179 protein-coding genes, 1 tRNA gene and 3 pseudogenes (1 of these 183 only partly in view) are annotated in these 202,402 nt (G+C 68.1%); 103 read left to right on the forward strand and 80 right to left on the reverse strand.

Annotated features, from left to right (window positions below):
• The 3 genes from AB4Z48_RS03860 to AB4Z48_RS03870 all read right to left on the reverse strand — a co-directional run.
• Positions 1-46 (reverse strand) — tRNA-Ser (locus AB4Z48_RS03860) (it extends 44 nt beyond the left edge of the window).
• An 80-nt stretch (positions 47-126) separates the two neighbouring features.
• Positions 127-1,440: a serine--tRNA ligase gene (gene serS / locus AB4Z48_RS03865; RefSeq protein ID WP_441612546.1), complete on the reverse strand. Its 1,314-nt coding sequence runs from the start codon at positions 1,438-1,440 to the stop codon at positions 127-129.
• A gap of 156 nt (positions 1,441-1,596) precedes the next feature.
• The gene (locus AB4Z48_RS03870) at positions 1,597-2,952 is read right to left on the reverse strand and encodes a replication-associated recombination protein A (protein WP_441612547.1); all 1,356 of its coding nucleotides are present in this window, start codon (positions 2,950-2,952) and stop codon (positions 1,597-1,599) included.
• Between the two features lie 473 nt (positions 2,953-3,425).
• On the opposite strand from AB4Z48_RS03870, the gene AB4Z48_RS03875 reads away from it, so the two are divergent.
• Positions 3,426-4,097: a hypothetical protein gene (locus AB4Z48_RS03875; protein WP_441612548.1), complete on the forward strand. Its 672-nt coding sequence runs from the start codon at positions 3,426-3,428 to the stop codon at positions 4,095-4,097.
• 53 nt (positions 4,098-4,150) lie between these two features.
• Here AB4Z48_RS03875 and AB4Z48_RS03880 read toward each other — a convergent pair whose 3' ends face one another.
• From AB4Z48_RS03880 to AB4Z48_RS03890, 3 genes are all read right to left on the reverse strand, one after another.
• Positions 4,151-4,573: a hypothetical protein gene (locus tag AB4Z48_RS03880; protein ID WP_441612549.1), complete on the reverse strand. Its 423-nt coding sequence runs from the start codon at positions 4,571-4,573 to the stop codon at positions 4,151-4,153.
• An 8-nt stretch (positions 4,574-4,581) separates the two neighbouring features.
• Positions 4,582-5,217, reverse strand: a complete 636-nt coding sequence (lolA, locus tag AB4Z48_RS03885) for an outer membrane lipoprotein chaperone LolA (RefSeq protein WP_441612551.1) — start codon at positions 5,215-5,217, stop codon at positions 4,582-4,584.
• 147 nt (positions 5,218-5,364) lie between these two features.
• The gene (locus AB4Z48_RS03890) at positions 5,365-7,692 is read right to left on the reverse strand and encodes a DNA translocase FtsK (protein WP_441612552.1); all 2,328 of its coding nucleotides are present in this window, start codon (positions 7,690-7,692) and stop codon (positions 5,365-5,367) included.
• Positions 7,693-7,861: 169 nt separating this feature from the next.
• Here AB4Z48_RS03890 and trxB point away from each other — a divergent pair, with 169 nt between their 5' ends.
• From trxB to AB4Z48_RS03905, 3 genes are all read left to right on the forward strand, one after another.
• Positions 7,862-8,809, forward strand: a complete 948-nt coding sequence (trxB, locus tag AB4Z48_RS03895; RefSeq protein WP_441612553.1) for a thioredoxin-disulfide reductase — start codon at positions 7,862-7,864, stop codon at positions 8,807-8,809.
• Between the two features lie 122 nt (positions 8,810-8,931).
• Entirely contained in the window at positions 8,932-9,606 is a 675-nt protein-coding gene (locus AB4Z48_RS03900) for a Smr/MutS family protein (RefSeq protein ID WP_441612554.1), read from the forward strand.
• A 13-nt stretch (positions 9,607-9,619) separates the two neighbouring features.
• The gene (locus AB4Z48_RS03905; protein ID WP_441612555.1) at positions 9,620-10,261 is read left to right on the forward strand and encodes a trimeric intracellular cation channel family protein; all 642 of its coding nucleotides are present in this window, start codon (positions 9,620-9,622) and stop codon (positions 10,259-10,261) included.
• Positions 10,262-10,698: 437 nt separating this feature from the next.
• Here AB4Z48_RS03905 and glnK read toward each other — a convergent pair whose 3' ends face one another.
• On the reverse strand, positions 10,699-11,037 hold the full coding sequence (glnK, locus tag AB4Z48_RS03910; RefSeq protein WP_006162803.1) for a P-II family nitrogen regulator: 339 nt from the start codon (positions 11,035-11,037) through the stop codon (positions 10,699-10,701).
• 192 nt (positions 11,038-11,229) lie between these two features.
• Between glnK and AB4Z48_RS03915 the strand changes: the two genes are divergently transcribed.
• Positions 11,230-12,501 (forward strand): GNAT family N-acetyltransferase, encoded by a 1,272-nt coding sequence (locus AB4Z48_RS03915; RefSeq protein WP_441612556.1) that lies wholly within the window; start codon positions 11,230-11,232, stop codon positions 12,499-12,501.
• Between the two features lie 12 nt (positions 12,502-12,513).
• Here the strand turns inward: AB4Z48_RS03915 and AB4Z48_RS03920 are convergent, their stop codons facing one another.
• The gene (locus AB4Z48_RS03920) at positions 12,514-13,095 is read right to left on the reverse strand and encodes a cytochrome b (RefSeq protein WP_441612557.1); all 582 of its coding nucleotides are present in this window, start codon (positions 13,093-13,095) and stop codon (positions 12,514-12,516) included.
• 168 nt (positions 13,096-13,263) lie between these two features.
• Complete coding sequence (gene ppa / locus AB4Z48_RS03925; protein WP_017228479.1) at positions 13,264-13,791, reverse strand: inorganic diphosphatase; 528 nt, start codon at positions 13,789-13,791, stop codon at positions 13,264-13,266.
• Positions 13,792-14,001: 210 nt separating this feature from the next.
• On the opposite strand from ppa, the gene AB4Z48_RS03930 reads away from it, so the two are divergent.
• The 3 genes from AB4Z48_RS03930 to AB4Z48_RS03940 all read left to right on the forward strand — a co-directional run bounded on the left by AB4Z48_RS03930 (position 14,002) and on the right by AB4Z48_RS03940 (position 17,192).
• Complete coding sequence (locus AB4Z48_RS03930) at positions 14,002-15,438, forward strand: aldehyde dehydrogenase family protein (protein WP_441612558.1); 1,437 nt, start codon at positions 14,002-14,004, stop codon at positions 15,436-15,438.
• Positions 15,431-15,673 carry a hypothetical protein gene (locus tag AB4Z48_RS03935; protein ID WP_441612559.1) on the forward strand — a complete coding sequence of 81 codons (243 nt, stop codon included), beginning with the start codon at positions 15,431-15,433 and terminating at the stop codon, positions 15,671-15,673. The genes AB4Z48_RS03930 and AB4Z48_RS03935 overlap by 8 nt, the downstream gene beginning before the upstream one ends.
• A gap of 214 nt (positions 15,674-15,887) precedes the next feature.
• Positions 15,888-17,192, forward strand: coding sequence for an MFS transporter (locus tag AB4Z48_RS03940; protein WP_441612560.1), 1,305 nt, complete (start codon positions 15,888-15,890; stop codon positions 17,190-17,192).
• A 141-nt stretch (positions 17,193-17,333) separates the two neighbouring features.
• Here the strand turns inward: AB4Z48_RS03940 and AB4Z48_RS03945 are convergent, their stop codons facing one another.
• The 6 genes from AB4Z48_RS03945 to AB4Z48_RS03970 form a co-directional block, all read right to left on the reverse strand.
• The gene (locus tag AB4Z48_RS03945; protein WP_441612561.1) at positions 17,334-23,399 is read right to left on the reverse strand and encodes an Hpt domain-containing protein; all 6,066 of its coding nucleotides are present in this window, start codon (positions 23,397-23,399) and stop codon (positions 17,334-17,336) included.
• Between the two features lie 71 nt (positions 23,400-23,470).
• Positions 23,471-25,636, reverse strand: a complete 2,166-nt coding sequence (locus AB4Z48_RS03950) for a methyl-accepting chemotaxis protein (RefSeq protein ID WP_441612563.1) — start codon at positions 25,634-25,636, stop codon at positions 23,471-23,473.
• A 114-nt stretch (positions 25,637-25,750) separates the two neighbouring features.
• Positions 25,751-26,323, reverse strand: coding sequence for a chemotaxis protein CheW (locus AB4Z48_RS03955; RefSeq protein ID WP_441612565.1), 573 nt, complete (start codon positions 26,321-26,323; stop codon positions 25,751-25,753).
• A gap of 55 nt (positions 26,324-26,378) precedes the next feature.
• Positions 26,379-26,759: a response regulator gene (locus AB4Z48_RS03960; protein WP_441612566.1), complete on the reverse strand. Its 381-nt coding sequence runs from the start codon at positions 26,757-26,759 to the stop codon at positions 26,379-26,381.
• Positions 26,760-26,779: 20 nt separating this feature from the next.
• On the reverse strand, positions 26,780-27,283 hold the full coding sequence (locus AB4Z48_RS03965) for a response regulator (protein WP_441612567.1): 504 nt from the start codon (positions 27,281-27,283) through the stop codon (positions 26,780-26,782).
• 626 nt (positions 27,284-27,909) lie between these two features.
• The gene (locus tag AB4Z48_RS03970; RefSeq protein WP_017225880.1) at positions 27,910-28,080 is read right to left on the reverse strand and encodes a rubredoxin; all 171 of its coding nucleotides are present in this window, start codon (positions 28,078-28,080) and stop codon (positions 27,910-27,912) included.
• Between the two features lie 223 nt (positions 28,081-28,303).
• Between AB4Z48_RS03970 and hemL the strand changes: the two genes are divergently transcribed.
• Positions 28,304-29,596: a glutamate-1-semialdehyde 2,1-aminomutase gene (gene hemL / locus AB4Z48_RS03975; protein ID WP_441612568.1), complete on the forward strand. Its 1,293-nt coding sequence runs from the start codon at positions 28,304-28,306 to the stop codon at positions 29,594-29,596.
• 20 nt (positions 29,597-29,616) lie between these two features.
• On the opposite strand, the pseudogene dapA reads toward hemL, so the two are convergent.
• Positions 29,617-30,562: pseudogene (gene dapA, locus AB4Z48_RS03980) on the reverse strand (4-hydroxy-tetrahydrodipicolinate synthase).
• Positions 30,563-31,005: 443 nt separating this feature from the next.
• Between dapA and AB4Z48_RS03985 the strand changes: the two are divergent.
• The 3 genes from AB4Z48_RS03985 to AB4Z48_RS03995 all read left to right on the forward strand — a co-directional run bounded on the left by AB4Z48_RS03985 (position 31,006) and on the right by AB4Z48_RS03995 (position 33,069).
• Positions 31,006-31,620: a LemA family protein gene (locus AB4Z48_RS03985; RefSeq protein ID WP_441612569.1), complete on the forward strand. Its 615-nt coding sequence runs from the start codon at positions 31,006-31,008 to the stop codon at positions 31,618-31,620.
• Positions 31,621-31,731: 111 nt separating this feature from the next.
• Positions 31,732-32,556: a TPM domain-containing protein gene (locus AB4Z48_RS03990; RefSeq protein WP_441612729.1), complete on the forward strand. Its 825-nt coding sequence runs from the start codon at positions 31,732-31,734 to the stop codon at positions 32,554-32,556.
• A gap of 6 nt (positions 32,557-32,562) precedes the next feature.
• Positions 32,563-33,069, forward strand: a complete 507-nt coding sequence (locus tag AB4Z48_RS03995; RefSeq protein WP_441612570.1) for a TPM domain-containing protein — start codon at positions 32,563-32,565, stop codon at positions 33,067-33,069.
• 55 nt (positions 33,070-33,124) lie between these two features.
• On the opposite strand, the gene AB4Z48_RS04000 is transcribed toward AB4Z48_RS03995, so the two are convergent.
• The 3 genes from AB4Z48_RS04000 to AB4Z48_RS04010 all read right to left on the reverse strand — a co-directional run bounded on the left by AB4Z48_RS04000 (position 33,125) and on the right by AB4Z48_RS04010 (position 37,937).
• Positions 33,125-34,120 (reverse strand): phosphatase PAP2 family protein, encoded by a 996-nt coding sequence (locus AB4Z48_RS04000; protein WP_441612571.1) that lies wholly within the window; start codon positions 34,118-34,120, stop codon positions 33,125-33,127.
• Between the two features lie 67 nt (positions 34,121-34,187).
• Positions 34,188-36,488, reverse strand: a complete 2,301-nt coding sequence (locus AB4Z48_RS04005) for a spermidine synthase (RefSeq protein ID WP_441612572.1) — start codon at positions 36,486-36,488, stop codon at positions 34,188-34,190.
• 117 nt (positions 36,489-36,605) lie between these two features.
• Positions 36,606-37,937, reverse strand: coding sequence for an MFS transporter (locus tag AB4Z48_RS04010; RefSeq protein ID WP_441612573.1), 1,332 nt, complete (start codon positions 37,935-37,937; stop codon positions 36,606-36,608).
• Positions 37,938-38,014: 77 nt separating this feature from the next.
• Between AB4Z48_RS04010 and AB4Z48_RS04015 the strand changes: the two genes are divergently transcribed.
• Entirely contained in the window at positions 38,015-39,046 is a 1,032-nt protein-coding gene (locus tag AB4Z48_RS04015) for a LysR substrate-binding domain-containing protein (RefSeq protein ID WP_441612574.1), read from the forward strand.
• Between the two features lie 50 nt (positions 39,047-39,096).
• On the opposite strand, the gene AB4Z48_RS04020 is transcribed toward AB4Z48_RS04015, so the two are convergent.
• Positions 39,097-40,263, reverse strand: coding sequence for a M48 family metallopeptidase (locus AB4Z48_RS04020; protein ID WP_441612575.1), 1,167 nt, complete (start codon positions 40,261-40,263; stop codon positions 39,097-39,099).
• Positions 40,264-40,306: 43 nt separating this feature from the next.
• Positions 40,307-41,401, reverse strand: a complete 1,095-nt coding sequence (locus AB4Z48_RS04025; RefSeq protein ID WP_441612576.1) for a YjgN family protein — start codon at positions 41,399-41,401, stop codon at positions 40,307-40,309.
• 1,244 nt (positions 41,402-42,645) lie between these two features.
• On the opposite strand from AB4Z48_RS04025, the gene AB4Z48_RS04030 reads away from it, so the two are divergent.
• The 14 genes from AB4Z48_RS04030 (at position 42,646) to AB4Z48_RS04095 (ending at position 55,440) form a co-directional block, all read left to right on the forward strand.
• Complete coding sequence (locus tag AB4Z48_RS04030; RefSeq protein ID WP_441612577.1) at positions 42,646-42,831, forward strand: Flp family type IVb pilin; 186 nt, start codon at positions 42,646-42,648, stop codon at positions 42,829-42,831.
• A 113-nt stretch (positions 42,832-42,944) separates the two neighbouring features.
• A complete protein-coding gene (locus tag AB4Z48_RS04035) occupies positions 42,945-43,472 on the forward strand; it encodes an A24 family peptidase (RefSeq protein WP_441612578.1) in 528 nt (175 codons plus the stop codon).
• 161 nt (positions 43,473-43,633) lie between these two features.
• Positions 43,634-43,876 carry a hypothetical protein gene (locus AB4Z48_RS04040; RefSeq protein ID WP_441612579.1) on the forward strand — a complete coding sequence of 81 codons (243 nt, stop codon included), beginning with the start codon at positions 43,634-43,636 and terminating at the stop codon, positions 43,874-43,876.
• Positions 43,877-43,986: 110 nt separating this feature from the next.
• A complete protein-coding gene (gene cpaB / locus AB4Z48_RS04045; RefSeq protein WP_441612580.1) occupies positions 43,987-44,838 on the forward strand; it encodes a Flp pilus assembly protein CpaB in 852 nt (283 codons plus the stop codon).
• 66 nt (positions 44,839-44,904) lie between these two features.
• The gene (locus AB4Z48_RS04050; RefSeq protein ID WP_441612581.1) at positions 44,905-46,800 is read left to right on the forward strand and encodes a type II and III secretion system protein family protein; all 1,896 of its coding nucleotides are present in this window, start codon (positions 44,905-44,907) and stop codon (positions 46,798-46,800) included.
• A gap of 14 nt (positions 46,801-46,814) precedes the next feature.
• A complete protein-coding gene (locus AB4Z48_RS04055; RefSeq protein WP_441612582.1) occupies positions 46,815-47,144 on the forward strand; it encodes a hypothetical protein in 330 nt (109 codons plus the stop codon).
• A 76-nt stretch (positions 47,145-47,220) separates the two neighbouring features.
• Complete coding sequence (locus AB4Z48_RS04060; RefSeq protein WP_441612583.1) at positions 47,221-48,432, forward strand: AAA family ATPase; 1,212 nt, start codon at positions 47,221-47,223, stop codon at positions 48,430-48,432.
• A 64-nt stretch (positions 48,433-48,496) separates the two neighbouring features.
• The gene (locus AB4Z48_RS04065; RefSeq protein ID WP_441612584.1) at positions 48,497-49,852 is read left to right on the forward strand and encodes a CpaF family protein; all 1,356 of its coding nucleotides are present in this window, start codon (positions 48,497-48,499) and stop codon (positions 49,850-49,852) included.
• A 30-nt stretch (positions 49,853-49,882) separates the two neighbouring features.
• Entirely contained in the window at positions 49,883-50,857 is a 975-nt protein-coding gene (locus AB4Z48_RS04070; protein ID WP_441612585.1) for a type II secretion system F family protein, read from the forward strand.
• A 32-nt stretch (positions 50,858-50,889) separates the two neighbouring features.
• Positions 50,890-51,846, forward strand: a complete 957-nt coding sequence (locus tag AB4Z48_RS04075; protein WP_441612586.1) for a type II secretion system F family protein — start codon at positions 50,890-50,892, stop codon at positions 51,844-51,846.
• 91 nt (positions 51,847-51,937) lie between these two features.
• Positions 51,938-52,417: a TadE/TadG family type IV pilus assembly protein gene (locus tag AB4Z48_RS04080; RefSeq protein ID WP_441612587.1), complete on the forward strand. Its 480-nt coding sequence runs from the start codon at positions 51,938-51,940 to the stop codon at positions 52,415-52,417.
• Positions 52,417-53,055: a TadE family protein gene (locus AB4Z48_RS04085; RefSeq protein ID WP_441612588.1), complete on the forward strand. Its 639-nt coding sequence runs from the start codon at positions 52,417-52,419 to the stop codon at positions 53,053-53,055. Before AB4Z48_RS04080 ends, AB4Z48_RS04085 begins: the two co-directional genes overlap by 1 nt.
• Before the next feature lie 33 nt (positions 53,056-53,088).
• Positions 53,089-54,552 carry a VWA domain-containing protein gene (locus AB4Z48_RS04090; protein ID WP_441612589.1) on the forward strand — a complete coding sequence of 488 codons (1,464 nt, stop codon included), beginning with the start codon at positions 53,089-53,091 and terminating at the stop codon, positions 54,550-54,552.
• A 99-nt stretch (positions 54,553-54,651) separates the two neighbouring features.
• Positions 54,652-55,440, forward strand: coding sequence for a metallophosphoesterase (locus tag AB4Z48_RS04095; protein ID WP_441612590.1), 789 nt, complete (start codon positions 54,652-54,654; stop codon positions 55,438-55,440).
• 126 nt (positions 55,441-55,566) lie between these two features.
• Here AB4Z48_RS04095 and groL read toward each other — a convergent pair whose 3' ends face one another.
• Together groL and groES are read right to left on the reverse strand one after the other, a co-directional pair.
• Positions 55,567-57,210 (reverse strand): chaperonin GroEL, encoded by a 1,644-nt coding sequence (gene groL / locus AB4Z48_RS04100; protein WP_441612591.1) that lies wholly within the window; start codon positions 57,208-57,210, stop codon positions 55,567-55,569.
• 39 nt (positions 57,211-57,249) lie between these two features.
• Positions 57,250-57,540, reverse strand: coding sequence for a co-chaperone GroES (groES, locus tag AB4Z48_RS04105; RefSeq protein WP_017225479.1), 291 nt, complete (start codon positions 57,538-57,540; stop codon positions 57,250-57,252).
• 765 nt (positions 57,541-58,305) lie between these two features.
• On the opposite strand from groES, the pseudogene AB4Z48_RS04110 reads away from it, so the two are divergent.
• The 3 genes and pseudogenes from AB4Z48_RS04110 to AB4Z48_RS04120 form a co-directional block, all read left to right on the forward strand.
• Positions 58,306-58,597: pseudogene (locus tag AB4Z48_RS04110) on the forward strand (GntR family transcriptional regulator); the annotation flags it as partial.
• 87 nt (positions 58,598-58,684) lie between these two features.
• Positions 58,685-58,867 (forward strand): annotated as a pseudogene (locus tag AB4Z48_RS04115) (hypothetical protein); the annotation flags it as partial.
• Entirely contained in the window at positions 58,864-59,784 is a 921-nt protein-coding gene (locus AB4Z48_RS04120) for a bestrophin family protein (protein ID WP_441612592.1), read from the forward strand. The pseudogene AB4Z48_RS04115 and the gene AB4Z48_RS04120, both read left to right, overlap by 4 nt.
• A gap of 28 nt (positions 59,785-59,812) precedes the next feature.
• Here AB4Z48_RS04120 and AB4Z48_RS04125 read toward each other — a convergent pair whose 3' ends face one another.
• Together AB4Z48_RS04125 and AB4Z48_RS04130 are read right to left on the reverse strand one after the other, a co-directional pair.
• The gene (locus AB4Z48_RS04125; RefSeq protein WP_441612593.1) at positions 59,813-60,871 is read right to left on the reverse strand and encodes a Dyp-type peroxidase; all 1,059 of its coding nucleotides are present in this window, start codon (positions 60,869-60,871) and stop codon (positions 59,813-59,815) included.
• A gap of 197 nt (positions 60,872-61,068) precedes the next feature.
• Entirely contained in the window at positions 61,069-61,875 is an 807-nt protein-coding gene (locus AB4Z48_RS04130; RefSeq protein WP_441612594.1) for a family 1 encapsulin nanocompartment shell protein, read from the reverse strand.
• A 715-nt stretch (positions 61,876-62,590) separates the two neighbouring features.
• On the opposite strand from AB4Z48_RS04130, the gene AB4Z48_RS04135 reads away from it, so the two are divergent.
• Positions 62,591-65,383, forward strand: a complete 2,793-nt coding sequence (locus AB4Z48_RS04135; protein WP_441612595.1) for an AAA family ATPase — start codon at positions 62,591-62,593, stop codon at positions 65,381-65,383.
• 69 nt (positions 65,384-65,452) lie between these two features.
• The gene (locus AB4Z48_RS04140; RefSeq protein ID WP_441612596.1) at positions 65,453-67,729 is read left to right on the forward strand and encodes an FdhF/YdeP family oxidoreductase; all 2,277 of its coding nucleotides are present in this window, start codon (positions 65,453-65,455) and stop codon (positions 67,727-67,729) included.
• A 137-nt stretch (positions 67,730-67,866) separates the two neighbouring features.
• On the opposite strand, the gene AB4Z48_RS04145 is transcribed toward AB4Z48_RS04140, so the two are convergent.
• Positions 67,867-68,448: a TIGR00730 family Rossman fold protein gene (locus AB4Z48_RS04145; protein ID WP_441612597.1), complete on the reverse strand. Its 582-nt coding sequence runs from the start codon at positions 68,446-68,448 to the stop codon at positions 67,867-67,869.
• A 412-nt stretch (positions 68,449-68,860) separates the two neighbouring features.
• Between AB4Z48_RS04145 and pdxR the strand changes: the two genes are divergently transcribed.
• The 5 genes from pdxR to AB4Z48_RS04170 all read left to right on the forward strand — a co-directional run bounded on the left by pdxR (position 68,861) and on the right by AB4Z48_RS04170 (position 74,737).
• Entirely contained in the window at positions 68,861-70,306 is a 1,446-nt protein-coding gene (gene pdxR / locus AB4Z48_RS04150; protein ID WP_441612598.1) for a MocR-like pyridoxine biosynthesis transcription factor PdxR, read from the forward strand.
• Positions 70,307-70,428: 122 nt separating this feature from the next.
• Positions 70,429-70,884 (forward strand): carboxymuconolactone decarboxylase family protein, encoded by a 456-nt coding sequence (locus tag AB4Z48_RS04155; RefSeq protein WP_441612599.1) that lies wholly within the window; start codon positions 70,429-70,431, stop codon positions 70,882-70,884.
• Between the two features lie 427 nt (positions 70,885-71,311).
• A complete protein-coding gene (locus AB4Z48_RS04160) occupies positions 71,312-72,316 on the forward strand; it encodes a zinc-dependent alcohol dehydrogenase family protein (RefSeq protein WP_441612600.1) in 1,005 nt (334 codons plus the stop codon).
• A 1,059-nt stretch (positions 72,317-73,375) separates the two neighbouring features.
• Complete coding sequence (locus tag AB4Z48_RS04165) at positions 73,376-73,699, forward strand: hypothetical protein (protein ID WP_441612734.1); 324 nt, start codon at positions 73,376-73,378, stop codon at positions 73,697-73,699.
• An 87-nt stretch (positions 73,700-73,786) separates the two neighbouring features.
• Positions 73,787-74,737, forward strand: coding sequence for a GGDEF domain-containing protein (locus AB4Z48_RS04170; RefSeq protein WP_441612601.1), 951 nt, complete (start codon positions 73,787-73,789; stop codon positions 74,735-74,737).
• 47 nt (positions 74,738-74,784) lie between these two features.
• Here AB4Z48_RS04170 and AB4Z48_RS04175 read toward each other — a convergent pair whose 3' ends face one another.
• The 3 genes from AB4Z48_RS04175 to AB4Z48_RS04185 all read right to left on the reverse strand — a co-directional run bounded on the left by AB4Z48_RS04175 (position 74,785) and on the right by AB4Z48_RS04185 (position 76,690).
• A complete protein-coding gene (locus AB4Z48_RS04175; protein WP_441612602.1) occupies positions 74,785-75,639 on the reverse strand; it encodes a LysR family transcriptional regulator in 855 nt (284 codons plus the stop codon).
• 35 nt (positions 75,640-75,674) lie between these two features.
• Positions 75,675-76,283, reverse strand: coding sequence for a 2OG-Fe(II) oxygenase (locus AB4Z48_RS04180; protein ID WP_441612603.1), 609 nt, complete (start codon positions 76,281-76,283; stop codon positions 75,675-75,677).
• Positions 76,284-76,405: 122 nt separating this feature from the next.
• Positions 76,406-76,690, reverse strand: a complete 285-nt coding sequence (locus tag AB4Z48_RS04185; RefSeq protein WP_441612605.1) for an ArsR/SmtB family transcription factor — start codon at positions 76,688-76,690, stop codon at positions 76,406-76,408.
• A 615-nt stretch (positions 76,691-77,305) separates the two neighbouring features.
• Here AB4Z48_RS04185 and AB4Z48_RS04190 point away from each other — a divergent pair.
• Genes AB4Z48_RS04190 through AB4Z48_RS04200 form a run of 3 tightly spaced genes read left to right on the forward strand, consistent with a single transcriptional unit; the run spans position 77,306 to position 83,328 of the window.
• Complete coding sequence (locus AB4Z48_RS04190; protein WP_441612606.1) at positions 77,306-78,853, forward strand: efflux transporter outer membrane subunit; 1,548 nt, start codon at positions 77,306-77,308, stop codon at positions 78,851-78,853.
• A 33-nt stretch (positions 78,854-78,886) separates the two neighbouring features.
• Entirely contained in the window at positions 78,887-80,134 is a 1,248-nt protein-coding gene (locus tag AB4Z48_RS04195; RefSeq protein ID WP_441612607.1) for an efflux RND transporter periplasmic adaptor subunit, read from the forward strand.
• Positions 80,131-83,328 carry an efflux RND transporter permease subunit gene (locus AB4Z48_RS04200; protein WP_441612608.1) on the forward strand — a complete coding sequence of 1,066 codons (3,198 nt, stop codon included), beginning with the start codon at positions 80,131-80,133 and terminating at the stop codon, positions 83,326-83,328. Before AB4Z48_RS04195 ends, AB4Z48_RS04200 begins: the two co-directional genes overlap by 4 nt.
• A gap of 90 nt (positions 83,329-83,418) precedes the next feature.
• Here the strand turns inward: AB4Z48_RS04200 and AB4Z48_RS04205 are convergent, their stop codons facing one another.
• Together AB4Z48_RS04205 and AB4Z48_RS04210 are read right to left on the reverse strand one after the other, a co-directional pair.
• Positions 83,419-83,835 carry a cupredoxin domain-containing protein gene (locus AB4Z48_RS04205; protein WP_441612609.1) on the reverse strand — a complete coding sequence of 139 codons (417 nt, stop codon included), beginning with the start codon at positions 83,833-83,835 and terminating at the stop codon, positions 83,419-83,421.
• Between the two features lie 45 nt (positions 83,836-83,880).
• Positions 83,881-84,765, reverse strand: coding sequence for a metallophosphoesterase family protein (locus tag AB4Z48_RS04210; protein ID WP_441612610.1), 885 nt, complete (start codon positions 84,763-84,765; stop codon positions 83,881-83,883).
• Positions 84,766-84,969: 204 nt separating this feature from the next.
• On the opposite strand from AB4Z48_RS04210, the gene AB4Z48_RS04215 reads away from it, so the two are divergent.
• Both AB4Z48_RS04215 and AB4Z48_RS04220 read left to right on the forward strand, forming a co-directional pair.
• Complete coding sequence (locus tag AB4Z48_RS04215) at positions 84,970-85,611, forward strand: RNA polymerase sigma factor (protein ID WP_441612611.1); 642 nt, start codon at positions 84,970-84,972, stop codon at positions 85,609-85,611.
• Positions 85,598-86,452: an anti-sigma factor family protein gene (locus tag AB4Z48_RS04220; protein ID WP_441612612.1), complete on the forward strand. Its 855-nt coding sequence runs from the start codon at positions 85,598-85,600 to the stop codon at positions 86,450-86,452. Before AB4Z48_RS04215 ends, AB4Z48_RS04220 begins: the two co-directional genes overlap by 14 nt.
• Before the next feature lie 24 nt (positions 86,453-86,476).
• Here the strand turns inward: AB4Z48_RS04220 and AB4Z48_RS04225 are convergent, their stop codons facing one another.
• Together AB4Z48_RS04225 and AB4Z48_RS04230 are read right to left on the reverse strand one after the other, a co-directional pair.
• Positions 86,477-88,735 carry a molybdopterin cofactor-binding domain-containing protein gene (locus tag AB4Z48_RS04225; protein ID WP_441612613.1) on the reverse strand — a complete coding sequence of 753 codons (2,259 nt, stop codon included), beginning with the start codon at positions 88,733-88,735 and terminating at the stop codon, positions 86,477-86,479.
• 13 nt (positions 88,736-88,748) lie between these two features.
• A complete protein-coding gene (locus AB4Z48_RS04230) occupies positions 88,749-89,207 on the reverse strand; it encodes a (2Fe-2S)-binding protein (protein ID WP_441612614.1) in 459 nt (152 codons plus the stop codon).
• A 334-nt stretch (positions 89,208-89,541) separates the two neighbouring features.
• On the opposite strand from AB4Z48_RS04230, the gene AB4Z48_RS04235 reads away from it, so the two are divergent.
• Complete coding sequence (locus AB4Z48_RS04235) at positions 89,542-90,615, forward strand: acyltransferase family protein (protein WP_441612730.1); 1,074 nt, start codon at positions 89,542-89,544, stop codon at positions 90,613-90,615.
• 94 nt (positions 90,616-90,709) lie between these two features.
• Here AB4Z48_RS04235 and AB4Z48_RS04240 read toward each other — a convergent pair whose 3' ends face one another.
• Together AB4Z48_RS04240 and AB4Z48_RS04245 are read right to left on the reverse strand one after the other, a co-directional pair.
• Positions 90,710-90,904: a hypothetical protein gene (locus tag AB4Z48_RS04240; protein WP_441612615.1), complete on the reverse strand. Its 195-nt coding sequence runs from the start codon at positions 90,902-90,904 to the stop codon at positions 90,710-90,712.
• Between the two features lie 241 nt (positions 90,905-91,145).
• Positions 91,146-91,463: a hypothetical protein gene (locus tag AB4Z48_RS04245; protein WP_441612616.1), complete on the reverse strand. Its 318-nt coding sequence runs from the start codon at positions 91,461-91,463 to the stop codon at positions 91,146-91,148.
• A gap of 561 nt (positions 91,464-92,024) precedes the next feature.
• On the opposite strand from AB4Z48_RS04245, the gene AB4Z48_RS04250 reads away from it, so the two are divergent.
• The 7 genes from AB4Z48_RS04250 (at position 92,025) to AB4Z48_RS04280 (ending at position 103,883) form a co-directional block, all read left to right on the forward strand.
• Complete coding sequence (locus AB4Z48_RS04250) at positions 92,025-95,417, forward strand: diguanylate cyclase (protein ID WP_441612617.1); 3,393 nt, start codon at positions 92,025-92,027, stop codon at positions 95,415-95,417.
• Positions 95,418-95,966: 549 nt separating this feature from the next.
• On the forward strand, positions 95,967-97,277 hold the full coding sequence (locus tag AB4Z48_RS04255; protein ID WP_441612618.1) for a dicarboxylate/amino acid:cation symporter: 1,311 nt from the start codon (positions 95,967-95,969) through the stop codon (positions 97,275-97,277).
• 190 nt (positions 97,278-97,467) lie between these two features.
• Entirely contained in the window at positions 97,468-99,408 is a 1,941-nt protein-coding gene (locus AB4Z48_RS04260) for a sensor histidine kinase (RefSeq protein WP_441612619.1), read from the forward strand.
• A complete protein-coding gene (locus tag AB4Z48_RS04265) occupies positions 99,398-100,720 on the forward strand; it encodes a sigma-54-dependent transcriptional regulator (protein ID WP_441612620.1) in 1,323 nt (440 codons plus the stop codon). Before AB4Z48_RS04260 ends, AB4Z48_RS04265 begins: the two co-directional genes overlap by 11 nt.
• Positions 100,721-101,072: 352 nt before the next feature.
• A complete protein-coding gene (locus tag AB4Z48_RS04270; protein WP_441612621.1) occupies positions 101,073-101,633 on the forward strand; it encodes a putative colanic acid biosynthesis acetyltransferase in 561 nt (186 codons plus the stop codon).
• Complete coding sequence (locus AB4Z48_RS04275; protein WP_441612622.1) at positions 101,620-102,735, forward strand: glycosyltransferase family 2 protein; 1,116 nt, start codon at positions 101,620-101,622, stop codon at positions 102,733-102,735. Before AB4Z48_RS04270 ends, AB4Z48_RS04275 begins: the two co-directional genes overlap by 14 nt.
• 545 nt (positions 102,736-103,280) lie before the next feature.
• Complete coding sequence (locus AB4Z48_RS04280; RefSeq protein WP_441612623.1) at positions 103,281-103,883, forward strand: helix-turn-helix domain-containing protein; 603 nt, start codon at positions 103,281-103,283, stop codon at positions 103,881-103,883.
• Between the two features lie 52 nt (positions 103,884-103,935).
• Here AB4Z48_RS04280 and AB4Z48_RS04285 read toward each other — a convergent pair whose 3' ends face one another.
• Positions 103,936-105,012, reverse strand: a complete 1,077-nt coding sequence (locus tag AB4Z48_RS04285; protein WP_441612624.1) for an ornithine cyclodeaminase — start codon at positions 105,010-105,012, stop codon at positions 103,936-103,938.
• Positions 105,013-105,073: 61 nt separating this feature from the next.
• Positions 105,074-105,979, reverse strand: coding sequence for a dimethylarginine dimethylaminohydrolase family protein (locus AB4Z48_RS04290; RefSeq protein ID WP_441612625.1), 906 nt, complete (start codon positions 105,977-105,979; stop codon positions 105,074-105,076).
• Between the two features lie 192 nt (positions 105,980-106,171).
• On the opposite strand from AB4Z48_RS04290, the gene AB4Z48_RS04295 reads away from it, so the two are divergent.
• Positions 106,172-106,594: an Lrp/AsnC family transcriptional regulator gene (locus AB4Z48_RS04295; protein WP_441612626.1), complete on the forward strand. Its 423-nt coding sequence runs from the start codon at positions 106,172-106,174 to the stop codon at positions 106,592-106,594.
• Between the two features lie 15 nt (positions 106,595-106,609).
• Here AB4Z48_RS04295 and AB4Z48_RS04300 read toward each other — a convergent pair whose 3' ends face one another.
• Positions 106,610-108,349 (reverse strand): chloride channel protein, encoded by a 1,740-nt coding sequence (locus tag AB4Z48_RS04300; protein WP_441612627.1) that lies wholly within the window; start codon positions 108,347-108,349, stop codon positions 106,610-106,612.
• Positions 108,350-108,579: 230 nt separating this feature from the next.
• On the opposite strand from AB4Z48_RS04300, the gene AB4Z48_RS04305 reads away from it, so the two are divergent.
• The 6 genes from AB4Z48_RS04305 to AB4Z48_RS04330 all read left to right on the forward strand — a co-directional run bounded on the left by AB4Z48_RS04305 (position 108,580) and on the right by AB4Z48_RS04330 (position 114,802).
• Positions 108,580-109,740 (forward strand): HPP family protein, encoded by a 1,161-nt coding sequence (locus tag AB4Z48_RS04305; RefSeq protein WP_441612628.1) that lies wholly within the window; start codon positions 108,580-108,582, stop codon positions 109,738-109,740.
• Positions 109,741-110,016: 276 nt separating this feature from the next.
• Complete coding sequence (locus AB4Z48_RS04310) at positions 110,017-111,141, forward strand: AI-2E family transporter (RefSeq protein ID WP_441612629.1); 1,125 nt, start codon at positions 110,017-110,019, stop codon at positions 111,139-111,141.
• Positions 111,138-111,809: a paraquat-inducible protein A gene (locus AB4Z48_RS04315; RefSeq protein ID WP_441612630.1), complete on the forward strand. Its 672-nt coding sequence runs from the start codon at positions 111,138-111,140 to the stop codon at positions 111,807-111,809. The genes AB4Z48_RS04310 and AB4Z48_RS04315 overlap by 4 nt, the downstream gene beginning before the upstream one ends.
• A complete protein-coding gene (locus tag AB4Z48_RS04320) occupies positions 111,806-112,573 on the forward strand; it encodes a paraquat-inducible protein A (RefSeq protein ID WP_441612631.1) in 768 nt (255 codons plus the stop codon). Before AB4Z48_RS04315 ends, AB4Z48_RS04320 begins: the two co-directional genes overlap by 4 nt.
• Positions 112,560-114,200, forward strand: coding sequence for a PqiB family protein (locus AB4Z48_RS04325; protein WP_441612632.1), 1,641 nt, complete (start codon positions 112,560-112,562; stop codon positions 114,198-114,200). Before AB4Z48_RS04320 ends, AB4Z48_RS04325 begins: the two co-directional genes overlap by 14 nt.
• Positions 114,197-114,802, forward strand: a complete 606-nt coding sequence (locus tag AB4Z48_RS04330) for a PqiC family protein (RefSeq protein ID WP_441612633.1) — start codon at positions 114,197-114,199, stop codon at positions 114,800-114,802. The genes AB4Z48_RS04325 and AB4Z48_RS04330 overlap by 4 nt, the downstream gene beginning before the upstream one ends.
• A 25-nt stretch (positions 114,803-114,827) precedes the next feature.
• On the opposite strand, the gene AB4Z48_RS04335 is transcribed toward AB4Z48_RS04330, so the two are convergent.
• The gene (locus AB4Z48_RS04335; protein ID WP_441612634.1) at positions 114,828-115,367 is read right to left on the reverse strand and encodes a nucleoside 2-deoxyribosyltransferase; all 540 of its coding nucleotides are present in this window, start codon (positions 115,365-115,367) and stop codon (positions 114,828-114,830) included.
• A 208-nt stretch (positions 115,368-115,575) separates the two neighbouring features.
• On the opposite strand from AB4Z48_RS04335, the gene AB4Z48_RS04340 reads away from it, so the two are divergent.
• From AB4Z48_RS04340 to AB4Z48_RS04355, 4 genes are all read left to right on the forward strand, one after another.
• Positions 115,576-115,770, forward strand: a complete 195-nt coding sequence (locus AB4Z48_RS04340) for a DUF1059 domain-containing protein (protein WP_441612635.1) — start codon at positions 115,576-115,578, stop codon at positions 115,768-115,770.
• A gap of 319 nt (positions 115,771-116,089) precedes the next feature.
• A complete protein-coding gene (modA, locus tag AB4Z48_RS04345) occupies positions 116,090-116,902 on the forward strand; it encodes a molybdate ABC transporter substrate-binding protein (protein WP_441612636.1) in 813 nt (270 codons plus the stop codon).
• 88 nt (positions 116,903-116,990) lie between these two features.
• Positions 116,991-117,662 carry a molybdate ABC transporter permease subunit gene (gene modB / locus AB4Z48_RS04350; RefSeq protein ID WP_441612731.1) on the forward strand — a complete coding sequence of 224 codons (672 nt, stop codon included), beginning with the start codon at positions 116,991-116,993 and terminating at the stop codon, positions 117,660-117,662.
• A 7-nt stretch (positions 117,663-117,669) separates the two neighbouring features.
• Positions 117,670-118,389: an ATP-binding cassette domain-containing protein gene (locus AB4Z48_RS04355; protein ID WP_441612637.1), complete on the forward strand. Its 720-nt coding sequence runs from the start codon at positions 117,670-117,672 to the stop codon at positions 118,387-118,389.
• 22 nt (positions 118,390-118,411) lie between these two features.
• Here the strand turns inward: AB4Z48_RS04355 and AB4Z48_RS04360 are convergent, their stop codons facing one another.
• From AB4Z48_RS04360 to AB4Z48_RS04385, 6 genes are all read right to left on the reverse strand, one after another.
• On the reverse strand, positions 118,412-118,924 hold the full coding sequence (locus AB4Z48_RS04360; RefSeq protein WP_441612638.1) for a class IV adenylate cyclase: 513 nt from the start codon (positions 118,922-118,924) through the stop codon (positions 118,412-118,414).
• Between the two features lie 62 nt (positions 118,925-118,986).
• Positions 118,987-119,586 (reverse strand): LysE/ArgO family amino acid transporter, encoded by a 600-nt coding sequence (locus AB4Z48_RS04365; protein ID WP_441612639.1) that lies wholly within the window; start codon positions 119,584-119,586, stop codon positions 118,987-118,989.
• Positions 119,587-119,791: 205 nt separating this feature from the next.
• The gene (locus AB4Z48_RS04370; protein WP_441612640.1) at positions 119,792-120,592 is read right to left on the reverse strand and encodes a TOBE domain-containing protein; all 801 of its coding nucleotides are present in this window, start codon (positions 120,590-120,592) and stop codon (positions 119,792-119,794) included.
• An 83-nt stretch (positions 120,593-120,675) separates the two neighbouring features.
• Positions 120,676-120,918, reverse strand: a complete 243-nt coding sequence (locus AB4Z48_RS04375) for an RNA recognition motif domain-containing protein (RefSeq protein WP_441612642.1) — start codon at positions 120,916-120,918, stop codon at positions 120,676-120,678.
• Positions 120,919-121,010: 92 nt separating this feature from the next.
• Entirely contained in the window at positions 121,011-121,790 is a 780-nt protein-coding gene (gene fabI / locus AB4Z48_RS04380) for an enoyl-ACP reductase FabI (RefSeq protein ID WP_441612643.1), read from the reverse strand.
• Positions 121,791-121,806: 16 nt separating this feature from the next.
• Positions 121,807-124,068 carry a DUF3141 domain-containing protein gene (locus AB4Z48_RS04385; protein WP_441612644.1) on the reverse strand — a complete coding sequence of 754 codons (2,262 nt, stop codon included), beginning with the start codon at positions 124,066-124,068 and terminating at the stop codon, positions 121,807-121,809.
• 303 nt (positions 124,069-124,371) lie between these two features.
• On the opposite strand from AB4Z48_RS04385, the gene AB4Z48_RS04390 reads away from it, so the two are divergent.
• Both AB4Z48_RS04390 and AB4Z48_RS04395 read left to right on the forward strand, forming a co-directional pair.
• The gene (locus AB4Z48_RS04390; RefSeq protein WP_441612645.1) at positions 124,372-125,313 is read left to right on the forward strand and encodes a phosphate acetyltransferase; all 942 of its coding nucleotides are present in this window, start codon (positions 124,372-124,374) and stop codon (positions 125,311-125,313) included.
• A 52-nt stretch (positions 125,314-125,365) separates the two neighbouring features.
• Positions 125,366-126,589 carry an acetate/propionate family kinase gene (locus AB4Z48_RS04395; RefSeq protein ID WP_441612646.1) on the forward strand — a complete coding sequence of 408 codons (1,224 nt, stop codon included), beginning with the start codon at positions 125,366-125,368 and terminating at the stop codon, positions 126,587-126,589.
• Here the strand turns inward: AB4Z48_RS04395 and AB4Z48_RS04400 are convergent.
• A complete protein-coding gene (locus tag AB4Z48_RS04400) occupies positions 126,586-127,350 on the reverse strand; it encodes a tyrosine-protein phosphatase (protein WP_441612647.1) in 765 nt (254 codons plus the stop codon). The two genes, AB4Z48_RS04395 and AB4Z48_RS04400, sit on opposite strands and share 4 nt — an antisense overlap.
• A 40-nt stretch (positions 127,351-127,390) precedes the next feature.
• Entirely contained in the window at positions 127,391-127,645 is a 255-nt protein-coding gene (locus AB4Z48_RS04405; protein WP_441612732.1) for an RNA-binding protein, read from the reverse strand.
• Positions 127,646-127,988: 343 nt separating this feature from the next.
• Here AB4Z48_RS04405 and AB4Z48_RS04410 point away from each other — a divergent pair, with 343 nt between their 5' ends.
• From AB4Z48_RS04410 to AB4Z48_RS04435, 6 genes are all read left to right on the forward strand, one after another.
• Positions 127,989-128,684 carry a transglycosylase domain-containing protein gene (locus tag AB4Z48_RS04410; RefSeq protein ID WP_441612648.1) on the forward strand — a complete coding sequence of 232 codons (696 nt, stop codon included), beginning with the start codon at positions 127,989-127,991 and terminating at the stop codon, positions 128,682-128,684.
• 333 nt (positions 128,685-129,017) lie between these two features.
• Positions 129,018-129,962 (forward strand): DUF4123 domain-containing protein, encoded by a 945-nt coding sequence (locus tag AB4Z48_RS04415; RefSeq protein WP_441612649.1) that lies wholly within the window; start codon positions 129,018-129,020, stop codon positions 129,960-129,962.
• Positions 129,959-132,823: a toxin VasX gene (locus AB4Z48_RS04420; protein ID WP_441612650.1), complete on the forward strand. Its 2,865-nt coding sequence runs from the start codon at positions 129,959-129,961 to the stop codon at positions 132,821-132,823. The genes AB4Z48_RS04415 and AB4Z48_RS04420 overlap by 4 nt, the downstream gene beginning before the upstream one ends.
• A complete protein-coding gene (locus AB4Z48_RS04425) occupies positions 132,820-133,872 on the forward strand; it encodes a hypothetical protein (protein WP_441612651.1) in 1,053 nt (350 codons plus the stop codon). Before AB4Z48_RS04420 ends, AB4Z48_RS04425 begins: the two co-directional genes overlap by 4 nt.
• Before the next feature lie 17 nt (positions 133,873-133,889).
• Entirely contained in the window at positions 133,890-134,939 is a 1,050-nt protein-coding gene (locus AB4Z48_RS04430) for a hypothetical protein (RefSeq protein ID WP_441612652.1), read from the forward strand.
• Between the two features lie 164 nt (positions 134,940-135,103).
• Positions 135,104-135,577, forward strand: coding sequence for an MgtC/SapB family protein (locus AB4Z48_RS04435; protein WP_441612653.1), 474 nt, complete (start codon positions 135,104-135,106; stop codon positions 135,575-135,577).
• Here the strand turns inward: AB4Z48_RS04435 and AB4Z48_RS04440 are convergent, their stop codons facing one another.
• Genes AB4Z48_RS04440 through AB4Z48_RS04460 form a run of 5 tightly spaced genes read right to left on the reverse strand, consistent with a single transcriptional unit; the run spans position 135,578 to position 141,675 of the window.
• On the reverse strand, positions 135,578-135,841 hold the full coding sequence (locus tag AB4Z48_RS04440) for a formate dehydrogenase subunit delta (protein WP_441612654.1): 264 nt from the start codon (positions 135,839-135,841) through the stop codon (positions 135,578-135,580).
• Positions 135,838-136,695 (reverse strand): formate dehydrogenase accessory sulfurtransferase FdhD, encoded by an 858-nt coding sequence (gene fdhD / locus AB4Z48_RS04445; RefSeq protein WP_441612655.1) that lies wholly within the window; start codon positions 136,693-136,695, stop codon positions 135,838-135,840. Before fdhD ends, AB4Z48_RS04440 begins: the two co-directional genes overlap by 4 nt.
• The gene (gene fdhF / locus AB4Z48_RS04450; RefSeq protein ID WP_441612656.1) at positions 136,692-139,547 is read right to left on the reverse strand and encodes a formate dehydrogenase subunit alpha; all 2,856 of its coding nucleotides are present in this window, start codon (positions 139,545-139,547) and stop codon (positions 136,692-136,694) included. Before fdhF ends, fdhD begins: the two co-directional genes overlap by 4 nt.
• 47 nt (positions 139,548-139,594) lie before the next feature.
• Positions 139,595-141,172 (reverse strand): formate dehydrogenase beta subunit, encoded by a 1,578-nt coding sequence (locus AB4Z48_RS04455; RefSeq protein WP_441612657.1) that lies wholly within the window; start codon positions 141,170-141,172, stop codon positions 139,595-139,597.
• Positions 141,169-141,675 carry a formate dehydrogenase subunit gamma gene (locus tag AB4Z48_RS04460; RefSeq protein ID WP_441612658.1) on the reverse strand — a complete coding sequence of 169 codons (507 nt, stop codon included), beginning with the start codon at positions 141,673-141,675 and terminating at the stop codon, positions 141,169-141,171. The genes AB4Z48_RS04455 and AB4Z48_RS04460 overlap by 4 nt, the downstream gene beginning before the upstream one ends.
• Before the next feature lie 276 nt (positions 141,676-141,951).
• Here AB4Z48_RS04460 and AB4Z48_RS04465 point away from each other — a divergent pair, with 276 nt between their 5' ends.
• Complete coding sequence (locus AB4Z48_RS04465) at positions 141,952-143,028, forward strand: substrate-binding domain-containing protein (RefSeq protein ID WP_441612659.1); 1,077 nt, start codon at positions 141,952-141,954, stop codon at positions 143,026-143,028.
• Positions 143,029-143,124: 96 nt separating this feature from the next.
• Here the strand turns inward: AB4Z48_RS04465 and AB4Z48_RS04470 are convergent, their stop codons facing one another.
• The 3 genes from AB4Z48_RS04470 to AB4Z48_RS04480 form a co-directional block, all read right to left on the reverse strand.
• Positions 143,125-143,442, reverse strand: coding sequence for a DUF5818 domain-containing protein (locus AB4Z48_RS04470; protein WP_441612660.1), 318 nt, complete (start codon positions 143,440-143,442; stop codon positions 143,125-143,127).
• A 21-nt stretch (positions 143,443-143,463) separates the two neighbouring features.
• Positions 143,464-145,143, reverse strand: coding sequence for a M30 family zinc metallopeptidase (locus AB4Z48_RS04475; RefSeq protein ID WP_441612661.1), 1,680 nt, complete (start codon positions 145,141-145,143; stop codon positions 143,464-143,466).
• Between the two features lie 128 nt (positions 145,144-145,271).
• Positions 145,272-146,585: a cation:proton antiporter gene (locus AB4Z48_RS04480; RefSeq protein WP_441612662.1), complete on the reverse strand. Its 1,314-nt coding sequence runs from the start codon at positions 146,583-146,585 to the stop codon at positions 145,272-145,274.
• 259 nt (positions 146,586-146,844) lie between these two features.
• Between AB4Z48_RS04480 and AB4Z48_RS04485 the strand changes: the two genes are divergently transcribed.
• Together AB4Z48_RS04485 and AB4Z48_RS04490 are read left to right on the forward strand one after the other, a co-directional pair.
• On the forward strand, positions 146,845-147,729 hold the full coding sequence (locus tag AB4Z48_RS04485) for an alpha/beta hydrolase (RefSeq protein WP_441612663.1): 885 nt from the start codon (positions 146,845-146,847) through the stop codon (positions 147,727-147,729).
• Entirely contained in the window at positions 147,726-147,914 is a 189-nt protein-coding gene (locus tag AB4Z48_RS04490) for a DUF1289 domain-containing protein (protein WP_441612664.1), read from the forward strand. The genes AB4Z48_RS04485 and AB4Z48_RS04490 overlap by 4 nt, the downstream gene beginning before the upstream one ends.
• 66 nt (positions 147,915-147,980) lie before the next feature.
• Here the strand turns inward: AB4Z48_RS04490 and ppk2 are convergent, their stop codons facing one another.
• The 4 genes from ppk2 to hisN all read right to left on the reverse strand — a co-directional run bounded on the left by ppk2 (position 147,981) and on the right by hisN (position 152,246).
• Positions 147,981-148,898 carry a polyphosphate kinase 2 gene (gene ppk2 / locus AB4Z48_RS04495; RefSeq protein WP_441612665.1) on the reverse strand — a complete coding sequence of 306 codons (918 nt, stop codon included), beginning with the start codon at positions 148,896-148,898 and terminating at the stop codon, positions 147,981-147,983.
• A gap of 86 nt (positions 148,899-148,984) precedes the next feature.
• Entirely contained in the window at positions 148,985-150,004 is a 1,020-nt protein-coding gene (locus AB4Z48_RS04500; protein ID WP_441612666.1) for a transporter, read from the reverse strand.
• Between the two features lie 107 nt (positions 150,005-150,111).
• A complete protein-coding gene (locus tag AB4Z48_RS04505) occupies positions 150,112-151,365 on the reverse strand; it encodes an Hsp70 family protein (RefSeq protein ID WP_441612667.1) in 1,254 nt (417 codons plus the stop codon).
• Positions 151,366-151,454: 89 nt separating this feature from the next.
• On the reverse strand, positions 151,455-152,246 hold the full coding sequence (gene hisN / locus AB4Z48_RS04510; RefSeq protein WP_441612668.1) for a histidinol-phosphatase: 792 nt from the start codon (positions 152,244-152,246) through the stop codon (positions 151,455-151,457).
• Positions 152,247-152,682: 436 nt separating this feature from the next.
• On the opposite strand from hisN, the gene AB4Z48_RS04515 reads away from it, so the two are divergent.
• The 4 genes from AB4Z48_RS04515 (at position 152,683) to AB4Z48_RS04530 (ending at position 156,245) form a co-directional block, all read left to right on the forward strand.
• Complete coding sequence (locus tag AB4Z48_RS04515) at positions 152,683-153,318, forward strand: cytochrome b/b6 domain-containing protein (protein ID WP_441612669.1); 636 nt, start codon at positions 152,683-152,685, stop codon at positions 153,316-153,318.
• Between the two features lie 32 nt (positions 153,319-153,350).
• Positions 153,351-154,124 (forward strand): molybdopterin-dependent oxidoreductase, encoded by a 774-nt coding sequence (locus AB4Z48_RS04520; protein WP_441612670.1) that lies wholly within the window; start codon positions 153,351-153,353, stop codon positions 154,122-154,124.
• 73 nt (positions 154,125-154,197) lie between these two features.
• Positions 154,198-154,476, forward strand: coding sequence for a pentapeptide MXKDX repeat protein (locus tag AB4Z48_RS04525; RefSeq protein ID WP_441612671.1), 279 nt, complete (start codon positions 154,198-154,200; stop codon positions 154,474-154,476).
• 266 nt (positions 154,477-154,742) lie between these two features.
• Positions 154,743-156,245, forward strand: a complete 1,503-nt coding sequence (locus AB4Z48_RS04530) for a tripartite tricarboxylate transporter permease (RefSeq protein ID WP_441612672.1) — start codon at positions 154,743-154,745, stop codon at positions 156,243-156,245.
• A gap of 35 nt (positions 156,246-156,280) precedes the next feature.
• On the opposite strand, the gene AB4Z48_RS04535 is transcribed toward AB4Z48_RS04530, so the two are convergent.
• Positions 156,281-156,502: a hypothetical protein gene (locus AB4Z48_RS04535; protein WP_441612673.1), complete on the reverse strand. Its 222-nt coding sequence runs from the start codon at positions 156,500-156,502 to the stop codon at positions 156,281-156,283.
• A gap of 207 nt (positions 156,503-156,709) precedes the next feature.
• On the opposite strand from AB4Z48_RS04535, the gene AB4Z48_RS04540 reads away from it, so the two are divergent.
• Positions 156,710-156,952, forward strand: coding sequence for a hypothetical protein (locus AB4Z48_RS04540; protein ID WP_441612674.1), 243 nt, complete (start codon positions 156,710-156,712; stop codon positions 156,950-156,952).
• A gap of 48 nt (positions 156,953-157,000) precedes the next feature.
• Here the strand turns inward: AB4Z48_RS04540 and AB4Z48_RS04545 are convergent, their stop codons facing one another.
• From AB4Z48_RS04545 to AB4Z48_RS04565, 5 genes are all read right to left on the reverse strand, one after another.
• On the reverse strand, positions 157,001-157,378 hold the full coding sequence (locus AB4Z48_RS04545) for a hypothetical protein (protein WP_441612675.1): 378 nt from the start codon (positions 157,376-157,378) through the stop codon (positions 157,001-157,003).
• A 137-nt stretch (positions 157,379-157,515) separates the two neighbouring features.
• A complete protein-coding gene (locus tag AB4Z48_RS04550; protein ID WP_441612676.1) occupies positions 157,516-157,800 on the reverse strand; it encodes a hypothetical protein in 285 nt (94 codons plus the stop codon).
• Between the two features lie 139 nt (positions 157,801-157,939).
• The gene (locus tag AB4Z48_RS04555) at positions 157,940-158,143 is read right to left on the reverse strand and encodes a cold-shock protein (RefSeq protein WP_020202065.1); all 204 of its coding nucleotides are present in this window, start codon (positions 158,141-158,143) and stop codon (positions 157,940-157,942) included.
• A gap of 244 nt (positions 158,144-158,387) precedes the next feature.
• A complete protein-coding gene (locus tag AB4Z48_RS04560) occupies positions 158,388-158,582 on the reverse strand; it encodes a hypothetical protein (RefSeq protein WP_441612677.1) in 195 nt (64 codons plus the stop codon).
• Positions 158,583-158,753: 171 nt separating this feature from the next.
• Positions 158,754-159,128 carry a hypothetical protein gene (locus AB4Z48_RS04565; RefSeq protein WP_441612678.1) on the reverse strand — a complete coding sequence of 125 codons (375 nt, stop codon included), beginning with the start codon at positions 159,126-159,128 and terminating at the stop codon, positions 158,754-158,756.
• A 325-nt stretch (positions 159,129-159,453) separates the two neighbouring features.
• Here AB4Z48_RS04565 and ligD point away from each other — a divergent pair, with 325 nt between their 5' ends.
• Entirely contained in the window at positions 159,454-162,153 is a 2,700-nt protein-coding gene (gene ligD / locus AB4Z48_RS04570; protein WP_441612679.1) for a DNA ligase D, read from the forward strand.
• 73 nt (positions 162,154-162,226) lie between these two features.
• Here ligD and AB4Z48_RS04575 read toward each other — a convergent pair whose 3' ends face one another.
• The 4 genes from AB4Z48_RS04575 to AB4Z48_RS04590 all read right to left on the reverse strand — a co-directional run bounded on the left by AB4Z48_RS04575 (position 162,227) and on the right by AB4Z48_RS04590 (position 165,626).
• Positions 162,227-163,258 carry an alpha/beta fold hydrolase gene (locus AB4Z48_RS04575; RefSeq protein ID WP_441612680.1) on the reverse strand — a complete coding sequence of 344 codons (1,032 nt, stop codon included), beginning with the start codon at positions 163,256-163,258 and terminating at the stop codon, positions 162,227-162,229.
• Positions 163,259-163,373: 115 nt separating this feature from the next.
• Positions 163,374-163,505 (reverse strand): hypothetical protein, encoded by a 132-nt coding sequence (locus AB4Z48_RS04580; protein ID WP_441612681.1) that lies wholly within the window; start codon positions 163,503-163,505, stop codon positions 163,374-163,376.
• 97 nt (positions 163,506-163,602) lie between these two features.
• A complete protein-coding gene (locus tag AB4Z48_RS04585; RefSeq protein ID WP_441612682.1) occupies positions 163,603-164,574 on the reverse strand; it encodes a glutathione S-transferase family protein in 972 nt (323 codons plus the stop codon).
• 59 nt (positions 164,575-164,633) lie between these two features.
• Complete coding sequence (locus AB4Z48_RS04590; RefSeq protein ID WP_441612684.1) at positions 164,634-165,626, reverse strand: alpha/beta fold hydrolase; 993 nt, start codon at positions 165,624-165,626, stop codon at positions 164,634-164,636.
• Between the two features lie 169 nt (positions 165,627-165,795).
• Here AB4Z48_RS04590 and AB4Z48_RS04595 point away from each other — a divergent pair, with 169 nt between their 5' ends.
• Positions 165,796-166,713: a LysR family transcriptional regulator gene (locus AB4Z48_RS04595; RefSeq protein ID WP_441612685.1), complete on the forward strand. Its 918-nt coding sequence runs from the start codon at positions 165,796-165,798 to the stop codon at positions 166,711-166,713.
• 107 nt (positions 166,714-166,820) lie between these two features.
• A complete protein-coding gene (locus AB4Z48_RS04600; protein WP_441612686.1) occupies positions 166,821-167,351 on the forward strand; it encodes an isochorismatase family protein in 531 nt (176 codons plus the stop codon).
• A gap of 140 nt (positions 167,352-167,491) precedes the next feature.
• On the opposite strand, the gene AB4Z48_RS04605 is transcribed toward AB4Z48_RS04600, so the two are convergent.
• The gene (locus AB4Z48_RS04605) at positions 167,492-168,415 is read right to left on the reverse strand and encodes a LysR family transcriptional regulator (protein ID WP_441612687.1); all 924 of its coding nucleotides are present in this window, start codon (positions 168,413-168,415) and stop codon (positions 167,492-167,494) included.
• A 142-nt stretch (positions 168,416-168,557) separates the two neighbouring features.
• Between AB4Z48_RS04605 and AB4Z48_RS04610 the strand changes: the two genes are divergently transcribed.
• From AB4Z48_RS04610 to eno, 6 genes are all read left to right on the forward strand, one after another.
• Entirely contained in the window at positions 168,558-169,634 is a 1,077-nt protein-coding gene (locus tag AB4Z48_RS04610; protein ID WP_441612688.1) for a tartrate dehydrogenase, read from the forward strand.
• A gap of 134 nt (positions 169,635-169,768) precedes the next feature.
• A complete protein-coding gene (locus tag AB4Z48_RS04615; RefSeq protein ID WP_441612689.1) occupies positions 169,769-170,737 on the forward strand; it encodes a tripartite tricarboxylate transporter substrate binding protein in 969 nt (322 codons plus the stop codon).
• Positions 170,738-170,831: 94 nt separating this feature from the next.
• Positions 170,832-172,190 (forward strand): dicarboxylate/amino acid:cation symporter, encoded by a 1,359-nt coding sequence (locus AB4Z48_RS04620; RefSeq protein ID WP_441612690.1) that lies wholly within the window; start codon positions 170,832-170,834, stop codon positions 172,188-172,190.
• 87 nt (positions 172,191-172,277) lie between these two features.
• Complete coding sequence (locus AB4Z48_RS04625) at positions 172,278-173,573, forward strand: glycerate kinase type-2 family protein (protein ID WP_441612691.1); 1,296 nt, start codon at positions 172,278-172,280, stop codon at positions 173,571-173,573.
• A 3-nt stretch (positions 173,574-173,576) separates the two neighbouring features.
• Complete coding sequence (pyk, locus tag AB4Z48_RS04630; RefSeq protein ID WP_441612692.1) at positions 173,577-175,007, forward strand: pyruvate kinase; 1,431 nt, start codon at positions 173,577-173,579, stop codon at positions 175,005-175,007.
• 40 nt (positions 175,008-175,047) lie between these two features.
• Positions 175,048-176,388 carry a phosphopyruvate hydratase gene (eno, locus tag AB4Z48_RS04635; RefSeq protein WP_441612693.1) on the forward strand — a complete coding sequence of 447 codons (1,341 nt, stop codon included), beginning with the start codon at positions 175,048-175,050 and terminating at the stop codon, positions 176,386-176,388.
• A 174-nt stretch (positions 176,389-176,562) separates the two neighbouring features.
• On the opposite strand, the gene sodB is transcribed toward eno, so the two are convergent.
• Positions 176,563-177,144: a superoxide dismutase [Fe] gene (sodB, locus tag AB4Z48_RS04640; RefSeq protein WP_441612694.1), complete on the reverse strand. Its 582-nt coding sequence runs from the start codon at positions 177,142-177,144 to the stop codon at positions 176,563-176,565.
• Between the two features lie 161 nt (positions 177,145-177,305).
• Entirely contained in the window at positions 177,306-178,691 is a 1,386-nt protein-coding gene (gene xseA, locus AB4Z48_RS04645; RefSeq protein ID WP_441612695.1) for an exodeoxyribonuclease VII large subunit, read from the reverse strand.
• 1,046 nt (positions 178,692-179,737) lie between these two features.
• Here xseA and AB4Z48_RS04650 point away from each other — a divergent pair.
• The 7 genes from AB4Z48_RS04650 to AB4Z48_RS04680 all read left to right on the forward strand — a co-directional run bounded on the left by AB4Z48_RS04650 (position 179,738) and on the right by AB4Z48_RS04680 (position 185,138).
• Positions 179,738-180,358: a MotA/TolQ/ExbB proton channel family protein gene (locus tag AB4Z48_RS04650; protein ID WP_441612696.1), complete on the forward strand. Its 621-nt coding sequence runs from the start codon at positions 179,738-179,740 to the stop codon at positions 180,356-180,358.
• A gap of 16 nt (positions 180,359-180,374) precedes the next feature.
• Entirely contained in the window at positions 180,375-180,803 is a 429-nt protein-coding gene (locus tag AB4Z48_RS04655) for an ExbD/TolR family protein (protein ID WP_441612697.1), read from the forward strand.
• A gap of 195 nt (positions 180,804-180,998) precedes the next feature.
• Positions 180,999-182,108 (forward strand): tetraacyldisaccharide 4'-kinase, encoded by a 1,110-nt coding sequence (gene lpxK / locus AB4Z48_RS04660; protein WP_441612698.1) that lies wholly within the window; start codon positions 180,999-181,001, stop codon positions 182,106-182,108.
• The gene (locus AB4Z48_RS04665) at positions 182,089-182,277 is read left to right on the forward strand and encodes a Trm112 family protein (protein ID WP_441612699.1); all 189 of its coding nucleotides are present in this window, start codon (positions 182,089-182,091) and stop codon (positions 182,275-182,277) included. The genes lpxK and AB4Z48_RS04665 overlap by 20 nt, the downstream gene beginning before the upstream one ends.
• Positions 182,278-182,324: 47 nt before the next feature.
• A complete protein-coding gene (gene kdsB / locus AB4Z48_RS04670; protein WP_441612700.1) occupies positions 182,325-183,134 on the forward strand; it encodes a 3-deoxy-manno-octulosonate cytidylyltransferase in 810 nt (269 codons plus the stop codon).
• A gap of 366 nt (positions 183,135-183,500) precedes the next feature.
• Positions 183,501-184,166: an adenylate kinase gene (gene adk / locus AB4Z48_RS04675; protein WP_441612701.1), complete on the forward strand. Its 666-nt coding sequence runs from the start codon at positions 183,501-183,503 to the stop codon at positions 184,164-184,166.
• Between the two features lie 213 nt (positions 184,167-184,379).
• Positions 184,380-185,138, forward strand: coding sequence for a 3-hydroxyacyl-CoA dehydrogenase (locus AB4Z48_RS04680; protein WP_441612702.1), 759 nt, complete (start codon positions 184,380-184,382; stop codon positions 185,136-185,138).
• 2 nt (positions 185,139-185,140) lie between these two features.
• Here AB4Z48_RS04680 and AB4Z48_RS04685 read toward each other — a convergent pair whose 3' ends face one another.
• Complete coding sequence (locus AB4Z48_RS04685; RefSeq protein ID WP_441612703.1) at positions 185,141-185,983, reverse strand: helix-turn-helix transcriptional regulator; 843 nt, start codon at positions 185,981-185,983, stop codon at positions 185,141-185,143.
• A 203-nt stretch (positions 185,984-186,186) separates the two neighbouring features.
• On the opposite strand from AB4Z48_RS04685, the gene AB4Z48_RS04690 reads away from it, so the two are divergent.
• On the forward strand, positions 186,187-186,945 hold the full coding sequence (locus AB4Z48_RS04690) for a class I SAM-dependent methyltransferase (RefSeq protein ID WP_441612704.1): 759 nt from the start codon (positions 186,187-186,189) through the stop codon (positions 186,943-186,945).
• 22 nt (positions 186,946-186,967) lie between these two features.
• Here the strand turns inward: AB4Z48_RS04690 and AB4Z48_RS04695 are convergent, their stop codons facing one another.
• On the reverse strand, positions 186,968-187,873 hold the full coding sequence (locus AB4Z48_RS04695; protein ID WP_441612705.1) for a LysR family transcriptional regulator: 906 nt from the start codon (positions 187,871-187,873) through the stop codon (positions 186,968-186,970).
• 95 nt (positions 187,874-187,968) lie between these two features.
• Here AB4Z48_RS04695 and AB4Z48_RS04700 point away from each other — a divergent pair, with 95 nt between their 5' ends.
• Positions 187,969-188,991: a bile acid:sodium symporter family protein gene (locus AB4Z48_RS04700; protein WP_441612706.1), complete on the forward strand. Its 1,023-nt coding sequence runs from the start codon at positions 187,969-187,971 to the stop codon at positions 188,989-188,991.
• 157 nt (positions 188,992-189,148) lie between these two features.
• Here AB4Z48_RS04700 and AB4Z48_RS04705 read toward each other — a convergent pair whose 3' ends face one another.
• Together AB4Z48_RS04705 and tsaE are read right to left on the reverse strand one after the other, a co-directional pair.
• Positions 189,149-190,663, reverse strand: a complete 1,515-nt coding sequence (locus AB4Z48_RS04705; RefSeq protein WP_441612707.1) for an N-acetylmuramoyl-L-alanine amidase — start codon at positions 190,661-190,663, stop codon at positions 189,149-189,151.
• Positions 190,657-191,169, reverse strand: a complete 513-nt coding sequence (gene tsaE, locus AB4Z48_RS04710; protein WP_441612733.1) for a tRNA (adenosine(37)-N6)-threonylcarbamoyltransferase complex ATPase subunit type 1 TsaE — start codon at positions 191,167-191,169, stop codon at positions 190,657-190,659. Before tsaE ends, AB4Z48_RS04705 begins: the two co-directional genes overlap by 7 nt.
• A gap of 16 nt (positions 191,170-191,185) precedes the next feature.
• On the opposite strand from tsaE, the gene queG reads away from it, so the two are divergent.
• Positions 191,186-192,379, forward strand: a complete 1,194-nt coding sequence (gene queG / locus AB4Z48_RS04715) for a tRNA epoxyqueuosine(34) reductase QueG (RefSeq protein ID WP_441612708.1) — start codon at positions 191,186-191,188, stop codon at positions 192,377-192,379.
• Positions 192,380-192,384: 5 nt separating this feature from the next.
• Here the strand turns inward: queG and AB4Z48_RS04720 are convergent, their stop codons facing one another.
• On the reverse strand, positions 192,385-193,278 hold the full coding sequence (locus AB4Z48_RS04720) for an AEC family transporter (protein ID WP_441612709.1): 894 nt from the start codon (positions 193,276-193,278) through the stop codon (positions 192,385-192,387).
• A 168-nt stretch (positions 193,279-193,446) separates the two neighbouring features.
• Between AB4Z48_RS04720 and AB4Z48_RS04725 the strand changes: the two genes are divergently transcribed.
• The 6 genes from AB4Z48_RS04725 to plsY all read left to right on the forward strand — a co-directional run bounded on the left by AB4Z48_RS04725 (position 193,447) and on the right by plsY (position 198,127).
• Positions 193,447-194,073, forward strand: a complete 627-nt coding sequence (locus tag AB4Z48_RS04725) for a chalcone isomerase family protein (RefSeq protein ID WP_441612710.1) — start codon at positions 193,447-193,449, stop codon at positions 194,071-194,073.
• A gap of 144 nt (positions 194,074-194,217) precedes the next feature.
• Positions 194,218-195,186, forward strand: coding sequence for a tripartite tricarboxylate transporter substrate binding protein BugE (locus tag AB4Z48_RS04730; RefSeq protein WP_441612711.1), 969 nt, complete (start codon positions 194,218-194,220; stop codon positions 195,184-195,186).
• 214 nt (positions 195,187-195,400) lie between these two features.
• Entirely contained in the window at positions 195,401-195,880 is a 480-nt protein-coding gene (locus tag AB4Z48_RS04735) for a methylated-DNA--[protein]-cysteine S-methyltransferase (protein ID WP_441612712.1), read from the forward strand.
• The gene (gene xerD, locus AB4Z48_RS04740; RefSeq protein WP_441612713.1) at positions 195,877-196,881 is read left to right on the forward strand and encodes a site-specific tyrosine recombinase XerD; all 1,005 of its coding nucleotides are present in this window, start codon (positions 195,877-195,879) and stop codon (positions 196,879-196,881) included. Before AB4Z48_RS04735 ends, xerD begins: the two co-directional genes overlap by 4 nt.
• Before the next feature lie 27 nt (positions 196,882-196,908).
• Positions 196,909-197,400, forward strand: a complete 492-nt coding sequence (locus AB4Z48_RS04745; RefSeq protein WP_441612714.1) for an aminoacyl-tRNA deacylase — start codon at positions 196,909-196,911, stop codon at positions 197,398-197,400.
• A 115-nt stretch (positions 197,401-197,515) separates the two neighbouring features.
• Complete coding sequence (gene plsY / locus AB4Z48_RS04750) at positions 197,516-198,127, forward strand: glycerol-3-phosphate 1-O-acyltransferase PlsY (RefSeq protein ID WP_441612715.1); 612 nt, start codon at positions 197,516-197,518, stop codon at positions 198,125-198,127.
• Positions 198,128-198,207: 80 nt separating this feature from the next.
• Here plsY and AB4Z48_RS04755 read toward each other — a convergent pair whose 3' ends face one another.
• The 3 genes from AB4Z48_RS04755 to AB4Z48_RS04765 all read right to left on the reverse strand — a co-directional run bounded on the left by AB4Z48_RS04755 (position 198,208) and on the right by AB4Z48_RS04765 (position 200,711).
• Complete coding sequence (locus AB4Z48_RS04755) at positions 198,208-198,501, reverse strand: GYD domain-containing protein (protein WP_441612716.1); 294 nt, start codon at positions 198,499-198,501, stop codon at positions 198,208-198,210.
• A gap of 204 nt (positions 198,502-198,705) precedes the next feature.
• The gene (locus tag AB4Z48_RS04760; protein ID WP_441612717.1) at positions 198,706-199,983 is read right to left on the reverse strand and encodes an ATP-binding protein; all 1,278 of its coding nucleotides are present in this window, start codon (positions 199,981-199,983) and stop codon (positions 198,706-198,708) included.
• Entirely contained in the window at positions 199,980-200,711 is a 732-nt protein-coding gene (locus AB4Z48_RS04765) for a response regulator (RefSeq protein WP_441612719.1), read from the reverse strand. The genes AB4Z48_RS04760 and AB4Z48_RS04765 overlap by 4 nt, the downstream gene beginning before the upstream one ends.
• 315 nt (positions 200,712-201,026) lie before the next feature.
• Here AB4Z48_RS04765 and AB4Z48_RS04770 point away from each other — a divergent pair.
• A partial coding sequence (locus AB4Z48_RS04770; RefSeq protein WP_441612720.1) for an MdtA/MuxA family multidrug efflux RND transporter periplasmic adaptor subunit occupies positions 201,027-202,402 on the forward strand: 1,376 nt, incomplete at its 3' end.

A 202,402-nucleotide genomic window follows, 5' to 3' on the forward strand; every position in this document is an offset into this window, starting at 1 on the left:
CGCCTGATTTCGAGTCAGGTACATTCGACCACTCTGCCACCTCTCCGGTAACTTGGTCGCGTGTCGCGAAGAACAAGATTATAGGGTGAAGTCCATCACGACCGCAAGCCCTTTGCGCGAGAAAATTTACGCTTCGGGTTCGAGGCGCGTCAGGCCGCCCAGATACGGCTGCAGCGCGGCCGGCACCGTCAGCGAGCCATCGGCGTTCTGGTAGTTCTCCAGGATCGCCACCAGCGTGCGGCCCACGGCCAGGCCGGAGCCGTTGAGCGTGTGCAGCAGTTCCGGCTTGCCCTGCCCCGCGCGGAAGCGGGCCTGCATGCGGCGCGCCTGGAAGTCGCCCATGTTCGAGCAGGAGCTGATCTCGCGATAGGTGTTCTGCGCGGGGATCCACACCTCCAGGTCGTAGGTCTTGGTGCTGCCGAAGCCCATGTCGCCGGTGCACAGCACGATGGTGCGGTACGGCAGGTCGAGCTTCTTGAGGATGGCCTCGGCGTGGCCGGTGAGCTGCTCGAGCGCATCGAACGATTGCTCGGGCGTCACCACCTGCACAAGTTCCACCTTGTCGAACTGGTGCTGGCGGATCATGCCGCGCGTGTCGCGGCCGTAGGAGCCGGCTTCCGAGCGGAAGCAAGGCGTGTGGGCGACGAAGCGCAGCGGCAGATCGTCGCCGGCCACGATGGCGTCGCGCACGATATTGGTCAGCGGCACCTCGGCGGTGGGGATCAGGTAGAAGTTCTCGGTGCGCTCGCCACCTTCGCTGCTCTCGCCGCCAACCTTGCGCGGCACCTTGAACAGGTCTTCCTCGAACTTGGGCAACTGGCCGGTGCCGCGCATGGAGGCGGCATTGACGATGTACGGCACGTACATCTCGGTATAGCCGTGCTCGAGCGTGTGCGTGTCCAGCATCAGCTGCACCAGCGCACGGTGCATGCGCGCGACGCCGCCGCGCAGCATGGCGAAGCGCGAGCCGGTGACCTTGGTCGCGGTCTCGAAATCGAGCCCGAGGCGTTCGCCCACGTCGACATGGTCCTTCACCGCGAAATCGAAGCTGCGCGGCGTGCCGACACGGCGCACTTCCACGTTCTCGCTTTCGTCGCGGCCCACCGGCACGCTTTCGTGCGGCAGGTTGGGAATGGCCAGCATGAGCTCGGACAACTGGGCCTGGATCTCCTCCAGGCGCGCGGCCGAGGCCTTGAGCGCGTCGCCGATGCCGCCGACTTCCGCCATCACGGCCGAGGCGTCCTCGCCCTTGCCCTTGAGCATGCCGATCTGCTTGGACAGGCTGTTGCGGCGCGCCTGCAGTTCCTCGGTCTGGGTCTGCAGTTGCTTGCGCTCGGCTTCGAGTGCCTGGAAGGCCGCTACGTCGAGTTGGAAACCGCGTGCGGCAAGGCGTTGCGCCACGGCGTCGATGTCTTTGCGGAACAGCTGGATGTCTAGCATGTTGCTTGTGTGGAGGGTGCTGGGCCAGCGACATGCCGGCGGACCCGCCATTTTACTGCACCGGCCGGGCGGCACGCCGATCCGGCCGGCGCGGAACAGGCCGGCCGCACGGCCGCTGTTCCGCGGGACAGCCGGCCCGGTGCCGGCGCCGACGCCTTACTGCGCCCCGCCGTCGCCGTCCTTGCCCTTGCCTTTGCCCTGCTGGCGCAGCCACTGCGCGTCCAGATCGCGCAGATGCCGCAGCTTGTCGGCGATCTTGCCCTCCAGCCCGCGCGGGGTGGGCTGGTACCAGCCCTGGCGCTTGAGGTCGTCCGGGAAATAATGTTCGCCGGCGGCGTAGGCCTCCGGCTCGTCATGCGCATAGCGGTAGGCGTGGCCGTGGCCGAGTTCCTTCATCAGCTTGGTCGGCGCGTTGCGCAGGTGCACCGGCACGCCGCGCGACTTGTCCTTGGCGACGAAGGCGCGCGCCGCGTTGTAGGCGTTGTAGCCCGCATTGGACTTCGGCGCCACCGCCAGGTACACCAGGGCCTGGGCCAGCGCGAGCTCCCCTTCGGGCGAACCCAGGCGCTCGTAGGTCTCGGCCGCGTCGAGCGTGATGCGGGCGGCACGCGGATCGGCCAGGCCGATGTCTTCCCATGCCATGCGCACGATGCGGCGGGCGAGATAACGCGGGTCCGCGCCGCCGTCGAGCATGCGGCAGAACCAGTAGAGCGTGGCATCCGGATCGGAGCCGCGCACCGACTTGTGCAGCGCGCTGATCTGGTCGTAGAAGGCATCGCCGCCCTTGTCGAAGCGGCGCAGGTTTTCCGACAGGGCGCTGCCGAGCAGCGCAGTGTCGACGATGACGGCGCCGGCATTGCGCGCGGCGCGCGCCACGATCTCGATATTGTTGAGCAGCTTGCGGCCGTCGCCGTCGGCAGAAGCCACGGTCAGCGCCAGTGCCTCGTCCTCCCATTGCAGGCCACCCAGTTCCTCGCTGGCGCGCCGGGCCAGTTGCGTCAGCTCCGCATCGTCGAGGCTCTTGAGCACGTAGACGGCGGCGCGCGACAGCAAGGCGCCATTGACCTCGAACGAGGGGTTCTCGGTGGTGGCGCCGATAAAGGTGAACAGCCCGCTTTCCACGTGCGGCAGGAAGGCATCCTGCTGGCTCTTGTTGAAGCGGTGCACTTCGTCGACGAACACCAGCGTGCGGCGGCCGTGGGCACGGTATTGCTCGGCCCGCTCCACCGCCTCGCGGATATCCTTGACGCCGGACAGCACCGCCGACAGCGCGATGAACTCGGCGTCGAAGGCGGTGGCCATGAGCCGCGCCAGCGTGGTCTTGCCCACGCCGGGCGGACCCCACAGGATCATGGAATGCGGCTCGCCGGAGGCAAAGGCCACGCGCAGCGGCTTGCCGGCGCCCAGCAGGTGCTGCTGGCCGATGACCTCGTCGATATTGCGCGGGCGCAGGCGCTCGGCCAGCGGTTGCTGGGAACGGTCGGGAGCTTCGGAGAACAGCGTGTCCGCCACGGTAATCAGGCCTCATGGTCAGGGCGGGCGCGCACGGCGGGCCGCGGCGCCCCGGAACCCGACAGTGTAGACCATCGCGGCAGGCGGCCCGGGCGACCCCCCCTGGCGCAGCTCTCCGGGACGCCCTGGAACGCCCCACCTTGGCGCGCGCTCGTTGCGCACGAAGGCCTCCAGCACGCCGGCGCGCTCGCTGCCGACGCGCGTGCGCCAGGCGCTCACGGCGCCCGCCCGACAAGGGCATGGCATAGCCGATCGCCGTGAAGTTCGGCAGGTAGTCCCATGGCCGGGCGCTAAAGTCGGGGACCGCCGTGCCGATATTCCTTTAGCCCGAGGCCTCCCCTCTCGCACGCGCCGTTTTGCGCGTCAACCGGTCCCCGCCGCCACCGGCCCGCTTCGCGCCGCACCATGACCGTGCCGGGCGCAATCCTGCCCGGCGCGCGTTCCGCAGCGTTTTCTGGTCTCCAGGGAGTGTTATGCAGCTTCGTTACCGCATGCTCGTGTTCAAGCTGAGCCGGATGTCCGCGCATGAGCGGATCAGCGCAGTGGACGAGATCGCCCTCGCCGGCCAGATCGCCGAGCAGATCGAAAAGCCCGGCATGGTGGAACGCCTGGTGGCGGACCTGTTCGAGCACGGCAACGGCCACGTCAGGCGCATCGCGCTGAACGCGGTACGGCGTGCCCACGGCTACCGCCAGGCAGACCTGCGCCAGGCGCTGCTGCGCAAGTTGCGCGACCCCGAGCCGTGGCTGCGCCACGACGCGGCCTGGATACTGCACGAAGCGAAACTCGACAGCCCCGAGATCCGCGCCATGCTGCGCCAGCTGGCCGGCCCGGTGCAGCTGCCGTACGACCTGACGCGCGCGCGCGCCAATCCGGCCGACGCGCTGCTCCAGGCGCAGGTGCGCGCACGGCAGGCGCTCGACGAACTGCTGGCCAAGCACACGGCAGGCGGCGTGATTGCCAAACTGCCCTATGCCGACGGCACCGTTGGCCATATGCATGTGCGGCGGCGCGAGCAACTGAAGCTGATGTTCGAGCGCCACAAGGAACGCGGCGCCAAGCTGCGCTTCCGACCCGTGGAAGATGGCAAGGCAGCCGCGCCCGGCAGCACGAAGCCCAGGCCGAAGCCCGCGCCCAAGCCATGAAAAATGGCGGCTCGCGCCGCCATCTTCTGCCGCCGTGAGCCGCCCGCCCTGCCTCAGCCGCCGGCGCGCGCCGCCAGGGCTTTCATCGCATCGGCCGGCAACGGGCCATGGCAGGTCCGCTCGCCGCTGGCCTTGCTCACCACCAGCCACACCTTGTCCGGCGCGCCGGCCGGATGCAGCAGCCAGGCCGGACCGCGCCCGCTGCCGGTCGCCGGCAAGCCTTCCAGCACGCCGCTGCTGACCGATTGCAGCAGCACGGCGCAATCGTTGGCCGGCGCCTGCGTGGCGGAGAGGAAATCGGGGTTGGAGAGCACTTCGGGCAAGGCCGTGTCGGAGGCCCGCAGGAACGCATCGACATCGAAATGCTTGCTGGCGCCGCCAGGACCGGCGCAGGCCGCGAGCAGCATGGCCGCTGCCGCGCCGACGCTGGCGCCCGCGCGGCGCAGGGCCGGCCGGAAAGAAAGAACGGTATGCATGCGTCGCCTCATTGCTTCATCACATCGGCACCCTTGGGCACCGTGAACCGGAACGTATCGGCGGGCAGCGAGGGATTCTTCTGCATCGCGCTGAAGGTCAGCAGCGTGGTGTTGCCGAACGCGTCGCGCAGCTCCATCGCTTCCAGGTTGCCGCTCTTGAAGCCGATGCCGATGCGCTCGAACTGCGTGTCCTTGGCCTTCGGCGTCAGTTCGATCCACTCCACGCCGTCGCGCGCCGGACCGTTCTTCACCACGAAGTTCTTCTCCAGGTCATTGCTGCCGAACAGGATCGCCGCCGGGCTCGAGCCCAGCGCCCCGTCGAGCTTGCGCTCGGTGACCTGGTTCAGGTCCTTGTCGTAGATGTAGAGCGTCTGGCCATCGGCCTGCAGTAGCTGGTCGTAGGGCTTGATATAGCGCCACGTGAACTTGCCCGGGCGCGCGAAGGCGAAGGTGCCGCTGGAGGTGCCGGTGACCTTGAGGCTGTCGCCCTGCCCCTTGACCTGGCGCTGGGTGAATTCGCCGCGCGCGCTCTTGACGCTGGCGACGAAGCTCTGGAGCTGGTCGACGCCGGCCGCCATGGCCGCCGGCACTGCCAGCGACATGACCAAGGCGGCGCATGCCGACACGAGAAAGCGGTTTCGCATGTATTTGTCCTTGCTTGGTGGAGGTGCCGCCGCGCCGGGGCGACGGCGCCGCATGAACGGTTAGAGCGGCAGGCGCGGCGCGGATTCCGCAACCGGGTGCATCTTGCGTAACTGCATGTTACCCAAGTGCATATTACCCGCGCCGCCTCAGTCGTCTTCGCGCGCGGCCCCCGGCTGGGCCAGGATGTCCCGGTTGCCGTTGCCCGACATGGCCGAGACCAGCCCGGACTTCTCCATGTCCTCGAGCAGGCGGGCGGCGCGGTTGTAGCCGATGCGCAGGTGGCGCTGGACCAGCGAGATCGAGGCCCGGCGGTTCTTCAGCACCACTTCGACGGCCTGGTCGTAGAGCGGATCGGCTTCGCCGCCGCCACCGCCGATACCGGCGCCGCCACCCATGCTGTCGCCGCCGGCATCACCCTCGGCCAGCCCGCCTTCGAGGATGCCCTCGATATAGTTGGCTTCGCCGCCCTCCTTGAGCTTATCCACCACGCGGTGCACTTCTTCGTCGGAGACAAAGGCGCCGTGCACGCGGATCGGCAGCCCGGTGCCGGGCGCGAGGTACAGCATGTCACCCATGCCGAGCAGCGCCTCCGCGCCCTGCTGGTCGAGGATGGTGCGCGAATCGATCTTGCTGCTGACCTGGAAGGCGATGCGGGTCGGCACGTTGGCCTTGATCAGCCCGGTGATGACGTCCACGGACGGGCGCTGCGTGGCCAGCACCAGGTGGATGCCGGCGGCGCGCGCCTTCTGCGCGATGCGCGCGATCAGCTCTTCCACCTTCTTGCCCACCACCATCATCAGGTCGGCCAGCTCGTCGATGACGATGACGATGACCGGCAGCTTGTCGAGCGGCTCGGGCGCGTCCGGGGTCAGGCTGAACGGGTTGGGGATCTTCTCCTCGCGCGCGGCGGCTTCGTCGATCTTCTTGTTGTAGCCGGCCAGGTTGCGCACGCCGAGCTTGCTCATCAGCTTGTAGCGCCGCTCCATCTCGCCGACCGACCAGTTCAGCGCGTTGCCGGCCTGGCGCATGTCGGTGACCACCGGGCACAGCAAGTGCGGGATGCCCTCGTAGACGCTCATTTCAAGCATCTTGGGGTCGATCAGGATCAGCCGCACCGACTCGGCCTTGGCCTTGTACAGCAGCGACAGGATCATGGCGTTGATGCCGACCGACTTGCCCGAGCCCGTGGTGCCGGCCACCATGCAGTGCGGCATCTTGGCCAGGTCGGCCACCATCGGCTTGCCGGCGATGTCCTTGCCGAGCGCCATGGTCAGCATCGACGCGCTTTCGTTGTAGACCTGCGAGCCGAGGATCTCGGACAGCCGCACGGTCTGGCGCTTGGGATTGGGCAGCTCCAGCCCCATGTAGTTCTTGCCGGGAATGGTCTCGACCACGCGGATCGACACCAGCGACAGCGAACGCGCCAGGTCGCGCGCCAGGTTGACCACCTGGCTGCCCTTGACGCCGGTGGCCGGCTCGATCTCGTAGCGGGTGATGACCGGGCCCGGATAGGCCGCCACCACCTTGACCTCGACGCCGAAGTCCTTGAGCTTCTTCTCGATCAGGCGCGAGGTGAATTCGAGCGTTTCGGCGCTCACGGTTTCCTGGTGCGCCGGGATCGGGTCGAGCAGCGCCAGCGGCGGCAGGTCGGAGTCCTGGATATCGGCGAACAGCGGCTGCTGCTTTTCGCGCTCCACGCGCTCGTGCTTGGGCACGGCCTGCGGGCGCACGATCTGCACCGGCACCGCCTCCTCGATCTTGACCCGCTGCACTTCCACGGTCTCGGTGCGCTCGACCTTGGCGGCCTCGCCGATGATGCGGTCCTGCTTGCTTTCGCGGCGCGCCTTGAAACCGAGGAAGAGGTTCTCGACGAAGCCGCCGATATGCTCGGCCACCGACAGCCACGAGAAATGGAAGAACAGCGACAGGCCGATGGCCAGCGTCATCAGCAGCAGCAGCGTGGCGCCGGTGAAGCCCAGCGCCATCTGCATCCAGCCGCCCAGCAGGTCGCCCAGCACGCCGCCCGGGGCGCGCGGCAGCGCCGAGCGCAGCGGATACATGCGGATGGCCTCCAGCCCCATGCTGGCGGTCAGCGCCAGGCCGAAGCCGATCCAGCTCACCACCAGGCCCTGGCGCGCCTCGCTGGTGCGCTCGGGCAGCTCGGCGGTCAGGGCGCGCCAGCCGCGCCAGCAGCGCCGCACCAGCAGCACCGCCCACCAGTAGGCGGAAAAGCCGAAGACGAAGAACAGCACGTCGGCCAGCCAGGCGCCCACGCGGCCGCCCAGGTTGTGGATATCGGCTACCTGGTTGGCGTGCGACCAGCCGGGATCGGCCTTGCTGTAGCTGGCCAGGATGCAGACGAAGGCCAGTGTGACAGCCAGCAGCAGGAACCAGCGCACCTCGCCCAGCAGCTTGCCGATGCGCGAAGGCAGCGCGGATGGGTCGGTACGGGTGGTGGTGGTAGCTCGGGCCATGCCTGGTCTGGGTTGCCGTCTAAGGGTTGTCGTGGCGGCCATTTTAACCTTGGCCGGGGCTATCGCTCTCATTGGAATTTGCAACAGTGAGCAAACGCCGGTCCACTTATAATGCTGGTTTCGATTCATGCTGGTGCGCAGCAAGGTGCACCGGCCACAGGAAAGCATCATGGCCAAACACGCAAAAGTGCTGATTCTCGGTTCCGGCCCCGCCGGCTATACCGCCGCCGTCTACGCGGCCCGCGCCAACCTGCAGCCCGTGCTGATCACCGGCCTGGCCCAGGGCGGCCAGCTGATGACCACTACCGACGTGGAAAACTGGCCCGCCGACGCCAACGGCGTGCAAGGCCCGGAACTGATGCAGCGCTTCCTGGAGCATGCCGAGCGCTTCAACACCGAAATCATCTTCGATCACATCCACACGGCCAAGCTGACGGAGCGCCCGATCCGCCTGGTCGGCGATGCCGGCGAATACACTTGCGACTCGCTGATCATCGCCACCGGCGCCTCGGCCCAGTACCTTGGCCTGCCCTCCGAAGAGAGCTTCATGGGCCGCGGCGTGTCGGCCTGCGCCACCTGCGATGGTTTCTTCTACAAGAACCAGGAAGTCGCCGTGGTCGGCGGCGGCAACACCGCCGTGGAAGAAGCCCTCTACCTGTCGCATATCGCCAGCAAGGTCACCCTTCTGCACCGCCGCGACAAGTTCCGTGCCGAGCCGATCCTGGTCGACCGCCTGCGCCAGCGCGAGAAGGAAGGCCGTATCGAAATCCGCTACAACACCGTGCTGGACGAGGTGGTGGGCGATGATTCCGGCGTGACCGGCCTCAAGGTGCGCAGCACGCAGACCGACAAGGTGGAAGAGCTCAAGCTGGCGGGCGTGTTCATTGCCATCGGCCACAAGCCCAATACGGACCTGTTCGAAGGGCAGCTCGACATGCACAACGGCTACATCGTGACCAAGACCGGCCTGGCCGGCGATGCCACCGCCACCAGCATCCCGGGCGTGTTCGCCGCGGGCGACGTGCAGGATCACGTCTACCGCCAGGCCATCACCAGCGCCGGCACCGGCTGCATGGCGGCGCTCGACGCGCAGCGCTACGTGGAAGCGCTGCAGTAAGCTGCGCGCCGGCAGGCGCACCAGCAAGGGGGCGCCGGCGGCTTGCCGGCGCCCTTTTTCCGTTTACCCCGCCTCCCCTATAATCACCCCGAGACCAGCCCGAGCCTTCCGGAGAAGCCCCCATGCCGCATGGCGCCAAGAAACCCGCCAGCCAGCCCAAGCGTTTCGACCTGACCAACCTGTCCGGCCTGCGCGATTCCCTCAAGGCCGACACCGAGCGACGCGAAGCCGAGCGCCGCGAAGCCGAGGCAGCGGCGCAGCGCGCCCGCGAGGAGGCCGATGTGTTCCGCAGCAGCGTGGGCAACGTCAACACGCTGCGCGACCGCAACCGCGTCACGCCCGCGCCGAAGCATCCCGCGCCCGTGCCGGTGCAGACCCAGCTCGACGACAAGGCCGTGCTGGCCGCGTCGCTTTCCGACGAATTCGACGTCGAAAACCTGCTCGATACCGACGAGACGCTGTCGTTCCGCCGCCCCGGCATCGGCATCGACGTGGTAAAGAAGCTGCGCCGCGGAGAATGGGTGCCGCAGGACAAGATCGACCTGCACGGCCTGCGCAGCGACGAGGCGCGCGAGGCGCTGGCCGAGTTCGTGCGGCGCTCGGTCAAGCGTGGCGTGCGCTGCGTGCGCGTGATCCACGGCAAGGGCAACGGCTCGCCGGACAAGACCCCCGTGCTCAAGGGCAAGGTGCGCAGCTGGCTGGTGCAGAAGGAAGAAGTGCTGGCATTCGTGCAGGCGCGCGGCGCCGAAGGCGGTGCCGGCGCGCTGATGGTGCTGCTGCGCCAGCCGCACGCCTGATCGCGCGCGCACGATGCACCTGCCGCTCGATCTCCTGATGGGGCGGTTGCCCCTCATCCTGCATGTGATGGAAGTCACGGGCGTGCTGGCCTTCGCCATCTCCGGCGTGGTCGATGCGCGCAAGCAGCGCTTCGATGCCGTGGGCACCTTCGTGGTGGCGTTCGCCACGGCCTTCGGCGGCGGCACGGTGCGCGACGTGCTGCTCGACCGGCGGCCCTTCTACTGGGTCGACCACGAAGGCTACGTGATCCTGATCTTCCTGCTCTCGCTGAGCGCCTCGCTGGTGCTGCGGGTGGTCAGCCGCGTGGCCTCCGAGCGCACCATGATCACGGCCGACGCGATCGGCCTGGGGCTGTTCTCGGTCACCGGCACCTCGCTGGCGCTGGTGGCGCAGATGACCCCGACCGTCGCGGTCATGATGGGCATCATCTCTTCGGTGTTCGGCGGCGTGGTGCGCGACGTGCTGTGCAACGAGGTGCCGATGATCCTGCGCGACCGCTCGCCCTACGCCACCTGCGCCTTCGTGGGCTGCTGGGTCTATATCGGCCTGACCTGGCTGCGGGCCGACCAGGAAGTGGCGCTGCTGGCGGGCGCGATCACCATCACGGCGACGCGCCTGCTGTCGGTGCGCTTCGGCTGGAAGCTGCCGAGCTAAGGGGCGTCAACTTCGAACCGTGCCGGCCCGATGCGCCTGCGCCCCGCGGCCGGACTTAAACTGCTGACACCAGTGCACCGTCCACCACGCCCACCACGAAACCATGAGGGCGCTATGTCGTAGCGGCCAGCGCCGGTAACGGCAGATGCCCGAACAGGCAGTGCGCCCGCCATCATAGGCCTGACCCCGAAACCAACGACATCCGCAGATCAGTGGCCGCCCGCACCGGTACCGGCGGAACAAAGCAGAACCAAAGGCCCCACCCCGAAACCAGAAACACCAGAAACCCCAACGTTTCTGCCCCTGCCGGCAAGGCAGTCCGCTTTCTTGGCCTACTTTCTTTTCGGACAAAAGAAAGTAGGTCGCGCCGGGGGCGCGAAAGCCTTTGACTTTGAAGCACACACGCCAAAGACACCCTCGAGCTCAACCCCGTGAACTCAGACCGCGGCTTCGTCCTGCTCGCCGGTGCGGATGCGGATGACACGCTCGATCTCGGTCACGAAGATCTTGCCGTCGCCGATCTTGCCGGTGTGGGCGGCCTTGACGATGGCGTCCAGCACGGTGTCGAGCTGGTTCTCGGCCACCACCACCTCGATCTTGATCTTGGGCAGGAAGTCGACCACGTACTCGGCGCCACGGTACAGCTCCGTATGCCCCTTCTGGCGGCCAAAGCCTTTCACCTCGGTAACCGTCAGCCCGGTGACGCCCACGTCTGCCAGCGCCTCGCGCACTTCGTCCAGCTTGAACGGTTTGATGATGGCGGTAATCTGCTTCATGTTGGCCCCTTGTCTTGTCGTTGGTTAGTGAGAGATTCTAGCCCGGCGGCCGGGACGGGGGTGTTGGCTGGCGCACCACGGCGCTCCGGCCAACTCGCCCGGCCTTGCCGGCCACCCGCATGCCGCGCTGCACCACCCGCCCGTTTCCGGTAGACTCGGCCGGCAGGCAAAATGGTGAGTGAATCTAGCGCAATGCAGTCGGAATCTTGCAAGCCCGGCCCGGACCATCCCGCCGGCGGCGCCACGGGGGCGGCTTCGGCACAAGACGGACAGGAACCCAGGCGGACGGGGGATTATCGCACGCAGATCGTTTCCGATCTGGCGGAGATCCCGGCGGCCGAATGGGACCGCCTGGTATCCGCCCAGCCCGGCGCCACGCCGTTCCTGCGCCACGCCTTCCTGCATGCCCTGCACGCCAGCGGCAGCGCCTGCGACGAAACCGGCTGGAGCCCGCGCTACCTGACCCTGTGGGCGGCGCATGACGATGGTGGCAGCCAGGACGGCGAACGCCTCGCCGCCGCCATGCCGCTATACGCCAAGTCGCACTCTTATGGGGAATATGTGTTCGACTGGGCCTGGGCCGACGCCTACGCCCAGCACCGCCTGCCCTACTATCCCAAGCTGCTGTGCGCGATCCCGTTCACCCCGGTGCAGGGCGCGCGCCTGCTGGCGCGCGACGAAGGCGAGCGCCGCCTGCTGCTCCGGACGGCGCTGGCGCTGGCCGAGCAGAGCCAGCTGTCTTCGCTGCATGTGCTGTTCCCGGACGAGGACGAGGCCGCGCTGATGGACGGCGCCGGCATGCTGATGCGCCATGGCGTGCAGTTCCACTGGACCAACCCCGGCTACGAGAGCTTCGAGGCCTTCCTGGCCACGCTGTCGCAGAAGAAGCGCAAGAACATCCGCGCCGAGCGGCGCCGCGTGGCAGAGGCCGGCATCAGCCTGCACCAGCTGCGCGGCCACGAAATCGACGAACAGGCCTGGCGCTTCTTCCATCGCTGCTATCGCCAGACCTACCGCGAACACCATTCCACGCCCTACCTGAACCTGGACTTCTTCCTGCGCATCGGCGCGGCAATGCCGGAGAACCTGCTTCTGGTGATAGCCGAGCGCGAAGACAAGCCGATCGCCGCCTCGCTGGTGGTCTACGATGCCGACCCGGCCCGCAGCGCGCTGTTCGGGCGCTACTGGGGCGCGCTCGAACACCATCCCTGCCTGCATTTCGAAACCGCCTACTACCAGCCGCTGGAATTCTGCATCGCCGAAGGCATCCGCACCTTCGAGGGCGGCGCCCAGGGGGAGCACAAGATGGCGCGGGGCTTCCTGCCGGTGGCGACGCGCTCGGCCCACTGGCTGGCGCATCCGTCCTTTGCCGATGCGGTCGAGCGCTTCCTGGAGCGCGAGCGCCAGGGCATCGACGCCTATCTCGACGAACTCAACGACCGTACGCCGTTCGCCCGCGGCTGAGGCCGACGGGCGCTAGCGGGCCAGGCCTGCGCGCCTGCGCCACATACGCCGCAGCGTGTCGTCGCCGAGCATGTAATGGTGGAACAGCGCCGCCAGCGCATGCAGCCCGATCACGGTGTAGAAGGCGGTGCCGAGGGTCTCGTGGATCTCCTTGAACGTGCCCTTGAGGGCCGGATCCGGCGCGATCAGCGCAGGCACTTCCAGGCCCAGCGCCGGCAGCGCCAGCACGTGGCCGGCGGCATTGACCGTCAGCAGGCCTAGCAGCGGCTGCGCGAAGATAAACAGGTAGAGCACCAGGTGCATGGCGGCGCCCGCCAGCCGCATCCAGCGCGGGCCGGGTTCGGGTGCCGGCGCGCCGCGCAGCAGGCGCCACAGCAGGCGGGGAACAGCCAGCGCCAGCACCAGCACGCCGGCCCATTCGTGCGCTGCCATGGCCGCGAAGCGGGCGGCGCTGCCGCGTGCCGTGAAGCCCTTCAGCTCGATCGCAGCATAGGCGACGGCAATCAGCAGGAAGACAGCCCAGTGGAAGAACAGGGCAGGAGCGGCATAGCGCCGTGCCGCGGGCAACGCCGAGGTGGGGGAGATCGCGTTCATGGGACAAGGCTCCGTCTGGTATATGCCTGAAGCTTAACTTGGCGGCACCGAGCCGTACTTGGCCCTGATCAAGGCCACGGCGACAAAAAAACCCGCCGCAGCGGGTTGGGTCCGGTACCGGAAACGGCCATGCACGCATGGCCGCCGGTGCCGCGCCGGTGGCAGGGCTTACTTCTTGTAGTTCGCCACGCCGTCGGTGATTTCCTTGTGGGCTTCCTCGATGCCGGCCCAGCCTTCGACCTTGACCCACTTGCCGGCTTCGAGCGCCTTGTAGTTCTCAAAGAAGTGCTTGATCTGGTCCAGCAGGTTCTGCGGCACGTCCGACAGGCCCTTCATGAAGGCGGTGGCCGGCGACAGCTTGTCCAGGGGCACGGCGACCAGCTTGGCATCCACGCCGGACTCGTCGGTCATCTTCAGCATGCCCAGCGCGCGGCAGCGCACTACCGCGCCGGCCAGGATCGGGAACGGCGACAGCACCAGCACGTCGACGGGGTCGCCGTCGCCCGACAGGGTCTGGGGGATGAAGCCGTAGTTGGCCGGATAGCGCATGCCGGTGCCGATGAAACGGTCGACGAACAGCAGGCCGGTTTCCTTGTCGGCCTCGTACTTCACCGGATCGCTCTGGGCGGAGATCTCGATGATGACGTTGAAATCGTTGGGGATGTCCTTGCCCGGGGAGACGAGGTTGAAGCTCATGCGAGTTCTCCAGATGCCTGTGTTTGTGGATGGCGGGCATTATAACGGGTCAAAGCTGACCCGGAGCTGACCCGGCCCCGACGTCTTGCGCGCCGCGCGTGCCTTGCGCGTCTCGCGCGGTGAGTGATAATGGCGAATTGTCCGAACCACGCATCGACAGGCGCACCGCCAGCCACCCGGCGGCAGTCGCATCCAGCCGGAGCCCCACCAATGCATGCCCAGCATTTCGTTGCCAACCGCCTGATCGCGCCGGATTCCGGCATGCGCATCAAGGTCTTCGACCCCTCCAGCGGCGAACCCTTCGCCGAGATCGCGCGCGGCAACGCCGTCGACATCAATGTGGCCGTCCGTGCCGCCCGCCAGGCCGCCGAGGGCACCTGGGGCGCCATGGCGCCGGCCGAGCGCGTGCGCCTGCTCAACCGCGTGGCGCTGATCCTGATCGAGCACGAGGCCGAACTGGCAGCGCTGGAAGCGCGCGACACCGGCAAGCCCCTGCGCCAGGCCGCCGCCGATGCGCGCGCCGTGGCGCGCTACTTCGAGTTCTATGCCGGCGCGGTCGACAAGCTGCACGGCCAGACCATTCCCTACCAGCCCGGCTACACCGTGCTGACGGTGCGCGAGCCGCATGGCGTGACCGGCCACATCATCCCGTGGAACTACCCGCTGCAGATCTTCGGGCGCAGTGTCGGCGCGGCGCTCGCCACCGGCAATGCCTGCGTGGTAAAGCCCGCCGAGGATGCCTGCCTGTCGCTGCTGCGCGTGGCGGAACTGGCCGCCGAGGCCGGCCTGCCCGAGGGCGCACTGAACATCGTCACCGGCTACGGCCATGAAGCCGGCGCCGCGCTGGCGCGCCATCCCGGCATCAACCACATCTCCTTCACCGGTTCGCCGCAGACCGGCAAGCTGATCGCGCAGATGGCAGCCGAGAACCACGTCCCGGTGACGCTGGAACTCGGCGGCAAGTCGCCCCAGATCGTATTCGCCGATGCCGACCTCGACGCACTGGTGCCGGTCATCGTCAACGGCATCGTGCAGAACGCCGGCCAGACCTGCTCGGCGGGCAGCCGCGTGCTGGTGGAGCGCCCGCTCTACAACGCCGTGCTCGACCGCCTTGCCACGGTGTTCGAGTCCTTGCGCGTGGGGCCGTCGGCGCTGGACCTGGAATGCGGCCCGCTGATCAGCCGCAAGCAGCAGCAACGCGTATGGGATTTCGTCTCCGACGCGCAGCATGCCGGCATCGCCGCCATGGCGCAGGGCCAGATCGTGGCCGAAGCGCCGGAATCCGGCTACTACCAGGTGCCGATGTTGTTCCGCGACGTGCCCCCCTCGCACCGGCTGGCGCAGGAAGAAGTCTTCGGCCCGCTGCTGGCGGCGACGCCCTTCGACACCGAGGCCGAAGCCATTGCCCTGGCCAACGGCACGCCCTACGGCCTGGTCGCCGGCGTCTGGACGCGCGACGGCGCGCGCCAGCTGAGGCTGGCGCACAAGCTGCGCGCGGGCCAGGTCTTTATCAACAACTACGGTGCCGGCGGCGGGGTGGAACTGCCCTTCGGCGGCAGCGGGCAGTCAGGCTACGGCCGTGAAAAGGGCTTCGAGGCCCTGTACGGATTCACCACACTGAAAACCATCGCAATTCAACATGGGTAATATCAACTTCCTGTCGGTCGCCTTCGCCATTTTCTTCTTCTGGATGGCGTGGCACGTCAGAAACAAGCGCGCCACCAACCCGTCGGCCATGCCGCGCCTGCAGGTCTTCAAGCGCAAGTGGGGCGACACCCTGGGCGACCGCGTGCACTGGTGCCTCTACGTGGCGCTGCCTTTCCTGCTGGCATTGATGATGACGGCCAACGCCCTGCGCGGCCGCGGCCCCTTCGCCCACTAGCAGCGCGTCCGGAAGGGATTCTCGCGTCGTTGCGCCGCCTTGTGACGGTGCACGGCCCGCTGGCCGCACGCCTGGCCAGAGCAGCGTCGCGTCCCTTCCCGACCAGCCTGCAAGGCAAGCCTTCAGGCCAGTTTCCCGGCGCCGCGCGCATCAGGCGGCGCCCCATCCCGCGGTATTCGTGCAATCACAGAGAGTAAATCCAAGAGGAGACAGCATGACAACGACCGCAGTACATCCCGGTGCCGCAGGCACCGCCTTCGAGGACGCCACCTACCGCAAGGTCAGCTGGCGCCTGGTGCCCTTCCTGCTGCTTTGCTACGTCGTGGCCTACCTGGACCGCGTCAACGTGGGCTTCGCCAAGCTGCAGATGCTCAACGACCTCAAGTTCAGCGAGACCATCTACGGGCTGGGCGCCGGCATCTTCTTCATCGGCTACTTCCTGTTCGAGGTGCCGAGCAACGTCATCCTGCACAAGGTGGGCGCGCGCATCTGGATCGCACGCATCATGATCACCTGGGGACTGATCTCGGGGGCGATGATGTTTGTCACCACCCCGACCATGTTCTACGTGCTGCGCTTCCTGCTGGGCATCGCGGAAGCGGGCTTCTTTCCCGGCATCATCCTCTACCTGACCTACTGGTACCCGGCCCACCGGCGCGGGCGCACCACCACCTTCTTCATGACCGCCATCGCCCTGTCCGGCGTGATCGGCGGCCCGCTGTCGGGCTGGGTGATGCAGGCCTTCGACGGCCACAACGGCTGGTCCGGCTGGCAGTGGATGTTCCTGATCGAAGGCGTGCCCTCGGTGCTGGTGGGGCTGCTGGTGCTGGCCTACCTGGATGACCGCATCGCCCACGCCAAGTGGCTCAGCGACGACGAGAAAGCGCTGCTCCAGCGCAATATCGCCAACGAGGACATGCACAAGGAAGACGCGCCGGTCGGCCAGGTGCTGACCAGCCCGCGCGTGTGGCTGATGAGCGCGATCTATTTCTGCTTCGTGATGGGGCTGTACGGCGTCAGCTTCTGGCTGCCCACCATCATCAAGCAGACCGGCGTGAAAAACCCGTTCGACATCGGCCTGCTCACCGCCATTCCCTACGGCTGCGCGGTGATCGGCATGGTGCTGGTGGCCTACAGCGCCGACCGCAGCCGCGAGCGCCGCTGGCATATCGCCATCCCCGCCCTGCTGGGCGCGCTCGGCTTGCTGTTGTCGGTGTACTGGCACGCCAATACCACGCTGGCCCTGCTCGGGCTCACGCTGGCCACCATCGGCATCCTGACCACGCTGCCGCTGTTCTGGAGCCTGCCGACAGCCTTCCTGGCAGGTACCGGAGCGGCTGCGGGAATCGCGCTGATCAATTCGCTGGGCAACCTGGCTGGCTTCATCAGCCCGTATGCGGTGGGCTGGCTCAAGGATCTGACGCAGAGCACGGATTCGGGCATGTACCTGCTGGCCGCCTGCCTGGTGGCTGGCGCCGCGCTGACTTTGTCGGTGCCGGCGAAGATGGTGAACAAGTAGGACGACGCGCCTGGCGGCGGATGCAATGTCCGCGGCCTGCGCCCCTCTCCCCATGCGCGGAGAGGGCGTGACCATCGTCGGGCACTGCGAGCGGCCCGGGCGCAAGCTGCCGGGTCGGGCAGGCGCCTCTGCGCCGCCCCGTCAGCTCCCCGTGTTTTCCCCCAGCATTGCCGCCACCGAACCCGCCGTCCCGGCCGCCCTCTCGCCCAGCAGGTGGTGCAAGGTGGTCAGCAGTTCATCCTCGTTGTACGGCTTGCCCAGGTAGACGTTCACGCCGATCTCGGCGGCATAGCGGCGGTGCTTCTCCGCCGTGCGCGAGGTGATCATCACCAGCGGCATATGCGCGGTCCGGCCGTCCGCGCGCACATTGCGGGTCAGGTCGAAGCCATCCATATGCGGCATCTCGATATCCACCAGCATGGCGTCCGGCATCACTTCCTGCAACTGCCGCAGCGCRTCCACGCCGTCGCGCGCCAGCACGACCTGRTAGCCGGCGCGGGTGAGCAGGCGATGCGAGACCTTGCGCACCGTGAGCGAATCGTCCACCACCATGATGGTGGGCTGCGAGCCCAGGCCAGCCACCGGCGCGCTGCCGTCCTGGCCGAACTCGGCCACGGCGCCGAGCGCGGGCTGCCGCGCCTGCGTCTCCAGCGCGGGCGCCGTCAGGCGCGGCTGTTCGCCGCGCTCGCGCACGAAGCGCTGCGCCAGCACGACCGGGTTGTAGATCAGCACGATCTCGCCGTCGCCCAGCGTGGTGGCGCCGGCGATGCCTTCGAGGCGTGCCAGGTGCGGACCGATGTGCTTGACCACCACTTCGCGGTTGCCGATCACTTCGTCGATATGCACGGCGATGCGTTCGGCACCGCTGCGCACCACCACGACGGGCGAGTATTTGCGCCCCGCGGCGATCGCCGGGGCTTCTTCCAGGAGCGTGCCGAAATAGTGGAACGGTACCTCGCCGCCGGGCGCGTCGAGGCGGCCCCGGTTATAGGCATCCAGCAGGCCCTGCGAGCGCAGTTGCTGCACCTGGTCGATCATGCCGCTGGGGATAGCGAACGGGCGCCCGCCCAGCGTGACCAGCAGCACCTGCGTGATCGCCGTGGTCAGGGGCAGGTGCACGGTAAAGCGGGTGCCCTGCCCGGCTTGCGTGGACAGCGCGATGCGCCCGCCCAGCGCCACGGTCTCGGCCCGCACCACGTCCATGCCGACGCCGCGGCCGGCGAGTTCGGAGACCGACTCGGCGGTGCTGAAGCCGGGCGAGAAGATCAGCTCGGTCAGGCGAGCCTCGCCAGCGTCGTCGTCCGGCGCCAGCAGCTCGCGCTCGATGGCGCGCGCACGGATGCGTGCCAGGTCCAGGCCGCCACCGTCGTCGACGAAATGCAGCACGACCTCGTTGCCTTCTTGCTGCACTTCGAGGGTAAGCGCCCCGGTGGCCGGCTTGCCCGCCGCACGGCGGGCCTGCGCGGATTCGATGCCGTGCACCACCGCGTTGCGGATCAGGTGTTCGATCGGGCCGGCCATGCGGTCCAGCACCGAGCGGTCGACCTCCACGGTGCCACCCTTGATCAGCAGCCGCACTTCCTTGCCGGTCTCGCTGGCGGCCTGGCGCGCCACGCGGTATAGCCGCTCGGCCAGCGCGTCGAACTGCACCATGCGCGCCTGCATCAGGCTGCGCTGCAGGCCGCGCGTGAGACGCGCCTGCGCATCGAGGTCGCCCGCGGCACGGTCGAAACCCCGTTGCAGGTTCTGCTCGACCGTGGCCACGTCGTTGACCGACTCGGCCATCATCCGGGTCAGTTCCTGGAAGCGTGTGAAGCGGTCGAACTCGAGCGGGTCGAAATCCTGCTTGTGCTGGGCGTCGGCGATGCGCGAAGCCATCTGAGACTCTGCCTGGATTTCAATCTCGCGCAACTGGCCACGCAAGCGCCCCACGTTGTCGTTGAGTTCACCGAGATAGCTGCGCAGCGCTTCGAGCTCGCTCTCCAGCCGCGCGCGCGTGGCGCCGACTTCGCCGGCATCGGTGATCAGCGTGTCGAGCGTGCGCGCCTGCACGCGCACCAGCGCGCGCTGGCGTTCGACGGCGTCGGCCACGGCCGGCACGCCACCGGCAGGCTGGGGCGGCAGCGTGCCCACGCCCACCACGCTCAATGGCAGCGGCAGCGCCTGGGCGCGCGGCGCGGCGTCCGCGGCCTGCGCGTCGGCGGGCGCGGACGCCACGGTGTCGCTACCGGCATCCGTCGCATTGACCAGCTCCGGATCGTCCACGGGCAGCAGACGGCCGGCCTGCAGCGCCTCGCCATGCGCGAGGATGCGGTCGTACCAGGCATACAGGCGCACGAACAGCGTCGGCCCGACGCGGTCACCGCGCACGGCGGCGTCGAGCAGCGTCTCCATCTCGTGCGCGGCCTGGCCCAGCGCCATCGCACCGGCCATGCGCGCACTGCCCTTGAGCGTATGAAGTGCACGCAGGATCAGGCCGGCGTGGCTGGCGTGCTGCCCATCACCGGAGGCGGCTTCCCATCCGCGCACCAGCTTGCCGAGTTCGGGCAGGCTGCCATGCGCCTCTTCGAGGAAGATCTCGACGAGCGCGGCATCGAGCGGTTGCTCGGCGCGTTCGGCCACCGGGGCGGGCGCAGGTTCCGGCGCCGCCAGGGGGGGAGCCAGCACCGGAGCTGAAAAGGGAATGCTCGCAAGCGCCTGCGACGTCCCGCCAGCTTGCTCGGGCTCGGCAGCGGCCGCCGACGGCAGCTTGCCGAACAGCAGCGCGACCGGCGCGTCTTCCGCCTCCGGCGCCAGGCCGACGGGCTCGGGCATCGCCAGGCGCGGGCGCACCATGGCGCGCTCGCCGAGCTCGGCCAGGCTGCGGCAAAGCGCCTCGTCGGCATCAGGCCAGATCCCCGCGGCGAACTGGTGCAGCATGCCGCGTACACGCTCGACCGCCTGCTCCAGCAAGCGGAAGTCCCCGGGATGCATGGCCACCGGATGCGCGCCAAGCTGCAGCATCAGGCGTTCGAGCGCTTCGGCAATGGCACGCACCGGCTCGAGCCCTACCGTGGAGGCGCTGCCTTGCAGGGTGTGCGCAACACGCAGCGCCAGTTCGCTCGGGCACGGGCGGCCCTCGTGGTGCCATTCCGAGACATCGGTGGCGAACTGGCGGACCAGGTCGTCGGCTTCCTGCAGGTAGACGTTGTAGAGCGGCAAGCTGATGCGGACCGGGCCGATCAGCTTGAAATGATCGCTCTGCTCGGCCGGCGTGCTGGCGAAGCGGAACGGAATGACCTTGGCATCCGCGACGGTGGCCTCGGCGGGCAGGCCGTCCGACGCAGCGACCGACGCATTAAGCGACGCATCGACCGGTGCCTGGTTCTCTGCTTCGTTCGCAATCTCGCTCGCCACCTCGCCTGCGGTGCCTTGCACGGCCTCGCGCACCGGTTCGCGCGCCGCGGACTGTGCCTGTCCCGCCTGTCCATCCTGTCCCTGCTGTCCGTCGTCCGCGTCCGCACCGGCACGCACCGCTTGCGCCGCGGCCAGCAGGCCTGCGGTCGCGTGCGCGGCCAGCGGGTTGTCGTGCAGCGCCGTCACCCATGCCGCCAGCTCGTCGTGCGCGCGCAGCAGCAGGTCGACCACTGCCTTCGACGGCCCGCGCGCCTCGGCGATCCACAGGTTCATCACCTGCTCGATGGCCCAGGCCGCTTCGCCGTAGCGGTGCAGGCCCACCATGCGGCTCGATCCCTTGAGCGTATGGAAAGCGCGCCGCAGGCGGCTGACGGTATCGGTATCGGCCAGCGCCGCCGAGCCGCCGCGCAGGTCGCTGGCAACCTCGCCCAGCACTTCGTCGGCTTCGGTAAGGAAGATGTCCAGCAGCTCGGCGTCGATGGCGGCACTGTCCGTCGCCGCCGGCGGCGCCGGCGTGGCGGGCTGGCTCGCCTCGGCGGACGGCAGCGTATCGGCCAGGGCCACCACCAGGCGCTCTCCCGCGCCGTGGGAGCCGGCCAGCCAGGCATTGAGCTGGGTAGTGGCCTCGTTGGCATGGCGGCGCAGGCTGGCCGCGTCGTCAATGGCGGCTTGTTCGCCGAGCGCCTGCAGCGCCGTGCGCAGCGCCTTGACCTCAGGCGCGTCGGCGGCGGGCGCGTGGCGCACCACCTCGCTGGCGGCAGCGCGCGCATTGGCCAGCAGCGCCGCGTGGGACAACGCGCCGCCCTCCCCGGCCAGGCTGGCGGCGCCGGCGGCGCTGGCATCCGGCGCGCTGGCGGCGGCGCTGCTGCGGCCGAATGCGAGTGCGTCGATAAAGGCATGCACCGCACCGAGCTCGCCGGCAATCGCGGCCAGCCAGCCGGCGCGCTCGCCGGCGGCGTCGGCTTCGGCGGCGTCCGTTACCTGCACGGCGCGCGCGCCGGCCAGCAGGCCGAGCGACAGCGTCACGCGCTGCAGCGCCACGCCAACGGCGAGCGCCTCGTCACGCAGCGTCTGCGGCAGGGCGTTGGCCTGCTGCAACTGTTCGAGCGTGGCGCCGAGCGCGGCGAACGCGCGATCGGCATCGCGCAGGTGCGCGCCGGCCTCGCCACGGGTGGCGTCGCGGTCGTATGCATCGAGCCAGGATTCGGCGCTGTCGAGATGACCGCGCAACTGCGCCACGGCGGCCTCGCGCAGCCGCTGCGCGCGGGCCTGCTCGACCATCTGCATGAGCCAGCGCGGGGCTTGCACGGCGGCCTCGCCGCGCCGGCGCGCGCCAAGATAGGCGGCCAGCTCGTCGCAGCGATGCGCGAACTCGGCAGCGCACGCATGGCCGGTGCTGCCATGCACGCGCCACGGCAAGGCCAGGGCGCGGCCAAGGAACAGGGCGATGGCGCCGATGCCGATGGCGTCGTCGCCGCCGCCGGCACCATCGGTGGTATCGGTGCCATCGGCCAGCAGGGCGGGATGCGCGGCGGCGTCCAGGCAGCGCAGCAGTGCCGGCTGGGCCAGCGGTTGCGCCGCCTCGGCCAGCGCGGCGAGGGCGTCGTGCCAGCCCCCGTGCTGCGGATCGGCGGCTGCGCGCTCCATCGCGGCGGCGGCCTGCTGCAGGTTGCGCGTGTCGATGGGATCGAGCCAGCCGTAGTAGCGCACGCGGAAGTCGGCGTGTACCGCCGCGTGCGCCGCGTCGATGCGGAACGCTTGCAGGCACGCGCGGATGGCCGAGCGCAGCACCAGCACGGCTGGAGCTTCCGTCTCGCCGGCTGGCACTGCCGCGCCGGCGCCGGTGGTGGTGACAAGCAGGTAGACCGCGTCGTTGAGCAGCGCCTGCGGCACGCGCACCTGGCCTTGCAGGTACTGCCGCAGCAGCAGGTGGGAACGCCCCGCCAGGCGCTTGGCGAGCAGGTCGGAGGCAAGCAGGCCGTGGGCCAGCGCCCCGAACACCAGTGCCAGCACGTGCCATACGCCGCGATCCGGATGGTCGGTGGCGCGGCGCAATTCCTGCTCGCTGGCGCGTACGTCTTCGAGCGCGGACTCCAGCGGCAGGTAGGCTTCGAGCAGCAGGCTCGCGTCATGGCAAGGCACCGGCAGGCGCAGCGCCTTGAGCAGTGCCGCTTCGAAACGCTGGCGCGCGCGCGTGACGGTGGCAGCCATGCGCATCGGCAGCACGATGCCCGGCAGCATCTGCAGCTCGTCCACCCACAGGTCGGCCGGATGCACGCGGTCTTCGCCGATCCGGTCCAGCACGTCGGCGTAGGAACGGAACAGGCGCACCGGGTCTTCGTCGTCGCCGGCCATCAGATCGTCGACGTACTCGGCCAGCGCCTGCACGCCGAGGCGGAACACGTCCAGGGTCCTTGCATCGGCCGGCACGGCGCCGGCGTCGATGCCGTCGAGCAGGCGGCGCAACGCCTGGCAGTAAGGGTCCACACCACGCAGGCCGACGATATGCACGGCGCCCGCGGCCTGGTGCAGGTGCTGGCCGGCCAGCCGCAGCGAAGTGGTGTCGCGCGCGCCCAGCGCCTCGGGCGCCTGCTGCACTTCGTCGACATAGTGGCCCAGTTCGGCCGCGGCATCGTCCAGCGCGGCGCGCAGGCTCGGCGCCAGCCAACCCAGCACGGAAAGGTCGCGCGCCACGGGGCTGGCGGCGGGTTCGGCACCGGCGTCGGCGCCCGGGGCTGCCGGAACCGGTGCTTCCTGCCGGGCCGGGTCAGCGCCGGCGGCGTCGCGCGAGACAGGGAAATTCAATGACATGACTGCATCCAATGCGTCCAATGCGGTGGCGCCGGTCCGTGGCCCGCGATGGCGCGGGCTCGCGTAACTCGTCAGGCGATCTTGAATCGCAGCACGGAATTGCGCAGTTCCTCGGTCAGCAGGGTCAGCTGGCGCACCGACAACGCAGTCTGGCGCGTGCCGGACGACGTTTGCTCGGTCACCTGCAGGATCCCTTCGATATTGCGTGCCACCGCGGTGGCGAGGCCCGCCTCGTGCGAAGTGGTCTGGGAAATCTGCTCGATCAGCTCGGCAAGCTGGCGCGACACGCGGCCGATCTCCACCAGCGCGGCGCCGGCATTGTCGGACAGCTTGGCCCCTTCGACCACGCCCTGCGTGCTGCGCTCCATGGCGTGCACCGCGTCCTGCGTGTCGGTCTGGATGGTGCGGATCAGCGCGCCGATCTGCTTGGTTGCCTCGCCGGAGCGTTCCGCCAGGCGCTGCACTTCCTCGGCCACCACCGAGAAGCCACGCCCGGCTTCGCCGGCCGATGCGGCCTGGATGGCGGCGTTGAGTGCCAGCACGTTGGTCTGCTCGGTAATGTCGGAAATCAGTTCGACGATTTCACCGATCTCCTGCGACGATTCGCCCAGGCGCTTGATCCGCTTGGAGGTGTCCTGGATCTGCTCGCGGATGTCGTTCATGCCGAGGATGGCGTTCTGCACCGCGTGCTGGCCTTGCTCGGCGGCGGCCAGCGAGGCGCGCGCCACGTTGGCCGACTCGGCGGCGCCGCGCGACACCTGCGTGATGCGGTCCGCCATTTCCACCACCGACTCGCCGGTCTGGCGGATCTGGCGCGACTGTTCCTCGGATGCGGCCACCAGTTCGATCGACGTGTCCTGCACCTGGCCGGAAGCCTGCGTGACCTCGCCGGCGGTCTGCTGCACACGGCCCACCAGCTCGCGCAATTCTTCCACCGTGTAGTTCACCGAGTCGGCAATGGCGCCGGTGATGTCCTCGGTCACGGTGGCCTGCTTGGTCAGGTCGCCGTCGGCGATGTCCTGCAGTTCGTTCATCAGCTGCAGAATCGCCTTCTGGGTCGCGTCGTTGTTGCGCTTTTCATCCAGGCGGCGCGCGTCGGCTTCGTGCTCGCGGGCTTCGGCTTCCAGCGCCTTGGCGCGCGAGTCGCGCAGGTAGAGCGCGGCCAGGCCGGCCAGGAACAGCAGCGTCAGCGCGGCCGAGACGATGGTGGCGCCAAGCGTCAGCGGACGCACGCGCGCGCCTTCCGCGTAGGCGGCCTGCAACTGCGACAGCTCGCCGCGCAGGGCTTCGTTGTCGTTGAAGATCTGCTGCTGGGCACGCTTGGCGGCGATCAGGCCGGGCAGGTTCTGCAGGATGGTCTGCGTGGTCTTCTGCACGGCGTCGAAACGCTGCGAGAGTTGCTGCAGGTAGGTGCGGGTCTCGGCATCGCCGGCGGCCGACAGGCGCAGCGCCTCGCTGCCGTTGAGCAGCCCGTCCAGGGTTTCGCGGAAGGTATTGGTGTCCTTGCCCAGCAGGAACGCGGTTTCCGGGTTGACGCCTTCGCCTGCCAGGAATTCGTTGAGGTTCTTGCCCAGGCGCTGCGTCAGCATCACCAGCTGCGCGGAGGCGGCCACCTCGCGTGCGTTGGCGCCGCTCTGCAGCTTGATTGCCGCCACCTGCTCCGCGCTTTCCAGCAGTTCGGGGTTGGAGGCGTTGAAGATCTGCAGCGTCTGGCCGATGGTGATCAGGGTGGGCAACTGCGCCAGCACGTCGCCCGCGCTCTTCTCGGTGCGGCGCCAGGATTCCGTGGCCTTTTCCAGCAGCGGCACGGCGGCGCCGCTGCTGGCGCGCACGTGCTTGGTGTCGCTGCCGTTCTGCAGGGCCTGCAAGTCGCCCGCCAGTTCCTCCCTGGACTGGCGCAGCTGGGTAAAGGCCTGCGCATTGCCCAGCAGCGCCACCGGCACCGCCTTGGCCAGGCGCTGCGAGTGCATCAGCATGTCGCCGGCGATCTCGATCTGTGCCGCGCCGTTGTTGGCTTCGCGATTATCGGCATAGACCGAGACCAGCAGCGCCACCAGGGACAGCATCACGCCGCCGGTGAGCGCGCGCTGCTGGCTGGCGAACGGGATGCGGCCAAGCCTGTCCGCGATACGCTCGGCCGGGGTGCTCCTTGCCGCCGGCGCGCCGGCATTCACCGCCATCTCGGCGGCGGCGGCCACCGGCCCGCGGCGACCCAGGCTGAAGTTCTTGAAACCCATAGCACCCACCCTCTGTTCGTTATTTTTCGATTCTTGGTTTCTCTGCGGCGCGCCCGCGACCATGCGCGGACCCGCCCCCTCCCCATCCGTACCGCTGCCCTGCCCGCTGCGCGCTCAGGCGGCCTGCCGGCCCACCTGGAGGAAGGCGGGCGACGCCAGCAGGCGGCGCACGTCCAGCACCTGCCAGTCCCGCCCGTCGCGGTCGGCGAAGCGCGCGCCCTCCCATTCGGGCGCGCCCTCGGACGGGCTCTCCGGCCGGCTGCCTTGCGTCCCGGCCGGCAGGCTCAGCTCGCCCGCATGGCGCAGGCCGATCACGCGCGTGGCCAGGATGCCGCACGCGCGCTCGACCTGGCGCGACAACACCACGATCTTGCTGCCCGGCTGCAGCGGGGTGGCTCCCTCGCCGCAGAACAGGCTGAAATCGATCACGCCCAGGAGGCTGCCGCGCGCATTGACCAGCCCCGTGTACCAGCCCTGCGTCAGCGGCACGCGGCTGGGCTGGCGCATCTCCATCACCTCGCCGGTCTCCAGCAGCGGCAGCAGCCAGTGGCGCTGGCCCACCTGCAGGCCGAGGTAGCTCTCCACCGCGGGCAGGCTGCGCGCCTCGCGCAAGCGGCGGGCCAGCATGGCTTGGTAGTCCTGCAGCCGGGTCTGGCGGGCACGGAGGTCCTGGCGCGGCGCGTTCATGAGCGGATTTCCGGTGAGAGGAAGGAGGGGTAACGGGTGGCCGCGCGGGCTCGCCTCAGTGGGCCAGCGCCGCAATCTTGCCGAGCAGCTCTTCGCCGTCGACCGGCTTGACGATGTAGTCGGACGCGCCCTGGCGCATGCCCCAGATGCGGTCGGTATCCAGGCCCTTGCTGGTGCACATGATGACCGGGATATCCTTGAAGCGGTCGTCGCGCTTGATGGCGCGGGTGGCCTGGTAGCCGTTCTGGCCTGGCATCACCACGTCCATCAGGATCAGGTCGAAGCGTTCGTTCTCGAGCCTGGCGAAGGCCTGGTCGCTGTTGCCGGCCACCGAGACCTTGAAACCCTTCTTGCCGAGCAGGTCGGACATGAACAGGGCTTCGGTCGGGGAGTCGTCGACGATGAGGATCTTGCTGATGGTCTTGCTGGTAGTCATGAGTATTCCTGGGTATGCGCTCAGGCCGGCTCGGCGCTGGCCACGGCGGCGGCACATGGCAGGCAGGCGTCTACCGCCTGCAGCAGCGATTCGCGGGTGAACGGCTTGGCGAGATGGTCGCGCGCGCCGACGAGGCGGCCGCGCGAGCGGTCGAACACGCCGTCGCGGGACGACAGCATGATCACCGGAATGGCATGGAAGCGCGGGCTTTTCTTGATCAGGGCGCAGGTCTGGTAACCGTCCAGCCGCGGCATCAGGATGTCGCAGAAGATCAGGTCCGGATGCATGTCGCCCACCTTGGCGAGGGCTTCGAAGCCGTCTTCGGCCAGCAGCACCTGGCAGCCCGCCTGCGACAGGAAGATCTCGGCGGTGCGGCGGATGGTGCTGGAGTCGTCGATGACGAGCACCTTGCGCCGCGCGGGCGCAGCACCGCCGCCGGCTTTACCGGCTTCGACCACGCCGCTGACTCCGGGGTTGACCCCCAGGCTGACCCGAATACTTTCTTGTAGTTGATCGACCCGCATACCGTTCCCGCAACCAGCGCGCCCCCTGCGGGACACGCCGGCATTGACTTGAGAACTTCCGCGCGGCGCAGCCTGGCTGCTCCGGCGGCCCCCGAAACAATACGTCCTGATTCCCGAAAAACACGCCGCCGCGGTGGCCCGCGGCTGGCAAATGGCGGCGCGTGGTACCCGCGCCTGCCTGGTCCACCCCCCAAAGGGCGGATTTTCAAATTTGAAACAGAGTGTGACAAGTCGCCGTGGGGCCGTCAATCCGGAATCCCGGCCAGCCCCTGGCGATCTGTCGCATCGACGCGACGCGGCAACGCGGACTGGCCTGCCGGGGGCGGATCCGTCATGGGCGCGTCACGCCGATCTGCCCGGCACGGCGGCGGCCGTCTGCCGCCCCACGGTCCATGGCAACTTCACGTGGCCGAAGACGTGGCCCAAGAAGCGCTATCACGCTATCGACATAAAGCGAGGCCGTCCTGGCCAGGGCGGAGCGGGGAATTCGGATCGCATGGCGATCCGCCTGCTTGGCGGTGCGCGCCAGCCAGCGCGCATGCGCCCTGCAAGGGCGCGGCCGCAGGCAGTACAAGTGGCACTTGCCGTGCCGCGCAACGACGCCAGGCTCTTTTCGATCGTGCCTCTTACAGGGCCACCATCTCGAAATCTTCCTTGCGCGCGCCGCATTCCGGGCAAGTCCAGTTGATGGGTACGTCTTCCCACTTGGTGCCGGGCGCAATGCCGTCTTCGGGCGCGCCGGCGGCTTCGTCGTAAATCCACCCGCAGATCAGGCACATCCAGGTCTTGTATTCCATAACGGTTCAGTCACTCTCCATTAAAATTCAGGGCCAGATGGTACCGAATCGGCGCCGCCGGCGCCAGCCAGGCAAGCAGGATTCGGGCCAAATACGCCGTGTTCGCGCACGTTACCGCGTAAATGCCACGCATTGCAGCCTTTTTGCAGGCATTTCCGCGTGACTTGGCGCCTGATGGAACGCGTTTCTTCGTTTTCTCCCGCTTTTGACCTCACGCAAAGCCATGTCTCGTAACCAGCAGCTCTTCGACCGCGCCCAGCAAACCATCCCCGGCGGCGTCAATTCGCCCGTGCGCGCCTTCCGCTCGGTGGGTGGCACGCCCCGCTTCATCACGCGCGCCGAAGGCGCCTATATGTGGGACGCCGACGGCCAGCGCTACATCGACTACATCGGCTCGTGGGGCCCGATGATCGTCGGCCACGCCCACCCGGAGGTGGTGCGCGCGGTGCAGGAAACCGCCGGCCTGAGCTTTTCGTTCGGCGCACCGACCGAGGCCGAGATCGAGATGGCCGAGGAAATCTGCAAGCTGGTGCCGTCGATCGAGCAGGTCCGGCTGGTATCGTCCGGCACCGAGGCCACCATGAGCGCGCTGCGCCTGGCGCGCGGCTTCACCAAGCGCGACCTGATCGTGAAGTTCGAGGGTTGCTACCACGGCCATGCCGACAGCCTGCTGGTCAAGGCCGGCTCCGGCCTGCTGACCTTCGCCGACACCACGAAGAATGCGCCTTCCTCGGCCGGCGTGCCAGCCGACGTGACCAAGCACACCATGGTGCTGGAGTACAACAACGTCGAGCAGCTCGAGCAGGCCTTCGTCAAGCACCAGGGCGAGATCGCCGCGGTGATCGTCGAGCCGGTGGCCGGCAACATGAACCTGGTGCGCGCCAGCGATGCCTTCCTGCAGGCCATGCGCGCGCTGTGCACCAGGCATGGCGCCGTGCTGATCTTCGACGAGGTCATGACGGGCTTCCGCGTGGCGCTGGGCGGCGCGCAGGCGCACTACGGCATCACCCCGGACATGACCTGCCTGGGCAAGGTGATCGGCGGCGGCATGCCGGCCGCGGCCTTCGGTGGCCGGCGCGACATCATGGCCTGCCTGGCGCCGCTGGGCGGCGTCTACCAGGCCGGCACGCTGTCGGGCAACCCGCTGGCGGTGGCGGCCGGGCTGACCACGCTCAAGCTGATCCAGGCGCCCGGCTTCCATGAGCGCCTCGCCGTGCAGACCCGCAAGCTGGCCGACGGCCTCGCCGCGGCGGCGCGCGAAGCCGGGGTGCCGTTCGCGGCCGACGCCATCGGCGGCATGTTCGGCATGTACTTCCGCGACGGCGTGCCGGGCAGCTTCGCCGAAGTCACGCAATGCGACACCGCGCGCTTCAACCGCTTCTTCCACGCCATGCTGGATGCCGGCGTGTACCTGGCGCCGTCCGCCTTCGAGGCCGGCTTCGTCTCGGCGCAGCACGACGACGCCATCCTCGCCACCACCATCGAAGCGGCGCGCAAGGCGTTCGCCGCCGGCTGAGCGCTGCGCCCCTGCCGGCGCTAGCCGCGCAGGGCGGCGGCGGCCTCGCCGAGGTCCGCGCAGGCGCGCGCCAGCGCCGTCTCGAGTGCCTCGCTGGCCGGCGTCATCGGCGCGCGCAGCGCATTGCGCAGCCAGCCCTCGCGCGCCAGCATGGCCTTGACGGGACCGGGATTGGGCTGCGCGAACAGCAGCCGGATCATCGGCATCAGGGCATGGAACAGGCGCCTTGCCTGTTCCAGGCGCTGCTCCGCCACCGCGCGCGCGAGCGCCACGAACAGCTCCGGATAGAGATGCGCCGAGGCGATGATCGCGCCCCGGCCACCCAGGCACAGCGTGCCCAGCAGCTGGTGGTCCTCGCCGGCCAGCACCGCCAGGCGTCCGTCGGCGATCACGGCCTGGGTGCCGTGGTAGTCCCCGCCGCAATCCTTGATGGCGAGGATATTCGGATGCGCGGCCAGCGCCAGGATGGTGTCGGTGTCCAGCTTCACGCCGGTGCGGTAAGGAATGTCGTACAACACCAGCGGGGCGGCGGCGCTGTCGGCCAGCATGCCGAAGTAATCGCGCAACCCGGCTTGCGACGGCCGCACATAGGCGGGCGCAGGCGTCAGCAAGCCCGCCAGCGGACGCCCGGCCAGGCGCCGCACGCGCGCCTGAGCCTGCCGCGCATTGCTGCCGGACACCCCCAATCGTCACCGGCAGGCCGCCGGCGGCATCCAGCACGGTGTCCAGCACGGCCAGTTGCTCGTCTTCGTCGAGCGCTGCCGCCTCGCCCGTGCTGCCGCACACCACGAGGCCCGCGATACCGCTGTCCGCATAGCGACGCACCAGCCGCGCCAGCGCTGCATGATCGACGTCGCTCCCGGCGAACGGCGTCACCAGCGGCAGCCAGATTCCCGAGAAGACCTGTCCTGCTTGCCGTGCTTGATCTGCTTGAACTGCCTGAACTGCTTGTTCTGTCTGCTGCATGAAACACTCCTGTGCGACCGGTCAGGAAGAAACCGTGCAGAAGTGCGCCGGGTGGCAGCTGGGCCCGCTAGGGGCAGTGAAGGGGCATGAACCTGGCCTCGCCCCTGATCGCAGGTGCCGTTCCGTCGCTCATCTGACGGAACAGCACGCCCCGGTCAGACGAGCGGCTGTTTTTTGGCTTTGGCGCGCGCGAGCACCTGCCGCTGCGAGGCAGCGGAAGCAGGAGCGGAAACCGGCGAAAAGGCGCGCATGGCAGGCTGGTGATCGATGGCTGTGCGGTGATGCAGGGTGGTGCAGGCGTGGTGCAAGTCTGGAGAGCCGACCGCGCCAAAACCGACAATCTACCGGTGCCGGCATCCCCCCGTCAACTGCGCCGGGACGAATCGCTTGCCCGCGCCGGCCCCTGCGCTACACTGGTGTTTCCACGAATTCCGGAGTCTCCGATGCGCGCAGCCCTTTCCCTGTCTTCGCCGCGGTCTGTCTTGCGCTGGCTCTTGCTGGCCCTGTGCGCCAGCTTGCTGTCCGCCTGCGGGTACAACGACTTCCAGACCAAGGACGAGGCCGTCAAGGCGGCCTGGGGCGAGGTGATCAACCAGTACCAGCGCCGCGCCGACCTGATCCCCAACCTGGTCAATACCGTCAAGGGCTATGCGACGCACGAGCGCGAGACGCTCGAGGCGGTCACCAAGGCCCGCGCGGCGGCCACCAGCATCCAGGTCTCACCCGAGACACTCAACGACCCGGAAGCATTCAAGCGCTTCCAGCAAGCCCAGGGCGAGCTGAGCGGCGCGCTGTCGCGCCTGCTGGCGGTGTCGGAAAACTATCCCCAGCTCAAGGCGGACGCGTCCTTCCGCGACCTGCAGTCGCAGCTCGAAGGCACCGAGAACCGCATCACCGTGGCGCGCCAGCGCTATATCGTCGCGGTGCGCGACTACAACGTCCTGGCACGCAGCTTCCCCACCAACCTGACCGCAATGGTGTTCAAGTACCCGGTCAAGCCGTCGTTCACGGTGGAGAACGAGAAGGCGATCTCGGCGCCCCCGACAGTGAAGTTCTGAGCCCGGCGGCAAAAGGCAAAGCGCATGCGGCAAGACCTGGCCCGACTCTCCCCGACGCACGCTGAGCGCATCCTGCGCGGCGGGCGCGCCACCGTGCTGGCGCCGCTGCTGATGCTGGCGGCGATGCTCGGCGCGCTGCTGGCATGGCCAGCGCTGGCCGCCGCGGCGGCCGGCGCCGATGGCTTCGTGCCGGTGCCGGCGCTGACCCAGCGCGTGACCGATCTCACCGGCACGCTCAGCGCCGGCCAGCGCAGCGCGCTGGAAAACGTGCTGGCCGAGTACGAGCAGCAGCGCGGCAGCCAGATCTTCGTGCTGATGGTGCCGACCACCGAGCCCGAGCCGATCGACGCCTACAGCATCCGCGTGGCCGACGCCTGGCGCGCCGGACGCAAGGGCATCGACGACGGCGTGATCCTGCTGATCGCCAAGGACAACCCGCCCGGGCTGCGCAAGATGCGGCTGGAGGTAGGCCGCGGCGTGCAAGGCTCGCTCACCGATGCGATGTCCAAGCGCATCCTGCAGGACGTGATGGCGCCGCATTTCCGCCAGAACGACTTCTACGGCGGCCTCGCGGCCGGCGTCTCGGCCATCCAGGCCACCATCGACAAGGAAGGCCTGGCCGGGCCGCAGGCCGGCGGCAAGCCGGCCCAGCGCGGCTCGTGGACCGACTGGCTGCCGGTGCTGTTCCCGCTCGCCATCATCCTGTTCTTCTTCACCTCCGCGGCACGGCGCCCGCGCGGCCCGCAGATCGTGACCGGACGGCGCGGCTGGGATGCCGCCGCCGGCGGCCTCGGCGGCACCCTCGGCGGGCTCGGCGGTGGCTGGGGACGTGGTGGTGGCGGTGGCGGCTTCGGCGGGGGTGGCGGAGGTGGTGGTGGCTTCGGCGGCGGTGGCGGCGGCGGATTCGACGGGGGCGGTGCCTCCGGCAACTGGTAGCCACGCATGCCACATTTCAAACGCGCCCTGCGTCATCTCGGCACCCGGCCCGGCGTCGCCGCCAGGCACTTCCCCGCCGATGCCAGGCAGCAGCTGCAACAGGCGGTCGCCGCCGGCGAGCAGCGGCACCTGGGCGAAGTGCGGGTGGTGATCGAATCCAGCCTGCCCGTATCACTGGCCTTCGCCGGCACCACGCCGCGCGCACGCGCGCGCGCGCTGTTCGGCGCGCTCGAAGTGTGGAACACCGAAGGCCATACCGGCGTGCTGCTGTACATCAACCTGGCCGATCACGCAGTGGAACTGCTGGCCGACCGCGGCATCGACGCGCGCGTCGGCCCGGACACCTGGCACGCGATCTGCGACGACCTGGCCGCCGGACTCGCGCGCGAGCTATCGGTCAGGCCGGTGCTGGCGGCGGTGGAGAAGATCCACCACCTGCTTGCCCTGCACTTCCCTGCCGAAGGCGGCAAACCCAACCGCAACGAGCTGGACGACCGGCCAATCGTGCTGTAGTCCGCGCTGCCGCTGTCGTGGGCGGGTATCTGCCGCCCACGACAGCGGCAGCGCACTAGTTTTCCATCGCCCCGCGCGGGCGCGCCAAAGACACGGCGGGCAGCGCCGCGCGCCATGGCCGCGGCTCGCGCGCCTGGTGCAAGGCGCGCACCAGCAGGAAAGTCGCCGCCCACACTGCCACGCCGGCCAGCACGTCCACCAGGTAGTGCCCGCCCTGGCTGGGCGTGGACAGGATCATCACCACGTTGAACGGCAGCACCGCGAACCGTGCCAGCCGCGACCACCACATCGCCCGGATAAAGACCAGGCCCATGACGGTGTGAAACGACGGCATCGACACCAGCCCCTGCGCGGTGTTGAGATCGAACACGCGCAGGCTGCCGTCGCGCAGCGGCGCGAAGTGGGAATACTGCGCCAGCTCCGCCGGCGACACCCCGCCCAGGTGGCCGAAGAAGTAGTACGCGCCGCTGGCCGGCAGCGGCGTGGAGATCAGCAGCACCAGCGCGAGCGAAATCATCATGCAGGAAAGGAACTCGCGCAGGCGCTCGGCCGGGCCAAACAGGCCGATCGCCAGCGGCACCAGCAGCAACTGCATGCGCCCGCCCTCGTAGCACCACTGCAGCACGCCGCTCAGGTCCGGATGCGCGCGCACCCAGGCATGCACCGCGGGCCACCTGAAACCAAGGGCGGCATCGATGGCGGCCAGCCGCGCATCGATCAGCGGCGGCGCCATCGTGACCAGCAGGTAGGACAGTACGCACATGCCATTGAGGAACAGCACCAGCCAGGCAAGCGCCTGCATCATCGCCGCCAGCGCCGCCAACCGTTGCCGGCCAGACGCGCCGCGTGCCGCCGAAGCCCTGGCCGCCAGCATCAGCAAGCCGCACAGCGTGCCCAGCACGGCAAACGCCAGCAGGCGGCTCTCGAGCGCCTCGGCGGCGAGCGAGCGGCCGCTCAGGCGCAGCCACAGCGCGTCGACGGCCAGCACCGCCAGGATCGAACCCCAGCGGACGGTGTCGCCGCGCGTCCAGAGCGCCGTGCCGGATACCATGTCAATTCCCCCGGTCTGGTGCCTGCCGGCCCCCTTCGCCGACAGGCGCACCGCCTGCGTCATGCATTCAGTCGAGCCCGATCAGATGACGCCACTCGCTGCCCATATTGTCATCGGTGACCGATGCCAGTCCTGTCGTGCGGGCCAGGATACTGGCGCACTCCTCGATCGTATTGCCGGGGCCGGACCGGCTGCCGGCGTGCGCGGCATGCCAGTCCGCCTGCATGGCGTCGACGATGCGCGCGCCCTGGCCGCTGCCCGCGTCCAGCACCGGGCGGCCGTCGATGCGATAGGCTGCGAGCGTCCGGCTCCAGTGCTTGAAATCCCACGGCAGCGCCTCGCGCGATACGACCACATGGTTCTTGAAACGCGCCCCGTGAGGGAATGACAGGCAGGCCGTGCGCTGCGCCCGCGGCGAATCGGTGGTGTTGTAGTAGAGCACGCCGCCCGGCGCCAGATGATCGCCGGCAAGCCGCAAGAACTCCGAGGACAGCAGGTTGGTGGTGTTGGCCCGGAAGTGCCACGTGGTGTTCGACACGATGGCATCGAAGCGCCGGTCGGGATGCATGCGCAGCCAGCGACGACCGTCGTCGGCAACGATCGTCACCTTGGGGTTGCGCAACACCGAGGCTTCGGCCGGCATGCGCGCCACCAGGTCCACATAGCCGGGATTGATCTCCACGATGGTCAGCGAACGCACCTCCGGGTTGTTGGCGATCACCTGCGCCCACGACCCGGACGACAGGCCGACCATCAGGACATCGCGCGGATGGCGGTGGAACAGGTTCAATGCATAGGGACGGATGATGCCGTTGGTGTCGTGGCGCAGGTCGACGTTGAAGCGGCCGTCATACATGCCGCCGCCATACACGGTGCCCTCGCGGTCCACCGTGATGATGCCGCTGCGGTTTTCGATCACGTGTGCGAAGGGCCCCTTGGGATCGGGAGCGTCTTTCCAGAGCAGGCTCTCCAGCGCGCCACCGCCGAAGGCGGGCAAGGCCACTACCGCCAGCGCCCACAGCGCGCCGGCACCGGCGGTCTGCCACCGCCGCGAGCCGGCCGGCAATGGCAGCCACGCGCCGAGCAGGAAGGAACATGCCACGCCGGCGCAGACCAGCACCACCGCGATGCCGAGCAGGCCGAGATACTCCATCAGTACGAAGCCGGTAAGCAGGCTGCCGGCCGCCGAGCCAGCGATATTGGCAAGGTAGAGCAGTGCCGTGCGCATGCCGGCGTGGTGATCGGCGGCCACGCCCCAGTGCGCCAGGCACGGCAACAGTGCCCCCCACGCCCGCGCCACCCAGAACACGACCAGGCACATCGCGCAGAGCAGCACCACGCCGGACGCGACAAGGTGCGCCAGCATGGGCAGGAACAGCAAGCCGGCGAGATTCGCCACGAGCAGGCTGATTGCCAGCCGCTGCATCCCCTGCTCCGCGGCGCCGTGGCACCAGCGCCCCGCATGGTGCGCGCCCGACGCAATGCCGAGCAGGAAGACGCCCAGCGTGAGCGCAAAGGCCGAGGCGCTGCCGCCGGTGGCATAGGACACCGCGCGGAAGAAGAAGATTTCGTACGACAGCGAGATTGCCCCGCCGGCGCAGGCCAGGATCGAAACCGCACAGAAGCGCAGGACCGGCGTGGCCGCGGGAACCGCGGCGGACACGCCCTGCCGCGCCTGCGCCGCCGCGGCATCGGGCGCGTCGCCGACCAGCCAGTGCACCGCGAGCGCGCCGGCCGCCACGGTCGCATTGATCGCCACGGCCACATGGACGGCGGCCTGCATGCCGAGGAAGGGAAACAGCGCAGCGGCGCTGATCAGGCACGCAACGCCGGCACCCAGCGTATTGACGTAGTAAAGGAGTCCGACGGTGCCGCCCACATTGCCGGAACGGCGCGCCAGGTGCCCGACCAGCACCGGCAATGTCGCGCCCATGAGCAGCGTGGGGACCAGCACCAGCGCCAGCGCGACCAGTGCCGTCACGCCCAGCGGCATGCCGAGCGCCAGCGAACCGGCCCAGTCGAAGATATCGAGCGAGACCAGCCCGAACGCGCCGGTGAGCAGCTCGATCGCCGCCAGCAGCGGCAGCAGTGGCAGCCCGCGCCGCCTCGACAGCAGGCCGCCGGCCAGGCTGCCCAGCCCCAGTCCCAGCATGAAAGCCGTGACGACGATCGTCACCGATTCGATATTGACGCCGAAGATGCGAAACAGCGCGCGCTGCCAGATCAACTGGTAGATCAGCGCCGGGAATCCCGAAAAGAAGAAGAGAACGCAGAGCGCATGCCGCCAGCGCAAGGCTTCGTGCGCGGCGATACCAGGATTGGCACCCGCCGCTGGCATGGCACCGGCAACCGGATTGCTCGGCTTCATAGACCCTCCCCCTTGGAGCCGTCCAGTCGGGCCTGCGCCCGCCGGAAAGCCTTTTGGGCCACTCTATGCCATGGCGCGCTGCCACGGCATCGCTCTTTAGGGGGTCATTCCAAAGTATTAGCGCCCCGCTGCTGCCGGCGCGGCGCCCCGCTTGCTACCCAGCGCATACCAGACCGCGGCGGCCACCTGCAGCGCCACCAGGCCGCCCCAGACGGTCAGGTGCGCCTGTGCCGGATAGCGGCCATCCGTGGCCGGCCAGAGATCGAGCACCAGGCCGACACCGACCTGGCAGGCGAACGTCGCCAGAAAAACCGTCAGGGTCAGCGCCGTGGTGGCGCGGCCGATCAGTGCGTCGGGGAAGCTGCGCGCCAGCACGGCGTAGGCCAGGATGCCGCTCGAGCCGAACACGCCGTAGGCGGCCCACATCAATGCCGGCGGCAGCGGCACGCCGGCGATGATCAGGCACTGGACCACGATAAAGCCACTCATGCCGAGGCCGGCAAAGGCGTACAGGCTCAGCCCGGCGCGCTCGAGGTGCCGCGCGGCCCAGCCGGCGAACACGCAGCCGCCCATCATGGCGAAGCCGATCACCGACACCAGCCGCGCGCCTTGCTCCGGTGAATAGCCCGCCACATCGCGCAGGAAGGCGCCCACCCACAAGGTCTGCACCGACAGGAAGATGCCCTGATTGAGCAGCGCCAGCGGCACTACGCGCAGGAATCGCTCGTTGCGGAATACCTGCCAGGTGCCGCGCAACTGCTCGGCCAGGCGCTGCTTGCCCGCGCCGCCGGCCTCGGGGGCCGCGAACCACAGCAGCGCGGCCATGGCCAGCGTCAGGCCGGCCAGGCCGTAGCTGACCGTGCGCCAGTCCGTCCAGGACAGCAGCCATCCCAGTGGCGCACCCACCACGACGGCACCGAGGCCGCCGATGGCCATGACCACTCCGTTGAGCAGCGGCATGCGCGACAGCGGGAACCAGATCGACAGTGCCTGGATGGCGGCGCCCAGGCAGACCGACACGCCGATGCCGATCAGCAGGCGGCCGGCCGCCAGCGTGGCCATATTGGGTGCGCTGGCAAACACCAGCGCACCCGCCACCGCGGCCAGCAGCAGCACCGCCTCGGTGCGGCGCGGGCCGAAGCGGTCGAGCAGCAGCCCCGCCGGAATCTGGGCACAGGCGAAGCCCAGGAAATAGAAACTGGTCAGCAGGCCGAGATCGGCGGCGCTCAGGCCCATCTCGCGGATCAGGTGCGGCGCGAAGCCCAGGTTGACGCCCCGGAAGATATAGGAAACCAGGAAACCCAGCGAGAAAATGCAGAGTACGCGCCAGCGCATGCCGGCATCGCGCGGCAGGGCGGGCCCGGGCCGGCTCGCGGCACGGGGCGCCGGGGAAGCGGAGGAAGCGGAGGAAGCAGAAGAAGCGGAAGAAGCGGGATTGGCAGAATTCATCTCCGCATTGTCCTCAGTCTCGAGGTGCAAGGCCAACGAAAGATACCTGCCGCAATTGTGAGTAGAATTTGACGGCAATGACTTCCCGAGCCCCCAAACCCGCCCGTCCGGCAACGCCCCCGGCTGCCCCCGCCGCTTCCACGGCCGCGGCCGGCGAGCCCGAATGCACGCTGGCACCCGGCGCCACGCGCCCGCGCACGACACCGCACCTGCCCGCGCTGCAGGCACTGCGCGCCATGGAAGCCGCCGCCCGCCACCGCAGTTTTTCGCGCGCGGCGGAAGAACTGTCCCTGACCCACAGTGCCATCAGCCACCATATCCGAGCGCTGGAGGACAACCTGGCTACCAAGCTGTTCCAGCGCACCGCGCACCTGATGGTGCCCACCAATGTGGGCACGCGCCTGGCCGCGCGCATCCGCGACGGCCTGGCCGAGCTGGAAGACGGCCTGCGCGAAGCCAGCAACGGCTGCGCGCCGCAGGTGGTGCAACTCGAAGTCAGCGTCATGGCGGACCTGGCCAATGCCTGGCTGATCCGCCGCCTGCCCAGCCTGCACGCCATCATGCCGGGGCTGGACCTGCACCTGCGACTGCACGCCGAGATCAGCCCGCCGGATCCTTACTCGGTGGACGTGGGCATCTGGCACCAGCGCGTGGACCTGCCCGGCTTTGCCTGCCACAACCTGACCGAAGACCACGTGGTCGCGGTGGCCAGCCCGGCGCTGCTGGCGCGCTACCCCGGCTTCACGCTGGCCGACCTGCCGCGCCTGCCGATGCTGCGCTTTGCCTTGCGGCCGTGGCGCGACTGGCTGGAGGCCGCCGGCCTGCCCGCCAGCGAGCCCGAGCGCGGGCCGATCTTCCAGGACGCGGGGATGATGCTGCAGTCGGCGGTGGCCGGACTGGGCGCAGCGACCGCGCGCCTGCAACTGGCGCGCGACTATATCGCCAGCGGCGAGCTGGGCACCACGCGCATCCCCTCCAGCCTTCACTACTGGGTCACATGGCGCGAGGCCAATCCGCGCGAGAAGACCATCCAGCAATTCCATGCCTGGCTGCAGGAACAGGTGGCGGCCCCGTCGCCGCCGGAAGCTGCCCGGCCCGCTGCCGTCTAGCCCGGGGGCTGCTCCGGCGCGGCCCTAGTGCTGGGCACCAATATTAGCCACTAATGCTGGGCCCGCTGCGCCGCGCGCAGCGCCTCGATGCGTTCGCGCGTGAGCGGGTGGGTGGCGAAGAAGCCATTGTCGTCGTCCTCGCCGCTGTCTTCGGCGGCACGGCGGCTGCGCCGCTCGCGCTTGGTCTCGCGTTCGCCGCTGCCCGCCGAAGCACCGCCCTGCGCGCCGGCCCCCGTCCCGGCCACCTGCGCATCCACCTCCCGCTTGTGCGCGCTTTCCAGCGCCTGCAGGACATCGGCGAAATCCGCCACCGGCAGCCCGTTGCGCTGCATGACTTCGACGGCGTAGGCATCGGCCGCGCGCTCGTGGTCGCGCGAATAGCGCAGCGTCAGCATGGCCGCCGGCACGCCCGCCAGCACGCTGGAATAGTCGCCGAAGAAGTAAGCCGCCAGCGCCCCCACCGCGGAGGCCTGCAAGATCTGCTGCAGGCCGTGGCGCTGCGCCACATGCCCGGCTTCGTGGGCCAGCACCCCCATCAGCCCGGGGCCTGTGCCAGCCAGTTTCACCAGCTCGTCGGTCACCACGATGGTGCCGCCCGGCAAGGCCAGCGCATTGGCACCGAGCCGGCCGCCGCGGCGAAACAGGATGCGGTACTGGTGCCCGGGATCGGGCGGACGCCGCAGCGCCGCGAAGTCCGCGCGGATGCGGTCCTGCTGCGCCGCGGGCAAGGCGGACGGCATGAGCAGGCCGTTGTCGATGCCGGCCAGCGTGGCCTCGCCGAGCCGCGCTTCCAGCGCCGCGGGCACGCTGCGCGCGACCATGCGGGCGCCCCACGGCAACACCAGGAAATAGCCCAGCACCAGCGCCACCGCCAGCCCGAGCACGGACAACAAGGCCAGCCGCCAGCTATTCTGCGCGCGCACCACCCAGCCCTCGCGATGGCCGCTGACGGCAAGCAGCGCGGCCAGGCCGGCGTGGTCGGTGATCTCGCAGAACGCGCCGTCGGCAAATGTCACCAGGCGCGGTGCGCGCTTGACCCGCTCGGAAACACGCAGCGTCGACAACGGCGCGCTGCGCAGCACCGTGCCGCCGGCTTCGCGCAGTACCGCCTCGCGCCCTTCGATCGACAAGCGGACCGCATGGGCGCGCGACGAGCGGCCATCGAAATAGGTGGCGGCTACCGGAGCAGCCGCCTGGGCTTGGGAGGAATCCGGCATCGGGGCCCTGGCGTCCTTAGGTGACAAAGAAGAGCAAGGTGGTTCAGAGCGCGATGTCGATGTCGTACCAGTCCACCGCCGCATCGCCCAGCGCGCCGACCTGCTCGGTCTCGCCGGCCACGAAGGCATCCAGCGGCGCCGCCGCCAGCATGGTCATGGCTTCGATGCGGTAGCGCATCGAGCGCACCTTGGCGAATGGCATGAACAGGCCCAGCGTCAGCACATTGGCGATCATGTTGGTGACGAAGATAAAGAACAGCCGGCTCGCCTTCACCTCGCTGCGGAACGCGTGCGGCGCCAGCGTGGTGTGGTTCCACACCAGGTTCTGCAGGCGTGCCATGAAGTATGGCCCGACCGCCAGCAGCGCGAGGTAGAAACCGCCGGCGGCCATGGCAAAAGCCATCACCACGGCACCCCTGCTTGCGCCCAGGCCACCGCCGAGCGCGGTGCCGGCGAGGCTCGCGAGCACCACCACCGCCACCATCACGCCAAAAGCTCGCAGGTAGACACCATAGAAGCTGCCCGCCGTGGCATCGATGGCGAAAGGCGCCGTGCCGAAACGCGTGTGGTTGTGCTGATACTGCTTGAAGCGCTGGTGCGCCAGCGGCGCCAGCGCGTACAGCGTCAACACCGTCAGCACCGGCCACAGCAGGAATACCTTGTATGCCTCGGCGTCGCCGCCGGTAAAGGCAAAGCGCAGGCCGCGATAGCTCGAGTTGGCCATGCGAAAGCGCAGCGACCTCACCAGCAGCAGCGGAAACACCACGGCCAGCGCGAGACCCAGCGCCAGCGAGAGCAGCAGCGAAATATGGCTGGTGAACTGGAACACCATGGCCAGGCCGAACACAATGGCGCGCCCCTTGAGGATGGCGGTGGCACGACCGTGATAGTCGAAGCTGGCGCCGTCGAGCCGCGTGTTGCGATAGAAATACTGCATGGTCCTTACCTTCGCCCACGCCGAGTAGATGCCGAGCGTGACGATGGTCAGCAGCGCATTGACGATCCAGATGCGGAAGTACTCCGAGCCCGAACCGATGAACTCGAAGCGCAGCGGCCGCGGCTGGCTGAAGCCCGCGGTCGCGGCAGGCGCGGCCGCGGGCGGCGCCGGGAAATCGTTGTTGTTCTGATTGTCCTGCATGCTGGCTTCTCCCTTGAAAACCGCAAGTTGTGTCCGTCCGGGCGGACTGCGCGCCTCACTGGCCGCGCGACGATATTCCTAAGCCGTCACTACGGCGAGCAATGTATCAGGATTGCAACCAAAACGAGCGTAACCAGGATGCGATGCAAGAAGTTCCCGCCTCATCCAACAGAGCGAGAAAACTTAATGGCCAATGTGGGGCGGCCCACATTCGCGCCCCTCCCGGCTACATCTTTTGCCGCCCAGGTCATCCTTGCCGCCCCTCTCCGGCGCGCCCGCGGGCATGCGGAAGGCATCGCGTGCCTTCGCGGCCATACCTGAACCCCGCAAAGCCGTATCGCGCGTGCAACCAATCGCGCGGCCGTGCGGCGACTGCTCCACCACCCGGATACCGCTGCGCGATTACCCTCGCCTGCCCGGTGGCGCTTCACCGAAAGCCAGGCCCCGCAATGCGCATTGCGCACTTTTCAGTGCCGCCACACGCCCATTGCGTCACTCCCTGGGCAGCACAATTGACTTTTCCGGGCCCGCAACGGCTCCGGAGCAGTAACAACAAGGAAACATCCTGTTACAAGAAAATCGGTCTGTAACAAGTGGCCCAAAAACATCACCAATCAAATCAGGCACTTAGCTGCGCTGGCATGTTCGTCGCTCTATTCCCCGTTACAAAGACCAGAGCGACCGAAAGCAGGGATAGACGGTACGCCGAGGATGCCAGGACCAAGGCGGTGCAATCCACCAGCCCCGGCATCACGACAAACGAGTTGAAACGGGGGGGAAGCGGTTGCCGTGACAGGGCAGCCGCTTCGCGGGGAGGTTTGGCGCAGGGCCAGCGCAACTTTATATCCATGGCCCACACCGCAGCGGCGAATTGCGACACACCGCGGCGGCGATCAATAGCAGTCTTGCAGCATTTTCAGGCGCGGACCGGTTCCTGAGGGAGGACAGAACCGGTCCGCGGCACCTACCAGCGCAACAAGCCGCAGCAAGCGGCGATGCGCCGGGTGAGGACCCGCCGGCTGGTCACGGTCATGAGGTCCCCTGGAGACTGGTGGAGCCGGGAGGCCCGCCTTGTCGCGCAGCGCTACGGGGAGGCAGCGATCCATGCATCGCTGTTGCGCCGGCACGCTCGCGACATCGGCGAACCCTCTGGCTTGGCCACGGCTGGCACCACCGGCCGAATCTTGTGCCCGATTCTCAGCGGGCGCTTTTTCCCCTTGAACCATGACGTAAAGGAGAAGGACATGAACTCCATGTTCGAAGGCATCAAGCGTTTTGCGCAAGACGAAGACGGCGCAGCGGGGGTCGAATATGCACTGCTGCTGGCATTCGTGGCGCTGGTCATGATCGTATCGGGCCCGACGCTCGCGACCGCGGTCGGGAGGATCTGGACGCGGATCCAGGTCGCGCTGACGGCGGCCGCCGCCTGAGACCGTGGCAAGCGCGCCCCGGCCGGCACAGCCGAGCCGGCCGGGCCGCGCGTCAGGACGCTCAAGCCGGATACCCGCATCGCGCCGCCACCCCTTGCCGCCACGAGAATGCCATGAGCACCTTTGACCCACTCACCAGCGGATGCCTGCTCACCCTGGTCGGCATCGCCGCCGCCAGCGACCTGCGCAGCCACCGCATCCCGAACTGGCTGGTTGGGGCGGGCCTGATGGTGGCATTGGTGCTGCAGGTCGCGCTGCATGGATTCCTCCACGGGACGCAGGCCTGGCTGACCGGCGCGCTCGCCGGCCTCGGCCCGTTCCTCGTGCTGTACATGCTCGGCGCCGTCGGCGCCGGCGACGCCAAGCTGATGGCGAGCATCGGCGCCTTCGTCGGCGCGGCGGCGGCGCTGCAGATCGCCGTGGCCAGCTTCGCCATGGGCGGACTGCTGGCCCTCATCATCGTGCTGGCGCGCAAGCAGGCGCGCCAGACCTTCGCCGGGCTGTGCGCCCGGCTGTTGTGGCTGCCCTTCGGCCTGCGCGCCGACGTGGCGGGCAAGGACAACCTGACGACCGCAGCGCGCCTGCCCTACGCCGTGGCCATGGCGGGCGGCGTGCTGATGGTGATGACGGGCGCGGTCTGAAACGCGCGCCCCGGGGGCAGGAAGAACAAAAGAAAAGAAAGAAAAAAAGAAAAACACAGCGCTGGATACACAGCAGGCACGACGCGGCAACGAGAACGGCAAGAGCCACCAGAACGACCGGCACCGCCGCTGACGACGGGCCGGAACGGGAGAGAACCATCATGCGCGAGCACCCACYCACCGCATCGCCGCGGGCCCCCGCCCCGCCGGCCCACCGCCGCCAGGCGGCCATCCGGCGCGCCGCGCCGCATGGCGCCTGGCAGCCCGGCCGCGCGAGCGCAGGCGCGCGCAGGCGCTCGCGCCAGTGCAACCCGCTCGCCGCGGGCCACGCCCAGGGCTACCGGCGCAGCCACGCGGACGCACACCGCCTGGGGCATCGCCGCGGCATCACCGCATTCGACTGAACGCCGCCGCGCGCGGCGCCGATGAACCGAGTCTGGCGTGACAGCCAGGGGGGGCGTTCGTGCCTCGCCGGCGCCGCCGTTGCCTGGATCCACACTGGGGGGACCGTCAAATGAGAAACGTACGTGCAATCGTGATGCTGCTGGTGGCGGCACTGGCCGGGCTGGCGGCGGTCGTGCTGGCCTCGCGCTGGATGATCGAGCAGAGCTCGGGCAGCGTCACCAAGGTGTTAGTGGCCGGTACCGACATCAACCTCGGGCAGCGGCTCGCGCCCGAGTTCGTCAAGGTCGTCGACTGGCCGCGCGAGAGCCTGCCGCCCGGCGCGCTGACCGACCAGAAGCTGATCGACGGGCGCGTGACCAAGGCCAGCGTGATGCGCGGCGAGCCCATCCTCGAATCCAAGCTCACGCCGGTCGGCACGCGCGGCGGCCTCTCCGCCGTGATCGCCGAAGGCAAGCGCGCCATCACCGTGCGCGTCAACGACGTGGTGGGCGTGGCCGGCTTCGCGCTGCCGGGCAGCTTCGTCGACATCATCGTCAACACACAGAAAGACCAGGCCAAGAACGAAGGCGCCTCGCAGACCGAGCAGTCGATCTCCAAGATCGTGCTCGAGAAGATCCTCGTGCTCGCCATCGCGCAGGAGGTCAACCGCGACGAGACCAAACCCAAGGTGGTCAACGCCGTGACGCTGGAAGTCTCTCCCGACGAAGCCGAGAAGCTCGACCTCGCACGCAGCGTGGGCACGCTCTCGCTGGTGCTGCGCAACCAGATCGATCCGCGCCCGGTGGAAACCGCCGGCGCCACCAAGCGCAGCCTGCTCAACGAACCGGTGCTCAAGGCCGCGGTGACGGCCGCGCCGGTGGCCAAGGTGGTGCAGGTCGTGCAGCGCATCGCCGAGAAGAAGGTCTCGCGCAACTGCGTGGGCGTGATCAGCGGGATGCAGCAAAACCAAGAATGCTTCTAATGCGCGCACGCTGAGCAAGCCAGATGCCGGCCCCAGCCAATGGGGTCAACAAACCGGGGAAATCAAATGGATCGACACCATACCCAGGAGGGCAGCCCGCGCAGCCGTGCGCCGCGCAACGGCCCCTCACGCCTGAACCTAACCGCGCTCGCCGTGCTGTCCATGACCTGCGTCTGGCTGGCCAGTGAACAGGCACAGGCCGCCGATGCCGCAGGCACCGCCGGCAACACTGGCAATGCTGGCAACGCAGCGAATGCGGCCAATGCGGCGAACGCAGCCGCCCAGGCCGCGCCACAGGCAATGAAGCTGGCCGCCAACGGCCCGATCCAGCTCACGATCGGCGCGGCCAGCGTGCCACCGCCGCCCGCCGACGCCAGCATCAGCCGCGGCCCGAACTGCTCTGGCGCCACGCGCGATCCGCAACAGGTGACGGTGCCGGTCGGCAAGTCGCGCATGCTGCAGTTGCCCGAGGCCGTGCGCACGCGCACGCTGGGCAACCCAGGCGTGGTCCAGGCCATGCTGGTGTCGCCGCAGACGCTCTACCTGCTCGGCCTGGATATCGGCACGACCAACATGATCGTGCAGGGCAAGAGTGGCAACTGCACCGTGATCGACGTCACGGTGGGCGCCGACCCCGGCGGCCTGCAGACCAGCCTGCACGAGCTCGTGCCCGAGGCCCGCAAGGTGCGCGTATCGTCGGCGGCCGACAGCCTGGTGCTGACCGGCAACGTGCCGGACTCCACCGTGGCGCAGATGGTGATCGACATCGCCAACGCGTTCGTGATCCGCCAGACGCGCAGCCCGATGTCGGCGCCCCCGCAAGGCTTCGGCGCGCCCGGCCAGCCCATGCTCGCCATGAACGGCATGCCCATGGGCGGCATGGGGATGGGCATGGTCGGCGCTGGCGGCGCCGGCGGGCAGCCGCTGCGCAGCCAGCGCATCATCAACATGATGAGCGTCGACGCGCCCCAGCAGGTGATGCTGGAAGTGAAGGTCGCCGAAGTCTCCAAGACGCTGATCGACCAGCTCGGCGCCGCGGCCAACCTCAACGGCGCCTTCGGCAGCTGGACCTTCGGCCTGCTGGCCAACTTCCTCTCGGGCGGCGCGGGCGTGCTCTCCGGTGTCAAGAACAATAACCTGCCCTTCAACTTCCAGGTCGATGCACAAAAAGGCGACAGCCTGGTCAAGGTGCTGGCCGAGCCCAACCTGATGGCCATCAGCGGGCAGGAAGCCAGCTTCCTCGCCGGCGGCAAGGTGTTTATCCCGGTACCGCAGGCTTCGAGCGCGGGCGGCACCACCATCACGCTGCAGGAAGAAACCTTCGGCGTGGGACTGCGCTTCACGCCGACGGTACTCGCCAACGGCCGCATCAACCTGAAGGTGGCGCCCGAGGTGTCCGAGCTGTCGCCGACCGGCGTCGCGCTGACCGCGCCCAACCTGAGCGGCACCACCATCCTGCCTTTGATCACGACCCGGCGCGCATCCACCACGCTGCAGGTCATGGACGGGCAGAGCTTCGCCATCGGCGGCCTGATCAAGAGCAACGTGACGGGTAGCCTGAAAGCACTGCCGGGCGCGGGCGAGCTGCCCATCCTTGGCAACCTGTTCCGCAGCACCAACTTCCAGCAGGACAAGAGCGAGCTGCTGTTCGTGGTGACGCCGCGCCTGGTCAAGCCGTTGCCGGCCAACTACCCGATGCCGACCGACTCCTTCGGCAAGCCGACGCCGGGCGAGGTCTTCATCAACGGCAACATGGAAGGTCATCCCGACGTGAACCTGCTGCCGGCCGCGCCAGCCAACCCGCAGCCCGCGCCGGTCGGCGCTCCGGCCGCACCGATGGCCCCGGCCCCGGCCGCGCCCACCACGAGACAGGAGCCGATGGCCGGTCCGCGCGACAGCGCCGCCGCCCTGCCCGCACCCACCATCGCCGGTACGGCGACTAGCGCGGACTCCGCGCAATGAACAGGGGACACATCATGGACTTCCGCCATAGCCTTGCCCGCGTCGCGCGGTTCGCCCTCGCCAGCGCCGCCGCGTGCGCGGCAGCTGGCCTGGCCGGCTGCATGACCACCACGCCGGTGTACGACGCCCACTTCGGCGAAGCGGTGCGCATCGTGCGCGCCATGCAGACGCTCAACCCGGATGCATCGCTGAACACCGACCCGGTCACCGGCGTCGACGCCCGCAGCGCCACCTACGCGATGGACCGCTACAACCAGTCGTACCGCAACCCGCCCACCGACGCGAACGCGTACGCGATCGGGGTCGGCTCGGGCTCGTCGTCGGCGATGTCCTCGGCGCCATGACCGGAAGGCGGTGCGCGGCGGCTCCGGAAGCGCCGCCGCGCACCGGCAGCTTCAACTGAAACTGGGAGAAATGGAGATGGCAAAGCTTATTCTGGTCTCGGGCGACGAGACGCGTGCGCGGCAGATGTCCTCGATGGCCGGACAGGCCGCCACGCAACGCCAGCTGCAACTGGTCTGCGCCGACCCGGAGAAGGCGCTCGGCATGGCCGGGCTGATCCATCCCTCCGACTTCCTGGTGCTGCAGGCCGACGACTTCAGCCCCGACATCCTCGAGCGGCTGCGCCAGCGCTTCCCCGAGCCGGGCGACGTGCCCTGCATCCTGGTCGCGCCGTCGCCGTCGGCCGAGCTGCTGATGCGGGCCATGCGCATGGGCATCCGCAGCGTGCTGCACTGGCCGCTGGACCCGCGCGAGTTCAACGACGAGCTCGAGCGGCTCGCGGTCAAGCCGCTCACCGGCAGCAGCCTTGAGGCGCGCACCTTCACCTTCGCCGCCTGCAAGGGCGGCAGCGGCACCACGTTCGTCGCCGCCAACTTTGGCTACGCGCTGGCCGCGCGGCGCCACAAGCGCGTGCTGCTGGTGGACCTGGTCCAGCAGTTCGGCGACGCTGCCTTCCTGGTCACCGACAAGGCGCCGCCGGCCACGCTGGCCGATATCTGCCAGCAGGTGGACCGGCTGGACCTGGCCTTGCTCGACGCCTGCATCACGCACGCGCATCCGAACTTCGATGTGATCGCCGGGGCCGGCGACCCGGTCAAGGCGGGCGACATCAAGTCCGCCCATCTCGAGAACATCCTGGACCTGGTGCGTCCGGCCTACGACGTGATCATCTTCGACATCGGGCAGGACATCAACCCTTCGTCGATCATGGTGCTGGATCACAGCGACACGATCTACCCCGTGATGCAGCTCAGCCTGCCCTACCTGCGCGCCGGGCGCAGCCTGATGGACATCTTCCGCTCGCTGGGCTATCCGGCCGAGCGCATGCACCTGGTGGTCAACGCCTTCGACAAGCATTCGCCGGTGAGCGTACGCACGCTCGAGGAAACCCTGGGCGCCAAGGTAGCGCATGTGCTGCCGGCGGATGCCCGAGCCGCGCGCGACGCGAGCAACCAGGGCCTGCCCGTGCTGCAACTGGGCGAGCACAGCGCGATCTCGCGCGCGCTGGTGCAGATGGTCGAGACCGTCTACCCGAATGCGCCGAGGCAGCACGAGGGCCTGCTGCGCAAGCTGCTCGGCCATGGCAAGGACCGCGGCGCGCAGGGCGTGCCGGTGGAACGGCACGCCTGAGCGCCGGCAAAGGGACTAGTCCGCGAATCGGATACCGGCGCGCGACGCGCCACGGAGAATCGACATGTCACTGCGTGAACAACTCTATGAAAAGGCCGGCGAGACCGTGGCCGAGCGCGTCGGCCCGGCCACCACCACCGCCAACGCCGCCTACCAGCAGCTCAAGATGGAGATCCACGAAGCCATCATCGAACGCGTGGAACTGGAAAAGCTGCAACGGCTCTCGCCCGAGCAGGTCCGCCGCGAACTGGCGTTGCTGGTGGAGCGCATCATCGACGAGCGCAACATACCGATCAACGAGACCGAGCGCAAGCGGCTGGTGTCGGACGTGCGCGACGAGATGCTGGGCTTCGGCCCGCTCGAGCCGCTGCTCACCGACCCCACCGTCTCCGACATCCTGGTCAACACGTTCAAGCAGGTCTATGTGGAGCGCCGCGGCAAGCTGGAGCTGACCGACGTGACCTTCCGCGACGATGCCCACCTGATGAAGGTCATCGACAAGATGGTGTCGCGCGTGGGCCGGCGCATCGACGAATCGAGCCCGATGGTGGATGCGCGCCTGCCCGACGGCTCGCGCGTCAACGCCATCATCCCGCCGTCCGCGGTGGACGGCCCCCTGCTCTCCATCCGGCGCTTCTCCGTGAACCCGCTGATGGTCAAGGACCTGGTGGAGCTACAGACGCTCACACCGCCGATGGCGCAGCTGATCGAAGCCATGGTCAAGGCCAAGCTCAATATCCTGATCTCGGGCGGCACCGGCAGCGGCAAGACCACCATGCTCAACATCCTGTCGGGCTTTATCCCGGCGAGCGAGCGCATCGTCACGATCGAGGACGCGGCCGAACTCCAGATGCGGCAGAACCATGTGCTGCGCCTCGAAACGCGCCCGCCCAACATCGAAGGCCGGGGCGAGATCACGCAGCGCGCGCTGGTAAAGAACGCGCTGCGGATGCGCCCGGACCGCATCATCCTGGGCGAAGTCCGCGGCGCCGAGGCGCTCGACATGCTGCACGCGATGAACACCGGCCACGAAGGCTCGCTCGCCACCATCCACGCCAACAGCCCGCGCGACGCGCTGACCCGGCTCGAGAACATGATCAGCATGGCCGGCCTGTCGCTGCCGCCGCGCACCATGCGCCAGCAGATCGTGTCGGCACTGACCGTGATCCTGCAGGTCTCGCGCCTGACCGACGGCCGCCGCAAGCTGATGAGCGTGCAGGAGATCACCGGCATGGAGAGCGATGTCGTCAACATGCAGGAGATCTTCACCTTCAAGCGTTCCGGCGTCGACGCCGAGGGCCGCGTGAAGGGCCACTTCTGCGCCACCGGCGTGCGCCCGCACTTCTGCGAGCGGCTGCAGGCGTTCGGCGTGACCGTGCCGGAACGGCTGTTCGAGCCATCCATGCGCTTCGAGGTATGAACCGCGCACGCCCTGCGCAGGAGACCAGCCATGAACCCGACTCTCGCGGCCTTCGCCCTCTCGCTGTTCATCGCCATCGTGCTGTTGCTGGTGCTGGGCTACCAGTGGTGGCAGCACAAGCACAGCGCCGGCGCGCGGCGCCTGGGGCGCCGCCTGCAGGCGGTGGCCCACGCGACCTGGGACGAGCACACCGCGTCCATCATGAAGGAGCGTGCCCTCTCCGGCTCGGCCAGGTTCGCCAGCCTGCTGCGCAAGCTGCCGCGCATCCACGCGCTGGACAAACTGCTGATGCAGTCGGGCCTGTACTGGAACGTGTCGACGTTCCTGGGCTTCACGTTCCTTCCGGCGGCCGCGATCTTCGCCTTCGGCATGCTGCTGGGGCTGCCCCCCATCGCGGTGGCGGCCGCCGCGCTGTGCGCGCTCGCGACGCCGCTCTGGTTTGTGCTCCGGCGCCGCAGCCGCCGCCTCCAGCTGATCGAAGCGCAGCTTCCGGAAGGCGCCGACCTGATCAGCCGCGCGCTGCGCGCCGGGCACTCTTTCTCGAGCGCGCTGGACATGGCTGGCAACGAACTGCCGGAGCCGCTCGGCGCCGAGTTCCGCATGACGTTCGACGAACTCAACTTCGGCGCGTCGATGCATGACGCGCTCACCAACATGGCCGACCGCGCGCCACTGCCCGACCTGCGCTACCTCGTCATCGCGGTGCTGATCCAGCGCGAGTCCGGCGGCAACCTGGCGGAGATCCTCGGCAACGTCAGCCGCATCATCCGCGAGCGCATGAAGCTGCTCGGGCACGTGCGGGTGCTGTCTGCCGAAGGACGCTTCTCCGGGATCATCCTCTCGGTGCTGCCGTTCGCCGTGGCCGGCGCCATGTACGTGCTCAATCCCACCTTCCTCGACCCGCTCGCGAGCGATCCGGTCGGGCCCTGGATCGTGGGATACGCGGTGCTGCTGATGCTGCTGGGCCTGCTGTGGATGCGCAAGATCGTCCGCATCCACATGTAGGACGCCGCCACGGCCAAGATGAAGGGGGAATCATGAGAATCGAGCAAATACTGATCCTGGTCTTCGCGTTCCTGGTGGCCTTCGGCGTGACGCTGGGCGCCATGATGACATTCCAGGCCGATGCGCTGCGCCGGCGCATCACCCAGGTCACCAAGTCGGCCGTGCCCGAGGACGAGGTGCCGTCGGTGCTGCAGGACGACTGGATGCGCAAGCTGGAGCGCCTGTCCCAGCCGCTGGCCAGGCTCGCGCTGCCCAAGGAGGGCTGGGAAGGCTCGGCCATCCGCACGCGCTTCATGAACGCCGGCTGGCGCAGCCCTTCCGCCGTGGCGGTCTACTTCGCCGCCAAGACCGCGCTGGCCATGCTGTTTCCGCTGGCGGTGCTGCTGGCCACGCAGGGGGTGATCAGCGAGGACAACCCGCGCCTGCTGCCGGCCGCGCTGCTGGCCGCCGCCATTGCCGGCTTCTACCTGCCCGACCTGGTGCTGCGCCGGCGCATCCGCGTGCGCAAGGAGGCGATCTTCGAAGCCTTCCCCGACGCGCTCGACCTGATCACCGTCTGCGTCGAAGCGGGCCTCGCGCTCGACGCCGCCCTGCTCAAGGTGGTGGACGAGCTGCGCAAGGACAAGAGCGCGCTCGGCGAGGAGCTGGAACTGCTGGTGCTGGAGCTGCGTGCCGGGCTCTCGCGCGAGAAGGCGCTGCGCAACCTGGCGCTGCGCACCGGCGTGGAAGACATCGACATGCTGGTCAGCATGCTGATCCAGGCCGACCGCTTCGGCACCAGCGTGGCCGACTCGCTGCGCGTGCACGCCGACACCCTGCGCACCAAGCGCCGCCAGCGCGCCGAGGAATGCGCGGCCAAGATCGCCGTGAAGCTGCTGTTCCCGCTGACGCTGTTCATCCTGCCGTCGCTGTTCGTGGTGCTGCTCGGCTCGCCGGCAATCCAGTTCTACCGCACGCTGATCCCGTACATGATGGGCAACGGGCAATAGGCCGGCCACCCCGCGCCCGTCGCCGGCCGCGCCAGCGGCGCGGCGGCGATGGCAGGCAAGGCGGGCACAACCAAACGCAGGAGGTCCTACCATGCAACCCTCGGCAATCCTCGGGCGGCTGCGCCAGCGCGGTGCCAGCGCCGTCGAGTTCGCGCTGGTGGCGCCCGTGTTCTTCCTGCTCTTCTTCTCCATCGTCGACTTCAGCATGATGATGTTCGCCAACCTCACCATGCAGAATGCCGTGCGCGAAGGCGCGCGCTTCGCCGTCACCGGGCAGAGTACCCTCGACCCGGCCAACACCACCCAGCAGCGCTACCAGGCCGTGCTGGCCAAGATCCACGACACCTCGCTGGGCATCTACGACATGTCCGGCGCCACCGTGACCACCTGGGTCAACGGCAGCACGCAGGCCAACGGCGGCACGATGTTCGGCGGCGCCGGCGACCTCGTGGTGATCCAGGTCAATTGCTCCTGGCCGCTGCTCACGCCGATGGTGGCCGCGTTCTTCTCTTCCACGGGCGGCAAGTACACGTTCAGCGTGGCCGCCACCATGCGCAACGAGGCCTTCTGATGAAACGCATCCGCCCCCTGCCGCGCAGGCGTGCCGCACGCGGCATCGCCAGCCTCGAGTTCGCCATCCTGCTGCCGATCTTCATCTTCCTCACCCTGCCGGTGATCGACTTCGCGCGGGCCATCCAGGCCAACCTGATCCTGGTCAACCTGACGCGCGAAGGCGCCAGCCTCGCCTCGCGCAGCTCTGCCTACACGCCGCAGGACATCATGACCGCGCTGGCGCAGACCACGCCGCCGCTGAAAATGAGCCAGCGCGGCATGATCTACATCACCAAGGTCATGGGCGACAACGAGTGCAACAAGAACGGCAAGAACTGCGCCGTGCGCAACATCGTGCTCGAGCAATACCGCTGGGCCGGGGGCTGGTCGCTCGGCGGCTCGGTCCCGGGCAGCAAGGTCTGGAACTGCGGCAGCGGCAGCGGCCAGTGGCAGAGCGACGGCAGCTGCGGCAGCATGCCCGCCGGCGGCAGCACGTCGCCCACCGCCAATGCCATGACGGGCCTGCTCAGCGACGGCCAGATCGTCTACGTGGTCGAGTCTTACTACAACTTCGACATGTTGTTCAAAGGGCTGACCATGGGGCTGCTCAAGATGCCGGACATCGGCCCCAACCTGTATTCGGTCACATCGTTCTGACTGCCGCCACAAGAACAAGACAAAGGAGCCGCCATGAAAACCCCGCGAACGACACTGCGAAGCACGCGCGCGCCGGGTGCCGGCAGGCAGCGCGGCCAGATCACCCTGGTCGCCGCCGTGACGATGATCGGCCTGCTCGGCGCGGCCGGGCTCGCGATCGACGCGGGCATGGCCTACGTGACCAAGGCCAAGCTCAATGCCGCGGTGGACTCGGCCGCGGTCGCCGCGGCGCGCGCCGTCACCAACGGCACCACGCAACCCGACCAGGCGGCCGCCGCACGGCAGGCGGCGCAGGACTTCTTCAACACCAATTTCCCGAGCGGCTACCTGCAGGCCGTGCCGACGCTGGCCACGCCGGCCGTGCTGTTCGACACCCCGACCGCGGGCGCGGTCACCATCAATGTCTCGGCATCGGCCACCATGCCGCTCACACTGATGAAGGTGCTCGGCATGAACAACGTCGCGGTCGCCGCGACGGCCCAGTCGATCCGCAAGGACCTCGACCTGATCTTCGTGATCGATGCGTCCGGTTCGATGTCGCCCGTCTGGAGCACGGTCAAGTCCAACGCCAACACCTTTCTCGACCAGTTCAGCCCCTCGTCGGACCGCGTCGGGCTCGTGCATTTCGCCTCGGGCGCTGTCTCCGACATCCCGATCAGCAAGACCACGCGCGGCTTCGACCGCAAGACGATGCAGAGCACCATCAGCGGCCTGAGCAATGGCGGCAACACGAACTATGCCGAGGCCCTGTACCAGGCCCGCTCCCAGCTTGACAGCATCACCACCAACCGCTCCAGCCTGCGCGTGGTGGTGTTCTTCTCGGACGGGCAGCCCAACACGCTGGCGGCCACCTACCAGATGGGCAGCACCACGAGTACGCGGGTCACCACGTGCGGGCGCCGCAGTTGCTCTAGCACCACCACCACCGGCGCCACCACGCCGACCGGCAACAGCTGCGCGGGCGGCATCACGGCATCGTCGCCCGGCTCCACGCCCAATGGCTTCTATATCACCACGGTACAGAACACCAAGATGAGCGGCGCATGCGCCAACGTGAGCAACAGCAACAGCACCGGCGACGACAACAACGGCAACAGCGACGGCACCGTCGTCACGACGACGGTGCAGCCGATGGGCATGCCGCAGTACTACAACGCGCACAATGCCTCCGACCAGGAGTTCCCGATCTACCCGACCACCGTGCCGTACACCGTCACGTCGGCATACTCGTCCCAGAACGTCTACAACGCCGCCACCAACGTCGCTGTGGAGATGGCCAGCTACCTGCGCAACAACAATGTGTACGTGTTCACGCTGGGACTCGACGGCAACGGCGGCTTCGACGCGAACCTGCTCAAGAACATGGCGAATACCATCGACGCGCCGCTGTACAACAAGAACCAGACCTCCGGCGTCTACTGCTACGCCAAGACCATCGACAACCTGAAGCCTTGCTTCTCCAAGCTCGCCTCCGAGATCCTGCGCATCTCCAAATAGGTGCATGGCCCGGCCGCGCTTGACCGCGGCCGGGGTTTTCTGAAGAATCCATGCGAACGGGCACGCCGCGCCCGGGCGTGCGCGCGGCATGGAGAGAGCATGAAGATCCGCATCCTCAGCGACCTGCACATCGAACACGACATCCCCGCATCCGTGCCCGACTGCGCCGCCGACCTGGTGGTACTGGCGGGCGACATTGCCAACGGCCGCACCGGCGTGGACTGGGCCGCCAGCACGTTTGCCCAGCCGGTGGTCTACGTGCCCGGCAACCACGAGTACTACGAGAGTGCGTTCGACACGGCCGAGGCCGCCATGGCCGACGCGGCGCGCGACGCGGCCCATGTCCATCTGCTCAACGGGGCCGTTGCCTACTTCGACGGCCCCGCCGGCGAGCGCGCGCGCGTGATCGGCACCACCTGGTGGACCGACTACACACTGTTCGGCACCGGCCGGCGCGACGAGGCCATGCGGGCGTGCGCCAGCCGGATGGTGGATCACCGCCTGATCGAGATCGACGGCGGCGACGGCCAGCGCCGCCGCTTCACCACCGACGATGCGCTCGCGCTGCACGAGACCGCCAGCGCCTGGCTGGCGGCGCAGCTCGCCGCGCCGTTCGATGGCAAGACCGTGGTGGTGACGCACCACGCCCCCGATCTCGGCAGCCTGGATCCACGCTACTCGCACGACGTGGTCTCCGCGGGTTTCATCTCGCGCCGGCCCGACCTGGTTGCGCAGGCCGACCTGTGGATCCATGGCCATACGCATACGGGCTTCGACTACCGTCTCGACGGCGCGCGCGTGGTGTGCAATCCGCGCGGCTACGTGCGACGCCATACCGGCGAGCTGGAGAACCCGGCATTCGACTGGTGCTTCACCGTGGAGATCTGAAGCCGCCCAGTCCGCGCGAAGCGGCGGCCCCAAGACAAAAACCCCCGCCGGCTCGCGCCAGCGGGGGTTTTTGCTACTACGGATGCTACGGGTAAAGCAGGCTGCCCTGGAGGCAGGCCGGCAGATTTACATCATGCCGTCCATGCCGCCCATGCCACCCATGCCGCCCGGCATTGCCGGAGCCGAATCGTCCTTCGGCAGTTCTGCAACTGCGCAGTCGGTGGTCAGCATCAGCGACGCGACCGAAGCTGCGTTCTGCAGCGCGGTGCGGGTCACCTTGGTCGGGTCCAGCACGCCCATTTCCACCAGGTCACCGTACTCGCCGGTGGCGGCGTTGTAGCCGTAGTTGCCCTTGCCGTCGATGACCTTGGCCACCACGACCGAGGCTTCTTCGCCAGCGTTCAGGACGATCTGGCGCAGCGGCTCTTCCATGGCGCGCAGCACGATCTTGATGCCGGCGTTCTGGTCGGCGTTGTCGCCGGTCAGGTTCGCGATGGCAGCGCGAGCGCGCAGCAGGGCCACACCGCCGCCGGGGACAATACCTTCTTCCACGGCTGCGCGGGTTGCGTGGAGTGCATCTTCCACACGTGCCTTCTTTTCCTTCATTTCGACTTCGGTGGCTGCGCCAACCTTGATCACTGCAACGCCGCCGGCCAGCTTGGCCACGCGCTCTTGCAGCTTTTCACGGTCGTAGTCCGAGGTCGCTTCTTCGATCTGGGCACGGATCTGCTTCACGCGGGCTTCGATCGAAGCTGCATCGCCGGCGCCATCGATGATGATGGTGTTTTCCTTGCCGATTTCGATGCGCTTGGCTTGACCCAGTTCTTGCAGGGTTGCCTTTTCCAACGTCAGGCCGATTTCCTCGGCGATCACTGCACCGCCGGTCAGGATGGCGATGTCTTCCAGCATGGCCTTGCGGCGGTCGCCGAAGCCCGGAGCCTTGACGGCGGCGGTCTTCAGGATGCCACGGATGTTGTTCACCACCAGGGTCGCCAGGGCTTCGCCTTCGACGTCTTCAGCGATGATCAGCAGCGGGCGGCCCGACTTGGCCACTTGCTCCAGCACCGGCAGCAGGTCGCGGATGTTCGAGATCTTCTTGTCGAACAGCAGCACGAACGGGTTGTCGAGGGCGACAACTTGCTTTTCCGGGTTGTTGATGAAGTACGGCGACAGGTAGCCGCGGTCGAACTGCATGCCTTCCACGACTTCCAGCTCGTCGGCCAGCGACTTGCCGTCTTCCACGGTGATCACGCCTTCCTTGCCGACCTTGTCCATCGCTTCAGCGATCAGGTTGCCGATCACTTCGTCGCTGTTGGCGGAGATCGAGCCGACCTGGGCGATTTCCTTGCTGGTGGTGGTGGTCTTGGTCAGCTTCTTCAGCTCTTCGACCGCGTTCACCACAGCCTTGTCGATGCCGCGCTTCAGGTCCATCGGGTTCATGCCGGCGGCAACGTACTTCATGCCTTCGCGCACGATCGACTGGGCCAGCACGGTTGCGGTGGTGGTACCGTCACCGGCGTTGTCGCTGGTCTTGGAAGCCACTTCCTTGACCATCTGCGCGCCCATGTTCTGCAGCTTGTCCTTCAGTTCGATTTCCTTGGCCACGGACACGCCGTCCTTGGTCACGGTCGGGCCGCCGAAGCTACGCTCCAGCACCACGTTGCGGCCCTTCGGGCCCAGGGTCACCTTCACTGCGTTGGCGAGAATGTTCACGCCTTCGACCATCTTGGCACGGGCGGCGTCGCCGAACACTACGTCTTTAGCTGCCATGTTCTGAATCTCCTAAATCTGTACGGGGGGTGGCGTGGATTACTTGTTCACCACGGCCATGATGTCTTCTTCGCGCATGACCAGCAGTTCCTGGCCATCCACCTTCACGGCCTGGCCGGCATACTTGCCGAACAGCACGCGGTCACCCACCTTGACGTCGAGAGCGATCGAAGCGCCCTTGTCATCCTTCTTGCCGGGGCCCACGGCGAGCACTTCACCTTGATCAGGCTTTTCGGCAGCATTGTCGGGAATCACGATGCCGGAAGCGGTCTTGGTTTCATTGTCCAGACGCTTGACGATCACGCGGTCGTGCAAAGGACGCAGATTCATACGGACTCCTTGGTACAAAAAGTGATTTTACGTTCACAAGAACTGGCCGCTTTAGCTGGCTGCCAGCAGAATCGGAAGGCTGAGAGAGGGCTGTTAGCACTCTAACCCAACGAGTGCTAATTATAGGGACGGGGGTTTACGTTTTCAAGTCAGCGACTTGATACGTGTTTACCCTTGATGCTGTCGATGCGCGAGCGAATCAGGCAGCGACCAGTGCTCCGGGCGGGCCGCCTCGGCAGGTCACGGCCGACGGACTTACGCGAGTCCGCTCACCTTTTCCCCGGTTCCCGGGCAATCGCAGCCGCACCCTCACCGCGCGGGCGCGGCCGGCGCGCCCTCCCAGCGCAACCCCGCGATGCGCCGGTTTCGGCACATGCCAGCGACTTCAAGTACAGCTTTCCAGATATTGGCACAGGATTGAATCTGTACTCTTTTTCGGCACGCTCATGTGTGCCTCCTGGCAATACAGCTTCGCCCCTACTCTTCCTTTCAACAAAATGACGCGCAGCCAGTTCCAGTCCCCAAGGCCCGGCGACGCGCATTGATCGGAGCTACCGTCGTGAAAGACGAACCAGGGAAGATACGCGAAGTCTGCCTCCACCTTGTCGCCGGCTTGCGCCGCGGACGACCCGACATAGTTGCGCTGCCCGGCAACAGCGCCACCAGACCCGATTCATGCAGTCCGGCCGTGCCGCCGCAAGCGCACGATCGAGGCTTCCGCTACCGCGATGCACCTGGCGCCGATCCGGCCGGGAGGAGCGTCCGATGAAGCTCTACGAGAGGTTCGCCGACGATATCGAGCGGCTGATCCGGCAAGGTGTCTACCGGCACGGCGGACGATTGCCTTCCGTGCGGCAGGCTAGCCGGCAACACCGGATCAGCATTACCACGGTGCTTCACGCCTACCTGCTGCTGGAAAGCCGCGGCCTGCTGGTGAGCCGGCCGCAGTCCGGCTATTTCGTCGACCTGCAACGCGCAAGCGACGGGTGACGAATGCAGGCGTTGCGAGCATTCGAAGCCGATCGCCATGTCCTCCCCGGTGGACGTCAGCCGGCTTTGATGCTCCGGAACGTGACAAACGCGGGCGCGACCGAGGCGATCAATATCTGCCTTCAAAGGTTGGCGGCGGCCCGGATCGGCCTCGTCGCTGACGATCCGGGAAGCCTGTTCCAGCCCGTCCAGCCAGCGCTTCGCGCCGGTTGGCACCATCGTTGTGTTACCGATCATCCTGGTCTATAACGCACTTCAGTACCGGGTCTTCCGGGGCAAGGTGCGGGAAGGCGACGCCAGCCCCGGCCACGCCAATGTCGGGGAAACGACGCCATGATCGTGAGGCCGAGGCAAAACTGGTTCCTGATGCTGTTCGCCTGGAACGGTTCGGTATTGCAGACCATCCTTCCCCAACTGGTTTTCATCGGGGCTGTCAGCAGCCTGGCGGTGTTCACGCATGGCCGGATATTCGGCGAGAAGATTCCGCTCAATACGGCACCGTTCACGCTGTTCGGCCTGGCACTGGCCATCTTCCTCGCGTTTCGCAACAACGCCAGCTACGCCCGCTTCAACGAGGCTCGCCATCTATGGGGCAGTCTGCTGATTGCATCGCGGGCGCTCACATCGCAGATGCTCTGCTACCTCCCGGAGAACCTGCCTGCCGCGGATCGTACCCGGATCACCAATATGCTGATTGCATTCGCCTATGCGCTCAAGCATCGCTTGCGCATGACTGACCCGACAGAGGACCTGCGCCGCTACCTCGGCCCCGACCAGATGGCGGCGTTGCAGGGGAAATGCTACAAGCCGATGGCTTTGCTGAACGACATTCGCCGCGGCCTCGCCGGCTGCCAGGGACAAGTCGCCGCAACCGACAGCACACGCTGGATACTCGACCAGCAGATCAACGAGCTGGGCGGCGTGCTCGGGGGCTGCGAGCGGATCATCTCCACGCAGATCCCGTTTGCCTATAACGTGCTGCTGCATCGAACCGTCTATGCCTATTGCGTGATGCTTCCCTTCGGCCTGGTCGACTCGACCGAGCTTTTCACGCCATTGCTATGCGTCTTTATCTCCTACACGCTGATCGCACTGGAAGCGATCGCAAGCGAAGTCGCCGAACCATTCGGACTTGCACCGAACGCGCTGGCGCTCGATGCGATGACGCGCAATATCGAGCGATCTGTTCTCGAGCTTTGCGATCGCGAGCTGCCGCCGGAAACGCTGCCGGTGCGGCCGTATCAGTTCACGTAGGCGATCTTCCCGGGCATGTCGAACCAGGTCAATCGGCTTCCGAGGCTGCCTTTAGCGAACCGATCTTCAGCGAGCCGTCATGGCCTTGCGCCTCGGACGACAAAATCGAATCGTGACCTCCACCGTCGGCTTGAATGGAATCCGGGTGACGCTCGGCAAGGTCCTCCAGCAGCGTTGCCGATGGAATGAAGAACAAGCCGCCGGTGACTGCCCTGCTGAAGTCAAGCAACCTGTCATAGTTGCCCGGCGGCCGCCCCACGAACATGTTCTCGAGCATCTGTTCCAGCGGCCTGGGCGAACGGGCGTATCCGATGAAGAACGTACCGAATTCGCCTTTGCCCGGCTGCCCGAAAGGCATGTTGTCGCGCAAGATCTTCACCTCCTCTCCGTTCTCCTCGAGGGTGGTGAGCGAACTATGCGACGACGACGGCTTGACCGCCTCATCGAGTTCGATGTCGGACAGCTTCGTGCGGCCGATGATTCGCTCTTGCGTCTCGACGGGCAGCTTGTTCCAGCCAGCCATGTCGTGCAGATACTTCTGCACCATCACATAGCTGCCCCCGGCGAACGAAGGGTCCTCGTCACCGATGATCGTGAAACGAATGGATTCGGCTCCGGTCGGGTTCTCGGTGCCGTCGACAAAACCGACCATGCTTCGCATGTCGAAGTAGCGAAAGCCATGCACCTCGTCAACCACCGACACGGCCGCGCCAAGCCGGCTCATCAGCTGCGTTGCGAGTTCGAAGCACAGATCCATGTGCTCGGCGCGAATATGCAGGAGCAGGTCACCCGGCGTCGCCATGGCGCGGCGATCGCCGGCGCCGAATTCCCGGAAGGCGTGCAAGCCGGCCGGGCGGGGGGCGCCGAACAGCTTGTCCCAGGCATCCGAACCAAATCCGCAGACACACGAGAGGTTTCCGCCGGGGACCCGCTTTCCCACGGCACGAACGAGCGCGCCGATATCCGCGCACAACGCGCGCACGGCATCTGCGCTGTCATCGCCTGCTGACAGGACCGCGACGATAAAGATCGCGCTACGGGTGATCGGACTACACACGGCTTGCTGTTCGGGGATGATGTCAGGCATTTTTTCGAGTGTTTTCCATGTCGAATTCCAGCGATAACGGAACGATAGGCGCCGCTCAATTATCGCTCATCGTTACCTATACTTTGGGTTCAGGTGGCATCGTGAATTTCAGAAAGGCGGTCCGAACATTGCCTTGGAACGGCAGCCGCCCTTTGCATAAGTTGGCTGGCGGACGATCCGGGCGCATGGCCGGCCATCTACCGCCCGGCACGTTCAAGCATCACGGCCGCCTCTGCAGTCAACATGAGAAACGTGAGGGTTTCCTGCAGATACAATCGAATGGTAGCCTCGGAATGGTCAAGGTAGCCGATGGAAACGTCCTGGCCAATGTGCAGTTCGAAATCGCCGCCCCGCCCGGTGAGCACCATGCCGCCTTCCATTGCCGGCGCCCAGATGATCTCGCCGTCTACAAGCTGGCGAAGGTCCCGCAGGACGGGATAGCCATTGTCGGTGGCCCCGCCGACGTCCGTGAATGGCTTGTCACCCAGAAGCAATCTGTAGGGGCCATCGACACCGGCACGGCGCAACTGGTCCAGCGCTTGCGCCACCGCGGCCGGATACCCGCCGACATCGGGCGGAAGGGCCTGTGCGACATTGCTGGCACCCTGGGAAATCCCCTGGATCCCGGCCGCCGCATAGCCTTCGAAGACAATGCGATCCTCCGCATGCGCGAGTTTGCGAGCCGCATCCTTCAGTGGCTGCAGGTCGGGATTGCTCGACCCTCGTTCGACACTATCCATCTCCAGGCGGGACAGATCAAACGGGACCCGTAGCTCCACCAGGGCCCGCACATCGCGTTGGACGGCTTCGATACCATCGCCTGGCGACTCGATTTGCCGTACCTGGCCGGTACCGACCGCGGAAAACCCGAGACCCTTCGGTCCGACCAGATCCACAACGCGCCGAGCCGCGAAGTAGCGCTTGAGGGTGCGAGATGCTTCCTGCTCGATCTGCTCCCACGCTCCCTCAGAGATTGGCGCGAGCTCCCGACGAAGATTATTCATTTGAAGGCTTCCTTTGGCTGGCCGCTACGCGTCGAATCGTCATGCCGTCTTCGTCGCGTGTCTTGTGTTCCCTTCTTTCCGCCGCTGCCTCGGGTGTGCCGCCCGAGCGTGGCGTCGCCTTGTTGCCCGATCATTCTCGATGAACGTCCCGGGCTCGGCAAGAGCACAGCAAGGCTTCTCCCGCATCGGCTTGCGCGAACCGCTCCCGCTGTGCTCTAAACGATGCTCGCCGCGCGCACGGGATTCGGGGCAACTGCCGCCGCACCAGAGTCCGCCGCTGGCAGCCCGCGGGCAGGCAAAGGCCGATGACGCTCGCCTTCGCAAGGTCGGGCGCTTCCCCGCAGATCGTGTTTCACCCGCTTTCCGTTCAGCGGAAAAGCCGGGAAAGAGGGACCGCGCAGCCGACTTGCGCAGATCGTTTTCAACTGTATCTTTTCGCCAGCCTGGCCATCAACTATGTTAGCCAAAGGCTGAACTCTGTCGTGCCGGCTTTCCGGAGAGCGCCTGGTTCTCGACGCACGAGACTGCCGCGACGAAGTCGGAAACGCGCCGCGGCATCAGAGGCAGAAACATCAGTCGACGGCCGGACGCTTCCGGTGTCCCCGGCGTCCCCGGCCTCGCATGTCCGGCAACGCCCGGCTGCCATGCCGCATCCGAATCGAACAGTCTGAACGCTTCGACCAACAGGGATCTTCACAACAGGGATCTTCACGCCATGCCAGTCCTCTGCGACATCTGTAATGCACGCCCCGCGGTTGCCCGTGTCACCGTGACGGAGAACGGCGAGCGCCGCACGCTCTCGATCTGCGACTATCACTACCGCCAGATGCTGCGGCATCAGGACATGATGAATCCGTTCGACTCCCTCCTGAACGGTGGAGGCGGGATGTCACACCTGTTCGGTGGCCTGGGCGGCGAGACCGACGATGCAGGCTCCTTCTCCACCGAGGTGCCGCGCGAGTCCGTCGATGCCACGGACGCCTTCAGCGAGCAGACGATCGAGCTGTTGCAGCGCGCGGCGGAGAAGGCGCACGAGTTACGCCGCGCCGAGCTCGACACGGAGCATCTCCTCTATGTGCTTGCCGAGAACGACATTGCCGGCGCACTGCTCAAGGAGCTCAAGATCTCGTCCGAAGACATCAAGACCTATATTGACGAGCACGCGCGCACGGGGGAAGCGGACCCCGATGCGCCACTCGACCGGATGACGATCTCGCCGCGCCTGAAGAAGGCCTTTCAGTTTGCCTTCCAGGCGTCGCGCGAACTGGGTCACTCGTACGTCGGGCCCGAGCATCTGCTGATTGGCCTTGCCGCCGTGCCCGAGAGCATCGCGGGAGCCCTCCTCAAGAAATATGGCGTGACACCGGAAGCCTTGCGCCAGAAGGTCGTCAAGGTGGTGGGAAAAGGCGCGGAGGACGGTCGCATCGAAGGCGGCACGGGCACGCCCAACCTCGACAAGTTCGGGCGCGACCTCACCGCGATGGCGCGCCAGGGCAAGCTCGATCCGGTGCTGGGCCGCGCACAGGAGATCGAGAGCACGATCGAGGTGCTTGCCCGGCGCAAGAAGAACAATCCCGTGCTGATCGGCGAGCCGGGCGTTGGCAAGACAGCGATCGTCGAAGGACTCGCGCAGCGGATCGTCAACGGCGACGTGCCGGAAGTCCTGCGTGACAAGCGGCTCGTCGAACTGAACATCAATGCGATGGTTGCGGGCGCGAAGTACCGCGGCGAATTCGAGGAGCGCGCAAAGAACCTGATCGACGAGGTCACGGCCAGCCGGGACTCGCTGATCCTGTTCGTGGACGAGTTGCACACGATCGTCGGGGCTGGCCAGGGCGGGGGCGAGGGAGGCCTCGACATCGCCAATGTGCTCAAGCCTGCGCTGGCGCGCGGCGAGCTCAGCCTGATCGGTGCAACGACACTGAGCGAGTACCAGAAGTACATCGAAAAGGATGCGGCACTCGAGCGCCGCTTTCAACCCGTGCTCGTGCCGGAGCCGAGCGTCGAGCAGACCATCGTGATCCTGCGTGGCCTGCGTGACAAGCTGGAGGCACATCACCAGGTGACCTTCTCCGACGATGCCTTTGTCGCGGCGGCCGAGTTCGCGGATCGCTACATCACGTCACGCTTCCTGCCCGACAAGGCGATCGACCTGATCGACCAGGCCGCGGCACGCGTGCGGATCGGCGCGACCTCCCGTCCGGCCGCGATCCTGGAACTGGAAGCGGAAGCCGCGCAGCTCAAGCGCGAGCAGGACTATGCCGCCTCGCGCAAGCGTTTCGACGAGGCGAAGCGCTTCGAGGAACGCATCGGCGAGAAGCAGAAGCAGCTCGACGAGGCGATGGAGGCGTGGCAGCGAAAGACGGGCTCGGAGACGCTCGAGGTAACGGTGGCGACGGTGGCTGAGGTCGTATCTCGCCTTACCGGCATTCCGGTCGCGGAACTCACGCAGGAAGAGCGGCAGAAGCTGCTTGGCATGGAGGCAAAGCTGCGTGAGCGCGTGGTTGGCCAGGAGGATGCCGTGGTCGCGGTGAGCGACGCGGTACGCCTGTCGCGCGCGGGCCTCGGCCAGACGCACAGACCGATCGCGACCCTGCTGTTCCTGGGGCCCACCGGCGTCGGCAAGACGGAGCTCGCCAAGGCCCTGGCCGAAACCGTGTTTGGCGATGAGCAGGCGATCATCCGCATCGACATGTCCGAATACATGGAGCGTCACGCGGTGGCGCGCCTGATCGGGGCGCCGCCGGGCTACGTGGGCTACGAGGAGGGCGGCCAGCTGACCGAACGCGTGCGGCGACGTCCCTACAGCGTGATCCTGCTCGACGAGATCGAGAAGGCGCACCCCGACGTCTACAACGTCCTGTTGCAGGTGTTCGACGATGGTCGCCTCACCGATGGCAAAGGCCGCGTGGTCGACTTCAGCAACACGATCCTGATCGCCACCAGCAACCTCGGCTCCGCCATCATCATGGATAACCTGGCGCAGCCCGAGGCCAAGCGAAAATCCGACAAGGAAGTCCGCGCGGCACTGATGGGCGTGCTGAAGGGGCACTTCCGTCCGGAGTTCCTGAACCGCATCGACGAGATCATCGTCTTCCATGCGCTTGGCAAGGAGAACATCCGCGCGATCGTGCAGATCCAGCTCGATCGCATCGTGCGCACGGCGGCGGCACAGGACATCACGCTCAGCTTCGGCGACGCGCTCGTCGAGCACCTGGTCGAAGTCGGCTACCAGCCCGAGTTCGGCGCGCGCGAACTGAAACGCCAGATTCGCCAGGTCATCGAAACGCGTCTCGCCAAGGAGATCCTCGGTGACGCGCTGAAGCCGGGCGACAAGGCGAGGATCGACTACGACACGGACAGCGCGGCGGTACGGTTCGACAAGCTCCCGGCCAAGCCTAAGGCAAAGGACAGCGCAAAGGATGCCCCGCCCCCCGATGGCACGCCGTCCCTGGAGCAGGCGCCAGAGCGCCGTGCCGGCTCAAAGCCGAGGAAGTCCGCCGCATAGGAGCCAGCGAGAAGCGTCAGCTTGACCCGAGTGCATGGTGCCGCCGTTTTCATCCATGGAGTTCATCAAATGACCAATCGACGCGAAGTGCCCGGTATCAGGGAATACGAAGGCCCTGCCGGCGGCTGGGGAGCGCTGCGGGCGACGGCCCAGGCCATCCGGCTGCAGATGGAAACCATCAAGGCCCCGATCACGCTGCTCCGGACCAATCAGCCGGACGGCTTCGATTGCCCGGGCTGCGCCTGGCCCGACAAGGAACACCGTTCCAATTTCCAGTTCTGCGAGAACGGCGCGAAGGCCGTCACCTGGGAGGCGACGACCAAGCGCGTGCGCCCGGAGTTCTTCGAGAACAACACCGTGGCATCGCTGCTGCAGCGCTCGGATTTCGAGCTGGAGGACATGGGCCGCCTGACGCATCCGCTTGTCTACGACCGCGCCACGGACAAATTCCGGGCAGTCGAGTGGGATGAGGCGTTCGGCCGGATCGGGCAGATCCTGCGCGGGTTGTCGCCAGACCAGGTGGAGTTCTATACGTCCGGCAGGGCCTCGAACGAGGCCGCCTTCCTGTACCAGCTCTTTGTGCGGGAATATGGCACGAACAATTTCCCTGACTGCTCGAACATGTGCCACGAGCCGACCAGCATCGGGCTGCCGCAATCGATCGGCATCGGCAAAGGCACGGTGTCGCTCGAAGACTTCGACACGTGCGACCTCATCATCTCGATCGGGCACAATCCCGGCACGAATCATCCGCGGATGATGGGCACGCTGCACGAAGCGTCACGTCGCAACGTACCGATCATCGTCTTCAATCCGCTACGCGAACGCGCCCTCGAGCGCTTCGCCGATCCGCAGAACTGGCTTGAGATGGCCACCTACGGCTCGACCCGGATCGCCTCGACCTATTTCCAGGTCAACGCCGGCGGCGACGCGGCCGCACTCAAGGGCATCATGAAGTCGCTGCTGGCGCTGGATGCGGAACAGGGTAACGTCCTTGACCGCGAATTCATCGCCACGCACACGGTCGGCTTCGACGCCTTCGCGGCCGATCTGCAAGCCACGACATGGGAGGACATCGAAAAAGCGAGCGGACTATTGCAAGCCGATCTCGAACAGGTGGCCATCGCCTATGCGAAGTCGAATGCCGCGATTGTCACGTACGGCATGGGCGTCACCCAGCATAACAAGGGCACGGCCAATGTTCGCCTGATCGCCGACCTGCTGCTGCTGCGCGGCAACTTCGGCAAGCCCGGCGCCGGCATATGCCCGCTGCGCGGCCACTCCAACGTCCAGGGAAACCGCACGGTCGGCATCACGGAGAAGCCGTCGGCGGACTTTCTCGAGCGGCTCGAAGGCATCTTCGGCTTCCAGCTTCCCCGCGAACACGGGCACGATGCCGTCAACGCCATCGAGGCGATGATCAGGGGTTCCTCGAAGGCCCTGATCTGCCTGGGCGGGAACTTCGCCGTCGCGCTGCCGGATCCCGAGCAATCCCTGCCCGCGATGGCCAAGCTCGACCTGAGCGTGCACGTCGGCACCAAGCTCAATCGCACGCACCTCCTGGTGGCGAAGGAAACCTATATCTTCCCTTGCCTCGGGCGTACCGAACTCGATGTGCAGCAGAGCGGCCCGCAATCGGTCACGGTCGAAGACTCGATGTCGATGGTCCATGCGTCGGCCGGCAAGCTCACCCCGGCTTCCGAGCACTTGCGCTCCGAGCCGGCAATCGTTGCCAGCATCGCGCACGCAACCCTGCCGGACAGCAAGGTCCCCTGGCTGGAGCTGATCGCCGACTATGACAAGATCCGTGACCTGATCGACAGGAGCATCCCCGGGTTCGAAGCCTTCAATGAGCGCATCCGGATGCCGGGCGGATTCCGCCTGCCATTGCCGCCGACCGAGCGCAAGTGGCATACGCCTTCAGGAAAGGCCGAGTTCTCCGTGTACGCCGGCGTGCACGAGGACGCCGAGGTCCTGGGAGGTGAAAACGTCCTGCGCCTGATCACGATCCGCAGCCACGACCAGTACAACACAACCATCTACGCCCTGGATGATCGTTATCGTGGTGTGTTCGGCCGCCGCGACGTCCTGTTCATGAACGAGGCCGACCTGGCCTCGCATGGGATCGAACACGGGGACCTGGTAGACATCGAGACCATCGTCTCGGACCGACGGCTCCGGCTCGAGAACATCACGGCGATTGCCTACGGCATCGCGCGCGGATCCGTGGCCGCTTACTATCCGGAGGCGAACGTCCTGGTACCGCTCGACTACATCGACAAGGAAAGCGGCACGCCCTCGTACAAATCCATTCCCGTCCGAGTGACGCGTTCAGCCGCCAATTGATCGTGGATGCGCCGGGTGCACCGTACCAGGATTCGATGCGCCCGGCAGCCCTGGTGGATCGGGGCATCCACAGGACGGGAAGGAAGGAGCATCGCCATGGAAACGCGAGACGTCGTCATTGCAGACACCGTCCGGCGCTATAGCCATTTAGGTCCATCGACACGTGCATAGCCGCGCAGCTTGCCGATCAAGGCGCTCGCGTCCGCATCCACCGATATCGAATGCCGATGCGCCGCCGGCAGGAATTTGGTGTCGACCATATGGTCGATAAACCCCAGAAACGGCGCGAAAAAGCCGGCGGAGTCCAACAGGCCGACAGGTTTGTCGATCTCCGCGAGCTGGTTCATGCTCCACACCTCCATCAGTTCCTCGATCGTCCCGATGCCTCCCGGCAGGGCGATGAATGCATCGGCAAGCACGACCATGCGTTCCTTTCGGCTACGCAGGGTCGGCGTGATTTCATGCCTGGTCAGGCCGGGATGCGAATGGCCGCGCTGGTGCAGGCTTTCGGTTATCACGCCATGGACCTTGCCACCGGAAGCCAGGGCGGCATCCGCGACGATACCCATCAGGCCCCTTGCCGAGCCGCCATAGACGACTGTTATGCCCGCCGTTCCCAGTGCCCGTCCGAGCGCTCGCGCTCCGTCGGCGAACTCGTCCGATGCGCCGTAGTTCGATCCGCAAAAGACGGCGATGGTCTTGATTGAACGTATCGTCATATCACCTGGATTTCCTTGGGGGCGGATAAAGGGCCGCGTATGGATTAAAGCTAAAACGGAGGGAAATATGCTGGTTGTACCTGCCGATCCGATGCCTGGGAGGAGCCTTCAATTTACCAAGCTCATGACCCGCACCCAAGGGCCATGAACGGAAATTGCGACTGATCCATGATTGTTGTTGGCAGGCTGGCGGTGGCACAGGCAGATGACGTGCCTCCTTCCGGCAGAAGCCGGGTAAGGCATGAACCGCTGAATGGGGGCGCGCGTGAGGACGGGAGGTCAAATGGGTTCGCCTTCTTGGGATCGCCTTTCTGGGATCGCCGCACGCATGTCGCGCGCATTTGCCTCGAGCTTTCCTCGCCGCTCATCATGGTATAGTCATTTTCAAACAGCCGCAAAAATGGACTGGTCCATGACCGTCGCGAAAACCAGTAGTATTCCGCCGTTGGATCCAACTGCGGCCGCACCCTTCTACCGACAGATCTACGACCGGTTTCGCGGCGCGATCAATAGTGGCGTGTTGAAGCCGGGTGACCGGGTACCCTCGGCACGCGCGCTGACCAAGGAGCTGGGTTTAGCGAGAGGCACCATCGAGGCGGCCTATTCATTGCTGGCAGCCGAGGGGTACATTCAGGCGCGCGGCCAGGCGGGGACCATCGTGACGCCGGGCCTCGAGCCGCGAACGCCAGTTGCGAGCACCCTGCCCCGGCCCGGCAGCGCCATTGCTGCGGCCAGCTTTCGTCCGGATTCGATCTTGCCGTTCCAAATGGGCTTGCCTGCCCTGGATGCGTTTCCCCGCAAGATCTGGGCGCGCCTGGGCGCGCGGTGTGTACGTGCCATGCAACCATCCGACATGGCCCATCCCTCCGTATATGGCTTGCAGGAGCTGCGCGCCGGGATTGCCGCATACCTGCAGGTTTCGCGCGGAATTGACTGCTCCCCGTCTCAGATATTCGTGACATCGGGATATCGCAACACCATCGAGCTGATTGCCCATGCATTACTGAAGGCGGGAGATCACGTATGGCTCGAAAATCCCGGATACCCGCCGACGCGGGAGCTATTGGGGCATATGCATATTGCGGCGGTCCCGGTGCCGGTAGACCGGGAGGGCGTGGTCATTGCCGATGGCATCGCGTTGGCGCCCCGGGCGCGCGCGGCTGTGGTCACACCTGCTCATCAGAGTCCGCTGTGCGTGTCTCTGTCGCTACCCCGGCGCCTGGCGCTGCTGGACTGGGCGACGCAAAACAATGCATGGATCATTGAAGACGATTACGACGGCGAGTACCGGTATGTCAGCCGTCCGCTGTCTGCGCTGAAGAGCCTGGACCGTGACGGGCGAGTGCTCTATGCCGGCACCTTCAGCAAGGTGCTTTTCCCGAGCATCCGGCTTGCCTATCTCGTCGTGCCGGAAGCGCAGGTCGAGCGGTTCGAGCAAATCACCCAGGCCTTTGCAGGGGGCAGTCCCGGGCTGACGCAAGCGATTGTCACGGCCTTCATGGCGGAGGGGCACTTCGCGCGCCATATCCAGCGGATGCGCAAGCTCTATGCCGAGCGTCGGGAAGCGACGGCAGCAGGCCTGGAAAGCGTGCTGGGGAAAACCATGCGAATCGATTCACAGCCTGGAGGAATGCACCTGATCTTGCGGCTGCAAGGCCAGCAGTCGGATCGCCGGCTTGCAGCGCGCATGCGGGCAGCGGGCCTGTACGGGGAAGCATTGACGAACTGGACGAGGGACGGTGCGCGGGACGGTGCGAGGGACAGTGACGGAGCCTCGGCCTTGCTTCTCAATTTCACGAACATCGACTCCCAGGGCACCGCCGAGAATCTCGGAAGGCGTATCTTGCAGCTGCTATGACGCTGGCAGTCGCCGTCCCCGGCGGCAATCATGGTCCAGTGCGCAAGCCGGATCATGGATCTTCTGGCGTAGGCCAGGATGCAACACGATAGAGTCCTTCAACAGCCAAACAAGGATTCGTCATGATTCATCGTATCGACTACACCAAGGCCTCGCCCGAAGCTTACAAGGCGTTCGGAGGGGTGTACCTCACGCTTCAGAAAAGCAGCCTGCCGAAGGAACTGGTCGATCTTGTGTATCTGCGGGTTTCGCAAATGAATGGCTGTGCATTCTGCATCGACATGCATTCCCGCGATCTGCTCAAGTCTGGCCTGGCGGCAGACAAGCTCGTACTGGTACCGGTGTGGCGCGACGCGGGCGAGGTATTCAGTGCCCGCGAACGCACCGCGCTCGCCTGGGCCGAGACCGTGACGCGTGTGGCCGAAACCGGCGTTCCCGATGCCGACTACGAAGCCGCTGCTGCCGGGTTCAGCGAGAAGGAACTGGCCGACCTCACCTATGCGATCGGTTTGATGAACGCGTTCAATCGATTCGGAATCGCGTTCCGCTCGCCCCCGGCCGCTGCTGCCAAAGTCTGACAAGCCCGACAAGTCCCATCAGCCCCATCAACCCCATCAGCCCCATCAGCCCCATCAGCGAGCGCTGAGCGCATGGCAATGCCTGGCGCTCGGCGCTCGCCTCCCGAATCGACGCATGGCGGCCTGCCCCTTGCGCGACTGCAGTGCCCGCGCGCATCCATGATGCGCTTACGCTTGCCGGCGATCCGGGTGCCGGATCCGCCGCCGCGGGCGCCGGGCAACAGCGCACCCGCAGCGCCCCTCTGATACGTGCACGGAAGCGCGGTCCTGAAGGCACATCAGCGCGGCCCGGTCATGTCGTCATGCACAAATGAATGAATATCATGCGAACAAGTWGATTTATCTTCGTTTTCGCATGAACAACAATGGTGATACCAACCCAGCCCGACTCAATCCGACTCAACCCAATTCCTACCGGGAGTTCACCATGCCGCAAGCCTCCATGCAGGCCCTGATCGTCGAAACCGCAGGCGCGCCCTTCAAGTCCGTCCAGCTTCCCGTGCCGCAGGCTGGTCCCGGCCAGGTTCTGGTGCGCATCCTGGCCAGCGGGGTCAACCCGCTCGACACCAAGATCCGCGCCGGCAATGCGGCGCATGCGCGTCAGCCGCTGCCCGCCGTGCTCGGCATCGACCTGGCCGGCGTGGTGGAGGCCGTGGGCCCGGGCGTGTCCTGCTTCGCGCCCGGCGACGAGGTCTACGGCATGACCGGCGGCGTGGGCGGCGTGCAAGGTTCGCTGGCCGAGTATGCCGCGGTCGACGCCGACCTGCTCGCACCCAAGCCCGCCGGTTTCTCGATGCGCGAAGCCGCCGCGCTGCCGCTGATCTTCATCACCGCGTGGGAGGGCCTGGTCGACCGGGCCAACGTGCAGCCCGGACAGAAGGTGCTGGTGCACGGCGGCGCCGGCGGCGTCGGCCATGTCGCGGTGCAGATCGCCCGCGCGCTCGGTGCGCAGGTCTACGCCACCGGCTCGGCCGGGCACAAGGCAACGATCGAGGGCTATGGCGCCACCGCAATCGACTTCGCCACGACCACGGTCGAGCAGTACGTCGAGCAGCACACCGGCGGCGCAGGCTTCGACGTGGTGTACGACACGGTTGGCGGCGAGGTGCTGGACAACGCCTTCCTCGCCGCACGCACCTATGGCGGCCATGTGGTGAGCTGCCTGGGCTGGGGGACGCACAAGCTGGCGCCGCTGTCGTTCCGCGCCGCGACTTACTCGGGTGTGTTCACCCTGATCCCGCTCCTGACCGGCAAGGGCCGCGCACACCATGGCGAGATCCTGCGGGAGGCCACCCTTCTCGCCGATGCCGGCAAGCTCACCGTGCAACTGGATCCGCGCCGCTTCCACCTGGACAATGCCATCGAGGCACACCACGCCATCGAGACGCGTGCGGCCAAGGGAAAGCTCGTGGTGGAAATCGCGCGGGGCTAAACCATTCCGGCCCGGCCGCGCAACACGTCGCGGCCGGGCCGTGGCCTGGAGGGAACGGCAATTGGCAGAACAGGGGCGAATATGCCATCCATTTCCTGGATAAAGGTATTTCGCCTTCGGATTATCCGCCGCCAACATGCCACTTCGCGCCTTGAATTCCGATAAGAATTATTAAGAATAATCACATCCTCACCGTCAAGCAGCCGACCATCTTCCAGGCGCCCCCGAACGCCGTCCCGCCGTCGATTTCCGCCACTACGCGCGGAAATCTGGTGAAATCCCGCCGAATCATCCGCCCCCGCTCCATCCGGCGCCCGCCGGGAATCCTTGCCGAAGCACGTCGAAGTGAATAGGAATTAAATAAGAGTTATCCGATTCATTGGGACCGCAAGAGGATGAATGCATTGCATCCCTCGCATCAAGGCATCGATAAGAATCCGAATCGGAAGGCCGCTTTACTCTTTGCGTCCATCGCCGTTTAATTGAGGACAGCTTCCAGATACCCGGATGTCACCGCCATTCGCTAACCCGAATGCCATCCGGCCGGCTTTCTCACCATGCATTCCCGATGTGACTCCCGCCGGCAGGACAGCATGACGAATAGCTGCGCGCAGCCGCCCCCGGGCTGCCAGCGAGACGGATCCTCGTCSGGCGGACACCACACTGATCGGAGGAAATTCATGGCACGCCCTGACCTCGTCTGCGACGACGCCACCCTTGCGCGCAAGCTGCTCATCAGGGCGCAGCCGGCTCCTGGCCCGCGCGCCACCCTTGGCGAAGACCGCTGCGACGCTCTGCAGGAGATCGCGAATATCGGCATGGGCACGGCGGGGGCGATGCTTGCGCGCCTGCTGGGCTGCGTCGTGACGCTGTCGATCCCGCGCATCTGCCTGGTCGATCCGCAGCAGCTCAGGGACGAAATCGCGCGGTTGCTGGGCGAGATGCCCGACGTGGCCGCCTTCCGCCAGAGCTTCCGCTCGGATATCGCCGGCGAGACCATGGTGTTCTTCGACCACGACGGCGCGCGCGCTGTGCGAAGCCGTCTACGCAGGCAAGGACATGGCTGCCGAAGGCGGCGCGGAAATGGCGTCGCGAGGCCTGCTGCTCGAAATCGCGAATGTGTTCGCTGGCGCCTGCGTATCCGGCCTGCTCGCGCAGCTCGGCCGCAGGCCGACCTTCTCCGTGCCGCGCGAGATCGATGCGGAGCAGATCTTCGGCGCCGCGCACAAGCCCGGCAATCCGGCCTTGGGCCAGGCGCTGCTGCTCGAGCTCAGCATCCGCATCGGGGACGGCGGCTTCAAGGCGACCCTGGTCGCCATGCTGGCGCAGGGCGCGATCGAGCGGCTGTGCACGGCCCTCGACGAGGTGCTGGCCCGTCTCTAGCTCTCTAGCAGTCCCCGCGGGACCCGGAACCCGGCTCCGCGGTCTTCGCCTTGCAGTTTTTGCCTTGCAGTGTCTGGAGCCCCTGACATGTCCCTCGACTCCGCCGCGCATGCGCGGCTTCACGAACTGGCGCTGGCGCGCATGGGCTGCGGCGTCTTCGTGCTGGACCGGGAATACCGCATCGTGCTCTGGAACCTCTTCATGGCGGACCGCAGCGGCGTCAGCGCCGCGGCCGCCTTGCACCGGCCGCTGCTCGAACTGTTTCCCGAATTGCCCGCAGGCTGGCTCACGCATACGCTCGATTCGGTGTTCCTGCTGAAGATCAGCGCCTTCACCTCGTGGGAGCACCGCCCTTACCTGTTCCGCTTCCCGCATGACCTGCCGGTCACCTGCGATCTCGACTGGATGCGGCAGGATTGCGAGTTCCTGCCGCTCATGGAAGACGACGAGGTCATTGCCGTGTGCGTGACGATCGTCGACGTGACGGAGCTGGCCATTGCGCAACGCGCGCGCGACGAGGCGGTCGGCGCGTTGCATGAGGCCGCGATACGCGACGCGCTGACCGGACTCTACAACCGCCGCCATCTGGAAGACCGCCTGCGGGAAGCGTTCCGGCGCTGGCGCAGGTCCGGCTCGCCGCTCTGCATCCTGATCTTCGACCTGGACCACTTCAAGCAAGTCAACGACAAGCACGGCCACCCGGCCGGCGACGCCGTCCTCAAGGCGGTCGCCGCGAGGGTCGGCGCCTGCCTGCGCGAGCATGACGTGCTCGGCCGCTATGGCGGAGAGGAGTTCGCGGTGCTGCTGCCGGACACGGCATTCGCCGACGCGATCGGGGTGGCCGAGCGGATCCGCCGCGCCATCCGCTCGGAAGCCGTCCGCCATGGCGGCCGGGCCATCCCCATCAGCGCGAGCATCGGGGTCGCGCAGGCTGTCGATGCCGGCATGGCATCAGACGGCGCGGACCAGCTCGTGCGCCTGGCCGACGAAGCGCTGTACCGCGCCAAGGCGGCCGGCCGCGACCGGGTTGCGTTCTAGCATCCGTGCAGCGTCCATCCGGCATTCGTCCGGCATTCGTCTGGCGTCTAGCCGGCGCCGAGGCGTGCGAAGACCACATCGAGGAAAGCGCGCAGCCGGCCCAGCCGGCGCAGGTCGCGGTGGTAGCCCACCCATACGTCGCGGCCGGGCGGCGGCTCGCCGAGGTCGATGGCCTGCAGCCCGCCCACGCGCTCGGCCAGCAGGCACGGCAGCACCGCCAGCCCGGCGCCGGCCGCGCACAGGCGCGCCTGTGCCTCGCGGCTGTTGCTGCCGAAGGCCACCTGCGCGCCGGGCAGCAAGCGGCGCATCCAGGCCACGTCCGGCAGGTCGGAGAAGCCGGTGTCGAGCGTCAGCAGCGCATGGCCCTCCCCGCCGCCCGCGCGCGGCGGCGCCACGCCGGGCGCGCCATAGAGCGCATAGTCCATGTGCATCAGCTTGCGCTGCACCACATCGGCTTCGTCGAAGGCGCGGATGCGAAACACCAGGTCGGCTTCGCGCCGTGCCAGGCTGAACAGGCGCGCGTCGGTCACCAGCTCCACCGCCACGCGCGGATGCGAGCGGATAAAGTCCGCGATCACCGGCGTGAGCATATGCACGCCGAACCAGTCCGACGACGAGATGCGCAACATGCCGTCCAGCTCCCGGCCGTGGCCGGACAGCTGGCGCTCGAAGGCAAGCGCCTCTTCTTCCATGCGCTCCGCGTGCGCAAACACGGCGCTGCCTTCGGCGGTCAGCACGAAGCCGTCGCTGGTGCGCTGGAACAGCGATTGCCCCAGGGCTTCCTCCAGCGCCTTGAGCCGGCGTCCCATGGTCGGCTGGGTCTGCCCGATCGCGCGCGCGGCGCCGCCGAGGCTGCCCGCGCGGGCGATCGCGAGGAAGATCTTGATATCGCTCCACTCCATGTGCCGGGCCGCCTGGTCAGCTTGCCTGCGCGCGCTCACGCCGCATCGGTGCGAAACCAGCCGGTGAGCGCCCAGCGCGTCTTGTTGCAGGGCAACACCTCATGCGGGACCAGGTCGCTGCGAAATACCACCAGCCGCGCGAAGCGCGGCAGCACGCGGTGCAGCTCGATCTTGTCGTCCTCCGGCGAATAGAGCGCCAGCTCGCCGCCATCGTATTCACTCCATTCGGCATTGAGATAGAGCACCAGCGAGATCTGGCGGTCGCGCATCGCGCGATGCTGGTCGAGGTGCTTCTTGTAGGCCGTGCCGACGGGATAGTGCGAGAAGTGGAATTCCTCGCGCTTGAGACCGAGGAAGTAACGCCCGTTCAGGGTCTGGCGGAAATCGGCGGCCCAGGCCTGGAACGCCTGCCTGGCGGGGCAGGCGGGGGCGTCGTCGAGCCACAGGATCGAATCACCGCGGATATCCGCTTCGCGCGCGATGCCCTCGGCGCGGCCTACGCGGGCCGGATGGAAGCGCCCGGCCTCCCACGCCGCGCTGCTCTCGCGGTGCAGGCGCAATGCCAGGTCGGCGCCGATCAGATCGTCGGAGACCGCCCAGCCATGTTCTTCGAGGGCGGCAAACAGGTTTTCCAGGACGGACATGGATAGGGAAGCTCAGGATCGGTGGGGCCGGACGGCACACCGTGCCATCGCCGCGCGCACGGATTTCTCTCCGCGCGGGCTCGCAAGCGCGGAATTATACGGGGCAGCGCCGCCCGCCCGGGCTACAGTCCGCTGGCGTCCAGATACTCCAGCGCCATGCGCACGGCACGGCGCGCCTTGAGCGCGTAGATGACCTGCCGGTCGCGGATGATCAGGGCCAGCACGTCGGCCTGCGTCAGTTCGCGGAAATGATGGCTGGCCCGCGCCAGGTTGAGCCCGGCTATGCCGGCGAGGTCGAAGGCGGGCATGCCCTCCTCGCCCGCTTCCAGCAGCGCACGGCAGATCGCGGCGCGCGCCGGCTCCGCCAGCAGTGCATAGGTCAGTGTGCTTTCTTGATCTGTCTCCATGGCCACGCCTTCCCGCTCGTCGTCCAGATGGTCTTGTGTGCGCCGGCCGGCCGCCCGGTTTGCCGCAGCCCTCCCGCTGCGCCGCCCGACACCTACTTTCTACGCGGCACTCCAGGCAAATGCAACCTGCGGGCGCGCGCCGCCGCACGATTACACCAGATTACAACAGCGTGCCGCATCCGCCCTGCGCGCCGGCGGCGCCGCTGCGCGCACGAGAAACGTCCGCCGGGCTTCCTCCGCCGGCACGGCGGCGGCGCGGCCTTGCGCACCGCACAATGCCGAGGCCGGCTTGCCGGCAAGATCCGGTAACAGCTTGGCCGCCGCCCCCCGCGCGGCCCGACGCGATGTATTCCAGGCCGCACCTGGCAGCGCGCGCCAGGCGGACCAGCGTAAGCCAGTGAAATATTCGGTAATGCGCCGCGCATTACACCGCTTTCAGGCCCGCACTATCCTTGCCATAGGACAGCCTCGCGGCAATGCGCGGCGGCGCGCCTCCATGCATGCCTGGAACGCTTCCCCGCCCCCGCCGGCACATCGCCAGGCAAGGCTAGACAGTGCAGGAAACCGGCATCACCACGAAGGCCCGTCCATGACGCCCGAACGTCGCTCCCCCGCATGATCACCGCGCGCCCGCTTCCAACGCGCGTGCTCGGCATCGCCATGGCCTGCGCCTGGCTGGCCGGCTGCGCCGTCGGCCCGGACTACCAGCGTCCGCCGCCCGATACGCCCGCGGCCTTTCGCGAGGCCACGCCGCCCGACCACCAATGGAAGATCGCCGAGCCGCGCCCGGTGGACCTGAGCCAGGACTGGTGGAGCGGCTTCGACGACGCCCGCCTGAATGAACTGGTCGTGCAGGCCAACGCAGCCAACCAGAGCCTGCGCCAGGCCGAGGCGCAATACCGGCAGGCGCGCGCGCTGGCGCAGGGCGCGCGCGCCGGCTTGTTTCCCACCCTGGGCGCCGCCGTGTCGGCAGGCCGCGCGCGCACCAACACGCTGGGCATCCAGACCGTGTCCAACACGCACTCGGCCAGCCTCGATGCCAGCTGGGAGGTCGACCTGTGGGGCCAGGTGCGGCGCACCATCGAAGCCGCCCGCGACAACGCGCAGGCCAGCGCCGCCGACCTTGCCGCGGCCCGCCTGACCATCCAGGGCGAACTGGTGCAGGACTATATCCAGTTGCGCGTGACCGACGTGCTCGAGGCGCTCTACGCCCGCACGCTGGCCGCGTACGAGGCATCGCTCAAGCTCACCCAGAGCCAGTTCCGCGCCGGCGTGGCGACCTCGGGCGACGTGGCGCTGGCCCAGGTCACGCTGGAATCGGCGCGCGCGCAGGCGATCGACCTGGAGGTGCAGCGCAACCAGCTCGAGCATGCCATCGCGGTGCTGCTCGGCCTCGCCCCGGCGCAGTTCGCGTTGCCGCCCGCGGCATTCGCCATGCGCCCGCTCGTGGTGCCGCCGGGCCTGCCCTCGGCGCTGCTGGAGCGCCGCCCCGACATCGCCGCCGCCGAACGCCGCATGGCCGCGGCCAACGCCAACATCGGCGTGGCGCGCGCGGCGTATTTCCCTTCGCTGGTGCTGTCCGCCGTGGGCGGCGCCAGCAGCGGCAGCCTGGCCAACTGGTTCGGCCCGCCGGGGCGCGTGTGGTCGCTCGGCGCGGCGCTGGCGGGCACCATCTTCGACGGTGGCCTGCGCAACGCGCAGAATGACCAGGCGGTGGCGGCCTACGACGGCGCGGCGGCAGCGTACCGGCAGACCGTGCTCAACGGCTTGCAGGAAGTGGAGGACAACCTCTCGGCCTTGCGCGTGCTCGACCAGGAAGTGGTGGTGCAGGACCGCGCGGTGGACGCCGCCCGCGTGGCCGAGCGCGTGAGCCTGGCGCAATACCGCGCCGGCACGGCATCTTATCTGGCGGTGGTAACGGCACAGGCCCTTTCGCTGTCCAATGAACGTACCGCCATCCAGTTGCGTGGCCGCGAGTTCGCCGCCAGCGTGGGCCTGATCAAGGCAATCGGCGGCGGCTGGAGCAGCGCGGCGCTGGCCATGGCCGATCCGTCCGCCATGCCCCCCGCCACCCCGTCCGGCCCGGCCAGTCCCGGCGCGGCCGGCAACGCGCCGGCCACCCTCGCCCCCGCCGGCAGCGCAGGCGCCCCGGCCCAACCCTGAACCGCACAGGCACACCACTTCCCAAGGCATTCCATGGCGACCCAGCCCTCCCGCCGCAACCCCTTCCTGATCGGCCTCGCCATACTCGTGCTGGCCGCGCTGGCCTGGTTCGCCATCGGGCCGCTCAAGCGCATGATGGCGCCGCGGCAGGCGGCCGCGCCCGCGCCCGCGGTGTCGGTCTCCAGCGCGCTGGTCAGGCGCGAGGACGTGCCGATCGGCCTGGGCGGGGTCGGCACCGTGCAGGCCATGGCCACGGTCACGGTCAAGCCGCGCGTGGACGGCCAGCTCGACCGCGTGGGCTTTGTCGAAGGCCAGGACGTCAAGGCCGGCCAGCTGCTGGCGCAGATCGACCCGCGCACCTTCCAGGCCCAGCTGCAGCAGGCCCAGGCGCAGAAGATGCGCGACGAGGCGCAGCTCGCCAACGCCAGGCTCGACCTCAAGCGCTACGAGGGACTGATCCAGGAGAACGCCACCACCGAGCAGACGCTGGACACCCAGCGCGCGCAGGTGGCGCAGCTGGCCGCCGCGATAAAGAACGACGAAGCGCTGGTCAACGCCGCGCGCGTGCAGCTGGACTACACCACCATCAACGCGCCACTGTCCGGGCGCGTGGGCGCGCGCCTGGTCGACCCGGGCAATATCGTCCACGCGGCTGACGCCAGCGGCATCGTGGTGATCCGCCAGATCGACCCCATCGACGTGGTCTTCACGCTACCCGAGAGTGAATTCCAGCGCATCAACCAGGCTATCCAGGGCAGCCGCACGCCACTCGCAGTGGAGGCCAGCGAGCGCGGCAGCGGCCAGCTGCTGGGCCGCGGCAGCCTGATCCTGCTCAACAACACCATCGACACCACCTCGGGCACGATCCAGCTCAAGGCCCGCTTTCCCAATCCCGCGCACACGCTGTGGCCAGGCCAGTACGTCAACGCACGGCTGGTGCTCGGCGAGCGCGAACAGGCACTGACCATTCCCGCCTCCGCCGTGCAGCGCGGCCAGTCGAGCACCTACGTCTACGTGGTGCGGGCGGACCATACCGTGGCTTCCAGGCCGATCGAGGTGGCCGAGATCCAGGACGCCCGCGCCATCGTGACCAAGGGCCTGGCCGCCGACGAGCGCGTGGTGGTGGACGGACAGTACAAGCTCAAGCCGGGCGCGCGGGTGAATGAAACCGCCTCGCCCGCTACCCCTGCGACCCCCGCGGCCACCGTGGCCAGCGCCGGCGCCGGCGCCGCGCCGCCTGCGCCCGCCACCCCGGGCGGCGCCGGGAACGCACGGCCATGAGCATTTCCGCCACCTTCATCAAACGCCCCAYCGGCACCTCGCTGCTGGCGCTGGCGCTGCTGCTGGTGGGCGTGGCGGCCTGGCCGCTGCTGCCGATCGCGCCGCTGCCGCAGGTGGACTTCCCCACCATCCAGGTATCGGCCACGTTGCCCGGGGCCAGCCCGGAAACCATGGCATCGAACGTGGCGCAGCCGCTCGAGCGCCAGTTCTCGCTGATCGCCGGGCTCACGCAGATGACCTCGACCAGCGCGCAGGGCAACGCACAGATCACGCTGCAGTTCGACCTCAACCGCAGCATCGACGCCGCCGCGGTGGACGTGCAGGCCGCCATCAACGCCGCCAGCGGCCAGCTGCCGGGCAACCTGCCCACGCCCCCGACCTTCCGCAAGATCAACCCGGCCGACTCGCCGATCCTGGTGCTGGCGGTGCAGTCCGACACGCTGCCGCTGACCGAGGTCAACGACTTCGCCGACAACGTGCTGGCGCAGCAGATATCGCAGATCTCCGGCGTGGGCCTGGTCAATATCGGCGGCCAGCAGAAACCTTCGGTGCGTATCCAGGTGGACCCGCAGAAGCTGTCCTCGATGGGCATGAGCCTGGAAGACGTGCGCGGCGTGATCGCCGCCACCACCGTCAACCAGCCCACCGGCAGCACCGACGGACGCACCAAGGCCTTCAACGTCTACACCAACGACCAGCTCACCAAGGCCGCCGCGTGGAACGACATGGTGCTGGCCTACCGCAACGGCGCGCCCGTGCGCGTGCGCGACGTGGGCGTGGCAGTGGACGGCCCGGAAAACGCCAAGCTGGCGGGCTGGGGCTTTGCCGGCGCCGCCGCGCCGGCCGGCAACACCTTCCACAACGGGCGCGCCATCATCCTCGCCATCACCAAGCAGCCCGGCGCCAACGTGATCGAGACCGTGGACCGCATCCGCGCCGCGCTGCCGCGCCTGCAGGCCGCCATCCCGCCCACGGTCAACGTCAACACGCTGGCCGACCGCACCCAGACCATCCGCGCCTCGGTGAAGGACGTGGAATTCACGCTGGTGCTGACCATCGCGCTGGTGGTGATGATCATCTTCGTCTTCCTGCGCAACGTGGCGGCCACGGTGATCCCCAGCGTCACCGTGCCGCTGGCCCTGATGGGCACCGCCGGCGGCATGTACCTGCTCGGCTACAGCCGCGACAACCTCTCGCTGATGGCGCTCACCATCGCCGTGGGCTTCGTGGTGGACGACGCCATCGTGATGCTGGAGAACATCTACCGGCACGTGGAAGAAGGCATGGCGCCGATGGAGGCCGCGCTCAAGGGCGCCAGCGAAATCAGCTTCACCATCGTGTCGATCTCGGTCTCGCTGGTAGCGGTGTTCATTCCGCTGCTGCTGATGGGTGGCATCGTGGGCCGGCTGTTCCGCGAGTTCGCGGTCACCGTGACGCTCACCATCGTGGTGTCGGTGATCGTTTCGCTCACGCTCACGCCGATGCTGTGCTCGCGCTACCTGACACCGCCACGCGGGCACGAGCACGGCCGCCTGTACCAGCTGTTCGAGCGCGGCTTCGACCGCATGCTCGGGGCCTACAAGCGCGGGCTGGACGTGGTGATGCGCCACCAGTTCGTCACCCTGTGCGTATTCATCCTCACGGTGGCCACCACGGTAGCGCTGTTCATCTACATCCCCAAGGGCTTCTTCCCGCAGCAGGACACCGGCTTCATGTTCGGCATCGCGGAGTCCGCGCAGGATGCGTCGTTCAAGTCGATGAACGCGCGCATGGTGCAGCTCGCCGATATCGTGCGCGCCGATCCGGACGTGGCCGCGGTGGGCATGACCGGCGGCCAGAACACCATCAACACCGGCAACTTCTTCATCAGCCTGCGCCCCAAGGATGAAGGCCGCACCGTCTCGGCCGACGAGGTCATCGCACGCCTGCGGCCCAAGCTGGCCCAGGTGCAGGGCGCCAACCTGTTCCTGCAGGCCGGCCAGGACATCAACGTGGGCGGGCGGCTGTCGCGCACGCAGTACCAGTACACGCTGGTGGACGCCAACCTGGACGAGCTCAACCAGTGGGCGCCGCGCATCCTGGAGCGCCTGCGCGGCCTGCCCGAGCTGACCGACGTGGCCTCCGACCAGCAGAACGCCGCCGCCGCCGCGCGCCTGACCATCGACCGGGCACGGGCATCGAGCTTCGGCATCACGCCGGCCCTGATCGACGCCACGCTGTACGACGCCATCGGCCAGCGCCAGGTGGCCCAGTACTTCACGCAGATCAACAGCTACCACGTGATCCTGGAAGCCACGCCGGCGCTGCAGGAAGACCCCAGCCTGTTCTCCAGGCTCTACGTCACCTCGCCGCTGACCGGCGAGCAGGTGCCGCTGTCCACCTTCGTCAAGATCGACACCAACAGCACCGCCTACCTCTCGATCAGCCACCAGGGGCAGTTCCCCGCCGTCACCATTTCCTTCAACCTGGCCAGGGACGTGGCGCTGGGCGACGCGGTCAAGGCCATCAACACCGCCCTGGCCGGCATGGGCCGCCCGCAGACGCTGGGCGGCTCGTTCCAGGGCACAGCGCAGGCCTTCGGCGCATCGCTGGCGTCGCAGCCCTACCTCATCGCCGCCGCGCTGATCGCGGTGTATATCGTGCTGGGACTGCTGTACGAGAGCTATATCCACCCGCTCACCATCCTGTCCACGCTGCCGTCGGCCGGCGTGGGCGCGCTGCTGATCCTGCTGGCGGGCGGCTACGATCTCAGCGTGATCGCGCTGATCGGCATCATCCTGCTGATCGGCATCGTCAAGAAGAACGGCATCATGATGGTGGACTTCGCGCTCACCGCCGAGCGCGACCACGGCATGCCGCCCGAGCAAGCCATCTACCAGGCCTGCCTGCTGCGCTTCCGCCCGATCATGATGACGACCATGTGCGCATTGCTGTCAGGCTTGCCGCTGATGCTGGGGCATGGCGCGGGCTCGGAGCTGCGGCGGCCGCTGGGCTATGCGATGGTGGGCGGGCTGGTGCTGTCCCAGGCCCTGACGCTGTTCACCACGCCGGTGGTGTACCTGTACCTGGACCGGGCGCACTACTGGTACATGGAACGCAAGGCGCGCAAGGCCAGGCGCAAGGCCGGCCCCGTGCCGCCTGCCGAGCCCGGGAGTGGCAACGAGCGAGTGCTGGCAGGCGGCGAGGGCGACTGAGCGCAGGACGGGGCGGGCCTTCGCCTTGCCGGGAAGTCCGGCGCGGCGGCCTCGCGCGCGATTGCCGCACCTGCCCGTGGAGAACCGGGCTCAGGTGACCTCGATCACGCCGTTCATGGTCTCGTGCCCCGAGCCGCAGAAGATGTCGCACAGGAAGCCGAACGTGCCCGCCTTGGCCGGCGTGGCAGAGACCCGCACCACCTTGCCCGGCGGCAGGTCGGCGCGCACGCCCAGGTCCGGCACGCTGAAGCCCATCACCACATCCTGCGCGGTCAGTTCGAACACCACCGGCTCGCCCGCGCGCAGCGCGATGCGGTCCGGCGTGAAGATAAACTTGCGCGCGTGCACCTTGATCACGCGCGGCGCGGCGGCCGTGCTGCGCAGCAGCGGGGCGCTGCCCGCCAGCACAAGCAGACAGCACAGCGCGCGCCGGCGGCTCAGCCCCTCCCCGGCCTGCTCCCTCGCTCGCTCCCCTGCGCGTTCCCGTTCCTTCGCCGATACCTGCATGACCAGTCTCCTTGCATGAATGCGCCGTACGCACGTCGGGACGGCTCAGGCCGCCACGGGTTTCTCCTCGATGCCGAACTCGCCGCCGGCACGCGCGGCCTGGACCTCGCGCCAGCCCAGGCCCTTGTATGGCTGGGCCGGGTCCCAGGGCACCGGCAGGCGCTGCGCCTGCGAGCCCGCCGGGGGCAGCGGGAACATCAGCGAGCGCGCCGCGTGATGGGCGATATGGCCCGTCATGTGGTGATGCTCCTGGTGAATATGGCCGTAGAACACCGTCACGTTGGGATAGGGCATCAGGCGCTCGATCACCTGCGCCCCGTCGCGCGTGGCCCAGTCCCACTGGGGATAGAGATCGAACAGCGGGCGGTGGGTGAACACCACGATGCGCGCGTCGCGCGGCTGGCGCCCGAGATCGGCGGCCAGCCAGTCGAGCTGCGCGGCGCCGACGCGGCCGGCCGGGTCGGAGACGTTGTCGAGCACGATGAAATGCATGCCCTTGTGGTCGAACACATAGTGCGTGGGGCCGAACAGTTCCTGGTAGGCGGCGCCTTCGTCCAGGCTGGCATCGTGCTCGCCCGGCATCAGATGCACCACCGGCACCTTGAGCCCGGCGACGATGGCCTTGAACTCGCGCATGCGCCGGCGCCGCTCGGCGGGATCGTCGGTGGTGTGGGTCAGGTCGCCGGTGAACATCAGGAAATCCGGTGGCTGCGGCAGCGCGTTGACCGCCGCCACCGCCTTGGGCAGCGTGCCGCGCGCGTCGGGGTTGGGCGGGCCCTGGAAGCCCCAGTGCGCGTCCGACAACTGCACGAAGTAAAACGTCTCGTCGCGGCCGGCGGCCCAGCCGGGCAAGGCCTGCGCGAATACCGCGCCGCCGGCGCAGGCGGCAAGGCCAAGAAAATCGCGCCGCTTCCATGATCGTTGCTGCATTTCGGCACCCTCCATGATTGATTGCGGGGCTTGTGGGGATGCCTGTCATACCGTCGCCTCCGCGCCTTTATTCCCGCCGCGGGCCGATTTTATTTTTTGCCCCGGGCGCGAAAAGCGGGAATAAACTCGACGCATCTTCGGTATACGGATTTGGCGCGACGGGACAGGACGATGCCCCGCCGCGCGCCCGGCCAAAGGAGTGACGTGAACGCTGCCGACCGACGCCGCCGATTCGACGAACTCGTGCTGCCGCATCTCGACGCCGCCTACAACCTGGCGCGCTGGCTGTCGGGCAGCAGCACCGAGGCAGACGACGTGGTGCAGGAAGCCTGCCTGCGCGCGTTCTGCTTTTTCGACAGTTTCCGCGGCGACCAGCCGCGCGCCTGGCTGCTGGCGATCGTGCGCAACACCTGGTTCACGGCGTGGCGCAAGCGGCTGCAGCCCGGCCAGGGCGACAGCGCCGGCTACGACGATGCGCACTTCGACGGCGATGCCCTGCCCGGCTGGCAGGACGGCCACGGCGACAGCCCCGAGCAATGGCTGCTGCGCGCCGAGGATGTGCGCCTGCTGCACCTCGCGCTGGAACAGCTGCCGCTGGCCTTCCGCGAGGTACTGGTGCTGCGCGAACTGGAGGACCTGCCCTACCGCGATATCGCCGCCATTGCCGAGATCCCGCTGGGCACGGTGATGTCGCGCCTGGCGCGCGCGCGCAAGCTGCTGGCGGCCGCGGTGCTGGCGCTGCGCGCCCGGCAGGCGCACGGCGCGCAGGCGGAGCGCGCCACCGCAACGGGCACGAACGTGGCGCCGCCGCTGGGTGCCGGGGAGACAGGCCATGGACTGCAATGACACGAGGATGCTGCTGCAAGCCTGCGCCGACGCAGAGCTCGGCGTCAGCGATACGCTCGCCGTGGAACGCCACCTGGCGCAATGCGACGCCTGCAGCGCGCAGCTGGCGCACTTGCGCGAACTGCGCACCGCGCTGCGCGCGCAAGCGCCCTATCACCGCGCCAGCCCCGCGCTGCGCCACCGGCTGCAGGCGGCACTGGACGAAGCCGCGGAAAACGACAGTGCCGCGGCGCTGCCACGGGACCGGCACGCCCCCGCCGGCTGGTGGCAGGCGCTGCGCCGCTACTTTGCATGGGGCCCGGCCGCCAATGCCGCCATGGCGGCGGTGACCGTGGCAGCGCTCGGCATCGGCATGGCGCAGTTCGCGCTGCGTGACGCCGGCGAGCCGACCGTGGAGCGCGAGATGGTCACCAGTCATGTGCGCGCGCTGATCTCCGGCCACGCCATCGACGTGGCTTCTTCGGACCGCCACACGGTCAAGCCCTGGTTCAACGGCAAGCTGGACTACGCGCCGCCGGTCCGGGACCTGGCCGCGCAGGGTTTCCCGCTGACGGGCGGCCGCCTGGACTATGTGCACGGACGCGCGGTGGCGGTGCTGGTGTACCGCCGCAACCAGCATCCGATCGATGTCTTCGTCGTGCCGCTGGCAGACGGGGAAAAAGAGGGCAAGGCGGGCAGCGCGAGCGTCGCCGCGCCCGCGATCGAGGCGCACCAGGGCTACCAGCTTGCGCGCTGGGACAGCGATGGCATGCGCTATGCCGCCATCACCGATGCCTCCGCCGAAGACCTGCTGCGTTTCACGCAGGCATGGCGCGCGGGCGGCGGCGACGGCGCGCACTGAGCGCGCCGCGCGCCTGCCCGCTGCTCAGGCCAGCACGAAGGGCAGTTGCCGCTGGCGCTTGCCGGTGAGCGTGAACAGCGCGTTGGCCACCGCCGGGGCGATCGGCGGCACACCCGGTTCGCCCAGGCCGGTGGGGTTGTCCTCCGACGGCACGAAGAACACGTCCACCACCGGCGCATCGGTGATGCGCGGCGGCGGATAGTCGGGGAAGTTGCTGTTCTTTACCGCGCCATTCTCGATCTCGATGGCGAAGCCCGGCCGCATCATCGCCAGCCCGAACACGCAGGCGCCCTGGATCTGCGCCTCGGCGGACATCGGGTTGACCACGCGGTTGGCATGCACGCCAGCCGTCACGCGGTGCACGCGCGGCTGGTTCTTCACCAGCGACACTTCCACCACGTAGGCCACCACGGTGTTGAACGACTCGTGCAAGGCCACGCCCCAGGCCTGTCCCTTGGGCAACTTGCGCTTGCCGTAACCGGACTTCTGCACCGCCAGCTGCAGCGCCGCGCGATGGCGCGCGTGCTTGCCCGCGTCCAGCCGCGACAGCCGGTACGCCACCGGATCCTGGCGCGCGTTGACTGCGATCTCGTCGACCAGCGTCTCCTTGACGAAGGCCGTATGCGTATTGCCGACCGAGCGCCACCACAGTACCGGCACGTCCACCTGCGGATGGTGCACCGAGAGCTGCAGCGGGAAACCGTAGTCGTTCTCGACGATGCCTTCGGTCATGGTCGCGTCCACGCCACCCTTGATCATGAAGGCCTCGAACGGCGTGCCCTTGAGGATGGACTGGCCCACCACGGTGTGCTGCCAGCCCAGCACCTGCCCCTTCGCATCGATGCCGATACGGGCCCGGTGCACGTGCAGCGGCCGGTAGTAGCCGCCGCGGATATCGTCCTCGCGGCTCCACATCACCTTGAGCGGCTCGTCATGGCCGTTCTTGACCCAGGTCTGCAGCACGTTGGCGGCTTCGACCAGGTAATCGGAAGTGGGCACCGCGCGCCGGCCGAAGCCGCCGCCGGCCATCATGGTATTGAGCGTGACCTTGTCCAGCTTCAGGCCCAGCACGCGCGCGATGGCGGCCTGGTCCACGGTCTGGAACTGCGAGCCGACCCAGACCTTGACCGACTGCACCGTCTTGCCCGTCACCTCGGCCTGCATGGTGCAGTTCAGCGGCTCCATCGGCGCGTGCGCCAGGTAGGGGAACTCATAGTCCGCCTCGATGGTGCGCGCCGCGCCCGACATGGCACCCAGGTCGGCCTGCACCGCCACCGTGCCCGGCTGCGCGGCCAGCGCCTTGTACTGCGCGAACAGGGCCTTGGTGGAGACGGTGGAGCCCGCGTCTTCCCACACAATCTCGAGCGCGTCGCGAGCCTGCTTGGCCGGCCAGTAGCCATCCGCGACCACCGCCACGCCGGTGCCGCCGCGGTCCACCGGCACCAGCATGATGTCGGCCACGCCCTTGATTGCGCGCGCCTTGTCGGCATTGAAGGACTTCACCTTGCCGCCGAAGCGCGGCGGGCGCGCCACCACGGCGACCACCATGTCCTTGAGGCGGGTGTCGATGCCGAAGGCGGTGGTTGCCTCCAGCTTGCCGCGCGCGTCCAGGCGCGGCGTGGGCTTGCCGATGATCTTGAACTGCGAGGGGTCCTTGAGCTTCACCTGCTGCGGCACCGGCAGCGCCATGGCGGCCTGCGCCAGCTCCCCATAGGTGGCGCGGTGGCTGCCGGAAGTCACCACGCCCTGCGCCACCTGGCAGCTGGCGGGATCGACCTGCCACTGCTTCGCCGCGGCCGCCACCAGCATGGCGCGGGCACGCGCGCCGAGTTCGCGGTATTGCTGGAAGGAATGATTGAGCGCCGTGGAGCCGCCGGTCATCTGCATGCCGAAGCCGGGGTCCTTGTAGGCATCGCCGGCGGGCGCGAGCGTGGCGCGTACATTGCGCCAGTCCACGTCGAGCTCCTCGGCGAGTGCCATGGGCAGCGCGGTGTGCACGCCCTGGCCGAACTCGAGCCGGTTCACCGCCACCGTGACCGTGTTGTCCGGCGCGATCAGCACGAAGGCCTGCGGCGGCGAGGGCGGCGCCTTGGGCGCGCCGCCTTCCTGCGCCTGCGCATTCGGCACGGGCAGCAAGCCGAGCGCCAGGCCGCCACCGGCAAAGCCGGCGAGCTTGAGGAAATCGCGGCGGTCGAATGTGGCTGCGGCATCCGCGCGCGCGGGTGCCGACGGGTCCTGCCGGCGGCTGCCGCCGGCAAGTGCTTCCAGGTTCTGTATTCGCATGATGTGGCTCTCCTTATGCCAGCGCGCGCGCCGCATCCTTGATGGCGGCGCGGATTCGCTGGTAGGTGCCGCAGCGGCACAGGTTGCCCGCCATGGCCTGGTCGATGTCGGCGTCGGTCGGGTGCTTCTTGTTGCGCAGCAGCCCCGTCGCGCTCATGACCTGCCCGTTCTGGCAGTAGCCGCACTGCGCCACGTCATGCTTGATCCAGGCATCCAGCACCGCACGGCCGACCTTGTCGCCCGTGACGCCTTCGATGGTAGTGATGCGTACGCCCTGCGCGGCGGACACCGGGGTCACGCAACTGCGCGTGGGCTGGCCGTTCACATGCACGGTGCACGCACCGCAGGCGGCCATGCCGCAGCCGAACTTGGTGCCGGTCATGCCGAGGTTGTCGCGCAGTGCCCACAGCAGCGGCGTGGACGGATCGACGTCGACTTGCAACGGCTTGCCGTTGATATCTAGGGTGGTCATGAGGGGAAGCTCCTTGGGTCTGTTTGCCCTGGCCTGGTGCGCGCCGGGCGCGGCCGGTCCGCGGCGCCTGCCGCCGGGGCAGGCGCGTAAAGCCTTCTGAGCATAGTGCAAAACGGGGGCGCACGTGCAGTACGGCGCACCGGGCCGGCAGCCGCCGGCCTGGCGATGCGCGCGCGGCGAACTTCGCGCGGTGCCCGGCGTCTCTTTCTTATCCCCCGCCAGATCCGCCCGATCCCGATCCGTGCCCGAGCCGCCCGCCCTTCCGTCGCTTCCTGCCGCTTCCGCCGGACGGCGCGCGCGGGCGCCGCGCGCCGTCGCCGCTGCCCCCGCCAGGCTGGACAGCATCCAGGCCCTGCGCGGACTGGCCGCGGCCTATGTGCTGGTGTATCACTCGGGCCTGCGCCTGGGCGGCGAGCATGCGCCGCTGCTAGGCTGGCTGACCGAGAATGTGATCAAGCGCGGCCACGTCGGGGTGGATGTGTTCTTCGTCATCAGCGGCTTCATCATCGCCTGGGTGGCGGTGCTGGCGCGCACGCAGCCGGAACCGACGCTGTCGTTCGCGATCCGCCGCGTGTGCCGCCTGGCACCGCCGTACTGGTTCATGTCGGTATTGCACGCGCTGACGCTCAACCCGGTCAGCCCGGGCCTGTTCGCCGCCTCGCTGGCCTTCATCCCGAGCGCGCCGCAGGACGCGCCCTACTTCGGCTACCCCGCGCTCTACGTGGGCTGGTCGCTCAATTACGAGATGGCGTTCTATGCGGTGTGCGCGCTGGGCCTGATGCTGGCCGGGCGGCGCGCCTTGCTGGTGATGGCAGCCGTGTTCGCCGTCACCACGCTGGCGCTGCCGTGGTGGCGCTTCGGCGCGGTCGATCTCGATCCGGCCCATGCCTATCCGTTCGCCTCGGCATGGCTGTCGATGATCGCCAACCCGCTGGTGCTGGAGTTCGCGCTGGGCTGCGCGCTCGCGTGGCTCTACGCGCGCACGCGCCATCGCCTCACGCGCGGCGTGGCCACGGTGTTGCTGGCGCTCGGGGTGGCCGGATTCTCGGCCTCGCTGGTGCTGGTGGAGCCGGAATTCAGCCTGGGCGGGCGCGCCCTGCCGGCCGGCGCCCTCCTGTTCGGCGCGGTGGCGGCCGAGCATGCCGGCGTGCTGCGCGTGCCGCGCATGCTGGTATGGCTGGGCGAGCTGTCGTACGCGCTCTACCTGACGCACCCGACCGTGATCGAGGCCGTCAAGCGGCTGATGCCAGAGCTGGCACCCGGGCAGATGGGCTGGCAGCTTGCGCGCTTCGCCATCGACGCGGCGCTCGCGCTCGGCCTTGCCATGCTGCTGCACCGCTGGGTGGAGCAGCCAGCGATGGCGGCGGGCCGCCGCCTGGCGCGGCGCTTCGCTGGGGCGGTCGGCTAACCGCTGCAAATAGAGACGCATCGCCTGCGCTTGTTGCTTGTTGCTTGTTCATCGATGCTTGTTCCATGGTGGCCAGCGCACTGCGCGGCAGCCCTCAGAAATCTTCCACCGGTGGTTCGCTGGCGTCGGGATTGCCGGGGCGCCTGGCCGATGGCGGTTCGCCGTTCTCGTCGCGCAGGTCGCGCCCTGGCTTGTCATCCTGGTCGCGCTGCTCGTGCTCGCGGCCCGGATGCGGGTCTGGGCGGTGCGGCTTGCGGGGGTCCGGCTGGTGTTCTCTGGCCTGGGTCATGGCGTGTCTCGGTTGGCGCCCGGATGGCGAGCGCAATGGTGAGCGGGGAATGTGAGCGGGGAATGGAGAGAGCGATGGCGAGCGCAAGTCCCGGCTCCGGGCCATGCAGGATCTTGTCGGGCATCGGCGGGGAGCCACGCTTGCGCGCGCCGCGGGCGTTGCGGATGGCCGGCGGCGGCGGTCAGCACGCAGAGGGAGTCGCGGTACTTGACCGGCTGCCGGCCCGGGCCCGGCGCAAGCCCTATTGCTTCGGTGCCGGACTGGGCGAGTCGCCCTTCGGACCCGAAGGCGCATCGGCGCTTGGCGCGCGATTGGCATCCTGCTGGCGCGGCTTGTCGGCGCGGTGGGTGCTCTTGCCCTTGGACTTGGCGTCGGACTTCGACATGCCGCTGCTGTTGTCCATCTGAGCGCCGGCCATGTTGCGGTCAGACTGGTTCTGCCCTTCGGTGGGCGGCGCGCTCGGGTTGGGCTGGTTGATCGGGGCTTGCTGGGCCATTGCCGGCAGGCCAAAGGCGGCGGCGCTCAGCACGATGGCGCCTTGAATCAGGACTCGTTTCATGGTGGTCTCCTTGCGGTGGTAGCGATGGTCATGGCGATGGTCATGGCGATGGTCATGGCGATGCATCGTTCATGGACGGACTGACACCCGGCATGGCAGCCACGCAGGCCGCGCTTGCCCGCGCCAGAGCAGTCCAGCCTGGCCGGGGGAATGCCCGGCATTGCAGGCCAACGCCTTTACGATATGTGCTGGCATCCCCCACCTCAGCGGGGAATTGCCTGAAACGCCTGTAGGATTCGGACGACACGAGCCGAAGCCGGCAGCCACGCGCTGGGGCATGCCCCGCTGGCGCGCAAGCCGCCACGGAGGCCGGTTGCGGGGCGGCGAAGGGGGCCGGCGCGCCGATGGAACCCCCATGGGCGCATCGGTCGCCTACATGAAATCAGCCGGGCGCGCTAGCCCGAACAACGGCGACACAGGCATTTTTCTCGGCTCGTGCCGCCGTCGGATGACCGCTATATTGACCGATTAGGCTGGGCCGCGCGTGCAACTTGCGCGAATAGCCGCCATTGCCCCGCCATAGCCCCGCCATAGCCCCTAGATCAGACCGCAGCCGCAGACATGACGCCAGAATCGGAAGTCCGCCCATTGCCCACCTCCTGGCCGCGCTGGCAGCGCGTGGCGCTGGCCGCCCTCGGCTTCTTCCTGCTTGCCCTGGCCGGCATCGCCGTGTCGCGCTATCCCGGCAACGTATCCATGCTCTGGCTGGCGAACGCGTTCGGGCTTGGCGTGGTGCTGCACCACCACCGCCGCGACGCGCCATGGTTGCTTGCCGGCATGCTGGTGGCGGGCGTGGCGGCAAATGCGACCATGGGCGACCAGCCGGCGATCGCGCTGGCGCTCGCGCTGGGCAATGTGGCCGAGATCGTTTTCTCCGCCTGGCTGGTGCGCACCATGACCGCGGGCGCGGCGCAGAGCCGGCCGGGTCCGCTGGCGCGCTTCGCGCTGACGCTGGGCGCGGCCAGCACCCTGGGGCCGGCGGTGGGCGCTACCATCGGCGCGGCCACCATCGCCACCGCGTACAACAGCGGTTTCGCCGCCGTCTGGTGGACCTGGTGGACCGCCGACTCGATGGGCGTGGTGATGCTGCTGCCGCTGATGGTCTCGGTCACGCGCGAGCGCGTGGCGGACACCTTCGGCCGCGCCGGCCTGCGACGCTTTGCCGCATTGCTGGTGCTCAGCCTGACGGTAGGCATGCTGGCGCTGTACAAGAGCAACGAGCCGTTCGTGGTGATGGCGCTGCCGCTGGTGCTGGCCGCGCTGCTGACCAACCCGTTCGCCACCGCGCTGCTCACGCTGCTGGCGATCACCGCCACCGTCGTGCTGGGCCTGGTCGCGGCCTCGCTTGGCCGGGTCGCGGGCGAGCCATTCCTGCTGCAATCGGTGCAACTGTCGACCGCGCTGATCATGCTGTTCCCGATCAGCATCGCCTTCCTGCTGGAGCAGAACCGGCGGGACCGCAGCGAACTGCGCGGCAGCGAGCGGCGCTTTCGCCAGGCCATGGAGCATTCGGCCATCGGCATGGCGCTGGTGGGCCTGGACGGTCGCTGGCTGCAGGTCAACCGCGCCATCTGCGACCTGTTCGGCTATGAGAGCAATGAGCTGTTCGACCTGCCCTTCCCGCTGATCACGCACCCCGACGACCTCGCCCCGGACCTGCACCAGGTAGAGCGCCTGCTGGCCGGCCAGATCGAGTCATACCGCATCGAAAAGCGGTTCCGCCACAAGGACGGCAGCTACCGCTGGACGCTGCTGGCGGTATCGCTGGTACGCGACGAGCATACCGGCGCGCCGCAGCACTTCATCTCGCAGGTCGAAGACATCGACGATCGCAAGACCGCGCAGGAAAAACTCGAAGCGCTGACGCGCCGCACGCAACTGGCGGTGGAAGCCGGCCGCGTGGGCATCTGGGAGTGGAACATCGCCAGCGGCGCGATCGCCTGGGATGCGCGCATGCACGCATTGCACGGCAGCGATCCCGCCGGCGGCGCGCCCGATCTCCAGCACTGGATCGGCATGGTGCATGCCGAAGACGTCGACAAGGCGCGCAGCGAGATGCGCGAGGCGGTGCGCGGCACGCGCGCCTTCGATACCGAATACCGCATCCAGCGCACCGACGGCGAAGTGCGCCATATCCGCGCCATGGCAATGGTGCTGCGCCAGGACGACGGCACCGCGCTGTCCATGATCGGCACCAACTGGGATATCACCGAGCAGCGCCACCTGACCGAGGCGCTGTTCGAGGAAAAGGAACGCCTGCACATCACGCTGCGCTCGATCGGCGACGCGGTGATCTGCACCGATGCCGCCATGGCCGTGACGTTCATGAACCCGATCGCCGAGCAGCTCACCGGCTGGACCATGCAGGCCGCCGCCGGGCAGCCGCTCGAGTTCATTTTCCGTATCGTCGACGAGCACAGCAACCTGCCCATCCCGAGCCCGGTGGAGCAGTGCCTGCAGACCCTGCGCCCGGTCTACCTGCAGGACGGCGCCGTGCTGCAGAGCCTGACCGGCGACCGCCACGACGTGCAGGATTCCGCCGCGCCGGTGCGTACCGCCACGGGCGAGGTAATCGGCGCGGTGCTGGTGTTCCAGGACATCACCAGCGCGCGCGCGCTGCAGCGCGAGCTGGCGCACTCGGCTTCGCACGATGCGCTGACCGGCCTGCCCAATCGCATCTGGTTCGAGAAATGCCTGCGCGAGGCGTGCGAGGCCGCGCGCATGCAGCACCAGCACCACGCGCTGTGCTTCATCGACCTGGACCGCTTCAAGATCGTCAACGACACCGCGGGGCATGCCGCCGGCGACGTGCTGCTGCGCGAGCTGGGGCACGTGATCCGCCACCATGTGCGCCCCGACGACGTGCTGGCGCGCCTGGGCGGCGACGAGTTCGCGCTGCTGCTCAAGGACTGCTCGGTCGACCAGGCCGAGCGTGTCTGCCAGAAGATCATCGATGCCATCCGCGGCCAGCGCTTCCCGTGGGAAGGGCGCGTCTACGATGTCGGCGCCAGCATCGGCATCACCGCCATCGACAACGAGACCCCGCCGGTGGGCGAGCTGATGAGCCGCGCCGACGTGGCCTGCTATGCCGCCAAGGCGGCCGGGCGCAGCCGCGTCTCGGTGTACCGCCGCGACGAAAGCGATGCGCAGCGCCACCACCAGGAGCTGCAGGTGGCCGCGGGCATCCACTCGGCGCTGGATGCCAACCGCTTCCGCCTGTTCGCGCAGGAAATCCGCGCGCTGCAGCAGGACGACGAGGCCGCGGATGCCGACCGCCATATCGAGATCCTGGTGCGCATGGTGGACGAGCAAGGCAAGCTGGTGATGCCGGGCGCCTTCATCCCCGCCGCCGAGCGCTATGACCTGATGGGTCACGTGGACCGCTGGGTGATCCACCACGTGCTGCGCGAGTTCGGCGCGCGCCTGGCCGCCGTGCCGGCGCTCACGGTGGCCATCAACCTGTCGGCCAACTCGCTCGGCGAGCCCTTCCTGCTGCCCTTCCTGCATGCCGAGCTGCACGAATCGGTGCTGCCGGCCAGCCGCATCCAGCTGGAAATCACCGAGACCGCGCTGATCAACAACATGGCCGCGGCCAACCGGCTGGTGGCGGAGATGCGCAGCGCCGGCTGCACCGTGGCGCTGGACGACTTCGGCGCGGGCCTGTCGTCGTTCTCGTACCTGAAGCAGTTCCCGGTGGACTATCTCAAGATCGACGGCAGCTTTATCCGCCACCTCGCCGGCAGCGCGGTCGACCGCGAGATCGTCAGCTCGATCAACGACATCGGGCACCGGCTGGGCATGCTCACGGTAGCCGAATCCGTGGAGGACGAGCAGACCCTGCAGACCTTGCGCGCGATCGGCGTGGACTACGCCCAGGGCTACGTGATCGGGCGGCCGATGCCGCTGGAAGACTTCCTGGAGCGCTGCCGCACGCTGCCGGTCGATAACGCCTGACTGGCGGCTGACTGGCGGCTAATTCATGGCTGACCATGCTGACCATGCTGACCAGGCAGACGAAGGGCTGACCAAGGGCTGACGGCCCTCCCCTCGCCGGGCAGCATGCTGCCCGCGTCACACCCGGCCCCGCCGCCCCTGGCGGGTGCCTTCCGCACCGCCCGGCGCGTTCGGAGATCCGAACGCGCGCGCCGCCCGAACGCACGGAAACCCGAACCGTGCGCCGGGATCACTTTGATTTCCCCTTGTTTTTCAGCAACTTAGCCGCAGCCCCCAGGCCCGCCGGCCTGGCACGGCTCGTGCGATGTATGCGCCCGCCCAAGCGGCAGATACAGGTTGACGGGCGGCTGCCCCGCCGCCGGCCCGCACCGACAAAACAATGGAGGAAACAATGACAGAGCCCGCCTTGCAGACCCCGCATCGCTGACGTCCCCGGCGCAAGGCCGCGAGACGCTCCCCGCGGGACGGCGCTCCACGCCTGAAGCTGCCAGCCCCGCCCCCGCAAAAACAGCCGCCCGGCCACCCGCCGGGCGCATGGCCCGACTTCTGATGAAACTGAACCGACTGCCCACCCTGATTTTCCTTGCGATGCTGCTCGGCGTGCTGGCCGGCACGGCAGCCCACCACATGGCGCCGGACCCCGCCGCCGCCAAGTCCATCGCGGACTACCTGTCCATCCTCACCGACGTGTTCCTGCGCATGATCAAGATGATCATCGGGCCGCTGGTGTTCGCCACGCTGGTCAGCGGCATCGCTGGCATGGGCGACGGCCGCGCCGTGGGCCGCATCGGCCTGAAGGCCATGGCATGGTTCATCGCCGCGTCGATCACCTCGCTGCTGCTGGGACTGCTGATGGCCAACCTGCTGACGCCGGGCCAGGGCATGAACCTGGCGCTGCCGCCGGCCGACGCCGCCTCCAACCTGAAGACCGGGGCGCTGAACCTGCGCGACTTCATCGCGCACATGTTCCCCAAGAGCTTCGTCGAGGCCATGGCCACCAACGAGATCCTGCAGATCGTGGTGTTCTCGCTGTTCTTCGGCTTTGCCCTGGGCACCGTCAAGGACGGCGTGGGCAAACCCGTGCTGGCGGCCATCGACGGCCTCGGCCACGTCATGCTGAAGGTCACCAACTACGTGATGGCGTTCGCGCCGGTGGGCGTGTTCGGCGCCATCGCCGCGGTGATCACGGCCGAGGGCCTGGGCGTGCTGGTGGTGTACGCCAAGCTGCTGGGCAGCGTCTACCTGTCGCTGGCGCTGCTGTGGATGGCGCTGATCGCCGGGGGCTACTTCTTCCTGGGCCGCGACGTGTTCCGCCTGCTCAAGATGGTGCGCGCGCCGCTGATGATCGGCTTCGCCACCGCCAGCAGCGAATCGGCCTACCCCAAGGTGATCGAGCAGCTCGGCCGCTTCGGCGTGAAGGAGCGCATCACCGGCTTCGTGCTGCCGCTGGGCTACTCGTTCAACCTGGATGGCTCCATCATGTACACCTCGTTCGCCGCGTTGTTCGTGGCGCAGGTGTATGGCATCCACCTCTCGCTCACGCAGCAGATCACCATGCTGCTGGTGCTGCTGGTCACCAGCAAGGGCATCGCCGGCGTGCCGCGCGCCTCGCTGGTGGTGGTGGCCGCGGTACTGCCGATGTTCGGCCTGCCCGAGGCGGGCATCCTGCTGGTGCTGGGCATCGACCATGTGCTCGACATGGGCCGCACCGTCACCAATGTACTTGGCAACGCCATTGCCACCACCGTCGTCGCCAAAAGCGAAGGCGCCATCGGCGCGCCGGTGCCCGAAGAAGCGGATGACCCCGCTGCCGACGGCAACCTTGGCCTGACACCCGTTCAGGTCCTGGCCGGCAAGTAACACTGCCAGCGCGCCAAGGCCCGGCTGCCGATCAGGTAGCCGGGCCTTTTTCTTTTGCGGTGCACAATACGCGATGTGGTAAAAGACGGGGTTATTCGCGCTGCCGCCGCCGTGCCATGCCCGTGTATTTCCTTGCCACGGCGAAGCGCGCTGCAGCCATCCGCAGCCCAAAAGCCTTTCTCGCAAGCCCATGACTGGCCCGTTCCGTTCACACGCCACCCCGCCAGGCGCCCTGCCCGACGCCCCCTCTCGCCACGGCCGTACCGGCCGCCTGCGCCAGTGGGTACCCCTGTTCGCCATGCTGGCGCTGGCGGTGCTGGTCGGGCTGGCTGGCGCGCTGGGCTACCGCTACAGCTACGACGCCGCCCTGGCACGCCAGGGCGAGCGCGGCCAGGTGCAGCTGCGGCTGTACGACCAGGCGCTGTCGAGCGAGCTGGGGCGCTACGACTACGTGCCCAGCCTGCTGTCGCTGGACGACAAGATCGCCGCGCTGCTGGCCAGGCCGGACGACCCGGCGCGGGTCGAGGCGGCCAACCAGTACCTGGCGGCGCTCAACGCCCGCGCCGGCACGCGCGCGGTATACGTGCTCGATGCGCACGGCCGCGTGCGCGCCACCAGCAACTACCAGCGGCCCGACAGCTACATGGGCGAGGATCTCAGCTTCCGCACCTATTTCAACGATGCCGCCGATGGCCAGCTGGGCCGTTTCTACGGCGTCGGCACCACGCGCAGCGAGCCCGGCTACTATCTCTCCGCCCCGCTCGGCGACCGCCACAAGCCCAGCGGCGTGGCGGTGGTCAAGGTGGGCCTGGAGCCGCTGGAGAACCGCTGGCAGGGCGCCGACACGCAGATGCTGCTGACCGACGAGAACGGCGTGGTGATCCTGGCCTCGGACCCGTCGCTGAAGCTGGCCGCGCTCAGGCCGCTGGCGCCGGGGCAGCGCGAGCGGCTGCAGCACAGCCTGCAGTACAACCGCGCCCCCCTGCCGCAGCTAGAGCTGGCGCCGGTGCGCAAGCTGTCCGACAGCGACGCCCTGGTGCGCCTGCGGCGCGGTCCGCCCATGCTGGCGCAGACCGCCGAGCTGGTCGGCACCGACTGGCAGCTCACGCTGCTCACCAATACTTCGCAGGCGCGCCTGGCCGCGCTCAACAGCGCCGCGCTGGCGGGCGTGCTGACGGCCTTCGTGCTGCTGCTGGCGGCGGCCTGGAACGTGCGCCGGCGCATCGTCGGCGAGCGCCTGGCCGCGCGCGTGGCGCTGGAAGCCGCGAACGGCGAACTCGAACGCAAGGTGGCCGAGCGCACCGCCGACCTGTGGACCGCCAACCAGCAGCTGCAGGCCGAGGTCGCCGAGCGCATCCGCGCCGAAGCGACCTTGCGCCAGGCCCAGGACGGCCTGCTCCAGGCCGGCAAGCTGGCCGCCGTCGGCCAGATGTCCACCGGTATCGCGCATGAGCTGAACCAGCCGCTGGCGGCACTGCGCACGCTCTCGGGCAACACGCAGAAATTTCTCGAACGCGGCGACAACGCCACGGCGCAGGCCAACCTCGGCACCATCATCGGCCTGGTCGAGCGCATGGGCCGCATCACCGGCGCGCTCAAGTCGTTCGCGCGCAAGCCCGGCAACGGCAGCTGCACCGCGCGGCTGGACGAAGCGCTGGACAACGCGCTGTTCCTGCTCGACACGCGCCTGCAGGCGGTGCGCCCGGAACTGAGCCGCCAGCTCGAGCCCGGCCTGGTGCTGGCGTGCGACCCCAACCGCCTGGAGCAGGTGCTGGTCAACCTGCTCGGCAATGCGCTCGACGCCGTGGCCGGCATGCCCGCGCCGCGGCTGGAAGTGCGCGGCCACCTGGCGGGCGACAAGCTCCGCCTGACCATCCGCGACAACGGCGCGGGCTTGTCCGAGGAGGCGTTCGCCCGCCTGTTCGAGCCCTTCTTCACCACCAAGCCCGCCGGCCAGGGCCTGGGGCTCGGCCTGGCGCTGTCGGCCGGCATCCTGGATGAATCGGGCGGCAGCCTCGAGGCCAGCAATCACCCGGACGGCGGCGCCTGCTTCACGCTGGTGCTGCCGCTGGCGCGGCCCGGCGCGCGCCAGGAAAACCAGGCAAGCAGGGAAACCGGCCATGACAAGTAATCCGCTCACCGTACTGATCGTCGAAGACGATCCCGACGTACGCCTGGGCTGCGAGCAGGCCCTGCGGCTCGAAGGCATTGCCACGCGCGCGGTCGGCAGCGCCGAGGCAGCGCTGCGCGAAGCCGGCGAGAACTTCGCCGGCGTGGTGGTCAGCGATATCCGCCTGCCCGGCATGGACGGCATGGCGCTGCTGCGCGAACTCAAGGCACGCGACGGCGCGCTGCCGGTGATCATGGTGACCGGCCACGGCGATGTCAGCCTGGCGGTGCAGGCCATGAAGTCCGGTGCCTACGACTTCCTGGAGAAGCCCTTCTCGCCCGAGCAGCTGGTGGAGGTGGCGCGGCGCGCGCTGGAGCAGCGCCGCCTGGTGCTGGAAGTGGCCGAACTGCGCCGCAAGCTGGCCGGGCGCGACACGCTGCAGGCGCGCCTGATCGGGCAGTCGCCGGCCATCGAACGGCTGCGCAAGCTGATTGCGGACCTGGCCGACACCGCCGCCAACGTGCTCATCCACGGCGAGACCGGCACCGGCAAGGAACTGGTGGCACGCTGCCTGCACGAAGCCAGCGCGCGCCATGCACGGCATTTCGTGCCGATCAACTGCGGCGGCCTGCCCGAGCAGCTGTTCGAGAGCGAGATCTTCGGCCACGAAGCCGGCTCCTTCACCGGCGCGGCGCGGCGGCGCATCGGCAAGGTCGAGCACGCCGAGGGCGGCACGCTGTTCCTCGACGAGATCGAAAGCATGCCGATGCAGATGCAGATCAAGCTGCTGCGGGTGTTGCAGGAACGCGTGGTGGAGCGGCTCGGCTCCAATACGCCGGTACCGGTCAACACCCGCGTGGTGGCGGCCACCAAGGCGGACCTCAAGGCGCTGTCGGAGGCCGGCCAGTTCCGCGCCGACCTCTATTACCGTCTCAACGTGGTGACGCTGGAGCTGCCGCCGCTGCGCGAGCGGCGCGAAGACGTGCCGCCGCTGTTCGAGCATTTCGTGGCCCAGGCCGCCCTGCGCTTCGAGCGCGAGGCGGTAGCCGCCAGCCGGGCCGAGATGGCCGCGCTGATGGCCTACCCGTGGCCCGGCAATGTGCGCGAGCTGCGCAACCTGGCCGAGCGCCACGTGCTGGGGCTGGGCTGCAACCCGGGCCAGGGCACCGCCGAGCCGGCCGCGCTGCCACTGGCGCAGGCCGTGGAGCAGTTCGAACGGGCCATGGTGGCCGAGGCCATGCGCCGCCATGAAGGCAACCTGAGCCGCGCCGCCGAGGCACTGGGCATCGCCAAGACCACCTTGTTCGACAAGGTGAAGAAGTACAGGCTCTGAGCCACGGCGCGCCGCCCCGCGCGCCTTGCGGTCCTGGCCTCGGCCCGGCCCATCCCGTCCGGCCCCGCCCGCTCCCCGCGGGCTCCTGCGCACGCTCTGCACGGTCACGCCGCGCTATGTGAGGTGCCGCACCGAAGCGCGCCGTACGCCGCGCCACCATGGCTTCACCCCTTCCCGCGCGCCTTGCGTCCAACCGGCGCCAGGCGCGGCCGGTGCGGGACAAAGCCCGGGCCGTCGGCCGGGGCCGGCGACCGCGGTACTGGCCCGTACCGCGGTCGCCAACCATTGACAGCGTAGCAGCGCCGACACCGGACAAGCTGAGCGGGCCTCGATCACACCGAGCGGACCGACGATGATCCTACAAGGCAACGACCCGACCACGGGCGCCTCGTTCTCGCTGGGCAACCGCCTGCAGCGGCAGCTCTGGCGGTGGGTCTGGCTGTGCCTGTTCCGGCCCAGCCCGCGCCCGCTGCACGTGTGGCGCGCGGCGCTGCTGCGGCTGTTCGGCGCGCGCCTCGGGCCGCATGTCCACATCTACCCCTCGGTCAGGATCTGGGCGCCGTGGGACCTGAGCGTGGGCGGCCACGTGGGCGTGGCCGACGGGGTCACGCTGTACAACATGGCGCCGATCGAAATCGGCGACTACTGCGTGGTTTCCCAGGGCGCGCACCTGTGCACCGGCAGCCACGACTACAACAGCGCCAATTTCCAGCTGGTCGCGCATCCCATCGTGCTGGCGCCGCATGTGTGGATCTGTGCCGAAGCGTTCGTCTCGCCGGGCGTGTCCGTGGCCGAAGGCGCGGTGGTCGCGCCGCGCTCCGTGGTCACCAGGAGCCTGCGCACGCCGTGGACGGTCTATGCCGGCACGCCGGCCCGGGCCATCGGCACGAGGACGAGACATGGCAAGGCCTAGCAACTTCAGGCAGATGAGCCATCCCGTGCGCATGGGCCGGCCGGGCTCGCCGGCCGCGCCTGGCATCTCGGTGCTGATCCTCACCCGCAACGAAGAGCAGGACCTGCCGGGCTGCCTGCAGAGCGTGGCCTGGTCGGACGACATCCATGTCTACGACTCCATGAGCACCGATGCCACCGTGGAAATCGCCACGCGCTTTGGCGCCCGCGTCACGCAGCGCCCCTTCGACAACTGGGCCAGCCACCAGAACTGGGGCCTGCGCAACATCGCCTTCCGCCATCCCTGGGTGTTCTATATCGACGCCGACGAGCGCATGACACCGGCGCTGGCCGAGCACGCACTGGCCGCCGTGCGCGCCGCGCGCGACGAGGTGGCGTTCCGCGTGCAGCGGCGCGATTTCTTCCTCGGCACCTGGCTGCGCCACGTGCAGACCTCGCCCTTCTACCTGCGCCTGTTCCGGCCGGAGCGCATGCGCTACGAACGGCTGGTCAATCCCGTCTCGATCCCCGACGGCCCGGCCGGCGAGCTGTCCGGCTATCTCGACCACTTTCCCTTCAGCAAGGGCCTGAGCCACTGGATCACGCGCCACAACAGCTACAGCAGCCTGGAAGCGCAGCAGACCATCGACAACCGGCGCGGCAAGGCGGATTTCAGCCTGCGCGAGGCGCTGTTCGCGCCGGACTTCCACCAGCGGCGCGCGCATCAGAAGGAGCTGTTCTACCGCCTGCCGCTACGCCCACTGGCCAAGTTCGTGCTGCTCTACGTCGGCAAGCGCGGCTTCCTCGACGGCCGTGCCGGCCTCACCTACGCCATCCTGCAGTCGATCTACGAATACTTCATCGTGATCAAGACGCACGAACTCAAGACCCGGGGCGCCTCGGCGCCGGCCACGGCGCACGCCGGCATCGCGCGCGTGGATGGCAGCGCGGCAGCGCAGGGCGCCGTTCCATGCAGCGAGCCCGGCGGCCTGCCTGCGGAGGCCGCCAAGGCACCGGCGCCGGGCCTCGCGCAGCCGCCGGCCGCGCTTCCCGGCACGCTTCCCGGTACGATTGGCGGCACGCTTCCCGCCGTCGCGGCAGCCGGCCCCGGCGGGCACGGATAGTTGCCGGCGCCTGCGGATCTGGCCTCGCCGGCGCGGCGATCCGGTGCCAGGAACCCCGCGCGCCGCCGGCGGTCTTCAGTAGCATGCGGCATCGAAACCGCGCGAGTCGGGCATCACCCGGGCATCATCCGGGAGCCGCCTGGATGTCTGCATTGTTTGCAAGAAATCGCGGGCTTCGCGTGTCTGCCAAAACGCGGCAATATGCGTTTAAACACAGAAGTGGGAGCGTTCGAGGCGTTTTCGAAATATTTGCCGGCCCTGGCTGGTGATATATGTTCGATAGCGCATATGATTGGGAACCGGCATTCTTCCGTTGGAAGAAGAAGGCACTTGTGACATAGATCACGCCCTTGCATGGCTGCGGAGCACCTCCGCTTCCGGCGCCCAGGGTAACGGGCAAGTCATGCAAGAGGCTCAGCGGTGCCAGCAAGCCATTGAGTTGTTGCGCTTTTTTTATGCGTGGCCGGGGCCCAAACCAGCGCGGGAGGTACGCGCTGTCACTGCCAGTCTGACCGCAGTGTGATGTTTTCTTAACGGGTGAACGGATGAAACTGGATTCAGAACTGGCTGAGAAGCCTTATTACAGCACGCGTACCGCCGCCAAGTTGCTCAATGTCTCGTTGGGCACCGTACAGAAGATGGTGGAGCGCGGCGAACTCGGGGCCTGGAAGACCAACGGCGGCCACCGCCGTATTCACAAGGAGACCGTGCACCGCCTGCTGGCCACGCGAGTCGGCCAGGAACTGCCGTCGGTGCACGAGCTTGACCTGGTGGTATTCCACCCCAATCACCAGGAAGCCCAGCGCATCCACGCGCAACTGGGCAAATGGGGCCTGCCCCTCAAGAGCGTGGTGGTGGAGGACGTGGTGGATACCATCATTACGTCGGTCAGCTCGCACCCGCGGGTGGTGCTGTACTACGTGGAAGAACTCAGCGACGCCGAATCGGCGACCATCGAGAAGCTGCAGAACTTCTTCACCCGCCAGAATGTCATCTTCGCCGTGATCACCAACCGCCAGGCCTATGACGGCGTGGCCGACGCCCTGCAGCACTGGGGCATCATGGTCTTCCTGAAGACGCCGTCGCTGGAAGAGGTCAAGGGCTTCCTGCGCGCGCAGCTGATGATGACGCGCGGCGCGGCCGGCTGAACCAGCCACCTGGCCGGCCGGCGCGCGCCGGCTTACCGCACGGCGGCCGGCTTCAGGCCAGTTCCGCCACCGCGGCCGGTTCAGGCCGCGGGACCGCCGCCTCCATCATCCAGCCGTAGAGATTGCGCGGGTCCGGTGGCGTGGCCACCAGCTCCACGTGGCTGCCGCGGTGCCGCGCATGGGCCGCGGCATGGATCCAGCGCAGCGCGGCGTAGTCCTCCAGCGCGAAGCCGACCGAATCGAACACCGTCACTTCGTCCGCGCCGCCGCGTCCCGGCGCGCGGCCGCCCAGCACCTCCCACAATTCCGTGACCGGCGCATCCGCCGGCAACTGCTGGATCTCGCCCTCGATGCGGGTCTGCGGTGCGTACTCGACCACGATGCGCGCCGCGCGCAGGATATCCGCGTGCAGTTCGGTCTTGCCCGGGCAATCGCCGCCCACCGCGTTGAGATGCATGCCCGGCGCCACCATGTCGGGCGTGAGGATGGTGGCGCGCGTCTTGTCCGCGGTGACGGTGCTGACGATATCGGCGCCGCGCACCGCGTCGCGTACCGACGCCACCGGCACCACCTTCAATCCCGGCACGGCGGCCAGGTTGCGCGCCAGCCGCGCGCTCGCCGCCGGGTCGATGTCGTAGGCGCGGATCTCGCGGATGCCCAGCATGGCGTGGAAGGCCAGCGCCTGGAACTCCGCCTGCGCGCCGTTGCCGATCAGCGCCATCGTGGCGGAGCCGGGCCGCGCCATGGCCTGCGCGGCCAGCGCCGAGGTGGCGGCGGTGCGCAGCGCGGTGGCCAGCGTCAGATCGCACAGCAGCAGCGGGAAGCCGCTCGCCACCTCGGCCAGCACGCCGAAAGCCATCACCGTGGGCATGCCGACCAGCGCGTTGCGCGGATGGCCATTGACGTACTTGAACGCGTATTGCACGCCGTCGCTCACCGGCATCAACTCGATCACGCCACCGGCCGAATGCGCGGCCAGCCGCGCCGATTTGTCGAACGCATCCCAGCGCATGAAATCCTGGCGGACATGATGCGCGATCTGCGCGATGGCGCTGGCGACGCCCGTCTCGCGCACCAGCGCCGCCACGTCGGCGGCGTCGAGGAAGCGGGTCATGGCGATCTCCTTCATGGTGCTCTCCCTGTCGTGTCTTGTCTTGTTGTCTTGTTGTCGTGTCGTCCTGCCGCCCGGCTCAGGCGGCAACCGCTGCCGCGGCGGTGCGACCGGCACCCGCGGCCTGCCCCGCCGCGCTGGTGCGGTCAAGCCGCAGCGTCATGCAGTAGGCGCCGCCACCGGACAGCATGAACGGCGACAGGTCCACCTCGCGCAGCTGGTAGCCGCGCTGGCCCAGCTCGGCGCGCAGGTGCGGCGTGGTACGTGTCATCACGATCTGGTCGTGCAGGTTGACCGCGTTGACGCTGAAGTGGCGCAGGTCGTCCTCGCTCGCCTCGATGCGCAGGCTGGCCGGCACGCGCTCGCGCAGCGTGCGCAGCGCCTCCTGCGTGAACGCGGGCGGGTAGTAGAGGATCTCGCCGCCGGACAGCGGGCAGAAGCACACGTCGAGGTGATAGCTCTGCTCGGTCGCCAGTTCCAGCGCCACCACCTCGCGGCCGAAACGGCTGCCCATGACATCGGCCGCCGCGCGCGTCGAACGCGGGCCGAAGCCGGCCCAGAAATGACCGCGCACCGCATCCCAGATGCAGTCGCCGGCGCCCTCCTGGTAGCAGCCCTCGGGCAGCACGCTGACCGAATCGATCAGGCCGCGCTCGCGCAGGCCCTCGAAGATCCTGGCGAACGGGACTTCCTCGCCGGCGCGCTCCGGATAGCGAAAGCGCGCCAGCACCGCATGGCCGTCCAGCACCACGGCTGCGTTGGCGGGGAACACCATGTCGGGCAGGCCAGGCGCGCCCGGGGCGGTCTCCACCACGAAGCCGGACGCCTGCAAGGCCGCATGCAGCGCTGCGAAGGAACCCACCGCGTGCTGGTGCATGCCGCGCGGATCACGCGCCCAGAGGCCCGGATCCATCCACGGATTGATGCTGTAGGACACGTCGTAGTGGGTCGGGTCGACAAGCAGGATGGTGGGCTGGTTGGTCACGCTGGCTCCTTGGTGGTTGACGCGCGGTGGACGCGCGGTGACTGGGGATGCCTGCATTCTGGTGCAGTGCGGCGCTAACCAAAAGCCAGCAAACTGCGCAATTCCGCTGCTATGATTTGCAATATGCAAGGTCATATTGGCGAATCGCCAATCGGGGCCGCAAGTGCGCCCCAAGACCCACCAGGAACCGCCATGGACGACACCGACCGCCAGTTGCTAGCCCTGCTGCGCGACAACGCCCGCATGCCCGCCACTGCCCTGGCCAAGGCCCTGCGCGTGTCGCGCGCCACCGTCCAGAACCGCATCGACAAGCTGGAGAGGGAGGGGCTGATCGTCGGCTACACGGTCCGCCTCAAGCCGGAAGCCGAGACCCACCGCATCCGCGCCTGGACGACCATCGCCGTGGAGGGCAACAAGGCTCGCCAGGTGCTCCAGGCCCTGCGCGGCGAGCCCAATGTGCAGACGCTGCACACCACCAACGGGCGCTGGGACATCATTGCCGAACTACGCGCCGACACGCTCGAGGCGTTCGATCGTACGCTCGACCGGATCCGCCTGATCGACGGGATCGGGGCCACCGAGACCAGCATCCTGCTGTCGAGCTACAAGCTCTGAACACCGTTGCGGCGTTCAGCCCGCCGCCACGCCTCGCAGCCGTTCGCGCTGCGTCTCTTCATGCAGGACCTGCCCGCTGGGCCGCAGCAGGTCGCGCAGCGATACCACGCCGACCAGGCGCATCGATTCCAGATCCGCCACCACCGGCAGGCGCCCCACGCTCAGTTCCGCCATGCGCCCGGCCGCGACGCGCGCGGTCTGGGCAGGCAGCAGCACCTGATCCGGGCGCAGCGGCGTCATCAGCTCGCGTCCGCTCATCGATGCGCCTTCGCGCCCGCGCAAGGCATTGCGCTCCAGCATGCCGGCCACGCGCCCGCCGCACAGCACCGGATAAGCGCGATGCGGCGCGTGCTCGCCGAAATACCGCGGCCACAGGGCGCTGACGGGCTGGTCGCCATCCACGCTCACCACCGCGGTGGTCATCAGGTCCGCCACATGCTGGCGCTCAAGCGGGTCGACCCCGTATTCGCGATAGATATGCAGCCCGCGGCGGGCGATCTTCTCGGTCATGATCGACCGCTTCATGGTCAGCACGGTGAAGCCGTGCGCGACGGCGGTGGTCAGCAGCAGCGGCAGCAGCGCGTTGCTGTCATGCGTCAGCCCGAAAGCGAAGACGATGGCGGTCAGCGGCGCGCCGAGCACGCTGCCCAGCACGCCCGCCATGCACACCAGCGCCCAGAGCTCGGGCGAGCCACCGGGCAGGACTGCGCCAAGCGCCACGCCGAGCCCGGCACCGAGCATCAGCAGCGGGGCCAGCACCCCGCCCGAGGTACCGGAGCCGAGCGCGACGACCCAGATCACCGCCTTGACCGCCAGCAGGGCCAGCGCGACCTCCAGCGCCAGGCGGTTATGCAGCAGGTCGGCGATCACGTCATAGCCCACGCCGAGCGCGCGCGGTTCGAAGTAGCCACCGATGCCGACCACCAGGCCGCCGATGGCGGGCCACCACATCCAGTGCAGCTTGAGCCGCGAGAACTGGTCTTCGGTGCGGTACAGGGCCAGCGTCAGCGCCGCGCCGAGCACGCCGCACAGCAGGCCCGCGACCACGCAGGAGCCAAGGGCGGCGGTGGATACCGGCGCCGTCTGCATGGCAAACAGCGGGCCGGACTCGAATACCAGCGGGCGCAGGAAGCCAGCCATCGCGCAGGCCAGCGCCACCGGCAGCAGGCTGCGCGGGCGCAGCTCGAACAGCAGCAGCTCCACCGCCAGCAGCACCGCCGCCACCGGCGTGCCGAAGATCGCCGTCATGCCGGCGCAGGCCCCGGCCACCAGCAGCGTCTTGCGCTCGGCGGCGGTCAGGTGCAGGTATTGCGCGAGCAGCGAGGCGATCGAGCCGCCGGTCATGATGATCGGGCCTTCGGCCCCGAATGGCCCGCCGCTGCCGATCACGATGCCGGAAGACAAGGGCTTGAGCACCGCCACGCGCGGCGACATCTTGCTCTTGCCGAACAGCACCGCCTCGATGGCCTCGGGGATGCCATGGCCGCGGATCTTGTCGCTGCCGTAGCGCGCCATCAGCCCCACCAGCAGGCCTCCGGCCACCGGCACCAGGATCACCCACGCGCCCAGCGCGTGCTGCGCCGGCGAGCGCTCCGCCAGCGACAGCGTCTGGTAGAAGAAAAGGTTGGTGAAGAAGCGAATCAGGTTCAGCAGCAGCACGGCAGCCGCCGTGCTGATGGCGCCGATCACCGGCGCCAGCGCGGCAAGCAGCAGCAGGCGCCGGCTGACGGCGTAGTCGCGTTTTTCAAAGTGCATGATGAGGCTCGCGCGGGGCGTGTAAGAGGCTTATGTGGGGCACGCGGGGCTTGCAGCATCGCAAGCGCCGAGACAGCGCAATGTATCACGTCATGATATATTTGCGGACCGGTTTGCTGCAGCGCAGCCAAGGTGACGACGCGCTACGCATGATGCGTAGCCGCCAGCCGCCTGCCCGCGCCGCCCGCTTTCGTCCCGCCGCTTCCAGAACCGCAGAACCAGGCCCGTCCATGCCACCATCCCAGGCCCCCTCCCTAGCCGAACTCACGCCAGCGCGGGCGCGCGCATGGCTGCGAGCCTTCGTTCCCACGCCCATTGCCGGCAGCAAGCGCGAGCGCTTCAAGAGCTGCCTGGGCGCGCTGCTCGGCCTGCTGGTCACCGAATGGATCAGCCGCCGCTTGCTGGGCGGGGTCAACCCGTGGTTCGTGGCGCCGATGGGGGCCTCGGCGGTGCTGCTGTTCGCGGTGCCGGCCAGCCCGCTGGCGCAGCCGTGGTCCATCATCGGCGGCAACCTGGTGGCGGCCCTGATCGGCGTGGCCTGCGCGCGCTGGATTCCGGACCCTGGCCTGGCCGCCGCCGTGGCGGTGGCGCTGGCCATCGTCATGATGTTCCAGCTGCACTGCGTGCATCCGCCCAGCGGCGCGGTGGCGATCACCGCAGTGTTCGGCGGCCCGGCCGTCGCCAAGCTCGGTTTCGGCTTCGTGGCGTTCCCGGTGCTGCTCAACTCGATGCTGCTCCTGCTGATCGCGCTGCTGTTCAACAACGCGCTGCGCCGGCGCTATCCGCACCGCCCGGCCGACCACGCCAACCCGCACCGCACCGCCGATCCGCTGCCCAGCGAGCGCGTGGGCTTCAATCGCGCCGACCTCGACGAGGTGCTCAAGACGCGCGGCGAATTCCTCGACATCGAAGAAGACGACCTGGAAGAAATCCTGGTGGCGGCGCAGATGCGCGCCTATCGCCGCCGCTTCGGCGACGTGCGCTGCGAGCACATCATGTCGCGCGACGTCGTCACGGTGCAGCCTGGCCACAGCGGCGTGCAGGCCCGCGCCCTGCTCAACCGGCACGGCCTGCGCACGCTGCCGGTGGTGGACGAAGCACACCGCCTGGTCGGCATGCTCAACCTGGTCGACCTGCTCGCCGTGCGCGCCGGCGCCAGCCAGCCACGCGCGGGCAACGCGGGTGACCTGATGCACACCGGCGTGGCCACCGCCCGGCCCGAGCAGCCCATGGTGGAACTGGCGCGCGCCTTCTCCGACGGCGGCCTGCACGAGATGCCGGTGGTGGATGCGCAGCGGCGCCTGCTGGGCATCGTCACCCAGTCGGACCTGATCGCCGCGCTGCTCGAACAGGGACCGCCGGCGCAGGCCGAGGCACCGGCCCCGCGCTGAAGCGTGTAAAGCGGCCCGGCGGGCGGCGCGGAGCGCCGCGGGCGTTACCCGGCGGCCTCCCGCCCTGCCCGGGGGTGCCACGCAGCGGCGGCATCCCCGCACCGATCGGCGCAGGCCCGCGCGCGCCACGCGGAACGCGCGGGCCGCAGTGCGGCATCCGCACTGCAGCATTTTTTCCCGCGCGCGCCGGCGCACGCGTTATCGGCCGGAAGGGTCTATGTTTTCCTATATATTGTCGGCGTTCCCGTCACGCCGGCATGTCCGGACATACGCCCGATGAGCTCCAGCCAACTGATTGAAAAACTCGCCGCCGTGCTTGCGCTGGTCGTCCTGATCGGCGGCTCGCTGCTGGTGCTGGCGCCCTTCACCACCGCCCTGCTGTGGGCCGCCATCCTCGCCTTCAGCTCCTGGTACCCGTATTCGGTGCTGTCGCGCTGGCTGGGCAACCGGCGCAGCCTGGCCGCGGTGATCTGCGTGCTGCTGGCCGCCGTGATCGTGCTGGGCCCCTTCGTCTACGCGGGCGCCAGCTTCTCCGCCCATATCGACGAGTTGTCCGGCCTGGTCGACCGTTTCGTGGACAACGGCCTGCCGGCGCTGCCGGACTGGCTGACCGGCCTGCCCTACGTGGGCAACTACCTGCAGAACAGCTGGGACAAGGTGATCCACGCCGACTCCGACATGGTGGCCAACCTGCGCAAGCTGATCGCGCCGGTGGGCCACGCGGTGCTGGGCGCGGGGCTTTCGATCGGCGCCGGGCTCGGGCAGCTGGCATTGTCCATCGTGCTGGCGTTCTTTTTCTATACCGGCGGCGAATTCGCGGTGGCGTGGCTGCGCGCGGGCATGCGCCGCATCGCCGGCGAGCGCGCCGACCACCTGCTGGCGCTGGCCGGCAATACCGTCAAGGGCGTGGTCTACGGCGTGCTCGGCACCGCCTTCGTGCAGGCGGTGCTGGCCGGCATCGGCTTCTGGATCGCCGGCGTGCCCGGCGCGGCCATCCTTGGCTTCGTCACCTTCTTCCTCTCGGTGATCCCGGTGGGCCCGCCGCTGGTGTGGATCCCGGCCGCGCTGTGGCTGTACCACACCGGCTCGCTGGGCTGGGCCATCTTCATGGTGGTGTGGGGCGTGGGCGTGGTCAGCATGGCCGACAACATCATCAAGCCGCTGCTGATCAGCAAGGGCACCGACATGCCGCTGATCTGGGTCATGCTGGGCGTGTTCGGCGGCGCGCTGGCCTTCGGCTTCCTCGGCGTGTTCATCGGGCCCACGCTGCTGGCGGTGGCCTACGCGCTGCTGCGCGACTGGACCATCGGCTCGCAGCACCCGGCCGATCCGCCGCGCGTGCTCGCACAAGGCAAACCCGTCACCACGGCCGAGGACGTGGCGGGCTCCGGCAAGGCATGAGCGAAGCCGGCCGCGGCGAGACCAGTCCGGGCGCGCCCGGCACGCCAGTCGCGCCGGCGGCGCTGGCGCATCTGGTGGCCTGCGAATACTGCGACGCGGTCTACCAGCGCGAGCGCCTTGGCACCGGCGAGCGGGCGCTGTGCCTGCGCTGCGGTGGCCAGCTCTACCGCGAAAGCTCGCGCGCCTATGCGCGGCTGCTGCCGCTGGTGCTGGCCGCGCTGATCCTGTTCGCGGTGTCCAACGCCTACCCGATCGTCGAGATGGATCTCAAGGGCGTGCGCACCGAGACCACGCTGTGGGGCGCGGTGCTGGCGCTCCATGCCGACAATATGTCGCTGGTGGCGATCCTGGTGTTCGCCACCACCATCCTGTTTCCGCTGACCGAGATGCTGATGATGCTGTACCTGCTGGTGCCGATGGCGCGCCACCGCATGCCGGCCGGCTTCGAGCGCATCGTGCGCGGCATCCGCCAGACCCGTCCCTGGGGCATGATCGAGGTCTTCATGATCGGGGTGCTGGTCACGCTGGTGAAGCTTTCCACCATGGCCCAGGTGCTGCCCGGCGTGGCGCTGTGGTCGTTCGGCGCGCTGGTGGTGGTGCTGGCGGCGATGCTGTCGTTCGACCCGCGCGACTTGTGGCAGTACCTGGACGAGGAGCCGCCGCGATGAGCGCCGCGCCCGACCACACCCCGCCCGGCAGCGACCAGCACGGGGGCAAGCGCGGCAACGGCGCCCTGGCCCGCTCGCGGCGCATAGCCGCCGGCGTGGTGGCGGAACTGACCGACGACGACGAGGCAAAGCCGCTGCCGCAGGTGCCCACCGCCACCTCGATGGGGCTGGTGTCCTGCCACGCCTGCGACGCGCTCAGCCCGCGCGCGCTGGCGGGCGAGCCCTGCCCGCGCTGCGGCGCCACCCTGCACCACCGCAAGCCGCAGAGCCTCACGCGCACCTGGGCCTTCCTGCTGTCGGCCTTCATCCTCTATATCCCCGCCAACCTGCTGCCGGTGATGGTGACCCAGTCCATCCTCGGCACGCAGCGCGACACCATCTTCTCCGGCGTGGTCTACCTGTGGCTGTCGGGATCGAACCTGCTGGCCATCGTGGTGCTGATCGCCAGCATCGTGGTGCCGCTGCTGAAGATGATGATCCTCACGCTGCTGCTGCTGTCCGTGCACTTTCGCTCGCGCTGGCGCATCCGCCAGCAGACCAGGCTGTACGGCCTGGTGGAAGTCATCGGCCGCTGGTCGATGCTCGATATCTTCGTGGTAGCGCTGCTGGCCTCGCTGGTGCGCGCGGGCGCGCTCGCCACCATCATCCCCGGCGCCGGTGCCATGGCCTTCGGCTCCGTGGTGGTGCTGACCATGCTGGCCTCACTCAGTTTCGATCCCCGCCTGCTGTGGGATTCGCTGGATACAAACGATGCCCGACCTTGACAACCCCTCTGCTCCGCCGCCACCTCCGCCGCTGCCGCCCGCGCCCGAGCGCCGCAGGCGCGCACGCTGGCTGCCCTCGCTGGTATGGCTGATTCCGATCGTGGCCGCCGTGGTCGGGCTCTCGCTGCTGATCCACACGCTGGCCGAGCGCGGCCCCGGGATCACGGTCACCTTCCGCACCGCCGAAGGCCTCACGCCTGGCAAGACGCCGGTGCGCTACAAGGACGTGGACATCGGCCTGGTCAAGTCGGTGCGCCTGGCGCCTGACCGCTCGCACGTGATCGCCAAGATCGACCTGACCCAGGACGCGGCCAGCTTTTCCGCCAAGGACACACGCTTCTGGGTGGTGCGCCCGCGCTTCGCCACCAGCGGCATCTCGGGGCTGGAGACGCTGCTGTCGGGTGCCTATATCGGCGTGGACGCCGGCAAGTCCGAGGAGCGCGTGCGCGACTTCACCGGGCTCGAAGTGCCGCCCGCGGTCACCACCGATGCCTCGGGCAAGCAGTTCCTGCTGCGCGCCGCCGATCTCGGCTCGCTCGACATAGGCTCGCCGGTCTACTACCGCCGCGTGCAGGTGGGGCAGGTGGTGGCCTACCAGCTCGAGCCCAACGGGCGCGATCTCTCGCTGCGCGTGTTCATCAACAAGCCCTACGATAACCTGGTCACGGCCGATACCCGCTTCTGGCACGCCAGCGGCGTGGACATCAAGCTCGACGCCGGCGGCTTCAAGCTCAATACGCAGTCGCTGGTGACGGTATTGCTGGGCGGCGTGGCCTTCCAGGCGCCGGACGACAGCAGAGTGACCGCGGCCGCCAACGAGAACACCCAGTTCCTGCTCTCCAGCGACCAGACCGAAGCGATGAAGGAGCCCGAGGAACTGATACCATCGCTCGCCGTGCTGAACTTCGACCAGTCGGTGCGCGGGCTCTCGCCCGGCGCGCCGGTCGACTTCCGCGGCGTGGTGGTGGGCCAGGTGCGCTCGATCGGCATCGAGTACCTGAGCGACAAGAAGGCCTTCCGGCTACCGGTGGTGGTGGAACTCTATCCCTCGCGCATGGGCTTCCGCGCGCGCGACATGGAAGACGTCAATCGTGCCCGCAACATCGTCCAGACCCTGATCAAGCGCGGCATGCGCGCGCAATTGCGCACCGGCAACCTGCTGACCGGGCAGCTCTACGTGGCGCTGGACTTCTTCCCCAAGGCGCCACCGGTCAACGTGGACCTCAACGCCGCGATGCCCGAACTGGCCACCACGCCGGGCACCTTCGACGAACTCCAGGCCAAGCTGGGCGACATCGTCAACAAGATCGACAAGGTGCCGTTCGAGCAGATCGGCCAGGACGTGCGTACCTCCATGGCCTCGCTCAACACCATGCTCGCCGGCGCCGACAAGCTGGTCAGCCAGCTCAACGGCGACGTGGCCCCGCAGGTGGTGGCCGCGCTGCAGGACGCCCGCAAGACGCTCAGCGCCGCCAGCGGCACGCTGGCCTCCGACGCGCCGCTGCAGCAAGACACGCGCCGCATGATGCAGGAGCTCACGCGCACCGCGGCGTCGCTGCGCGCGCTGACCGACTACCTGGAACGCCACCCCGAAGCGCTGGTGCGCGGCAAGCCGGAGAAACAATGATGACCCGCAAGATGATGTCTGCCGTGCTGCTCGCCCTGCCGCTCGCGGCCGCGCTGCTGCCCGGCTGCGCCTCGCCCGATCCGCGCTATTACACGCTGGCGCAGGGCGCCGGCGGCGCCGACGCAGCCGCTCCCGCCGCCGCCGCACAGCCGATGTGGATCGAGGTGGCGCCGGTGCGCGTGCCGGAGCGGTTGAACCGCCCCCAACTGGTGGTACGCGACGGCCAGGACGGCGAGCTCAGGCTGCTCGACCTGTCGCGCTGGTCCGCGCCGCTGCCCGACGAACTTCGCGATGCGCTTTCGCAGCAGCTGCAGGCCCGGCTCGGCGCGGTCGACACCTACCAGCAGGGCCTGTCGGACGTGGCGCCGGTGTACCGCATCACGACCGAAGTGGTGCGCCTGGAGGCCAGCGTCGGCCAGCGCGCCAGCGCCACCATCAACTGGACCGTGCGCCGCCTGCCCGATGGCAAGATCAGCGCCGGCCGCACCCAGGCCGAACTGCCGGCGCCGGGCGCGGTGGACGGCGTGGTGGCCGCCTACCGCCAGATCGTGGCCAACACGGCCGACGACATCGCCGCCGGCATGGACGCATTGCGGCGCTGACCGCAGGGGTAGCCCCCGCCGCTGTTCAGTCTTCGGCCTGCGTACCGTTGCCGCGGCAACTGCGCCGCCGCTCGGCTTCCGCCATCGCCGCCAGGCACTGCGCCGGCCCGCCGTCCACCAGCTTCACGGAGCAGGCCAGCATCAGGTTCTTGCCCAGGCCGAAATCCTCCACCACGAAGCCGCGCGCATCGAGCATCTCGCCCGATGCGGCCTTCGCCACGCCCACCCGCTCGAGCAAGGTGCCGGCGTCGCTGCTGTAGCCCCACACCGGCTTCTGCAATGCCACCGCGAAGCCGACCTCGAACACCGTCCCCGAATCCGGCTCGCCGGGCCCGCGGAAGTCGTCGAGATTGGCCATCACCATATCGGCGCGGCGCAGCAGGTTGATATTGGCCTCGTAGATCCAGCGTGCGGTATCGGGCCCCGGCAGGCCCGCCGGGGCGGCCTTGTCGAGCGGATACAGGCCCGCAAAGCCGTGCTGGGCGCACAGCGCTTTCAGGCGTTCGCCGTAGGCGACGGCGTTGGCACGGAAGACGTCGAAACCGGCTAGGTAGATCGATTTCATCTTGGCTTTGGTGTCGGGGGTTGGGTGTCGGCTGGTGCCATGGACTAAGTGACGCTCGAGGATAGCCGATCTGACGGCGAGGGCGGGTTTTTGCGGCGGCCGCCCTATACTGAACACGCGGCCCGGCGGCACGCAGCGGGACGCTGCCACCGGGACACGGCAGCTGCCCCGGCCGATACACAACCCTCACCCGCGTCAGGAGTCACCCATGGGACGCAAATACATCGATTGCCGCGATTTCCCCAGCGAGTCCAAGTGCACGGTCGCCCTCAGCGCCGACACCGAGGACGAACTGCTCCAGGTCGCCGTGCAGCATGCGGTGCAGGTCCACCAGCACGAGGATGGACCGGAGCTGCGCCAGATGCTCAAGAGCGCCTTCAAGGACATCAACCCGCCGGCATGAGCGCGGGCCCCTCATTCGCAAGGCGTGATGCCGGCCACCCGCCGGCATTTTTTTTGCGTGGCGCCCGGCGCCGGACATTGTCGCGGGCGTCAATGGCAGCAGGGTGACGCACCGGTTACACGGCCGTGACGGCGCAGATGGCATGCATGCGCGCCCCGGTCATCGCGCGCAAGGCATGCCGAAGCTGGCGAATGTGCCATTGACGCCGCGTTATATACCGTCATATATTGCGCATTTGGCAGGCTTGCGGGCCCGTCCTGCCTGCTAAGTCCGCTACTCCAGCTACCCCAGCTACGCCAACCTGCGCACCGCCATGCCCATGCAACCGATCCCCGCTTCGCCCGCCCTGCCCCGTCGATCGCGCGGCACCCGCCGGACCGCTTCGTTCGCGGCCGGCCTGCTGCTGTCCGCCACGCTGGCGCTGTCCGCGCCGGCCGCCTTCGGCGCCGACCTGGTGGTATCGGCCGCAGCCAGCCTGACCAACGCCTTCAAGTCGCTGGCGGAGTCCTATGAGCGCGCGCATCCGCAGACCAAGGTGATCCTGAACTTCGGCGCCTCGGACGTGCTGATGCAGCAGATCGTCAACGGCGCGCCGGCCGACGTGTTCGCCTCCGCCGACCAGGATGCGATGACCAAGGCCGAGGCCGCGCGCGTGGTGAACGCCTCGACGCGCCGCGACTTCGCCGCCAACCAGCTCGCGCTGATCCTGCCGGCCGACAGCAAGCAGGAAGTGGGCAAGCTGCAGGATCTGGCCAAGCCCGAGTTCAAGCGCATTGCCTTCGGCAACCCGGCCTCGGTGCCGGTGGGCCGCTATACCAAGGGCGCGCTGGAAGCCGCGGGCGTGTGGGACGCCGTGTCGGCCAAGGGCGTGATGGCGCAGAACGTGCGCCAGAGCCTGGATTACGTGGCGCGCGGCGAAGTCGAGGCCGGCTTCGTCTTCGCCACCGACGCGGCCATCATGCCGGACAAGGTCAAGGTGGCGCTGCGCGTGCCGACCCGCCAGCCGGTCACCTACCCGATCGCCGTCACCGCCATCGCCAGGCAGCCGGCCGAGGCCTCCGCCTTCGTCAGCTATGTGCTGTCGGCCGAAGGCCAGGCCGTACTGGCCAAGTATGGCTTCCTGAAGCCCTGACCCTCACGCGCGAGCCGGGTGCGGGAACCGGGCCCGGCTCCTCCCGCCGCCGGCCCGCCTGGTCCGGCCGGCCATCCTTATGAATTCCCTGCAATCCGTCTGGGTCCCGCTGGCGCTGTCGCTCAAGGTAGCGGGCTGGGCCACCGTGCTCAACACTGTGCTCGGCGTGGCCGCGGCTTATGCCTTGTCGCGCTGGCGCTCCGGCGCGCGCGACGTGGTCGACGCCATCCTCACGCTGCCGCTGGTGCTGCCGCCCACCGTGATGGGCTATTACCTGCTGGTCATGGTGGGGCGCCGCGGCGTGCTGGGCGAATGGCTGGGCCGCGCCGGCATCGAGCTGGTCTTCACCTGGCAGGGCGCGGTGCTGGCGTCCACCATCGTCGCCTTCCCGCTGGTGCTCAAGTCCGCGCGCGCCGCCTTCGAGGGTGTGAACACCCAGTACGAGGACGCCGCGCGCGTGCTCGGCACGCCGGAGGCCGGCATCTTCTTCCGCGTCACGCTGCCGCTGGCCGCGCGCGGCATCATCGCCGGCGTGCTGCTGGCCTTCGCGCGGGCCCTGGGCGAGTTCGGCGCCACCCTGATGGTGGCCGGCAACCTGCCGGGCCGCACGCAAACCTTGTCGGTCGCCATCTACGAGGCCGTGCAGGCCGGCGACGACAATACCGCCAACCTGCTGGTGCTGGTGACCTCGGTCACCTGCGTGGTGCTGCTGGTGGCGGCAGGCCGGCTGGTGCCATCCAGCCGCAAGGCCTTAGGGTAGATCCGCCATGAGCATGCATGTGACAGTCCGCAAGGATCTCGGCTCCGACGACCGCCGCTTCTCGCTGGACATCGCCTTCGACTCCACGAGCCGCCGCATCGCGCTGTTCGGCCCCTCGGGCGCGGGCAAGAGCCTCACGCTGCGGGCCATCGCCGGCCTGCTGCGGCCCGACAGCGGCCGCATCGTGCTGAACGACCGCACCCTGTTCGACAGCCAGGCCCATGTCAACGTACGCCCGCAGGAGCGCCGCGTGGCCTACCTGTTCCAGGACTACGCGCTGTTTCCCCACCTGACGGTGGCGCAGAACATCGCCTTCGGGCTCGAGCGCGGCTGGCGCAACCCGCGCCGCAAGGCCAGCCACCCCGAAGCACGGCGCTGGATCGATGCCTTTGGCCTGGGCGCGATCACCGGCAACTATCCCGGCGAGATCTCCGGCGGCCAGAAGCAGCGCACGGCGCTGGCGCGCGCGCTGGTTGCACAGCCGGACATCGTGCTGCTCGACGAGCCGTTCTCCGCGCTGGACCCCGCGCTGCGCGTACGCATGCGCACCGAGCTGAAGGCCTTGCAGGCCGATCTCGAGGTGCCGATGCTGGTGATTTCGCATGACCCCGATGATGTGGAAGCGCTCGGGGATCATGTGCTGGAGGTGCGCGACGGGCGCATCCACGGGGGCGGGCCGGTGAAAGGCCATCCGCAGGTCTATGCGCCGGCATCGGCGCGGGTGTAGCCACCCGCGCCCCGCTCCTGCCTTACCCCGCGCGCAGCAGGTCCACGTAGGCGGTTTCCACCAGCTGCTCCTGCGCCACCCCGAGCCTGGCCAGCAAGGCGTGCGCTTCGGCCACGCCCGCCGCGGCCGGCTCGCCTTCGGCCAGCACCACTTCCAGCTCGAGGAAATCTCCCAGCCCTTCCACCCGGTCCAGGTGCACGCGCGTGCGGCCCGCCAGGTAGAGCACGCGCGTCTTGCGCACACGTCCGTCCTCGCCCCAGGCCGCCGCCAGCGCGGCACGCAATGAATCGGGTGCCGCCGTCGGCGAGATGATGTAGTGGCTCTCCCTGGGCCCGGCCTGGTCGGCGCGCGCGTAGAAGATCAGTTGCCCCTCGCCCGAGGCAAACGCGCGCAGCTTCAGCCGGCCGCTGGCGCAGCGGAAGAAGGTATCGTCCTGCTCGATCCGTTCCGGCCCGTGATCGGCCAGCGGGGCCACCAGCGGGACCAGCGCATCGATGCTGGCGATGCGGGCCTTGATTTCCACGTTTCTAGGCATGTCGTGTTTCCGTGTTTCCGTGTTTCCGTGTTTCCGTGCTGGTTGCGCGGTGTCGCGGCATCTCAGTCCAGCAGCAGCCGCGCGGCGATGACCCACATGGTGATGCCGATCACGATCTCCAGCACGCGCCACGCCGTGGGCCTGGCGAACACCGGCCGCAGCAGCGCGGCGCCGTAGCCCAGCGCGAAAAAGAATACGAACGAGGCCACCATCGCCCCGGCCGCGAAAGCGCTCGCGCGTCCGGCGAACTGGGTGGAAACCGAGCCGATCAGCATCACCGTATCGAGGTACACATGCGGGTTGAGCCAGGTCAGCGCCAGGCACACCGCCAGCGTGGCCGCCAGCGGACGCGGCTGCGCATCGCTCGGCGCGAGTACGCCCGAGGTGCGCCACGCGGCCCAGAAACTGCGCGCGCCGTACCACAGCAGGAAGGCCGCGCCGCCGTAGCGCATGGCGTCGCCAAGCCACGGGAGCTTGCGCATCAGCACGGCGAAGCCCGACACGCCCATCAGGATCAGCGCGGCGTCGGACAGCGCGCACACCAGGCAGACCCAGAACACGTGCTCGCGCCGCAGGCCCTGGCGCAGCACGAAGGCATTCTGCGAGCCGATGGCGAGGATCAGCGACAGCCCCAGGCTGAAGCCGGCAATGGCGGCGTCCATGCTCAGCGCCCTCCCGCCGGCAGGCCGGCGCGCGCCGTGCAATGGCCGTGCGGCCAGCAAAAAATGGTCAGGCGGGAGCGATGCCCGGGCGTTTTCTTCATTCGGTTCTTGTTGTTCTGCTCATTGCCGCCGCTGCAGCCGCCACCGCCGCTTCTGCCGCCGCGGCGCGGAGGCCGGATTCTAGCGCGGCCGGGCGCCGCGCCGCTCACAGGGTGCCGAGGATCACGCTCGAAGCCTTGAACACGGCCAGCGCACGGCTGCCTTGCACGAGCCCCAGCGCCGCCACGCTGTCGCTGGTGACGACGGACACCACGGTGCCGCCGCCATCGAGTTCGAGCGCCACTTCGGTGCTGACCGCGCCGGGCAGCACGCGCGCCACGCTGCCGGGCAACTGGTTGCGTGCCGACAGCCGCAGGCCCGAGTCCGGCAGGCCAAGCAGTACCGAGGACGCCTTGACCAGGGCAAAGGCCTCCACGCCCGGCGCCAGGCCCAGCGTCTGCACGCTTTCATGGGTGATCGTGGCGATGACCTGCTGGCCGCCCGCCAGCGCCAGCGCGACCTCGTCGTTGACGGCGCCGGCGCGGATCGCCGCCACCGTGCCGAACAGCTTGTTGCGCGCGCTGGTCCGGACCATGAAGCGGCGGATCAGGTCGAGGTCATCCTGCGCGGGCTCGGCAAGGTTGCCCAGGCTGGCAAGGTGGGCGATGAAGCGCTGGTGTTCCAGCTCGAGCGCGCGATAGGTACGGATCAGGCTCTGGCCGCGCGCGGTCAGCACCGTGCCGCCGCCGCCCTTGCCGCCGGTGGCGCGCACCACCAGGGGCTCGCCAGCGCTGTTGTTCATCGCGTCGATGGCGTCCCAGGCGGCCTTGTAGCTCAGGCCCACGGCCTTGGCCGCGGCGGTGATCGAGCCGTGCTCGCCGATCGCCGCCAGCAGGGCGATGCGCTCGCGGCCGCCCCAGTCCCGGCTGCCGGAGCGAAACCAGATCGCACCGTCGAGTTCTAGCATGCGTGGAGGGGCGCTGCGCCAGGGCAGCGCCGCAAAGTGGCACAGCCAGCTATGGTAATGCCAATCCGGACATGCCGGCGCGCCTAGCCCTGGTGGGCGGGGATATACCAGCGCATCATGCTGCCGGCGAAATACTGGCGGTCGAACTGGCGCAGCAGGCGCCACGCCGTAAACGGGTCGACGGCCAGGTCGACCCAGGCCCACGGGTGCTCCGGGTCACCCTCGCGCACCATTTCCACCGAGATGACAGGCGCGTAGGGCGCCAGCTTTTCGCGCAGCATCGGTTCGGTCACATCGCGGTGCAGGCCCCGGATGAGTACCTTCATGTCGTGCTCCCGATAGGAGGGGCGCGCGTACGCGTGGACGGCACCGGCCCTTGTTGTTTCAACCATTGTAGGCGGCGCGGGCCGGCAAGGCGCTACCCCATGATGTGCACGCCGCCATCCACGTAGACGGTGTTGCCGGAAATGCGGCGCGCGTACGGCGTGGCCAGGTAGGCGGTGGCGAAGCCCACGTCCATGATGTCCACCAGCTCGCCGAGCGGCGCGCGCCCGGCAGCGTCGGCCAGCAGCCGCTCGAAATCCTTCAGGCCGGAGGCGGCACGGGTCTTGAGCGGGCCGGGCGAGATCGCGTGCACGCGGATGCCGCGCGGGCCCAGCTCGTGCGCCAGGTAGCGGCAGGTGGCCTCGAGCGCAGCCTTGACCGGACCCATCAGGTCATAGTTCGGCACCACCCGGACGGCGCCCTCGTAGCTCATCGCGAACAGGCTGCCGCCGTCGCTCATCAGCGGCACCGCGCGCCGCGCCAGGCGCACGAAGGAATGGCAGGACACATCCATGGCGCGCGCGAAGCCGGACGCCGACGAATTGAGCAGGCCACCGTGCAGGTCCTCCCTCGGCGCGAACGCCACCGAGTGGACCAGCGCGTCGAGCTTGCCCCATTGCTGCGCGATGCGCTCGAACAGCGCCTGCTCCTGCGCGGGATCTTCCACGTCGAGCGGCATCAGGATGGTCGCGCCTACCGCCTCGGCCAGCGGCGCCACATGCGGGTAGGCCTTGTCGTTGAGATAGGTCAGCGCGATCTCGGCGCCAAGCTCGCGGAAGGCGCGCGCGCAGCCCCATGCGATGGATTCCGCATTGGCCACGCCGACCACCAGCACGCGAGCGCCCAGCAAGGGGGGATTCGGAACTTGCGTCATGAGAAGCCTCGTTCGTTCAGGAGTTGGATTCGGCCGCATCGGTGGCGCCGGCTGCCGGCACGGGCGCGCCGACCGGCGCCGGCCGTGCCGTGTGATCGGTACCCAGCACGCGCGCAACCTCGCGGTAGCGCGCCAGCCTCGCGCCTTCGAGCGGCGCGCGCACGGTAAGGATGCGGTGGATCGCCACCATCACGCGGTGGCGCTGCGCGCCGTCCGGCAACAGCTGTGGCAACGCGGCCACCGCGCGCGCGGGATCGAGCCCGACGATAAAACTCTGGCGCTTGACCGTGGCCTTGACGGTCGCAATGTCCGGTTGCTGCGCCAGGTGCTCCTTCGCCATCTTGCGCATCAGGTTGAAGGGACGCTCCTCGATCCCCGCGCTCTCGTCGGCGACATAGGCAAGGATTCGCATGAAGGCATCCAGCGGCGTGCCCTGGTCGATCTGCTGCCGCGCATCGTGGATGCGACGGGCGGTCAGCTCCTCGCGCAGCGCCACGCTTTGCGGCGGCGGCCCGCGCCGCTGCGCGCCGGGCGCGAAGCCCACCAGCGCAGACAGCCAGGGCGACTGGTACAGCGCCTCGAACAGCTGCTCGCAGCCAGCGTCGCGCTGGTCGCGCCAGGCATCCAGCATGCGCACGATGCCGTCCGACGCAGCGCGCTCCAGCGCCAGGAAAGGATTGTCCTGCGCCACGGGCTGGCGCGCCTCGCGCACCGCGGGCGCCAGCGCTGCAATCCACGCCATCCACGGATTCGCGTCGGACGCCAGCGAGCGCTCCAGCCGCGCGGGATGCATCTGCCGCATTGCGTAGGCGCCCGCTTCGGAGGTCACGGCCTGCAGCGCCGGCGAGACAAAGGTGTCATACAGGCGCTGATTGACCTGCGCCACGCGCCGCACCACCTCGAAGGCCTGCTCGTCTTCGCGGCCGTCGTCGAGCGCGAGGATATCGGCGATGGTCCGGCGCTCGAAGCGCACCAGGTAGCGGCCGTCGATCAGCTCCAGGTGCGAAGTATCAGGTGCGATGTCCTCGATGCGCGCCTCGTACAGGCCGGGCGGCAGCACGTCGATCAGGTCCAGCGCGGAGATCAGCTCGGTGTGCTCTCGGTTGGCCACGCTGGCCGAGACAAAGATGCCGAGGTGCCCTACTTTCTCGTGCAGGCAGTAGACGATGACCTGTTCGTTGGCGACGATCTCGTCGACGCTGGCGTAGAGATCGGGGATCCAGTCCAGCGCCTGCTGCGGCGGCGTGATGTTGTCGCCCCAGGAAGCAAAGACCACGATCGGCGAGCGCACGTTGCGCAGGTCCACCGTGACGTTGCCGTCGGCGCTGCGCACCTCGCCGGCCGTGAGATGGTTGCCGACGAACAGGTTCTGCACGATCCAGTCGATCTCGGCGCGGTTGAGCAGGAAGTGGCCGCCCCACCAGCGCTCGAACGCGAGGAAACGCTCGCGCTCGGTGTCGGCGTTCGCGTACACGTCGTAGAGCTTCTTCCACAAGGTGTTGGCGGGATTGAGCTGCTCGAAGTTCTGCACCAGCCAGGCGCCGTCGAAGCGGCCGTTGCCGAGATCGGCCGCGAGCGACGCCAGCCAAGAGCCGCCCAGCAGGCCACCGCTGTAGCGCATCGGATTGCGCCCGCGCACGCCGGCCCAGTACGACAGCGGCGAGCCAGCGAGCAGGAGCGGCCCGGGCAGATCGGGCGCGGCCGCGGCCAGCATCATCAGCGCCCAGCCACCCTGGCAATTGCCGATCACGAAGGGCTTGCCCTGCGCATGCGGGTGCCGCTCGACCACGGCCTGGAGGAACACGGCTTCGGCGCGCGCCACGCTCTCGATGGTCTGCCCCGGGCACGGCACGGGGAAGAAGGTGACGAAGTAGCAGGGATGGCCGCGCCGCAGCGCGATGCCGATCTCGCTGTCGATCTTGAAGCCGCCGATGCCGGGGCCGTGCCCGGCGCGCGGATCGATGACCACGAAGGGCCGACTGGTGTCGTCGCTGTCTTCGCAGCCCGGCGGCGGCAGCACGCGCAGCAGCGCATAGTTGGCGGGCTGCGCGAGCGTGCGGCCGTCGACCACGATCTCGTGGCTGAACGCCAGCACCGGCGGCATGCCTTCGCGCTCGTGCTCCAAGGTCTGGTTGCCGCGCTCGCGCAGGATGTCCAGCAACAGGATGCCGCGCTGCCAGGCATCGATGGCGTAGGACCACGCGGGGGGCATCGGCAGCCCGGATCCCCGGCCCCCGTATTCGCTGCCAGACTGGATGACGGGTACACGTGCGTTCACTCGGCTTCCTCCTGCATGTGGCGTTGGAGGCAGGGGCAGGCACCGGGTCGTTGCCGGATTGTTGCCCTGCAGCACAGCAAATCTACCAGCGGTCCCGACGCTTGACAAGCGCCCTCCGGCGCCGCGCGGGCGCCACTCGGCCACGGACGCGCCAAGCCATGCCGCGCTTGCGCGGTGTCATCTTGGCGCCCGCAACATGACCTATACTTGGCTTTGCTTTTTTTGCGCGACGCAGCACGCCCCCGCGCGCCGACGCTGGATCGACTCACCCGGATCGACTCACCCGGACGCACTGGAAAGCCGATGACCCAGAATCTCGACAAGTATTCCGTCCTGCTCGCGCGCTGCGCCGACCTGCCCGCCATTCCGACCGCCGTGGCGCACCCCTGCGATGCATCCTCGCTCGGCGGCGCGCTGCAGGCGGCCAGCCTCGGCCTGATCGTGCCGCTGCTGATCGGGCCCGCCGCGCGCATCCGCCAGGTCGCCGAGGCCAATGCGCTGGCGCTGGGCGACGCCGTACTGATCGACGTGCCACACAGCCACGCCGCCGCCGCGCGCGCGGTGGCGGCGATACGCGCCGGCGAGGCCGAGTTGCTGATGAAGGGCAGCCTGCACACCGACGAGCTGATGCACGAGGTCACCGCCTCCGCGACCGGCCTGCGCACCGCGCGCCGCCTCTCGCACGTGTTCGCCATGGACGTGCCCAGCTATCACAAGCCGCTGTTCATCACCGATGCCGCGGTCAACATCTTCCCCACCCTCAACGACAAGGCCGATATCTGCCGCAACGCGATCGACCTGCTGCGCGTGCTCGGCATCGCAAGCCCCAAGGTGGCCATCCTCTCGGCGGTGGAGACGGTCACCGACAAGATCCCCTCCACCATCGACGCCGCGGCGCTGTGCATGATGAGCCGGCGCGGGCAGATCGAAGGCGGCATCCTCGACGGCCCGCTGGCATTCGACAACGCCATCAGCCGCGAGGCCGCCGTCACCAAGGGCATCGTCTCCGAGGTGGCGGGCGACCCCGACATCCTGCTGGTGCCGGACCTCGAATCCGGCAATATGCTGGCCAAGCAACTCACCTTCCTGGCCGGCGCCGAAGCCGCCGGCATCGTGCTGGGCGCACGCGTGCCCATCATCCTCACCAGCCGCGCCGACAGCGTGCGCGCGCGCATCGGCAGCTGCGCCATCACCGTGCTGCTGGCGCATGCGCGGCGCACCGCCCAGGCGAGCGCCGCGGTCTGAATCGCCGCATCCGGTCGTTCCCATCGATGTTGTTGCAAGGAGGCATGCCAGCGTGAGCGCCACCCATCCCACCATTCTCGTCGTCAATGCCGGCTCGTCCAGCGTCAAGGTCTCGGTCTACACCGTACCCGAGGCCGCGCACGCCAGCCCCGACATCAACCCGGTGCTCAGCGCGCACGGCCAGATCGAGGGCATCGGCGTGGCGCCGCGCCTGACCGCGAGCATGGCCGACGGCCGCGTGGTCGCCGACGAACGCTTCCCGGTGGCACAGGTGGCCGATCACGACGCCGCCTTCCGACTGATCCGCCTGGTGCTCAGCATCGGCCTGCGCGATGCGCCGCCGGTGGCGATCGGCCATCGCGTGGTGCATGGCGGCGCCGATTTTTCCGCGGCGGTGAAGATCGACGACGAGGTGATCGCCAGGCTCGAGGCACTGGTGCCGCTGGCGCCGCTGCACCAGCCGCACAACCTCACCGCGATCCGCGCGGTGCGCACGGCGGCGCCGGCGCTGCTGCAGGTGGCCTGTTTCGATACCGCCTTCCACGCCGGGCACGACGAGATGGCGCAGCTGCTGGCGCTGCCCTACGAATACTTCGAGCGCGGCATCCGCCGCTACGGCTTCCACGGCCTGTCCTACGAGTACATCGCGCGCCGGCTGCAGCAGGTGGCGCCCGATCTCTCCGCCGGCCGCGTCATCGTGGCGCACCTCGGCAACGGCGCCAGCCTGTGCGCCATGCGCGAGGGCCGCAGCATCGAATCCACCATGGGCCTCACCGCGCTCGACGGCCTGCCGATGGGCACGCGCTGCGGCGCCATCGACGCCGGCGCCGTCCTGTGGCTGTCGCAGCAAGGCATGAGCACCAAAGACATCGAGACCATGCTGTACCAGGAATCGGGGCTCAAGGGCTTGTCCGGCGTGAGCAGCGACATGCGCGCCCTGCTGGCCAGCGACGCGCCGCGCGCGCGCCTGGCGATCGATTTCTACGCCTACCGCGCCGCGCAGGAAATCGGCAAGCTGGCCACCACGCTGGGCGGGCTCGACGCGCTGGTGTTCACGGCCGGCATCGGCGCCAATTCGCCGCCCGTGCGCGAGCGGATCTGCGCGCGCCTGGCCGACCTGTTCGGCATCAGCCTGGACGCCGCCGCCAACGGCGAGAACCGCCAGCGCATCAGCCGCAACGGCAGCCGCGTGCCAGTGCTGGTGCTGCCCACGGACGAGGAGGGCATGATCGCGCTGAATACCGCGCGCATCATGCTGGCGGAGAAAGCGGCCTAGGACGCCAGATAGGCCTGCCGCAGGCGCCGCACATCCACCGCGAGCACCTCGCCGAGGTAAGCCGCCATGCCGCCGTAGTCCCGCTCGATGGCCTGCATCGACGCCTCCAGGTAGGACGCCCGCACTTCCAGCAGCGGCCGCATCACTTCGGGATCGACGCCGCCCTGCGCGGCCCGCGCGCTCATCTGCGCGTTGAAGCCCTGGTTCCAGTGATTGGACTCCAGGTAGTTGGCCATGATGGCTTCCCGGCCGACACCCAGGCCGGCGAGCAGCAACAACGACGCGAATCCGGTGCGGTCCTTGCCTGCGGTGCAGTGGTACAGCAGGTTGCCGCCCGCTTCCGCGGTCTTGAGGAAGCCGCCGAAGGCAGCCTGGTACTTGCGCGGAAAATCGCCGTAGACCTCCAGCATGAAGGCCTCCATCTGCGCGGGGCTGCCGTCACGCATGCGCGGCATCAGCTCCGCCATCGACATGCTGCCTTCGAGCACCGGCGTGGCGACCCAGCGGAAGGCCTGGCCGAACGCACCCTCTTCGGGCGATTTCTCGCCGGAAGAGCGGAAGTCGATCACCATGTCGAGTTGCAGCGCGCGCAGGCGCGCCATGTCGGCCACGCTGGCGAAGGCCGGATTGCCGCTGCGGAACAGCTTGCCGCTGCGCACGCGGCGACCGTCCTGCGTGCCGAGGCCGCCGAGGTCGCGCAGATTGACCACGTTGTCCAGCATCAGCGCCGTGGCTTGCGCTTCGTTCTCTCCAGCATGCATTGCTTGCCTCGGTCCTTATCCTGAATATGATCCGCGCGCATCAGCGCGCGCGGTGCGCGGGCACATGCCAGCGCGTATGGCAGCCAGCAATATAACGGTGATCGAGCCTTGCCACCAGTTTCCACACACTCATGGGATCGACATCGTCGAGATCCAGGTCGACCCAGGCCCACGGATGGGCGCGATCGCCGTCGCAGATCAGCTCCACATCCCTGACGCGCACATGGGCAGCCAGGGCTTCGCGCAGCCGGCCCGCGTCAACGCCAGCACGCAGGCCCATCACTAAAATCTTCATCATGCGCTCCAATATCTTCAGATCGCCGCGTGCGGTGTGCCGCGGCATGCATTGCGGCGCGCGACGCACTGGCCCGCGGCATGTGACGCCCGCCAGCCCATTGCCGCGCAATGGTCACAAGTTGTGACACCGAAATGCACGCGGGAAATCCACGCGCGAACCGACTCTTTGACCAGCGTCATGGACGCATCGGACCGGCCTCGACAGGCGGCGCCGGGCAGCGGGATAATTCCCAAGGCCATCCTCGCGCTGCCGCTGCCGGACGACCTGGCTCACGCGGCCGACACGGCCGATGGACCGCGCGCACGGCTGCAATGCGCCGCGTGCTGGCACAATACGGCCCATGAATCGTCTCTGGTCAAACTTCATCAAGCTGGTGCTGCTGCTGGTGCTCGGCGCAGCCCTGCTGGGCACGCTGGCGGTACTGGTGGCCCAGCGCCAGCTTCCCACGCTGGATGCGCTTGCCGCGTTCCGGCAGTCGCCCGGCTACGTCCCCATCGGCCAGTTGCCGCCCGCGCTGACGCAGGCGGTGGTCGCCATCGAGGACGAGCGCTTCTACCTGCACGACGGCATCGACTATGTCGGCGTGATCCGCGCCGGCGTGGCTAACCTGTCCGACGAGCTCTCGCAAGGCGCCTCCACCATCACCATGCAGGTGGCGCGCAACTTTTTCCTGTCGCGCCAGAAGACCTATACCCGCAAGCTATACGAGGTGCTGCTGTCCTACCGCATCGAACATGCGATGCGCAAGGACGAGATCCTCGAGCTGTACATGAACAAGATCTACCTCGGCCAGGGCGCCTATGGCTTCGCCGAGGCGGCCGAGGTGTATTTCGGCAAGCCTGTGGGGCAACTGACGCTGGCCGAGTGCGCGATGCTGGCGGGGCTGCCGAAGGCGCCCTCGGCCAACAACCCGGTGGTCAACCCGCGGCGCGCGCGGCAGCGGCAGGCTTATATCCTGCTGCGGATGTTCGAACTCGGCCGCATCGATCGCGGGCAGTACGACGCGGCGCTGCTGGAGCCGTTGAGGTTGAAGTAGGACCGCCGGCGCCGCGGCCTTGGGGCATGCCGCGGCCTGCGCACCGAGGCAAGAGCCGCCTTGCGGCATGTCACATCGGCACCGGGAAACATCCCCATCGATAAGCGGATTCGTCTGACACCCAGGCAAAGAGATCTCCACCAACATGCAATGTCGCCGCATTGCACGGAGGTCTCCCATGCCACGCCAATCCGATCCGCGCTTCGCTGTCGCCGCTGGCGACGAAGCTGACTTCGCATTCACCGCGCCCGCGCCTCGCAGCCTGCCCTGCCGCATGCTGCACCGCCGGGGACACGGCCACGGCGACATCCGGCCACGGAACGAGGAGCGGGCGTGACCGCCGGCGGCCAAACGCTGGCGGGCTGGCCGCGCCAGCGAGTACGGGGCGTGCAGGAACCCGCCTGGCACGACATGCCGGACATGCCGCGCCGCTGGCTATGGCTCGACGGCGCGGAGAATGCGGACCTGGAAGCCGAAGTCCGCGCCATCACCGGACGCTTCGATCATCAATGGATATGGCGCGAGACGGAACGCGAATACCAGCCACCCGGCTATCGTCACGGGCCCCTGCTGGTACCGCTGGACAAAGCGCTACTGGAACACTTTCTGGCGCACTGGGCACCCCGCCAGGCAGGCTTGCTGCTATTCAGCCGGGACGATGACGCCGGCTTGCTCGGCCACCTGCAGCAACTGCATCAGCTGATCGCTGCCGATGGCCTGCCTCTCTTCTACAGCCTCGGCGCCCCGCGCGCGCTGGAAGAACTCTGCGAGGGCCTGCCGGCCCCGCGCCTGGCCGAGACACTGGGCCCGATCCAGACCCTCGTGTGGCGCACGCCAGAGGAACAAGGCGGCCAATGGCTGTGCGCCGACAACCCCGACGCGCACGCCCCCGCACTGTCGCCCCGCCACCACGTCGCGCTGACATCCGAAGACGAGGCCGCGCTCGGCCACGCCAGCCACGCCTGGTTCATGCGCGACAACGTGCGCCATTTCACCCGGCTCCACGCCGCCTTCGCCGATCCCGCAAACCAACAGGAATTGTGTCGCCAGCTCACGGCGTTCGCCACGGAAGCGGAAAAACTCGCGCTGACCCTGGAGCGCGACGTGCGCCACTACATGGCGCTGCGCCTGGCCTATCCGCAAGCGCCCTTCGCGACCGACGCCGAACTGCGCGCCGGCCTGACACAGCGACACATGGCAGGCCTGCAGCGCCTGCATGCCCTGGAAGACCGCCTGCGCCGGATCTCACCCATCCCGGAAAAGGGACCATCGACATGACCGCCGCCACCGCGCGATGCCCCAGGGCATTGCAGCCTCCCCACGCCAGCGCCAAGCGCGTAGGCAAGGCTATCTCGCCGCCATCGTGCGAGCACGGTATCCCGCTCTACCCGCTGCGTTACGGCGTAGCCGGCAAGGTCCTCGACCCCGCCGGGAAGGAAACCCCGTTCATCGGAGAAGGCCTCGCCACGCTCAGCCTGGCCGGCTATCCCGCGCTGGTGGGCGGCAAAGGCTACGGCCTGCGCGTCCTGCGTCCGCGCAGCTACGTCTACCTGTGCTTCTTCCGGGACGGGCGCATGTGGACCCGGCACTACCAGGTCACCGACGACATCCGTTTCGCGCACATCTGGTGGACCCAGGCCGACTACGACGGCGATGCCCCCGGCCGCGCCGCACGGCCCGACGAATCGGGCGCCGTGCGCTACCTGCTGGCGCCGCACGACGCCAGGGACGGCACGGCCTTTGTGCTGGTCAGCGACACCATCCTCACCCATGCCGCCCTGTGGCGGATCGAGAAGGACGAGGGCGGGCTGCGCTCGATGCTGGCCACCGGCATCAAGGCCGCGCAGGGCGCAGGCCAGCGGCATGCCTTCGATGCCGCCTGGCTGACCCAGGTGCACGAATTGCAACCCCGCCTGCAAGGCAAGCCCAGCGTCTTCGCCTGGAGCGAGACCCGGCCCGATGCCGGCGAATGCCAGTCCATCCTCAATGCCATGTACGTGGCACGCATGCCGCGCACGGACATCGTGCCGCTGGCGGTGGTCGTGCACGACCTCGCCGGCATGCTCAGCGAACTGAACTTCCTCGTCAACGCGCGGCTGGACGAACTCAACGCCTACTCGGCCGAAGCCGGGCGCAAGCTGCGCGTGTCCAGCCTGGTCGACCAACTGGGCGCGCAGGCCGCCCGACAGGCCGAACTGAAGGCACTGCGGGACGACCCCGTCGGCAGCGCCATGCCGCCCGGCAGCGGCGGCGGCGCGGCCAATGCCGCGCGCGATCGCGCCTACCAGGCCGGCCTGGCCGCCAGGGCCGGGCGGCTCGCGTTTGCCAGGGAAGACGAACGCCTGCGTTTCGCTAAGGACCATCCCGGGCAGCGCGACCAGTTCGTCAGGCAGGTCACGGTTGCCGCAACGGACCTGTGGTCGGTGTACCAGGCGCAGAAGGCCCGCTTCGACCTGATCGTGGCAACGCACGATGCCGGCGACGACACCGCCGCGCTGGACCTGCGCTGCCTGGTCGGGCAAATCCTGCCCGGCCTGATCCAGTGCAAGCCCGGCAATGACCATCTCGCCGCGCAAGTCACCCCGGACGGTCCCGCCGGCCTGCTCAAGTACGCCATCATGGGCCACCCCGACATGGCCAAGTACGTGGGCAAGGCGGCGGGACAGGTGCGCCGCCTCGCCATCGACCCGATGCTCAAACCGTTGCAGGAACTGCTGGGCAGGCTGCCGCCCGATGGCGCCTCCCAGCAACTCAGCCTGATGATCGGCGCGCTCGTCTCCGCCGGCAGGCTGAAATCCCCGCATGCCTACTGGACCAGTGTCTACCGCCCCATCATGGAAGTACTCGATGGCGAAGTGGCCCGGCTCCACGAGATACCGCTGGACGGCATCGGCGAATGGTTGCGCAAGCAGACCGGACAGCACGGCATCAACGGCTTCCGGCCCCAGACAGCGGCGCAGGCCGCGCATGCGCTCATCGACGTCTATGACACACAGGGCGTGGCGGCGCAACAGCACGCCATCGGAAAACTTGGCGGGCGCCTGCGCTTCTGGCACAACGCCAGGATCGGGCTGAGCGGCGTGGCGCTGTTTGCTTCCGCCTATAGCGCAGGCGCTGCATTCAAGGCCTTGGGCAAGGAAGACGGCCTCACTTTTGCCCATGCGCTCGATGCCGGCGGCAAGCTGCTGGGCATCGGCGCCGGGCAAGCCGGCCTGAGCCGCGCGTATTACGAAAAGCTGCGCGATCAGGCACGGTTGCGTGGGGATACCAGGGCGGCCGAAGCGTTGGATGCTATTGCCAGGGGATTCGAGCGGTGGGCGATCGGGATTGCGGCGGGGGCGGCGGCAGTGATGGCGATCAAGGATGGGGTCGTTGGTGCAGCTGCCACCGAGCAAGGGGATGCCGCAGCAATTAGCGCTGCCACAGGTATTTTGCAGGCGGTTATCGCCGGTGTTGGTGGCCTGCAACTACTGGGCAAGTTAGATCTGATGGTAGATACGCTTGTGTACATGCAGGCCTCTCGCTTTGCTACCGTGCGAGGCCCGGTCGCTGTTGCTCGCGCCGGAAGCGGCCCCATCGGCTGGTTCCTGCTCGCAGCGGAAGCCATCTATATGGTCGGCCGCTCCTGGCACGATCACGTGGCCGACGAAGCCAAGATCACCGCGTGGATCGCCCGCAGTACCTGGGGCAACCGCAAGAACAACGCGTATTTCAGCACCACGCCCGCTCCGCCCTTCGCCGACGACGTGGAAGAACTGCGCGAGTACTACCGCCTGTTCCTGCAACCGCATATCGAAACCGACATCGCCGTGCTCAAGGTACTTGGCGCCGCCACGCCGATAGGGCAGATCATCCACGGCCCCGGGCTGCCCGCCGATGCGCGCACCATCACCGTCGCCCTGCCGGGCTGGCGCCCGCAGATCAGCCACTACAAGGTCACGCAGCAGCACGCTGCCGACTTGCAGCACCCCGCCGGCCGCATGGTCACGCACGAAGACCCGGGACAGATCAAGCTGGTCGACGGCGTGGGCTACCTGACCATCACCTCGGACACCGTGCTAGGCAAGACGGCCGTGGAATACCGGCCGAACGGCTTTACCGATCCCGACTTCATCCTGGCGGAGAGCAACTGGCTGTGAACAACCACGAAACGCCGGAAATCACGTTTCCCCCTGCCGACCCCAAGGCGGATTTCGAGCGGCAATGCGCCCTGCTCGACGAGCGCAGCGATTTCAGCCGGCTGCCGGATATCCGCTACGCAATGTATCCCGGCGATCTCTGGTTCAGCGATGACCTGTCCGACGGCGCCCTCTTCAACGAGCGCTATCTGGAGCCCGACATGCGGGGAGAAGTCAATTTCTACATGTACCTGGCGACGGGAATATTCAACTTTGCTCTGTTCACAGTGCTGGTAATGCTTCCGCTTTCGGGGGAAATAGAGAGTGGCCTGGAGTTATTGTTCGCACTCCTGAACTGCATCCCGTTCGGCCTGTTCACGTGGGGATTTCTGTGGATGGGGAGTGGCCCTGGTACGAGAGTGAGATTCAATCGCCAAGCCCAATTGGTTCATGTTACGACTTACGACAAAGGCGTCGTGTCTCTACGATGGCGTGATGTCAGACCTTATGTTCTGTTTGGCAATGACTATCGACTTCGCCTATGTTTCCCCGTCCCCTATGGCCAACTGTCACATTGGACACCCATTACCTTCAGACGCCTATTTCTGAAATGGCCTCAGATGATCGGCGGCCATTTCGATGATTCCGATGCAGCCAGCTTCGGCAGTTGCATCGAACGCCTCGAATTCATCCGCCGCTACATGGAGCATGGCTTCGACGCGGTGCAACCGCATCCCGAGGCCGTCGCGTCGGGGCTGGCGCGCAAGCCAAGCGGCTTCCCGCCCGAGCGCAATAGGCTCCTGCCCAAATGGCTCTCCCCGAGCCGATGGGCTTACTGGTTCGCCGCCGGCCCGCTGGTGGACCGCTGGCTAGCCCGCGAGGCCCGCCAGTTCCAGTGGCCCGAGGAGGTAGAACAGCTCTGCGCACCCGGTGCAGACCTGTCCGACTACGACACCACGCCGGTCAAGTCACGCACCACGGTCTACTACCGTTATGCCGGCATGGGCAAAGGCATCGTCTTCGTCGACCGCAATGGCAAGGAGATCCGTCTCGCCGGGCGGTCATCATGATGGAGGAGTCATTGCCCGTGAGCCAGACTCAGAACACGTCTTTTCCGCCGGGCGATCCCAAAGCCGATTTCGAGCGGCGATGCGGAGTGCTTGACGAGCGCAACGATTTCAGCCGGCTGCCGGATATCCGCTACGCCATGTACCCCGGCGATCTCTGGTTCAGCGATGATCTGTCGGACAGCGAGTTGTTCAATGCGCGCTATCTGGAACCGGATATGGAAGGCGAAATCAACTTCGTCGTGTACTTGCCAATGGGCGGGTTCACCTTCGCGCTGTTTTCCGTCCTCGTGCTTGCCCCTTTGTTCGGCGAAGTCAAGAGCGCGACGGACTTGCTGCTGGGACTTCTGGCCTGCATCCCTTTCGGGCTGATCGCATGGTTCTTCCTTTGGGCTGGCGGCGTCAGCGCTAACAGCAGGCAGCGATTCAATCACCAAGCACAATTGGTCCACGTCGTAACACATGACCATCGCGTCGTGCATTTGCCTTGGCGCGAGGTAGCTCCCTTCGTCGAACTCGGCACCGACTACCGACTTCGCCTCTGCTTCCCTGTGCCCTACGACCAACTGACGCACTGGGACCCCATCACCTTCCAGCGCGCGCTACGGGATCGGCCTTACACGGTCGGTGGCGCTTTCGATGTCGTGGACTCCGCCACCTTCGGCCGTTGCCTGGAACGCCTCGAATTCATACGCCGCTACATGGAGCTTGGCTTTGACGCCGTCCAGCCGCACCCCGAAGCCATCGCCGCAGGGCAAGTGCGCAAGCCGAGTGGCTTCATGCCCGACCGTAAAGGGCCGTTGGCCAAATGGTTCTCCCCCAGCCGATGGGCTTACTGGTTCGCGGCCGGCCCGCTGGTCGACCGCTGGATCGCCCACAAGGCCCGCCAGTTCCAGTGGCCCGAGGAGGTCGAACGGCTCTGCGCACCTGGTGCAGACCTGTCCGGCTACGACACCACGCCGGTCAAGTCACGCACCACGGTCTACTACCGTTATGCCGGCATGGGCAAGGGCATCGTCTTCGTCGACTGCAAGGGCAAGGAGATCCCCATGGGCAGGCAGTCGTCGTGATGGCATGCGCCGCGCGGGCCATGCAGCTCGACCGCGCGAGTCCGTGCTTACGCTGCAGCACCCCGCCCGCCCCCTCCGAGCCGCGATGTCAGCCAAACTCCGATCCCGCCCGCCCGCGGCGCCTGCTACGCTGGAATGACTCCCGGCCCGCCAGGCAGCAGAAAATGGAATCCCTCTGGACCGACATCTACGGCACCTTCCGCGCGGAATTCGCCGACGTGCCCGACATCAAGGAAGCCACGCGGATCCTGATCCGGCTCTCGGTGGCGGTGATCCTCGGCGGCCTGATCGGCTACGAGCGGGAGACGTCCGGCAAGGCCGCAGGCCTGCGCACGCATATGCTGGTGTCGCTCGGTTCGGCGCTGTTCGTGCTGGTGCCGCTGCAGGCGGGCGTGCCACTGGCCGACATGAGCCGGGTGCTCCAGGGCCTGGCCTCGGGCATCGGCTTCCTGGGCGCGGGCGCCATCATCAAGCTCAATGACGAGGGCAGCATCAAGGGCCTGACTACGGCGGCCAGCATCTGGATGGTGGCCGCCATCGGCGTGGCGGCGGGGCTGGGGCGCGACGCCACGGCCGTATTCGCCACCTTGTTCACGCTGGCGATCCTGGAAATCCTGCAGCGCTGGAAGCGCGGCTGATCACTGGTGCTCGGCCTGCTGCTCCGACTTCCGCAGCGTCACCGCAAGCAAGGCGCGGTGGCGCGTCACGGCCTGCACGACAATGTCGTCCAGGCCGGTGGCGCCGCCGCCATCCAGCAGCTCCAGCAGCGCACGCCGCATGCGCGGCTCCCAGAAACGCTTGATATGCGAGGCGATGTCCGCGAGCGCTTCTTCCCGGTCCGGCATGGCTTCGAAGAAGCTGCCGATCTGGTTCGCCATCTTGACGAGGTTGTCCGTGTTCATGCCTGTTCCGTCCTGTCCTGCAGGCGTTGGGGATGGGTATAGACCACGTGGCGGCCGTCGCGCACGAAGCCTGCCAGGGTGACGCCGGCTTCCTGCGCCAGGCGCACCGCGAGCGCGGTGGGGCCGGACACCGCGGCGAGCAGGCCGACGCCGGCGCTGGCGGTCTTGAGCACCATTTCATAGCTGGCGCGGCTGGTCACGAGCACGGCGCCGCGCGCGATGTCCTCGCCGCCGCGCGCCAGCGCGCCGATCAGCTTGTCCAGCGCGTTGTGGCGGCCCACGTCTTCGCGCACCAGGCCGACCTGCCCGTCGGGGCGCAGCCAGGCGGCGGCGTGGGTGGAGCCGGTGTGGCGCAGCAGTTCCTGGCGCGTCTGCAGCTGCGCGAAGGCGGCATACAACGCGGCGCCGCTGAAGCTGGCGCTGCTGCTGACCGGCGCCGGCGCGCGCATGACTTCCTGCAGCGATTCGGTGCCGCACAGGCCGCAGCCGGTACGGCCGGTCATGGCGCGGCGCCGCTCCCTGAAGGCCGCGAACGCTTCGGCGGCGATGCGCAGGCGCACGGTGATGCCGTCGCAGCCCACCTCGGTGTCGATCTCGTAGATGTCGCGCGGGCTGGCCACCAGGCCTTCGCTCAGGCTGAAGCCAAGCGCGAAGTCATCCAGGTCGGCCGGGGACGCCAGCATCACCGCGTGCGAGATACCGTTGTACTCGAGCGCGACCGGCACTTCCTCGGCCAGTTCGTCGGCCTCCAGCGCAACCAGGCCCAGGCGGCTGCGCCCGACCTCGAAGGTGCTATGGGTGGGCGGCTCGGCATCGCCGGGCGCCCATCCCGCGCCGGAGCGGATCGCGGTCATGCCGGGCCAGCCTCCGCGCTGGCCGCCTGCAGCAGGCGCAACTGCTGCGCGTTGAAATCCTGGTACTGGCGCTGCCATTCGGACGGCTGCGCCACCGGCATCACCTGCACCGCCGTGACCTTGTACTCGGGGCAGTTGGTGGCCCAGTCCGAGTTGTCGGTGGTGATCACGTTGGCGCCCGACTCGGGAAAGTGGAAGGTGGTGTAGACCACGCCCGGCTGCATGCGCTCGCTGACGATGGCGCGCAGCACGGTCTCGCCAGCGCGGCTTTGCACGCCGACCCAGTCACCGTCCTTGATGCCGCGCTCCTCGGCATCGTGCGGATGGATCTCCAGGCGGTCCTCGTCGTGCCACATCACGTTCTCGGTGCGGCGCGTCTGCGCGCCCACGTTGTATTGCGAGAGGATGCGCCCGGTGGTGAGGATCAGCGGGAAGGCGCGGTTGACGCGCTCGGTGGTGGGCACGTAGCGCGTGATGATGAACTTGCCCTTGCCGCGCACGAAGCTGCCGATGTGCATGGTGGGCGTGCCGTCTGGCGCGGCCTCGTTGCACGGCCACTGGATGCTGCCGAGCTCGTCCAGGCGCGCATAGCTGACGCCATGGAAGGACGGCGTGAGCCGCGCGATCTCGTCCATGATCTGCGACGGGTGGGTGTACTCCATCGGGTAGCCCAGCGCATTGGACAGCAGCACGGTGGCTTCCCAGTCGGCGTAGCGCGCCTTGGGCGGCATCACCTTGCGCACGCGCGAGATGCGGCGCTCGGCGTTGGTGAAGGTGCCGTCCTTCTCGAGGAAGGACGAGCCCGGCAGGAACACGTGCGCGTACTTGGCGGTCTCGTTGAGGAAGATGTCCTGCACCACGATGCATTCCATCGCCGACAGCGCCGCCGCCACGTGCTGCGTGTTCGGGTCGGACTGCACGATGTCCTCGCCCTGGCAGTACAGGCCCTTGAAGCTGCCCGACAGCGCGGCCTCGAACATATTGGGGATGCGCAGGCCCGGCTCCGGATTGATCTCCACGTTCCAGGCCGCCTCGAACTGGCCGCGCGTGGTCGAGTCCGACACATGGCGGTAGCCCGGCAGCTCGTGCGGGAAGGAGCCGATGTCGCACGAGCCCTGCACGTTGTTCTGCCCGCGCAGGGGATTCACGCCCACGCCTTCGCGGCCGATGTTGCCGGTGCACATGGCCAGGTTGGCGATGCCCATCACGGTGGTGGAGCCCTGCGCATGCTCGGTCACGCCCAGGCCGTAGTAGATCGCGGCGTTGCCGCCGGTGGCGTACAGGCGCGCGGCGCCGCGCAGTTGCCCGGCCGGGATGCCGGTGACCTCCGCCATGGCTTCGGGCGAGTTCTCCGGCAGGCTGACGAAGTCGCGCCATTGCTGGAACGCTCGGTCCTCGCAACGCTCGGCGATAAAGGCGTCGTCCGCCAGCCCTTCGGTGATGATCACGTGGGCCAGCGCGGTGACCACGGCGACGTTGGTGCCCGGGCGCAGCTGCAGGTGGTAGTCGGCGCGCACGTGCGGCGAATCGACCAGGTCGATGCGGCGCGGGTCGATCACGATCAATTTCGCGCCGGCGCGCAGGCGCTTCTTCATGCGCGAGGCGAACACCGGGTGGCCGTCGGTCGGGTTGGCGCCCATCACCAGGATGACGTCGGACTTCTCGACCGAACGGAAGGTCTGCGTGCCGGCCGATTCGCCGAGCGTCTGCTTGAGGCCGTAGCCGGTGGGCGAGTGGCAGACCCGCGCGCAGGTATCGACGTTGTTGTTGCCGAAGGCGGCGCGCACCAGCTTCTGCACCAGGTAGCCTTCTTCATTGGTGCAGCGCGACGAGACGATGCCGCCGATGGAGTCGCGGCCATGCTCGGCCTGGATGCGCTTGAACTGCGAAGCGGCGTAGGCGATGGCCTCTTCCCACGAGACTTCGCGCCACGGGTCGGTGATCTTCGCGCGGATCATCGGGTTGAGGATGCGGTCCTTGTGGGTGGCGTAGCCCCAGGCGAAACGCCCCTTCACGCACGAGTGGCCTTCGTTGGCCTGGCCGTCCTTGTACGGCACCATGCGCACCACTTCATTGCCCTTCATCTCGGCCTTGAAGGCGCAGCCCACGCCGCAGTACGCGCAAGTGGTGACCACGCTGTGCTCGGGCTGGCCCATGCGGATGATGGAGGTCTCGGCCAGCGTGGCGGTGGGGCAGGCCTGCACGCAGGCCCCGCACGACACGCAGTCCGACTCCATGAAGCTGCCGCCCTGCCCCGCCGTCACGCGCGAGTCGAAGCCGCGCCCGCTGATGGTGAGCGCGAAGGTGCCCTGCGTTTCCTCGCAGGCGCGCACGCAGCGGTTGCACACGATGCACTTGGAAGGATCGTAGGTGAAATACGGGTTGGATTCGTCCTTGGCCTCGGCGCGGTGGTTGGCGCCGTCGTAGCCATAGCGCACTTCGCGCAGGCCCACTACGCCGGCCATGTCCTGCAACTCGCAGTTGCCGTTGGTGGGACAGGTCAGGCAGTCCAGCGGGTGGTCGGAGATGTACAGCTCCATCACGCCGCGGCGCAGGTCGGCCAGCTTGTCGCTCTGCGTGCGCACCTTCATGCCGGCTTCGGCCGGCGTGGTGCATGAGGCCGGATAGCCGCGCCGGCCTTCGATCTCGACCAGGCACAGGCGGCACGAGCCGAAGGACTCGAGGCTGTCGGTGGCGCACAGCTTGGGCACGTTGACGCCGGCCTGCACGGCGGCGCGCATCAGCGAGGTGCCGGCCGGCACCGTGATGTCGACCCCGTCGATCTGCAGCGTGACCTGCTCCTGCGCCTCGCTGGGGGGCGTACCAAAGTCGATTTCGTTGCGTGTGTTCAAGGCGGGCTCCCGCATTTCTTCGCTGGTATCTTGCTGGTTCAGTGGCATCAGGCAGCCTTGGCGGGCACGGCCACGCCAAAGTCTTCCGGGAAGGCGTCGAGCGCCGACAGCACGGGGTACGGCGTCATGCCGCCCATGGCGCAGAGCGAGCCGCCCAGCATGGTGTCGCACAGGTCGCGCACCAGCTTCACATGCTTGACCGGCTGGTCGCCGGCGATGATCTTGTCGATCACCTCCACGCCGCGCGTGGAGCCGATCCGGCACGGCGTGCACTTGCCGCAGGATTCGATGGCGCAGAATTCCATCGCATAGCGCGCCTGCTTCGCCATGTCCACGGTGTCGTCGAACACCACGATGCCGCCGTGCCCGAGCACCGCGCCGAAGGCGGCGAACGCCTCATAGTCCATCGGCGTGTCCAGGCGCGACACCGGCAGGTAGGCGCCGAGCGGCCCGCCCACCTGCACCGCGCGGATGGCACGGCCGCTGCGCGTGCCCTGGCCGTAGTCTTCCAGCAGCTCGCGCAGGGTCACGCCGAAGGCCTTCTCCACCAGGCCGCCCTGGCGCACGTTCCCGGCCAGCTGGAACGGCAGCGTGCCGCGCGAGCGCCCCATGCCGTAGTCGCGGTAGAACTGCGCGCCGCGCGCCAGGATCAGCGGCACGGTGGCCAGCGAGATCACGTTGTTGATGATGGTGGGCTGGCCGAACAGGCCTTCGAGCGCCGGCAGCGGCGGCTTGGCGCGCACCACGCCGCGCTTGCCCTCGAGGCTTTCCAGCAGCGCGGTTTCTTCGCCGCACACGTAGGCGCCGGCGCCCTTGCGCACTTCCAGGCAGAAGCGCCGCCCGCTGCCGCGGATATCTTCGCCGAGCCAGCGGGCCGCCTGCGCGATGTCGATGGCGGCCTCCAGCATGGCGATGGCGTGCGGATACTCCGAACGCACGTAGATATAGCCGTGCTCTGCCCCGACCGCCAGGCCGGCGATGGTCATGCCTTCGATCAGCATGAAGGGATCGCCTTCCATCACCATGCGGTCCGAGAAGGTGCCGGAATCGCCCTCGTCGGCGTTGCAGACCACATACTTGACGGGCGAGTTCGCGTTCAGCACGGTCTGCCACTTGATGCCGGTGGGGAAGGCTGCGCCGCCGCGCCCGCGCAGGCCGGAATCGGTGACCTCGCGCACGATCTGCGCGCCGTCCAGCGCCAGCGCGCGTGTCAGGCCGGCAAAGCCATCGTGTGCGAGGTAGTCGGCCAGGGAGAGCGGATCGGTGATGCCCACGCGGGCGAAAGTCAGGCGCTCCTGCTTCTTGAGGAAGGCAATCTCGTCGGTGAGCCCGAGCGCCAGCGCATGCGCGCCGCCGGCGAGCAAGCCCGCGTCGAACAGCGCCGGCACGTCTTCCGGCGTAACCGGGCCATAGGCCACGCGGCCCGCCGCGGTCTGCACCTCCACCAGCGGCTCCAGCCAGAACATGCCGCGCGAGCCGTTGCGCACCAGCGTCACGGCGGCGCCGCGCGCCGCGGCCTCGCGCGCGATGGCGTTCGCGACTTCGTCGGCGCCCATGGCGAGCGCGCTGGAATCGCAGGGGACGAATACGGTAGTGGTAGTCGTAGCGGTCGCGGTGGCGCTCATGCTGGCACCTCCGCGCTGCGCTCGCAAGCGGCGAGCAGCGCGTCGAAGCGCTGCGGCGTGACGCGCCCGGCCAGCTTGCCGTCGATCATCACGGCCGGGCCGCAGGCGCACTGCCCCAGGCAATAGACCGCCTCGAGCGTGAATTCGCCATTGGCGGTGGTCTCGTGGAACGCGCAGCCGACGGCGCGCTCGGCGTGCGCGGCCAGCGCCTCGCCGCCCACCGACTGGCACGCCTCGGCGCGGCATACGCGCACCACGTGGCGGCCGGCCTTGCGCTCGCGGAAGTCGTGATAGTAGGTGACCACGCCGTGGACTTCGGCACGCGACAGGTTCAGCGCGCGCGCGATCTCGGGCAGGACCTCGGACGGCACATAGCCAACCGCGTCCTGGATCTCGTGGAGGATGGGCAGCAAGGCGCCTGGCATGTCGCGGCGCGCCGCGATGATGCCGGCGATCTGCGCGCGAGCCGGCTCGCGCAAGGCGTCAGCGGCGGGTAGGGACATCGGATCTCCTGGTGAAGCAGCACGGGCCGGCGCGTTAGGGCCGGCGGCAGACGGTGCGGCGCATTGGCTTGCGCGTCTTGCCAGGATCTGCTGCGGGGTGCGGCGACCGTCGTGCAGCCACCGCTTTATATGCTATTTTTTTCATATCTGGAGGCCGTCCGGCGGGCTTCAGCCATGCTGCACTGCCACTTCGAGCGACATCCTCCCGCTTTCAGTGCCTCTTTGAGCGGACTATAGGCAGTTGGATGCATTCGAGCAATATGCTATTTTTCACATATGATCCGCATTTCCATAGAGCCCCACCTGCAGGTCCGCGACGACGATTCCGGCGCCGGCCCGGCGCTGGACGTTTCGCGCCTGGTGACCTTGCTTGGCCTGATCGAMAGCACCGGCAGCATCAGCCAGTCGGCGCAGGCCGCCGGCCTGTCCTACCGCTATGCCTGGGGCATCCTGCGCGACGCGGAAGCCCTGTTCGGCGGCGCGCTGATCGCCAAGAGCCGCGGCCGCGGCACTGCGCTGTCGCCGCTGGCGCAGCAACTGGTGTGGGCCAGCAAGCGCATTGCGGCGCGGCTCTCGCCCACGCTGGAAAGCCTGGCATCGGAGCTGGAGATCGAGCTCAAGAAGCTGGTGAACCGCGCCGAGCCTGCGTTGCGCCTGCACGCCAGCCATGGCTTCGCCGTAGCCGCCCTGCATGATTTCCTCGATGCGCACCAGGTGCGCCACGACCTGAAATATTGCGGCAGCCTCGAGGCGGTGGCCGCGCTCGCCCAGGGTGGCTGCGACATCGCCGGCTTCCATGTGCCGATCGGCGAGTTCGAGCAAAGAACACTGGCCCGCTTCGCCACCTGGATCCGGCCCGAGACGCATCTGCTGATCCATCTGGCGGTGCGCTCGCAGGGCATCTTCGTGCGGCCAGGCAATCCGCAGCGGATCACCAGCCTGGGCGACCTGTGCCGGCCCGACGTGCGCTTCGTGAATCGCCAGACCGGCTCGGGCACGCGGCTGCTGCTGGACCTGATCCTGGAGGCGCGCGGCATCGACAGCAGCCGCATCGAGGGCTACAGCAACGGCGAATTCACCCATGCGGCGGTGGCGGCCTATATCGGCAGCGGCATGGCGGATGCGGGTTTCGGCGTGGAGACCGCCGCGCGGCGATTCGGCCTGGATTTCGTGCCGGTGCTCAAGGAGCGCTATTTCTTCGCCATCGAGCGCGAGCGGCTGCAAAGCCCGGCGCTGGCCGGCGCCGTGGCGGCACTGCGCAGCGGCAGCTTCCGCCAGGTGGTGGATGCCCTGCCCGGCTACGACGCTACCCTCACGGGTACGGTGCTGACGCTGGAAGAGGCGTTCCCCTGAGGCGGTGCAAGGCGCTCGCCGGCGACCGCCGCCGGGCGGCTATCGGGCGACCACCGGACTGCCGCCGCGCCACCATTGGGGGCCGCTTCTGCCCTGCTAGCGCAAAGCCCCGGAAGTGTCTTCCAGGCGCTCGACACGGATGGCCGGCGCCCAGGTGCCCGGCTGGTTTGGGCGCACTACCACGCCGGTGACCGTCACCTCGCGGCTGCCCAGCGCCCGGGCCTGCTCCACGGGAAGCGCGTCCAGCACCCAGACCGCGCCGTCTGCCGTGACCAGCATCGGCTGCTGGAACAGGGCGCTTCCCTTGACCATTACCTTACCGGTGAGCGCGATCACGCCCCCGGCCGGCACCGCGTGCACGCAGGCCGCCAGTACGGCGCAGAGCGCGGCGATCAGGATCAGGATGCGGTGCATGGCGTGGTCGGTGCGGGCCTGTCAGTACACCACCACCGACAACGTCGCGCCGGCCGGAATGCGCACGGTCTCGCTGAACGTGGCGCCGGTGTTGGTGCGCACCACCGGGAAGCTGCCGTAGGGCTGCAGCGTGGGGGCTACCGAGCCTGGCAGCTTGCGCGTGGCGCGGTACTTGTCCGGATCGATCAGCGGCAAGGTGAAGCCGCCTTCGACGCGGGCCGGGTAGCCAAAGCGCGCCGGCGAGGACGCCGCCGGCATCAGCGAATTGCTGGTCACGCTCCAGCGCAGCAGTTCCTGCTCGAAGCCGGAATCCGCGCGCGCAGTCTTGATGGACTGGTCGAGCACGGTCTTCGAATCGGTGCTGCTGGTGCGCGAGAGCAGGTCCTTGTAGAAGGCCAGGCCGAGCTGCCGGTCGAGGAAGCCGCCGAAGCTGCCCGATACCGAGTAGCTCTCGCAGGTTGCGCCGAAGCCGGTGAAGCTCATCAGATTGCAATTGAAATTGCCGTTGCCGTAGCTCACGTAGTCGCGAAAGCGCACGTCGCGGATCGCGTTGAAGGTGGCGTCGACGGTATAGCTGGCGAAGTCCTCCATCATCATCGCCGACATCTCCTCCAGCCAGGTATCGAACGCGTACTGCGGGCCGGCCTTGACGCCGCGGCGATAGAAATTCTGCATGTGCATGCCTTCATGCGCCATGGTCATCTTCATCGACTTCAGGCCCTCGGCGCCGCCCAGGTAGAGCGTCTCGGAATCGAGGTAGAGCGACAGCGATTCGTTGCTGCGCGCATCTGATGTGTTCTTCAGGTTGTGCAGGCCCCAGAAGTAGCCCACCGTGCCGTACGGCGTGTTGTTGTTGTCGAAGTTGAGGATGACGATATCGACCGGCTGGCCGGTGCCGGAAATCAGGTTGCTGTAGCTGTGCGGCCCCCACATCGGACCGCCCACCGAGGTCAGCATGTCATAGATGCCGCCGGCGCCGGCGAAGCCCGACGCAAGCGAATCGACGATGGTGTTGCTGATCTTGCTGCCGGTCGGGGTCCATTCCGTGGTCTCCACCCAGAAGTTGACGATGGTGCCGTCCTGGCCGGGAACGCTGCGTTCGAGCGTGGCCGAATGCCGCGTGCCGTCCGTGTGGTACCAGCTCTTCACGTCACCGATCACGGAGGCCTGCGGCGGCGGCGGCGCCATCCCGGAGAAGCTGGCGGTGTGCTTGGTACCCGCCAGCGCGGCCCAGCCCGAACGGTTGAACTCGGATATGTCGCGCAGGGTCTGCTCGTCTTGCGACGAACCCGTGGCCTGCGCGGATTGAATCGAGAGGTTGCCCACCACCGGCTGGATCACCGACAGCGACAACGCCGGCATGGGCTGGGCCGTGGCGCCATTGGTGTAGAGCAGCGTGACAGCCTTGCCGTTCACTCCGCCGATGGCCACCGACAGGTCGGCCGCGGTGCCGGCGGTGTTGGACGCCTCCCAGATTCCCGTGCCGCTGCCCGCGTAGTTGCTGCCGTCGACCGCGCCACAGCCGCTGCACGCAGGGGCCAATGCCGGCGCCGGCACCGAGGGAACCGGGACGACGGGCGGGCTGGCCGTCGCCTGGGTAGCTGGCGCATCGCCCCCGCCACCTCCACAAGCCGCCAGCATCGCGGCGGCCAGGAGTGATGCGATCACGCTGGCGCGCGCGCGGATTCCGGTGTCCGACATTCTCTTCTTGCTCCGTTTCTGGGATGGCAGCGCAGCCTCGGCGTGCGCATTGACAACGCCAATATCGGCATCCGCCGATCGGAGCTTTAGTACCGGATGTGCCTCATGTGGCGCTGGGCGCCGGCGTGTCAGCCGCCGCCGCCACCGCGCCAGCGCCGGTACATGGCCATGAGCGGCGTGGCCGAGGAGCCGTGCAGCRCCACCGAGAGCACCACCACGCACAGCGTGGCGTCGGCCAGCAGCAGGGCATGGCGTGGATCGGCACCATGCGCGAGGGCGTATGCCAGGTAATAGACCGAGCCGATGCCCCGCACGCCGAACCATGCCACCAGGCGGCGCTGGGCGGGCTGCAGCGCCGCCCCGGCGGTGCTGAGATACACGGCCAGCGGGCGTACCAGCAGGATCAGCGCCAGCCCCAGGCCGAGGTATTCCCAGCGCAGCAGCCGCGCCGACAGCAGCGCGCCCACCAGCACCATCACGCTCAGTTCGGCAAGCCGCTCGAGATCCAGCGAGAACTCGCCGACGATATGCGCCAGGTAGGCCGCAGCCTTGTCGTGCTGCACCGCCGTGCTTTCCTGGCCGACCAGCGCGGCCGACTCCAGCACTTCGCTGGGCTCTGTGTCCACGTTCTCGGCATGCTCCACATGCCGCATCGCCAGGCCGGCGGCGAACACGGCAAGGAAGCCATAGCTGTGTGCAGCCAGCGCCGCACCGTAGGCCGTCCCGATCAGGCCGATGGTGAAGAAGCTCTCCATGCCGAGCGCGCCACCGTGACGCTTGCGCAAGGCCAGCACCGCGCGGCTGCACAGCCAGCCCATGCCCCAGCCCAGCGCCAGGCCGGCCAGCGTGGCCCACAGCAGCTCGGCCCACAACCAGTGCTGCCAGGTGCCGCCCGCCCCGCGCGCGCCCATCAGCCCGAGCGCGAGCATGACGAAGGGAAAGGCGGCGCCATCGTTCAGCCCGCCCTCCCCGCTCAGGCTGAAGCGCATGCGATCGCGGTCCTGCGGGTCAGCCACCTGCACATCGGAGGCCAGCACCGGATCGGTCGGCGCCAGGATGGCGGCCAGCAGCAGCGCCACGCCGGCCGGCAGCCCCATGAGCAGCGTGCCGATCGCATACAGCATGGCAATGGTCAGCAGCATGCCCAGCGTGGCCAGCCGCAGGGGAATGCGCCAGATCCGCTCGCGCGGATGCACGCGCAGCCGCAGCCCCACCGCGAACAGCGAGACCAGCAGCGCGATCTCGGTGATCGTTTCCAGCACCACGGCATGCCCGCGGTCGGCCAGGTCGGCCCGGATCAGGCCCATCCCCGACGGCCCGAGCGCGATACCGGACACGAGGTACAGCGCGGAAGCCGAGACCGGCAGGCGCTTCATCATCGAGCCGATCAGCCCCATGGTGATCAGCAGCGCGCCGATGACCCATGCCCAGGTGCCAAGCAAGCGGGTACCTCCGGAGGCTTCTGCGGGATCGCCAGGATTCAGGATCCGCAGGATTGGTCGGACGGATGCGCGTTGCCGGCTCGCGGGCGGGCATCCAGCGGGCATCCATATTGCGGCGCACCGCGCAGACCAATACGCAAGCGCGCCATTGCACGCGGCCATGGCCGCGCCGCAGCATGCCAGGCAATGCACGGCGCCCGCCGTCATGCAAGAATGGCCGGCGGCATTTGAAAAAATTACCGGCGCAAAGGGCAGGCCCATGTCACCAACACGTTTTCTTGCACCGATGCTCGCGCTGCCGCTGGCCGGTCTGGGCGCGTGCTCCACCGCGGATGTGCTCAATGGATTAACCCAAAGCAAGGCGTATGCCCTGAGCGCCGGCGTCCCCTTTGCCAGCGGCGCACGGGGCAAGCTCGACGTCTACGCGCCGCGCGAGCCGGCATGCGGCGGCAAGGCGCCGGTGGTGGTGTTCTTCTACGGCGGCACCTGGAGCAGTGGCGAGAAGGCCGACTATGCCTACGTCGCCGCCGCGCTGGCCGCGCGGGGCATCCTTACCGTGATTCCCGACTACCGCCTCTATCCCGAGGTCGGCTACCCCGATTTCCTGGCCGACAACGCGCGCGCGGTCGCCTGGACGCGGCGCGAGATCGCCAGCTATGGCGGCGACCCGCAGCGCCTGTTCGTGATGGGCCATAGTGCCGGCGCCTACAACGCCGCCATGCTGGCGCTCGATCCGCGCTGGCTGGAAGGCGTCGACATGAGCCCGGCACAATTGCGCGGCTGGATCGGCCTGGCCGGGCCCTACGATTTCCTGCCCATCGAGAACCCGCAGGCCAGGCCCGTGTTCCACCATCCCGACTACCCCGCCGGCTCGCAGCCGATCGACTATGCGCGGGCGGGCACGCCCGCCGCCTTCATCGGCGTGGATGAAGGCGACCGCCTGGTCAACCCGCAGCGCAACTCGGCGCAGATGGCGGCCAGGCTGGAACAGCGCGGCGTGCCCACGCAGTACCGCAGCTACGCGCGGCTCTCGCACACCTTGCTGATCGGCGCCTTCTCCGATCCCCTGCACTGGCTGTCGCCGGTGCGCGACGATGTGGCCGATTTCGTGCTGCGCCGTGCCGAATGCGGGAGCGCGCCATGAGCGTGCCGTCGCCCTGCATCAAGATCTGCAAGTTCGACGAGGCCACCGGCTACTGCAAGGGGTGCCTGCGCACGCGCAAGGAATGCAAGGCGTGGAAGGAACTGAAAAAGAAGAAGCGCAGGAAGATCATCGCCGCGAGGCCGGAGCGCGAGGTGGCGCTGCGCGATGCCAGGAAGAAGGGCTGAGGCAGGGAAAGCGCGGCGCCACGGACGTGGTGGCGCCGGTCGGCACCGCCGCGGCCGTGGCGGCGATCAGTAGATCTCCGGCACCACCATGGCCTGTGGCACCGGCTGCCGCGTGTAGTCCTCGTGCCGCTCGCGCTGCGGCAGCACCACCGGCGGCTGCACGCGCTCGACGTAGGGCATCTGCTGCAGCAGGTGATGGATGCAGTTCAGGCGCGCCTTCTTCTTGTCGACCGCCTGCACCACCCACCACGGCGCCTCGGCGATATGGGTGCGCTCCAGCATGATCTCCTTGGCGCGCGTGTAGTCCTCCCAGCGGCGGCGCGACTCGAGATCCATCGGGCTGAGCTTCCACTGCTTGAGCGGGTCATGGATGCGGCTGAGGAAGCGCAGGTTCTGTTCGTCGTCGGAGATCGAGAACCAGTACTTGATGACCTGGATGCCCGAGCGCACCAGCATGCGCTCGAACTCCGGCACGGAGCGGAAGAACTCCTCGTACTGGTCGTCGGTGCAGAAACCCATCACGCGCTCGACCCCGGCGCGGTTGTACCAGCTGCGGTCGAACAGCACGATCTCGCCGGCGGCCGGCAGGTGCGAGACATAGCGCTGGAAATACCATTGCGTGCGCTCGCGGTCGTTGGGCGCGGGCAGCGCCGCCACGCGGGCCACGCGCGGATTGAGCCGCTGCGTGATGCGCTTGATCACGCCGCCCTTGCCGGCGGCGTCGCGCCCTTCAAACAGGATCACGACCTTGTGGCCGCTCTCCACCACCCAGCTCTGCAGCTTGACCAGCTCGCCCTGCAGGCGGAACAGCTCGCGGAAATACTCGCGGCGCGCAGCGCGCTCCTCTTCGTCCAGGCCGCCGCCGCCTTCGCCGAACAGCGTGTCGACGTGGTGGTCTTCCAGCTCCAGTTCGAGTTCTTCGTCATAGTGATCGGCCACCTCGCGGTGGATACGCCGGATCAGCTCGCTCTCGTCTGGTCTCATCGCACACTCCTCTTCGCATCAGCACGCCAGCCTAGCAGCAGCATGTGACGGCGGTATGAACGGGCGCCACTGCCGTCCGGTGGCGTTCAGTAGTCTTCCTGCTTGCGGAACGCCCAGCGCCCGGCCAGCACGGTGAAGCTGGCCACCAGCACCACCAGCACCCAGAAGCCGTGCGGGTGGTCCGCCAGCGGAATGCCGCCCACGTTCATGCCGAAGAAGCCGGCCACGATATTGATGGGCAGCGCCAGCACCGTCACCAGGGTCAGTGTAAACAGCGTGCGGTTGGTCTGCTCGTTTAGCTTGGCGGCGATTTCTTCCTGCAGCAGCTTGATGCGCTCGACCAGCGCCGCCAGGTCGCTGAGCACCAGCGAGAACTCTTCGGTGGATTCGCGCAGGTCCTGGCTGTCCTCCTCGCGCAGCCAGTCCGGCGGCCGGTTCAGCAGCCGGAACAGCGCGCCGGGCTCGGGCGCCAGCAGCCGCTGCAGCCGCACCAGCCCGCGCCGCATCGAGCCCAGCTCCACACGGTTGCCCTGCAGCCGCTGCGACAGCAGGCGGTCTTCGATCAGGTCCACGTTGGCACTGGTTTCGCGCACGATGCGTACCAGCACGTCGGCCTGGTCGCGCAGCAAGTGCACCAGCAGCGACAGCGGCGAACTGAACAGCTCGCCCTGCTTGACCGAGGCGCGCAACTGGTCCACCGAGCGCAGCGGCTTGAGGCGGGCCGTCACCAGCAGGCGGCGGTCGGCGCAGGCCCACAGCGTGGAGATATCGGTGGAAGTGACGCCGAAGTTATAAATGACGTCGTTGACCACGGCCAGCAGCGCCGCGTCGAGGCGTTCGATACGCGTGGAACGGGAGCCCTCGCGCAGCGCCTCGAAAAACCCTTCAGGCAGGTCCATCTGCCCTTTGAGCCAGCGCTCGCAGGCGCTATGGGCGAGGTTGAAGTGCAGCCAGATGAATTCGTCGCCAGGCGGCGGCGCCTTGAGCCAGGCGGATGCGCTGGCCGAGTCGATGGGCTGGCCCGGCTTTCCCGGCGGGAAGCGGAAGCCGCTTACCAGGCCGACCGGATCGGAGCCGTAGCCGGCTTCGACGATAGCCGCTTGCATGTATTGCCTCTTCGATTGCGCGAAAACGGCACATTAGCATGACGGCATGACACGGGGCAGAGGTCTGCCGGGCGGCGCCGGAGACCGGCGCACGCGGCCCCGTGGGTTCAGCCGAACTTGCGCCGCGCGTCCAGCGCCAGGCCCGAGCCGATGCCGCCGAACAGGTCGCCCTCGATGCGCTGCGCGCCCGGGATCAGTTCGGAAAGCCGCTCGCGCAGCAGCGGCACGCTGCTGGAGCCGCCTGTGAACAGCACGGTATCGATGCCATCGGCCTGCACGCCGGCGTCGCGCAGCAGGGCCTGCACGGTCTGCTCGGTCTTGCCGACCAGCTTGCCGATCGACTGGTCGAAGTCGGCGCGGCTGATGGCCATGGTCTCGCCCGGCGCGATGCGGCCCAGGTCGAGCTCGGTCTGCGGCTCGGCGGACAGCGCGATCTTGGCCGCTTCCACCTGGATCGCCAGCCAGTGGCCGGCACGCTGCTTGATCAGGCTGATCAGGCGGTCGAGCTTGACCTTGTCGGCGGCGTCGCGATAGTTGTCCATCACGTGCGACCACGCCTTGCGCGTGTACACCAGGTTGATGGTGTGCCAGCTCGCCAGGTCGAAGTACTGCCCCGACGGCATCGCCTTGCCGTTGCGCAGCTCGCTGCCCAGGCCGAGGAAGGGCATCACGCTGGCCAGGCTCAGGCTCTTGTCGAAATCCGTGCCGCCGATATGCACGCCGCCGTTGGCGAGGATGTCGCCGCGCCGGTCGGTCTTGCCGGCGCGCTCGGGCGACAGGCGCACCAGCGAGAAGTCCGAGGTACCGCCGCCGATGTCCGCCACCAGCACCAGTTCCTCGCGGGAAATCGTCGCTTCGTAGTCGAAGGCCGCGGCGATCGGCTCGTACTGGAACTCGATGTCCCTGAAGCCGGCGTCGGCGGCGATTTCGCGCAGGGTCTGCTCGGCAAGCTGGTCGGCCTTCTGGTCTTCGTCGATGAAGAACACCGGGCGGCCCAGCACGACCTGCTCGAAGCGCGCGCCCGCGACGCTCTCGGCACGCTGCTTGAGTTCACCGATGAAATGCGCGAGCAGCTTGCGGAACGGCATGGCCTGGCCCATCACCTCGGTGCTGTCCTCCATCATCGAGGTGCCCAGCAGGCTCTTGAGCGAGCGCATCAGCCGCCCCTCGTAGCCGGCCAGGTAATCGCCGAGCGCGGCGCGGCCGTAGCTCACCAGCGGGTCTTCGGCATGGAAAAAGATCACCGAGGGCAGCGTCAGCTTGCCGTCTTCGAGCGGCAACAGCGTGGCCTGGCCCGGACGGACCCAGCCCACCGTGGAATTGGAGGTGCCGAAATCGAGGCCGCATGCGTTTGACGTCATGTTTCTTGTTTCTTTCCTGCTGCAAAAATGAAGCCCTGAATCATAGCGCGTTCCTGGCAAGCGAACGGTCCGGCCGGCCCCGGGGATGGTCAGGCCGGCGCGTTGAGCAGGGCGAGTATCTGCTGGTGCAGGCGCGCATCGCCGCAGGCGACCACGGTGCCGCCGTGCTGCGCATCGCCACCGCTCCAGCTGGTCATCACGCCGCCGGCACCCTGCACGATCGGGATCAGCGCCTGCACGTCGTATGGCTTCAGGCCCGCCTCGACGACCGCGTCCACGTGGCCGGCGGCAACCATGCAATAGGCGTAGCAGTCGCCCCCGTAGCGCTGCATCCGGGCGGCATCCGCGACGCGGCGAAAGGCCGCGAACTGGGCCTCGTCCTCGAACATCTCCGGCGTGGTGCACATCACCTTGGCCTGCGCGAGGTCCGCGCAAGGGCGCGTGCGCAGCGGCTGGCCATTGAGCCAGGCGCCGCGCCCGTCGCCGCTGAAGCGCTCGCGCGTGAAGGGCTGGTCCATCACGCCGAGCACCGGCCGCTGGCCGTCGTTGAGTGCGATCAGCGTACCCCACAGCGGCAGCCCGGTGATAAAAGCCCGGGTGCCGTCGATCGGATCCAGCACCCAGGTCAGCGGCGAACTGCCGGCCACGCGCTCCTCCTCCTCGCCCAGGATGCCGTGCTCGGGGTAGCGTGCCCGGATCAGGGCGCGCATGGCATGCTCGGCAGCCTTGTCGGCCTCGGTGACCGGGTCGAAACGCCGGCCGCCCTTGTCCTGCACCGCGGGCGCGCTGCGGAAGTACGGCAGGCTGGCGGCGCCGGCCGCTTGCGCGAGCTGGCCCGCGAAGTCCATGTATTCGGTCAGTTGCTCGGCGGTGAAAGGCATCTCGGGGTCCTGGTGCGGTACGGCGGGGGCTGTCCCCGGGCGGGGAATGGCGCAGCGCGTCCGGGAAGCCAGCATTGTAGCGGCACGCACCGTGCAGGCCCTGCCCCGGCCGGGCGGCGCGGAGCCTGGCGCCGATTGTCTTTGGCGCCGTGCCCGCCCGATGCTAATGTCAAGCGTGCGGGTAGCCGTTTCCTGCCTCGCCCAACAGCCCGTTCCCCTTGCGCCGCGCGCCTGCCGCGCCCCCTCCGAGCTTGCTGAGTGACCCCGGGCATACCCCTTGCCGACGCGTCCGCGCTCCGTAAAAAAATTTCGGCGCGCGTGTAAGTTCGTGGCCTGACCGTCGACAAAAGCACATAGAACGCTGCAGCGCCACGCCCTCATCCCATCCGGACCCCGGCGCGCGTTGCGCAATATCGCCCGCTCCTGGAGAACGACGGTGGAGACAAATCAGCCATCGCGGCCCGTACCCGGCCGCCGCGGACATACGTCCGCCATCATCCAGCCTGGCTGGGTGCGCCTGACCCACTGGCTCAACGCCATCGCCGTCGTCATCATGGTCCTCAGCGGCTGGCGCATCTACAACGCCTCGCCGCTGTTCGGCCTGCGCTTTCCGAATGACATCACGCTCGGCGGCTGGCTGGGCGGCGCGCTGCAGTGGCACTTCGCCGCGATGTGGCTGCTGGTGGCCAACGGGCTGTTCTACCTGTCGATGAACGTGCTGACCGGCCGCTTGCGCCGCCGCTTCCTGCCGCTGTCGCTGCGCGGCGCGCTGCGCGACATCGGTGCCGCGCTGCGCGGCCGCCTGGCGCATGCGGACCTGGCGCAATACAACGCGGCGCAGAAGGCGATGTACTGCGGCGTGGTGCTGATACTGGTGCTGACCGTGTTGTCCGGCCTCGCGGTGTGGAAATCGGTGCAATTCCCGTTGCTGCGCACGCTGATGGGCGGCTACGACGCGGCGCGCTGGGTCCATTTCGTCTGCATGAGCGCCATCGTGCTGTTTGTGGTCGTGCATGTGGCGATGGTGGCGCTGGTGCCGCGCACGCTGCTGATCATGCTGCGCGGCCGCTGAGTACCCGCTTCCCCCCACGCAAGAGAGCTCCCATGACCAAGCCCAAGACCATCGCCGTGCCGGACCGGGAACTGATCCTGCGCGATGCTGCGCGCGCACTCGACATGCCCTCGCGCCGCCTGTTCGGCAAGCGTGCCATCACGCTCGGCGGCTTGTCGCTGCTGACCGGTTGCAGCATCAGCGACGACGCCTCCGTCGAGCGCTTCCTCGCCGCGGTGTCGCGCTTCAACGACCGAGTGCAGGGCTGGCTGTTCGATCCCGACCGGCTGGCGCCGACCTACGATGAATCCCGGCTGACGCGACCGTTCCCGTTCAACGCCTTCTACGGCGAGGATGAAGTGCCGCAGGTGCAGGCCGATGGCTTTCGCCTCGAAGTGAGCGGCCTGGTCGCGCGCAAGACCCCGTGGACACTCGAGCAGCTCTACGCGCTGCCGCAGACCTCGCAGGTCACGCGGCATATTTGCGTGGAGGGCTGGAGTGCCATCGGCAAATGGGGCGGCACGCCGTTCTCGACGTTCCTGCAGCGGGTGGGCGCGGACACCAGCGCCCGCTACGTCGGCTTCCGCTGCGCCGACGACTACTACACCAGCATCGACATGCCGACCGCGCTGCATCCGCAGACCTTGCTGACCTTTACCTACGACGGGGAAAGACTGCCTCCCAAATACGGCTTTCCCATGAAGCTGCGCATGCCGACCAAGCTTGGCTACAAGAACCCCAAGCACATCATGGCGCTGTACGTCACCAACACGTATCCCGGCGGTTACTGGGAAGACCAGGGATACAACTGGTTCGGCGGATCCTGACCCGCATGGATCCGCGCGAAGAATCGGCCGGCATGGTGCCGGCCTGCACACTGACCACCCCAAGGAGTATTCCATGAACAAACTGTTCGCAGCCCTGCTCTCGGCCACCATGCTGCTCGGCGGCCACGCTTTCGCGCAGGACGCCATGAAGAAGGATGCCGCTCCCATGAGCAAGGACAGCAGCATGGCCAAGGACACCATGGGCAAGGACGCCATGGGCAAGGATGCAATGAGCAAGGATGCGATGAGCAAGGACAAGATGAAGAAGGGGCACGACGCCATGGGCAAGGACACGATGGGGAAGGACGCCATGGGCAAGGATGCGATGAGCAAGGACGCCACGAAGCAGTAGGGACATCGCCATCGCGCTCCCGCCTGCCGCGCAAGCGGCAGCCGTGCCGAAACGCCCCGCCCGAGCGCGGGGCGGCTGCTTTGTGCCTCAGGCATCTCCGGCGTCACGCTCCGCCCATCGGTACATACCCGCAGCGTGCCGCACTGAAAGGCGGATGAAAGCACCCGCGCCTACCGTGAATGGATAAGCCATCGGGGCCGCAGCCTGCGCGCGCCTGCTGTCGAGGATATCTCGTGGCACAACGATGCAGGCGGGGAGGCGGCGTCATGGATTTGATCGAGCATCTGGGCCTTGGGTTCTCCACGGCCCTGACCCTGCAGAACATAGGCTACTGCTTCCTCGGCTGCGTGCTGGGCACGCTGATCGGCGTGCTGCCGGGCATCGGCCCGCTGGCCACCATCGCCATGCTGCTGCCGGTGACCTACACGCTGCCCCCGGTGGCCGCGCTGATCATGCTGGCCGGCATCTACTACGGCGCGCAGTACGGTGGCTCGACCACCGCCATCCTGGTCAACCTGCCTGGTGAATCGTCGTCGGTGGTGACCACCATCGATGGCTACCAGATGGCCAGGCGAGGGCGAGCGGGGGTGGCGCTGGCCACCGCCGGCCTGGGCTCGTTCTTCGCCGGCTGCGTGGCGACCCTGATCCTGGCTGCGTTCGCCACGCCGCTGTCGGAACTGGCATTCAAGTTCGGCCCGGCCGAGTACTTCTCGCTGATGGTGCTGGGCCTGATCGGCGCCGTAGTGCTGGCGTCGGGCTCACTGGCGAAAGCCGTGGCGATGATCGTGCTGGGCCTGCTGCTGGGCCTGGTCGGCACCGACGTGAACTCGGGCGCCGCGCGCTTCTCCTTCGATGTGCCTGAACTCACCGATGGCGTCGACTTCGTCGCGCTGGCCATGGGCATGTTCGGCTTCGCGGAAATCATCGCGAACCTGGAGCAGAAGGAAAACCGCGAGACCTTCACCGACCATGTCACCAACCTGTGGCCGAGCAAGGCCGATTTCAAGCGCATGATCCCTGCCGTGCTGCGTGGCACGCTGCTGGGCTCAGCACTGGGCATCCTGCCGGGCGGCGGCGCGGCGCTGGCCTCGTTCGCGGCCTACTCGCTGGAAAAGAAGACCTCGAAGTACTCGCATGAGTTCGGCAAGGGCGCCATCGAAGGCGTGGCGGGTCCGGAATCGGCCAACAACGCCGCGGCGCAGACCTCCTTCATCCCGCTGCTGACGCTGGGCATTCCGCCCAACGCGGTGATGGCGCTGATGGTGGGCGCGATGACCATCCACAATATCCAGCCGGGCCCGCAGGTCATGACCAGCAACCCCGCGCTGTTCTGGGGGCTGATCGCCTCGATGTGGATCGGCAACCTGATGCTGATCATCCTGAACCTGCCGCTGATCGGCATCTGGGTCAAGCTGCTGCAGGTGCCCTACCGCTACCTGTTCCCGGCCATCCTGACGTTCTGCTGCATCGGCGTGTACTCGGTCAACAACCAGACCTTCGACGTCTTCACGGCGGCCGCCTTCGGCGTGGTCGGCTATCTCTTCATCAAGCTCAAGTGCGAACCGGCGCCGCTGCTGCTGGGCTTCGTGCTGGGACCGATGATGGAGGAGAATTTCCGCCGCGCGCTGCTGCTCTCGCGTGGAGCGTTCACGGTGTTCGTGACGCGGCCGCTGTCGCTGGGCCTGCTGATCGCCGCCGCCGTGCTGGTGGCCATCGTGGCGCTGCCTTCGATCAAGGCCAAGCGCGAAGAGGCCTTCCAGGAAGAGTGAGGCGCGCCTTGATGCGCGCCCGCGCGCACGCTCTGCTAGCCCGCGCTGCGCGCTTCGGCTCGGTCGTGCCCGGTCCACGTCAGGCGCCAGCCGGACGTGGCGGTCTTCGCCACCAGCCCCGCATCCTGCAGCAGCAGCAGATGGTGGCTGAGCTTGGCCGCCTCGACATTGCCGAGTGCCTTGGCAAGCTGGAGGTCGCTCATCATTGCCTGGCTATCGGAACGCAATGCCGTCAGCACCCGGTCCGCGAAAGACATGTCTCGCCGCATCTCGTCCCCCCGCAGTATCGCAGCGCAGCGCCGGTGCGCCGGCACTTTCCCCCTGCTGCCAGCATAGGCGCTAACGCGCACCCATAGTGATATTTCGCGCGGCGCGCCATGGGTGTGCCGTCGCGCAAAACAAATCGCACATTCGAGAACAAACGGCGTATGCTGCCCAGGAAAACGCCGGCACGGGAGACGACGATGTCCAGACAGATCAAGCACAAGGCGGAACTGCGCGCGATGATTCGCGCGGAGCAACTGAAGTACCCGGAATGCGCCGGCACCTGTTTCGGCGACGTGGCATGGCACGCTCCCGACACGAACGGCTGCAACTGGACCGTGTCCACCATGGAAGGCGCGAACAGCAAGGCCTGCCTGGAGAAGATCCAGGCCTTCACGAATTCCCTGCAGCAGAACTACAACGTGCCGGACGAAGGCAAGTAGCGCGGCAATGCACCGCGGGGCGACCGCCCCGCGGCCAGTCCGTACCAGCTATCCGGGGAAGCGCATGCGCGGCACGCCGGCGGCGACACGGGAGCCTACCGGGCGCAACTCGCCTTCCCATGGCTGCGCCTGCAGGTCCAGCACGTAGTCGCCTTCGCCGGCCTTGTCGTAGAGGTTGTCGCGGATTACCTGCCCGATCGCCAGGCGGCAGAGGGCTTCGGAGTTGTCGGCAACAGTGCCGGCCAGCGCGGTCTCCTCGCTGGCCTGTACGCCGAACGAGCGCCTGCCCTCGCCGACGAAACTGGTGAAGCGCACGCCGTTCGGACGGCTGGCGTCGACGAAGCTCACGGCAACGTGGTAGGCGATTCCCTTGCCCTGGCCAGGCAGAGTGCACAGGAAGTTGGACGGTAAGGCAACCTTGTTCATGGTGTATGCGCTTGCGAGGCCGCGGCACACGCGGCCGGATTGACAGGCAGACAGACCAGCGGCACGAACCACATCACCTACCGGTCCACCATGTTACCGGGGATGGCTGCGGCCCATGCGGCAGCCCTGGCCAGGTGTCAGAGCGATACCACGGATTGCCCGGGAACCGCGCCGTTGATGATGTCTTCGGCGTAGCGCAGTACCCCGCGCCGCGCCGCGCCCACGTTGTCCCACTGCGTGCTGTCGAGGCGGAACGTGAGCGCATGCCCGCCGCTGGGCTCGCCGCCCTCGCGGCAGATCACCACGGCGGCGTCAAAAGTCCGGTCTGGCCTGCGTTCTGGCCAGTTGCGCACCACCGCATGCTTATATACGAGCGGGTACAGGTCGTATCCCTTATAGCTGGCAATCGGGTTGGTATCCATGATCCGCTCCGCATTTTGATGTTTCTCACTGTACTCCTATCACCCGGGCCGCTCGCCATTTATTTGCTGCCGCGCGAGCGGCCTGCAGACGTAAAAAAACCCCGCAATGCGGGGTTTTTTCACGAAGCGACTCGGGCGATCAGATCGGCTCGATCTTGGTCGCTGCCGGGCCCTTTTGGCCAACGCCGGCTACGTAACGGACCTTCTGGCCTTCTTGCAGGGACTTGAAGCCGCTGCCTTGAATTTCCGAGAAGTGAGCGAACAGGTCGTTGCCGCCTGCGTCCGGGGTGATGAAGCCGAAGCCCTTGGAATCATTGAACCACTTGACGGTACCGGTTTCCATGCTGGATATCCTTTAAACCTTAAAAGTTCTGAATGAGCCTGATGCTCACCAGGCACGACGATCAAGGAAGGAACATGGAGCAATTGAATCGCCGCTTGGAGGGGACGATCCATAACATCGGAGTAACCGCTTGAAAGACCTGCATCAGCGTTTATACAGGGACGCACCCACGATGTCAACGATGCGATAGAAAAAGTATGCCGGGGACCGCGCTCTGGTCACCCCGGCCGCGGTCCGGATGCGCTCAGTCGTCGTAGCCGTCCAGCCCGACGCGGTATAGGGTGGCCCCGACTTTCTCGAGCAATGCGCGCGCGGCATCGGAAAACGGTTCGCTGGCCAGCAGCGCGGCCAGCCCTGCCACGGCGTCGTCGACCGACAACTCGACCGTTTCATCAGTGGCAATGCGTTCGAAAGTGCTGATTACTACGGTCGGGTCCATCCGGATTCTCCTGCAAGAAATGCGTTTCGCCGCCCCGGCGGCATGCCGGGGCCAGCAATCAGCGCGAATGGTAGCACCACCACGGCGCGCCCCGGCAGGCACGCAAGCGGATTGCGCGCGGCTGCCTGCCCCGCCCCACATGCTCCCCGCGGCAGCGGGCCTCACCGGGCCTCACCGGGTCTCGCCACGCTCCTGCTTCGGCGGCAGCGCGCGCAGGCGCCGGTTGACCTCCAGCAACGTGTCGCAATCGTCACCGCCGTCTGCGGCGCGCTTGCGGATATAGGCGGTGATGCCCAGCAGCGGACGCTTGCGCTCGCCGCAGGCGGCCCTGGCGTGCGCACAAGCCACTTCGGTTTCCTTGTCGAGACTGTCTCGCACGATGCTCAGCAGGTCGCCGCAGTTCGCCGGCTGGACCGGCTGGACCGGCTGGACCGGCTGGACCGGCTGAGCCGGCAGGGCCGCGGGAGGCGCCGGGGCTGCGCCAGGCTGGCTTGCGTCTTCGGCGTCCGCCGCACGCACGCCGGTGGCAAGTACGGCAACCGCCACGCACAGCAGGTGACCGACATATCGGCCCCGCCTCGACAAGGCATCTGGCGCGAATCGTTTGAAATTTCTACAAAACTTATCCGGCATGGGGCTGGAAAAAAATACAAGGAAAACGAGACCGGCGTGCGGTGCCAGCGCCGCGGCGGGACGCCGGCGTGCCATACACGGCGGCCGGCGGCGGCGTACGATGCCAATGCAGGAATCGTTCCCTGCGCCTGTCGTTCCCTCCGCCTCGCCCGCCGGCGGCGGGCACGCTTCCTGCCGGCGCATACCGATAGCCGCTCCTATCCCTGGTCCGTCCTCCTTTTGCAGCGGGGTGCGCAAGATGCCGAGCCAACTGGACAAGTACCGCCAGAAGCGCGATTTCACCGTCACCAGCGAGCCCAGGGGGCGCGCCTCGCGCAAGCACGCCGCCGGGCTGTCCTTCGTGATCCAGAAGCACGCCGCCAGGCGCCTGCACTACGACTTGCGCCTGGAACTGGACGGCACCCTCAAGAGCTGGGCGGTGCCGAAGGGGCCGAGCCTCGATCCCGCCGACAAGCGCATGGCGGTACAGGTGGAGGACCACCCGCTCGACTACGGTTCGTTCGAGGGCGTCATCGCGCCGGGGCAATATGGCGCAGGTACCGTCATCGTGTGGGACCGCGGCACCTGGGAGCCGGTTGGCGATCCGCTGGCGGGATATCGCGATGGCAAGCTCAAGTTCGCGCTGCAGGGCGAGAAGCTGCACGGGCACTGGACCCTGGTACGCATGCACGGCCGGGACCAGGACACCGCCAGGCCGGCCTGGCTGCTTATTAAGGAGCGCGACGAAGAAGCACGCGCGGCGTCGGCCTTCGACGTCGTGGCGGCGATGCCCGACAGCGTCTTGTCCGGCAAGAAGGCGGCGGCGAAGCCCGCGGCAAGAGCCGCGGCGAAAGGCACGCGGAAAACCGCTCAGGCGCCCGCCGCCGACGATATGCCTGCCGGCGCGAAGGCCGCCGGCCTGCCGCTCATGCTGGCGCCGCAGCTTGCCTCGCTGGTCGAACAGGCGCCGCCGGCGCACCAGGACTGGCTGTACGAGGTCAAGTTCGACGGCTACCGCCTGCTTGCGCGCGTCGACGGCAAGGACGTGCGCCTGTTCACGCGCAATGGCAACGACTGGACCTCGCGCCTGCGCAGCCTGGCCCGCGCCGTGGCCGCGCTCGGCCTGCACTCGGGCTGGCTCGACGGCGAGATCGTGATCGCCGACAAGCAAGGCAGGACGGATTTCCAGGCCTTGCAGAACGCCTTCGAAAGCGCGCAGGTGGAAGATGTCCAGTACTACGTCTTCGACCTGCCGTACTGCAACGGCTTCGACCTGCGCAAGGTGCCGCTGGCCGCTCGCCGCGACATGCTGCGGCACGCGCTCGCGGCAGGCACGTCGAGCCGCCTGCGCTTCAGCGAAAGCTTCGACGCCGGGCCCGCCGAGCTGCTGCGTGCGGTCTGCAAGCTCCGCTTCGAGGGCGTGATCGGCAAGCGCGCAGACGCGCCCTACGTATCCGCGCGCTCGCCCACGTGGATCAAGCTCAAATGCACCCGCCGCCAGGAGTTCGTGGTGGTCGGCTATACCGACCCTGCCGGCTCGCGCCAGGGTATCGGCGCCCTGCTGCTTGGCGTGCATGACGAGCGCGGCCGCCTGCGCTACGCCGGCAAGGTCGGCACCGGCTTCGACACACAGACGCTGGCTTCGCTGCAGCGCAAGCTCGAACCACTGCGCCAGGATGCCTCGCCGATGGACAGCATGCAGGACACGCCGCCGGGCAGGATGCAGGCGCACTGGGTCAAGCCCAGGCTGGTGGCCGAGATCGCGTTCGGCAACTGGACCCGGGAGGGGCGCGTGCGGCATGCGGTTTTCCACGGCCTGCGCTCCGACAAGCCGGCCTCGGCCATCTCGGTGGAACGTGCAACGGACACCAGAGAGGACCACGCGATGGCTGCCACGCCGGCGCGCAAGCCCGGAACGACGCGCAGCAGCAAGGACGCCGGCAAGGCCAGGAACATGGAGATGGAGACAGATTCGAAGACGGACTCGGAGACGGACTCGGAGACGCACGCCGGGAGGACCCCGAAGAAAAGCGCGACGAAGGCTGCAGCCAGGACCGCCAGCGCTGCCACCGCAGGCGCCGGTGCCGGCGTGCGGGTGAGCCATGCCGATCGCGTCATCGACCCCGCCACCGGCCTGACCAAGGGCCACCTCGTGGCGTACTACGAAGCCATCGCGCCGCTTCTGCTGCCGCACCTGCGCGGCCGGCCGGTGGCGCTGGTGCGCGGGCCCGCGGGCATCGGCGGCGAGCTCTTTTTCCAGAAGCACGGCGACAGCTTGCGCATGCCGGGCATCAACACGCTCGATCCCGCGCTCTGGCCCACCCACCCGCCGCTGCTCGAGATCGCGTCAGAAGCCGGCATCGTGGCCGCGGCGCAGTTCAACGTGATCGAGCTCCATACGTGGAACGCGAACAAGCGCGCGATCGGCAAGCCGGACCGCGTGATCTTCGACCTGGACCCCGGCGAAGGCGTGCCGTTCGGCCATGTACGCGAGGGCGCCGCCATGATGAAAGCGGTGCTCGACGAACTGGGCCTGTCCGCGTTTCTCAAGACCAGCGGCGGCAAGGGCCTGCACGTGGTGCTGCCGATCGCCGCGCGGCTCGACTGGGAGACCGTGAAGGACTTCTCGCATCAGCTCGTGCTGCACATGACGGCGACCGTGCCGCAGCGCTTCGTCGCCAGGAGCGGGCCGCGCAACCGCGTCGGCAAGATCTTCATCGATTACCTGCGCAACGGCTTCGGCGCCACCACGGTCGCAGCCTACTCGGCGCGGGCGCGGCCGGGACTCGGCGTTTCGGTTCCGTTGGCGTGGGACGAGCTCGACGAAATCACCTCGGGCGCGCAATGGAATATCGCCAGTCTCCACGAGCGGATCGGCGCGCAGCGCGCCGACCCGTGGGCCGCCTATGCCAGATCACGGCAGACGCTGACCAGGGCCATCAGGCTGCTGGCGGCGTGAGCGGCCCGCGCGCTCACTGTCAGGCAGCAGCATCGCGCAGCGCGGCAAGGCACCGAGGCACCAAAGACGGCGATCAGCGGCTCGCCGGCAGCGCCGCCAGCCCGTCTAGCAGCGCCTTGTGGAAGGCTTGCGGGTCCTGCATCTGCGGCGCATGCCCCAGCTCGGGGAACTCCACCAGCCTGGCGTTGGGCAGYGTGGCGGCAGTCAGCTTGCCCAGCTCGGCATAGTTGCCCACCTTGGCGCGGACCTCGGGCGCCGCCGCATCCTTGGCGATCGCAGTGGTGTCCTTGTCGCCGATCAGCAGCAGGGTCGGCGTCTTCAGCGCGCCCAGCTCATAGACCACCGGCTGCGTGAAGATCATGTCGTAGATCAGCGCGGAATTCCATGCCACCTGCTGCTTGCCCGGGCCGCGGTTCATGCCGGCCAGCATCTGCACCCAGGGCTCGTAGTCCTGGCGCCAGGTGCCCACGTAGTAGGTCGCCTGCTCATAGCTGCGGATCTTGTCGGCATTGGTGGCCAGTTCGCGCGCATACCACTGGTCGACCGACAGCGAAGGCACGCCCTTGGCCTTCCAGTCTTCCAGGCCGATCGGATTGACCAGCGCGAGTTGCGTGGTCTGCTGCGGATACATCAGCGCGTAGCGCATCGCCAGCATGCCGCCGGTGGAATGGCCGATCACCACCGCCTGGTCGACCCCGATCGACTCGAGCAAGGCGTGCGTGTTGCGCGCCAGTTGCTGGAACGTGTACTGGTAGCGCGCCGGCTTGCTGGACTTGCAGAAGCCGATCTGGTCCGGCGCCACCACGCGGTATCCCGCCGCGCTCAGCGCCTTGATGCTGCCCTCCCAGGTCGCGGCGCAGAAGTTCTTGCCGTGCAGCAGCACCGCGGTGCGTCCGTTGGGCCGGGCCGGCTTGATGTCCATGTAGGCCATGTGCATGGCCTCCCCCTGCGAGGTGAAGCTGAACTGCTGGACCGGGGCGGGATAGTCGAAGCCCTGCAGCTCGGGGCCGTAGGCCGGGCCGTCGTCGGCGGCCAGCACGGCCGCCGGAGCGGCAACGCACGCAGCGGCGAGCAGGGTAAGGCGGAAGTGGCGGTGCAAACGCATGACAGGGGATCCCGACGAAAGAAGATGAATCGAACAAGCGCGGACGCCCACGCGGGCGGGCCAGTTCCGGACCCGGGCATCGTAGCGGAAAGCCGCGGCATCTGCCGCGCGCCGCTCAGCCCTTCGTCGCGCCCGGGCCGAAGATATGGACGAGGTTGCCCTCGGGATCGCGCAGCATGGTCGAGCGCAACTGCGCCGAGATCTGCTGGTCCGCCCAGACGAACTCCACGTCGTAGAACTTGAGCATGATGTTTTCCTGGAGGATGGGCGAGACGATCCACGGCCAAGGCGGAATTGCCTGGCCGGCTCGCGTCCGGGCCGGGCGGACGCGGGTTTTCCTGCGGTCAGGCGCGTGCTGGCGGCGAAGTGAAGTCCAGCACCGGGCCGGCGGGCACCACGCCGCTCGGATTGATCGAGAGATGACTCTCGTAGTAGTGCCGCTTGATGTGCTCGATATTCACGGTCGGCGCGACGCCGGGCAGCTGGTAGATATCGCGCGTGTAGGCCGACAGGTTCGGGTAGTCCGCGATACGGCGCAGGTTGCACTTGAAGTGCCCCACATAGACCGCGTCGAAGCGCACCAGCGTGGTGAACAGGCGGATGTCGGCCTCGGTGAGCTGGTCGCCCATGAGGAAGCGGCGGTCCGCGAGGCGGGCTTCGAGCCAGTCGAGCGTGTCGAACAACGGCGCCACGGCCTCTTCGTATGCTTGCTGCGTGGTGGCGAAGCCGGACTTGTAGACGCCGTTGTTGACGGTGTCGTAGACCCGGGCGTTGACTTCGTCGATGCCGGCGCGCAGCGCCGCCGGGTAGTAGTCGCCGGCACGTGCGCCGATGCCGTCGAACGCCGTGTTGAACATGCGGATGATCTCGGAGGACTCATTGCTGACAATGGTTCCCTGCCGCTTGTCCCACAGCACCGGCACGGTGACGCGGCCCGTGTGGCCCGGGTCGGCGGCGGTATAGACCTCATGCAGCAGGCGCGCGTCGTTGACGCTGTCCGGCACCACGCCCGGGCCCGGCGCGAAGGTCCAGCCCTCGTTGCGCATCAGCCAGTGCACCGTGGAGACGCTGACCATGTCTTCCAGCCCCTTGAGCGCACGCAGGATCAGCGTGCGGTGCGCCCACGGGCAGGCCAGGCTCACGTACAGATGATAGCGGCCGGCTTCCGCCTTGAAGCCGCCGCGGCCGCTGGGGCCCGCGGCGCCGTCGGCCGTCACCCAGTTGCGGAAGGCGGCGTCCTTGCGGACGAAGCGGCCGCCCGTGGATTTGGTGTCGTACCAGCGGTCTTCCCACTTGCCGTTGACGAGCAGTCCCATGTCTTACTCCTTCGGTGCGGCGCCGCGCACAGGCATCGCCGCGTTGTTGCCTTGTTGCATTATTGCGCTGACGAGGCTTGATTCCCTGCCTGTGCGTTGATGAAGTCGACGATGGCCGGAATGGTCTGGCCGGGCGCCTCTTCCATCAGCCAGTGGCCAGAGCCCTTGACGATCACGCCCTGCACATTGGTGGCCACCAGCCGCGCCTGGTCGATCAGGAAATTGCCCGAGGCCTTCTCGCCGGCCAGCACCAGCATGGGCATTGGCAGCGGTCGCCGGGCGAGTTCGGCGAAGTCCTTCGCATCCTGCGGGAAGGCACGGAAGAACTCGAAGCCGGCGCGCATCCGGCCAGGACGCGCGAAGGCGGCGGCATAGCGCTGGCGGTCGGCTTCCGACATCGCACGCGCCGGATCGGCCGCGAAATCGTTCCAGAAATGTTCGAAGTAGATACGCTCGCGGCCTTGCACCAGCTTCTCGGGCGTGTCGCCGTAGAAGTTGAAGTGCCATTTGTCGCGCAGCAGCCAGACCTTCTGCCAGTCGCCCACGCCGGGCAGGAAGGCATCCATCAGCGTCACGCTCTCGACTTCGCCGGGGTATTGCGCAGCATAGGCGTAGGCCACCATCAGGCCGATATCGTGGCCGATGACATTGACCTTGCGGTAGCCGAGCGCCTGCACCAGGGCATGGATATCCTGCGCCAGCGCCTTCTTCTCATAGCCCGCCGGCGTGATGCCGGACGCGCCCGCGCCGCGCAGGTCGGGCGCGATGACGACGCGCTTGCCGGCCAGCCGCGACATCAGCGGCAGCCACATATGACTGGTCTCCGCGTAGCCGTGCAGCAGTATCACCGGCGTGCCGTCGCCGCTGCCGGCCTGCATGTAGTGCAGCGAAACGCCGTTGGCGGTGACGTCATGCTGCCGGATGGCGGCGGAGGCGGCGGAGGTGTCGCCGGCGCCCTGGGCGGCGTGCGCCTGGGTGGCGAGCGGCGCCAGCGTGGCGAGGGCAAACGCGGCGGCGCCGGCATATCGCGCCAGGCGGTGGAACAGGGCCATGATTTTTCTCCGCGGTACGGTGCCTTGGCCGGAACTCGTTTCCTGGCCGACGGCGCACTAGACAAAGGGTTTCAGGGAAAGACAGTGCATCAATGTGAGGGGAATATTGCACCCCCGCCGCGCTTTTGCCGTACGATTTCCCCGATGAACTCGTTCGACGGAGTTGAACATGTTGTCGGAAGATGAACTGGCCCTGCTCGAGGCCATCCGCGCCAGCGGCAGCCTCTCGCGCGCGGCCGCGCGCCTGGGCAAGGCACCCTCCACGGTCTCGCATGCCGCGCGGCAGCTGGAGGGCCGCTTCGACGCGCTGCTGTTCGACCGCCGGCGCTACCGCCTGCAGCTGACCCCCGCTGGACATTTGCTGGCCGACGAGGCGGCGCGGCTGATGCAGGATGTGTCGCGCATGACGCAGCGCGTGCGGCAGGTCGCCAGCGGCTGGGAAGACCGCCTGTGGATCGTCACCGACGAGGTCATGGAGTTCGAATCGCTGATGCCGGTGATCCGCGGCTTCGACGCCCTCAAGTCGGGCGTGGCGATCCGCCTGACGCACGAAGTGCTGAGCGGCACCTGGGAAGCCCTGCGCGATGGCCGCGCCGATGTGATCGTGGGCGCAACCAACGAGCCGCCCGCCATTCCCGGCCTGCGCTGGTTCGAGCTGGGCGTGGTGGAATGGGTGTTCGCCGTCGCGCCGCGCCACCCGCTGGCCAGCGTGGCAGGCCCGCTCACGCGCGATCTGGTTTCCGCGCACCGCGCGGTGGTGGTGGCGGATTCATCGCGCGCCTCGGCCGGGCGCGCCTACGGGCTGGTTGGCGGACAGGCTTCGCTGGCCGTGCCGAGCATGCGCGCCAAGATCCTGGCGCAGCGCGAGGGGCTTGGCGTGGGCTGGCTGCCGCGCCACCGGGTGGCGTCGCTGCTCAAGCGCGGTGAACTGGTCGAGAAGCGCACCGCCGATCCGCGCGAGCCGAATACGCTCTATGTGGCCTGGCGCGGCGACCACGAAGGCCGCGCGCTGCAATGGTGGCTCGACCAGTTCCGCCAGCCGCGGCTGGCCAGGCGCCTGGTGCAAGGCATCGACATGTTCGCCTGATGGCCGCGCGGCTGCCGTCGCCTGCTTGAAACTGGCCTGGACAGCGCTTAAATTGGGAGGCGGGCGTGCCACCCGCGCCCCCGGGAGGCTTACCGATGGAGACCGATGTGCTATTGAATGCGGAAGGTTCCGTACTGGTCCTGGTGGACCTGCAGGCGCGGCTGATGCCGGCGATCCACCAGGCCGAGCGCGTGGTCAGGGAAAGCGTGCGGCTCGCCAGCATCGCGCGCATCCTTGGCGTGCCCGTGATCGGCACCGAGCAAAGTCCGGCGAGCCTCGGCGAGAATCTCCCCGAGATCCGGCAGCTATGCGACCGGACCATCGCCAAGGACCATTTCGATGCCTGCGAAGGCGGCCTGGTCGAGGCCCTGCCCGCCGGGCGCAAGACGCTGGTAGTGGCAGGCTGCGAAGCCCATGTGTGCGTGCTGCAGACTGCCATGGGCCTGCTGCGGCACGGCTACGACGTCAACCTTGTGATCGACGCAAGCGGCTCGCGCCAGCAAGCCAGCCACCGTGCCGCCGTCGAACGCCTGCGCGAGGCAGGCGCGAGTGCCGTGACGGTGGAGATGGTGGGCTTCGAATGGTTGCGCACCAGCCGGCATCCGCGCTTCCGCGACGTGCTGGCGCTGATCAAGTAGGGCCCGATCGTCACCCGGGCGGCCCGGCTGGCTGCACAACCCTGGCGGCCCCGCCGGCACCGCTGAGCGGCCGCGGTCGCGGGTGTGCGGCCGCGCCGGCTCAAGGCGATATTCTTCTGTCCCATGCCCCTGGTCTTCCCTTACCAGGGCGACCCCGCCCCGCGCGCCTTCAGCAGTTTTCCCTCGAAGTGGGCGACCAGGAAATCCAGGAACGCCCGCACCTTGGCGGACAGGTTCAGCCGCTCGGGAAAGACCGCGAAGATATCCGCCGGCGGCAGTGCGTAGTCTTCGAGCAGCAAGACCAGGCGTCCGCTGCGCAGGTATTTGGCAAGGTCCCATTCGGCGCGCTGCAGGATGCCCTGGCCGTCCAGGCCCCAGGTGAGCGTCACTTCGCCGTCATTGCTGCTCAGCGCGCCTCGCACCTTGACGCTTTCGGTCTTCTTGCCCCTGGTGAAGCGCCAGATGCCATAGGCCGATTCGTTCTGCCGCAGCACGATGCACTGGTGCTGCGACAGATCCTGCGGCGTGGCAGGAATGCCGTGCGCCTTCAGGTACGAGGGCGCGGCACAGACGAGCCGGCGGTTGTCGGCAATCTTGCGCGCCATCAGGCGGGTATCCGGGATCTCGCCGAAGCGGATCCCCACGTCGAAACCTTCGTCCCCCAGGTTCATGGGCCTGTCCGTGAGATGAAGCTGGACTTCCATCTGCCGGTGCTGCTTGACGAAGGCCGAGATGGCGGGAGCGATATAGGTCCGTCCGAAGCCCAGCGGTGCATTGACGCGCAATGTCCCGCGCGGCGATACATGGCTGCTGGAGATCAGCTGGTCGAGGTCTTCGATCTCGGCCAGCAGCCGGCGCGCGTGCTCGAGATAAACCTCGCCTTCCGCCGTCAGGCCGATGCGCCTCGTCGTGCGGTTCAAGAGGCGCACGCCAAGCCGGCTCTCCAGCTGGGCCAGCCGTTTGCTGACCGCCGCCGGCGTGACATCCTGCTCGCGAGCCGCCGCCGAGAGGCTCCCGGCCTTGACCAGGCCGGCGAAGAAGGCAAGTTCGGAAGGCTGGCCCATTTTCAACCTCAAGTTAATATTAGTTTGAATTCCAGTTCATTTTACTCCTCCAGTTTTCACCGATAGTTAGGTCACGCAAGGCAACGACACCATGCCGGTTGAAAGGCCTTCGCAGTGTGAAACCAACGAGAGGAGCATCGCCATGCGCGAATACAAGATTGCAGCCATCCCCGGTGATGGCATCGGCCCGGAAGTCATCTCTGCCGGCCTGCAGGTGCTGGATGCCCTGGCGGCCCAGGACGGCGGCTTCAAGCTGAGCGTAGAGCATTTCCCCTGGAGCTCGGACTACTACCTGGAGCAGGGCCACTACATCCCCGAGGGCGGGCTGGAGCGCCTGAAACAGTTCGACGCGATTTTCTTCGGCGCCGTCGGTGCGCTCAACGTGCCCGACCACGTATCGCTGTGGGGCCTGCGGCTACCGATCGCGCAGGGCTTCGACCAGTACGCCAACGTGCGCCCGGCGCGCGTGCTGCCGGGCGTCAAGAGCCCGCTGGCCAACGGCAAGGACATTGACTGGGTCATCATCCGCGAGAACTCGGAGGGCGAGTACGCGGGCAACGGCGGCCGTACCCACCGCGGCCTGCCGATCGAAACCGGCACGGAAACGGCCGTGTTCACCCGCGCCGGCGTCGAGCGCATCCACCGCTTTGCCTTCGAGCTGGCGCGCAAGCGTCCTCGCAAGCACCTGACCCTGGTGACCAAGTCGAACGCGCAGCGCTTCGGCATGGTGATGTGGGACGAGATCTTCTACGAAGTCGCCAAGGACTATCCGGACGTCAAGACCGACCGCGAACTGGTCGACGCCGTCACCACGCGCATGGTGCTCAAGCCCCATACGCTCGACGTGGTGGTTGCCACCAACCTGCACGCCGACATTCTCTCCGACCTGGCCGCCGCCTTGTCCGGCAGCCTGGGTATCGCCCCGACCGCCAACCTGAATCCGGAGCGCGTGTTCCCGTCGATGTTCGAACCCATCCACGGTTCGGCCTTCGACATCACCGGCAAGGGGGTGGCCAATCCCATCGCCACCTTCTGGACCGCCGCCATGATGCTGGAGCACCTCGGCGAGAAGGCCGCGGCCGACCGGCTGATGGCCGCCATCGAGCAGATCACGGCGGATGGCGTGTTCACGCCCGACCTGGGCGGCAATGCCACCACTGCGTCGGTCACCGATGCGGTCTGCAAGGTGCTGGCAAGCCAGGTCAGGCAAGCAGCCTGAGCCATACGGCAGGACGAAGGCAAGGCGCGGTTCGCCGCGCAGCCCCCGAGGCAGGCGGGACAGCACCGGTACAGGTGCCCCGCACCGGGCCGGCCCGCGATGGGCCGGCAAAGATACCAAGACAGGAGACAAGCATGCAATCCGCCATCCGGACTGCGGTGACCGCGTTCGCACTCGCGCTCGCCGCCGGCACCGCGCTCGCGCAGACCTATCCCACCAAGCCGATCCGCCTCGTGGTGCCGTTCCCGCCGGGCGGCACCACCGACGTGCTTGCCCGCGCCGTGGGCCAGCGGCTTACCCAGGCACTCGGCCAGCCCGTGGTCATCGAGAACCGCCCGGGCGCCGGCGCCACCATCGGCGCGGACGCCGTCGCCAAGTCGCCGGCGGATGGCTACACGCTGCTGATGGGCGCGGTACACCACACCATCGCGCCCAACGTCTACAAAAAGCTCTCCTACGATTTCCAGAAAGACCTGACCCCGATCTCGGTGGTGGCCATCGTGCCCAACGTGCTGGTGGTCAGCCCGGGGTTTCCCGCCAGGAACGTGCAGGAACTGGTGGCCTATGCCAAGGCAAACCCGGGCAAGCTCACCTATGCCTCGAATGGCAACGGCACGGCCCACCACCTGATCGGCGAGCAATTCAAGGCGCAGACCGGCACCAGCATCGTCCACGTTCCGTACAAGGGCAGCGCGCCGGCCATCACCGACCTGATGGGCGGGCAGGTTTCGATGATGTTCGACACGATGTCTTCGGCCTTGCCCTACATCAAGGCGGGCAAGCTCAAGCCGCTGGCCGTTGCCACGGCCAGGCGCTCATCGGCGCTGCCGGATGTGCCCACGCTGGCCGAAGCCGGCCTGCCCGGCTTCGACATCGCCTCCTGGTTCGGCATCCTGGCGCCCGCCGGCACGCCGCCCGAGATCGTCAACCGCCTCAGCGCGGAGATCATCAAGGCGCTGGCCCGTCCCGATGTCAGGCAGCAGCTCGCAGCCATCGGCGCCGAGCCGGTGGGCAACACCCCGCCCCAGATGACGGCGCAGATCAGGGAAGAAGTCACCCGCTTCGGCAAGCTCGTCAAGGACGCGCAGGTAAGCATGGATTGAGCGGCAATCACGGCCACCGCCGAGACGGTGGCCGCATCCGGTTGACAAAGGCAAAACTGGCGTCTGCAGCAAGTGCGTCGCCGCAGGAGACATCATGAAAAGGCGACTCATTGGCTCACTGTATGTCCAGGTGCTGATCGCGGTGGCGACAGGCATCCTGCTCGGCGTCTTCCTGCCGCAGGTCGGCAGCGAGCTCAAGCCGCTCGGCGACATCTTCATCCGTCTGATCAAGATGGTGTTCGCGCCGATCATCTTTGCCACCGTCGTGCTTGGCATCGCCAAGATGGAAAGCATGAAGGACCTCGGCCGCGTGGGCTGGCGTGCCATGCTGTACTTCGAGGTGCTGTCCACGTTTGCGCTGCTGCTCGGCGTCATTGTCGTCAACGTGGTGCAGCCGGGGCACGGCATGAATGTCGATCCCGCGACGCTCGATACCAAGAGCATTGCCGCCTATACCGCGCAGGTGAAGCACGAAGGCGTGATGGACTTCCTGCTCAACCTGGTGCCCCTGAGCATCGCCGACGCGCTGGCCAAGAACGACATTCTGCAGATCCTGGTGTTCTCGGTCTTCATGGGCGTGGCACTGGCGCACCTGGGCGAGCGCGGCAAGCCGTTCGTGGCAGCGCTGGATTCGTTCGCCAATGCCATGTTCGCAGTGGTTGGCATGATCATGCGCTTCGCGCCGGTTGCCGCGTTCGGCGCCATGTCGTTCACGGTGGGCAAATACGGCTTCGGCTCCATCGCGTCGCTCGGCAAGCTGGTGGCCACCATGTATGGCACCTGCGCGCTGTTCGTGCTGGTGGTGCTGGGCACCATCTGCCGCGCCTGCGGCTTCAGCCTGCTCAAGTTCCTGAAGTACATCAAGGACGAGATCCTCACCGTGCTGGGCACCAGTTCGTCGGAGTCGGTGATTCCCCAGTTGATGCGCAAGCTCGAGAACGCAGGCGTCTCGAAGCCGGTCGTCGGCCTGGTGGTGCCTGCCGGCCTTACCTTCAATCCCGACGGCCAATGCATCTACTACACCATGGCTGCCATCTTCATCGCCCAGGCAACCAATACACCGCTGACCCTGACAGACCAGTTCGTGGTGCTGGGCGTGCTGCTGCTGACCTCGAAGGGCTCTGCCGGCATCACCGGCTCGGGCTTCATCACCCTGGCGGCAACGCTCGCTTCGCTGGGCAAGATCCCGGTGGCCGGCATGGTGCTGCTGCTTGGCGTGGACCGCTTCATGTCCGAGGCACGGGCCATCACCAACACCATCGGCAACGCCGTCGCCACCATGGCAATCGCCAAGTGGGTGGGGGCGCTCGACGAGGATCGCGTCAGGCGCGTGCTCGACGGCGAGGTCGACCCCGAGAACCTCGAACAGCTCTATGAGGACGAGGTCGCGCAAGTGCTGCCCGAGCGGCCCTTGCAGCCGGGCTTTGCCGCCGGCGCACGCAAGAGCGCCTAGTCTTCGCCCTCTGCGCAACGGCAGCACAACGGCAGCACAACGGCAGCGCAAGAGCAGCACAACTACATGAGAAACAGGTAGCTCATCGTGACCTCTCCCACCATCGAAAATCCCCGCGCATTTCTCGAGTCGCTGTTTCGGGCAGCCGTGTCCGCGGCGGATCCGCGCGACTGCCTGGCGCGCGCGCTGCCCGAGCCACCGGCCGGCCGCACCCTGGTGGTCGGTGCCGGCAAGGCTGCCGCGAGCATGGCGCATGCGCTGGAGCAGGCCTGGCCGGGCCCGCTGAGCGGGCTGGTCGTGACACGCTACGGCCATGCCGTGCCCACCTCGCGCATCGAGGTCGTGGAGGCGGCGCATCCCGTGCCCGATGCCGCCGGCGAGCGCGCGGCGGCACGCATGCTGGAACTGGTCGCGGGACTGTGCGCCGACGACCTGGTCATCTGCCTGATCTCGGGCGGCGGCTCATCGCTGCTCAGCCTGCCGCCGCCCGGCATGAGCCTGGCGGACAAGCGCGCGGTCAGCCAGGCGCTGCTGGCCAGCGGCGCCACCATCTCCGAGATGAATTGCGTGCGCCGGCACCTCTCCGCCATCAAGGGCGGCCGGCTGGCGGCGGCGTGCCATCCGGCGCGCGTGGTCACGTTGCTGATCTCGGACGTGCCTGGCGACGATCCCGTGAATATCGCCTCCGGCCCCACCGTTGGCGACGCCACCACCTGCCAGGATGCGCTGGAGATCGTGCAGCGCTACCGCATTGCGTTGCCGGCGGGTGCGCAACGGCTGCTGGTGTCCGGTGCCGGAGAATCCATCAAGCCGGGCGATGCGCGCCTGGCACGCAGCGCGGTGCGCACCATCGCCACGCCCGCGAGATCCCTGGCGGCCGCCGCGCGGGCCGCGCAGGCAGCCGGCATCCAGCCCTATGTGCTGGGCGACCGCATCGAAGGCGAGGCGGCCGATGTCGGCAAGGTGATGGCCGGCATCGCCTTCCAGGCCGCGCACGGCACGCCCCCGTTCGAGCTTCCCTGCGTGCTGCTGTCTGGCGGCGAGACCACCGTCACGGTCAAGGGCAGTGGCCGCGGCGGGCGCAATGTGGAGTTCCTGCTGTCCCTGGCGATTGCGCTCGACGGTCACGCCGGCGTGCATGCGCTGGCCGCCGATACCGACGGCGTGGATGGCATCGAGGAAATCGCCGGGGCCTACGCCGATCCCACCACGCTCGCGCGGGCCTGGGCCAGCGGCATGGCGCCGCGCGCCTATCTTGCCAACAACGACGGACACACCCTCTTCGGGTCCCTGGGCGACGCCATCGTCACGGGCCCCACGCTTACCAACGTCAACGACTTCCGTGCCCTGCTGATCTGCGCAGCGGCCGGGAAAGGATGCTAGATCATGCGCCGTACCCGCAATGCCAAGATTGTCGCCACCATCGGCCCCGCGAGCAGCGATGCCGCCACGCTGCGCCGCCTGTTCCAGGCCGGTGCCGATGTGTTCCGGCTGAACTTCAGCCACGGCACGCACGCCGACCACAAGGCGAGGCTCGCGCTGATCCGCGACCTTGAGACGGAGCTGGGCCGGCCGATCGGCGTGCTGCTCGACCTGCAGGGCCCGAAGCTGCGCGTGGGGCAATTCGGCGATGGCCCGGTGACGCTGGTGGCGGGTCAGTCGTTCCGGCTCGACATGGACCGGGACCGTCCCGGCGACGCCACCCGCGTGGCCCTGCCGCATCCCGAGATCTTCGCCGCGCTGCAGGCCGACACCGACCTCCTGCTCGACGACGGCAAGCTGCGCCTGCGCGTCAAGGCCTTTGGCCCCGATTTCGCGCAGACCGAGGTGATCGACGGCGGCCTGCTATCCGATCGCAAGGGCGTCAACGTGCCCGGCGTGGTGCTGCCGCTGTCGGCGCTGACGGCCAAGGACAGGGAAGACCTGGACTACGGGCTGTCGCTGGGCGTGGACTGGATCGCCTTGTCCTTCGTCCAGCGCGCGGAGGATATCCGCGAGATCAAGCAGATCGTCGGGGGACGCGCCGGCATCGTCGCCAAGCTGGAGAAGCCCGCTGCCATCGCCGAGCTGCAGGCGATCGTGGCCGAGACCGATGCGGTGATGGTGGCGCGCGGCGATCTCGGCGTGGAACTGCCCGCCGAGCAGGTGCCGGCGATCCAGAAGCGCATCGTGCAGGCTTGCCGCCGCGCCGGCAAGCCCGTCATCGTGGCCACGCAGATGCTGGAGTCGATGGTGAGCTCGCCGGTGCCCACCCGCGCCGAGGCCTCCGATGTGGCAACCGCCATCTACGACGGCGCCGACGCGGTGATGCTGTCCGCCGAATCGGCCTCAGGCAGGTATCCGGTGGAAGCCGTGCAGATGATGAACAGCATCATCGTGCAGACCGAGGCCGACCCCTACTACCGGGAGTTCATGGAGGCCTCGCAGACGCCGCCGACGCCGGATATCGCCAATGCCATCGGCAGCGCCATGCGGCGCGTGGCGGGGCTCCTGCACGTGGCCACCACCGTGGCGTACACCAGTTCGGGATACTCCGCGATGCGCATGTCGCGCGAGCGGCCCGAAGCGCCCATCATCGGCATGACGCCGAGCCTGCATGCCGCGCGCGCCATGGCGCTGGTGTGGGGCGTGCATGCGGTGGTGATCCACGAGGTGGAGAGCGTCACGGAGATGACCACCTATGCGTGCGACACCGCGGAGCAGGAGGGCTTTGCAAAGCCCGGTCAGGTGATCGTGATCTCGGCCGGCATGCCGTTCGGCACGCCCGGCACCACCAACCTGCTGCGCATCGCCACGGTCGGCCAGCCCGCCGCCTGACTGGCACCGTCAACGACTTCACTGAAACAAGGGCGACACCATGACTGCTATTCGTTCGATCCGCGGCTTCGAGGTTCTCGACTCCCGCGGCAACCCCACCGTGGCCGCAGAGGTCACGCTGTCCGACGGCGCTTGCGGCTACGCCGCCTCCCCTTCCGGCGCATCCACCGGCAGCCGCGAAGCGCTGGAGCTGCGCGACAATGACCCGGCCCGCTACGGCGGCAAGGGCGTGCTGCGCGCCGTGGCGCACGTCAACCACGAACTGAGCGCCATGCTGGTCGGGTGCGACGCCGCCGACCAGTCCGCGGTGGACGGCCTGCTGCTGCAGGCCGACGACACGCCGGCCAAATCGCGGCTGGGCGCCAACGCGCTGCTCGCCGTGTCGCTGGCCACCGCGCGCGCCGCGGCGGCGTCCGAGGGCGTGCCGCAGTACCGGCGCTTCGGCAACCCGGCACGCTTTGTCCTGCCGGTGCCGATGATGAACGTCATCAACGGCGGCGCCCATGCCGACAACAACGTCGACATCCAGGAGTTCATGATCCTGCCGGTAGGTGCCGTCTCGTTCGCACAGGCCGTGCAGTGGGGGGCCGAAGTATTCCACGCGCTCAAAAGCGTGCTGCGCAAGCGCGGGCTTGCCACGGCAGTGGGCGACGAAGGCGGATTCGCGCCGGACCTGCCATCGAACGAAGCCGCGCTCGAGGCCATCCTCGCCGCCATCGATCTCGCCGGCTATCGCGCGGGAACGGATATCGTGCTCGGCCTGGATGTGGCCAGTTCGGAGCTGTACGAGAATGGCGTCTACAGCCTGGCATCCGAAGGCAAGCATTTCGACGCGGCGGGCTTTTGCGACTACCTGGGCTCGCTGGCGAAGGCCTATCCCATCGTCACCATCGAAGACGGTATGGCCGAGGACGATTGGGCCGGCTGGAAGCTGCTGACGCAGGCGCTGGGCCAGCGCCTGCAACTGGTGGGCGACGACCTGTTCGTCACCAGCACCGCTACCCTGGAGCGCGGGATCCGCGAGGGCATTGCCAACTCCATCCTGATCAAGCCCAATCAGATTGGCACGCTGACCGAAACGCTCGCGGCGATCTCGATGGCGACGGCAGCCGGATACACGGCGGTGGTATCCCACCGCTCGGGGGAAACGGAAGACACCACCATTGCCGACATTGCCGTGGGAACGTCGGCAACGCAGATCAAGACCGGCTCGCTCTGCCGGTCGGACCGGGTGGCGAAGTACAACCGGATTCTGCGCATCGAGGCGGAGCTCGGCGAGCTGGCGAGCTACGCGGGACGGAACGCATTCAGCACAGTCAGCGCGGCCTGCGCGAGCGCTGCCGCCGCCAGGCCGCAGCAGCGGGCCGCCGGGAGGCCGTAGCCGGCCATCGTCGACGGCGGGCAAAAAGAAGGCCCTCGCAATGGAGGGCCCTCTTCCTTGTACTACCTGCGCCAGGCTTCAGACTGCGGCGCGCCGTCTAGTCCGGCTTCTGGCAAACGGTCTCGCCGCTTGCCGGATTGCCTTGTCGCACCGCAGTCACGCGCAAACGCGCGCTCAGCCAGCGAAATTCTGGCCGGCGAAGTCCCAGTTCACGACGTTCCAGAATGCCTCGACGTACTTCGGACGGGCATTGCGGTAGTCGATGTAGTAAGCGTGTTCCCACACGTCGCAGGTCAGCAGCGGCTTGGCGTCGGTGGTCAGCGGCGTGGCAGCGTTGGAGGTCGAGACCAGGTCCAGCGAACCGTCGGCCTTCTTCACCAGCCAGGCCCAGCCCGAACCGAAGGTGCCGACTGCGGTCTTGGTGAACTCTTCCTTGAACTTGTCGAACGAGCCGAACTTGGCGTTGATGGCATCGGCCAGTGCGCCGGTCGGCTGGCCGCCGCCGTTGGGCTTGAGCGAGTCCCAGTAGAAGGTGTGGTTCCACACCTGCGCGGCGTTGTTGAAGATGCCGCCGGAGGACTTCTTGACGATTTCCTCGAGGGACGAGTTCTCGAACTCGGTGCCCTTGATCAGGTTGTTCAGGTTGGTGACGTAGGTCTGGTGGTGCTTGTCATGGTGGAACTCCAGGGTCTCCTTGGAGATGTGCGGAGCGAGCGCATCATGCGCGTAGGGCAGCGGGGGGAGAGTATGTTCCATTGTTCTGTCTCTGTGGGGTTGAAGATCAGTAATTCTCAGGAATTGTCGATTGTAGGGGACTTGCCAGACCCGCGCAAACGCGGAAAACAAAGCCCCCTCGATCATATTAGGTTCATCGATATGCGCTTGCTGTCGGTGCCTCGCCGACGCCCGCGGCGCGCCTACAGATCTGCCAGCCGCGGCTGCACGCTGGCGATGGCGGCGTCGGCCACGCCCTCGGCCAGGTGGACTTCGATGGTGCTGCCGGCGCGCAGCTCGGACGGTGAGCGCAGCGCGCGCCCGCGCTGGTCGATGAGCACGGCGTAGCCGCGTTCCAGCGTGCGTTGCGGCGCCAGCAGCTCCAGCGCGCCGGCGGCGCGCTGCCAGCGTTGGCCGGCGCGCTCGTGCTGGCGCTGGGTGGCGTCGCGCATGCGCAGCGCGGCACGGCGCAGCTCCGCCTGGGCCAGCGCCAGATCGGGGCGACCGGCGGCCCAGCGCATGGCCAGCACCTGCTGCCGGTGACGCTGGGCAGCCACGGTATCGCGCAGCGCACTGCGCAGGTGCCGCATGAGGTTGTCGACCTGCGAGCGGCGCTCCTGCAGTTGCGCCTGGGGGCTGCGCAGGCGGCGCGCCAGCCAGTCCAGGTTCTGGGCGCGGCGGTCGAGCTGGCGCTGCATGCACTGGGCCAGTGCGTGGCGTGCGCGCATGGCCTGCATCAGCATGTGGGCCCGGTCCGGGCTGACCAGCTCGGCGGCACCGGTGGGGGTGGGGGCGCGCACATCGGCCACGAAATCGGCAATGGTGAAATCGGTCTCATGGCCGACACCCGACACCAGCGGCACGGCGCAGCGCGCGATGGCCTGCGCCACGCTTTCCTCGTTGAACGACCACAGGTCTTCGATGCTGCCGCCGCCACGGCACAGGATCAGCACATCGCACTCATTGCGCGCGCTGGCCAGATCGATCATCGAGGCGATCTTGTCGGCGGCGCCCGCGCCTTGCACCGGCACCGGATAGACCACCACCGGCACGTGCGGCGCGCGCCGGCGCAACGTGCTGAGCACGTCGCGCAGTGCCGCCGCCTGCAGCGAAGTGACCACGCCGATGGTGCGCGGGTGGGCGGGCACGGCACGCTTGCGTTCCGGCGCGAACAGCCCGGCCTGCGAGAGCTTTTCCTTCAGGCGCAGGAACGCTTCGTACAGATTGCCGATGCCGGCGCGGCGCATGGCCTCCACGCCGAGCTGGAGTTCGCCGCGTGCCTCGTACATCGACACCAGCGCGCGCACTTCCACCGCCTCGCCTTCGCGCGGCGCAAAGTCCACATGCTGATTGCGCCCCCGGAACATCACGCAGCGGATCTGGGCGCGCGCGTCCTTGAGCGAAAAGTACCAGTGCCCGCTCGCAGCACGCGTGAAATTGGAGATTTCGCCCCTTACCCAGGTCAGCGGAAAGTTGCGCTCGAGCACCTGCGCGATGGCATGGTTGAGCTCGCCGACGGGAATGGCTTCGCGCCCGCCACCGGGTGCCATGGGCTGTGATTCACGCGAAAAGTTCAGCGGTTCGGGCATGCGGCGCGGCCGCGCAAGCGGCGTGGAATTGACATGTCCACAGCATAACCGGTCTGTCAAGCCTCTTGGTGCAAGGAGGCCCTGCGACCCGCAAAGCCGCATGACTTGACACAAGCCTTTGATTCTTATGTGGTTTCTTCCGTCTTATTTTTTAGGCAATGTAAGCAAACCCCTTATGCGTCAACGACTTACCGGCTGCACCCCCGGCTTGTTCACAAAGTTATCCACAGGAACTCTGGACAACCTGAATGTGTGGCTCCTGCCTGTGGATTACTTTGCCGCCGGGGGCCACGCGCCTGTGGGCAATCCGGAAAAGCAGTCGCGTCGCCGTGGAAAAGGCTCCCGGCATCACAAACGTCGCCCGACACGAATCTGTCACGAAACCGCAGGCTTTTCGCCCCCTGCCCAATTTTTAATCAGGAAAGTTAGTTTTATTTGTAATCAATGACTTATCCTGTTTTCCAGCCAGTTTTCCACAACCCGTCCACAAGCCTGTCCCGGCCGAATGTGGAAAATGAGAGACATGGGTGATTTTTTTGCGATTCGTGCCCGCGACGACCCTTATCCGCCCTGTCTGGCCCCCACTGCACATTATTTGAGCAGCACATAAAATAGGTTTTCCATTCAATGACTTAGGGTCGTTTCCAGGCAGCTGTCCACAACCGGTCCACAATCCTGTCCTGCTTTTATGTGGACATCCGTAAACCCCACCGCCGCCGGTTTCCATCTCGTGGAAGGAGGTCCGCATCACAACCTGGCTGCCTGTTTTTTAGGCTGCCAGGGATTTTTCCTTTTGAATCAATAACCTGACAGGCTTGTCAGGCAGCTGTCCACAATCCATCCACAGCACTGTCCCGCCTGGATGTGGACATCCCGCCGGGCGACGCCAGGCTGCGGCGATGCGCCGCCGATACACCACGGTCCAGCGTCTTGCCGCGCCACGCCGCCGCGGGTTAGAGTGGCGCCTGATTTTTTCCAACAGAGCCAGCGCGCGTACGGCTGCAGCGGCTGGCCTGCAAACAAGCCGTCGAATTTCGGGGTTCCACGTGTTTTCCATCATTCAAGCGGCCGGCTGGCCGATCTGGCCCTTGTTGATCGCCTCGGTCATCGCCCTGGCGCTGGTCGTCGAACGGTTCCTCAGCCTCAAGCGCAGCAAGGTGCTGCCGCCCAGGCTGTATGAGGAGGCGCTGACGGTGGCGCACCAGCGCCGCGCCACGCCCGAGGTGGTAAGCACGCTCGAACAGAATTCGCCACTGGGCCGCGTGCTGGCGGCGGGCCTGCGCCACGTCGTGCTGCAGCCCCATACCTCGCGCGACGCTGCCAAGGAAGTGGTGGAAGAAGCCGGCCGCGCGGTAGCGCACGAGCTGGAGCGCTACCTGAATGCGCTCGGCACCATCGCCTCGGTGGCGCCGCTGATGGGCCTGCTGGGCACCGTGATCGGCATGATCGAGATCTTTGGCAGCCAGGGCGGCTCCGGCGCCAGCCCAGAACAGCTCGCGCACGGCATCTCGGTGGCGCTCTACAACACCGCCTTCGGCCTGATCATCGCGATTCCCGCGCTGATCTTCTGGCGCTATTTCCGCCGCCGCGTGGACGACTACGTGGCCGAGCTGGAATTCCGCGCCACGGCGTTCCTGGATGCCATCCTGCCGCAGCGCCGGGCCTAATGCGCTACTGACCGCCATGCACTTCCGTTCCCGCCAGAGGCGCGAAGAACCCGAGATCAACCTGATCCCGCTGATCGACGTCCTGCTCGTGATCCTGATCTTCCTGATGATCACGACCACCTATTCGCGCTACACCGAACTCCAGGTCCAGTTGCCCACCGCGGATGCCGAGAAGGCCCAGCAGCGCCCGGGCGAGATCGTGGTGACGGTATCGGCCAAGGGCGTCTACGCCATCAACAAGCAGGTCATGGACCAGCAGGACGTGACCAGCCTCGCCGCGCGCCTGCGCGAGGTGGCAGGTACCGGCAGCGGCCAGCCGCCCGTGCTGATCGTCAATGYCGACGCGCAGGCCAGCCACCAGTCGGTGATCAATGTCATGGAAGCCGCGCGCCTGGCCGGCCTGTCGCGCCTGACCTTCGCCACGCAGAGTTCGCAGGCGCGCTGAGCCGGCGCCGGGCCGGCGCTGCGCGAAGGCCGGCAAACCCCGGCCTTGCCGTGGGCGCCTCAAGGTGCCCATAATGGTTGGATAAGCCGGGCGCGACACGCTGCGCGCCGCGGCCCGCCCGGAGTGCCGCGTTATGCCGCGCTCTCTTTCGCGCCCCCCCTTTCACCGTTACCGCCCGTCCTTTCCCGACGCCACATGCCCGCTCCCCGCCACGCCCTAGCCGACTTCGTGACCGCCCAGTGGCAGCGCCGTGGCTGGTTCGCCTGGCTGATGCTGCCCCTGTCGTGGGTGTTCGGCCTGGTCAGCGGCTGGCGCCGCCTGGCCTACCGGCGCGGCTGGTACCGCTCCACGCGACTGCCCATGCCGGTGGTGGTGGTCGGCAATGTCACGGTGGGCGGCACCGGCAAGACCCCCGCCGTGATCGCCCTGGCCCATGCGCTGGCTGAGGCCGGCCTGCGCCCGGGCGTGGTCTCGCGCGGCTACGGCGTCAAGCTCAGGCATCCGCGCCGGGTCAAGCCGACCTCGCAGGCCAAGGACGTCGGCGACGAGCCGCTGCTGATCGCGCGCGCCGCCGATGTGCCGGTATGGGTCTTCCCGGACCGCGCGCTATGCGCCCAGACCATGCTGGTGTCCCATCCCGGCGTCAATGTGCTGCTGCTCGACGACGGCCTGCAGCACTACCGGCTGCAGCGCGACTTCGAGATCGTGATGTTCGACGCGCGCATGGGCGGCAACGGCTTCCTGTTGCCGGCGGGCCCGCTGCGCGAGCCGCTGTCGCGCCGTCGCGACGCCACCCTGATCAATGACCCGGAATTCCGTGCCAGCCCGGCCCGGCCAGAGGTCTACGGCATGCGCCTGGAGCTGGACGAAGCCTGGCAGCTGGCCGACCCGACCATGGCGCGTCCGCTGTCCGCGTTCGCCGGGCAGCGCGTGCTGGCCGCGGCCGGCATCGGCAACCCGGAGCGCTTCTTCGCCAGCCTGCGCGCGGCCGGCCTGCAGCCGGACACCATGCCGCTGCCGGACCATTACGACTTCGCCGAGGACCCTTTCGCCGACGATCCCGTCGCGCGCGCGGCTGACGCCATCCTGATCACGGAGAAGGATGCCGTAAAATGCGAGCGCCTCAGCGACCCGCTCGATCCGCGGATCTGGGTCGTTCCCACCACGCCCGTGATCGACGCGGGCCTGATCGACAAAATTCGCCGCGCTGTCGCCGCGCATGCCCAGTCCGCCTCCGGCGCGGCAGGTGCAGCGGCCGCCGCAGGCCACACCAAGGAAACACGAGATGGACAACCGGCTGCTTGAAATCCTGGTCTGCCCGCTCTGCAAGAGCAAGCTGGAACACGACCGCGCCGCCCAGGAGCTGATCTGCCAGGTCGACAAGCTGGCCTACCCGATCCGCGACGGCATTCCCGTGATGCTGGCCGACGAGGCCCGCCAGACCGTGCCGGGCCGGCTGGTCTCGCCCGAATAAGCATCGAACGCCCATCGAACGCCATCCAAGCACGCCAAGCACGCGCCATGTCCCTGCCCGCCTTCACTGTCGTCATTCCGGCCCGCCTGGCCTCGACCCGGCTGCCCAACAAGCCGCTGGCCGATATCGGCGGCAGGCCCATGATCGTACGCGTGGCCGAACGCGCCCACGCGAGCTCCGCCGCGCGTACGGTGGTGGCCACCGATGCGCCTGAAGTGGCGGCCGCCTGCGCCGCGCATGGCATCGAGGCCTTGCTGACACGCTCCGACCATCCGTCCGGCACCGACCGCCTGGCCGAAGTGGCCACGCTGCTGGGCCTGGCCGATGACGCCATCGTGGTCAACGTGCAAGGCGACGAGCCGCTGATCGAGCCGGGCCTGATCGACGAAGTGGCGCTGCACCTGGCGCACCATGCCGATTGCGCCATCGCCACCGCCGCCCATCCGATCGGCGAGATTGCCGAAGTCTTCAATCCCAATGTGGTGAAGGTGGTGTGCGACGCCGCCGGACGCGCGCTGTATTTCTCGCGGGCGCCGATTCCCTGGGCGCGCGATGCCTGGGCCGGTGTCCCCGCGCAGGCCGCCGCCACGGCCCAGGTGGCGCTGCCGGGCATGCCGGTGCTGCGTCACATCGGCCTGTACGCCTACCGCGCCGGCTTCCTGCGGCGCTTCCCCACGCTGGCGGCGGCGCCGCTGGAACAGGCCGAGGCGCTCGAGCAGCTGCGCGCGATGTGGCATGGCGAGCGCATCGGCGTGCTGCAGACCGCCGCCGCGCCCGCGCCGGGTGTCGATACGCAGGCCGACCTGGAGCGCGTGCGCGCGCTGTGGGCACAGTCGATGGCGCAGGAAGGTCCCTGAAGTCACATCCGAGCGGGCCGGACCGCCCGCCGCCGATACCGGCACGGCATCACCGGCACAAGTGTCATGACAGTTCTCACCACGGCTGCAGGCCGTTTTCGCGCCGCCTCATGGCATAATGCTCGACGATACAGAGCCGTCGGGCGCCAGGCGCCCGGCCAAGGCTCGGTGGGAGATGAAAGAGCGAGCCCGTCCGGTACCCGTCCGCCGCCATCGGTAGCGGCCAACAGCGTACCGGCCGTCAACAGACCAGACTCCGATCCGAGGCGTGCCGCACTTGCGGCGCGGTAAGCCTCGCGTCAAGTTTCGGCGTTACCCTCCTTCTATCCCCCGCCTTACCAGATTCAAAACTCTGAGGACCCGTAAATGCGTTTGATCCTGTTGGGCGCGCCCGGCGCCGGCAAAGGCACGCAAGCCCAGTTCATCTGCGAGAAGTTCGGCATCCCGCAAATCTCCACCGGCGACATGCTGCGCGCGGCGGTGAAGGCAGGCACGCCGCTCGGCGTGGCAGCCAAGAAGGTGATGGACGCAGGTGGCCTGGTGTCTGACGACATCATCATCGGCCTGGTCAGGGATCGCCTGCAGGCGGCCGACTGCAAGGGTGGCTACCTGTTCGACGGTTTCCCGCGCACCATTCCCCAGGCCGAAGCCATGAAGGAAGCGGGCGTGGCGATCGACTACGTGCTGGAGATCGACGTGCCGTTCGACGCCATCATCGAGCGCATGAGCGGCCGCCGGGCACACGTAGCCTCGGGCCGTACCTATCACGTCAAGTACAACCCGCCCAAGGCCGAAGGCCTCGACGATGTCACCGGCGAGCCGCTGATCCAGCGCGACGACGACAAGGAAGAGACCGTCAAGAAACGCCTGGACGTCTACTCGCAGCAGACCCGTCCGCTGGTGGACTACTACTCCAAGTGGGCCGCCGAGGGCGATGGCACCGCCAAGGTCGCGCCGCCGCAGTATCGCAAGATCGCGGGCGTGGGCAGCGTGGACGACATCACCGCGCGCGTGTTCGACGCACTGAAGTAAGCGGCAGCAGCGGCGCCCGCGCCGCGCCACCGGGAAAAGGCAGCCTTCGGGCTGCCTTTTTCATTTGCGGCGCCGGCGTGCGGGCGATGCCGGCGATGCCGGCGGGACGACCATCGCTGACTCTCGATTGACGTTTACGTAAACGTTATGCCAACATGCCGATCCAACGGCATTGCAAATTCCGAACCCCGAGATCGAAGGAGAGAGACAGGCATGGAAATCCGCGACAACGTATTCATCGTCACCGGCGGCGCGTCGGGCCTGGGCGAAGGCAGCGCCCGCATGCTGGCCGCGGCCGGCGGCAAGGTCGTGATCGCCGACCTCAACGAAGCCGCCGGCGCGGCGCTGGCCACCGAGCTTGGCGGGCGCTTCGTGCGCTGCGACGTCACCAGCGAGGCCGATGGACAGGCCGTGGTGGCCGCCGCCACCGCGCTCGGCCGCCTGGCCGGGCTGGTCAACTGCGCCGGCATCGCCACCGCCAACAAGACGGTCGGCAAGAACGGCCCCCACCCGCTCGACGCCTTCGACAAGACCATCCGCGTCAACCTGATCGGCACCTTCAACATGATCCGGCTGGCTGCCGCGGCCATGGTGCAGAACACGCCCGACGCCGAAGGCGAGCGCGGCGTGATCGTCAATACCGCCTCGGTGGCGGCCTTCGACGGCCAGATCGGCCAGGCCGCCTACGCCGCCTCCAAGGGCGGCGTGGTGGCCATGACCCTGGCCATCGCGCGCGACCTGTCGCGCGACGGCGTGCGCTGCATGACCATCGCGCCCGGCCTCTTCGAGACGCCGATGCTGCTGGGCATGCCGCAGGAAGTGCAGGACGCGCTCGGCAAGATGGTACCGTTCCCGCCGCGCCTGGGCCGCCCGGCCGAGTACGCCAAGATGGTCGGCGCCATCCTCGGCAACACCATGCTCAACGGCGAGGTGATCCGGCTCGACGGCGCCATCCGCATGCAGCCGAAGTAAGTTCAGCCGGCGCTGTGCGCCGGCATCAGCATCACTAGCGTCAATCCCGGCGCGGCGGCCGGCACCAGCGTGAGCTGCTCGAAATGCAGCAAGCCGCGCCGCGGATGGAGGAAACCGCGGCGGCCGCCCTGCCGCTCCTCCACATCCTGCGAGACCCAGTCCGCGCGAAAGGCCGGGCTTTCGGCCAGCAGGCCCTCGACCAGCGCCCGCGTGGGTGGATCTTCGGCATGGCGGATGCTGTGGGCGCGGAATTCCGCCACCAGCCGGGCCGCCCGGTGCGGCCAGTCTTCCACCAGCGCCTGCAGCCCCGGCGACAGGAACATGCTGCGCAACAGGTTGCGCTCACTGCTGGCGTCGTCCAGCCATCCCACGAACAGGTCCGCCGCCGCGGCATTCCACACCAGTGCGTTCCACTGCCGGTCCAGCAGGTAGGCCGGGCCGCTGATCGCTTCCACGCTCGCCATCACGGTCGCCGGCACGTGCGTGTCCTGTGCCTGCATCGGGTCGCGGCGGCCGGCCAGCTCGAACAGATAGGCACGTTCGGCACGCGACAGCCGCAGCGCGCCCGCCAGGCCGTCCAGCGCACGCGCGGACAGCGCTACCGGGCGCCCCTGCTCCAGCCATGTCACCCAGGTGGCGCTCAGCCCCGCCAGTTGCGCCAGCTCTTCCCTGCGCAAGCCCGGCGTGCGCCGCCGCCGGCCCGGGGCCAGGCCGACTTCGGACGGTGCCAGCCGCTCGCGGTGCGCACGCAGGAAACGCCCGAGCACGGCTTCGCGGGTTAGCTCGCGCTCACTGGCGGCGTCATTCGGGGCAGCGGCTTCTGCAAGTGGCGTGGTGTCGTTCATCAGGTCGTCGGGGCAGGCCCTGGTCGGTATCCAGTAGAAGCTGGTGCGTTTTATACCAGGATAAATCGGTGACTTGTACCGGGAAAACAGCCTGCTACAGTACGTCGAAGCCACCTGAAGGGCAAGTCCCGCCGGGTGGCCTCCAGATTCCCGGTCCCCGGTCACCAGAACCCACCAGCGGCCAGCGCCGCCAGGAGAACCCCATGCAACAACAAGACCTTGTCGCCGCCCAGTTCGGCGCGACCGCCAGCGCCTACCTCACCAGCGCGGTCCACGCCCAGGGCGCGGACCTGCAGCAGCTGGCGCGGGCGCTGGCGGACATCCCCGCGGCGCGCGTGCTCGACCTGGGTTGTGGCGCCGGCCACGCCAGCTTTGCCGCGGCGGGCGCCGCCGCCGAAGTGACGGCTTACGATCTCTCGGCCGAGATGCTGGCGGTGGTGGAAGCCGCCGCGCGCGACAAGGGCCTGGGCAATATCGTCACGCGCCAGGGTGCGGCGGAATCGCTGCCGTTCGAGGATGCCAGCTTCGACGCCGTGATCTCGCGCATGAGCGCCCACCACTGGCGCGACGTGCCGGCGGCGCTGGCCGAGATGCACCGGGTGCTCAAGCCCGGCGGCAGGGTCGTGCTGATCGATATCGCCGGCGCCGAGGATCCCTTGCTCGACACCTGGCTGCAGTCGGTGGAACTGTTGCGCGATCCTTCCCATATCCGCGACTACACCGGCCGCGCCTGGCTGGCGATGCTGGCGACCGCCGGCTTCGCGGCCAGCGTGTCGCCGGTGTGGCGGATCGAACTGGAATTCGCCAGCTGGGTGCAGCGCATGCGCACGCCCGAGGTGGCGGTGGCGGCCATCCGGCACCTGTGGCAGCTGGCGCCGGCGGAAGTCCGCGACCACTATCTTGTGCAGGCTGACGGCAGTTTTGCGCTGGAGGCCGTGATGGTGACGGCGACGCGCGCCTGAACGCCGGCCGGGCCCAACCAGCCTACGGCATGGCGGGCTCGGCCGGCAGCGGCAGGCTCTGCACCATCTGCCAGACCGCCGCCGCGGAGGGCGACAGCGAGCGGTCCTCGCGGCACACCATGACGATGCGCCGCTCCTCGCGCGGCGTGAGCGGGCGCCACACCAGCGGCGACGCCGCCGGCAGCGGCAGCGAGAACGACGGCAGCACCGAGGCGCCGATGCCGGCCTCGACCATGCCGAACACGCTGGCCGAATGCCCCAGCTCCTGCACCACGCTCGGCGCCACGCCGTGGCTGGCGAAGATGCGGTCGATCAGCGGCCGGCTGCCCGAGGCGAAATCCAGCAGGACCAGCGGCATGCCGTCCAGCGCGCTCCAGGGCACCGACTCCGCGCTGGCCAGCGGATGGTCGCGCCGGCAGACGAAGCAGAACGGGTCGGTGGCCAGCGGCGCGATGGTCAGCCCCTCGCGCGCCAGCGGGTCGATCAGCACGCCGAAATCCACCGCGCCGGCACGGATCTGCTCGAGCCCGTCGGCCTGCACGTTATCGCGCACGCTCAGGCGGATGTCCGGGTACTGGCGCGCGCAGGCGGAGACGTAAAGCGGCATCAGGCGCGCCGAGATCGTGGGTGCGCTGGCAATCACGACCCGCCCGCGATAGCGCTCCCCCAGCTGGCGTGTTTCTTCCAGTGTGTCGTCGAGCTGGCCTAGCAGGCGCTCGATGGCCGGCGCCAGCGCCTGGCCCGCCTCGGTCACCACCACTTCGCGCGTGGTCCGGTCGAGCAAGCGCACGCCAAGTGCTTCTTCCAGCTCAGCCACGCCCCGGCTGACGGCGGGCTGGGTCAGCCCCACGGCATCAGCGGCACGGCTGAAGCTGCCGTGCCCGACCACGGCGAGGAACACCCGCAACTGGCGCAATGTGTAATTCATGCGTTTATGAGATCAATGAATGCGATAAATGAATTTGCATTCTAGGCTGCGGTGGCGTCCAATACTAGGCGAAACCCTTATCCAACACTGCTGTCATGTCCGCCATCCTCTCACCCTTCAAGAAAATCTACGACCTGATCGACGGTTTCGTCCTGATCATGCTCACCGCCATCGGCATCGCGCTGCTGGCGCCCCAGCTCGGCACCGGCGACGGTCCGCTGCACCTGGGCCTTGTCACCAATCTGGGCGTGGCGCTGGTGTTCTTCCTGCACGGCGCGGCGCTGTCGCGCGACAAGCTGGTGGCCGGCGCGCGTCACTGGCGCCTGCATGCGTTCGTGCAGACCTTCACCTATATCGTCTTCCCGGTGGTCGGGCTGGCGCTGATGTTCGGCCTGCGCCATATGCTGCCCGCCGAGCTGCTGCTGGGCGTGTTCTACCTGTGCGCGCTGCCGTCGACGGTATCGTCCTCGGTGGCGATGACATCGATGGCGCGCGGCAACGTGCCCGGCGCCATTTTCAACGCCACCATCTCCGGCCTGATCGGCATGGCCGCCACCCCGCTGCTGATGGGCCTGGTGATCAGCGCCAGCGGCGCCTCCATGCCGCTGGGCAAGGCGCTGATGGGCGTGGCGCTGCAACTGCTGCTGCCGTTCGCACTGGGCCAGGCGGCCCGCCCGCTGATCGCCAGCTGGCTGGCCAAGAAGAAGCAGGTCACCAACAAGATCGACCGCGGCGTGATCGTGCTGATCGTCTATTCCTCGTTCTGCGACGCCACCGCCGCCGGCCTGTGGCGCAAGTACAACTGGGAAACCATCGGCGCGGTGATGGTCCTGGCCGCCGTGCTGCTGCTGGTGATCCTGGCCACCACCACCTTCACCGCGCGCCGCCTGGGCTTCTCGGTGGAAGACGAGATCACCGCGGTGTTCTGCGGCTCCAAGAAGAGCCTGGCCAACGGCATCCCGATGGCCAAGATCCTGTTCGCCGGCCATCCGGCGCTGGGCCTGCTGGTGCTGCCGCTGATGGTCTACCACCAGTTGCAGCTGATCGTCTGCTCGGTGATCGCCTCGCGCTACGCCAACCGCGACGCGCTCCCCGATGGCGCCACCGCACGCGCGTAAGTCTTCGCGCACAAGAGTCTTCGCGCACAAGAGTCTTCGCGCACAAGAGTCTTCGCGCACAAGAGTCTTCGCGCACAAGAGTCTTCGCGCACAAGGCAAAATGGCCGGCGGATGCCGGCCATTTTGCTTTCTGGCTGCCTTCCGGCGGCTCCCCGCCCTACACCGACGGATTCTTCGACAGAGGCGGATTGCGCGCGAAGTAATTGCGGATGCCGCGCAGGATGGCGTTGGCCAGCTGCTCCTGGTGGTTCTCGTCGTTGAGCTTGCGCTCCTCTTCGGGGTTGCTGATGAAGGCGGTCTCGACCAGGATCGAGGGAATGTCCGGTGCCTTCAGCACGGCAAAGCCCGCCTGCTCCACGCTGCCCTTGTGCAGCCTGTTGATGCCGCCGATTTCCGCGAGCACCGCCTTGCCCACCTGCAGGCTGTCGTTGATCTGCGCGGTGGTGGACAGGTCCAGCAGCACGCGCGCGACCTGGGCATCCTTGTTGCCCATGTTGGCGCCGCCGATCAGATCGGAGGCGTTCTCCTTGTTGGCCATCCAGCGTGCCGCGCTGCTCGACGCGCCGCGCTCGGACAGCGCGAACACGGAGGCCCCCTTGGCTTCCGGCGACAGGAAGGCATCGGCGTGGATCGACACGAACAGGTCGGCCTGCACGCGGCGCGCCTTCTGCACGCGCACGTTCAGCGGCACGAAGAAATCGGCGTCGCGCGTCATCATGGCCCGCATATTGGGCTGCGCGTCGATCTTGGCGCGCAGGCGGTGCGCGATCTGCAGCACCACGTCCTTCTCGCGCGAACCGGACGCGCCGGTGGCGCCGGGGTCTTCGCCGCCGTGGCCCGGGTCGATCGCCACCGTCAGCAGGCGGCGCATCTTGAAGGGCCGGTCGGCCGGCGCATTGTTGGCCGGCAGCGCGGGCGGCGCATTGTTCTGCGCCAGCGGCGGCACGGGCGGCGCGCCTGCCGTGGGCGGTGTGGCGGGCGCCTGCGGCCTGGGCCGGTTCGCCGCCATCGGCGGCAGGGCCGGCACCGGATTGGCGCCCTTGTCGTCGAACTTGCGCACCAGCGCGCCGATGGCATCTTCCTCGCCCGTGGCGGGCGCGCCGGACACACCATCGGCGCCCGCCGGCGGCGGCGTCGCGGCAAAGCGGCGCTGCTTGTCCTCGGTGTCGCGCACCAGCTTCCACAGCGGATCGGGCGGGTTGACCGGGTAGAGATCGAACACCAGGCGGTTGCGGTAGCTGCCGATCGGCGCCAGCGTAAACACCTGCGGCGAGACGTCTTCCTTCAGGTCGAACACCAGCCGCACCACGCGCGGGCGGTTCTGCCCGACGCGCACGGTCTGGATATAGGGGTCATTGGAGGTGACCTTGGCCACCAGTTCGCGCAGCGTAGGCGACAGGTCCAGGCCATCGATGTCCACCACCAGGCGGTCGGGGCCGTGGACCATCTGGTGCACGGCGGCCAGCGGCGCATCGGACTCGATGGTGACGCGGGTGTATTCCTCGGCGGGCCAGACGCGCACGGCCACGATGCCGGCGCCGAAGGCGATCTGAGGCCCCGCCAGCGTCAGCACCACGCTGCCGGCGCCGGCCTTGAGACACTGCGCCAGCCATTTACGGCGGGCCAGCAACAATTCATCGGGACGGTCGGTAGCGAGTCGCTTGATCAGCATGCGCAAAGCAGGGTAAGTCCAGTCTGAGTATAGGCACGAAGCGTAACCATCCGACGCTCCGCAGCATCGTCGGCGTCGCTTGTGTCCGATTGGAGCAACAAGTGAAGGTCGGGTTCCCCGAGCAGCCGGCCGGCTTTCTCCGGCCACTCGACCAGGTTGACGGCGGGTTCGGCGAAACAGTCGCGGAACCCGGCATCGGCCCATTCCTCCGGATCGGCGAAACGGTACAGGTCGAAGTGGTAGACGGTCAGCGGCGAGCCATCCGCGCGCGTGACCGCGTACGGCTCGCACAGCGTGTAGGTGGGGCTGCGGACCTTGCCCTGATGGCCGAGCGCGCGCAGGATCGCGCGCGACAGCGTGGTCTTGCCCGCGCCAAGATCGCCCGACAGCTGCAGGTGCACGGTCTGCGGCGGCAACGCGCGCGCCGCGCCGGCCAGTGCCGCGCCCAGCCGCGCGGTGGCGGCTTCGTCTGGCAGGATCAAGGTGCGTTCTTCGAGCAAGGGCATTGCGTACAATTCGGGAATGATCGACCGTGCAACCCAGGCGCCAGCCGCCACCCAACCTCCTCCCGCCAGCGGCGGCGCCCGTGCGGACGCCGCGCGGCTGGATGCGCTGGCGCGCTCGATCCGGACGTGGGGCGCGGAACTGGGCTTCGACGCGGTCAGCATCGCCGAAGTCGACCTGAGCCGGGCGGAAGCGGGGTTGATGGCGTGGCTGGCACAGGGCTACCACGGCGACATGGATTATATGGCCAACCACGGCCTGCGGCGCGCCCGCCCAGCCGAACTCGTGCCCGGCACGGTACGCGCCATCGTGGCGCGCATGCCTTACCTGCCGGCTTCCGGCGAAGCCGACTGGCGCGGCCACGAACTGGCCCGGCTGGACGATCCCGCCACCGCGGTGATCTCGCTCTATGCGCGCGGCCGGGACTACCACAAGGTGCTGCGCAACCGCCTGCAGCAGCTCGCCAGCCGCATCGAAGCCGCCATCGGCCCGTTCGGCTACCGGGTCTTTACCGACTCCGCGCCGGTCATGGAGGTGGCGCTGGCCACGCAGGGCGGACTGGGCTGGCGCGGCAAGCATACGCTGCTGCTGGACCGGGACGGCGGCTCGATGTTCTTCCTCGGCGAGATCCTGGTCGACGTGCCCTTTCCCGCCGACCAGCCGCTGGAGCCCCATTGCGGCAGTTGCCGCCGCTGCATCGACATCTGCCCGACCCAGGCCATCCTCGAACCGTACCGGCTCGACGCGCGCCGCTGCATTTCCTACCTGACGATCGAGCACAAGGGCGCCATCCCCGAGCCGCTGCGCGCCCCCATGGGCAACCGCGTGTACGGGTGCGACGATTGCCAGCTGGCCTGTCCCTGGAACAAGTTTGCCCACCGCGCGACGCTGCCTGACTTCGACGTGCGCAATGGCTTCGGGGCGCCCGACATGGTCACGCTGTTCGGCTGGACGGAAACGGAGTTCAACCAGCGACTCGAAGGCAGCCCGATCCGCCGCATCGGCCACGAGCGCTGGCTGCGCAACCTGGCGGTGGGCCTGGGCAACAGCCTTCGCGCAGCCTGCGAGACCGGCGACGCCGCCCTCGCCGCGCGCATCCGCGCCGCGCTCGGCGCGCGCCAGGCCGACGCCAGCCCGCTGGTGCGCGAGCATATCGGCTGGGCGCTGGCGCAGGATGTGGGCGCCGACGCGCCGGCCTGCATCGCGGATTGAGCCGGCTAACTGACCAGCGACAGCCAGAACGGCGTCGTGACGATGGCGGCGATGGTCATCACGGAGATGGTGGCCGCCACCATCGGCCCGTTGCCGCCCATGCGCACGGCCAGGATATAGGCGCTCGACGCCGTCGGCAGCGAAGCGAACAGCACCACGATCTGCGACTGCAGCTCCGTCAGCGGGAGCATCCGCCCCACCGCCCACGCAAAGCACGGCATTGCCAGCAGCTTGACCCCGCTCCACCACGCCATCGGCCCGACCGCGCCGGAGGCGCCGCGCATCTGCAGCCCGGCGCCCACCGTGATCAGCCCCAGCGCGGTCGATGCCGAGCCCAGCCGCGTCAGCGTCGTCGCCAGTACCTCCGGCGGATGCAGGCCCAGCAGGTTGGTCAGCAAGCCGCCCGCGGTGGCCAGGATCAGCGGGTTGCGCGCGATTTCGCGCCACACGCGCGCCTCGCCGTGACGGGCCAGGGCCCAGACCGCCACCACATTGCACAGCGGCACCGTGCAGCCGACGATCACCGCCATCATGGCCAGGCCCTCGCTGCCGCCCAGGCGCGCGGCCAGCGCCAGCCCGATATAGGAATTGAAGCGGAAGGCGGTCTGCAGGCCGGAGGCGAAGTCGACCGGCGCGGGCCGCAGCGCCCACTTGGCCGCGTATCCGCCAGCCATGCCGAAGGCAGTGGTCATCACGGCCAGCCCGAGCATGGCCGAAGTCGACGAAAAGTCGAACTTGGCGCTGTTGGTGGACTGCAGCAGCAGCGCCGGGAAGAGGACGAAGTACACAAGGCGTTCGACGCCGGACCAGAACGCGCGGTCGAACGACGTGTAGCGCACCAGCAGCCAGCCAATCAGGATGAGGCTGAAATCCGGCACCAGCAGCAAGGCAAAAGACATTGTCTCGTTTTATTTTTCGTGATGGCCGCCGCGCCGGTGGCGGCCAGGTTCCGGCCATGGGAAGGGACGGAAGGATGGCATCGTCATGTGCCGACTAGGGCAGATACCAATTGGTATTGTTCCAGAATTCGCCCAATATGGCACGTTCCGTCGTACCGTCCACGCCTCATGTTGCCCCGTCGTACCCCGTCCGCGCGCGCCCTGCTGCGCCATCGCGCAAGCCAGCTGGCGCTCGTCCTGTGCGCAGGCGCGGCGCTGGCCCTGCCGGCGCCGCACGCGCGCGCCGGCGAGATCGAGGGCATGCGCATCGACGACGCAACCCGCGTGGGCGGCAAGGAATTGCAGCTCAACGGCACCGGCCTGCGCTCTGGCTTTGTCATCAAGGGCTACGTGGCCGCGCTCTACCTGCCGGAGAAAGCCCGCAACGCCACCGTGGTGCTGGGTGTGCCCGGCCCCAAGCGGCTGCAGATCCGGCCGCTGCGCGAGGTAAGGTCGGAGGCATTCTTCAAGGCGCTCAACCAGGGCATCCGCGAAAATCACAGCGAGATGCAGGTGCTGCGCCTGTCGGACCGCATGCTCCAGCTACGCCAGACCATGGAGCAGATGGGCACCGCCCGCAAAGGCGACGTGATCGACTTCGACTTCTCGCCCGACGGCGGCACCGTGGTCGCCATCAACGGCACGCCACGCGGCAGGGCAATTCCGGGCGAGGACTTCTACCAGGCCGTGCTGCGCATCTTCCTGGGCGACCATCCGGTCGACCGGGATCTCAAGCGCGGGCTCCTGGGCGGCTGAACGCCGGCGGACCGGCAACGCCGCACGGCCCGCCGCCACAACTCACGCCGCCGGCCACACCGCCCCGCCACCGCGGGTGCCTGGCCGGCGTTCTTCACCTTGGGCGGATATCCCCGCCCGGTCTTTGATGGGAAACACGATCTCATGCACACAAGCAAGATTGCACTGGCCCTGAGTCTGGCAGTCGCCGCGTCGGTCGCGCAGGCACAGAGCTTTCCGACCAAGCCGATCCGCCTGATCATCCCGTTCGCCCCGGGCGGCACCACCGATATCGTGGGCCGCGGCGCGGCCGACCAGATGAGCCGCATCCTGGGCCAGCCGGTGGTGGTGGAGAACCGCGCCGGCGGGGGCGGCTCGATCGGCGCGGACGCCATCGCCAAGTCGCCGCCGGACGGCTACACCATCGGCATCTCCACCGTATCGACGATGGCGGTCAACCCGGCCTGCAATCCCAAGCTGTCCTACGACCCCATCAAGGACTTCAAGCCCATCACCAACCTGGCCAACGTGGCCAATGTGATCGCGGTCAACCCGAACTTCCCTGCCAAGGACTACAAGGAGTTCCTGGCCGCGCTCAAGGCGCACCCGGGCAAATACTCGTTCGCCACTTCGGGCACCTGCGCCTTCGGCCACATGCTGGGCGAGCAGTTCAAGGTCTCGACCAAGACCTTCATGGTCCATATCCCCTACCGCGGCGCGGGTCCCGCGCTGAACGACGTGCTGGCCGGCCAGGTGCCGATCATGGTGGACAACCTGCCCTCGTCGATGCCCTATATCAAGGCCGGCAAGCTGCGCCCGATCGTAGTGGCGTGGAACAAGCGCCTGGACTCGCTGCCCGATGTGCCTACCTTCGGCGAAATGGGACTGAAGGAGCCGAACGACCCCGCCTGGTACGGCCTGGTGGCCCCGGCCGGCACGCCTGACGACGTCATCAAGAAGCTCAACGACGCCGCCGTCAAGGCCTTGCAGGACAAGGACTTCCAGCAGCGCCTGCGCGCCGCCGGCGCCGAGCCGTCGGGCAACACGCCGGCGCAGCACGCGGCCGAGATCAAGAAGGAGTTCGACAAGATGAAGAACCTGGTGAAGGTGCAGAACATCAAGCTCGAACAGTAAGCGCAAGGCAAGCCAGGCAAGCCTGCGCCGTGGAAGGTCTTGCGCCCATTTCCGACGAAATGGGAAGGAGAGACAACACGCGACAGGCTATCCCTGCCGGCAACGCAAGGGCTTCCCGAGGGAAGCCCTTTTTCATTGCGGCGGCGCCATGCACTAGAATCCGGAATGGCCCGCAAGGCCATCCGTTCCGTCCCTGCATCCCGCCCGGCCAACCATGCATTCCATTTTCGACGCCATCCTCGCCGCGCCTTTCGGCAAGGTCGGCGTGCGCACCGAGGGTGACTTGATCCGCGAGATCGTCTACCTGCCGGACAGCATGCCCCTCATCGCGCCCGCCAGCGCCGTCGCAGAACGCCTGGCGCGGCAGCTCGAGGCCTACTACGCCGATCCCGACGCCCCTCTCGATGTGCCGCTGGCGCCGGCGGGCACCGGGTTCCAGCGCCGCGTGTGGCAGGCCATCGCCGCGGTCCCGCGCGGCAAGACCACCACCTACGGCGCGATGGCGCGGGACATCGCCAGCGTACCGCGCGCGGTCGGGCAAGCGTGCGGCTCCAATGTGTTCCCGCTGGTGATCCCGTGCCACCGCGTGGTCGGCGCCGGCGGCCTCGGCGGCTTCGCCCACCACAGCGAAGATGGCTACCTGCTCGAGACCAAGCGCTGGCTGTTGCGCCACGAAGGCGTGCTGCTGATATGAGCGGACTCCCCACCGACGACACGGACGTCGCCCGCGGCGGCGCCGCCCACGCGGGCGACGAAGCCAGCGATGACGCCATCGACGAAACCATTGACGAAGCCGCGCTGCTGGCCGACCTCGACCTGGTCGGCCGTTTCTGCGATGCGCTCTGGCTCGAGGACGGCCTCTCGCAGAACACCATCGACGCCTACCGGCGCGATCTCGCGCTGCTCTCGCGCTGGCTGCATGCCAATGCGGTGTGCGCGCTGCTCGAGGTGAACGACGAAGCCCTCAGTGGTTACATCGCCTCGCGCCACCTGGAGACGCGCGCATCGTCGGCCAACCGGCGGCTCACGGTGTTCAAGCGCTTCTTCCAGTGGGCGCTGCGCGAGCACATGATCACCGCAGACCCCTGCCTGCTGCTGCGCCCGGCCAAGCAGCCGCCGCGCTTTCCCAAGACGCTGAGCGAAGCGCAGGTGGAAGCCCTGCTCGAGGCGCCCGACACCGGCACCCCGCTCGGCCTGCGCGACCGCACCATGCTCGAGCTGATGTACGCCAGCGGCCTGCGCGTGTCCGAGCTCACGCAGATGAAGACCGTGGAGGTCGGCCTCAACGAAGGCGTGGCACGCGTGGTCGGCGGCAAGGGCAACAAGGAGCGGCTCGTGCCGTTCGGCGCGGAAGCCGGCGACTGGCTGCGCCGCTACCTCGCGCAGGGCCGCCCCGCCCTGCTCGGCGAGCGCGCCTGCGACGCGCTGTTCGTCACCCAGCGTGGCGACGGCATGACGCGCCAGACCTTCTGGCACCTGATCAAGCGCCATGCGCGCGAAGCCGGCATCCACGCCCCGCTGTCACCGCATACGCTGCGGCATGCCTTCGCCACGCACCTGCTCAATCACGGCGCCGACCTGCGCGTGGTGCAGCTGCTGCTAGGGCACGCCGACATCTCCACCACGCAGATCTACACCCATGTCGCGCGCGAGCGCCTGCGCGAGCTGCACCAGCATCACCACCCGCGCGGCTGAGCGACGAAACCGCCAGTTCACCGAATCATGAGCAAGTCCAAACACGTATCCGAAACCCCTGCCACCCAGTTCCTCAGGCAACATGGCGTGGCCTTCGGCGAGCATGCCTACGACTACGTGGAGCACGGCGGCACCGGCGAATCGGCGCGCCAGCTCGGCGTGCCGGAACACGCCGTGGTCAAGACGCTGGTCATGGAGGACGAGAAGGCGCAGCCGCTGATCGTGCTGATGCATGGCGACTGCTCGGTCTCCACCAAGAACCTGGCGCGCCAGACCGGCCGCAAGAGCGTGCAGCCATGCAAGCCGGAAGTCGCGCAGCGCCACAGCGGCTACATGGTGGGCGGGACATCGCCCTTCGGCACCCGCAAGCGCATGCCGGTGTATGTGGAAGCCGGCGTGCTGGCGCTGGAGAAGATCTATATCAACGGCGGCAGGCGCGGCTATCTGGTCAGCATCGCGCCCGGCGTGCTGACCGAGCTGGCGGGTGCGGTGGCGGTGGAATGCGCGCTGCCCGACTGAAAGCACCCGGGCGGGCCGTGCCGCAAAGACGGTGCTCCGGTATTGGGGAAGTCACGGAACTGAACCGGCGCCGACCGCGCTACAATCCGCCCAGCCTCAAATTCCCGTTTCCCACATGGCCAACCTGATTCTCGCTATTTCCGCCTACCTGATCGGCTCCATCTCCTTCGCCGTCGTGGTCAGCAAGGCCATGGGCCTGCCTGATCCGCATACCTATGGCTCCGGCAATCCCGGCGCCACCAACGTCCTGCGCAGCGGCAACAAGAAAGCCGCGGTGCTGACGCTGATCGGCGACGGGCTGAAGGGCTGGCTGGCGGTCTGGCTCGCGCAGCATTTCGGGCCGGCCTACGGCATCGGCGACACCGGCGTCGCGCTGGCGGCGGTGGCGGTCTTCCTGGGCCACCTGTTCCCGGTGTTCTTCGGCTTCGCCGGCGGCAAGGGCGTGGCGACCGCGGCCGGCATCCTGTTCGCCATCGACCCGCTGCTGGGACTGGGCACGCTGGCCACCTGGCTGATCATCGCCTTCTTCTTCCGCTATTCATCGCTGGCCGCGCTGGTGTCGGCGGTGTTCGCGCCATTCTTCTACGTGTTGATGTCGGGCATCGACGTGATCGCCGGCGCGGTCTTCGCGATCGGCGTGCTGCTGGTGGTGCGCCATCGCCAGAACATCGGCAACCTCCTGGCCGGCAAGGAAAGCCGGATCGGCGACAAGAAAAAAGCAAGCTGACGCGCCGCCTCGCCAGCCCCCATGAAAAAGCCCGCTTCGCGCGGGCTTTTTCATGGGGGCCGCGGGTCGGAGCGACCCGTTCACGGCATCTTGGCAAGGATCTTATCCATCTCGTCCGCGGAGAAGGCGCGCAGGGTCTGCGAGCGAACATTGCCGGCCGCGCCCAGGGAAAGTCCAAACGCGGTCATGGTGGCTTCGTCGGGGGCGGAAAAGGTCGCCACGAGGTCATATTTGCCGAGCGTCCAATAGATGTCTTTCATCTCGATACCGCAGGTCTTCGCCATTTCGCGAACGGCGGCGGCACGCCGGGTTGTTTCCTTTACGGTACGGATCCCCTGATCGGTGAAGTTCAGTAGGGTGACAAAAGTTGCCATGATGCGTCTCCTGATCGACTGGAACGGCACGATGCGCCGCCTGGGCGGGCAGCGCGGGCAAAGCCGTCAGGAGCAGCAATCTCTGTACCATGCGAGCCGGCGCGCGCCCCGCACGGCACCGGCGCGGCCGGACCGGCACGCAGGCCCGCCGATCCGGCCGGAAGTGTTCCAGGTCTGGTACGCCGTGCCGCGCGGCGGGGGCGCTCAGGCCGCCTGCGCCAGCGCCGCGAACGGGAAGATCATCTCGACCCGCAGGCCGCCTTCGGGCCGGTTTTCCAGCACCAGCCGGCCACCGGCCTGGCGTACCAGCCGGTCGACGATAGCCAGCCCCAGGCCCGAATGCGCGTTGCCGCCGCGCGCCGGGTCCAGCCGCACGAAGGGCAGCGTGACCTTCTCCATGGCGTCCGGCGGGATGCCGTCGCCCTCGTCCTCCACCACCATGTGCCAGCCGTCGGCCTGGCGCGAGGTGGCCAGGCGCACCGGCGGCGCGCCGTAGGAATAGGCGTTGTCGACCAGGTTGCCGACAATGCGGTCGAGCTGGGTGGCGATCATCCGGAAGCCCTCGCCCGCCGTCAGCGACAGCTCCACTGTCTTGTCCTGCTCTGCCAGCGAAGCGGCCAGTTCGCCGAGCCGGCGGTCAACCTGGACCGGACGCGCGGCCGGCTCGCCGCTCTGCGCGAAGGTGAGGAACTGCTCGACGATGGCAGACATCGATTCCACATCGCGCGTCACGCCGGCCGCCGCCTTGGGATCGGCGAGCATCTCCGCGCGCAGGCGCAGCCGCGCCAGCGGGGTCTTCAGATCGTGCGCGATACCGGCCAGCATGGTGTTGCGCTCCTGGTCGATGCGCGTCAGGTCGGCCATCATCCGGTTGAAGCGCACGATCAGCTGGCGCAGCTCGTGCGGGCCGCGCTCGCGCAGCGGCTCAACGCTGTGCTGGCGCGACAGCTGCTCGGCCGCCGCCGCCATGTCGCGCACCGGGCGCTGGATCTGCCAGGCGATCAGCAGTGCCACCGCCATGGCCACGCCGACCACCAGGATCACGCCCGGCACCAGGCGGTTGTCCGGGGGCGGGTTGAGCACCCACAGCACCGGCATGGCTATCCAGTCCTGGCGCTGCGGCAGCTTGACCCAGATGCGCGAGGTTTCCTCCTCCTCCAGCCGCACCTTGCTGCCGGCCGGGAGGCGCAGCGCGAACTGCTCGACCAGGCGCCGCGCGCGGCCCTTGGCCGCCACGGTGTGCTCCGCCGCGCTGGCTTCGCTGGCCACCTCGACCAGGCTGGGCAGCGGCGCGGGCGGCTTAGCGGCGAGCGCGCGCTGGATACTGTCGAACTGGAACAGCATCTGCTCGACCGAATAGTCCACTTGCTGCTGTCGGCGGTCCATGCGCAGGATTGCCAGCCAGGAGAAGTGGCTCAGCACCAGCACGGCGGCGATCAGCAGTGCGATGCGGCCGAACAGGGTATCGATGCGCAGTTTCATCGTGGTATGTCGTCGGCTTCGTCGGGCACGAAGGTATAGCCCCGGCCACGCACGGTCTGGATATAGCGCGGCCGCTGCGCGTCTTCGTCGAGCAGGCGGCGCAGGCGCCAGATCTGCACGTCGATGCCGCGGTCGCTGATGCCGCTCGCCGAGCCGTACATCAGCTCCACGACGCGCTCGCGCGAGAGCACTTCCAGCGGGTGCGTCAGCAGCAGCTTGAGCAGCGCGAATTCAGTGTCGCTGATCGGTACGGCCTCGCCCCCGCGCACCAGCGAGCGCTGGCGGAAATTCACGCGGAACGGCCCGAAGGTCAGTCCCTCGCGGTCCTCCGGCGCGGATGCCGGGCGCGCCAGCTTGCGGCGCAGCACGGCATTGATGCGCGCCAGCAATTCGCGCGGCGAGAACGGCTTGCCGAGGTAGTCGTCGGCGCCGATCTCGAGGCCCACGATGCGGTCGATCTCGTCGCTGCGGGCGGTCAGCAGGATCACCGGGATATCGTCGTTCTTGGCGCGCAGGTTGCGTAGCGCGGTGAGGCCGTCGACCTTGGGCATCATCAGGTCCAGCACGATCAGGGCCGGACGCTCGCGCTCCAGGCGCGCCTGCAAACCTTCGCCATCGTGCAGGACCGACACGGCAAAACCTTGCTGGCTGAGGTATTCGCGCAGCAGGTCGCGGAGTTCTGGATCGTCGTCGACGACCAGGATCTGGGTAGGCTGATTGGCTCGCATAAGCAGATGATAGCTAGGCTGGGCGCGGCAATCCGGGCGAATTGTTTCAGGGCATTACACCCGGGCCACTGGTAATGATCTGTAAGAAAGGCCGTCGGCAATGAAACATCGACGGAATCAAGGCGCATTATGCTTCGCTTATGTTTGCTGCCACCGGCGCCGCCGGAGCGCGCGGCACCGACCTGAAGCAGCCGGCACGACGTGCCGCCACGTGCCCTTAGCGGCATATGCCGATGGCATTGCGGCATACTTCTGCCTCTTCCACCCCGAATATCGAACAACGCGTTTCGTCGCGTCGCATCCCAGGAACCGGTCATGGCCAACCCCGAAGAAAATCAACAGGCTAAGCTGCCACCGTCCGGCAAGCCGGTCTCGCACCGCCGCAAACTGATCGCCGCCGCGCTGATCGTGCTGCTGGCCGGCGGCGGCTGGTACTGGTATCACCATCGCACCGCCACCAACGCCGATGCCCAGGGCGGCGCGGCCGGTCCCGGCGCGCGTGGCGCCAGCGGCCCCGGCGGACGCGGGGGTCCCGGCGGCGCCGGCGCCCAGCGCTCGCCGGTCGTGGTCAGCACCGTGGCCAGGCGTAATATGGACGTCATCCTCAACGGCCTGGGCAACGTGACGCCGGTGGCCAACGTGACCGTGCGGGCCCAGGTCTCGGGCCCGATGCTCAAGGTCCTGTTCAAGGAGGGCCAGATGGTCAAGGCCGGCGACGTGCTCGCCGAGATCGACCCGCGCCCGTTCCAGGCCACGCTGGACCAGGCCGTGGGCACGCTTGCGCGCGACCGCGCCCTGCTGGAAAACGCCCGGCTCGACCAGAAGCGCTACCGTACCCTGCTCGGCCAGGATTCCATCTCCAGCCAGCAGGTCGACACCCAGGATGCGCTGGTGCGCCAGTACGAAGGGCTGGTCAAGACCGACCAGGCCAATGTGGACAGCGCGCGCCTGCAGCTCGGCTACACCCGCGTCCTGGCCCCCGCATCCGGGCGCATCGGCCTGCGCCAGGTCGATCCGGGCAATATCGTCAGCACCAACGATACCAACGGCATCGCGCTGATCACGCAGATCCAGCCGATCGCCGTGCTCTACACGATCCCCGAAGACAACCTGCCGTCCGTACTCAAGCGCCTGCACGCCGGCGAGGACGTCGCCGTGCAGGCCTGGGACCGCCAGGCGCGCAACCTCCTGGCCGAGGGCAAGCTGCTGACCACCGACAACCAGATCGACACCACCACCGGCACGGTCAAGCTCAAGGCGATCTTCCAGAACACCGACGGCATGCTGTTCCCCAACCAGTTCGTCAACGTGCGCACGCGCGTGGACACGATGGAAGACGCCACCGTGGTGCCGGTGGCGTCCATCCAGCGCGGCCAGCAAGGCACCTTCGTCTACGTGGTGGACGACACCAGCAAGGTCAAGGTCCAGGTGGTCACCCTGGGACCCTCCGATGGCATCCGCACGGTGGTGACCAAGGGCGTGGAGCCAGGCCAGCGCGTGGTGGTGGACGGCGCCGACCGTCTCAAGGAAGGCATGACGGTGGAAGCGGTGGACCCGGCGGCGCGCGCCGCCTCGCTGGTTCCGGCCAGCCAGCCGCGCGGGCGCGGACGCCGCCGCGAAGGCGGCTGGGGCGGTGCCAGCGGTGCCAGCGGTGCCAGCGGCGCCGGCGCCTCGGGTGCACAGGGCGAAGG

It is taken from the genome of Cupriavidus sp. 2TAF22 (assembly GCF_052115045.1).
Classification (GTDB): Bacteria; Pseudomonadota; Gammaproteobacteria; order Burkholderiales; family Burkholderiaceae; genus Cupriavidus.

Bases quoted from the DNA above. Each gene is read 5' to 3' on its own strand.
- groES (WP_017225479.1), bottom strand. From the start codon at position 57,540: ATGAATCTGCGTCCTTTGCACGACCGCGTGATCGTCAAGCGTCTGGAC.
- AB4Z48_RS04080 (WP_441612587.1), top strand. From the start codon at position 51,938: ATGCAACCCTCGGCAATCCTCGGGCGGCTGCGCCAGCGCGGTGCCAGC.
- AB4Z48_RS04085 (WP_441612588.1), top strand. From the start codon at position 52,417: ATGAAACGCATCCGCCCCCTGCCGCGCAGGCGTGCCGCACGCGGCATC.
- AB4Z48_RS04485 (WP_441612663.1), top strand. From the start codon at position 146,845: ATGTCACCAACACGTTTTCTTGCACCGATGCTCGCGCTGCCGCTGGCC.
- AB4Z48_RS04410 (WP_441612648.1), top strand. From the start codon at position 127,989: ATGAATCGTCTCTGGTCAAACTTCATCAAGCTGGTGCTGCTGCTGGTG.
- AB4Z48_RS04460 (WP_441612658.1), bottom strand. From the start codon at position 141,675: ATGTCCCTACCCGCCGCTGACGCCTTGCGCGAGCCGGCTCGCGCGCAG.
- AB4Z48_RS04375 (WP_441612642.1), bottom strand. From the start codon at position 120,918: ATGAAGGTACTCATCCGGGGCCTGCACCGCGATGTGACCGAACCGATG.
- AB4Z48_RS04185 (WP_441612605.1), bottom strand. From the start codon at position 76,690: ATGGAGACAGATCAAGAAAGCACACTGACCTATGCACTGCTGGCGGAG.
- AB4Z48_RS04360 (WP_441612638.1), bottom strand. From the start codon at position 118,924: ATGCCTAGAAACGTGGAAATCAAGGCCCGCATCGCCAGCATCGATGCG.
- AB4Z48_RS04245 (WP_441612616.1), bottom strand. From the start codon at position 91,463: ATGAAACGAGTCCTGATTCAAGGCGCCATCGTGCTGAGCGCCGCCGCC.
- AB4Z48_RS04560 (WP_441612677.1), bottom strand. From the start codon at position 158,582: ATGGACCCGACCGTAGTAATCAGCACTTTCGAACGCATTGCCACTGAT.
- AB4Z48_RS04130 (WP_441612594.1), bottom strand. From the start codon at position 61,875: ATGAATAATCTTCGTCGGGAGCTCGCGCCAATCTCTGAGGGAGCGTGG.
- AB4Z48_RS04015 (WP_441612574.1), top strand. From the start codon at position 38,015: ATGACTTCCCGAGCCCCCAAACCCGCCCGTCCGGCAACGCCCCCGGCT.
- AB4Z48_RS04190 (WP_441612606.1), top strand. From the start codon at position 77,306: ATGATCACCGCGCGCCCGCTTCCAACGCGCGTGCTCGGCATCGCCATG.
- AB4Z48_RS04440 (WP_441612654.1), bottom strand. From the start codon at position 135,841: ATGAACACGGACAACCTCGTCAAGATGGCGAACCAGATCGGCAGCTTC.
- AB4Z48_RS04525 (WP_441612671.1), top strand. From the start codon at position 154,198: ATGAACAAACTGTTCGCAGCCCTGCTCTCGGCCACCATGCTGCTCGGC.
- AB4Z48_RS04320 (WP_441612631.1), top strand. From the start codon at position 111,806: ATGAGCGCCGCGCCCGACCACACCCCGCCCGGCAGCGACCAGCACGGG.
- AB4Z48_RS04260 (WP_441612619.1), top strand. From the start codon at position 97,468: ATGACTGGCCCGTTCCGTTCACACGCCACCCCGCCAGGCGCCCTGCCC.
- AB4Z48_RS04585 (WP_441612682.1), bottom strand. From the start codon at position 164,574: ATGGGACTGCTCGTCAACGGCAAGTGGGAAGACCGCTGGTACGACACC.
- queG (WP_441612708.1), top strand. From the start codon at position 191,186: ATGATCGACCGTGCAACCCAGGCGCCAGCCGCCACCCAACCTCCTCCC.
- AB4Z48_RS04490 (WP_441612664.1), top strand. From the start codon at position 147,726: ATGAGCGTGCCGTCGCCCTGCATCAAGATCTGCAAGTTCGACGAGGCC.
- AB4Z48_RS04125 (WP_441612593.1), bottom strand. From the start codon at position 60,871: ATGCCTGACATCATCCCCGAACAGCAAGCCGTGTGTAGTCCGATCACC.
- AB4Z48_RS04550 (WP_441612676.1), bottom strand. From the start codon at position 157,800: ATGGATACCAACCCGATTGCCAGCTATAAGGGATACGACCTGTACCCG.
- AB4Z48_RS03920 (WP_441612557.1), bottom strand. From the start codon at position 13,095: ATGAACGCGATCTCCCCCACCTCGGCGTTGCCCGCGGCACGGCGCTAT.
- AB4Z48_RS04020 (WP_441612575.1), bottom strand. From the start codon at position 40,263: ATGCCGGATTCCTCCCAAGCCCAGGCGGCTGCTCCGGTAGCCGCCACC.
- AB4Z48_RS04295 (WP_441612626.1), top strand. From the start codon at position 106,172: ATGGACGACACCGACCGCCAGTTGCTAGCCCTGCTGCGCGACAACGCC.
- AB4Z48_RS04170 (WP_441612601.1), top strand. From the start codon at position 73,787: ATGTCCCTCGACTCCGCCGCGCATGCGCGGCTTCACGAACTGGCGCTG.
- AB4Z48_RS04590 (WP_441612684.1), bottom strand. From the start codon at position 165,626: ATGGCCCTGTTCCACCGCCTGGCGCGATATGCCGGCGCCGCCGCGTTT.
- AB4Z48_RS04455 (WP_441612657.1), bottom strand. From the start codon at position 141,172: ATGAGCGCCACCGCGACCGCTACGACTACCACTACCGTATTCGTCCCC.
- AB4Z48_RS03950 (WP_441612563.1), bottom strand. From the start codon at position 25,636: ATGGGTTTCAAGAACTTCAGCCTGGGTCGCCGCGGGCCGGTGGCCGCC.
- modA (WP_441612636.1), top strand. From the start codon at position 116,090: ATGCAACCGATCCCCGCTTCGCCCGCCCTGCCCCGTCGATCGCGCGGC.
- hisN (WP_441612668.1), bottom strand. From the start codon at position 152,246: ATGCCTTTCACCGCCGAGCAACTGACCGAATACATGGACTTCGCGGGC.
- AB4Z48_RS03970 (WP_017225880.1), bottom strand. From the start codon at position 28,080: ATGGAATACAAGACCTGGATGTGCCTGATCTGCGGGTGGATTTACGAC.
- AB4Z48_RS04175 (WP_441612602.1), bottom strand. From the start codon at position 75,639: ATGGAGTGGAGCGATATCAAGATCTTCCTCGCGATCGCCCGCGCGGGC.
- AB4Z48_RS04250 (WP_441612617.1), top strand. From the start codon at position 92,025: ATGACGCCAGAATCGGAAGTCCGCCCATTGCCCACCTCCTGGCCGCGC.
- AB4Z48_RS03890 (WP_441612552.1), bottom strand. From the start codon at position 7,692: ATGGCCCGAGCTACCACCACCACCCGTACCGACCCATCCGCGCTGCCT.
- AB4Z48_RS04265 (WP_441612620.1), top strand. From the start codon at position 99,398: ATGACAAGTAATCCGCTCACCGTACTGATCGTCGAAGACGATCCCGAC.
- AB4Z48_RS03960 (WP_441612566.1), bottom strand. From the start codon at position 26,759: ATGACTACCAGCAAGACCATCAGCAAGATCCTCATCGTCGACGACTCC.
- AB4Z48_RS04595 (WP_441612685.1), top strand. From the start codon at position 165,796: ATGTTGTCGGAAGATGAACTGGCCCTGCTCGAGGCCATCCGCGCCAGC.
- AB4Z48_RS04500 (WP_441612666.1), bottom strand. From the start codon at position 150,004: ATGCAAGCGGCTATCGTCGAAGCCGGCTACGGCTCCGATCCGGTCGGC.
- AB4Z48_RS04205 (WP_441612609.1), bottom strand. From the start codon at position 83,835: ATGCAGGTATCGGCGAAGGAACGGGAACGCGCAGGGGAGCGAGCGAGG.
- AB4Z48_RS04075 (WP_441612586.1), top strand. From the start codon at position 50,890: ATGAGAATCGAGCAAATACTGATCCTGGTCTTCGCGTTCCTGGTGGCC.
- AB4Z48_RS04745 (WP_441612714.1), top strand. From the start codon at position 196,909: ATGAGCAAGTCCAAACACGTATCCGAAACCCCTGCCACCCAGTTCCTC.
- trxB (WP_441612553.1), top strand. From the start codon at position 7,862: ATGGCCAAACACGCAAAAGTGCTGATTCTCGGTTCCGGCCCCGCCGGC.
- AB4Z48_RS04705 (WP_441612707.1), bottom strand. From the start codon at position 190,663: ATGCTGATCAAGCGACTCGCTACCGACCGTCCCGATGAATTGTTGCTG.
- adk (WP_441612701.1), top strand. From the start codon at position 183,501: ATGCGTTTGATCCTGTTGGGCGCGCCCGGCGCCGGCAAAGGCACGCAA.
- AB4Z48_RS04725 (WP_441612710.1), top strand. From the start codon at position 193,447: ATGTTGCCCCGTCGTACCCCGTCCGCGCGCGCCCTGCTGCGCCATCGC.
- AB4Z48_RS04095 (WP_441612590.1), top strand. From the start codon at position 54,652: ATGAAGATCCGCATCCTCAGCGACCTGCACATCGAACACGACATCCCC.
- AB4Z48_RS04160 (WP_441612600.1), top strand. From the start codon at position 71,312: ATGCCGCAAGCCTCCATGCAGGCCCTGATCGTCGAAACCGCAGGCGCG.
- AB4Z48_RS04145 (WP_441612597.1), bottom strand. From the start codon at position 68,448: ATGACGATACGTTCAATCAAGACCATCGCCGTCTTTTGCGGATCGAAC.
- AB4Z48_RS04230 (WP_441612614.1), bottom strand. From the start codon at position 89,207: ATGACCACCCTAGATATCAACGGCAAGCCGTTGCAAGTCGACGTCGAT.
- AB4Z48_RS04665 (WP_441612699.1), top strand. From the start codon at position 182,089: ATGGACAACCGGCTGCTTGAAATCCTGGTCTGCCCGCTCTGCAAGAGC.
- ligD (WP_441612679.1), top strand. From the start codon at position 159,454: ATGCCGAGCCAACTGGACAAGTACCGCCAGAAGCGCGATTTCACCGTC.
- AB4Z48_RS04435 (WP_441612653.1), top strand. From the start codon at position 135,104: ATGGAATCCCTCTGGACCGACATCTACGGCACCTTCCGCGCGGAATTC.
- AB4Z48_RS03995 (WP_441612570.1), top strand. From the start codon at position 32,563: ATGCCACATTTCAAACGCGCCCTGCGTCATCTCGGCACCCGGCCCGGC.
- AB4Z48_RS04155 (WP_441612599.1), top strand. From the start codon at position 70,429: ATGATTCATCGTATCGACTACACCAAGGCCTCGCCCGAAGCTTACAAG.
- AB4Z48_RS04335 (WP_441612634.1), bottom strand. From the start codon at position 115,367: ATGAAATCGATCTACCTAGCCGGTTTCGACGTCTTCCGTGCCAACGCC.
- AB4Z48_RS03915 (WP_441612556.1), top strand. From the start codon at position 11,230: ATGCAGTCGGAATCTTGCAAGCCCGGCCCGGACCATCCCGCCGGCGGC.
- AB4Z48_RS04605 (WP_441612687.1), bottom strand. From the start codon at position 168,415: ATGGGCCAGCCTTCCGAACTTGCCTTCTTCGCCGGCCTGGTCAAGGCC.
- AB4Z48_RS04580 (WP_441612681.1), bottom strand. From the start codon at position 163,505: ATGCTCAAGTTCTACGACGTGGAGTTCGTCTGGGCGGACCAGCAGATC.
- AB4Z48_RS04240 (WP_441612615.1), bottom strand. From the start codon at position 90,904: ATGACCCAGGCCAGAGAACACCAGCCGGACCCCCGCAAGCCGCACCGC.
- AB4Z48_RS04355 (WP_441612637.1), top strand. From the start codon at position 117,670: ATGAGCATGCATGTGACAGTCCGCAAGGATCTCGGCTCCGACGACCGC.
- AB4Z48_RS04000 (WP_441612571.1), bottom strand. From the start codon at position 34,120: ATGGTATCCGGCACGGCGCTCTGGACGCGCGGCGACACCGTCCGCTGG.
- AB4Z48_RS04180 (WP_441612603.1), bottom strand. From the start codon at position 76,283: ATGTCCGTCCTGGAAAACCTGTTTGCCGCCCTCGAAGAACATGGCTGG.
- AB4Z48_RS04210 (WP_441612610.1), bottom strand. From the start codon at position 84,765: ATGCAGCAACGATCATGGAAGCGGCGCGATTTTCTTGGCCTTGCCGCC.
- pdxR (WP_441612598.1), top strand. From the start codon at position 68,861: ATGACCGTCGCGAAAACCAGTAGTATTCCGCCGTTGGATCCAACTGCG.
- xseA (WP_441612695.1), bottom strand. From the start codon at position 178,691: ATGCCCGAACCGCTGAACTTTTCGCGTGAATCACAGCCCATGGCACCC.
- AB4Z48_RS04220 (WP_441612612.1), top strand. From the start codon at position 85,598: ATGGACTGCAATGACACGAGGATGCTGCTGCAAGCCTGCGCCGACGCA.
- AB4Z48_RS04730 (WP_441612711.1), top strand. From the start codon at position 194,218: ATGCACACAAGCAAGATTGCACTGGCCCTGAGTCTGGCAGTCGCCGCG.
- serS (WP_441612546.1), bottom strand. From the start codon at position 1,440: ATGCTAGACATCCAGCTGTTCCGCAAAGACATCGACGCCGTGGCGCAA.
- AB4Z48_RS04255 (WP_441612618.1), top strand. From the start codon at position 95,967: ATGAAACTGAACCGACTGCCCACCCTGATTTTCCTTGCGATGCTGCTC.
- AB4Z48_RS04055 (WP_441612582.1), top strand. From the start codon at position 46,815: ATGGACTTCCGCCATAGCCTTGCCCGCGTCGCGCGGTTCGCCCTCGCC.
- AB4Z48_RS03900 (WP_441612554.1), top strand. From the start codon at position 8,932: ATGCCGCATGGCGCCAAGAAACCCGCCAGCCAGCCCAAGCGTTTCGAC.
- tsaE (WP_441612733.1), bottom strand. From the start codon at position 191,169: ATGCCCTTGCTCGAAGAACGCACCTTGATCCTGCCAGACGAAGCCGCC.
- AB4Z48_RS04050 (WP_441612581.1), top strand. From the start codon at position 44,905: ATGGATCGACACCATACCCAGGAGGGCAGCCCGCGCAGCCGTGCGCCG.
- AB4Z48_RS03880 (WP_441612549.1), bottom strand. From the start codon at position 4,573: ATGCATACCGTTCTTTCTTTCCGGCCGGCCCTGCGCCGCGCGGGCGCC.
- AB4Z48_RS04540 (WP_441612674.1), top strand. From the start codon at position 156,710: ATGTCCAGACAGATCAAGCACAAGGCGGAACTGCGCGCGATGATTCGC.
- AB4Z48_RS04765 (WP_441612719.1), bottom strand. From the start codon at position 200,711: ATGCGAGCCAATCAGCCTACCCAGATCCTGGTCGTCGACGACGATCCA.
- fdhD (WP_441612655.1), bottom strand. From the start codon at position 136,695: ATGACCGCGATCCGCTCCGGCGCGGGATGGGCGCCCGGCGATGCCGAG.
- AB4Z48_RS04390 (WP_441612645.1), top strand. From the start codon at position 124,372: ATGACCCAGAATCTCGACAAGTATTCCGTCCTGCTCGCGCGCTGCGCC.
- AB4Z48_RS04620 (WP_441612690.1), top strand. From the start codon at position 170,832: ATGAAAAGGCGACTCATTGGCTCACTGTATGTCCAGGTGCTGATCGCG.
- groL (WP_441612591.1), bottom strand. From the start codon at position 57,210: ATGGCAGCTAAAGACGTAGTGTTCGGCGACGCCGCCCGTGCCAAGATG.
- AB4Z48_RS04520 (WP_441612670.1), top strand. From the start codon at position 153,351: ATGACCAAGCCCAAGACCATCGCCGTGCCGGACCGGGAACTGATCCTG.
- AB4Z48_RS04420 (WP_441612650.1), top strand. From the start codon at position 129,959: ATGACCGCCGCCACCGCGCGATGCCCCAGGGCATTGCAGCCTCCCCAC.
- AB4Z48_RS03990 (WP_441612729.1), top strand. From the start codon at position 31,732: ATGCTGGCGGCGATGCTCGGCGCGCTGCTGGCATGGCCAGCGCTGGCC.
- sodB (WP_441612694.1), bottom strand. From the start codon at position 177,144: ATGGAACATACTCTCCCCCCGCTGCCCTACGCGCATGATGCGCTCGCT.
- eno (WP_441612693.1), top strand. From the start codon at position 175,048: ATGACTGCTATTCGTTCGATCCGCGGCTTCGAGGTTCTCGACTCCCGC.
- pyk (WP_441612692.1), top strand. From the start codon at position 173,577: ATGCGCCGTACCCGCAATGCCAAGATTGTCGCCACCATCGGCCCCGCG.
- AB4Z48_RS04325 (WP_441612632.1), top strand. From the start codon at position 112,560: ATGCCCGACCTTGACAACCCCTCTGCTCCGCCGCCACCTCCGCCGCTG.
- AB4Z48_RS04120 (WP_441612592.1), top strand. From the start codon at position 58,864: ATGATCGTGAGGCCGAGGCAAAACTGGTTCCTGATGCTGTTCGCCTGG.
- AB4Z48_RS04010 (WP_441612573.1), bottom strand. From the start codon at position 37,937: ATGAATTCTGCCAATCCCGCTTCTTCCGCTTCTTCTGCTTCCTCCGCT.
- AB4Z48_RS04275 (WP_441612622.1), top strand. From the start codon at position 101,620: ATGGCAAGGCCTAGCAACTTCAGGCAGATGAGCCATCCCGTGCGCATG.
- AB4Z48_RS04680 (WP_441612702.1), top strand. From the start codon at position 184,380: ATGGAAATCCGCGACAACGTATTCATCGTCACCGGCGGCGCGTCGGGC.
- plsY (WP_441612715.1), top strand. From the start codon at position 197,516: ATGGCCAACCTGATTCTCGCTATTTCCGCCTACCTGATCGGCTCCATC.
- AB4Z48_RS04400 (WP_441612647.1), bottom strand. From the start codon at position 127,350: ATGCATGCTGGAGAGAACGAAGCGCAAGCCACGGCGCTGATGCTGGAC.
- lolA (WP_441612551.1), bottom strand. From the start codon at position 5,217: ATGCGAAACCGCTTTCTCGTGTCGGCATGCGCCGCCTTGGTCATGTCG.
- AB4Z48_RS04475 (WP_441612661.1), bottom strand. From the start codon at position 145,143: ATGTCGGACACCGGAATCCGCGCGCGCGCCAGCGTGATCGCATCACTC.
- AB4Z48_RS03905 (WP_441612555.1), top strand. From the start codon at position 9,620: ATGCACCTGCCGCTCGATCTCCTGATGGGGCGGTTGCCCCTCATCCTG.
- AB4Z48_RS03875 (WP_441612548.1), top strand. From the start codon at position 3,426: ATGCAGCTTCGTTACCGCATGCTCGTGTTCAAGCTGAGCCGGATGTCC.
- AB4Z48_RS04330 (WP_441612633.1), top strand. From the start codon at position 114,197: ATGATGACCCGCAAGATGATGTCTGCCGTGCTGCTCGCCCTGCCGCTC.
- AB4Z48_RS04530 (WP_441612672.1), top strand. From the start codon at position 154,743: ATGGATTTGATCGAGCATCTGGGCCTTGGGTTCTCCACGGCCCTGACC.
- AB4Z48_RS04195 (WP_441612607.1), top strand. From the start codon at position 78,887: ATGGCGACCCAGCCCTCCCGCCGCAACCCCTTCCTGATCGGCCTCGCC.
- AB4Z48_RS04280 (WP_441612623.1), top strand. From the start codon at position 103,281: ATGAAACTGGATTCAGAACTGGCTGAGAAGCCTTATTACAGCACGCGT.
- AB4Z48_RS04555 (WP_020202065.1), bottom strand. From the start codon at position 158,143: ATGGAAACCGGTACCGTCAAGTGGTTCAATGATTCCAAGGGCTTCGGC.
- glnK (WP_006162803.1), bottom strand. From the start codon at position 11,037: ATGAAGCAGATTACCGCCATCATCAAACCGTTCAAGCTGGACGAAGTG.
- cpaB (WP_441612580.1), top strand. From the start codon at position 43,987: ATGAGAAACGTACGTGCAATCGTGATGCTGCTGGTGGCGGCACTGGCC.
- AB4Z48_RS03965 (WP_441612567.1), bottom strand. From the start codon at position 27,283: ATGCGGGTCGATCAACTACAAGAAAGTATTCGGGTCAGCCTGGGGGTC.
- AB4Z48_RS04025 (WP_441612576.1), bottom strand. From the start codon at position 41,401: ATGCAGGACAATCAGAACAACAACGATTTCCCGGCGCCGCCCGCGGCC.
- AB4Z48_RS04755 (WP_441612716.1), bottom strand. From the start codon at position 198,501: ATGGCAACTTTTGTCACCCTACTGAACTTCACCGATCAGGGGATCCGT.
- AB4Z48_RS04140 (WP_441612596.1), top strand. From the start codon at position 65,453: ATGACCAATCGACGCGAAGTGCCCGGTATCAGGGAATACGAAGGCCCT.
- AB4Z48_RS03940 (WP_441612560.1), top strand. From the start codon at position 15,888: ATGACAACGACCGCAGTACATCCCGGTGCCGCAGGCACCGCCTTCGAG.
- AB4Z48_RS04300 (WP_441612627.1), bottom strand. From the start codon at position 108,349: ATGCACTTTGAAAAACGCGACTACGCCGTCAGCCGGCGCCTGCTGCTG.
- AB4Z48_RS04365 (WP_441612639.1), bottom strand. From the start codon at position 119,586: ATGGACGCCGCCATTGCCGGCTTCAGCCTGGGGCTGTCGCTGATCCTC.
- AB4Z48_RS04615 (WP_441612689.1), top strand. From the start codon at position 169,769: ATGCAATCCGCCATCCGGACTGCGGTGACCGCGTTCGCACTCGCGCTC.
- AB4Z48_RS04535 (WP_441612673.1), bottom strand. From the start codon at position 156,502: ATGTCTTTCGCGGACCGGGTGCTGACGGCATTGCGTTCCGATAGCCAG.
- xerD (WP_441612713.1), top strand. From the start codon at position 195,877: ATGAGCGGACTCCCCACCGACGACACGGACGTCGCCCGCGGCGGCGCC.
- AB4Z48_RS04700 (WP_441612706.1), top strand. From the start codon at position 187,969: ATGTCCGCCATCCTCTCACCCTTCAAGAAAATCTACGACCTGATCGAC.
- AB4Z48_RS03985 (WP_441612569.1), top strand. From the start codon at position 31,006: ATGCGCGCAGCCCTTTCCCTGTCTTCGCCGCGGTCTGTCTTGCGCTGG.
- AB4Z48_RS04135 (WP_441612595.1), top strand. From the start codon at position 62,591: ATGCCAGTCCTCTGCGACATCTGTAATGCACGCCCCGCGGTTGCCCGT.
- AB4Z48_RS04060 (WP_441612583.1), top strand. From the start codon at position 47,221: ATGGCAAAGCTTATTCTGGTCTCGGGCGACGAGACGCGTGCGCGGCAG.
- AB4Z48_RS04035 (WP_441612578.1), top strand. From the start codon at position 42,945: ATGAGCACCTTTGACCCACTCACCAGCGGATGCCTGCTCACCCTGGTC.
- lpxK (WP_441612698.1), top strand. From the start codon at position 180,999: ATGCCCGCTCCCCGCCACGCCCTAGCCGACTTCGTGACCGCCCAGTGG.
- AB4Z48_RS04090 (WP_441612589.1), top strand. From the start codon at position 53,089: ATGAAAACCCCGCGAACGACACTGCGAAGCACGCGCGCGCCGGGTGCC.
- AB4Z48_RS03930 (WP_441612558.1), top strand. From the start codon at position 14,002: ATGCATGCCCAGCATTTCGTTGCCAACCGCCTGATCGCGCCGGATTCC.
- AB4Z48_RS04065 (WP_441612584.1), top strand. From the start codon at position 48,497: ATGTCACTGCGTGAACAACTCTATGAAAAGGCCGGCGAGACCGTGGCC.
- AB4Z48_RS04735 (WP_441612712.1), top strand. From the start codon at position 195,401: ATGCATTCCATTTTCGACGCCATCCTCGCCGCGCCTTTCGGCAAGGTC.
- AB4Z48_RS03935 (WP_441612559.1), top strand. From the start codon at position 15,431: ATGGGTAATATCAACTTCCTGTCGGTCGCCTTCGCCATTTTCTTCTTC.
- AB4Z48_RS04070 (WP_441612585.1), top strand. From the start codon at position 49,883: ATGAACCCGACTCTCGCGGCCTTCGCCCTCTCGCTGTTCATCGCCATC.
- AB4Z48_RS04370 (WP_441612640.1), bottom strand. From the start codon at position 120,592: ATGCTAGAACTCGACGGTGCGATCTGGTTTCGCTCCGGCAGCCGGGAC.
- AB4Z48_RS04225 (WP_441612613.1), bottom strand. From the start codon at position 88,735: ATGCGAATACAGAACCTGGAAGCACTTGCCGGCGGCAGCCGCCGGCAG.
- AB4Z48_RS04340 (WP_441612635.1), top strand. From the start codon at position 115,576: ATGGGACGCAAATACATCGATTGCCGCGATTTCCCCAGCGAGTCCAAG.
- AB4Z48_RS04505 (WP_441612667.1), bottom strand. From the start codon at position 151,365: ATGACGTCAAACGCATGCGGCCTCGATTTCGGCACCTCCAATTCCACG.
- AB4Z48_RS04315 (WP_441612630.1), top strand. From the start codon at position 111,138: ATGAGCGAAGCCGGCCGCGGCGAGACCAGTCCGGGCGCGCCCGGCACG.
- AB4Z48_RS04165 (WP_441612734.1), top strand. From the start codon at position 73,376: ATGGCTGCCGAAGGCGGCGCGGAAATGGCGTCGCGAGGCCTGCTGCTC.
- AB4Z48_RS03955 (WP_441612565.1), bottom strand. From the start codon at position 26,323: ATGAACGCGCCGCGCCAGGACCTCCGTGCCCGCCAGACCCGGCTGCAG.
- fabI (WP_441612643.1), bottom strand. From the start codon at position 121,790: ATGACGCAAGTTCCGAATCCCCCCTTGCTGGGCGCTCGCGTGCTGGTG.
- AB4Z48_RS04285 (WP_441612624.1), bottom strand. From the start codon at position 105,012: ATGAAGGAGATCGCCATGACCCGCTTCCTCGACGCCGCCGACGTGGCG.
- AB4Z48_RS04610 (WP_441612688.1), top strand. From the start codon at position 168,558: ATGCGCGAATACAAGATTGCAGCCATCCCCGGTGATGGCATCGGCCCG.
- kdsB (WP_441612700.1), top strand. From the start codon at position 182,325: ATGTCCCTGCCCGCCTTCACTGTCGTCATTCCGGCCCGCCTGGCCTCG.
- AB4Z48_RS04470 (WP_441612660.1), bottom strand. From the start codon at position 143,442: ATGCACCGCATCCTGATCCTGATCGCCGCGCTCTGCGCCGTACTGGCG.
- AB4Z48_RS04030 (WP_441612577.1), top strand. From the start codon at position 42,646: ATGAACTCCATGTTCGAAGGCATCAAGCGTTTTGCGCAAGACGAAGAC.
- AB4Z48_RS04545 (WP_441612675.1), bottom strand. From the start codon at position 157,378: ATGAACAAGGTTGCCTTACCGTCCAACTTCCTGTGCACTCTGCCTGGC.
- AB4Z48_RS04695 (WP_441612705.1), bottom strand. From the start codon at position 187,873: ATGAATTACACATTGCGCCAGTTGCGGGTGTTCCTCGCCGTGGTCGGG.
- AB4Z48_RS04690 (WP_441612704.1), top strand. From the start codon at position 186,187: ATGCAACAACAAGACCTTGTCGCCGCCCAGTTCGGCGCGACCGCCAGC.
- AB4Z48_RS04720 (WP_441612709.1), bottom strand. From the start codon at position 193,278: ATGTCTTTTGCCTTGCTGCTGGTGCCGGATTTCAGCCTCATCCTGATT.
- AB4Z48_RS04760 (WP_441612717.1), bottom strand. From the start codon at position 199,983: ATGAAACTGCGCATCGATACCCTGTTCGGCCGCATCGCACTGCTGATC.
- ppk2 (WP_441612665.1), bottom strand. From the start codon at position 148,898: ATGAGACCAGACGAGAGCGAGCTGATCCGGCGTATCCACCGCGAGGTG.
- AB4Z48_RS04305 (WP_441612628.1), top strand. From the start codon at position 108,580: ATGCCACCATCCCAGGCCCCCTCCCTAGCCGAACTCACGCCAGCGCGG.
- AB4Z48_RS04685 (WP_441612703.1), bottom strand. From the start codon at position 185,983: ATGAACGACACCACGCCACTTGCAGAAGCCGCTGCCCCGAATGACGCC.
- AB4Z48_RS04310 (WP_441612629.1), top strand. From the start codon at position 110,017: ATGAGCTCCAGCCAACTGATTGAAAAACTCGCCGCCGTGCTTGCGCTG.
- hemL (WP_441612568.1), top strand. From the start codon at position 28,304: ATGTCTCGTAACCAGCAGCTCTTCGACCGCGCCCAGCAAACCATCCCC.
- AB4Z48_RS04405 (WP_441612732.1), bottom strand. From the start codon at position 127,645: ATGAAGATTTTAGTGATGGGCCTGCGTGCTGGCGTTGACGCGGGCCGG.
- AB4Z48_RS04005 (WP_441612572.1), bottom strand. From the start codon at position 36,488: ATGAAGCCGAGCAATCCGGTTGCCGGTGCCATGCCAGCGGCGGGTGCC.
- ppa (WP_017228479.1), bottom strand. From the start codon at position 13,791: ATGAGCTTCAACCTCGTCTCCCCGGGCAAGGACATCCCCAACGATTTC.
- AB4Z48_RS04270 (WP_441612621.1), top strand. From the start codon at position 101,073: ATGATCCTACAAGGCAACGACCCGACCACGGGCGCCTCGTTCTCGCTG.